The 230,686-nt window shown below is 58.7% G+C and carries 200 protein-coding genes and 1 pseudogene (1 of these 201 cut by a window edge); 69 read left to right on the forward strand and 132 right to left on the reverse strand.

What is annotated here, in order from left to right; genetic code table 11:
* Positions 1-176: 176 nt before the first annotated feature.
* From BLW01_RS11915 to BLW01_RS12065, 31 genes are all read right to left on the reverse strand, one after another.
* Positions 177-1,349 carry a hypothetical protein gene (locus tag BLW01_RS11915; RefSeq protein ID WP_175529830.1) on the reverse strand — a complete coding sequence of 391 codons (1,173 nt, stop codon included), beginning with the start codon at positions 1,347-1,349 and terminating at the stop codon, positions 177-179.
* A 6-nt stretch (positions 1,350-1,355) separates the two neighbouring features.
* Positions 1,356-2,507, reverse strand: a complete 1,152-nt coding sequence (locus tag BLW01_RS11920) for a glycosyltransferase (RefSeq protein ID WP_092570016.1) — start codon at positions 2,505-2,507, stop codon at positions 1,356-1,358.
* The gene (locus tag BLW01_RS11925) at positions 2,504-3,280 is read right to left on the reverse strand and encodes a glycosyltransferase family 2 protein (RefSeq protein ID WP_092570018.1); all 777 of its coding nucleotides are present in this window, start codon (positions 3,278-3,280) and stop codon (positions 2,504-2,506) included. Before BLW01_RS11925 ends, BLW01_RS11920 begins: the two co-directional genes overlap by 4 nt.
* On the reverse strand, positions 3,277-4,311 hold the full coding sequence (locus tag BLW01_RS18390; protein ID WP_139243933.1) for a polysialyltransferase family glycosyltransferase: 1,035 nt from the start codon (positions 4,309-4,311) through the stop codon (positions 3,277-3,279). Before BLW01_RS18390 ends, BLW01_RS11925 begins: the two co-directional genes overlap by 4 nt.
* Positions 4,256-5,275, reverse strand: a complete 1,020-nt coding sequence (locus BLW01_RS11935) for a hypothetical protein (protein ID WP_092570022.1) — start codon at positions 5,273-5,275, stop codon at positions 4,256-4,258. Before BLW01_RS11935 ends, BLW01_RS18390 begins: the two co-directional genes overlap by 56 nt.
* 302 nt (positions 5,276-5,577) lie before the next feature.
* Positions 5,578-6,636: a glycosyltransferase family 2 protein gene (locus BLW01_RS11940; protein WP_092570024.1), complete on the reverse strand. Its 1,059-nt coding sequence runs from the start codon at positions 6,634-6,636 to the stop codon at positions 5,578-5,580.
* A gap of 61 nt (positions 6,637-6,697) precedes the next feature.
* Complete coding sequence (locus BLW01_RS11945) at positions 6,698-7,981, reverse strand: DUF4910 domain-containing protein (protein ID WP_175529831.1); 1,284 nt, start codon at positions 7,979-7,981, stop codon at positions 6,698-6,700.
* A gap of 50 nt (positions 7,982-8,031) precedes the next feature.
* Positions 8,032-9,015, reverse strand: a complete 984-nt coding sequence (locus tag BLW01_RS11950) for a polysaccharide deacetylase family protein (protein ID WP_092570028.1) — start codon at positions 9,013-9,015, stop codon at positions 8,032-8,034.
* A 26-nt stretch (positions 9,016-9,041) separates the two neighbouring features.
* Entirely contained in the window at positions 9,042-9,866 is an 825-nt protein-coding gene (locus BLW01_RS11955; RefSeq protein ID WP_092570030.1) for an SDR family NAD(P)-dependent oxidoreductase, read from the reverse strand.
* A complete protein-coding gene (locus BLW01_RS11960; protein WP_092570032.1) occupies positions 9,847-10,773 on the reverse strand; it encodes a Gfo/Idh/MocA family protein in 927 nt (308 codons plus the stop codon). Before BLW01_RS11960 ends, BLW01_RS11955 begins: the two co-directional genes overlap by 20 nt.
* 42 nt (positions 10,774-10,815) lie before the next feature.
* The gene (locus BLW01_RS11965) at positions 10,816-11,967 is read right to left on the reverse strand and encodes a polysaccharide pyruvyl transferase family protein (RefSeq protein WP_175529832.1); all 1,152 of its coding nucleotides are present in this window, start codon (positions 11,965-11,967) and stop codon (positions 10,816-10,818) included.
* Between the two features lie 33 nt (positions 11,968-12,000).
* Complete coding sequence (locus tag BLW01_RS11970) at positions 12,001-12,738, reverse strand: SDR family NAD(P)-dependent oxidoreductase (RefSeq protein ID WP_092570036.1); 738 nt, start codon at positions 12,736-12,738, stop codon at positions 12,001-12,003.
* Positions 12,735-13,433, reverse strand: coding sequence for an acylneuraminate cytidylyltransferase family protein (locus BLW01_RS11975; protein ID WP_092570038.1), 699 nt, complete (start codon positions 13,431-13,433; stop codon positions 12,735-12,737). Before BLW01_RS11975 ends, BLW01_RS11970 begins: the two co-directional genes overlap by 4 nt.
* A gap of 42 nt (positions 13,434-13,475) precedes the next feature.
* Complete coding sequence (locus BLW01_RS11980; RefSeq protein WP_175529833.1) at positions 13,476-14,540, reverse strand: nucleotidyltransferase family protein; 1,065 nt, start codon at positions 14,538-14,540, stop codon at positions 13,476-13,478.
* 13 nt (positions 14,541-14,553) lie between these two features.
* Entirely contained in the window at positions 14,554-15,750 is a 1,197-nt protein-coding gene (gene neuC / locus BLW01_RS11985) for a UDP-N-acetylglucosamine 2-epimerase (RefSeq protein ID WP_175529834.1), read from the reverse strand.
* On the reverse strand, positions 15,747-16,766 hold the full coding sequence (neuB, locus tag BLW01_RS11990; RefSeq protein WP_217635528.1) for an N-acetylneuraminate synthase: 1,020 nt from the start codon (positions 16,764-16,766) through the stop codon (positions 15,747-15,749). The genes neuC and neuB overlap by 4 nt, the downstream gene beginning before the upstream one ends.
* The gene (locus tag BLW01_RS11995) at positions 16,763-17,389 is read right to left on the reverse strand and encodes an acetyltransferase (protein ID WP_092570044.1); all 627 of its coding nucleotides are present in this window, start codon (positions 17,387-17,389) and stop codon (positions 16,763-16,765) included. The genes neuB and BLW01_RS11995 overlap by 4 nt, the downstream gene beginning before the upstream one ends.
* 40 nt (positions 17,390-17,429) lie before the next feature.
* Positions 17,430-18,440, reverse strand: coding sequence for an NAD-dependent 4,6-dehydratase LegB (locus BLW01_RS12000; protein ID WP_092570046.1), 1,011 nt, complete (start codon positions 18,438-18,440; stop codon positions 17,430-17,432).
* A gap of 39 nt (positions 18,441-18,479) precedes the next feature.
* Positions 18,480-20,303, reverse strand: coding sequence for an ABC transporter ATP-binding protein (locus BLW01_RS12005; protein WP_092570048.1), 1,824 nt, complete (start codon positions 20,301-20,303; stop codon positions 18,480-18,482).
* A gap of 8 nt (positions 20,304-20,311) precedes the next feature.
* Positions 20,312-22,588 carry a polysaccharide biosynthesis tyrosine autokinase gene (locus BLW01_RS12010; protein ID WP_229806511.1) on the reverse strand — a complete coding sequence of 759 codons (2,277 nt, stop codon included), beginning with the start codon at positions 22,586-22,588 and terminating at the stop codon, positions 20,312-20,314.
* A gap of 19 nt (positions 22,589-22,607) precedes the next feature.
* Positions 22,608-23,063 carry a low molecular weight protein-tyrosine-phosphatase gene (locus tag BLW01_RS12015; RefSeq protein ID WP_092570050.1) on the reverse strand — a complete coding sequence of 152 codons (456 nt, stop codon included), beginning with the start codon at positions 23,061-23,063 and terminating at the stop codon, positions 22,608-22,610.
* 5 nt (positions 23,064-23,068) lie between these two features.
* On the reverse strand, positions 23,069-24,187 hold the full coding sequence (locus BLW01_RS12020) for a polysaccharide export protein (protein ID WP_092570052.1): 1,119 nt from the start codon (positions 24,185-24,187) through the stop codon (positions 23,069-23,071).
* Positions 24,188-24,539: 352 nt separating this feature from the next.
* Positions 24,540-25,793, reverse strand: coding sequence for an O-antigen ligase family protein (locus tag BLW01_RS12025; protein WP_092570054.1), 1,254 nt, complete (start codon positions 25,791-25,793; stop codon positions 24,540-24,542).
* 65 nt (positions 25,794-25,858) lie between these two features.
* Positions 25,859-26,458 carry a HupE/UreJ family protein gene (locus BLW01_RS12030; protein WP_229806510.1) on the reverse strand — a complete coding sequence of 200 codons (600 nt, stop codon included), beginning with the start codon at positions 26,456-26,458 and terminating at the stop codon, positions 25,859-25,861.
* Between the two features lie 61 nt (positions 26,459-26,519).
* A complete protein-coding gene (locus tag BLW01_RS12035) occupies positions 26,520-27,245 on the reverse strand; it encodes a ribonuclease activity regulator RraA (protein ID WP_092570056.1) in 726 nt (241 codons plus the stop codon).
* 14 nt (positions 27,246-27,259) lie between these two features.
* Positions 27,260-29,011, reverse strand: a complete 1,752-nt coding sequence (gene araD / locus BLW01_RS12040) for an L-arabinonate dehydratase (protein ID WP_092570058.1) — start codon at positions 29,009-29,011, stop codon at positions 27,260-27,262.
* A gap of 120 nt (positions 29,012-29,131) precedes the next feature.
* The gene (locus BLW01_RS12045) at positions 29,132-29,914 is read right to left on the reverse strand and encodes an HpcH/HpaI aldolase family protein (RefSeq protein ID WP_092570060.1); all 783 of its coding nucleotides are present in this window, start codon (positions 29,912-29,914) and stop codon (positions 29,132-29,134) included.
* 31 nt (positions 29,915-29,945) lie between these two features.
* Positions 29,946-30,608 (reverse strand): nickel pincer cofactor biosynthesis protein LarB, encoded by a 663-nt coding sequence (gene larB, locus BLW01_RS12050; RefSeq protein ID WP_092570062.1) that lies wholly within the window; start codon positions 30,606-30,608, stop codon positions 29,946-29,948.
* On the reverse strand, positions 30,601-31,416 hold the full coding sequence (gene larE / locus BLW01_RS12055) for an ATP-dependent sacrificial sulfur transferase LarE (RefSeq protein ID WP_092570064.1): 816 nt from the start codon (positions 31,414-31,416) through the stop codon (positions 30,601-30,603). Before larE ends, larB begins: the two co-directional genes overlap by 8 nt.
* Positions 31,416-32,612: a nickel pincer cofactor biosynthesis protein LarC gene (gene larC / locus BLW01_RS12060; protein WP_175529835.1), complete on the reverse strand. Its 1,197-nt coding sequence runs from the start codon at positions 32,610-32,612 to the stop codon at positions 31,416-31,418. The genes larE and larC overlap by 1 nt, the downstream gene beginning before the upstream one ends.
* Before the next feature lie 33 nt (positions 32,613-32,645).
* Entirely contained in the window at positions 32,646-33,383 is a 738-nt protein-coding gene (locus BLW01_RS12065; protein WP_092570068.1) for a FadR/GntR family transcriptional regulator, read from the reverse strand.
* A 127-nt stretch (positions 33,384-33,510) separates the two neighbouring features.
* On the opposite strand from BLW01_RS12065, the gene BLW01_RS12070 reads away from it, so the two are divergent.
* The 6 genes from BLW01_RS12070 (at position 33,511) to BLW01_RS12095 (ending at position 42,166) form a co-directional block, all read left to right on the forward strand.
* Entirely contained in the window at positions 33,511-34,839 is a 1,329-nt protein-coding gene (locus tag BLW01_RS12070; RefSeq protein ID WP_092570070.1) for a nickel pincer cofactor-dependent isomerase, group 22, read from the forward strand.
* Between the two features lie 12 nt (positions 34,840-34,851).
* Positions 34,852-35,814: a 2-hydroxyacid dehydrogenase gene (locus BLW01_RS12075; RefSeq protein ID WP_092570072.1), complete on the forward strand. Its 963-nt coding sequence runs from the start codon at positions 34,852-34,854 to the stop codon at positions 35,812-35,814.
* A gap of 179 nt (positions 35,815-35,993) precedes the next feature.
* Positions 35,994-36,944 carry a TAXI family TRAP transporter solute-binding subunit gene (locus BLW01_RS12080; protein ID WP_092570074.1) on the forward strand — a complete coding sequence of 317 codons (951 nt, stop codon included), beginning with the start codon at positions 35,994-35,996 and terminating at the stop codon, positions 36,942-36,944.
* Positions 36,945-37,037: 93 nt separating this feature from the next.
* Positions 37,038-38,930, forward strand: a complete 1,893-nt coding sequence (locus BLW01_RS12085; RefSeq protein WP_092570076.1) for a TRAP transporter permease — start codon at positions 37,038-37,040, stop codon at positions 38,928-38,930.
* Between the two features lie 88 nt (positions 38,931-39,018).
* On the forward strand, positions 39,019-40,698 hold the full coding sequence (locus BLW01_RS12090; RefSeq protein ID WP_092570078.1) for a thiamine pyrophosphate-binding protein: 1,680 nt from the start codon (positions 39,019-39,021) through the stop codon (positions 40,696-40,698).
* A 40-nt stretch (positions 40,699-40,738) separates the two neighbouring features.
* Positions 40,739-42,166, forward strand: coding sequence for an FAD-binding oxidoreductase (locus tag BLW01_RS12095; protein WP_092570080.1), 1,428 nt, complete (start codon positions 40,739-40,741; stop codon positions 42,164-42,166).
* A 2-nt stretch (positions 42,167-42,168) separates the two neighbouring features.
* Here the strand turns inward: BLW01_RS12095 and BLW01_RS12100 are convergent, their stop codons facing one another.
* The 11 genes from BLW01_RS12100 to BLW01_RS18750 form a co-directional block, all read right to left on the reverse strand.
* The gene (locus BLW01_RS12100) at positions 42,169-42,918 is read right to left on the reverse strand and encodes an SDR family oxidoreductase (protein ID WP_092570082.1); all 750 of its coding nucleotides are present in this window, start codon (positions 42,916-42,918) and stop codon (positions 42,169-42,171) included.
* A gap of 34 nt (positions 42,919-42,952) precedes the next feature.
* Positions 42,953-44,521, reverse strand: coding sequence for a galactarate dehydratase (gene garD / locus BLW01_RS12105; protein WP_092570084.1), 1,569 nt, complete (start codon positions 44,519-44,521; stop codon positions 42,953-42,955).
* A 281-nt stretch (positions 44,522-44,802) separates the two neighbouring features.
* Positions 44,803-45,288 carry a hypothetical protein gene (locus BLW01_RS12110; protein WP_092570086.1) on the reverse strand — a complete coding sequence of 162 codons (486 nt, stop codon included), beginning with the start codon at positions 45,286-45,288 and terminating at the stop codon, positions 44,803-44,805.
* Positions 45,285-45,584, reverse strand: a complete 300-nt coding sequence (locus BLW01_RS12115) for a nucleotidyltransferase domain-containing protein (RefSeq protein WP_092570088.1) — start codon at positions 45,582-45,584, stop codon at positions 45,285-45,287. The genes BLW01_RS12110 and BLW01_RS12115 overlap by 4 nt, the downstream gene beginning before the upstream one ends.
* Positions 45,585-45,668: 84 nt before the next feature.
* Positions 45,669-46,385, reverse strand: a complete 717-nt coding sequence (locus BLW01_RS12120) for a nitrilase-related carbon-nitrogen hydrolase (RefSeq protein WP_092570090.1) — start codon at positions 46,383-46,385, stop codon at positions 45,669-45,671.
* Between the two features lie 118 nt (positions 46,386-46,503).
* A complete protein-coding gene (locus tag BLW01_RS12125; protein ID WP_092570092.1) occupies positions 46,504-47,274 on the reverse strand; it encodes a hypothetical protein in 771 nt (256 codons plus the stop codon).
* 251 nt (positions 47,275-47,525) lie between these two features.
* The gene (locus tag BLW01_RS12130; RefSeq protein WP_217635529.1) at positions 47,526-48,011 is read right to left on the reverse strand and encodes a hypothetical protein; all 486 of its coding nucleotides are present in this window, start codon (positions 48,009-48,011) and stop codon (positions 47,526-47,528) included.
* Complete coding sequence (locus BLW01_RS12135) at positions 48,008-48,313, reverse strand: nucleotidyltransferase domain-containing protein (RefSeq protein ID WP_092570094.1); 306 nt, start codon at positions 48,311-48,313, stop codon at positions 48,008-48,010. The genes BLW01_RS12130 and BLW01_RS12135 overlap by 4 nt, the downstream gene beginning before the upstream one ends.
* Before the next feature lie 183 nt (positions 48,314-48,496).
* The gene (locus BLW01_RS12140; protein ID WP_217635530.1) at positions 48,497-48,709 is read right to left on the reverse strand and encodes an addiction module protein; all 213 of its coding nucleotides are present in this window, start codon (positions 48,707-48,709) and stop codon (positions 48,497-48,499) included.
* Positions 48,710-48,904: 195 nt separating this feature from the next.
* Positions 48,905-50,014 (reverse strand): GGDEF domain-containing protein, encoded by a 1,110-nt coding sequence (locus BLW01_RS12145; RefSeq protein WP_229806509.1) that lies wholly within the window; start codon positions 50,012-50,014, stop codon positions 48,905-48,907.
* Positions 50,011-50,481, reverse strand: coding sequence for a hypothetical protein (locus BLW01_RS18750; RefSeq protein ID WP_229806508.1), 471 nt, complete (start codon positions 50,479-50,481; stop codon positions 50,011-50,013). Before BLW01_RS18750 ends, BLW01_RS12145 begins: the two co-directional genes overlap by 4 nt.
* Positions 50,482-50,866: 385 nt before the next feature.
* On the opposite strand from BLW01_RS18750, the gene BLW01_RS12155 reads away from it, so the two are divergent.
* From BLW01_RS12155 to BLW01_RS18600, 3 genes are read left to right on the forward strand one after another with little or no spacing between them, the layout of a single operon-like run.
* Positions 50,867-51,184: a helix-turn-helix transcriptional regulator gene (locus tag BLW01_RS12155; protein ID WP_092570096.1), complete on the forward strand. Its 318-nt coding sequence runs from the start codon at positions 50,867-50,869 to the stop codon at positions 51,182-51,184.
* Entirely contained in the window at positions 51,181-52,167 is a 987-nt protein-coding gene (locus tag BLW01_RS12160) for a type II toxin-antitoxin system HipA family toxin (RefSeq protein ID WP_217635531.1), read from the forward strand. Before BLW01_RS12155 ends, BLW01_RS12160 begins: the two co-directional genes overlap by 4 nt.
* Positions 52,164-52,442: a hypothetical protein gene (locus BLW01_RS18600; RefSeq protein WP_217635532.1), complete on the forward strand. Its 279-nt coding sequence runs from the start codon at positions 52,164-52,166 to the stop codon at positions 52,440-52,442. The genes BLW01_RS12160 and BLW01_RS18600 overlap by 4 nt, the downstream gene beginning before the upstream one ends.
* A gap of 151 nt (positions 52,443-52,593) precedes the next feature.
* Here the strand turns inward: BLW01_RS18600 and BLW01_RS12165 are convergent, their stop codons facing one another.
* On the reverse strand, positions 52,594-53,046 hold the full coding sequence (locus tag BLW01_RS12165; RefSeq protein WP_092570098.1) for a SixA phosphatase family protein: 453 nt from the start codon (positions 53,044-53,046) through the stop codon (positions 52,594-52,596).
* Positions 53,047-53,088: 42 nt separating this feature from the next.
* Positions 53,089-53,211, reverse strand: coding sequence for a hypothetical protein (locus tag BLW01_RS18880; protein WP_268244670.1), 123 nt, complete (start codon positions 53,209-53,211; stop codon positions 53,089-53,091).
* 204 nt (positions 53,212-53,415) lie between these two features.
* On the opposite strand from BLW01_RS18880, the gene BLW01_RS12175 reads away from it, so the two are divergent.
* From BLW01_RS12175 to BLW01_RS12200, 6 genes are all read left to right on the forward strand, one after another.
* The gene (locus BLW01_RS12175) at positions 53,416-54,507 is read left to right on the forward strand and encodes a helix-turn-helix domain-containing protein (protein ID WP_092570100.1); all 1,092 of its coding nucleotides are present in this window, start codon (positions 53,416-53,418) and stop codon (positions 54,505-54,507) included.
* Positions 54,482-54,970 carry a PIN domain-containing protein gene (locus BLW01_RS12180; protein ID WP_092570102.1) on the forward strand — a complete coding sequence of 163 codons (489 nt, stop codon included), beginning with the start codon at positions 54,482-54,484 and terminating at the stop codon, positions 54,968-54,970. The genes BLW01_RS12175 and BLW01_RS12180 overlap by 26 nt, the downstream gene beginning before the upstream one ends.
* Positions 54,971-55,074: 104 nt before the next feature.
* The gene (locus BLW01_RS12185) at positions 55,075-55,977 is read left to right on the forward strand and encodes a LysR family transcriptional regulator (protein WP_092570104.1); all 903 of its coding nucleotides are present in this window, start codon (positions 55,075-55,077) and stop codon (positions 55,975-55,977) included.
* A gap of 104 nt (positions 55,978-56,081) precedes the next feature.
* Positions 56,082-57,479 carry an amidase gene (locus BLW01_RS12190; RefSeq protein WP_092570106.1) on the forward strand — a complete coding sequence of 466 codons (1,398 nt, stop codon included), beginning with the start codon at positions 56,082-56,084 and terminating at the stop codon, positions 57,477-57,479.
* Positions 57,480-57,520: 41 nt separating this feature from the next.
* A complete protein-coding gene (locus BLW01_RS12195) occupies positions 57,521-57,754 on the forward strand; it encodes a hypothetical protein (RefSeq protein WP_092570108.1) in 234 nt (77 codons plus the stop codon).
* Positions 57,747-59,255, forward strand: coding sequence for a sodium:solute symporter family protein (locus tag BLW01_RS12200; protein WP_092570110.1), 1,509 nt, complete (start codon positions 57,747-57,749; stop codon positions 59,253-59,255). Before BLW01_RS12195 ends, BLW01_RS12200 begins: the two co-directional genes overlap by 8 nt.
* 82 nt (positions 59,256-59,337) lie before the next feature.
* On the opposite strand, the gene BLW01_RS12205 is transcribed toward BLW01_RS12200, so the two are convergent.
* Positions 59,338-60,069 carry a FadR/GntR family transcriptional regulator gene (locus BLW01_RS12205; RefSeq protein ID WP_092570112.1) on the reverse strand — a complete coding sequence of 244 codons (732 nt, stop codon included), beginning with the start codon at positions 60,067-60,069 and terminating at the stop codon, positions 59,338-59,340.
* A 234-nt stretch (positions 60,070-60,303) separates the two neighbouring features.
* Here BLW01_RS12205 and BLW01_RS12210 point away from each other — a divergent pair, with 234 nt between their 5' ends.
* From BLW01_RS12210 to BLW01_RS12245, 8 genes are all read left to right on the forward strand, one after another.
* Positions 60,304-61,299 carry an asparaginase gene (locus BLW01_RS12210; RefSeq protein WP_092570598.1) on the forward strand — a complete coding sequence of 332 codons (996 nt, stop codon included), beginning with the start codon at positions 60,304-60,306 and terminating at the stop codon, positions 61,297-61,299.
* Positions 61,300-61,432: 133 nt separating this feature from the next.
* Entirely contained in the window at positions 61,433-62,434 is a 1,002-nt protein-coding gene (locus tag BLW01_RS12215) for a TRAP transporter substrate-binding protein (protein WP_092570114.1), read from the forward strand.
* A gap of 13 nt (positions 62,435-62,447) precedes the next feature.
* Positions 62,448-62,969 (forward strand): TRAP transporter small permease, encoded by a 522-nt coding sequence (locus tag BLW01_RS12220; protein ID WP_092570116.1) that lies wholly within the window; start codon positions 62,448-62,450, stop codon positions 62,967-62,969.
* Between the two features lie 29 nt (positions 62,970-62,998).
* Positions 62,999-64,273 (forward strand): TRAP transporter large permease, encoded by a 1,275-nt coding sequence (locus tag BLW01_RS12225; RefSeq protein ID WP_092570118.1) that lies wholly within the window; start codon positions 62,999-63,001, stop codon positions 64,271-64,273.
* 12 nt (positions 64,274-64,285) lie between these two features.
* Entirely contained in the window at positions 64,286-65,551 is a 1,266-nt protein-coding gene (locus BLW01_RS12230; protein ID WP_092570120.1) for a M20 family metallo-hydrolase, read from the forward strand.
* 66 nt (positions 65,552-65,617) lie between these two features.
* On the forward strand, positions 65,618-67,018 hold the full coding sequence (locus tag BLW01_RS12235; protein WP_092570122.1) for an amidase: 1,401 nt from the start codon (positions 65,618-65,620) through the stop codon (positions 67,016-67,018).
* Positions 67,019-67,084: 66 nt separating this feature from the next.
* Positions 67,085-68,350: an amidase gene (locus tag BLW01_RS12240; protein WP_092570124.1), complete on the forward strand. Its 1,266-nt coding sequence runs from the start codon at positions 67,085-67,087 to the stop codon at positions 68,348-68,350.
* Positions 68,351-68,615: 265 nt separating this feature from the next.
* The gene (locus BLW01_RS12245; RefSeq protein WP_092570126.1) at positions 68,616-68,855 is read left to right on the forward strand and encodes a type II toxin-antitoxin system Phd/YefM family antitoxin; all 240 of its coding nucleotides are present in this window, start codon (positions 68,616-68,618) and stop codon (positions 68,853-68,855) included.
* 145 nt (positions 68,856-69,000) lie between these two features.
* On the opposite strand, the gene BLW01_RS12250 is transcribed toward BLW01_RS12245, so the two are convergent.
* The 16 genes and pseudogenes from BLW01_RS12250 to BLW01_RS12325 form a co-directional block, all read right to left on the reverse strand.
* On the reverse strand, positions 69,001-70,329 hold the full coding sequence (locus BLW01_RS12250; RefSeq protein WP_092570127.1) for a UDP-glucose dehydrogenase family protein: 1,329 nt from the start codon (positions 70,327-70,329) through the stop codon (positions 69,001-69,003).
* Positions 70,330-70,388: 59 nt separating this feature from the next.
* Positions 70,389-70,874 carry a hypothetical protein gene (locus tag BLW01_RS12255; RefSeq protein WP_092570129.1) on the reverse strand — a complete coding sequence of 162 codons (486 nt, stop codon included), beginning with the start codon at positions 70,872-70,874 and terminating at the stop codon, positions 70,389-70,391.
* On the reverse strand, positions 70,867-71,448 hold the full coding sequence (locus BLW01_RS12260; protein WP_092570131.1) for a type II toxin-antitoxin system MqsA family antitoxin: 582 nt from the start codon (positions 71,446-71,448) through the stop codon (positions 70,867-70,869). Before BLW01_RS12260 ends, BLW01_RS12255 begins: the two co-directional genes overlap by 8 nt.
* A 20-nt stretch (positions 71,449-71,468) precedes the next feature.
* Positions 71,469-71,786, reverse strand: a complete 318-nt coding sequence (locus BLW01_RS19015) for a type II toxin-antitoxin system MqsR family toxin (protein WP_092570132.1) — start codon at positions 71,784-71,786, stop codon at positions 71,469-71,471.
* Positions 71,787-71,949: 163 nt separating this feature from the next.
* A pseudogene (locus BLW01_RS12270) lies at positions 71,950-72,330 on the reverse strand (2-dehydropantoate 2-reductase N-terminal domain-containing protein); the annotation flags it as partial.
* Positions 72,331-72,396: 66 nt separating this feature from the next.
* Entirely contained in the window at positions 72,397-73,683 is a 1,287-nt protein-coding gene (locus BLW01_RS12275) for an oligosaccharide flippase family protein (RefSeq protein ID WP_139243934.1), read from the reverse strand.
* 59 nt (positions 73,684-73,742) lie between these two features.
* The gene (locus BLW01_RS12280) at positions 73,743-74,924 is read right to left on the reverse strand and encodes a DegT/DnrJ/EryC1/StrS family aminotransferase (RefSeq protein WP_092570136.1); all 1,182 of its coding nucleotides are present in this window, start codon (positions 74,922-74,924) and stop codon (positions 73,743-73,745) included.
* Positions 74,925-74,978: 54 nt separating this feature from the next.
* On the reverse strand, positions 74,979-75,602 hold the full coding sequence (locus BLW01_RS12285) for a sugar transferase (RefSeq protein ID WP_229806507.1): 624 nt from the start codon (positions 75,600-75,602) through the stop codon (positions 74,979-74,981).
* The gene (locus BLW01_RS12290; RefSeq protein WP_092570138.1) at positions 75,586-76,437 is read right to left on the reverse strand and encodes a sulfotransferase family protein; all 852 of its coding nucleotides are present in this window, start codon (positions 76,435-76,437) and stop codon (positions 75,586-75,588) included. Before BLW01_RS12290 ends, BLW01_RS12285 begins: the two co-directional genes overlap by 17 nt.
* 30 nt (positions 76,438-76,467) lie before the next feature.
* Positions 76,468-77,700, reverse strand: coding sequence for a glycosyltransferase family 4 protein (locus BLW01_RS12295; protein WP_092570140.1), 1,233 nt, complete (start codon positions 77,698-77,700; stop codon positions 76,468-76,470).
* 9 nt (positions 77,701-77,709) lie between these two features.
* Positions 77,710-78,660, reverse strand: coding sequence for an EpsG family protein (locus tag BLW01_RS12300; RefSeq protein WP_092570142.1), 951 nt, complete (start codon positions 78,658-78,660; stop codon positions 77,710-77,712).
* Between the two features lie 13 nt (positions 78,661-78,673).
* A complete protein-coding gene (locus BLW01_RS12305; RefSeq protein WP_092570144.1) occupies positions 78,674-79,417 on the reverse strand; it encodes a sulfotransferase domain-containing protein in 744 nt (247 codons plus the stop codon).
* Positions 79,418-79,501: 84 nt separating this feature from the next.
* Positions 79,502-80,677, reverse strand: a complete 1,176-nt coding sequence (locus tag BLW01_RS12310; protein ID WP_092570146.1) for an NAD-dependent epimerase/dehydratase family protein — start codon at positions 80,675-80,677, stop codon at positions 79,502-79,504.
* Positions 80,678-80,925: 248 nt separating this feature from the next.
* Positions 80,926-81,945, reverse strand: coding sequence for an NAD-dependent epimerase (locus BLW01_RS12315; RefSeq protein ID WP_092570148.1), 1,020 nt, complete (start codon positions 81,943-81,945; stop codon positions 80,926-80,928).
* Between the two features lie 64 nt (positions 81,946-82,009).
* A complete protein-coding gene (locus BLW01_RS12320; protein ID WP_092570150.1) occupies positions 82,010-82,774 on the reverse strand; it encodes a Wzz/FepE/Etk N-terminal domain-containing protein in 765 nt (254 codons plus the stop codon).
* A 214-nt stretch (positions 82,775-82,988) separates the two neighbouring features.
* Positions 82,989-83,738 (reverse strand): Wzz/FepE/Etk N-terminal domain-containing protein, encoded by a 750-nt coding sequence (locus BLW01_RS12325; protein ID WP_092570152.1) that lies wholly within the window; start codon positions 83,736-83,738, stop codon positions 82,989-82,991.
* A 636-nt stretch (positions 83,739-84,374) separates the two neighbouring features.
* Between BLW01_RS12325 and hutC the strand changes: the two genes are divergently transcribed.
* Entirely contained in the window at positions 84,375-85,091 is a 717-nt protein-coding gene (gene hutC, locus BLW01_RS12330) for a histidine utilization transcriptional repressor HutC (RefSeq protein ID WP_092570154.1), read from the forward strand.
* 77 nt (positions 85,092-85,168) lie between these two features.
* On the opposite strand, the gene BLW01_RS12335 is transcribed toward hutC, so the two are convergent.
* Positions 85,169-86,491, reverse strand: coding sequence for a YjiH family protein (locus BLW01_RS12335; RefSeq protein WP_092570156.1), 1,323 nt, complete (start codon positions 86,489-86,491; stop codon positions 85,169-85,171).
* Between the two features lie 314 nt (positions 86,492-86,805).
* Here BLW01_RS12335 and hutI point away from each other — a divergent pair, with 314 nt between their 5' ends.
* From hutI to BLW01_RS12370, 7 genes are all read left to right on the forward strand, one after another.
* On the forward strand, positions 86,806-88,023 hold the full coding sequence (gene hutI / locus BLW01_RS12340) for an imidazolonepropionase (protein ID WP_092570158.1): 1,218 nt from the start codon (positions 86,806-86,808) through the stop codon (positions 88,021-88,023).
* Entirely contained in the window at positions 88,013-88,972 is a 960-nt protein-coding gene (gene hutG, locus BLW01_RS12345) for a formimidoylglutamase (protein WP_229806506.1), read from the forward strand. The genes hutI and hutG overlap by 11 nt, the downstream gene beginning before the upstream one ends.
* A gap of 57 nt (positions 88,973-89,029) precedes the next feature.
* Entirely contained in the window at positions 89,030-90,724 is a 1,695-nt protein-coding gene (hutU, locus tag BLW01_RS12350) for a urocanate hydratase (protein WP_092570162.1), read from the forward strand.
* Positions 90,725-90,899: 175 nt separating this feature from the next.
* Positions 90,900-92,435, forward strand: coding sequence for a histidine ammonia-lyase (gene hutH / locus BLW01_RS12355; RefSeq protein ID WP_092570164.1), 1,536 nt, complete (start codon positions 90,900-90,902; stop codon positions 92,433-92,435).
* A gap of 69 nt (positions 92,436-92,504) precedes the next feature.
* Positions 92,505-93,851 (forward strand): Na+/H+ antiporter family protein, encoded by a 1,347-nt coding sequence (locus tag BLW01_RS12360; protein ID WP_092570166.1) that lies wholly within the window; start codon positions 92,505-92,507, stop codon positions 93,849-93,851.
* Positions 93,852-94,104: 253 nt separating this feature from the next.
* Positions 94,105-94,398 (forward strand): nucleotidyltransferase family protein, encoded by a 294-nt coding sequence (locus BLW01_RS12365; protein WP_092570168.1) that lies wholly within the window; start codon positions 94,105-94,107, stop codon positions 94,396-94,398.
* Positions 94,388-94,747 (forward strand): HepT-like ribonuclease domain-containing protein, encoded by a 360-nt coding sequence (locus BLW01_RS12370; RefSeq protein WP_092570170.1) that lies wholly within the window; start codon positions 94,388-94,390, stop codon positions 94,745-94,747. Before BLW01_RS12365 ends, BLW01_RS12370 begins: the two co-directional genes overlap by 11 nt.
* Positions 94,748-94,815: 68 nt before the next feature.
* Here BLW01_RS12370 and BLW01_RS12375 read toward each other — a convergent pair whose 3' ends face one another.
* Positions 94,816-95,637: a pirin family protein gene (locus tag BLW01_RS12375; protein ID WP_092570172.1), complete on the reverse strand. Its 822-nt coding sequence runs from the start codon at positions 95,635-95,637 to the stop codon at positions 94,816-94,818.
* Here BLW01_RS12375 and BLW01_RS19020 point away from each other — a divergent pair.
* On the forward strand, positions 95,637-95,969 hold the full coding sequence (locus BLW01_RS19020) for a LysR family transcriptional regulator (protein WP_229806505.1): 333 nt from the start codon (positions 95,637-95,639) through the stop codon (positions 95,967-95,969). The genes BLW01_RS12375 and BLW01_RS19020 overlap by 1 nt on opposite strands.
* A gap of 71 nt (positions 95,970-96,040) precedes the next feature.
* Here the strand turns inward: BLW01_RS19020 and BLW01_RS12385 are convergent, their stop codons facing one another.
* The 3 genes from BLW01_RS12385 to BLW01_RS12395 all read right to left on the reverse strand — a co-directional run bounded on the left by BLW01_RS12385 (position 96,041) and on the right by BLW01_RS12395 (position 99,664).
* Complete coding sequence (locus tag BLW01_RS12385) at positions 96,041-97,195, reverse strand: AI-2E family transporter (protein ID WP_092570174.1); 1,155 nt, start codon at positions 97,193-97,195, stop codon at positions 96,041-96,043.
* Positions 97,196-97,620: 425 nt separating this feature from the next.
* The gene (locus tag BLW01_RS12390; RefSeq protein WP_092570176.1) at positions 97,621-98,568 is read right to left on the reverse strand and encodes an Rpn family recombination-promoting nuclease/putative transposase; all 948 of its coding nucleotides are present in this window, start codon (positions 98,566-98,568) and stop codon (positions 97,621-97,623) included.
* 184 nt (positions 98,569-98,752) lie between these two features.
* Positions 98,753-99,664 carry a LysR family transcriptional regulator gene (locus BLW01_RS12395; protein ID WP_092570178.1) on the reverse strand — a complete coding sequence of 304 codons (912 nt, stop codon included), beginning with the start codon at positions 99,662-99,664 and terminating at the stop codon, positions 98,753-98,755.
* 111 nt (positions 99,665-99,775) lie between these two features.
* Between BLW01_RS12395 and BLW01_RS12400 the strand changes: the two genes are divergently transcribed.
* The 3 genes from BLW01_RS12400 to BLW01_RS12410 are packed head-to-tail and all read left to right on the forward strand — an operon-like array spanning position 99,776 to position 103,323.
* Positions 99,776-101,155, forward strand: coding sequence for a uracil-xanthine permease family protein (locus BLW01_RS12400; protein ID WP_217635533.1), 1,380 nt, complete (start codon positions 99,776-99,778; stop codon positions 101,153-101,155).
* A gap of 3 nt (positions 101,156-101,158) precedes the next feature.
* On the forward strand, positions 101,159-102,610 hold the full coding sequence (locus tag BLW01_RS12405; protein ID WP_092570180.1) for an amidohydrolase family protein: 1,452 nt from the start codon (positions 101,159-101,161) through the stop codon (positions 102,608-102,610).
* Entirely contained in the window at positions 102,610-103,323 is a 714-nt protein-coding gene (locus BLW01_RS12410; RefSeq protein WP_092570181.1) for a sulfite exporter TauE/SafE family protein, read from the forward strand. Before BLW01_RS12405 ends, BLW01_RS12410 begins: the two co-directional genes overlap by 1 nt.
* Before the next feature lie 75 nt (positions 103,324-103,398).
* Here the strand turns inward: BLW01_RS12410 and nadS are convergent, their stop codons facing one another.
* The 9 genes from nadS to BLW01_RS12455 form a co-directional block, all read right to left on the reverse strand.
* A complete protein-coding gene (gene nadS, locus BLW01_RS19025; RefSeq protein ID WP_376921570.1) occupies positions 103,399-103,698 on the reverse strand; it encodes a NadS family protein in 300 nt (99 codons plus the stop codon).
* On the reverse strand, positions 103,688-104,020 hold the full coding sequence (locus tag BLW01_RS12420) for a type II toxin-antitoxin system RelE/ParE family toxin (RefSeq protein WP_092570185.1): 333 nt from the start codon (positions 104,018-104,020) through the stop codon (positions 103,688-103,690). The genes nadS and BLW01_RS12420 overlap by 11 nt, the downstream gene beginning before the upstream one ends.
* Positions 104,021-104,085: 65 nt before the next feature.
* Positions 104,086-104,544, reverse strand: a complete 459-nt coding sequence (locus BLW01_RS12425) for an alpha-hydroxy acid oxidase (protein WP_268244674.1) — start codon at positions 104,542-104,544, stop codon at positions 104,086-104,088.
* Positions 104,545-104,565: 21 nt separating this feature from the next.
* On the reverse strand, positions 104,566-105,534 hold the full coding sequence (locus BLW01_RS12430; protein WP_092570187.1) for a 2-hydroxyacid dehydrogenase: 969 nt from the start codon (positions 105,532-105,534) through the stop codon (positions 104,566-104,568).
* 33 nt (positions 105,535-105,567) lie between these two features.
* Positions 105,568-106,500 (reverse strand): dihydrodipicolinate synthase family protein, encoded by a 933-nt coding sequence (locus BLW01_RS12435; protein WP_092570189.1) that lies wholly within the window; start codon positions 106,498-106,500, stop codon positions 105,568-105,570.
* 22 nt (positions 106,501-106,522) lie between these two features.
* Entirely contained in the window at positions 106,523-107,644 is a 1,122-nt protein-coding gene (locus tag BLW01_RS12440; RefSeq protein WP_092570190.1) for a mandelate racemase/muconate lactonizing enzyme family protein, read from the reverse strand.
* Between the two features lie 24 nt (positions 107,645-107,668).
* Positions 107,669-109,174, reverse strand: coding sequence for a tripartite tricarboxylate transporter permease (locus tag BLW01_RS12445; RefSeq protein WP_092570192.1), 1,506 nt, complete (start codon positions 109,172-109,174; stop codon positions 107,669-107,671).
* Positions 109,175-109,207: 33 nt separating this feature from the next.
* Positions 109,208-109,672, reverse strand: coding sequence for a tripartite tricarboxylate transporter TctB family protein (locus BLW01_RS12450; protein WP_092570194.1), 465 nt, complete (start codon positions 109,670-109,672; stop codon positions 109,208-109,210).
* A 37-nt stretch (positions 109,673-109,709) separates the two neighbouring features.
* Positions 109,710-110,672: a tripartite tricarboxylate transporter substrate binding protein gene (locus BLW01_RS12455; protein ID WP_092570196.1), complete on the reverse strand. Its 963-nt coding sequence runs from the start codon at positions 110,670-110,672 to the stop codon at positions 109,710-109,712.
* Positions 110,673-110,815: 143 nt separating this feature from the next.
* Between BLW01_RS12455 and BLW01_RS12460 the strand changes: the two genes are divergently transcribed.
* Together BLW01_RS12460 and BLW01_RS12465 are read left to right on the forward strand one after the other, a co-directional pair.
* Positions 110,816-112,546, forward strand: coding sequence for an IlvD/Edd family dehydratase (locus BLW01_RS12460; protein WP_092570199.1), 1,731 nt, complete (start codon positions 110,816-110,818; stop codon positions 112,544-112,546).
* A 107-nt stretch (positions 112,547-112,653) separates the two neighbouring features.
* Positions 112,654-113,343, forward strand: a complete 690-nt coding sequence (locus BLW01_RS12465) for a GntR family transcriptional regulator (protein WP_092570201.1) — start codon at positions 112,654-112,656, stop codon at positions 113,341-113,343.
* Between the two features lie 285 nt (positions 113,344-113,628).
* On the opposite strand, the gene BLW01_RS12470 is transcribed toward BLW01_RS12465, so the two are convergent.
* The 4 genes from BLW01_RS12470 to BLW01_RS12485 all read right to left on the reverse strand — a co-directional run bounded on the left by BLW01_RS12470 (position 113,629) and on the right by BLW01_RS12485 (position 117,244).
* The gene (locus tag BLW01_RS12470; protein WP_092570203.1) at positions 113,629-114,378 is read right to left on the reverse strand and encodes a transporter substrate-binding domain-containing protein; all 750 of its coding nucleotides are present in this window, start codon (positions 114,376-114,378) and stop codon (positions 113,629-113,631) included.
* Between the two features lie 80 nt (positions 114,379-114,458).
* Positions 114,459-115,853 (reverse strand): (2Fe-2S)-binding protein, encoded by a 1,395-nt coding sequence (locus BLW01_RS12475; protein ID WP_092570205.1) that lies wholly within the window; start codon positions 115,851-115,853, stop codon positions 114,459-114,461.
* Positions 115,846-116,145, reverse strand: a complete 300-nt coding sequence (locus BLW01_RS12480; protein ID WP_092570207.1) for a (2Fe-2S)-binding protein — start codon at positions 116,143-116,145, stop codon at positions 115,846-115,848. The genes BLW01_RS12475 and BLW01_RS12480 overlap by 8 nt, the downstream gene beginning before the upstream one ends.
* Positions 116,126-117,244 carry an NAD(P)/FAD-dependent oxidoreductase gene (locus BLW01_RS12485; protein ID WP_092570209.1) on the reverse strand — a complete coding sequence of 373 codons (1,119 nt, stop codon included), beginning with the start codon at positions 117,242-117,244 and terminating at the stop codon, positions 116,126-116,128. The genes BLW01_RS12480 and BLW01_RS12485 overlap by 20 nt, the downstream gene beginning before the upstream one ends.
* 97 nt (positions 117,245-117,341) lie before the next feature.
* Between BLW01_RS12485 and BLW01_RS12490 the strand changes: the two genes are divergently transcribed.
* Positions 117,342-118,289: a LysR family transcriptional regulator gene (locus BLW01_RS12490; protein ID WP_092570211.1), complete on the forward strand. Its 948-nt coding sequence runs from the start codon at positions 117,342-117,344 to the stop codon at positions 118,287-118,289.
* Positions 118,290-118,529: 240 nt separating this feature from the next.
* Here the strand turns inward: BLW01_RS12490 and BLW01_RS12495 are convergent, their stop codons facing one another.
* Both BLW01_RS12495 and BLW01_RS12500 read right to left on the reverse strand, forming a co-directional pair.
* Entirely contained in the window at positions 118,530-119,465 is a 936-nt protein-coding gene (locus tag BLW01_RS12495) for an Rpn family recombination-promoting nuclease/putative transposase (RefSeq protein ID WP_092570603.1), read from the reverse strand.
* Positions 119,466-119,706: 241 nt separating this feature from the next.
* Entirely contained in the window at positions 119,707-120,621 is a 915-nt protein-coding gene (locus tag BLW01_RS12500) for a LysR family transcriptional regulator (protein ID WP_092570213.1), read from the reverse strand.
* Positions 120,622-120,838: 217 nt separating this feature from the next.
* On the opposite strand from BLW01_RS12500, the gene BLW01_RS12505 reads away from it, so the two are divergent.
* From BLW01_RS12505 to BLW01_RS12525, 5 genes are read left to right on the forward strand one after another with little or no spacing between them, the layout of a single operon-like run.
* Positions 120,839-121,804, forward strand: a complete 966-nt coding sequence (locus BLW01_RS12505) for a Bug family tripartite tricarboxylate transporter substrate binding protein (protein WP_092570216.1) — start codon at positions 120,839-120,841, stop codon at positions 121,802-121,804.
* 57 nt (positions 121,805-121,861) lie between these two features.
* The gene (locus BLW01_RS12510) at positions 121,862-122,365 is read left to right on the forward strand and encodes a tripartite tricarboxylate transporter TctB family protein (RefSeq protein WP_175529836.1); all 504 of its coding nucleotides are present in this window, start codon (positions 121,862-121,864) and stop codon (positions 122,363-122,365) included.
* Positions 122,366-122,393: 28 nt separating this feature from the next.
* A complete protein-coding gene (locus BLW01_RS12515; RefSeq protein ID WP_092570218.1) occupies positions 122,394-123,866 on the forward strand; it encodes a tripartite tricarboxylate transporter permease in 1,473 nt (490 codons plus the stop codon).
* 47 nt (positions 123,867-123,913) lie between these two features.
* Complete coding sequence (gene argE / locus BLW01_RS12520) at positions 123,914-125,101, forward strand: acetylornithine deacetylase (RefSeq protein ID WP_092570220.1); 1,188 nt, start codon at positions 123,914-123,916, stop codon at positions 125,099-125,101.
* Between the two features lies 1 nt (position 125,102).
* A complete protein-coding gene (locus tag BLW01_RS12525) occupies positions 125,103-126,365 on the forward strand; it encodes a Zn-dependent hydrolase (RefSeq protein WP_092570221.1) in 1,263 nt (420 codons plus the stop codon).
* A gap of 16 nt (positions 126,366-126,381) precedes the next feature.
* Here the strand turns inward: BLW01_RS12525 and BLW01_RS12530 are convergent, their stop codons facing one another.
* The 10 genes from BLW01_RS12530 to BLW01_RS12570 all read right to left on the reverse strand — a co-directional run bounded on the left by BLW01_RS12530 (position 126,382) and on the right by BLW01_RS12570 (position 134,018).
* The gene (locus BLW01_RS12530; RefSeq protein WP_092570223.1) at positions 126,382-126,669 is read right to left on the reverse strand and encodes a type II toxin-antitoxin system RelE family toxin; all 288 of its coding nucleotides are present in this window, start codon (positions 126,667-126,669) and stop codon (positions 126,382-126,384) included.
* Positions 126,670-126,673: 4 nt separating this feature from the next.
* Positions 126,674-126,964: a Phd-YefM gene (locus BLW01_RS12535; RefSeq protein ID WP_092570225.1), complete on the reverse strand. Its 291-nt coding sequence runs from the start codon at positions 126,962-126,964 to the stop codon at positions 126,674-126,676.
* A 256-nt stretch (positions 126,965-127,220) separates the two neighbouring features.
* Positions 127,221-128,171: a CDF family Co(II)/Ni(II) efflux transporter DmeF gene (dmeF, locus tag BLW01_RS12540; RefSeq protein ID WP_092570228.1), complete on the reverse strand. Its 951-nt coding sequence runs from the start codon at positions 128,169-128,171 to the stop codon at positions 127,221-127,223.
* A gap of 195 nt (positions 128,172-128,366) precedes the next feature.
* Positions 128,367-129,122 (reverse strand): cache domain-containing protein, encoded by a 756-nt coding sequence (locus tag BLW01_RS12545; RefSeq protein WP_092570230.1) that lies wholly within the window; start codon positions 129,120-129,122, stop codon positions 128,367-128,369.
* Complete coding sequence (locus tag BLW01_RS12550) at positions 129,119-129,889, reverse strand: FadR/GntR family transcriptional regulator (protein ID WP_092570232.1); 771 nt, start codon at positions 129,887-129,889, stop codon at positions 129,119-129,121. Before BLW01_RS12550 ends, BLW01_RS12545 begins: the two co-directional genes overlap by 4 nt.
* A 144-nt stretch (positions 129,890-130,033) precedes the next feature.
* On the reverse strand, positions 130,034-130,750 hold the full coding sequence (locus tag BLW01_RS12555) for a substrate-binding periplasmic protein (protein ID WP_092570234.1): 717 nt from the start codon (positions 130,748-130,750) through the stop codon (positions 130,034-130,036).
* Entirely contained in the window at positions 130,747-132,123 is a 1,377-nt protein-coding gene (locus tag BLW01_RS12560) for a glutamine synthetase family protein (RefSeq protein ID WP_092570236.1), read from the reverse strand. The genes BLW01_RS12555 and BLW01_RS12560 overlap by 4 nt, the downstream gene beginning before the upstream one ends.
* A 27-nt stretch (positions 132,124-132,150) precedes the next feature.
* On the reverse strand, positions 132,151-133,494 hold the full coding sequence (locus BLW01_RS12565) for a cytosine permease (RefSeq protein ID WP_175529837.1): 1,344 nt from the start codon (positions 133,492-133,494) through the stop codon (positions 132,151-132,153).
* A gap of 117 nt (positions 133,495-133,611) precedes the next feature.
* Positions 133,612-133,770: a hypothetical protein gene (locus BLW01_RS18485; RefSeq protein ID WP_161598974.1), complete on the reverse strand. Its 159-nt coding sequence runs from the start codon at positions 133,768-133,770 to the stop codon at positions 133,612-133,614.
* Between the two features lie 56 nt (positions 133,771-133,826).
* On the reverse strand, positions 133,827-134,018 hold the full coding sequence (locus BLW01_RS12570) for a ferredoxin (protein WP_092570240.1): 192 nt from the start codon (positions 134,016-134,018) through the stop codon (positions 133,827-133,829).
* Positions 134,019-134,378: 360 nt separating this feature from the next.
* On the opposite strand from BLW01_RS12570, the gene BLW01_RS12575 reads away from it, so the two are divergent.
* The 5 genes from BLW01_RS12575 to BLW01_RS12595 all read left to right on the forward strand — a co-directional run bounded on the left by BLW01_RS12575 (position 134,379) and on the right by BLW01_RS12595 (position 139,923).
* Entirely contained in the window at positions 134,379-135,830 is a 1,452-nt protein-coding gene (locus BLW01_RS12575) for an aldehyde dehydrogenase (protein ID WP_092570242.1), read from the forward strand.
* A 12-nt stretch (positions 135,831-135,842) separates the two neighbouring features.
* Entirely contained in the window at positions 135,843-136,535 is a 693-nt protein-coding gene (locus BLW01_RS12580; RefSeq protein ID WP_092570244.1) for a type 1 glutamine amidotransferase, read from the forward strand.
* 33 nt (positions 136,536-136,568) lie between these two features.
* Positions 136,569-137,777, forward strand: coding sequence for a cytochrome P450 (locus BLW01_RS12585; RefSeq protein WP_092570246.1), 1,209 nt, complete (start codon positions 136,569-136,571; stop codon positions 137,775-137,777).
* Between the two features lie 16 nt (positions 137,778-137,793).
* A complete protein-coding gene (locus BLW01_RS12590) occupies positions 137,794-139,080 on the forward strand; it encodes an NAD(P)/FAD-dependent oxidoreductase (protein WP_092570248.1) in 1,287 nt (428 codons plus the stop codon).
* A 135-nt stretch (positions 139,081-139,215) separates the two neighbouring features.
* The gene (locus BLW01_RS12595; protein ID WP_092570250.1) at positions 139,216-139,923 is read left to right on the forward strand and encodes a type 1 glutamine amidotransferase; all 708 of its coding nucleotides are present in this window, start codon (positions 139,216-139,218) and stop codon (positions 139,921-139,923) included.
* A 104-nt stretch (positions 139,924-140,027) separates the two neighbouring features.
* On the opposite strand, the gene BLW01_RS12600 is transcribed toward BLW01_RS12595, so the two are convergent.
* From BLW01_RS12600 to BLW01_RS12635, 8 genes are all read right to left on the reverse strand, one after another.
* Positions 140,028-140,768 (reverse strand): efflux RND transporter periplasmic adaptor subunit, encoded by a 741-nt coding sequence (locus tag BLW01_RS12600; protein ID WP_092570252.1) that lies wholly within the window; start codon positions 140,766-140,768, stop codon positions 140,028-140,030.
* An 84-nt stretch (positions 140,769-140,852) separates the two neighbouring features.
* On the reverse strand, positions 140,853-142,817 hold the full coding sequence (locus tag BLW01_RS12605; RefSeq protein WP_092570254.1) for a preprotein translocase subunit SecA: 1,965 nt from the start codon (positions 142,815-142,817) through the stop codon (positions 140,853-140,855).
* Between the two features lie 2 nt (positions 142,818-142,819).
* Complete coding sequence (locus BLW01_RS12610) at positions 142,820-144,970, reverse strand: HlyD family efflux transporter periplasmic adaptor subunit (protein ID WP_092570256.1); 2,151 nt, start codon at positions 144,968-144,970, stop codon at positions 142,820-142,822.
* Between the two features lie 3 nt (positions 144,971-144,973).
* Positions 144,974-146,833: a GAF domain-containing protein gene (locus BLW01_RS12615; protein ID WP_092570258.1), complete on the reverse strand. Its 1,860-nt coding sequence runs from the start codon at positions 146,831-146,833 to the stop codon at positions 144,974-144,976.
* Positions 146,830-172,914 (reverse strand): calcium-binding protein, encoded by a 26,085-nt coding sequence (locus tag BLW01_RS12620; RefSeq protein WP_092570260.1) that lies wholly within the window; start codon positions 172,912-172,914, stop codon positions 146,830-146,832. Before BLW01_RS12620 ends, BLW01_RS12615 begins: the two co-directional genes overlap by 4 nt.
* Before the next feature lie 50 nt (positions 172,915-172,964).
* A complete protein-coding gene (locus BLW01_RS12625) occupies positions 172,965-173,807 on the reverse strand; it encodes a SapC family protein (protein ID WP_092570262.1) in 843 nt (280 codons plus the stop codon).
* A gap of 19 nt (positions 173,808-173,826) precedes the next feature.
* The gene (locus tag BLW01_RS12630) at positions 173,827-174,768 is read right to left on the reverse strand and encodes a hypothetical protein (protein ID WP_092570264.1); all 942 of its coding nucleotides are present in this window, start codon (positions 174,766-174,768) and stop codon (positions 173,827-173,829) included.
* A complete protein-coding gene (locus BLW01_RS12635; RefSeq protein ID WP_092570266.1) occupies positions 174,743-176,131 on the reverse strand; it encodes a TolC family outer membrane protein in 1,389 nt (462 codons plus the stop codon). The genes BLW01_RS12630 and BLW01_RS12635 overlap by 26 nt, the downstream gene beginning before the upstream one ends.
* A gap of 518 nt (positions 176,132-176,649) precedes the next feature.
* Between BLW01_RS12635 and BLW01_RS12640 the strand changes: the two genes are divergently transcribed.
* Complete coding sequence (locus BLW01_RS12640; protein ID WP_139243935.1) at positions 176,650-177,486, forward strand: helix-turn-helix domain-containing protein; 837 nt, start codon at positions 176,650-176,652, stop codon at positions 177,484-177,486.
* A 63-nt stretch (positions 177,487-177,549) separates the two neighbouring features.
* Positions 177,550-178,308: an SDR family NAD(P)-dependent oxidoreductase gene (locus BLW01_RS12645; protein ID WP_092570270.1), complete on the forward strand. Its 759-nt coding sequence runs from the start codon at positions 177,550-177,552 to the stop codon at positions 178,306-178,308.
* 2 nt (positions 178,309-178,310) lie between these two features.
* Here BLW01_RS12645 and BLW01_RS12650 read toward each other — a convergent pair whose 3' ends face one another.
* Together BLW01_RS12650 and BLW01_RS12655 are read right to left on the reverse strand one after the other, a co-directional pair.
* The gene (locus BLW01_RS12650) at positions 178,311-178,604 is read right to left on the reverse strand and encodes a hypothetical protein (RefSeq protein ID WP_175529838.1); all 294 of its coding nucleotides are present in this window, start codon (positions 178,602-178,604) and stop codon (positions 178,311-178,313) included.
* An 8-nt stretch (positions 178,605-178,612) separates the two neighbouring features.
* Positions 178,613-180,046, reverse strand: coding sequence for a sigma-54 interaction domain-containing protein (locus BLW01_RS12655; protein WP_092570272.1), 1,434 nt, complete (start codon positions 180,044-180,046; stop codon positions 178,613-178,615).
* A gap of 231 nt (positions 180,047-180,277) precedes the next feature.
* On the opposite strand from BLW01_RS12655, the gene speB reads away from it, so the two are divergent.
* The 4 genes from speB (at position 180,278) to BLW01_RS12675 (ending at position 185,814) form a co-directional block, all read left to right on the forward strand.
* Complete coding sequence (gene speB, locus BLW01_RS12660; protein ID WP_092570274.1) at positions 180,278-181,228, forward strand: agmatinase; 951 nt, start codon at positions 180,278-180,280, stop codon at positions 181,226-181,228.
* Between the two features lie 39 nt (positions 181,229-181,267).
* Positions 181,268-182,650, forward strand: a complete 1,383-nt coding sequence (locus BLW01_RS12665; RefSeq protein ID WP_092570276.1) for a YjiH family protein — start codon at positions 181,268-181,270, stop codon at positions 182,648-182,650.
* 58 nt (positions 182,651-182,708) lie between these two features.
* Positions 182,709-184,304 carry a 5-guanidino-2-oxopentanoate decarboxylase gene (locus tag BLW01_RS12670; protein WP_092570278.1) on the forward strand — a complete coding sequence of 532 codons (1,596 nt, stop codon included), beginning with the start codon at positions 182,709-182,711 and terminating at the stop codon, positions 184,302-184,304.
* A 64-nt stretch (positions 184,305-184,368) separates the two neighbouring features.
* Entirely contained in the window at positions 184,369-185,814 is a 1,446-nt protein-coding gene (locus tag BLW01_RS12675) for an aldehyde dehydrogenase family protein (RefSeq protein ID WP_092570280.1), read from the forward strand.
* Between the two features lie 105 nt (positions 185,815-185,919).
* Here BLW01_RS12675 and BLW01_RS12680 read toward each other — a convergent pair whose 3' ends face one another.
* The 4 genes from BLW01_RS12680 to BLW01_RS12695 form a co-directional block, all read right to left on the reverse strand.
* Positions 185,920-186,186: an Lpp/OprI family alanine-zipper lipoprotein gene (locus BLW01_RS12680; RefSeq protein ID WP_092570282.1), complete on the reverse strand. Its 267-nt coding sequence runs from the start codon at positions 186,184-186,186 to the stop codon at positions 185,920-185,922.
* 180 nt (positions 186,187-186,366) lie between these two features.
* Positions 186,367-186,921: a L,D-transpeptidase family protein gene (locus BLW01_RS12685; RefSeq protein WP_229806464.1), complete on the reverse strand. Its 555-nt coding sequence runs from the start codon at positions 186,919-186,921 to the stop codon at positions 186,367-186,369.
* A 124-nt stretch (positions 186,922-187,045) separates the two neighbouring features.
* On the reverse strand, positions 187,046-188,629 hold the full coding sequence (locus BLW01_RS12690) for an ATP-binding protein (RefSeq protein WP_092570286.1): 1,584 nt from the start codon (positions 188,627-188,629) through the stop codon (positions 187,046-187,048).
* A 14-nt stretch (positions 188,630-188,643) separates the two neighbouring features.
* Entirely contained in the window at positions 188,644-189,855 is a 1,212-nt protein-coding gene (locus BLW01_RS12695) for an EAL domain-containing response regulator (RefSeq protein ID WP_092570288.1), read from the reverse strand.
* A 218-nt stretch (positions 189,856-190,073) separates the two neighbouring features.
* Here BLW01_RS12695 and BLW01_RS12700 point away from each other — a divergent pair, with 218 nt between their 5' ends.
* On the forward strand, positions 190,074-192,554 hold the full coding sequence (locus BLW01_RS12700) for a bifunctional diguanylate cyclase/phosphodiesterase (RefSeq protein WP_092570290.1): 2,481 nt from the start codon (positions 190,074-190,076) through the stop codon (positions 192,552-192,554).
* Positions 192,555-192,564: 10 nt separating this feature from the next.
* Here BLW01_RS12700 and BLW01_RS12705 read toward each other — a convergent pair whose 3' ends face one another.
* The 5 genes from BLW01_RS12705 to topA form a co-directional block, all read right to left on the reverse strand.
* Entirely contained in the window at positions 192,565-193,161 is a 597-nt protein-coding gene (locus BLW01_RS12705) for a DUF4202 domain-containing protein (protein ID WP_092570292.1), read from the reverse strand.
* Positions 193,162-193,183: 22 nt separating this feature from the next.
* A complete protein-coding gene (locus BLW01_RS12710; RefSeq protein ID WP_092570294.1) occupies positions 193,184-194,110 on the reverse strand; it encodes a cation diffusion facilitator family transporter in 927 nt (308 codons plus the stop codon).
* A gap of 19 nt (positions 194,111-194,129) precedes the next feature.
* Complete coding sequence (locus BLW01_RS12715) at positions 194,130-194,366, reverse strand: hypothetical protein (RefSeq protein ID WP_092570296.1); 237 nt, start codon at positions 194,364-194,366, stop codon at positions 194,130-194,132.
* Between the two features lie 112 nt (positions 194,367-194,478).
* Positions 194,479-194,937 (reverse strand): DUF6586 family protein, encoded by a 459-nt coding sequence (locus tag BLW01_RS12720; RefSeq protein ID WP_092570298.1) that lies wholly within the window; start codon positions 194,935-194,937, stop codon positions 194,479-194,481.
* Positions 194,934-197,564 carry a type I DNA topoisomerase gene (gene topA / locus BLW01_RS12725; protein ID WP_092570300.1) on the reverse strand — a complete coding sequence of 877 codons (2,631 nt, stop codon included), beginning with the start codon at positions 197,562-197,564 and terminating at the stop codon, positions 194,934-194,936. The genes BLW01_RS12720 and topA overlap by 4 nt, the downstream gene beginning before the upstream one ends.
* Before the next feature lie 300 nt (positions 197,565-197,864).
* On the opposite strand from topA, the gene pyk reads away from it, so the two are divergent.
* Both pyk and BLW01_RS12735 read left to right on the forward strand, forming a co-directional pair.
* Positions 197,865-199,322: a pyruvate kinase gene (pyk, locus tag BLW01_RS12730; RefSeq protein ID WP_092570302.1), complete on the forward strand. Its 1,458-nt coding sequence runs from the start codon at positions 197,865-197,867 to the stop codon at positions 199,320-199,322.
* Between the two features lie 4 nt (positions 199,323-199,326).
* A complete protein-coding gene (locus BLW01_RS12735; RefSeq protein ID WP_092570303.1) occupies positions 199,327-199,806 on the forward strand; it encodes a methylglyoxal synthase in 480 nt (159 codons plus the stop codon).
* 18 nt (positions 199,807-199,824) lie between these two features.
* Here BLW01_RS12735 and dcd read toward each other — a convergent pair whose 3' ends face one another.
* Positions 199,825-200,391, reverse strand: coding sequence for a dCTP deaminase (gene dcd, locus BLW01_RS12740; protein WP_092570304.1), 567 nt, complete (start codon positions 200,389-200,391; stop codon positions 199,825-199,827).
* An 80-nt stretch (positions 200,392-200,471) separates the two neighbouring features.
* On the reverse strand, positions 200,472-201,311 hold the full coding sequence (gene apbC / locus BLW01_RS12745) for an iron-sulfur cluster carrier protein ApbC (RefSeq protein ID WP_175529844.1): 840 nt from the start codon (positions 201,309-201,311) through the stop codon (positions 200,472-200,474).
* A gap of 90 nt (positions 201,312-201,401) precedes the next feature.
* Between apbC and BLW01_RS12750 the strand changes: the two genes are divergently transcribed.
* Genes BLW01_RS12750 through BLW01_RS12760 form a run of 3 tightly spaced genes read left to right on the forward strand, consistent with a single transcriptional unit; the run spans position 201,402 to position 204,944 of the window.
* Positions 201,402-202,079: a phosphoribosyltransferase gene (locus BLW01_RS12750; protein ID WP_229806463.1), complete on the forward strand. Its 678-nt coding sequence runs from the start codon at positions 201,402-201,404 to the stop codon at positions 202,077-202,079.
* The gene (locus BLW01_RS12755; RefSeq protein WP_092570308.1) at positions 202,076-203,836 is read left to right on the forward strand and encodes a chloride channel protein; all 1,761 of its coding nucleotides are present in this window, start codon (positions 202,076-202,078) and stop codon (positions 203,834-203,836) included. Before BLW01_RS12750 ends, BLW01_RS12755 begins: the two co-directional genes overlap by 4 nt.
* Positions 203,823-204,944: an ABC transporter substrate-binding protein gene (locus BLW01_RS12760; protein ID WP_092570309.1), complete on the forward strand. Its 1,122-nt coding sequence runs from the start codon at positions 203,823-203,825 to the stop codon at positions 204,942-204,944. The genes BLW01_RS12755 and BLW01_RS12760 overlap by 14 nt, the downstream gene beginning before the upstream one ends.
* On the opposite strand, the gene BLW01_RS12765 is transcribed toward BLW01_RS12760, so the two are convergent.
* From BLW01_RS12765 to BLW01_RS12805, 9 genes are all read right to left on the reverse strand, one after another.
* Complete coding sequence (locus BLW01_RS12765; RefSeq protein ID WP_092570311.1) at positions 204,930-206,123, reverse strand: M24 family metallopeptidase; 1,194 nt, start codon at positions 206,121-206,123, stop codon at positions 204,930-204,932. The two genes, BLW01_RS12760 and BLW01_RS12765, sit on opposite strands and share 15 nt — an antisense overlap.
* A 15-nt stretch (positions 206,124-206,138) precedes the next feature.
* Positions 206,139-207,119, reverse strand: a complete 981-nt coding sequence (locus BLW01_RS12770) for a coiled-coil domain-containing protein (protein WP_092570313.1) — start codon at positions 207,117-207,119, stop codon at positions 206,139-206,141.
* Positions 207,120-207,251: 132 nt separating this feature from the next.
* Complete coding sequence (locus BLW01_RS12775; RefSeq protein WP_092570314.1) at positions 207,252-207,863, reverse strand: exopolysaccharide biosynthesis protein; 612 nt, start codon at positions 207,861-207,863, stop codon at positions 207,252-207,254.
* Positions 207,860-208,333: a tellurite resistance TerB family protein gene (locus BLW01_RS12780; protein WP_092570316.1), complete on the reverse strand. Its 474-nt coding sequence runs from the start codon at positions 208,331-208,333 to the stop codon at positions 207,860-207,862. The genes BLW01_RS12775 and BLW01_RS12780 overlap by 4 nt, the downstream gene beginning before the upstream one ends.
* Positions 208,334-208,494: 161 nt before the next feature.
* Positions 208,495-209,091 carry a TetR/AcrR family transcriptional regulator gene (locus BLW01_RS12785; RefSeq protein WP_092570318.1) on the reverse strand — a complete coding sequence of 199 codons (597 nt, stop codon included), beginning with the start codon at positions 209,089-209,091 and terminating at the stop codon, positions 208,495-208,497.
* 46 nt (positions 209,092-209,137) lie between these two features.
* Positions 209,138-209,674, reverse strand: coding sequence for a DUF1269 domain-containing protein (locus BLW01_RS12790; RefSeq protein ID WP_092570320.1), 537 nt, complete (start codon positions 209,672-209,674; stop codon positions 209,138-209,140).
* A gap of 137 nt (positions 209,675-209,811) precedes the next feature.
* Positions 209,812-210,573, reverse strand: coding sequence for an ABC transporter permease (locus BLW01_RS12795; protein ID WP_092570322.1), 762 nt, complete (start codon positions 210,571-210,573; stop codon positions 209,812-209,814).
* The gene (locus BLW01_RS12800) at positions 210,570-211,532 is read right to left on the reverse strand and encodes an ABC transporter ATP-binding protein (RefSeq protein WP_229806462.1); all 963 of its coding nucleotides are present in this window, start codon (positions 211,530-211,532) and stop codon (positions 210,570-210,572) included. The genes BLW01_RS12795 and BLW01_RS12800 overlap by 4 nt, the downstream gene beginning before the upstream one ends.
* On the reverse strand, positions 211,529-213,421 hold the full coding sequence (locus tag BLW01_RS12805; RefSeq protein ID WP_092570326.1) for an ABC transporter ATP-binding protein: 1,893 nt from the start codon (positions 213,419-213,421) through the stop codon (positions 211,529-211,531). Before BLW01_RS12805 ends, BLW01_RS12800 begins: the two co-directional genes overlap by 4 nt.
* A 107-nt stretch (positions 213,422-213,528) precedes the next feature.
* Between BLW01_RS12805 and soxR the strand changes: the two genes are divergently transcribed.
* A complete protein-coding gene (soxR, locus tag BLW01_RS12810; RefSeq protein ID WP_092570328.1) occupies positions 213,529-213,990 on the forward strand; it encodes a redox-sensitive transcriptional activator SoxR in 462 nt (153 codons plus the stop codon).
* 10 nt (positions 213,991-214,000) lie between these two features.
* Here soxR and BLW01_RS12815 read toward each other — a convergent pair whose 3' ends face one another.
* The 5 genes from BLW01_RS12815 to BLW01_RS18885 all read right to left on the reverse strand — a co-directional run bounded on the left by BLW01_RS12815 (position 214,001) and on the right by BLW01_RS18885 (position 218,420).
* Complete coding sequence (locus tag BLW01_RS12815; RefSeq protein ID WP_092570330.1) at positions 214,001-214,213, reverse strand: DUF6494 family protein; 213 nt, start codon at positions 214,211-214,213, stop codon at positions 214,001-214,003.
* A 99-nt stretch (positions 214,214-214,312) separates the two neighbouring features.
* Positions 214,313-215,773 (reverse strand): phospholipase D family protein, encoded by a 1,461-nt coding sequence (locus BLW01_RS12820; protein ID WP_229806461.1) that lies wholly within the window; start codon positions 215,771-215,773, stop codon positions 214,313-214,315.
* Positions 215,774-215,778: 5 nt separating this feature from the next.
* Positions 215,779-216,873: a serine hydrolase gene (locus tag BLW01_RS12825; RefSeq protein ID WP_139243936.1), complete on the reverse strand. Its 1,095-nt coding sequence runs from the start codon at positions 216,871-216,873 to the stop codon at positions 215,779-215,781.
* Positions 216,870-218,012, reverse strand: a complete 1,143-nt coding sequence (locus BLW01_RS12830; protein WP_229806460.1) for an acyltransferase family protein — start codon at positions 218,010-218,012, stop codon at positions 216,870-216,872. The genes BLW01_RS12825 and BLW01_RS12830 overlap by 4 nt, the downstream gene beginning before the upstream one ends.
* A gap of 9 nt (positions 218,013-218,021) precedes the next feature.
* Positions 218,022-218,420 carry a prepilin-type N-terminal cleavage/methylation domain-containing protein gene (locus tag BLW01_RS18885; RefSeq protein WP_092570336.1) on the reverse strand — a complete coding sequence of 133 codons (399 nt, stop codon included), beginning with the start codon at positions 218,418-218,420 and terminating at the stop codon, positions 218,022-218,024.
* Between the two features lie 260 nt (positions 218,421-218,680).
* On the opposite strand from BLW01_RS18885, the gene pilB reads away from it, so the two are divergent.
* From pilB to BLW01_RS12865, 6 genes are read left to right on the forward strand one after another with little or no spacing between them, the layout of a single operon-like run.
* Entirely contained in the window at positions 218,681-220,402 is a 1,722-nt protein-coding gene (pilB, locus tag BLW01_RS12840) for a type IV-A pilus assembly ATPase PilB (RefSeq protein WP_092570337.1), read from the forward strand.
* Positions 220,403-220,431: 29 nt separating this feature from the next.
* The gene (locus tag BLW01_RS12845) at positions 220,432-221,637 is read left to right on the forward strand and encodes a type II secretion system F family protein (protein WP_092570339.1); all 1,206 of its coding nucleotides are present in this window, start codon (positions 220,432-220,434) and stop codon (positions 221,635-221,637) included.
* 30 nt (positions 221,638-221,667) lie between these two features.
* Entirely contained in the window at positions 221,668-222,519 is an 852-nt protein-coding gene (locus BLW01_RS12850; protein WP_092570340.1) for a prepilin peptidase, read from the forward strand.
* On the forward strand, positions 222,516-223,148 hold the full coding sequence (gene coaE / locus BLW01_RS12855; RefSeq protein ID WP_092570342.1) for a dephospho-CoA kinase: 633 nt from the start codon (positions 222,516-222,518) through the stop codon (positions 223,146-223,148). The genes BLW01_RS12850 and coaE overlap by 4 nt, the downstream gene beginning before the upstream one ends.
* Before the next feature lie 43 nt (positions 223,149-223,191).
* Positions 223,192-223,419, forward strand: a complete 228-nt coding sequence (gene yacG, locus BLW01_RS12860; RefSeq protein ID WP_092570344.1) for a DNA gyrase inhibitor YacG — start codon at positions 223,192-223,194, stop codon at positions 223,417-223,419.
* Positions 223,420-223,438: 19 nt separating this feature from the next.
* Positions 223,439-224,335, forward strand: a complete 897-nt coding sequence (locus tag BLW01_RS12865; RefSeq protein WP_092570346.1) for a DNA replication terminus site-binding protein — start codon at positions 223,439-223,441, stop codon at positions 224,333-224,335.
* A gap of 96 nt (positions 224,336-224,431) precedes the next feature.
* On the opposite strand, the gene BLW01_RS12870 is transcribed toward BLW01_RS12865, so the two are convergent.
* Entirely contained in the window at positions 224,432-224,935 is a 504-nt protein-coding gene (locus BLW01_RS12870; RefSeq protein ID WP_092570348.1) for a hypothetical protein, read from the reverse strand.
* A gap of 300 nt (positions 224,936-225,235) precedes the next feature.
* Here BLW01_RS12870 and BLW01_RS12875 point away from each other — a divergent pair, with 300 nt between their 5' ends.
* Entirely contained in the window at positions 225,236-226,951 is a 1,716-nt protein-coding gene (locus BLW01_RS12875; protein ID WP_229806459.1) for a PilZ domain-containing protein, read from the forward strand.
* A gap of 121 nt (positions 226,952-227,072) precedes the next feature.
* Here BLW01_RS12875 and BLW01_RS12880 read toward each other — a convergent pair whose 3' ends face one another.
* The 5 genes from BLW01_RS12880 to BLW01_RS12900 all read right to left on the reverse strand — a co-directional run bounded on the left by BLW01_RS12880 (position 227,073) and on the right by BLW01_RS12900 (position 229,364).
* Complete coding sequence (locus BLW01_RS12880) at positions 227,073-227,477, reverse strand: DUF6691 family protein (RefSeq protein ID WP_092570352.1); 405 nt, start codon at positions 227,475-227,477, stop codon at positions 227,073-227,075.
* On the reverse strand, positions 227,474-227,932 hold the full coding sequence (locus BLW01_RS12885) for a YeeE/YedE family protein (RefSeq protein WP_092570354.1): 459 nt from the start codon (positions 227,930-227,932) through the stop codon (positions 227,474-227,476). The genes BLW01_RS12880 and BLW01_RS12885 overlap by 4 nt, the downstream gene beginning before the upstream one ends.
* Before the next feature lie 14 nt (positions 227,933-227,946).
* Entirely contained in the window at positions 227,947-228,573 is a 627-nt protein-coding gene (locus BLW01_RS18890) for a sodium-independent anion transporter (RefSeq protein WP_092570356.1), read from the reverse strand.
* A gap of 47 nt (positions 228,574-228,620) precedes the next feature.
* Complete coding sequence (locus BLW01_RS12895; RefSeq protein WP_373294205.1) at positions 228,621-228,845, reverse strand: hypothetical protein; 225 nt, start codon at positions 228,843-228,845, stop codon at positions 228,621-228,623.
* Positions 228,846-229,013: 168 nt separating this feature from the next.
* Complete coding sequence (locus BLW01_RS12900) at positions 229,014-229,364, reverse strand: hypothetical protein (protein WP_092570358.1); 351 nt, start codon at positions 229,362-229,364, stop codon at positions 229,014-229,016.
* Positions 229,365-229,934: 570 nt separating this feature from the next.
* Here BLW01_RS12900 and BLW01_RS12905 point away from each other — a divergent pair.
* On the forward strand, positions 229,935-230,686 hold the beginning of the coding sequence (locus BLW01_RS12905) for a sensor domain-containing phosphodiesterase (protein ID WP_092570360.1). The gene runs 1,834 nt beyond the window's last position; 752 of the gene's 2,586 nt are visible here — the first part of the coding sequence; the start codon lies at positions 229,935-229,937; the stop codon falls past the right edge of the window.

Here is a 230,686-nt window from a genome sequence, read left to right on the forward strand (position 1 = left end):
CGAAGAGCGGCCACATCAGTCTCTGGACTATGTGGCACCCCGAGCACACCCGGCATTAGCTGCGTAGGGTGTGCAGAAACCAGGGGGTCATTACAGCCCCCCGAAACTCGAGCATCGAGTCGGTAAAGCTGGCGATGACCAGCACTTTTGTCATTGTGGTTATCCGAAAATAGCGGCTAGATCGAGTGACTGCCGTGAGATACCGGTTTTTCCCGCTTCATGGCGCGTTGTTCACCGAGCACTGAAATCAGGAGGTAGATCAGAACAGGGGCAATCATCCATTTCTGACGAACTGCGATCCCCAGGTTGGCAGTGGTCATGGCAAGAATGCCCCAGGACAGCAAGGCATACACCCAGAGGAAGGTACGATTATCACCGAGATGGCTCATGCGTCCTTTGAAGACCGCCCAGCCTCCGAACGCAAACAGGCACAAAAGAATGATGTTATCGACAGCGGCGGCTAGCTGGAAAATACTTCTTGCCTCGAAAATCAAGGGCCTGAACATATAAGTGAATAACTGCATGGGAAGGCTCATGGACGCAATATCCACACTACTTCCACCGCTCATGTTTTCTCCCTGACGCCCCTCGATATAAGTTACTACAGCATCAACATCCGATCCGTCGCCCACACCGGCATATTCCAGTGCCATCGGAATCATGACGGCAGCGGCGGCTACACTGGCCACGCCGCACACGATTCTCTGCAGCAACGTCACATTACGGGAGAAGACGAAAGAGACACTCAGTGCGATGACCATGAGGCCCGCCATGTGAGGTCTCACGACAAGCATAACGAGAACGGCCATGACCATCAGAGGCATACGCCGATGCAAATTCAACGATGCCCACAACGCCAGGCCGGTGGCCATGAAGGCGATGGAATCCTTGCCAATTGCAGATGACCAGAAGTTAACAGAAGGTAAGAATACAATGATCAATGCCAGATATTTTAAGTAAGGTGACTTGTCATGTAATGATGACTTCATGCAGGCATAAAATGCCAGGATCCCGATGACGCCAAAAATATTGAAAACAAAAAAACAGCCTAAAAAAGAAAGGCCGAGATGATCAGAAAAAAAAGAATTAATGAATATAACTGCAGATGTACCAAGCTCAAACTCGACGTGCTCCATTAAAGAAGCGCGATGATACATTATTGCATCTCCACCGTCGCGATTAACAAACCATGCATACAAGAAACTAAAAAAAGAATGCCATGAATATATAGCAAAGGATAAAAATTGATCGATGTAAAACCTTCTAGATAGAATCAACGTAAGATACAAACCGATAACTAATACAGTTATTGCACTAGCGACTCCCCAGCCCCCTCCAAAATATTCCATATCTCATCACTCGAATAATGATAACAAGTTATCTTTATATAGATTATACTTCAATTTTTTATCAGCATAAGCCTTGGCATTGACCTTCATAAGGTTAATATTATCAACCTCTTTTACCATACACCCAATCCCTTCAACCATTTCTTCAACAGACCAATTCACCAACAATCCTGCTTCTGACTCTTTTATAAATTTTTCCTGTAATGGTATTCCATAACTCGCTAACACAGCCAGCCCGGCTCCCATATACTCCGACAGCTTTGTAGGAGAAGACTCCATGTACTCTTCAGTAGGGGGAATCAAACATAAACCAATATCTGAACACAATAAATGTTCGACAAGTTCACTTCTACTTACTTTGCATTCAATCTTAAGATTTCCCTTCTTGACAAACTGCTGAACCCCCGGGACTTGTTTTAATCTTCGGACATCATCTTCATCCCCGCCTATGAATAAAAAATCAGCATCTAACCTGTCAGACAAGTATTTCACAACAGCTTCGATAACTATTTCCAACTTCCTATCCGAACCGAATGTTCCTGAATAAATAAACCTAACATTATCTATTTTGTTTTTAACATTGTCATCATATTGACTTTCACAAAGCGTGAAATCACAAAGCAAAGGAATGTATGAAGACTTCAAGTTTGGAGGAAAGGTTTCGTACATCCTCAATAAACCATCTGGACTCACAGCGAGAATAGACGATACTCGATTCCGAGATAACAACAGCAAGTATTTTGAAAAAAATCTCTTGACAACACTACCACTGAACTTTTCATGTGGGAAACTGCTTTGGTATATTAGACTCTTACATTTCTTATAAAAAACCGAGGAAGCTAACAATACAATTGGATCATTTCTAACAAAAACCACAAGACTTTCATGGCTATTCTTTTTCCTTGCAGTTCTATGCAAGATAAAAATAACTTTAAAAAAGTTAACTAGTCTTTTTAGACCCTCTCTTGGAAAAAGAGATGGTATGCATACTGCACCTAAATATCGTCTAGGTCTTCCACTTCCACCTGCCGAGTTAGAAACATATATCCTAACTCGAACATTTTTAGAATCCGCAAGTACAGACGCAAGCATCCCATCAACAAAAGAATGACTAGGAGGCCAACCTTTATCAACGAATGCAACGAACAAATAATTCATTTATCATTACTACTTATTTTTAAAAACAAATTAAGCGTTAACATCAGATTAAGAACCTTTTCTTTTAGTTTCATTTCTTTCTTATACTTCCAAAAGAATCTCATCCGGCCAACAACTAATTTTCGGGAACTGCTCAACCGTTCGCCAGCATTATGGCAACGGTAATAAACTATAGCTTTTTTTGAAAACGCTATGGATTTATCGAGTAACAACAAATCTAAAACAAGTCCTTTATCCTCTCCAGTTATAAGGTACGGATCATACCCGGAAGACTCAGTCAAAGCAGATTTTTTTACAACGACGTTACTACCTATAGTGCCCGGATTTCGTACAAGTAGTGTCGAAATATAATCATTTTTTGATTTAAATAAGTTGTCCTTGCCCTTTAAAGAGATCATCGTTTGCATGTTTTCTATGCAACCAACAATAATATCCGGCTTGCTCGATATAATTAACTCATATACATGCTTGAGATAACCTTTATCCCAAGAATCATCATCATCAAGAAAGGCTATATAATCGCCACTAGCAATTGTTGCCCCAATATTTCGTGCTTGAGAGACACCGATTCTGGGCAGTGTGCGCAATACGTGAAGATACTCACAGCTAGGCAAGTTTTCTTTTTTTAAACTGATAAAACCATTATCGATGATGAGTATTTCAAAAGGAGCCACTTCCTGATCTAAAACACTTTTTAATGATTCCTGAATGTATTCAGGCCTGTCACAAGTGGTTATAATAACGCTTATTGTTATTTCATTTGTAACCATCATGTACTCTCAATGCTCTGAATATCTTTATATATTTTTTTGACATACTTGTCGCTTCCTAAATCTACAAATTTTACATTCTTCATCGAAGTATCATTTATGCAATAAAAAAAAGTAGACGATGAGTAATGGTATACTGTTATATTTACAGATAACTCAATCAATGCCAGTATATATACCTCCGAAGGTATCCACGGCTTATCAATTATAACTATTTTTTGTTCGGCGCCCCAGGCTGATCCATCATGAGGATGAGGCTTAAAGAATGTAGCATCAAAACTTGACTGTATATTACGAACCATTTCTATACTACACTCTCCTCCCCCCCATGTACCAATAATTAGAGCAACATTATAACCGGGCTTGACGGTTATCAAATCTTCATAAACAAGATCCAGCCAAGGTTTTTTAACATATCTAATTTCATGCATAAGACCTGGAAAGTACAGTGCTTTTCTAGAAATTTTATTATTTATTTCCCCAAAATAATAAGGGTAAGAAACCATGACAAAATCTGTAAACTCTCCCTGTCCAAACTGTATACCAGACTTTGTGATAGGGGCAAGCAATAGCCACTTTAACTTTCTAAAAATATTCATTTTATAACGGTATGAACTATAATAAGTGCTAACTCCTTCTTCAAACACAATCAACTGGTCTTTTTTCAAAGTGGCAAAAAGGTAAGTAAAACTTGTTCTATCGTCTTCGATAAATATTGATCTATAATTTAAACCCTTTATTACTTCACAGGCCTCAAAATGATTGTCGACTACATTAAAAGCAACAGACAGGTACAAAAGCTCACATTCTGATATAAAGTCGATAAAATAATTATAACCTTGAAAATTTTTTTTAACGATTATTAAAACAGGTTTGCAGATTTTATAATATCTAATTATCGACAAACAGTTAATGACCTGCAAAGGTTTGCTACAGACAAATACAGATGGTTGTGAAATTAATTCACATTCAATTATTCTATTCATATAACCCATCTTCAAATTTTTTAATGTACTCATATGGCGTTGTTTCATGTATATATTTCAAGTGATGATCAACATATAAAACCTTATACTCCGTCATGCTTTTAAGTATGATATAATTCAACAACAAGTCATGGCCACATAAGCTTTCAAGAAACTTTTCCTTGTTTAAACTTCCTGTTCCTGTTTTAACTGAAGAGTGGTATTTATCACTATAAACAGGCCCGCCTGTATAAAAGTTGAAACCTTCTAGAAGTATTTCACCGTAACCATGGTACAATAATGTATTAATGATCGTTATTAATGCAAGGGGGTTAGAAAATATAAAATCATAAGGTAATGGTATTGCTGGAGTAACCCAATATTTACTATATTCATCCTTATTAGTAGTCATGACTTTTTTGATAGCTCCAGATTCTATTAAATCAATTATATCCTTCAATTTAAATAAAAAATCTTCAGTGTTGTAATATGCAAACGCCCGACTATTACTATCTAAATAAAACCTTTCTGGCTTGATTATTATTGAATCATACCCATCTTCTTCCTTATAATTTGTAACCAAAGGGCCTAAAACTCTTATCTTCTTATCTGGATCAATATCAAGGCTCAAATTCCAATTTAAACAGTTCTGCTCCAAGCACATGTTTTCTTTAAAAAATAAATAATCTTTTTCACTCAACAACCTACCCAAAATATCAAACTCTTCTAGAAGAGACATATATTTTAAAGAAGATCTTTTGTATTGACCCTTTGAAAATCTTGCAATCAGATAAATGGCAGAAACTTTATACCTATAAGATTCCATTATCATTAAACCTGAAAACAAGTTTTTATGCTTTTCATGGAAATAAAAAGCAACAAAAGGCCAATATATTCTTTTTATAGAATGAAGGTTTTTTCTCTCAGAAAGAGCAAAATAACTCAATAACCATAAAAAACGGCGCTTAATAAATTTTAAAACCTTATTATTTGAAAGCTTGTAGTCGGATTTAACAATCAAATTGAATATCATGGTTTGAATTTAACCCTTTAAATTAATCCAGTGGGTTTACAGTAAATTTATGAATTTTTCCAGCGTATCTTGTGAGATAAAAAATTAAAATAGAATGCAAGAGATGTATGCGAATAAAATAAGCGTGCAGCTGATTTTCTGTATCACAACTCACTCAACCTAAATTACTCACTTCGATCAGGGGGAATTTACCAATCAAACTAACTGGTAAAATTTCAAACTATCCATCTGACATATTGTAAACCTCGACAGCATATTATTTAATAACGATAACATTGTTCGATTATCAGATAGTTATGTTTTCAATATATGTATTTGATAGGCTTATTCCAAGCTTCCATATGGAGTCTATCAAAATACTTTTCCTGAGAAGGTAATAAATAAGAAAATAGCCAGAGAGCCAAAAATATACTTTTATATCTCTTACCCTTTTTAAGTTTCTTGAGTGGTGTTTTGTCAATCCTGAATTTTATTGCTTGCTCACGGTAACTTTTCATCACTCTTAAAGCCATAACCCATCCTGGACCAGGAGCTTTACTAATACAGTTTGATGATGATATTGTCCCAAACAGATAAATATTAATAAATCTATCTTCAATAATTTTCTTCTCTTCAGAATTTTTAGCTTTTGAGCATACACGACTATATCCATAAGAAGCTGTTGCCATTCGGTCATAAAACTTTTTCTTAACTTTTATATTTCTTGTTATTGATTCACTTTCTTTGTTATATATATAACCCACTATATCGGATTTATAAAATGCCCTTATATGATATGGGTAAAAAAAGTTCATCGGATTATCTTCATAATAGCAATTTTCAGGGTATAAAATATTATTCTCAGTAAGGATAGATTTTTTTATTATCTTGGTTGTAGCTCTTCCAAACCTAACAAGAAGCTTTTCCCTTGCCCTATCATCAACTACGTATGAGCCTTCACGAAATGTTATTGAACTATATATATTACTATCATCCTGAATATTGAAGTCTATGAAATCATAACCATTCAGGTATATTTTTTTAAAAAAGTCAACCGCTTCTTGATTAATATCATCATCGGAGTCCACGAACCATACATAAGCTGCTGTCGATATATTCAACCCATAATTTCTAGCACCGCCTGGCCCTTTATTTTCTTGCCTGACTATTTTAGTTTCACAACGTAGTACATTCTTATAGTCTTCAAGATACCTCAAAGTACCATCTATTGAACCATCATCAACAAATATCAACTCAATCTCATCATCTTCGATCTTTGCCAATGTCTGAAGCAGCTTGTTACATTTATTCTTAGAATTAAAAAATGGCACAATAATGGATAGAACTTTTCCCTTGTCATGCATATTGTTAAAGGATTTCATTATAATTACTTCAAATAACAGGATGGTCTTTTAAAATATTTAACCAAGAACAACCATTACCCTAGGTTATAGATACCAAGTCGCATTCCCCCCACATCCTTATGTACCGTTCCACTTCTTCATCCGGTAGTCCTACTTTTTTTGCCAACTGTGTTATTGTGACAGGCCTCGTTATTGTAGGTATAATATCCATTAAAAGACGTAACTTCCGACGATTCCCATCGGGTTTATCACCAAAAGCCACCTGACCCGGATCAATATAGAGGTCATAGGCCGGGTTCGAAAGACAGATATTTCCAATGAATTTCTTCCGAATGATAGGACCGGACTCCAATGTATTCACAGCATGACTAACGACATCAAGAGATTCTTCCAGGCTCACATTGGACATAAGGCCGATATCGTCGCGATCAGTGTGATATTCAGGATAAGGATACCGGGATAATGAAGCCATCGGAATGCCATAGGCTTCCCAAATATACTCATCATTTATGAGTGAACTCTCGAACTCTCCAACATTGTGTCTCGTTCTCAACTCATCAAGAGCATCTTCTGCTGAGAGCTCTATGTTTGAATTCTTGCTTCTTGATAACTGAAGTGACAATTCCGTAGGCGATCCAAGCATTTCAAGCATCATACCTTCGATGATTTTATCCCTTTCTTCCACGGGCAACATGCCAAGGTAGTATTCATTACCGATAATTCCCGGTGCCAATACTAAACGGTAGCTGAAATTCGGTTTCTCCTTCATTTGCCGCAAACGATCAAATAAGGCAACACCTACGGCAACTCCGGATAGACCGTCGTTGGCCACTCCAGGATGATCGAGGTTGGCACCGAATACGATGGTTTCCGGCACTTTCCCTTCTATCGTGAAATCCAGTACTCGTAGTATTCCCGGCGCCTCTTCCGTTTCGATGACAATGTCATAATTACCGGCTGCAAGACCGTCGTAGAAAGTCTTGGGCACACAGAAGCCCCAGTCGCGATCATAGCTACGGAAAAGTTGGCGGAAATGAAAAGGAATAGCACCATCGTAACGGTGATCATAGTGCAGATGCTGCTTCAACTCAGCCAGGTCAACGGTTCCCCGAAATGGCGCTGATAGCGCCATGACAGCGAGCGGGTGATGCAATCCATCGTATATCAAACGCCCCTTGTGGTAGATTCCCGCCTGCTTCACATCCCATTTGGGTGGTATCACCCATCCGTTGTAGACATCATCCGCTGGATAGGTCCATTCACGGAAAGGCAGAATATCTTTCATGTAGCCTATCGTGTCATCGAAATCGCTGGAACAAATGACCCGATTCAGTGGTGTCAGATCAGCCAGGAGCTTCATCATGTCAACCATACTTCCCTCACTTTTGGAACTCATGCAATGAATGCACAGAACTAAAGATGGTCACACTTAGCGCGATCAGCCATGTCGTAGGAAACACAGGACATAGGCAAGTCATTCGTATCGAGGCGTGGTAACAATAGCGGGTCATCTTCTGACAGGTCAGCTATGTCGACGTTGACGGTCAGTCCCAAAGTACATCCTCGGAGTCTGAGCAGTTCCAGCAGCAACGGATTATAGCCGCCGTACGGGTAGCACATGACCCAGTCAGTAGTCTGGACTCCCAGCTCGGCCAGGAACGACAAGCTGGCATCGATTTCCCGTTGCTGCGCCTCACCGGACAATGTGTTCAACCATTCATGGCGGTCACCATGGCTGCCGAGGTACATGCCGCTCTCATGGAGTTCACGCAATTCATTTACGCTCATATAGAGCTCGTCAGCGAAGGCGCGTTCGTCTTCCGTCACGAAACGGTGGAAGAGTTCATCCACCAACTCGGCTCTCAACGTTTCTGGCAACCCCTTTTGCAGGAGTCGCTTGATGAATGCCACATCGGGATCGTCGTAGCGACTTTCATGGCAATAGCGTTGGTAATAGGCGTCGTTATCATCGAGCCCGTATTGTTCACGGTGGGTATCAAGAAAGCGAAATACGGTATCGATCAGTAGGGAAGTCTCATCGATGGACGCGAGCACGAAGTGGATCTTGTTGACATCCAGAACCCGACGCTCCCTGACCGCACAGGCGGGAGGAAAGAAACTGCCCTGCAGGCCCCGCTCGACCAATGACGGAAATACGTGCTCGTAGTGATCGCGATAACCATCATCGAAGGTCAGCAGCGCCGCGTTCTCCGGAAGCGATGCTTCCCCCTTGACCGAAGCAATGACGTCTTCCATCCGCACGACACGATAATGCCGCTGGAGATAATCGAGCTGTCCTTCGAAATCTGTCAGTTCCAGCGCTTTCAAGGCCGGATAGCGCGATGTTCGTAACGGACGCACATAGTGATACATGACGATGGTCAACGGCTGCGACATGCTGATTGCTCCTGCAGAGGAAAGGGTTACCAGGCGCTCAAGCCACCGTCGACGAACAGCGATTGGCCGGTAACATAACGCGAGGCATCGGAGGCCAGATAGATAAGCGCTCCGACCAGGTCGTCGGCTTGCGCCATGCGCCCCAGCGGCACCCGCTGCGAATAACGCGACTGAAAGGTCTCGTTCTGGCCGCTTTCCACACCACCCGGCACCAGGGTGTTGACGCGAATGCCGTACTCGGCCCATTGCGTGGCCAGGTAGCGTGCCAGCCCGTCAACACCGGCCTTGGAAGCGGCATAGACTGGCGGGGTGTTGATGCCGACGCCCAGGTATTCGGACCCGGCATAGATACGCGGATCGCTCCCCAAGTGACCGTAAATCGAGCCGGTATGAATGATGCTGCCGCCACGCCCCTGCTCGATCATCCTTCGACCGGCCGAGCGCGACACCAGGAACACGCCATCCAGATTGACCGCCATGATCTTGCGCCACTCGGCCAGACTGTAAGCTTCGACCGGCGCAAAGAACGCCTCCAGGTCATCCGACTTGCTGGCTGCATTGTTATGAACCACATCGATCGAGCCGAAGCGCTCCAGAGCATTGGTCATTAGCGCCTCAACCGAATCTTCACAGGCAACATCACAGGCCAGGCCGATACAGGAAGTTCCGGTTTCCTGCTGTAATTGCTCAGCGAAGGATTCGGCAATGACGCCATCCAGATCAGCGATCACCACATTCGCCCCGTAGTCGGCCAGCGCCCGGCAGAAATGACGACCCAGGATCCCCGTCCCGCCGGTCACGATCGCGGTTCGTCCATGCAGGTCGAAAAGATTACGGTAATTCGATGGCATCCAGGGAAACCTCCTTGCCAGTCGCCAGCGCCAGTTGGCCGGCCATCAGGGTGCGAATGACCGTCAGAGTCGTAGGCACCGGCACCATCGGACGCTTTTCAACGATCATGCGCCAGAACTCCCACAGCATGCGGTGGAACATCGAGAAGTTATCCGTGATATCGACATGGCTGATATGCCGGTTACCCTGGAGCTCGATGCGGAAGATGGCCGGCGCATCACCAAGGGCATCGATCGTCACGATCATGCCATCGGACATGATGACGGCCACCGAGTCGTGACCGGCCGGCAAGGGCTGGACGGCCACCGGGTGGGCGTCCAGCAACGGCAGGATGGCATCGAGAAGATGCACGCCATAGCGCGTCCAATCCTTGACGATCGTGCCACGCACGAGCTTGAGTTGCCCGTGATCCACTTGTCGAGTCCGGATGGCATCCAGCTCCCTGGCATACCGCATGCCCGAGCATGACATCAGCACCCCCTGGCGCAGATACCGAGCGAAACAACGGAGATCAGCCGATGCCAGCGTCAACGGCTTATCGACGAACACGGGTATGCCTGCCTCGAGAAAAGGTATCGCCAGCCTGCGATGTGTCTCCGGATCGTCACGGGCAATGATCACGGCATCCACCTCGTCGATCATGTCGAGGTAATCAGCCGGCGAGTTAGGTATCGCAGCGGCTGCACACAGTCGCGCCGTTTGCTCGGCATGTTGTGTCCAGGCGTGGGTTACATGCATGTCCCCCACTCCGAACTCCGATGCATGTCGGCGACACACGTAGTCGTAGATTCCAGGCCAGCCGGCGTCACGCAGCCCTGATTCGGAATAACCATTGATGATCGCCGAGAACGAGAAAGGATGACCGTTTCCTTCACTCATGCCCAGCATGCCGACACGTGTAACCATGGAAATAACCCGCTTCAGAACTGATGAGCGAAAGGCTGGCGTTCAACCAAGCAGGCGGACATTGTCACGCGTCTTGTATGCCAGCCGTTGCGCACCAACGCGCAGTCGATCACGGAGTTCGTGGCCTGCATCGAGATAAGTAGCCGCCAGACTCACGATATCGTCGAGCTGCTCTCCGATGCGAAACGGATCGAACGTGCGTTGTGACAACTCGGCCTGCTTGAGAAATGCCGTCATCTTGGGCGTATGCTCCGTCCAGGCGACCACCGGAGTACCCCCACGATGCGCGAAAATACCGGGGTGCCATCGTGCTCCGACATAGACCCCGGCATGGCCCAGCACATCGACCGCTTCCTGCACGGACTGACCGATATCGATAAGCGGCAGACCGAGCTCTCTCGACACTGGTGTCATTAGGCTCAAGTCCTTGTGGGACGAGGCGGTGAGTACGACCTGCCCGACATCGTTCCGGAATCGCTCGCACAACTGCATGACACCCGGCAAGGGATCATACCCAGGGCGTAATCCACGGAAAAAAACAGACCCGCCGCCGAGACATACATAGGGCCGCTCGGGATCAAAACCGTCACCGAGCGTACCGTTCCACGCCGCTACCGGTCTCGGCAAATGGATATAGGCCGCATCCGCCCCCACGTGCCCTGCCGCACCAGGGCAGGCAAGTGCCGAATCCGGTTCGCGAAAGACGACATCGTCGAGCATTGGGTAGACATTGACGGCGATTTCCATCAATACAGGGTCATTCAACACTATGCTGTGATTGACGATGGCCGTGGGCTTGTCCAGACAGTGTTTGGCGAAATAGGCGATGAAGTAGATCATGCGACTCTGCCGCGTCCGGTCGTAGATACACCCCTCACCGTTGATGAGTACGACATCGCATTCGCTCAATTCCCGATAGATCGACGGAAACCACTCCCCATTCAGGACCTGTGTCGCGCACTCGTCGAACGCTGCCCAGCAGAGTGGCGCGACATCCTTCGAGGCCATCCCCGACGACAGGAACGCATCGGATTCTGATACGTCGTCAGGTTGAGGGGTAGCGAGTCGATACTGATATATCGTTGCCTCGACCTGACCACCCGTATCATCGATCAATGCACGCAAGGCATGCGACGTCGCCTTGCCTCCCCAGTTGCTGTCATCCGAGGTGTCATTCACCAGACAGATTTTCACAGGCTGCTCCACGGGCATGAAAGGACTGACATGTCATTCATGAATCCTGGGAAACGCAGTACCGGCGGTTCCCTGCAACCAGTCCACGCTCTCGAGATCGGGAAATAACGGCAACTCATGGCCAAGCCAGAAGAATCGGCCACTGGGACCGCCACGATCCAGTCCCAACAAGTAATCAAGGGTCGGTAGACAGACTTCCGGCTCCATCGGAGCCGCTGGTGCCATCGCACTTCTTACGGGCCCCGGACTCATCAGATTGATCTTGATATCGAACTCAGCGTTCTCATTGGCTGCCGTCACCGTCAACGCATTCAACATGGCTTTGGACGCACTATAGGCCGCATAGCCGGCAAAACAGTTGAGCGGCGCTCCCGAGGTGATATTGACGATTCGTCCAAAATCATGAGCCTGCATGGCCGGAATGAGCGCTTTCATGATGAGGAAGGGGGCGATGGCATTGATCCGGACGGAGTGCTCCAGCGACTCGATATCGAGCGATGTGATTTCGGCCTTCACATTCAGCCCGGCATTGTTTACGACATAAGGAATATAGGGATAGTCCTTGCCGATCCGTTTAATCAATGTCACGAGATCGTCGGCACGCTGCAGGTCAGTACAATACGTCACGATGCCGGGACAGGCATCACGCAATTCACGCAAACGGCTGTCATCCCGGCCTAACGCCAAGACCTGATACCGGTGGTGCAAGGATCGACAAATGGTACGCCCGACCCCGCCGGTGGCGCCTGTCACCAGAATCGGCTCGCTCATTGAATCGTCTCCCCGAGCGTTCCAGCGACAAGGAAATCGAGCTCACCGTCGATATCCACCGATCGCTCGGGCGGCATCACGATGGCACCACAACGACCGAAGAGCAGGCTGATCTCGCCAACGGGCAGCCGCTTGGCGAAAAACGCATACACCGCCCCGTTCAATTGGTAGGCAGCCGGTAGCCGCTGACGTGGCAGCCAGGGGTCGGCGCCCTCGATGAAGGCACTCGGCATGCCATCTTCGATCCGCCAGGTACGATGGGGATTCACATCGGCAGCCGTGAAGGTCGCGACGGAATCGAGGCGACGCTCGATCAACGTAGTAAGACACGCCTGAACGTCATCAGCGGATCGGAAGGGACACGTCGGCTCCAGCAATACCATGATGTCCGCCCGTTCGCTTTCGGCCACCAGCGTCCGATAAAGGTCATGAACCGCATCGCTCACCAGCGCTGTATCCGTTGCCAGATGCGCCGGCCGCTCATAGACCTCTGCCCCATAGGCTCTTGCCACCTCGGCAATCGCCTCGCTATCGGTGGAAACGATGACGCGGTCGATTTCATCGACGCTCAAGGCCGTTTCCACCGTCCAGGCAATCAATGGCTTGCCGCCGAGCAATCGAATGTTCTTGCCGGGAACGCTCTTGCTACCGCCACGAGCAGGAATCACGGCAACGATACGCTGAGTGTCGATCATGTAGTGAGACCGGAAATGAGAGGGTAAGGAAGTGACACAGCCTCAGGAACGCAACTGTGCCATGGTGTCGCAGTACTGCTGCCATTCACCGGTGTCGAGCCAGGCTTTCTCGCTGATCGGATAGACCCCCACGCGTCCCCCTCGGGTTTTCACGTCATCGATCAGGTCGGTGAGATGGTAGAACTGATTCTCGGGAATCAATTCAAGGACCGAGGCCTGCAGAACGTAGAGACCGGTATTGACCAGAAAATTGTAATGGGGCTTCTCGCGCATCGAGCACAGTTGCCCATTATCGACGATATCGCAGATTCCGTAGGGAATATCGTAGTGGCGCAACGACACCACCATGGTGATGTCGTTGTCCTCGCGACGGTGATGTTCGACCAGATCGTGGTAGTCGGCCTTGATGATGACGTCGCAGTTGGTCACGATCAGATCGCCGTCGAATTTACCGATCAGTGCATGCAAGCCGCCGCCTGTGCCTAACGGCTGATCCTCATGGACATAACTGAGGCGATACGGAGGGTCCAGTTCCTCGAAATACGCCTGTATCAACTTCGACTTGTAATTCACCGACAGGTAGAAATCATCCACACCGTGCGCGACAAAGGCATCGAGGATCACCTCGATGGCGGTTTTCTCCCCCACCGGAATCAATGGCTTGGGCAGCACACTGGTGAACGGAGCGAGACGTGTTCCCTTGCCCCCCGCCATCACGACGACAGGCATTGCCAGCGGCGCCTTCTGCGCTTGCCGTTCAGCCTCCTCGAACACGCGCTCCCGGAACAGCACATCGACAATGGTCCCCTGCGCGTTCACGACCGGCAGTGAATGAAGCTTGTAGGTGGACATGTCATGGCGAAGCACTGCCAGACTGTACCCGTCACTGACGGAATGCGGCTCACGATTGCAGACATTGCCCACTCCACTATCCAGATCACCGCCACCGAGAATCCAGCGGCGGACATCCCCATCCGTCAAGCTGCCCACCAGGCGACTCGCATCATCGATTACATAGAGAATCTGGCGACGTGTCTCCTCGAGTTGATGCAGCGCGTCACGCACCTTGCGCTGCTCCTCGATCAGGAGTGAATCGAAGCCTGTCATCGTCTTCCCTCTCTCAGTCATGTGCCGCCGTTCCAGGCATGTCGACGAACCCCTTTTTCATCAATGCACTATCCAACGGCACCTGTTTCAGCACATCCTTGATACGGCGCGACGCACTGCCGTCACCAAAGTGATCATAGGGGTTGGTCATCATGGCAATACGCGCCCTGAAGCCCGGGTCCAGCGCCTGATCGATGCCTTGCGTGATAGCCGTCGCGGTATCCATCACAGGAATGACGTTATCGGCGAACAGCCGGCCTTCCTGGCGACTGCCGACATTCACGACCGGCAACCTGAACGAGGGCGCTTCCACGAGACCGCTCGATGAATTGCCGATCATCAGGTCCAGATGGCGCAGGCAGGCGTGATAGAGTCGCTGGCCCAGGTTATCGAACAGCCGGCTGCGTTGCGGATTCGCCTCGCACCACTGAGCCAGAACGGCATTGATGGAGCGTCCCCGCGCATCGGCATTGGCCTTGGAGAACACCACCTGCAGCTCGGGTCGGGCATCGAGCGCTGCCAACAGTTCACACACCGGTGACGCCGATGCCTCTTCAGCGTCCACCGTCACGGGGTGGTAGGTCACGATGGCCGTCGGCCGATCGAGCGGCAGGCTCAGCGCCTCTGCCAGCGCCTCACGCGAGACCTGCTCACTGCGATGCAGGTGGTCCAGCCCCGGTGCGCCATAGTTGTAGACCCGTTCCGGGCTTTCCCCCATTTGCAGAATGCGGCGACGGTACGTCTCCGTGGCGGGAAAATGCAGATTGGCCAGCTTGGTCACGGCATGGCGAAAGTAATCATCCAGCGCCCCGCGACTCGTCTCGCCGCCATGCAGATGTGCCACCGGAATCCCATGCGTCACGGCAGCCAGAGCCACCGGCACGATCTCGAAGCGATCCCCCAACAGCACCACCATATCGGGACGATCCTCTGCCAGCGCCTCACCGCAGGAGAGCAACGCCAACCCCATCGCCTTGGTCATCGCGATACGGGTATCCGAAGACAACAGTATCTCCATGCGTCGATGCACCCGGAAACCGTCCCGCTCGATATCCCTGATCGTTTCACCGAACTCGGCTGACAGATGAGAGCCCGTCACCGCGAGCATCAACTCGAGTGCCGGATCATCGTCGATCTCGCGCAGCAGCCAGTAGAGCAGCCCGTAATCGGCACGTGTCGAGGTCAATACCCACAGTCGACGGCGGTTCACGACACGTCCTGCCAATCGAGCAACTCATCCACACCGATCGAACGGCTCGCCCGCCGACCGATCACCGAATCGAGCAGATCGGGAGGCAGGCCGGTGCCGGGGCGCTTCACGGCCAGGTGCGATGCCGTGATGACCTCTCCCGCTGCCACTGGGCGGGTAACGACGATACTCTTGCGTACCACATCCATATTGGCCTGCTCACACGGCGCCGGCCGTTTACGGCCATCGCCCCGGGCCAGCTCGACATGGCGGATGCTCTGCACCATGCGCTGGAATTCATCAGGCGCCAGCGAGGCCGCATGATCGGGTCCCGGTAACATCGTATCCAGTGTGAAGTGCTTTTCGATGATCGTGGCGCCCATTGCCACGGCCGCGATCGGAATCTCGATACCGCGGGTATGATCGGAATATCCCACCGGTACCCCGAACGCTGCTTTCAGCGTCGCCATGGCGGCCAGGTTGATCGCCTCATACGGTGCCGGGTACTCGGTGACACAATGCAGCAGCGTTACCTCACCGGCACCGGCCCGCTGCAACCGCGCGAGGGCGGTTTCTACCTCGGCGAGATGGCACATGCCCGTGGAAAGAATCACCGGTTTGCCGAACGCCCCGATATGATCCAGTAACGTCAGATTGGTGATCTCACCCGACGGAATCTTGAATACACGCATGCCGAGCGCCTCGAGCATCGACGCGCTGGCCTCCTCGAACGGACTGGACAGGAATTCGATGCCAACCCTGTCGCAATAGTCATGCAGCCGTGCGAATTGCGACTCCGACAGCGCCAACGCCTTGAGCATCGCATACTGCGACTCGTCATCCGGGGTGGCCTGTCGTTGATAGTCCGCCTTGGCCGCGTGACGGGTGACCAGCCGACCGGGATCGAAGGTCTGGAACTTCACGGCGTCGGCACCGCAATGATGGGCTTCGTCGATCAGCGCCAGCGCCATCTCCATTGACCCATTATGATTGACGCCGACTTCGGCGATGACAAAGGTAGTGGTCGAGAACGTCACGCGACTCTCCTGGCAGGTGTCCCGACATAGGTGCCGGGGATATCGATATTGCGAACCACTGTCGTGCCTGCGCCGATCAGGCAGTCGTCACACAGCCGCACGCCATGGATCAACCTGGCGCCGGTACCGATCATGCAGCGGTTACCGACCACCACCCCGCCGCTCAGCGTACTCCCCGGGGCAATATGTACGTCGTCACCGATGACACAATCATGGTCGACGCTGGCATGGGTATTGATGATGCACGCCCGGCCGAGTCGACTGCCGCATACCACGACGGCGCCATCCAATATCACGGACCCGTCACCGAGAATGACGTCGTCGTGTACGACCGCATGCGGCATGATCAAGGAGGGAAGCTGAAACCCGAGCCGAATCAATCGATCCATCAATCCACTTCGCAGTGAGTCGACGACCACCTTGCCAATGCCCAGCGCCGCATGATCGGGCAATTGCGGTTTCAAATCGGCCAACAGGGTGTCACACCCCAGATACGGCACACCTCGCAGGGCACCGACATCTTCCAATGCGGTATACCCGCATACCTGATGGCCAAGCGATTGCAGTCCCTGGATGATGACCCGGGCATGCCCACCGCCGCCAAGCACCACGAAGTCACACACTGGTTGTCACCTTTATCGTGCAGGTCATCTTCAAGGGCCGTCACAAGTTGTAATGATCCACCTTGTAACGGGACAGGTTATCCGAGTGGGTAAACCACTCGATCGTGCGTTCCAGCCCCCGACTCAGCCCATCCACTCCGCCGTAGATCGGCACATGTCCCAGCCAGGATGACGCACGGCGTGTATCGGCCCAGAGTCGTTCGACTTCGCTCTTCTCGGGGCGGAGTCGCTGGTCATCGGTCTCGATCTGGACTTCACGGCCCATCACATCGGCAATCAACCTGGCGGTCTCGCCAATACTGATCTCGAAACCACTGCCGACATTGATGACCTGACCGACGGCCGCGTCGCACTCGGCCACCTTGATGAAGCCGGCCACCGTATCGTCGACGTAACTGAAATCGCGGGTGGGATGCAGCGCACCCAGCCGTAACCGGCGGGCACCGGCGGCCAATTGCGTGATGATGGTGGGAATCACCGCTCGCGCGGACTGTCGTGGTCCATAGGTATTGAACGGGCGTATCAATGCCACCGGTGTGGAAAACGAGCGATGGAACGCCAACGCCAGTTGGTCGGCGCCGATCTTGGACGCCGAATAGGGGGATTGCCCCTGCAATGGGTGCGACTCGTCGATCGGCACACTGAGCGCCGTGCCATACACCTCACTGGTCGAGGTATGCACCACGCGTTCGACGCCCAGCTCGCGTGCCGCCTGCAGCACGTTGAGCGTTCCCTTGATATTGGTATCGATATAGGTATCCGGCGAATGGTAGGAGTAGGGAATAGCGATCAGTGCCGCCAGGTGCAACACGACATCGCAGCCCTTCATCGACTCCCGGACGCCATGCGGATCGCGAATGTCACCGGCAAACACCTCGATCGCCTCTCGAATGCCCGGCTCGCTCTGATCCAGCCACCCCCAGCTATTGAAAGCGTTGTACATCACGAACGCCCTGACCGAATGGCCACGCCTGACCAACGTTTCCGTCAGGTGCGAACCGATGAACCCATCGGCGCCGGTCACCAGAATCGTCTTGTTCGTCAAATCCATACGTCATTCATCCGGAAACGTCAGAAGGGAATGGTGTGGTCAGGCGTGCTGTGCCATGCGGCGGAACATCTCATTATCCTGAATCAGGCTGTCATAATTTCCCTGGTCGACGACTCGACCGCAGCTGATCAGATAGATGCAATCGCACTGCTTCACGGTCGCCAGCCGGTGAGCCACCAGCACGATGGTCTTGCTGCCGGAGAAATCGTGAATGGCATCCATGATGATCTTTTCGGTGATGCCATCGAGCGCGCTGGTCGCCTCATCCAGGATCAGCACACTGGCATCGTGATAGAGGGCGCGGGCGATTCCGATGCGCTGACGCTGGCCGCCGGAGAGTTGAATTCCGCGTTCTCCGACGCGGGTATCCAGGCCCTCGTCCAGCTCGTCGACCAGTTCACGTAAATGGGAAAGATCCACCGCTCGCTCGACGCGCGCTTCATCGATATCACCATCAGGTAGACCGAAAGCGATGTTGCGTCGAATACTGGCATCCGCCAGGAAGATACTCTGCGAGACGAAACCGATCGTATCCTGCCAGGCTCGTCTGTTTTCCCGAGTCAGTGGCCGCCCATCGATGAAGACTTGCCCCGCGTCTGGCTCGATCAGGCCCAGTAGCAAGTCGATGATGGTCGATTTTCCCGAGCCGGAAGCACCGACCAGTCCGATGACGCGGTTGATGGGAATCGTCAACGATAGCCCCTTCAGTGCAGCCTCCGATTTCCCCGGATAATGGAAGTCGACCTGGCTCAGAACCACATCGCGACGGAACGGCGTCGCAGAATCCGGAGAATGTTCATGCGAAGGAGCCACGACCATGCCGTCGTCATGATCAGATATTTCACGGCTCGCCCACAGATCATCACGGATCGCTTCATAGGCCGAGAGCGTGCCGCGAATACTGGACACACTCGAATAGGTCTGCTGAAAAGCCGGCAATAATTTGAAACCCGCCAGCGCATACACTGAAAGTACAGGGAGAATCGTCCCGAGATTTCCTTGATGACTTTTCAACAAATAAAGTATCAGGAATATAACGCCACCAAAGGCGATGATTTCCATCGCATAACGGGGTACCTGTCGTAGTGCCTGCGTCCCCCCCATCGACTGCGCTAGATCATTACTTTTTCGATCGAACTGAGTGACATACAAAGACTGTCGCCCCAGCAACAGCACATCCTTGATGCCGCCGAAGCCTTCGGCCATCAATTGATAGCGGTGATTCTGAGCCTCAGAAATCGTTCGGCCATTATTTGTCAACTTCATGCGAACGGTTTTGTACAACACGAAGTAAGAAGCGGAAAAGATGATCAACGCACTAACGGCGACTACCGGGTTATAAACGAAAACCACCGTCGACATCAGCAAAGCCATCACCAGCTTGGCATTCATCTGCATGACCGGGTTGATGATACCTGCCGTAATGCGCTGACACTCCTGAGCTATCTGCTTGGTCAAATAACTGCTGCTACCCGCCGAGTGAAACAGCCAGGGTTGATGCATGTAGTAACGATAGAGCCGGCTGGAAAGCTCGGCCCCCACATAAGCGCCATACAGCGATAGCCGCCAAGTCGTATACATCGAGAACAATCCCGCCACCACCAGTAACAACAGGACGGCAAGCCCCATCATGAACAGGAAGTCCTCAGGCGTGGCCAGGCCGCTGAACCGGTAGAGTTCCGCCAGCAACCCATCGCCCTGTAACTGTTCGATATCGCCCACCAGTGCCATGAACGGGCCGATCGAGACGACACCCGCAATCTCGGTGAACGACATGATCACGACGAGCACCTGCAGCGCCATGAGCTTGCGGCGCTGCTCGCGGGTCAGCAACGTGTAGAGTTCCTTGAGGTGGTGGAACATGCGTGGACTCAGGAGTAGGTGTAGTGGTAGTACCCGTAGCCGTAGCTGGCGGCCGCCTTGTTCTCGAGGGCGTTCATGATGCAACCCTTGACGTCGACACCGGCGTTTTCGAGGCGCTTGAGGGCGATATTCACTTCACGGGGAGGATTCAACTGGAAGCGTGCGACCATCAACGTCGTTCCGATCTGCTTGCCAACAATCGCGGCATCGGTGACGGCCAGAATCGGCGGCGTATCGATGATCACAAGATCGAACTCGGGGCTGACGCTCTGCAGGAAGCGTGAAAACCGCTCCTGCATCAACAGCTCCGACGGATTGGGAGGGACCACACCCCGCGACAGATAACAAAGCCCTTCGATCGAGGTATGCCGGATCGCCTGCTGCCAATGGCATCTGCCTGACAGGACATCCGACAACCCGTTGTCGGGCTTGTCGCCGAAGATATGGTGAATGTGTCCCTTGCGCATATCGGCATCGACGATCAGCACCCGCTGTTCGGCCTGGGCGCATACCGCTCCCAGGTTCGCCGACAGAAAGCTCTTGCCGACATCCGGACTGGGGCCGGTGATCATGATGCTGTTATTGATGGCGTCCAGCATCGCGAAGTGCAGACTGGTACGCAGGCCTCGCATGGCCTCGATGGCGGTATCGGTCGGATTCGTCGAGGCCAGCAATCCACCGATGACCGCTCGACTCTTCTTGTCACGCCGATGCTTGATGCGTTTGACCAGTTTGGTCTGGGCGTCGGACAACGGCACGGTCGCATAGACCGGCAGTCCCAGTGCCTCAAGTTGTTCGGGGTTTTCCACGCCACGGTTGAGAAACCCACGCGCCAGCACGAACGCCACCGACAGGAACCCACCCATGACAGTCGCCAGCATGACGATCACCGGCTTGTTCGGGGCAATGGGTCCGGCGCCGACCACCGTATCATCGATGATGCGCACATTGCCGATCGTTCCAGCCTTGGCTACCTGCAATTCCTGGGCGCGATTGAGCAGGTTGACATAGATCGCCTGAGTCACCTCGACATCACGGGTCAGCCGCACGACTTCCTGCTGGGCCGCCGGCAGACTGTCGATCCGCTGATTGAGCTCTTCGCGCTCCTCCATCAGGTGGGCTCGTTGACGTCCCAGTGCCCGGTAGGAGGGATGATTGCCCGTGAAACGCTGCGCCAGCTCGGCTTCCTGCAACTCGAGATCGCTCAGTTGTTGCTCGACGGCAATCACCTGATTGACCACGGACTGCGATTCCGAATTGAGATCGACGCTATTGGTGTCGACCCGATACTGATTCAGGCGTTCTTCAGCCTCATTCAGCTTGGTTCGCAACTCCGGCGCCTGCTCCTCCAGAAATTCCAGGCTCTGATCCGCCTGCGCCGACTGACGCTCGACATTCTGCATCAGGAAGGCCTCACTGATTGCATCGAGCGAATCCTGTATCTCGGCCCGGTCGGTACCTGTCAGTCGCAGTCGCAACATGCCGGTGCTGCTACCGCCACTCGCGCCCTGCTCGCTCACACCAAGACGTGCCCCCAGCGACCCGGCCGCCGCCGCGCGAGTCTGCTTGACCAGGGTAAACTCCACCCCGGCCGGCGCAGTGATCTCCGACACCCGCAGGTGCATATCGCCATCAAGGAACGTGACATTGTCACCGACACGCCCCTGACCGATCGTCCGTTCCCCCTGAAGAAGCGAGTAACTGTCGCCATCCTCGACTCGGAGGGTAAAGGGATACCCCCGCAACGATGCATCGACATCGAAACGCCCGACTCTCACACTCTCGCCACCCCAGGCCGCCGTATCGATCCCCAGCAAGTCGGGAAGGTCGATTTCATCGATCCCCCACTGCGAGAGGTACGGCACCGAAAACGGCTCGGGCCGGGCAATACCGTTACGGCGTACGTATTCACCGATATACGGCACCTTTTCAGGAATGACCAGCGTATCGAGCCCGGTTCGGTCCACGACCTTGCCCAGTACCATCCGTGAACGCAGGATCTCGACTTCCGCCGAAGTGTTCGACTCTTCATTGCCCATGATGGAGTCCAGATCACCCAACGGACTGACCGAAGACCGGCGCTCGACCTGGACCAGCGCATCGCCCTGGTAGATAGGCGTGGAGAGTGCGGCATAGACGACGCCGCCAACGAAGAACAACGCCGTGACGAGGATGATGAACCACTTGTGATCCAACAGCATGCCGAAAAGCCGGCCAAAATCGATGTCGCCACTTGTGCCGGATGACGGCTCATTTCTGTTGGGCAGAAAAGGCATTTGATTCATTGAGAGTTCCCTGCGGGTATCACAGTGTTATTTTGCGCTGCCATTCATCGGCGGCATTGACCAGCAAACGATGAACATGAATGTAGGACTCGCGGCTCTTACGGTAAGGATCGGGGATTTCCACACCCTGCGGGCCGCCCCCTTCGAGCCAGCGCCCGAACAGAAAGGTCCGGCCGGTGGCTTCCGGCGCCATGTCACCGATCGCCAATCGCTGCGATTCGGTCATCACCAGCACCAGATCGACGTTTTCCAGCCATTCCCTGCGTAATGATCGCGAACGATGGTGCTGTACATTCAACCCATCCGCTTCGGCCAACTCCCTGGCCGTGCTGGCCACGCCCAGCCCCTCTTGCAGGTTGGCACTCAATCCGGCCGAGCGAATCACTCGACCGGGTAGGCGGACTTGCAACAAGGCGGTCGCCACCGGACTGCGACAGAGATTGCCGCTACACACCACCAGAATCGAATCGAACATCGATGTCACAGATCGTTCACATCCGTGGTGGTATTCACGAGCGACCCCGGCAGGTTGACGGAGGGCAACAGCAGGCTGATGACGGTATTCCAGCGAGCCAGCGGCGCCGATGTCACGTAGATGATATCCTGCGGTTCCAGCGGGAACCGGGTACCCATCGCCAGCGCCACCGCATTGCTGATATCGAGCTGATAGACCGTGGCCACCTTGTCACTGGCATCGCGGTGGGTGCGGATCACGAAAATCCCCGTCGGCTCGGCCCGCTCTTCCACCACGCCGCCGGCCCGGGCCAATGCATCGGTCAAAGTGATCCGCTCATTGCCCAGATTGAGGTTGCCCGGCGCGCGCACCTGCCCGAGCACCGCCACGTTCTGGTTCTCCCGCGTCGGTACATGCAAGATGTCGCCGTCCTGCAGCAGCCGGTTCTCCGTTCGGTCGCCCCGCTGCATCATGTCGTACAACGAGAGGACCTCCTCTTCGTCATCGCGGGTCAGCGTCACCTCATGCCAATTACCTTCAGCGCTGATGCCCCCGGACAGACTGATGGCATCCATGGCCGTCAACGGCACATTGGTAATGGGAATGGTGCCCGGCGAACCGACCGCGCCACTGACATAGACCTTCTTGGCACGATAGTCAGCGACGGTCACCTCGATCTGCGGGTCATTGATGTATTCGGACAACCGGCGAGTCAACAAGTCGCGAACCGCCTCGACCGTCATACCCTCGACCTCGACCCGGCCGATATAGGGATAGAAGAGGGTTCCATCGGGATGGACGACATTGCCCGCCTCGGCAGCGCTTCTTTCGCCACCCGCGGGAATGGTCAACTCCGGATGATCATAGACGACGATACTCAGCACATCGCCCGGCCCGACCAGATACTCGTAGTCGGTGACCGCCGCACTGAGTGTCGGCGATATCGGGCTGGCAATGCTCCCGTTCAAGCGGGCCCGGTATTCGGAGACCAACTCCGGCGTAATCGGCTCGATATCGACCAGGCCATCCAACGAAACGGATTCCGCCTCGTAATCGATATGACCGCCGGGAGCCATCGCACAGCCACTCACGCTGATCGATAGTGCGATGATACCCAACCAGTGACGTCGCCCCTGCGTTCCCATACTGGTACCTATATGTCGTTATTGGGGGATGGCGTTATTATTCGTGCGTCAACCACGCTACCGCCCCAGAGTTATCCCGGCCTTCTCTCAAGCCGTAACAACGCCCTATTCCGCACCGAAATCGATGCAGTCAGCAGCACTGTACACTTTGTAACAAGATGAACCCCTGCACTACATAAGATTACATATGGTTGGAGTTTCTGCACGGTGGGTTTTTCTCATGCTTTTTCAGGAAAAGAGAATAAGGAGAGCTCAACTCATCAATAAAATGATGAATTTAAAAAATAAAACAAGAATTATCGGGTGCCTTTACCAAGCACGAGGAAAGAGAAAGGCGGCAGGAAAAGCGAGGCTAACGATTCGTGTCTTTATGTAACAATGACAACTGTCGTTGCAACAGTGCCCACAAGATTGCCAAAAACCCGAGGTAGGCAATGAGACCTCTGGAATCGCGCAGCATGGATTGGCTCATGCCAAAAATCAGAAAGGCCATCACCAGAAGTATGCCGGATACCACCAACGCCTTGACTGCAGGGCATGCATGCCGCCGATACTGGAGGAAAAGCCATGCCGGGACACCATACAACATGGCAAGGCCGAGACCGCCGACGATGCCCCGCCGCGCCAACGTATCGAGGATATCGCTGTGCAACTGATCGTAGTAATGAATCGCCGGCGATACCGCATCGTCAGCGATCAACATGTCGCGCTTGGTGATCAACTCCGTTTCGCCCCATCCCAACCAGGGCGCAGACTGGAACAGCAGCCAGGCCGCCCGCCACATCTCGACACGAGCTCCGTATGACGTATCCGCCTCGCCGGTACGATGGTAAGCACCAACCTCCTGGGCCATCTCCATCAACCGCAGCGTCACCCCTACGGGCAGGATCAATAGCGCAGCGCCACACACCACCATGCATCCGACCGCCACCCAAGGGTTGATCAACCGGAAAAGGCTGCGATGGTAAGCGATGCCAATCGTGGCCCCCATCAACGGCACGACGATCCAGGCGCCTCGCGTGCCAGATAGTACCATCGCCACAAGCGCGAACCCCGCCGCCAGCAGCGCAGCCACCAGGCCACGCCGCGATGCACGGTGTCGGCCGCTCTCGAGGATCATCAACGCCAGCACCAAGGACATCGCCGCCAGCAGCAGCGACAGGTTACCGAACGGAATCGCATTGATATGCCCACCGGCACGCTCCGCTCCGAGCAACCGCTCGACCACCGCCACCACACCGGCTCCCAGCGCGCCCGTCACGATCCCGTAGTACCAGTAGTGAAACGGCGGGCTGAACCGGCGTAGCCACAACAGTACAACGACCCCCCATAACGGCCAGAACGCCATCGACCAGGGCCACAGCTCGGCACCACTACGCCAGGCATCGACCAGCCACCAACAGCCATAGGCCAGCAACGCCGCGACGATCGCCCCATCACCAGGCTGCCGGCACAGCGCCCCAACCGATAGCAGCACCCCAAGGCCCATCAAGGGAAGCATCAGCAGCAGCACGCCTTCGAGTACCAGAGGTACAGTTACCAACAGCGCCGCGAACGCCACCACGCCCCAGCCGTTAACCCGCTGCCATCCCGGTGCGCGCTGCATGGATAGGCCCAACCTCCGTCACATCGGATGTAAGTGCGACTTCAGTCGCGATTCCATTTTTCATCTTAGCTGAGTGTCAGGAACGCACCGCCGGTCGTGATGAGAATACCAAGCAGCTGTACGAGGCGTTTATCGCGTGACATCAACCGCTGACCCACCCACCGAGCCATGTAAGTGATAAATAGCGTAGCGACAATAAAGCCGGCAAGATACATCAGAGGCGCCATCCCCGCCGGCATTTCCGCGCCATGGGCCTGCCCATGGAAAAACAGGAAAAGCACGACCATAGGGGCGCCCAGCACTGTCGGCGCCTTGAAGAGCGTGGTGACCAGCATCCCCATCAGCAGGACCGACATGACGATACCGAATTCGATCCCCGGCAAGAGTAAGCCTCCCCACGCCACGACGGCACCAAGCAGCATACCGAAAGCCGCCAACCAGGGGATCACCGAACGGCACGCCGGACGTTGGTTAAGGCTCCAGACGCCGATCGCCATCATTGCCACCATGTGATCGAGTCCAAGCAGCGGGTGGGCCAATCCCGACCAGAACCCGCCGGCGACCACCTCGTGTCCCGGATGGGCAATGGCGCCCCCCGATGCCAACAGCAACACGCTTCCCACTACCGGCCATACACCCACTCTCCCCTTCATGCGCCGTGCCATAACCATTCTCCTCGTCATCAATCGATACCAACGTTCAGTCTCCTCGACACAACAAGGAAACTCATCGTCCGCGACGCTTTCGCCAAGCGGCAAAATCATCCTTGCTCTGCTGTTTCGTCGGTGGATAAAGGCCGATGATGGAGCGCCCCGCCAGGACTTCTTCCGTGACGAAATCTTCGAACGCCGTCATTTCCACCGCTTCATCGGCGATTTCATCGGCGAGATGTGCCGGTATGACGATCACCCCCTCACCGTCGCCGACAATGACATCGCCGGGAAACACGGGGACATCGCCGCAACCGATCGGCACATTGATGTCGATCGCCTGATGGAGCGTCAGATTGGTCGGCGCGGACGGACGCTGGTGATACGCCGGTATGTCCAGTCCAGCGATCTCGGGTGAGTCACGAAAACCGCCGTCCGTCACGACCCCGGACACTCCCCGCACCATCATCCTTGAAATGAGGATGGAACCCGCCGACGCCGCGCGAGGGTCGCGCCGACTGTCGATGACCATCACCGCGCCGGCAGGACACTGCTCGACGGCGGCGCGTTGCGGATGGTCGGGATCCTGGAAGACCGTGATGGGATTGAGGTCTTCCCGGGCGGGGATATAACGAAGCGTGAACGCTTCTCCCACCATATTGGACTTCTCGGGGTCGAGCGGGCTTACCTCCTGGATGAACTGATTGCGCAACCCGCGCTTGAACAGTGCCGTACTCAAGGTGGCCGTACTGACGCCCATCAGCTTTTCGCGTGTCTGTGTCGTAAGGGTCGTTTCTGACATGACGTTCGTGCTCCTCAATAAATATCGGGCTCGCCCACGGCAGGACCGAAATCGGTCTCCAGAAAGTCGAAGTCACAACCTTCGTTCGCCTGTTTGATGTGTTGCGCAAACATCCAGCCATAGCCTCGCGCAAAGGCCGGCCTGGGGGGCGTCCATTCAGCACGGCGGCGTGCCAGTTCGTCGTCCGAGACATCCATGGAGAGACGCCGCTGGGCTATATTGATGTGGACCATGTCGCCAGTCCTCAACAGCGCCAACGGTCCGCCGGCGGCCGCTTCGGGGGCGGCATGCAGCATGCAGGCGCCATAACTGGTACCACTCATGCGGGCATCGGAAAGGCGCAGCATGTCGCGCACGCCCTGCTTGACGAGCTTGGTCGGTATCGGCAGCATCCCCCACTCCGGCATCCCCGGCCCTCCCAGGGGCCCTACATTGCGAAGCACCATCACATGGTCGGCCGTGACCTCCAGATCGTCGTCGTCGATGGCCGCCTTCATTTCGGGGTAACTATCGAACACCAGGGCCGGCCCCGTATGATCATGGAACCTGGGGTCGCAAGCGGCGGGCTTGATTACGCACCCATCGGGAGCCAGATTGCCGCGCAACACCGCCAATGAGCCTTCCCGGTAGACCGGATTCGACAGTGGCCGAATCACCTCGTCGTTGTAGACTTCCGCGCCCTGCAGCGTCTCGCCCAGGGTCTCGCCGGTCACCGTCACGGTATCGAGCGCCAGGAAATCGGTCAGACGGGTCATCAACGCGCGCAATCCACCTGCGTAGTAAAAGTCCTCCATGAGGAAGTGCTCGCCGCTCGGTCGCACATTGGCGATGACGGGAATATCACGACTGGCCTGATCGAAATCCTCCAGTGACATATCGATGCCCGCCCGCCGGGCCATGGCAATCAAGTGGATGACCGCATTCGTCGAACACCCCGTCGCCATGGCAACAGTGACGGCATTATTGACCGCCGCCGGCGTGATGATTCGCCCAGGCGTCAGATCCTCCCAGACCATGTCCACGATCCGGCGCCCCGAGGCCGCGCACATGCGTATATGGTTGGCATCAGCCGCCGGGATCGAGCTCGCCGCCGGTAACGTCAGGCCCATGGCTTCGGCAATGGCGGTCATCGTGCTGGCCGTTCCCATCGTCATGCAGTGGCCGTATGACCGTGCGATACCCCCTTCTATGGCAATCCATTCATCGCGATCGATATTCCCCGCACGACGCTCGTCCCAGTATTTCCAGGCATCCGAACCGCTTCCCAGAACGTTTCCCTGCCAGTTGCCACGCAGCATCGGGCCCGCCGGCACGAAAATCGCGGGGAGCCCGGCACTGACCGCGCCCAATACCAGGCCCGGCGTGGTCTTGTCGCAGCCGCCCATCAACACCACGCCGTCCACGGGGTGCGAGCGCAGTAGCTCCTCGACTTCCATGGCCAGCATGTTGCGATACAGCATGGTGGTCGGTTTCACGAAGTTCTCGGCCAACGACAACGCCGGCAACTCGATTGGGAAACCGCCCGCTTCGCTGATGCCGCGTCGAATATCATCGACTCGATGCTTGAAGTGCGCATGGCACGGATTGATGTCGGACCAGGTATTGATGATGGCGATCTGAGGCCGGGCTTCCCAATCACTCGGTTCCCGGCCCATCTGCATGGCCCGCGAGCGATGACCGAAGGAACGCAGGTCGTCGGGCGCATACCAGCGGGCACTACGCAAGGTCTCGGGATGTTTACTGTATTTGCTGTTGTTGTTTGTCATGACGTGTCCTGAAACGGCTAGGATACGCGGCACTCAAGTCGTCTGCTTATCATTCATATGATGAATAAACTGACATTGATGCCGCTCTCTCGATAGACGATCTACGCGGTAACGAACGGCTTAGCGGTTCTCGACCAACGCTCTGAAATGATCCGCCCTGGCATCGGCCTGGCGTGTCAGCAGGCCCATGTCCGAGGCCACTGCAATGAACGCAAAGCCGGCATCGAGCCAGTGTTCCGCCTGCTCCTGCACGGGCGCGAGAATGCCGGCGGGCATACGGTGTTCCCGGCAAAGCGCCAACCCCCTTGCGATCTCTCGTTGCACCTCGGCGTGTCCGGCTTCGCCGATATGTCCCATATCGGCGGCGAGATCGGAAGGACCGATGAAAATGGCATCGACCCCTTCCACCGCGGCGATGGCGGGAATATTGTCGATCGCCCTCGATGTCTCGACCTGCACGATCAGACATAGCTCGTCATTGGCCCGGTGGACATAGTCGGGCACGCGGCCATAGCGGTTGGCACGATGGGCGGCCGCCACGCCTCGGATGCCCTGATTAGGATAGCGAACCGCCGCGACCGCGCGTTCGGCCTCTTCCGCCGTCTGCACGAAGGGAATCAGCAAGGTCTGCGCCCCGATGTCGAGAAAGCGCTTGATGAGAACCGGATCGTTCCAGGCCGGGCGTACGACAGCTGCGGTCTGGGTTCCCGCCAACGCCTGCAGTTGTGTCACGACATTGGGGAGTTCATTCGGTGAATGCTCGGTGTCCAACAGCACCCAATCGAATCCGGAATCGCTCAGGGCGTCGATCACGATGTTGGAACACAAGGTGCTCCATATACCGATCTGCGCCTGTTCGTTCAACAACGACTTGAAGCGGTTCTGTGGCAACGTGGCAGGCATAGCGTCTCCTTGGGTTTGTTATTGTCGATGATCACGACTGGCTTCCTAGAATCCGGATGGCGGCACAGGCGGCACCGTATCCGTTATCGATATTCACCACGGTCACGCCCGGAGCACAGCTGGACAACGCCGAATCCAGGGCCGCTCGACCGCCGTCAGCGACGCCGTAGCCCACCGAGGTCGGTACCGCGATGATGCTTCCCGATACCAGGCCGGCGACGACACTGGGCAAGGCCGCGTCCATGCCGGCGAATACCAGTTTGATGGGGACGGCCTCCAGCCGCTCGACATGGTCGAGCAGCCGCCACAGGCCGGCCACGCCCACGTCGCTGACCACATCGACGGCATAGCCGTTATATTCGAGCGTGCGCCGCGCTTCGGCAGCGACTCGCGCATCCGCCGTACCGGCCGTCACGATGGCGATGGCCGGCGCATCCCGAGGGGACGGCATGTCACCCAACACGGCCGTGCTGGACAGCGAGTCATAATCGAGAATCTGCTGAATGTGCGCAGGCTGGGCCTCCCAGCACTGCTGGCTGATGCGGGTAATGAGCAAGCGGCGCTCCTCCGCGACGGCCTCATCGACGATCGCGGCAATGCGATCCGGCGTCTTGGATTGCGCAAAGACGGCCTCCTCCAACCCGATACGAGAGGCACGCTTGCGATCGAAACGGACAATCTGTTCATCAGCCATGCAGAAAGGCACTCCCTTGTTGATAGGCAGCCAGGGTGACAGGCGCTTCACGCCCATGATCCGCCATGATGCGTCTGGCCTGAGACAGCAATTGTCGATGCGAGGCCGGGGTCAGAGACGTAAATGATGCGTCGTCCAGTTCGATGCAGTATTCCGAATGACGCACCCGACAGCGAACCGTGATGTTGCCCAGCCGGTCACGCACCGATTTTTCGATCGCATCCACCATCAGCAGCGTATCGGCCTCGACCGGAAGCCCCGTCTCGATACGGCTCGACAGACAGGGCGCGGCGGGTAGACGCGAGATATCGGTCAGACCCAACGAGTGCGCCAGCGCGCGAACCGCGGCTTTGTCCATGCCCGCTTCCACGAACGGATGGACGACACCGTGTTCACTGGCGGCGATGAGGCCGGGACGATAATCGCCCAGGTCGTCGGTATTCGTTCCGGACGCTATCGTCAGGGACGTCCCCTGGAAATGCGCCTGCAGTCGCGACATCGTGTGGTACAGGTGAGTCTTGCAGTAATAACATCGATTGACGGGATTGCGGAGATAGTCGGGATCGTCGAACTCCCCCGCATCGATGACCTCGAGCCGCAACTGCCATTGGCCGGCAAGCCGCCGGACCCGGGCTGAGGCATCCCCCGGCACGGCCGGCGACAGCGCATGGCAGAGCGTCACGTTCTCCCGGCCCCGGACCCGATGGGCGGCCGCTGCCAGGGTCAAACTATCCACTCCGCCACTGACGGCAATGACCAGCATTTCCGGCGTCTGTAACGCGGCATGCAGTTCGGCGGAAATGGCCATTACTCATCCTCCCGAACGTGTTCGGCTTCGACTCTTGCCTGCTGTCGCTGTCGCTGGGATTGCCGGAGCCGAGCGATATCATCCGCCTCGGCCTTGCGGGTATCACCGGACGGACGGAACGCCGTCTTGACGCGAACCGAGCCGTGACGGGTAGCCGCTTCGCCATGCTCCCTGGTCAGCAGTGCGCGCTCGACGTCATGGTAGCGAATGCCCAGAGTCGTGGTCTGGCGAAAACACGCCGCCAGAATGTCATCGACGTGCTCCGGCTGCGCCAGCAATTCGATCCGGAAACCGAGGCGACCCTTCTTCGACGCACGGGTATCCTGAGAGAGGTCCAGCACCCCGGGCATGTCACGCAACAGGTCGACGGCAATCGCGATGTCTTCAGGCGTTTGATCATCGACATCGAACACCGCCTGGACGACCCGATCATGACTAAAGCCTGAGGCTTGCTCAGTTCCCTCGAGCACCAGCAGTCGCAAGGCATTGGCCCGACCCTGCAGTTCACGGCTGCCGAACCCCGTACCGGACCCGAGCAACCGGCCGGCACAACGGGTATCGAAATGACAATCGAGATGACGGAGTATCGATGCCCCCGTGGGAGTAATACGCTCCCCGGCCACTCCGTCATCGTGTACCGGCATTCCGGCCAGCAACTCAGACGTCGCGGGTGCCGGTACCGAGACCCAGCCGTGATCGGTATGCACCCGACCACTCCCCATCGGCAGCGAACCGCACAACCACTCCGTATCCCCGATGGCCTCGAGCAGCGCGGCAACCGCCACGACATCGATCACCGAGTCCCAGGCACCGACCTCATGGAACGCCACCTGCCGACGGGTCACTCCGTGAACGGTCGCCTCGGCATCGGCCAGCAGTGCATAGATATCCAGCGCCCGGCTCGCGACACCTGGCGGCAGGCCGCAATGGCCGATGAGTTCGACGAGATCACCATAATGATGGTGGCTATGGGCCTCATGGTCGCTTGCGGCTGCAACGTGGAAACGCTTGCCTTGAAACCCTGAAAACGTACCTTGCTCGATTCGCCAGCTCACCGGGGGCGGCAATGGCAGGCAAGCCAATGCATCCGCCAGTGCCGACTCATGCTCCGGAAACGCATCCAGCAGCGCGGCGACCATCATGTCACCGGCAACGCCACCGAGTGGATCGATCCGAATCAAGCGCTTTCGCTGCATGGCGAGCTCCATTCTCGTTATCGCGTAGGCACGCTACGTTTTCATGACGCCGTAGTACGTCTTCAGGCGGTGCATGTTGCACTCGATGTGGTATCTCGCTGCCGTCCGGGCGGCATCGACGTCCTGATCGGCGATGGCATCGATCAGGGTCTGGTGCTCGGCGATGGGCGCCTGCCCGCCATCGACACGGGTCGCTGCCTTGCGCCGGGAAACCAGGATCGTCTCCTTGAGATAACTGCTCAGATAGTTGAAAAACTCGAGATACAACTCGTTGTCGGTGGCGGTGCAAACGGCCCGGTGGAATGCCATGTCCGCATCGACGCCGGCCTGAATATCGCCCGACGCCACCGCTTCCTGAAACGAACTCTGGGCATCGCGCATCATCGTCAGGTCGTGGCGGGTACGCCGCTGGGCGGCAAAGGCGGCCGCCTCGACCTCGAACCCCATGCGCAACTCCACCATGCGCAGGACATGCTCGATGCTCTGCGCATCATGGCCACGCATGGAGAACCCGCGATCCGGACGTGTCGATACCACGAAAACGCCTCGCCCCTGCTGGCTGCTCAACAAACCATCCACCTTCAAGCGAGACACCGCTTCACGGACCACGGTGCGGCTGACGCCCAGGTTCTTGGCCAGCGTGCTCTCCGAGGGCAGTAGCTCCCCCACCTCGAGATCACCGGATGTCACCATGCTGCGAAGTTCATCCGTCACTTGATCGCTCAAGCTGACGGTCTTGCGCACGGCACGGAATGCGGACGGCTCTTTCATTCTCTCTCACTCATGACTTACAAAATGCGATTTATATTCTTATCATACAAGATACACGCCCAACAGCAAGCGTGTGAGACGCCGCAATGAACGGCGTCTCTGCCAACACCACAACAAGGAGACCGAGATGGGCCAGCATGCCAGCTTTCCCGACGTCGAGTTCCCCCATCTGGCCGATGTCAGACTGCCCAACGTCATCCCCGTTCGCCTCAATCACCGACTCGGCACGCCGGTGTCCGATATCGACCGACGTACCCGGCAGGTCGTGCGAGAAAGCCGCCAGGTCGCCCGGCTCGCCCCCGGCAGCCGTGTCGCTATCGGTGTCGGGAGCCGGGGCATCGCGTCGATCGTGAGGATCGTCACGGCCGTCGTTTCAGAGCTCAAAACCCAGGGCCATGCGCCGTTCATCGTACCGGCCATGGGCAGCCATGGCGGCGGCACGGCCGAAGGTCAGGAAGCGGTGCTGGCCAAGCTGGGCATCACCGAAGCCAGCGTGGGCGCTCCCGTGCACGCCACGATGGACGTCGTCGAATACGGCAAGACGGCGGAAGGCATCGAATGCAAGTTCGATCGCCATGCCGCCGACGCGGACGGCATCATCATCGTCAACCGTATCAAATCCCACACGACGTTCGACCGCCCCATCGAAAGCGGTCTGACCAAGATGATCGCCGTCGGGCTGGGCAAGGCGGAAGGGGCGCGTCGCGTTCACAAGCTGGGGCCGCGCGGCCTGTCCGAGGTACTCCCCAATCTGGCCCGCATTGCCCTGGCCAACGCCCCCATCACCCTGGGCATCGGCCTGGTCGAGAATGCCAACAAGGAGATCGTGCATCTCGACGGTGCAGACCCCGACCAGATCATGGCGACCGACGAACGCCTGCTCAAGGAAGCCAAGTCCTACCTGCCGCGTCTGCCCATCACTCAGGCCGATGTACTGATCGTCGAGCGCAGCGGCAAGGAAATCAGCGGCACGGGAATGGACTTTGCCGTCACGGGGCGTACCGACATTCGCGGCATCGACAACCCCGCAACGCCGTTCATCCATAAACTGGGGTTGCTGAACCTGACCAAGGAGACTGCGGGAAACGCCGTCGGTATCGGCATGGCCGATTTCACGACCCGAGCGGCCGCCGAAGCCGTCGACTTCAAGGCCACCTACATGAATGCGCTGACGGCCACCCTGGTGGATAAGTCACGCATCCCCATCGTGCTGCCGACCGAACGGGACGTGATCGCGGCTGCCGTTACCACGTCGTGGTCGCTCAACGATGAAGATGCTCGGTTCTGCATGATCTCGACCACCCTCCATCTGGACCGGATCATGGTGTCTCCCGCCCTGCTGGACGATATTCCCGACGGCATGGCGGAACCGATAGGACCGCCTCAGGAACTTCAATTCGATGACCAGGGCCGGCTGCTGACCTCACTCTGGCAACAACAGTTCGAAACCTACTGAGGAGAACGATCGATGACAACGCCTGCCCCCAAACCTGAAGTCCTTCTGTTGCAACGCATCGCCGACGTCGGCATCGAGCGGCTCGAGACACACTTCGACGTCATCCACCTGTGGGATAGCCCGGATCCCGACCGCGACATGCAGTATCATGCGGAAACCGCCAGAGGCGTTCTGACAGGCGCAAACATCGGGCTGACACCGCAACAAGTGGATCGTTTTCACAAGCTGGAAATCATCTCGCTGCATGGCGTCGGTCTGGATCGCGTCGATATCGATCACGCCAAGCACCAGGGCCTGCGCATCGCCTATACCCCGGACGTGCTGACCGCGGATGTCGCCGACATGGGCTTCGGGCTCATGATGTCGACGCTTCGGCGCCTGCCTCAAGGGCACAACTTCGTCATGGCGGGGCATTGGGCGGAAGGCAAACAACCACCCCTGACCCGCAGTCTGACGGGCAAGCGTCTCGGCATCCTCGGGCTTGGCCGCATCGGCCAGGCCATCGCGGCCCGGGCGGAAGCCTTCGGCATGGAAATCACCTACACCAACCGGTCACGTCGCACGGATGTGCCCTATGCCTACGAGCCGGACCTGCAACGGCTGGCCGACTGGTGCGATGTCCTGATGGTGGCTGCCGCCAGTTCTCCCGACATGCAAGCGCTAGTCGACGACAGCGTGCTGGCCGCGCTCGGCTCGGAAGGCGTCATCGTCAATGTGGGACGCGGTGTCCTGATCGATGAGGATGCACTGATAACCCGACTCGAACGTGGTGAACTACTGGGCGCCGGGCTGGATGTGTTCGCCAACGAGCCCCACATCAACGACGCCCTGCTGACCCTGGATAACGTCGTGCTGTCGGCTCATCGGGCGAGCGCCACCGTCGAGACACGTAATGCGATGGCGATTCAGAGTGTGGAGCATCTACAGCAACATTTTGCGGGCTCCAAGCCGACGCATCTGGCAACGCCGGAATAATGACCCATAAAACCCTTCAATATTAAATAGTTATCCAACTTGTATTATAACCAGTTGACAGAACATATGATAAGCAATACTTTAAAATTGCCTTCACGAATAAGGCTCACACCTGCACTGGTCGAGCAGAACAACAACCGTGCAGCATCGAATCAAGACAAGAAGTGAGGAGTCACGTCATGTTCAAACTGGGTAAGCACGCTTCTCTGACAACAATAGCTGCCCTGAGTGTGTCTGCAGTCTCCATGGCACAAGCGCAAGATTTCACCCTGTCGACCGGCTCACAAGGCGGATCGTGGTACCCGATCGGCGGCGCGCTGAAAGCGGCCGTTGAAGACAAGGTCGATGATGTCTCCATCACGGTGACACCCGGTTCCGGTCTCGCCAACGTTCAGGGTGTGGCCAATGGGCGCTTCCCGGTGGCGTTCGCCAACTCCATCTCCACCGTCGATGGCATCAACGGCAAGGATCCTTTCAAGGAACCCATCGACAACGTCTGTAACCTCGGCACGCTCTATCCGCAGTACTTCCAGGTCATGGCCCTCGACGACGCCGAGGTCAATTCCGTGGAAGACTTTGAAGGCAAGCGGCTGACCACACAGCAGAATGGCCATACCGGCGAAATGCTGACCGGCGAACTGCTGAAGACGAAAGGGCTCAGCTACGACGATCTCGACAGCGTCAGTCACGTGTCCTACTCGGATTCCGTCGTCGAGATGAAGGACGGACACGCCGATATCTTCACGCTCGGTACCGCATTGCCTGCCGGTTCGGTCATGGACCTCGCCAATAGCCGCGATATCAGCTTCATTCCGATAGATGATGAAACCTTCGACCACTTCAAGGAACAGAATGCCGCCTTCCAGAAGCGCATGGTGGCTGCAGACAGCTACCCAGGCGTTGACGAGGATGTGCCCGCCATCACCTACGATACCCACATGATCGCCCAATGCGACTTCGACGACGAGATCGTCACCGCCTTCCTGGAAGCCGTGGTCGAGAACACGGACTCCCTCGGCGATATCAGTCGGGCCATGAAGGATCTCACACCCGAAGAAATGGCCACCGACATCGGCGTGCCGCTGCATCCCGCTGCGGAAGCGTTCTATCGCGAGCACGACGCACTGTAAACGCCAGCATGACCACGGCCGCCCTTGTCTGCCAGGCCGGACAAGGGCAGTCCTGTCACCGGCGAAGAACAGAAATGATACCGGGAGTTCTCCGTGCGCCACACTTCAACGTCGCGTTTCGCCCAGATATTCGGACTATCGATCAAGGTCATTCTGGTCGGTATGTCGCTGTACCATATCTACATCGCCCTGGCCGGAACGCCGGGCCCCTATATACTGCGCGGCATCCATGTTGCGCTTGCCGTGTTCCTGATCTTCCTGACCAGCAATTATCGACGCGAATCGGTCACCATTCCCCCATGGTATGACATGATACTGGCAGTCATCGGACTGTTTGCGGCGCTGTATCCCTCCCTGAACCTCGATTACATCTTTTCGCGGTTCATCTATGTCGATCCACTGACCACACGCGACATCATCGCCTCCATCACTCTGGTGGTGCTGGTTCTGGAAGCCGCAAGACGCGCGATCGGTCCGGCACTGCCGATAACCGCCATCTGCTTTCTCATCTATGCCTTCACGGCAACCAATACGTTGCCCTCGGTGATCCTCGAGCAGTTGGCCATTACCACGGAAGGGATCTTCGGCATCCCGATCGCCGTCTCGGCAACGTACATGGTGCTGTTCATCATCTTCGGCGCCCTCGTCGAGCGGATGGGTATCGGTCAGTTATTCATGGACTTTGCCGTTGCCCTGACAGGACGACAGGCCGGTGGCCCCGCCAAGGTCGCCTGCGTCACCAGCGGCATGTTCGGTTCCGTCTCCGGGTCGGCCGTTGCCAATGTCATGACAACCGGCACCTTCACCATCCCATTGATCAAGCGCATGGGATTCCGACCGGCATTCGCCGGTGCCACGGAAGCGGTGGCATCGACGGGCGGTCAGATCATGCCGCCGGTCATGGGGGCGGCCGCCTTCGTCATGGCCGAATATCTCGGGACCGGCTATCTCAAAGTGGCGATGTATGCCATTACGCCTGCGCTGCTGTTCTATGTCGCCCTGTTCTTCGGCATTCACTTCGCCGCCAAACGCAACAATGTCGGCAGCGTGCCAAAAGAGGACCAGGTGCCATTGGGACGCGTCCTCAAGGAACGGGGGCACTTGTTCATTCCCCTGCTCGTCATCATCGGTGCGCTCGTGCTCGGTTATTCCGCGCCCTATTCCGCCATGTGCGGCATCGCCTCGGTGATACCCACTGCGCTGCTGCGCCAGACCACCCGACACTACGTGACGGTGCGCAACATCATCGATGCACTGGAAAACGGCGCCAGAAACGTCCTGCCGATCGCCGCGGCCTGCGCCTGCGCCGGCATCGTAGTCGGCGTGATCGATATCACCGGTATCGGGCTGACCTTCTCGAACTTCGTCATCTCGGCCTCCCAGGACATCCTGGTCCTGGCCCTGCTGCTCAGCATGGTGGCGGGCATCATCCTCGGCATGGGCATGCCGACCACGCCGGCCTACATCGTTCAGGTCGCCCTGCTGGTACCGGCCCTGACCAAACTCGGCGTGCAGGCGGAAGCGGCGCACTTGTTCGTTTTCTACTTTGCCATCCTCTCCGCCATCACCCCGCCGGTAGCCATGGCGGTCTATGCGGCCAATACCCTGTCCAAGGCCAAGATCTGGGAGTCGAGCATCGAGGCCCTCAAACTGGGCGCCGCCGGCTTCATCGTGCCATTCATGTTCGTCTATGAACCGACCATCCTGCTGCAGGGTGATCCACTGCGCATTGTACTGGTGCTGACGCAGGCCACCATCGGCGTGATCGTGCTGGCCGCAGCATTACAACAGTACATGTTCGCGCCACTACGCCGCTGGCAACAGTTCCTGCTCTTCGTCACTGCCATCAGCTTCATCTATCCCGACTGGCGGGTCACCCTCGCCGGTAGCCTGGTGCTGCTGATCAGCATGCTGCCGATACTGCTCAACAGGCAGGCACAGCCGGAATCGAACGACCAGGATGTTTACGGTTCATCACGGCAATGACGCACTCGCCGGCCCCGGGGCGGACTCGTAGACGCCGTCCCGGAGCCGGTTCCGCAGGTTTCGAATCGCTCTTTGGGAGTCCTTATTCATGTCTCAGTCTCTCCGTCCGCGTTCCGGCGGGCAGGTGCTCGTCGATCAACTGCTGATCCATGGCGTCGAGTTCGCCTTCTGCGTCCCGGGAGAAAGTTATCTCGACGTCCTGGATGCGCTGCATGATGTCAGGGATCGCATCCATCTCTACAACGCCCGCCACGAAGCCGGCGCCGCCAACATGGCCGAAGCCTATGGCAAGTTGACCGACAAGCCGGGCATCTGCCTGGTGACACGCGGCCCCGGCGCCTGCCATGCCTCGATCGGGGTGCACATTGCCCAGCAGGATTCCACGCCCATGATCCTGTTGATCGGCCAGGTGGATCGCCCCTCACGGGACCGTGAAGCGTTCCAGGAGATCGACTACCGGCAAATGTTCGGCAGTATCGCCAAGTGGGTCGCGCAGATCGATGATGCGGCAAGGATTCCCGAATACATGGCGCGCGCCTTCCGTGTCGCGACATCGGGGCGGCCGGGCCCGGTCGTGCTGGCACTGCCTGAAGACATGCTGACCGATGTCGTCGATACGGTGGATGCCCCTCCCTATCGCCCCACGCGTGCCGACATCGGCGCTGCCGACCTGACGCGCATCCGCGAGGCGTTATCGTCGGCAAGTCGTCCATTGCTGCTGGTCGGCGGTAGTGGCTGGGACGATACGGCCTGCCGTGACATCACGGCCTTCGCCGAAGCACACGACCTGCCGGTGGCATGCTCGTTCCGCCGTCAGGACATCGTGAACAACCGCTCTGACGTCTATATCGGCGACTTCGGCACCGCAAGTTCGCCGCAATTGGTCAAGCGCATCGCCGAGGCGGATCTACTGCTCGTGATTGGGGCACGGCTCGGGGAAATGACCACCAAGACATACACGACCTTGACACCCCCCGTTGCCCACCAGACGCTGATCCATATCCATGGTGACAGCGATGAAATCGGCCGCGTCTACAGCCCCGAGATCGGGATAGCGGCGACCCCGGAACGGGTCGCGCGCGCTCTGAGAGACTGCCGCTGGGAGCAACTCGCCGGACGTTGGAGCGAATGGCGTCGACAGGCCCGGCAAGCGTACTTCGACGATATCAGCAGCACGGATGAAGAGGGCGCGCTCAACCTCGGTCAGGCCTTGATGGCCATACGCGATCAACTCCCGTCCGATACGGTCATCACGCTCGACGCCGGCAACCATACCGGCTGGGCCCAGCGCTATCTGCGTTACGGCCGTCCCGGGCGCCAGCTCGGCTCCACATGCGGCGCCATGGGCTACGCCGTACCGGCCGCCGTATCCGCTTCACTACACGCCCCGGACCGAGTGGTTCTCGCCTTCGTCGGCGATGGCGGTTTCATGATGAGCGGCCAGGAACTGGCGACAGCCGTACAACATGGCGGCCGTCCGATCGTGTTGCTCTTCAACAATGGCACCTATGGCACCATCCGCATGCATCAGGAGCGCGAGCATCCGGAACGCGTGGTCGGCACCGACCTGGTCAACCCCGATTTCCTCTCGATGGCGGCGGGCATGGGGGCCTACACGGCCATGGTCAACCGTACCGACGAACTACTGCCGGCACTGCAAGGCGCCATCGAGGCACGTCGCCCGGCGGTGATCGAGTTACGCACCGATCCCGAACGCATCTCGACGCGGACGACCATTTCCCGACTTCGTCTCGCCGGGCGCGGCTGATATCCACGCCCATCGATTGCCTGCCCTACTGGAGCCCGACATGTCCGACGCCCCGAACCGACAGCCGATGACCGATGGCCTGCTCAGTGCGCTGATCGATCGACTCGGAACCGACCATGTAGTGACCGACACATCCGACATGGTGCCCTATGTTCAGGAACAGCGCCGGTTGTATTCGGGACGGGCATTGGCCGTCGTCTTGCCGGCCTGCACCGACGACGTCGCCTTCATCGTCGAACAGTGTCGCGAACATGGCGTCAACATCGTGCCCCAAGGAGGAAACACCGGTCTGGTGGGAGGCGGTGTGCCGCACGACAGTGTGGTCGTCGCACTGGGCCGTATGAATCGCATTCGTGATATCGATCCCACCAATGCCACCCTCACCGTGGAGGCGGGCTGTATCCTTCAGGTCGTGCAAGATGCCGCGCGTGACGCCGGCCGCCTTTTCCCGCTGTCGCTGGCCGCGGAAGGCTCCTGCCAGATCGGCGGCAACCTGGCGACCAATGCCGGCGGCATCAATGTGTTGCGCTATGGCAATGCCCGCGACCTGGTACTTGGATTGGAAGTGGTGCTCGCCGACGGCCGAGTCATGAACGGCCTGACCGCGTTGCGCAAGAACAACACCGGCTACGATATGAAACAACTCTTCATCGGCTCCGAAGGCACGCTGGGCATCATCACGGCTGCCGTACTCAAGCTGTTTCCCTTGCCCCGCGGAACCGCCACCGCGCTGGTCGGCTGTGACTCTCCGCACCAGATACTGGCCCTATACGACCAGTTGCGGAGCCAACTCAGCGACACGCTGACAGCCTTCGAACTCCTGCCCCATTTTGCCATGGACGCCGTGCTCACCCATGTCCAGGGGACTCGTGCCCCCTTCGATCAGGATTACGCATCCTATGCCCTGATCGAACTGACGACACCGGATGCCGATCTCGATCTGAATGCCCGACTGGAATCGGCCCTGGCCGACGCCTTCGAGAACGACGTGATCCGTGATGCCGTCATCGCCACGAGCAGCACACAATCACAGGCGTTATGGCGGTTACGGGAGAGTGTCGCGGAAGCCCAGATCGCCGAAGGCGCCTCGATCAAGCACGACATTTCCGTGCCGGTATCACGCCTGGCGGACTTCATCGAGAAAGCCGACGCCGCCTGCCGGTCGATTCTCCCCGAATGCCGCATTTGCGCCTTCGGCCATGTCGGCGACGGCAACCTTCACTACAACGTCAGTCAACCCTGCGACATGGATGCCGACGCCTTTATCGACCTGACTCCCCGGTTCAACCGCGCCGTGCACGACCTGGTCGCCGACATGAACGGCTCGATTTCCGCTGAACACGGTATCGGGATTTCCAAGCGGACCGAATTGCGCCGCTACCAGGACCCCGTTGCCCTGGCGATGATGGAGCGCATCAAGACGGCGCTGGACCCGCAAGGGCTGTTCAATCCCGGCAAACTGCTATGAGCTCATCCCCGCCCGACGTAGGGCATGCCGGTAGCCATCACCGTCATGAACTGCACATTCGCCGCCAACGGAAGACTCGCCATGTGCACGATCGCCCGTCCCACCTCCTCGGCATTCATGCGTGGCTCGGGCACGACATCGCCATTGGGCTGCAGAATGCCCTCGGCCATGCGGGCCGTCATCTCGGTATCGGCATTCCCGATGTCGATCTGGCCGCAGGCGATATCATAGGCACGGCCATCCAGCGACAGTGACCGCGTCAGCCCGGTAATGGCGTGCTTGGTGGCCGTATAAGCCACGCTCAACGGCCGGGGGACATAGGCGGAAATCGAGCCGTTGTTGATGATCCGCCCCCCACGCGGTGACTGCTCACGCATGACACGAAACGCGGCCCTGGCACACAGGAAGCTCCCGGTCAGATTGGTATCGACGACCTCCCGCCATACGGCGACCGGTAACTCATCCGGCGTCGCCGGTGGTGCCCCGCGTCCGGCATTGTTGAACAACAGGTCCACCCGCCCCCAGGAAGCCAGGACTCGATCGAACGCCGCATCGACCGACGCCTCGTCACCGACATCGGCCACCACGACCAGCGTGGTATCAGCATCACCGGCGAGACTCGCCGTCTCCTCGAGCCGATCACGTCGTCTGCCGAGCAACGCCACACGATAACCGTCTCCCACCAGCGCCAGCGATGCCACCCGGCCGATACCGCTTCCCGCACCGGTCACGACTGCCACCTTGTCCCTCATGATCCACTCCTGTGTCTTGTCATGGATAGCGGTATCACGTCACCGGCGCCGGATTGAACAGCGCCAGATCGTTATGTATTCCCAGCCGGTCGACCGCCGCCTGTTCACGCCCGCTGGCAATATCCAGAATCAGATGGAACAGTTCCCACCCCATCGTCTCGATCGTCGCCTCGCCGGACGCGATACGGCCGGCATCCAGGTCGATGAGATCATGCCAGCGGCGGCTTAACGTCGTGTTGGTACCGACCTTGATCACCGGCACCATGGACAACCCATATGGCGTACCACGCCCGGTCGTGAACACATGCATGTTCATGCCCGCCGCCAACTGCAACGTGCCGCAGATGAAGTCGCTGGCCGGCGTCGCGACGAAGTTCAGTCCCCGCTTGCGGATTCGTTCGCCCGGTCCCAGCACGTCCACGATGGGACTGGTACCGGACTTGGCGATGGACCCCAGCGCCTTCTCGATGACGTTGCTCAAGCCACCAAGCTTATTCCCCGGCGAGGGATTGGCGCTTCGATCCGCCTGGCCCTGAGCCAGGTAATCGTCATACCACGCCATTTCCTGAATCAGCTTCTCGCCCACGTCCTTGTCGACGACCCGGGGCGCCAGCAAGTGGATCGCATCGCGGACTTCCGTCACCTCCGAAAACATGACCGTTCCGCCGGCACGCACGATCAGATCCGCCGCGAAACCGACGGCCGGGTTGGCCGTGACCCCGGAGAAGGCATCGCTGCCACCGCACTGCGTCCCCACCACCAGTTCCGAAACGGGGCAAGGTTCGCGCCGCCGTTGATTCAGCTTGGCGAGATGCTGCTCGGCCATGGCCATGATACCGGCCACCATTTCCTCGAAGCCGACAAACCGTTCGTCCTGCAAGCTGAGGATATTGCCGGTATCCGACGCCTCCTCGCTCGAGTCATACATCTTGACGGGTTGTTCGGACACCAGCGTCGACGGCTGGAGCTTTTCGCACCCCAGGCCAATAACCATCACCTCCCCGCCGAAGTTGGGATTGAGCGTGATGTTCTTGAGCGTGCGGATGGGAATGATTGCGGCAGGCGCGTTGATCGCCACCCCGCAGCCATAGGTATGCGTCAGCCCGACAACGTCATCGACGTTGGGATACTTCGGCAGCAATTCCGTCTTGATGCGCTTGACGACATGCTCGACGGTGCCCGCAACACACTGCACGCTCGTCGTGATGCCGAGCACGTTCTTCGTCCCGACACTGCCATCCGCATTGCGATAGCCCTCGAAGGTATAGCCTTCCAGCGTCTCCGGCGGCCCATACTCACGGGTCGCCAACTCTAGCTCATGCAGCGCGGGCGGCTGACGCAAGGCAATATTGCGCTCATTGACATGGCCTCCCAACGGAATCGCCTCGGTCGCTATGCCGATGATCTCACTGTAGCGAATGACCTCGGCGCCTGACGGGATATCCGACAGCGCGACCTTGTGCCCCTGCGGGATATCCGCCACGGCAATCAGCCCGCTCTGCAATTGCGTTCCGGCGGTCACCCCGCCCTGGCCGATGACAATGGCGACATTGTCGCTGTCATGGACCTTGATGATCTTCTTGTCGTCCACGGGTTGGGTCATGGTTATCACCTCGTGCATGCCAGCCAACGCATTGGATTCCGGCCTGCCGTCATGTCTAAGCGGAGCGTCAGGTGCCGGTTCAATGCCTCATCACAACAAGTCATCTTATAACATATCATACAAGTTGATAAATATGGCATCCCAACCAGTCAGTGCTTCGAACCACCTTAATCGCGCTTGAAACCACCCACACGAACACCACACCCCCATCTCACTGGCACGGGGTTATGTAGGAGCGACGTCAGTCGCGATTGGCGGTGTCTAAACAGACTATATAATGATTAGCGCGACAAACGCTGGTCCACTTCATCCGCCAGGCGATAGCTCATATTTTTTAACGCGGGAACGAATTGGCGACCAGTTTCCAGAGCATCCGCCAGGATAACCATATCTTCTATATATTCATGCACCATCTGATTGCGAAGCTTGCGCAGGCTATACCAATCGTCTGCGGAATCTATCCAGCCAAATCGTTCAGCCTTATCCAAATTATCAACTGCAGGGCCGACAGACTCGCCAAGATAATTCAAGAAAGAGGGAATCAGCTTATCTCCAATAGTATCTTGTAACCTGCCAAAACGGGCGACAAACGCATCCAGGCGTTCAGATAGATCGACATCCTCAATCCATGCAGTTACGTCTTGCGAAGTCAGCACACCAACATTCGAGAAAAGTCGCTGTGTCGTTAACTCCAAATGATCGGCTTCCTTCCTGACAATGCGCGACAGGAAAGCCAATCGCGCTCGACCATCGCCCCCATTCGTCACAGAGTCACTCCCGTGTCATGCGCCTCCTGATGGATAGGCAGTCTCTTGAGTGTCGGTGACTGTACTACGACATCCACATTGCGCCCTCCCATCATCCTGGATAGCCGTGCAGATAGTCTGGCAGCCTTCCAGGCCGGATGCTCTATATGTTCCGAGGTGCTAATCAGCAAGTCGAGATCCCCGCCCTTCACATGATCATCAATGCGTGAACCGAAGACAGTCACCGTCACTGACTCACCAAAAAGTTCTTTGGCCTGACGTTTTATATGTTCCTGCTGATACACCGATAACCGCATAAATAAACATCCCGCAGGCATTTATACATCAGCTTATCATACCTACACCTCGACAGGAGCGACTCTAGCCGCGATGGGTGAGTGTCATTCCATTGCGATGGCAAGCACGCCGGGCCGCTGACCAAGCTTCCCGGCGATGTTGCCTTCCGCATCCACGATCAGGCTGTCGCCGGGGAAGTCGAGGTCCCCGTCCTGACCGGTATGGTTGGCATAGGCAACCAGCAGTTGGTTATCCAGTGCCCGGGCTCTCACTTTCACATCGGGCACCAGTGTATAGGGGCGCATATTGGCCGTCGGCACCAGGATCGTGTCGGCGCCCTGCGCGGCGTAGTCCGCGATCAGCGCGGGGTCTTCGATATCGAAGCAGACCGCCATGCCGGTTCGTCCGAGCGGCGTATCGAACAACCTCGGTTCATCACCAGGGACGAAGGCACGCTCTTCCGCGTCGCCGAACGGGCGACATTTGTGGTGCACGGCGAGCCTGTTCCCTGACGGATCGATACACACGGCACTGTTGCGATACCCGGCATCGTCTCGGGTCACGGCCCCGACGACCACCCAGGCCCGGTAGTGCTCGCAAAGCCGCTGAACCGCCACCAGTTGCTCACGATCGCAGGCATAGGCGGCAGCCGGATCGGCCACACTGGTGGTATAACCGCTGAGAAACAGCTCCGGGAAGACCGCCATCGTCTCGCCGGTACGTGTCGCACCGGCCAGCGCCGTTTCGATCCATCCAAGCCGCTCGCTGACAGCCAGCCCCGTCGGGGGCTGGCAAAGTACCAAACGGGTTGCCGCTGTCATCTCGTCTCCTTATCGCCCCCTGCCGAACAACGACGCATTTTCGCCCAACATAACACAAACGTCCGCCACCGAGGGGTGACGGGCGCTCATGGAAAAAGCGTCGGGTTCAGTCAACGGGCTAGTCGTTCTGACGCGCCTGGTTCTGATAAGAGACGTACTGACTCAAGGTTCTCAGGTTACGCTCGATCTTGATGAAAATGGACAGGAACACGATGAACAGGAAGGCACCGAACGTCCCGCCGGCAATATACAGGCTCTGTGTCGCATTGGCCTTGTCCTGAATATGCTGATGCCGCTCCTGGTTTCGGCGTTGCTCTTCCTGCTCTATCTGCCGATCGAATGTCTGGTCATAGGAATCCAGCGCCCGGTTGACGATATCGAACGCATTCGTCCGATCCGCACGGTCTCTGACTTCCTCATCATTCAAAATCTCGTCAAGGTAGGATACCAACCCTTCGGCGTAGGCATCGATGCGTGCCTGGTAGGAGTAGTATTCCGCCCGGTTGCGAATGTTGTCGATCAGAAAACCGATATCCGTCGTCAACTGGCCATCGGTCACCTCGACAACGAATGAATCGATGAGATCGGCCACCTCCTCATAATGGGCCAGATTCGGGTCTTCACTCTCATCGTCCACCTGCCCCGCTGCTTCCTGGGACTCGGTCATCGATTGCGAAGCATCCGGCGCGTCGGCATAGGAATCGACGATATCCTGTGCCTCCCCCTCATGCTCGACTCGCGGGACGAACGTTTCATGCTCCGGCGGAGATTGAAGCCCCTTCAGCGCGCCCAAGCCATAAAACGCCGCCGATATCAGCAAAATGCCCGCCACCACGATGACGAACGCACGGAGTATCCCTAAATAAATATTTTCCAGTTTTTGAAGCATGTCGTTCCCTTTCAGTTCTTTTATAGTGACCTGCGAAAGCGAACGAATCATCACACAGCTTCAGGGAACGCTCAGTTAACTTATTGTAATCGCCGGACCGTATGGCAATGGCGGGACCCGATGAGACATGATGAGCAGGGCTCACCGCCCTGCATCGCGGTTGAAACCGCCACTACGATCCCCACAAACGCCCGATCCCGGGGCACGGGTCTTGTAGGAGCGACGTCAGTCACGATAGGCGTTGAAGCCGTTCAGGCCTCTTCAAGCGGAGGTAGATCAAGCTTCTGCTCGATCCTTTTCAATAACTCCACCAACTCTGTTACCGATTCAACGGCTACATTGAGCAATGCAGCATTTTTTTCATGATCATCGGGATAATCATGCGCGAAACGATTGCGGATTGCCCTCAACTCCTGCCACCGTTCAACGTCGGGCAGATAACCGAGTTTTTCCAATCGGTTGAGCTTATCGAGCATCGGGCGATCTTCATAAGGTTCCTGAAGATAACCAAGTACGGCGGGTAACAGCCTGCCTCCAATGGCATCCTGAAGTTTGCCAAAGCGAAGCACGAACTGATCCAGGTCTTGAACGGCCTCATCGTCAAGCTCAGCCAATCGCCCGCCGGAAAGAGGCAGCTCAGGTTCAAGCGACTGCAAGGCATGCCTAAGGTGGTGCACATGCCGCTGACACTCTCGCCAGACATCCTGCAATTTCTGATTCGACACATTCATCGTCATAGGGGAATACCAGTCCGTTCAGCGACCGCGAAGATCGGCGGATGTTCTCCTCGTCCGGGGTAATCGATAAGAAGGTCCACTTTCTGTTCGCCAAGCTTCTGCTGAATCCTGACCTGACAGCGAATCTCGGCCCTGACGATGTCATTGATATCGGTCATCTCCGTCTCGACCAGAAGATCAATGTCGCCACCACGCGCGGTATCATCCGCACGAGACCCGAAGAGATAGACCTTGGCACCATGACCGAAACAGTCCGCGACAGTCTCTCGGATCACCTGGCATTGATAGGCTGTCAACCTCATATCGCCACCTTCAGGTACGTTTCACTCAGCGTATCACACTGCACAGCGGAAACGTCGCAGTCGCGATCGGCGGTGTTACCCAGAAGGCATCTATAAAGTACTGACCAAGCCCCGGTTCCAATCGATCATAAAACCGCAATCCTGGCAGCAGATCCTGCTCAGCCTCTTCCAATATCTCGATTTTCAACGCGTATTCTCGCGCAGACGCTGCTTTACGGTTTCCCACTCACTGAATGTGGAGCTACCAGTCTCAGCACGTAACGCCCTTTCCTCCAATGCCTCCTGATGCCAGTCAGGCGCGGGGACAGATTCCGCATCTCGGGTCAGATCGTCCCATAACGCCTCCATAGCGCGAAGCTTCTCGCGCGTACTCATGTCGCCCAACCTCATGGTCATGGCCTACCTCCAACAGCGGCTTACCTTCAATAATGCTGCCACCAAACACCCTATTGCAATCGTTACTTCAAGAAAGAAACGCCCAAAGGGTGATGTACTGCATCGCGGCTGCAGCCCCTCCTACACCACCACCATCTCGCCAGGTTTTGTGGGAGGGACCTCAGTCGCGATTGGGTTATCTCGCGGACGTGCAGCTCACTGAACGGCTTCCATACAAGACTGGACCTGCCAGCCATCGCGACCTCTGGCCTTGACGGCATACAACGCCTGGTCCGCCGCTGCATACGCCGCGGCGAAGGTATCGCCGGCGGCCCGAAAATACGTCCCCCCAATGCTGAGGGTGACAATATCGCGCTCGAGGTGCCCCGGATGAGGTATCGCCTGGCTATGCACCCGGGCCAACAACTCACTGCAACGACTACGCAATTCCGTTTCAGAATCGCAGGGAAAGAGTGCCGCGAACTCGTCACCGCCCATGCGATAGAGAATCGCCTCCCCCTTCAAAGCCGCATCGATCAACGAAGCCAGGTGCCGCAGCAACTGGTCGCCTTCCGGATGGCCCAGGGTGTCGTTGTATTGCTTGAAGTAATCGATATCGACCAGAATCATGCCCAGCCAATCGCCCTGATGCGTTTCGACACGCTCATGCAACGCACTGCGGTTGCCCACGCCGGTCAATGGGTCGTGCAGCGCCTTCTTCATCCACTCGAGGCTCTCCCGAGTCGCCTGTTCCGCCACCCGCCGCTGGCGTTCATGCAACAGCCAGAACACCAGCCCGAGCAGATAGATCAGCACACTGCCCACCATGACCCAGAACTGGTGACGACGGGTGTCATCGGCAAAATCGGAAGCCGCCTGGCTGCGGCGACTCAACTGCCCCATCTCGATCGCCGTCAAACACTGCAGGATGGGCAGCAGCGCTCTGCTCGCGTCATCGCTCGAGGGCAGTGGGGACTCGGCCGTGCGTTGCATGAACCGATCGAGTTGGTTCAGCGATGAATCAGTGCAAGGATACGTCTCTCTATAGACACCGATGTCCATGAAACTGTACGCCATCTCGAGATTCATGGCCGCCGTGCCTTCATCCGACGCGCCCTCCTGAAACGCCGCCAGGGCTTCATGCAGGAATTCGCGGGAGCGCGTCGCCAACTGCTGGCCGGTCAGGTTGTTCGATTGACTGAAGTACCGGTCGATCTCCGGCGATACCCAGCGCGTTTCATAGATCAACAGCATGACGAGCAGGGTGAAACTCATCAGGCTCAGCCAGAACCATCCCACCGAGCCTTTCCAGCGTGATAGATTCACGGCACCCCCTCGATGCGCTTGATCATCCAGATCCAGTCATTGAAGTTACGCAGGTTATCCGGATCACGCTCGCCGTAGTCGCGCTCCACCAGCCGCAAGGGGCCCTTTTCCTGCAGCCCGATCGGCCGGCCATCTTCATGCGTCACCAGCACCCATTGCGGATCGTCCCAATCCGCGAGCGTCGCCTCGTAATCATCCCACGCCGCGAAGCGAAGCCGCTCCGGCACGGGATCGAAGTTCTCCCGCACCCATTCGGCAAATGCCAACCCTCGGATGCTGACCTCGCGGCTGCGGTAAGGGTCATGAAAACTGAACTCGACATCCGCCTGCTGGCGTAGACGCTCGATCGGAATGACACGTTCCTCGCCGTCCTGGCCAATCACCAGCTGGCTCGGATCCGCGTGTACATGAATGGATATCAGCGCCAAGAAGGCGCCACACCAGCGAAAGGACCTCCAGATCGGCATGACCGCACTCCCCTCACCGCCCCTGCGTATTTGGTAACTCGTTATTATCGAATGCCGTCACGGAATCACACGGCAACAGGTGCCTATTCACGCACCAATGCAAGATTACCACACCAATGTAACAAAAACGCCCGTCATCAAAGATGACAGGCGTCATGAAAAAGCATCACGGCAGTCGCGATTGACGGTGCATCCTCAGCAGAGCCCATCGCCCTGCATCGCGGTTAAAACCGCTCCGACAATACCCGCAAGCCAACCTCAGGTAGGAGCGATGTCACCGTCAGGCCAGCCGGCAAAAGGCAACAAATAAGTTGCAATTTATATTGAAAAGCAACATAAATGTTTCTATCCTGGTCAAGAAGAAACAAATAAGTTGCCTGTCATCATGGACCTTTATACACAGATCAAGCGTAGACGGCGCCAACTCGGTCTGACGCAACGGGACATGCAATCTCGTATCGATATGTCCCGCCAGCAATATCAACGCCTGGAAGCTCGTGGCAACCCGCGGCTGGAAACCCTCACCCTCGTTGCCGAAGGACTCAACGCCGAGCTCATGCTGATTCCCCGTGACAAGGTACACCTCGTGCAGAGGCTGCTCGAGGAAGCCACGGATATGTCACACGAGGCGCCGCCCCTTGATGTCGATCCCTGGCACGGCCTCCTGGACAATACTGATGACACATCGGGACATGAACCATGAAAACCGAAATGGTCGAGGTCCTGGATATTCGCCTGCATGACACGCATGTCGGCTATTTAGCGGGATATCAAGGTGGCCGCAATGTCATGGTCTTCAATGCGCCTTACCGCCATGACCCGCAACGACCGGTCCTTACGCTGACAACTCACCCGGCGTTTCCACGTGCCACCCAACTCATGGCATCTCCATGGATCCGTCAACAAAGGCTTCACCCCTTCTTTTCGAATCTACTTCCGGAAGGTGCACTGCGAGACTGGCTGGCACAAACCCTGAAAGTGCATCCCGACCACGAATTTCCTCTCTTGTCCCAACTCGGCCAGGATCTGCCGGGGGCCGTGGTGGCCACCCCTGTGGCCGCTGAAGACATTCCCGATCATGTGCTTGCCCATAGAACACGCATCACGCCAGTCAAACGAACTCCACGGCCAGGACAAGGGTTTTCCCTGGCCGGCATCCAGATGAAATTCTCGATGCGAGAGCGTGAGGGGCGATTTCATTTCAACCATGCCGACGAGGTAGGCGATTGGATCGTTAAAACGCCTTCGACACGTCATCGTGGTGTGCCCGCCAATGAGTTCACCGCCATGCAGTTAGCCGACGCCGGTGGTGTAGAGATTCCCGAGATCCGACTGGCCGCCCTGGGCGACCTGGAGGGGCTTCCTGCCATCAGCCTGCCCGATGAAGAATGGGTCTATGCCATCAAACGATTCGACCGGCTGGATGGAGCACGCCAACACGCTGAAGACCTGGCGCAAGTTCTGGTTCGCTATCCGCACGACAAGTACGGTGCCACCAACTACGAACAGATCGGCAAACTACTCAGGACCTACACCCAGGATGGACTGGCCAACGTGCAACAATTCGCCCGTCGTTTGTTGGTGAACATTCTCCTGGCCAATGGTGATGCCCATCTCAAGAACTGGAGTCTCCTTTACCCTGACCAGCGCCCCCCGTACTTTCTCCTGCCTACGACATCGTCATGACCAAAGCGTATATCGACGACGAGCAGGACATTTCCCTCAATCTCAATGGGCATAAGAACTGGTATCGCATCGAACAGGACGACTTCAGAGCCTGGGCAAATGCCATCGGAATCCCCTGGGCATCGGTTCGCATCGCATTGAACGACACAATGCAGCGCGCTCGGGAACACTGGCCAAGGCTTCTGGCAAACAGCCCAATGCTGCCTGAACACCAAGCACTATTGAAAACCCACTGGCGACAGTTGCCTCCAGAATGGCGCATCGATACCCCCTAGCGCACGCAACCACGAGTTGTATAGGTGCGACGTCAGTCGCGATGGGCGGTCTCGCCAACGGCAGAGCTCGCGCCCTGCATCGCGGTTAAAACCGCTCCCACGAACACCACAACCACTGCATTCCGCTGGCACGCGTTGTGTAGGAGCGACTTTAGTCGCGATCAGCGGTGTCATCTAGAGCGGCTCGAGCGCGATGATCTCCTGGCGCAGCGTTTGCTTCTCGGCCTCCAGCGCGGCAGAGCCAGCGAGCGAGCTTCACCAATGCCGGATTGTGGCCGATGATCAGCACCCGCTCAGCCTCGGCCGGGCGCGCACGCAGCCAATCACGCAACGCCTGTTTATCAAAGGTATAGAGGGCATCCTGGAAAGAGGCAGGCTCGGTCAGGGGCTCGGGCAGTTGAGCGGCCAGCCCCTCCAGCGTCTCACGTGTGCGCTGCGCACTGCTGACGTGGATCTCGCCCGCCAAGGCGTTCCACCGCTGCAGGGCCCGAGCCATCGCCGCCGCCTGCCGGTGACCGCGCCCGCTCAGCGGTCGCTGATGATCGGTCATGTCGGCATGGCCGCGCTTGGCCTTGGCGTGGCGCATCAAGTACAGTTCCGGCATCTTGACCTCCTCTCTGTCAGTCTAGTCGTCCAGAGAGCAACGTCAGTCGCGATTCCAGACGATTTCTACCGCATGGGACAGGACGAAATTGCCGACATGTTCGGGGGCTGAGATGAACTTGTAGTACTCGCGTGCTGCTGTGGGCACACCTCGGCTGTCAGTCACTTAGCCGATACCCACAAGGCCCCGTTTGATCGAATCCTGGTCGCTCAAGCCGAGTCCGAAGGCTTTCTGCTGCCGACGCCGAATGAATGGATCGCTCGTTCCCCAGGTCCGATTCGGCAGGGTTGAGAGCAGCATGCGCGGTTGACATAAGTAAAAATACTACGCATATTGTCAACTCTACAACGTAAAGAAAGGTGGAAAGTCATGCTGCATGATCGCCTACATCGTGCACGTGTCCTCAAGAATATGACCTTGCAGCAGTTAGCCGATCTGCTGGGGGACATTACCAAGCAGGCTCTGTCGAAATATGAGCAGGGCAAGGACGCGCCCAATTCGACTCGCTTGATTCAACTGGCGGATGTGCTTGGTGTTAACCCTGAGTATTTTTTTCGTTCAGATTCAGTAGAGCTGGGAAAAGTCGACTTCCGTAAGCACTCCGCCTTCGGCAAACGCCAGCAAGAGGCTGTCAAGGAGCAAGTGCGTGAGCATCTTGAACGCTATTTAGCGGCAGAGGGCCTGTTCCAGACCGACCAACCATCCGGTGAATTTGCCCAATGGCATCAGCGCTTTCCCGTAGCCAATGCCGATGAGGTTGAACATGTGGCCAATAAACTTCGCGAAGATTGGCAGCTAGGGCTTAACCCCATCGCCAACCTGACGGAAATTCTGGAAGAAAACGGTATCAAGGTCGTGAGCCTTCAAGCCCACGAGAAATTCGATGGGCTGTGTGCCCTCGTCAATGATGGTACTGATGCCGTCATCGTCAGCAATACCGAGCGGCCTGGTGAACGCCAGCGTTTTAACCTCGCCCATGAGCTGGGGCATCTGGTCATGTCACTGCCAGAGGAAATTCGTGGCACTCGGAATGAAGAAAACTGGTGCCACCGCTTTGCTGGGGCGTTTCTCTTCCCTGCCAGCCAAGTACGCATCACCTTTGGTGAGCACCGTAAACGGGTGCTGTTCCAGGAGTTTCTATTGGCCAAGGAGGAGTGGGGAATTTCGATTCAAGCCACTTTGCGCCGGTTATATGACCTGGATATCGTTCATTCGAGCTTCTATCAGAACACCTCTCGTATATGGTCGATGCAAGGGTATAGAAAAAATGAACCGGGTCGACAAGCCCCTGAAAAATCCTATCGCCTCAAGCAATTAGTTTACAGGGCGCTGGCTGAAGGCCTGGTGACTCCTTCAAGAGCAGCGGAGTTGCTCAATATCAGCCTCGGTGAGATCGAGGGGATTATGGCAAACGGACAGGCAGGTGACAGTCAGCATGCCAGCGAAAATTCTTGTCTCTGATACCAATATCTGGATTGATCTACATCGCAGCGGCCTGCTTGAAACCGTTTTTTCCTTACCTCATCAGTTCATAACCACCGATTTTGTGTGGCGAGAGCTGAAAATGCCACCTGGTCAAAAGCTGACGGGCTTAGGACTAGTGGTTGAAGCCTTCAACAACGAAGAAGTGGCAACACTTTTTACGCTACGCCAAACACTGGGTAACTCATCACTCGCTGATGTCTCCTGCTACTTTCTTGCAAAAGAAAGAGGCTGGACACTGCTGACCAATGACGGCGCGCTTAGAAAATCTGGGCAGCAATGTAATTTGGATGTTCGCGGTGTACTCTGGATATTAGATGAGTTGGAAAACCACGTCATTCTCCCTCCAAGCCAGCTCGCCGACGCTTTGGTAACGATGCTAAAAGCGGGTGCCAGACTACCGAAAAACGAATGCGACCAACGGCTGGATCGCTGGCGATAAGACTACGTGGTGAAGATGAAACGTCACAAGAACACACGACTCCCCCCCTATCCTCAGAGCCATTTCATACGTCGACTTTCATGCAACGTAATCGAGCTTGACCCATGAACTGGCGTGCACTGCATTACTTCGACACCGTGGCGCATAGTGCATCATTGCGCGAGGCGGCAGCGCGGCTGCATATCGCCCCGACGGCGATCAGCCGTCAGATCGACCTGCTGGAACATCAGCTCGGGGCGCCGCTGATCGAGCGTCGTCGATCGGGGATCGCGCTCACTGCGGCCGGCGAGTTGCTGGCCGTGCAGGCGCGCCGCACCTTGCGTGATCTCGAACGCGTTCAGGAGCAGATCAGTGATCTCAAGGGGCTGCGTACCGGCAAGGTCCGCCTGAGGATCGCCGAAGGCGTGGTCGCCGGACTACTGGTGCCGACGCTGGGAGAACTCAACCAACGCCATCCCCAGCTGCAATTCGATATTCAGATTGCCAGTGCCGGTGAGGTCGTCGAAGCGCTGCGCAGTGGAGACGCCGACATTGGCCTGACGTTCTTCATGCCCTCTCACGATGACATCCAGGCGCTGGCCTCCAGCCGTCTGGAACATCATGTGGTGATGTCACCGAGACATCCACTTGCCGGCATGGCCGAGCTGCAGCTGGCCCAACTGGCCGAGTATCCACTGGCGCTACCCGATGAGCACTATGGTGTTCGTCAAGCACTGGACGAGGCGGCCCGCTATCATGGCACCACGTTGAATCTCGTCTTTCACACGGCGTCGCTGGAAACGCAGAAAGCACTGGCGATGGACGGCGCCGGCCTGTTGATACTGCCGCCCATGGCGGTTGCCCGAGAGTGTCGTGAGGGTCAGCTGGTCAGTGTCCCCCTGAGGCAAGGCGAACTGGCGCATACGCGTCTGGATCTATGTGTGCATCGTCATCGTCAGCGCAGCTTCGCCACCGAGGCCTGCCTGGGGTTGCTGGCCACCTCGCTGCAATCGCTGGACGAGGCTTGAGAGGTGCACACAAAACGTGGACACCCTGGCATCATGATTGTAATGGCGGTAGACACAGCCTGTCGCCACACTGTGGTGAACGACAACAACAGCCAGAGCGAATCATGTCAGAACTGCACCATATGACGGCCACCGAGTTGCTGGCCGCATATCGCCGGAAAACCCTGTCACCACTCGATCATGCCGACGAACTGATTCGACATGTCGAGCAATGGGAAGGAAGCCTGAACGCGTTGTATGTGTACGATCCAGACACCTTTCGTCAGGCGGCGCGTGAGTCGAGTGAACGTTGGGCGAGAGGTGAGCCGCAGGGCTCGCTGGATGGGGTGCCGGTGACCCTGAAGGAACTGATCGCGACACGAGGCGTGCCAGTCCCCCATGGCACGGGGCTGGGCGAGCAATCACCGGCAACGGACGATGCCCCACCGGCAGCGCGGGTATTCGAGGACAACGCCCTGTTACTGGCCAAGACGACCTGTCCGGATTTCGGCATGCTCTCGTCCGGGCGCTCGTCTTTCCATGGCACGACCCGCAACCCTTGGCGCCTCGACTGCAATCCCGGCGGCTCGAGCTCCGGCGCCGGCGCGGCCGCGGCGGCCGGTTACGGCCCGCTGCACGTAGGCACCGATATCGGCGGCTCGGTGCGACTGCCGGCCGCCTGGTGCGGCGTGGTGGGTTTCAAGCCGACTCAGGGCCGTATCCCGATCGACCCGTATTATCTCGGGCGATGCGCAGGCCCCATGACCCGCAGCGTGGACGACACCGCCTTGCTGATGACCAGCCTGGCGCGCACGGATCGTCGCGATGCGACCCGCCTGCCGCCGGAGCGGATCGACTGGACCGATCTGGATATCGACCTCAGGGGACAGCGCATCGGCGTCATGCTCGAGGCCGGTTGCGGATTGCCGCTGGACGACGAGATCGGCCAGGCCGTCCAGCATGCCGCAGCCACCCTCGAAGCGGCCGGCGCCACCCTGGTGCCGCTGGCCCCGGTGCTGACGCGCCAGATGCTCGATGGGCTGGACAGCTTCTGGCGCGTGCGCCAGTGGAATGCGCTTCAGGCACTGACACCGGCAGAGCGCGAACGGGTGCTACCGGCGATTCTCGCCTGGGCCGACAATGGTGGCCGGATCAGCGGGTCCGAGGCAGTGCATGGTTTCGAACAGACGCTGGCCATGCGCCGCGCCACGGAAGGCCTATTCGATGATATCGATGCCGTCGTCTCCCCCACCACGCCCAATGTCGCCTTTTCCGCGGACTGGGTCTCGCCGACCGACGATCCTCGGCAGCCCTTCGAACATATCGCCTACACCGTGCCGTGGAACATGGGCGAGCAGCCGGCGTTAACGCTCAATGCCGGTTTCTCGCGCGACGGCATGCCGCTGGGAGTGCAACTGATCGGCCCCCGTTTCGACGACCACCTGGTGCTCAAATTGGGCAAGGCGCTGGAGACGCGACTGGCGCTCGAGCCGCGCTGGCCGTCACCGCCTTCAGCCCGCTGAGCGGCTGGTTCCTTGTCTCGTCATCGTGGGAGAATGTTCTTATGTCTCGTCTTGTCGTCCTGCCCACCAGCCGCGCCGGCTGGTGGCTATTGATCGCCTTTCTCGCCGTAGTGGCCGCCGGTATCTGGCCGGTCATCAGTTGGGTGAATCATGCCATCCTGATCCTTGGCTTGCCGCTACTGGTGGTGTGGAGCTACGTGGTCATCTTCGCCTGTTTCGGCGTCATGCTGATCGCCAACCGTGTTCTCGAGCGCAAGGAGGACCGGCATGACTAGCCCCTGGCCGCTGCTCATCACCCTGGCCTATGTCGCCATCGCCATGGTCATCGGCCTGCGCGCCCGGGGCGGGCGGCGCATGAACAGTCTCGAAGAGTGGGGCGTGGCCGGTCGCAGCATGGGGCCGGTGACACTCTATCTATTGATTGCCGCCGGCAGTGTCAGTGCCTATACCTTCATGGGGGCGCCGGGTTGGGCCTACTCGAAGGGCGTGCCGGTTTTCTACGTGGCGGTCTATCTCGCCTACCTGGCGCTGGTGGCCTGGTACGTCGGCCCCAAGGTATGGCAGTTCGGCGAACGCTTCGGCCATGTGACCCAGGCCAGCGCCATCGCCGACCGTTATCAGAGCCCGTTGCTCGGTGCGTTTTCCGCCCTGGTCATGTCGATCGGCTCGATCGCCTATGCCGTGTTGCAGACCATCGGCTCCGCCTACATCCTCAACGTGATGAGCGGCGGCGCGATTCCGGTGTGGCTGGCCGTGCCGCTGGTGCTTGCCTGCATTGCCGTCTACCTGTTCGTCAGTGGCCAGCGTGCCATTGGCCGCACCAACGCCTTTCAGGGGGTACTGATGCTGGTGGTGGCCTGGGCCGTGGGGCTATGGGCACTGCACAGCGCCACCGGGGGGCTGGATGTCGGTGCGCTGTTCACGCGCTTCCAGGCAGAGCACGGTGAGTTCCTGACACTGCCGGGAGCCGGTGGCGACATGAGCTTCAGCTTCTGGACGACATCGGTCATTGTCTCGATGTTCTCGTTCATGCCGCCGGTGTGGACGCAATGGATGAGCGCCTCCTCGGCACGCACGATTCGTCGCAGTGCCACCTGGCTGCCGACCTACTATGTGGTGATCCTGCCCATGGTGGTGGTGGGCTTCATCGGCGTATTTTCGTTGCCGGATCTGGCGCGCGCCGACACGGTGGTTCTGGAGTACGCCATGCAGCACCTGCCGGTGTTTCTGGTAGGGCTCCTGGGGGCCGGCACCTTGGCGGCGTCGATGTCATCGAGTGAGCCGTTCATCCACTCGGTGGCCCTCTCCTGGAGCCGGGATGTATTGCAGCCGCTGCTCAAGCTTTCGGATACCACCACCGGGCGGCTGGCACGCTGGATGATCGTGCCACTGATGGCGCTGGTGATCGCCCCGCTGGCTATCGCCGAGCCCGGCAGCCTGGTGATGATCCTGCTGGTGGGATTGGGGTTCGCCACGCAAGTGATGCCGGCCTTCATCGGCATGTTCCTGTGGCCGCGCGCCTCGCGGCTCGGCGTACTGGCGGGCATCGTTGCCGGCTTCCTGGTGACCGTGGCCTTTACCACGCTGTGGAAGCACCCGCTGGGTATCCACGCCGGCTTCTGGGGGCTGATGCTCAACCTGCCGGTATTCGTCATCGTCTCGTTGGTGACCGCGCCGACCTCGGACGAGGTCGTGGAACGCTTCTTCCGTATCGCCGCGCCCAACGGGCTTACACGTCTGGGAGGCGGCAACGCGCCCCAGCCAGACGTTGCCTGAAGCGGCAACGAAGGACAGTCAAGGCAAGGCCGAACATTCCTTGCCACACCAGGTTTTCGTGAGGTTCCGGCAGCACTGAGGGTCATTCAGCGTAGGTCAAGTTGGTCTCCCAGCTCTCGCTACTGACTTCAATGGCGGCTTTCACACCCTCTGCGTCGTCTGCCATGAAAGCGGCATAAATCGCCCTATGGTCTTTCAGAGCAACCTCCGGCAATGTCTGCATTGACGTTTCCAGGGCCGCTTCGATCAGTTGAATCAGGGTCTCCCCCACTCGAATCGTCATCGGGTTATGGGTGGCCCGCAGAATAGCGCGATGGAAGGCAACATCGTGTTGAGCGGTCTGTTCCCCGTTAGCGATCGCCGATGCCATGGCATCGATGGTCTGCTGGATACGAACGTGGTCTTCCGGCCACGCATTCTCCATGGCCTGTAGGGTGTAGGCGGGCTCGAACATCTTGCGAAACTCAAGCACATCCCGCGTCATGCCCCGGGCCAGGATCATGCCAAACGCCATTGGATCCACCATAGGCTCACCAGGCTCCCGGCAGATCATGGTGCCCTGCCCCCGTTTTACTTCCACGATGCCGATAGCTTGGAGCATCTTGATAGCCTCGCGAACGCTCGACTTGCCGATCCCCAGACTATGGGTCAACTCGGTTTCCGATGGCAGATAGTCGCCTGGCTGTAGCTCGCCGCAAATCAGTGCGCTTTTGATACGTTCCAGTAGTTGCAGGGCGACGGAGCTACGATCAATCGAACTGCCGAAGCTTTCCATGGAGGTGGTCGGCAGTGTGGGCTGGCGTTTCAGGCTCATTCTGGCGTCTCTTGATGGCATGGGTTGGTGCATCGATAAAGTCATGGGCTGCCAATGAGTTAAGCATAAATCAACCAGCTTCGTGATGCCCGATGGTTGGACGTCCTGTCATTTCTTGCTTGCAGACGACTCAGCATTGAGTCTAACATGACACGAGACAACAGACATCTGATGTCTGAACACTGAAACGGCATGACTCGCCATCGCAGCTCCATGTCCGACACGGTACGCATAATGACAAGAACCAGAGTCGTAGTAATTACCACTGGCGGCACCATCGCCAGTCGCCTGGATGCCTCCGGTCGAAATCGCTCGGGGGCACTGCAAGGCGAAGACCTGATGGGACAGGTCTCGCTGCCCGTGGACACGGATATCGATGTCGAGGTCCGTTCCTTGCTACAGAAGCCCAGCAACGCCATCGGCCTCGTTGACCTGCTGCGCCTGCGCCAGGAGTGTCAGACCCTGGCCGAGACTCCCGATGTCGTGGGCATCGTGATTACCCATGGTACCGATACGCTCGAGGAGACGGCCTATTTCCTCGACATCACGCTGCCGGCTTCACCCACCGTCGTGCTAACCGGCTCGCAGCGTGCCCCCCACGATCCCGGGACGGATGCCTTTCGCAACATCGCCGACGCCATCCTGGTCGCCGCCAGCGATCAGACTCACGGCCTCGGGACGCTGGTAGTGTTCAACCAGTCGATTTTCTCTGCCAGACAAGTACGCAAGGTCAGCAGCTTCCAGGTGAACGGCTTTGCCGCACCGGAGACGGGGCCGATGGGCTATATCGACGGGGCAAGGGTGAATGTCTCGATGCGCCCCGCTCGTCCCGACGGACTGGAACTCCCCGCCGACGCCGCGCTGCCTCGGGTCGACATCCTGCCCGCCTACCTGGACGCCTCGCCGGCCCTGCTCGAAGCCGCCGTCGAGACGGGGGCCGCCGGCCTGGTGATCGACGGCCTGGGGCGCGGCCATGTCCCTCCGGGCTGGCTGGAGATCGTCCCGCGCATTACTGCATGGGGCATACCAGTGGTGATCGTCAGTAGTTGCCCCACCGGGCCGGTCCATGCGAGCTACGAATTCGTGGGCAGTCTGGCGAGCCTCGAAGCGGCCGGCGTGATCGCCGTACCCGACCTGAGCGCCCGCAAGGCGCGCCTTGTCCTGTCGGCCCTCCTCGCCTCGTCCAGGAATGATGAGATCGCCGCGCAACTGAGAACCCTGACGGCCTGAGCATGGCCGGCAACATGCTCCGCCTGGCTATTTCAGGCTGAAAGGGCCCGCACCGAATGCGGGTGACTCCAGCACATACCGGAGTCGAACATCACTGAACAAAGCACACCAACAACCCAACAAGGTGCTAATGATGAAAAGCAAACTGAACAAGCTGTCACTGGTAGCGGCGATTGCCGCCGCGTCTTTCGGCATGAGCCAGGCACAGGCTGCCGAGTACACCTTCAGCTTCGCCCACGTCCTGATCGAGGATACCCCCAACGGACAGGCAGCACTTCGCTTCAAGGAGGAAGTGGAAGAGAAATCCGACGGACGTATCGAAATCGATGTCTTGCCCGCGGCTCAGGTCGGTGGCGACGTAGAAATCATCGAGCAGATCCAGATGGGCCTGGTCGATATCGGCATCCCGCCGACGGCCACCCTCGGCAACTTCGAGCCGCGCATGCAGATCCTGGACCTGCCCTTTTTGATCGATGACTACGACACCATGGTCAAGGTCCTCGACGGCGAGGTGGGTCGCGAGATTCTGGATACCCTGAATGACGACAACATGTATGGGGTCAACTTCTGGGGTGCCGGTTTCCGCCACATGACCAACAACATTCGACCGATCCAGGGCCCCGAGGATCTCGAGGCGATCCGCATGCGCACCATGCAAGCGCCGATCATCATCTCCACCTACGAGAATCTCGATGCCAACGCCACGGCCATGGCGTTCACGGAAGTCTATAACGGCTTACAGCAGGGCGTGGTGGAAGGCCAGGAAAACCCACTGGCCAATATCTACACCATGCGCTTCCATGAGGTGCAGGACTATCTGTCGCTGACCAACCACGCTTATCACGCCTATGCCGCCGTGATCAATCAGGACTCCTGGGACTCCCTGCCGGAAGACCTTCAGGACGTCATGCTGGAAGCCTTCGACAACGGTCGCGATACCTCTCGCGAACTGACCCTGGAAGACGAGGACAGAATCCTCGCCGATATCGAGGGCGAGATCGAGATCAACGAGATCACCTCCGAGGCACGCGAGGCGTTCATCGAAGCCAGCCTACCGGTGCATGAAGAGTACGAGGAGATCGTGACCACCGATCTGCTGCACAAGGTCTACGACGAGGTCGGCATCGAATACTGAGGGTTGATACACCATGTTCAAGGCGCTCAATACCATCATTGATCACCTGGAGAGTGTGGCAATGGTCGCGTTCATGTCGATCGCGACCATTATCACTGCTTTCCAGGTCGTCTATCGATACGGCTTCAACAGCTCGCTTTTCTGGGCCGAAGAAGTCGTCATCTACTCCATCATCTGCATGAGCTTCGTCGGTGCCAGCATGGGAGTCCGCTATGGCTCTCATATCTCGGTCGACGTATTGAACGCGATCGTGCCGCCCGCGATCAATCGCTGGCTGCATATCATCGCCGCCGTACTGGGCATTGCCTTCGCCGGTTTTCTGGTGGTCTATGGCTTCTTCCTTTTCTTCAACACCCTGGAAAGGGGGCAATTGACCGCTGCACTTCGCTTGCCGATGGCCTGGTTCTACCTGCCGATCGGCCTCTCCGGCATTCTTCTGATCCTGAGATACATCCGGGTCATCCACCTGGCATGGATCGAACCCCCGGCGAGTCATGCCGAAGAGTTGGCTACCGAGGCGGACAAGCTCGCATGACCCGTTTCGAACAATAACTGGAGATCCCCATGATAACGGCACTATTGCCCGTCTTCTTTGCTGTATTGCTGCTGGGTCTGCCGATCTTTGCCGCTCTGGCGTTCTCGGTCTTTATTGCCATCGAGTTCTTCAGCACCACCAGCCCCGTCATCGTGCCGATGCGCATGTTCACCGGTATGAACAACTTCTCGCTGATGGCCATTCCCTTCTTCATCCTGGCCGCGGAACTGATGCGCATCGGCGGATTGTCGGACCGGTTGATCAACCTGGCCAAGGCGCTGGTCGGATGGGTACCGGGCGGACTGGCTGCGGCCACGGTACTCTCTTGTCTGTTCTTCGGTTCGATCTCGGGATCGAGCCCAGCCACCGTGGTAGCCATCGGCTCGATCATGTTCCCGGCTCTGGTGGCGGCTGGCTACAGCAAACACTTCGCCATCGGGGTGATCGCGACCGCCGGCACGCTGGGGCCGATCGTTCCGCCCAGCATCGCCCTGATCATCTACGGGTCGGTGACAGGCACGTCCGTCGGGCGGCTGTTTGCGGCCGGCTTGATACCTGCCATCCTGATAGCCTCGCTGCTGATCGCTTACTGCATCGTCTACGCCTCCTTCAAAGGCTATGAACGCGCCCCCTTTCCGACGCTTGCCGAGATCGGTGCGGCGTTCAAACAGGCGGCCTGGGGATTGGGGCTTCCCTTCATCCTGTTGGGTGGCATCTATAGCGGCGTCTTCACGCCAACGGAATCCGCGGCCGTCGCCTGCATGTACGGACTATTCGTCGGTACTGCCGTCTATCGCACGATCAAGCTACCCGAGTTGATTGGTACACTGCGCAGCTCGGGGCTCACCTCGGCCACCCTGCTACTCATCACCGCGGGCGCCTCGGCTTTCTCCTGGCTGCTTTCTATCACCGGCACACCTACCCAACTGGCCAGCCAGGTACTGGCGCTCACCGATGATCCCATACAGATCATGGCTTTATTCAACGTGGTGATGATTGTCGCCGGTTTCTTCCTCGATAGCGCCTCGGCCATCATCGTCCTCTCCCCTCTGCTGCAGCCAATCGCCGCACAGGTCGGCGTCGACCCCGTCCACTTCGGCGTCATTACCTTGGTCAACTTCTCGGTGGGCATGATCACGCCCCCGGTAGGGCTCAATCTGTTCGTGGCCATGGCCATCTCCAAGATGTCGCTCCAGGAGGTATTCAAGGCCTGTCTGCCACTGATCGGCTTAATGCTGCTGGCCCTGATAATCATCACCTACGTGCCATGGATCAGCACCTGGCTACCATCACTGATTTACTGAGGAGAGGGAGCCATGCCCAAGCGAACCACGCTCGGCGAGCACCTCGACGGCGAACGCTTCTGGTCCGATCTCATGGATCAGGCCCGCATCGGCGCACTGGCGGGCGGCGGCCTGCGCCGCCTGACGCTGGGCGAGGCGGACAACCGAGCCCGGCTGTGGCTGATGGAGAAAGGCGAGGCACTTGATTGCTCCGCTCACTACGATGCCCTCGGCAACGTCTTCCTGCGCCGGGAGGGACAGAATCCCTCGCTGCCCCCGCTACTGATCGGTAGCCACCTCGACAGCCAGCCTAGTGCCGGGGTCTATGACGGTGCCCTGGGGGTCGTGGCCGGACTCGCCGTACTGCGTACCCTGTCGGAGCAGCAGGTTGCCCACCAGCGACCGGTCGAGGTGGTCTCCTGGACCAATGAAGAGGGTGCACGCTTCGCGCCCGGCGCCTCCGGCTCATCATGGTTTGCCGGCAGGCGCGACGCCGAGACGATTCTTGCCGCGCAGGACGATGACGGCATCGCCTTCAAGGAAGCGCTGACCGAATGTCTTGCGCTGCTGGACGCCCACGGCGCCCACTTCCGGTCCACGTCGGTCGTGCCCCACACCTTCCTGGAACTGCATATCGAACAGGGCCCCGTGCTTGAGGCTCAAGGGGCACCGGCCTGTGTCGTCACCGGCATCCAGGGCGTCTACTGGTATGAAGTGGAGGTCAACGGCCAAGCCAATCACGCCGGGACTACGCCCGAGGCATCACGACACGATGCCTTCATGGGCGCCCATGCCCTGATCGGCGCCCTGAAGGCAGCCGTGGCGGCCCATGACGACCAGGTCCGCTTCACCATCGGCAAGTTTGCGCTGGCGCCCAACTCGGTGAACACCATTGCTCAACAGGCCCGTTTCACCATCGACCTTCGCCACCCCGACCCGGCGGTGCTGGACGCCCTGGATGGCGCCTTCCGACAGTTGGCGAAACGAGAGTGGTCCAGCTGCACGGTGCATCTGGAAGCGACCTCACGGGTGGCTCCTGTGGCCTTCGACGAGCACCTGATCGATGCCCTCGACGAGGCCGTCAAGGCCTACTGTCCACAGGCGCCGAAGCTGGTGTCCGGGGCCTTCCATGACGCCATCCATCTGGCTCACCTCTGCCCCACGGCAATGCTCTTCACTGCCTGCCGTGCGGGCATCAGCCACCACCCCGATGAACATATCGAGCGCGGGGATGCCGACGTCGCAGTGCGCGCCCTGGCACATGCCGCCGGTCAACTGCTCACGACCAGGAAGGATTGACATGCCCCGAACCATCGAAGCCGAATCGATCCTCGCGATTCGCGACTGACCACAAGGAACCACGCCATGACCGATTCGCCCCTCAAACGACCGCTCCGCGAGCAATACGCCGGGCTACGCAACGGTACGCTCAGTGCCACCGCGCTGGCCGAGGTCTCCCTGGCGGCTCATCGCTCCCGCGGCCAGCATGACCATGCCTATCTGACCTGGAACGGCGAGGCCGCACTGGCCCTTGCCCGGACCATCGATGCCGTGATCCGACAGGGCGGGGATGCCGGAGCTCTGATGGGCATTCCCGTGTCCATCAAGGACATCTATGCGGTACCGGGGCTGCCGACCTATGCCGGCTCGTCGCAGCGGCTCCCGCAACAGTGGGAAGAACCCGGCCCCATGGTCGCCGCCCTGCTCGCCCAGTTGCCTAGCGTCATGGGCAAGACCCACACGGTGGAGTTTGCCTTTGGTGGGCTCGGAACCAATGCCCACTGGGGCGCGCCCCGCAATCCCTGGGACCGTCAGGCCCACCGCACGCCTGGCGGCTCCAGCGCCGGCGCCGGGGTGTCACTGGTCGGCGGGACCGCTAGCCTTGCCCTCGGCACCGACACCGCCGGCTCGGTGCGCATTCCCGCGTCCATGACCGGGGTCGCGGGGCTCAAGACCACCGCCGGCCGCTGGCCGACGAACCGGATCGTGCCACTTTCCACCACCCTGGACACACCGGGCCTGCTGGCCCATCGGGTGGACGACCTGGCCTTCGCCTTCGATGCCCTCGATCGCCCCCTGACGGGCCGCACTGATCGCGTTCCGGCACCGCCGCCGCTGGCCGATCTCACCTTCGGTGTGCCCGGCGCCTTCTTCTGGGACGACTGCAGCCCCGGAATTGCCGAAGTCGTCGAAGCAGCCATCCGCCGGCTCAAGGATGCCGGGGCACGAGTGGTCACCCTGGACCTGCCCCATACCGACGAAGCCTACACGATGTTCCAGCAAGGGGGACTGGCTGCGGCCGAGCTGGCGGCCTTCCTCAAGACCGAGCTGCCAGAGATGATCGAGGTCCTGGATCCCAATGTCGCCGCTCGGGTCAAGGCCGCCGACGACATGCCGGCCTGGGAGTACGTCCGCCGATGCACCGTCATCGATAGGCTATATGCTGCAGCCAAGTCGCGGCTGGCCGATGTAGACGCCATGCTCACCCCCACCGTGGCGATCACGCCACCGACCCTCGAAAGCCTGCTGCCCGAGGGCGCTTACGCCAGGGCCAACATGCATGCGCTGCGTAACACCGTGATCGCCAACTTCATGGGCCTGTGCGGATTGACCCTGCCGGTGGGCAAGGACAGTGCCGGCATGCCGGTCGGATTGCAAGTGCTGGCCGGCCCCTGGCAGGACGCCCGGCTTCTGGCCATCGGCCAGGCTATCGAGGAGCAGTTGGGCACCGGCATCAGCCTGTTGGGGGAGCCGCCGGCTCCCTGATCCCCCGCCCGACGAGGCAGCGATCATCCCCCCGAACGCAGCAGGTCAGTCTGGAGTCGAACGCTCATGACCGATTGGAACCACATGACCCTGGCAGGTTTTCAGCGCGCTCTGAACAATGAGGAGCTTGCACCGCTCGACTGGTGGCGGGCCTGTCGGAAACGTATCGATGCCCTGGACCCCACCCTCCAGGCCTGGGAGTACCTAGCCCCCGAGCCCGCCATCACTGCGCGTAATGACGAGCCCCCTGGCCCGCCCCTGTTCGGGGTGCCGGTGGGCATCAAGGACATCATCGACACGGTTCGGCTGCCCACCAGCTGGGGCACTCGAGGCTATCACCGCGTCGATGGCACCGATATGGATGCGGCCATCGTCACCCTGCTCACACGCCTCGGCGCGCTACCCATGGGCAAGACGGTGTCGACCGAGTACGCGTATTTCCAGCCCAGCAAAACACGTAATCCTCACGACCCGACGCGTACCCCGGGCGGCTCCTCGAGCGGCTCGGCGGCGGCCGTCGCCGCCGGTATGGTGCCCGTGGCTCTGGGCACCCAGACCGTGGGCAGCATCATTCGTCCGGCCAGCTACTGTGGCGTGGTGGGCTTCAAGCCTACCCACGGCACGCTGAGCGTTGCTGGCCTGAAGGCGCTAGCCCCGTCGCTGGATACCCTGGGCTGGTTCACACGCCACCTGGGGGACACGCGTACTCTGTTCACCGCCCTCACCGGCAGCGAGCCGGTTGCCGCCCGGGAGCGGCTCGACGGCGTACGCGTCGGCCTCTGCCAGGTACCCAGCACGCCCACACCGTCGCCGGAGGCCGTCACCGCCCTGCAAGACGCCGCCGACAGGATGACCGCGCTGGGCGCTCAACTCAGCCCCATCGACATGGGGGCGTCATTCGACGAGCTTGTGACGCACCAGCAAGTGATCCTGGCCTATGAGGCCGCACGCGCCCTAGCCAGCGACCGACATCGCTTCGAGGCATCGATGAGCCCGGCGCTGATCGCGCTACTGGACGAAGGACAGGCCATTCCCCTGACACGTTACTGGCGGTCTCGGCAGGCCGCCGATCGAGCACGGCTCGTGCTGTCGCAATACCTGACCGATCGCTGCGACGTGCTCCTCGCCCCCAGCGCCCCGGGCGTGGCCCCTCAAAGTCTCGAAACCACCGGCGACCCGGTTTACTCACGAGTTTGGACCCTGATGGGGGCTCCCTGCGTGAACCTGCCCCTGTACTGGACGCCCCAAGGGCTGCCCGTCGGCGTGCAGTTGATCGCCGACCGCTATCAGGATCCGCGGCTATTGAGTATCGCCAGCGCGTTGATGGCTTGAATCAGGCAGTCCATGGCGCGCATTGCCAACACAGTTGCAACAAATGGCAATGCACCGTTCTTTGCTAGCTGGCCAGGGAGCAATGCCCGTCGCGATCAGCGGTGCCCGCCCAGGCATGCCTCACCGGGTTCGTATTGCATCCGCATGGAGGCGATGTGGTTGGCATTCCGACGGTGGTCTTGCAAGTGGGAGGGAAGATTGTCGAGGCGGGGGCGGCAAACTACAGTAGACTAAGCTAACCAGACTAAGTCACTGAGGTTGCCACATGGAATCCGTCAATATTCACGAAGCGAAGACCCGGCTTTCTCAGCTCCTGACCAAGGCGGCAGCCGGGGAAGGGTTTGTCATTGCCAAGGCGGGCAAGCCAATCGTACGGGTAACGGCAATCGATAGCCCGGACGCAGGCCAACGGAAAAGACTCGGCTTCATGAAAGGTCAGTTCCGGATTCCCGACGATTTCGACCGCATGAGACAGGACGAAATTGCCGACATGTTCGGGGGCTGAGATGAACTTGCTCCTGGATACTCACGTGCTGCTGTGGGCAGCGGATGAATGGGTCGCTCGTTACCCAGGTCCGATTCGGCAGATTTGACTCAGGTTTGGCAGGAGCGACCTCAGTCGCGATGGGCGCCGGGAGGCGCCCTTGTGCTTACCCTTGCCGGCCTACGGAGTAATACCGGAACCCTTTACGCTGCATGCGCTTCGGGTCGTACAGGTTGCGGCCGTCGAAGATCGTCGGTTCCTTCAACTGCTGCTGGATCAACTCGAAATCCGGGGCCTTGAACACTTGCCAGTCGGTCACGATCACCAAGGCATCCGCGCCCTTCAGGGCCGCTTCCTTGGTGCCGCATAGCGTCAGGTCGTCGCGGTTGCCGTAAAGGCGCTGGGTTTCTTCCATCGCTTCCGGGTCGTAGGCCTGCACGTTGGCACCGGCCTCCCACAACGCTTCCATCAACACCCGGCTGGGCGCTTCGCGCATGTCGTCGGTATTGGGTTTGAACGCCAGCCCCCACAGCGCGAAGGTCCTGCCTTCCAGCTCGCCTGCGTAATGACGATGAATCTTCTGGAACAGCGTGGTCTTCTGTTCGTTGTTGCGCGACTCCACCGCCTTGAGCACCCGCGCATCGAAATCGATCTCGCCCGCCGTGCGGATCAACGCCTGCACGTCCTTGGGAAAGCAGGAACCGCCATACCCCACACCGGGATAGATGAAGTGATAGCCGATGCGCGGATCGCTGCCGATGCCCTGGCGGACCATCTCGATATCCGCCCCCAGTCGCTCGGCCAGATTGGCGATCTCGTTCATGAAGCTGATCTTGGTCGCCAGCATGCAATTGGCCGCGTACTTGGTCAGCTCGGCGCTCTTCACATCCATGACGATGATCTTTTCATGGTTGCGGTTGTAGGGCGCATAGAGCTCCCGCATCACCTCTTCGGTGTGCTCGCTCTCGGTACCGATGATGATGCGATCCGGCTTCTGGCAATCCGCCACGGCGGAGCCTTCCTTCAGGAACTCCGGATTGGAGACCACATCGAACGTCAGGTCGCTGCGGCCCCGCGTGGCCAGCACCTCGGCCATGCACGCCGAGACTTTCTCCGCCGTGCCCACCGGCACGGTGGATTTATCGACCACGATGCGGTGCGACTCCATATGCTCGGCGATGGTCGCCGCGACTTTCAGCACATACTGCAGGTCCGCACTGCCGTCTTCGTCCGGCGGCGTACCCACGGCGATGAACTGCACATCGCCATGCGCCACGCCCTTCGCCGCATCAGTGGTGAAATCCAGCCGCCCGGCCGCATGCAGTTCCTTCACCATCGGCTCCAGGCCGGGCTCATAGATCGGCACGTTGCCCTGGTTCAATTGATCGACCTTATCGGCATCGACATCCACGCAGACCACGTGATGCCCGGCATCCGCCAGTACCGCCCCCTGCACCAGGCCGACATAGCCCGTTCCAAAAACCGTGATATTCATCTTGCAAAGATCCTTACGACAAAACCAGAAAGTAGCGACCGAAAACGAGGCCTCATGAATCAGTCAAGCGGTTTCATGAGGGGGATAGAGGGGCGCGGAAGACGAGCTTCTGCCGTCATCCTCAACGCATGTTCTCGCCAGAAGGGCCAAGTATTGTGTACGGCGTTATAGCGCATGAACGCTTTCATCGCTTCTTCAGACAGCTCATCGTGATAATGATACGTTGCAGCAAAACATGCTGTTATCTCTGCGAGCACATCCGCGACATCAGGCGCATCATTGCTGTCTTGACGCACGAAGCGTACGCCATAATCGATGCGAGCCCGCAACAGTCTCTCATGGCCGGCACTTTGGTCATGAGAGGTATCAGCGCCACCGACAGGTTCCAACAGATCGACGGCAATAGCCATTTTATCCTGCTGCACCATGTCGTCAGGCGTATTGTTCAGGTGTATCTCGGCATACCGCTCGATCGATGAACTATAGAGATAAATATCGAACAGTTCGAGACGTGCCGTTGCTTCGGCAATCAAGCGCTTATCCATACTGCGGTTCATCGACTGTCAATGTTTCCACCCGATACTGCAAAGACGAATAGCCGTGCTCGACATCCTCCCGATGCTGCGTTTCCCATGCATCCGTCGGCGTAGCCCAGACTGTTTTATCGCGGCGCAAACGTCCGTGCTCTCCTTCGTCTGGTAGTCGATGCCCGACAGCCGGATTCAATGCCTTGAGCTCCTCGATCAACTCCGGGTGCCGGTAACACAAACGCAAGAGACGATCCATCGAGGCACTCTGAGTCACTTCACCCCGCTCATATTTAGAAAACGCATGCCGCCCTCCGCCAAACAGCACTGCGGCCATTTCCTGGTTAAGGTGGAATGATTTGCGTAACCGAACGATTTCCTCCCCCGTCAACAAACCATCATGGTGACGCTTGGCATCGCGAACAGCCGCATCATTACGCCGGATCTGCTCTGTGGCGACAAACTCCCGGCCACATTCCTGACACTCAGAATATTCCATCGCCACCTGCAGCGTACTGCCTTTATAAGCGACCGGTTCACGCTCGATGCATTGTCGAATCTCTTGGGAGCCGCATAACTTGCAATAACTCATGACACCACCTCGCATCAATACTACGCCAAGTGGAACGAGCCCAGGTCCACAATCAGGCAGTCATCCACCAAACGAAACTTCACATACAAACGGTCGACGGCTTCGTCATCATCGCTTCCCGGGCGGGGGTAGCAACAAATGTACTCATCATCACTCGGGCCAACGTCTCGTACATGCGACTTACGAAACTCTCGCTCGCTCAGGCACAACAAGCAATCAGCTACATCGTCGAGGTCGTATCCCAGGTTCGCTGTATCACGCATGACCTTGCGGCCGCGATATTCTATACGTCGATCACGTGCAGCCGCATGCACGTCTCTCAGATCATGGATCGGCACAACCTGGCTCTACTAACCATAATGGTTATTTTCTCCTATGTCACGAGCTATGATGACAAGGCTGGGGAAACCGCTTCCTTCATGACATCGGCCAGCACACTACAGGTCTTGTCGACCTCTGCGCGGGTCAATGTCGGGTGGCACAGGAACATCAGGCTGGTCTCGCCGTGCCAACTGGCACGGTGGATTTATCGACCACGATACGGTGCGACTCCATATGCTCGGCGATGGTCGCCGCGACCTTCAGCACATACTGCAGGTCCGCACTGCCGTCTTCGTCCGGCGGCGTGCCCACGGCGATGAACTGCACATCGCCATGTGCCACGCCCTTCGCGGCATCGGTGGTGAAATCCAGCCGCCCGGCCGCATGCAGTTCCTTCACCATCGGCTCCAGGCCGGGCTCGTAGATCGGCACATTGCCCTGGTTCAATTGATCGACCTTGTCGGCATCGACATCCACGCAGACCACGTGATGTCCGGCATTCGCCAGTACCGCCCCCTGCACCAGACCGACATAGCCCGTACCGAAAACCGTGATATTCATTTACGCAACAATCCTGAAAGTTAATGCAAACGGCCTGACAGTTCAGCGTGCCGTTGGGCAATATGATTACACACCCAACCACTTCAATACATTGGGCATCGGCAGCGTCCAGATCCGTAACCGCCGCCACACATAGAACAAGGCCACCAGATTTTGTACCACCAACACGAAGGCCAGTGCCATGGCCGCTCCCATCGGACCAAAGGGGGGAATCAGCACGAAAAACAGCAACAACCCGATGGCATTACAGCTAAGGGCAATGTTACGCATCAAGGGTTCATGGCCTGTCATATTAAGCAGGAAACCGACCGACCCGGTAGCCACATTGATCAATTGCGCCACAGCAATCAGCCGCAGTAAGGGAGTTGCCGCTACAAACTCACTTCCAAATAGTCCTAATACCCAACCAGGGAACAGAAAACATACCAAAAGTGGCGGTGCGGCTACTAACGCCCCTAACAATGCGCCCTGTCGAGCCAAGCGGCCTAGAGCTTGCATATTTTGCTGATGATAAAGTCTTGCGAAGCGCGGTGGGAAAATTGCATTAATAACTATCAATATAAATGCAATAGCCATCCCTGTTTCTTGAGACGTTTTGAATAACCCCAGCTCATCACTACTCAACAGCCAGCCGGCAATCGCGATACTTAACACTCTTTGCATAAAGCCTGCCAAGCTCATCACGAAAAAAGCACGCGATGATATAGCAAACTGCTTGCGCGTTACGAGAGGTTCATATGCCGTTGTACTATGCTCCCAATTTTGTTGGCGCCACCATAACCAGATTTGACATATGCCCTGTAGTAATACAAGCCAGGATGCTAAAGCAAACCCCCACCCTATTGCTGCTACCCCAGAAGAGTGAATGAGAAAAATAAGAACCGCGGCAACTAACGAGACAGAACCATGTTCCAACAAGCAAGCTGTTGCCGGCATTCGAATTCCCTTAAAGAACCCCGACAAGACATATCCTAAGGTAAATGCCGGTGTTGCAATAGCAATGCCAGTGAGCACCACCGAAAGCCCTTCAGCATCGAAAATGCTCTCCAGATAAAAGCGAGCGAAAAAGATCACTAATGCAGCAATAAAACTCAAGAGCAGTGCTTTCTTGACCCCCCAGGACAAATACACCATCACATGGGGCGAATGGTGATCCTGACCGACAAAGCGCATGATGGCATTATTCATACCATAACGTGCCAATATGGCCGTACCAAGTATAATACTGAACGCTAATGCATAGACACCGACCCCGGACGCCCCATATAACCGACCGATGACAACAACGAGAGCCAGGCTGCCTAACGCCGCGATCCCCCGTGCAATGAACGTACGGATCAGCGCAATGGCCATCTCCCCTTTGAACCTGGCAGGTATGCGATTAGTGATCGAGGTCGGAAGAAGTTGAAGCACTATACTGCCGCTTCCTTCATGACATCGGCCAGCACACTGCATGTCTTGTCGATCTCGGCGCGGGTCAATGTCGGGTGGCACAGGAACATCAGGCTGGTCTCGCCTAGCTCGTGGGCGACTGGCAAGGGTTGCTCGGGCCGGCCCGGGTGGCCATCGAAGGCCTTTTCCCGATAGACCTCCGAGCATGAGCCGGAAAAACAGGGTACGCCGCGTGCCACGATCTCACTGATGATCCGGTCGCGGTTCCAGCCTTCCCCGAGTTCGCCCGGCTCGACGAACACATAACACTTGTAGGCCGCGTGCTCGATATTGCCCGGTACTTCCGGCACACGCAGGCCCCTGCATTCACCGGCCGCCTGCCAGATACGCCCGGCGTTGGCCTGGCGGGCCGCTTTCCACTCCGGCATGCGGGCAAGCTGTATGCGGCCGATGGCGGATTGCATCTCGGTCAGCCGCCAGTTGGTGCCGAAACTCTCGTGCAGCCAACGAAATCCCGGTGGGTGTTCACGTTCGTACACGGCATCCCAACTCTTGCCGTGGTCCTTGTAGGCCCACATGCGTTTCCACGGTGCCCGGTCGTTCGTGGTGACCATGCCGCCTTCCCCGCCGGTGGTCATGATCTTGTCCTGGCAGAACGACCAGCAGCCGACATGGCCGATGCTTCCCACACTGCGGCCACGATAAACCGCCCCGTGGGCCTGGGCGCAATCCTCTATCACATACAGGCCGTATTCTTCGGCCAGTGCCATCAGCCCATCCATTTCGCAGGGCCAGCCGGCCAGGTGCACGGCAATGATCGCCCGTGTGCGGGGAGTGATTTTCTCCGCCACCGTTTGCGGCGTAATGTTCTGCGAATCGCGATCGACATCCGCGAATACCGGCACGGCCCCCGCTGTGGCAATACAGGAGGCCGAGGCCATGAAGGTGCGCGAGGTCACGATCACCTCGTCGTGGTCGCCCTCGCCGATGCCTAGCCCTTTCAGGGCCAGATCCAGCGCATTGGTGCCATTGGCCACGGCAATGGCATGGTCGGTTTGCGCGAAGGCGGCGAATTCACGTTCGAACTCACGCCCCTCCTGCCCGGTCCAGTAACTGACCTTGTTGGAAAGCAATACGCGCTGTACCGCCTCGGCTTCTTCCTGAGTGAAGGAAGGCCAGGGCGAAAAAGGTCCATTCAGCATGACACCACCAAAGAAAAGACAATCACGAAAGAGAAACCAGAGCGCCCACGGCCACTACCCCGCCACCGTCTGCCAGATATAGCGCAGATCATCCGCCAAACGCCAATCACGAATGTATTCCAGGTTGACCTTCACCTTGTCGGGCCAGATCACCTCGCGGTTGTAGGCTTCCGGGTCATCCGCCTCGGCTAACAATTCTTCCTCGTTACGGTACTTCAACGTGGCCGGCCCCGTGATGCCCGGGCGGATGCTCAGGAGCAAACGTTCCTCCCCTTTCAGCGTATCGGCGAAGCCGGGCACATCCGGGCGTGGCCCTACGAAGCTCATATCGCCAACCAGCACATTCCAGAGTTGGGGAAGCTCATCGATCTTGGTACGGCGGAAGAAACTGCCCAGCGGCGTGATCCGGGGGTCGCCGGACTGCGTGACCGTGGTATTCAGCTCCCGGCTGGGGCGCATGGTCTTGAGCTTTACCACAGTAAACAGCTTGCCATCCTTACCCACACGCTGCTGTGTGAAGAACCCGTTGCTGCGCGTATCCACGCTTGCGGCCAACCAGGCCAGCAGGATCAACCAGCCGCTCAACAGCAACCCCACGGCAGAGAGGGTGACATCAAAGGCGCGCTTCAGAATGGCCTGGGATTGCTTCAACCCCGCCGACTCAATTGTCATATCCATAATGCTTCAATGTTTCTCCAACCAATGACTCCAGAGATGCCGTTTCATCGTCACCCAATGAGGCACGGCCCTTACCGACACTCCGGCTCGATACACCGGCTACCGCCGCTTTCACCTCATCTTCCGGTACCTGGATACCAAGAAAATCCAGCACGCGTGTCAGCTCGCGTTCCGGTGCTTGAACGAAATCTTCATAACACACGCGCACCACCCGATCATCGGCCATCTCGCCAAACGCCGCTTCGGCCTTCTCGACACACCGCTGCCATTGCAGCGCACAGACTTCATTCAAGGTGTGCTGTTCGAGAATCGCCGACATGTCGTCAAGCGCCGGCCCCCAGAAAGCCAACCGGTTTTCATGGGAGAACAGGCGATGAACGTGGCTCCACAGGTAGTTGATACCGTAATAGGGTAAATCCGTTAACGGAACGAAACGCACCTTCTCCAGCAGATAGGGAATATCCAACTTCGCTTTCCAGCGCAACTTGGCGGACCCGGTGGCATCCAGGCCATCCCGGTAGATGAAGATATACTTCGCTTCGGGAACGACACGGTCAACGAACGGAACGCGCAAGCTATTGGCACAGGTTTTCTCCACCACCGTATGCGCCCGGTAGTGCCCCGCGACCCAATCGAACCGCTTGCGAATATAGGATTGCACCTCGGGTGTAGCGAGTTCGGCCGGTATCTCATCGGACGGATAGCGCACATTGCCATGGCGCCAGATATAGTTGATCTCGTCACAAGGCCAAGTCGCTACACCCTCGAATTCACATAACACATCACGCAGCATGTTGGTGCCGGAGCGGGGGGCACCGATGATGATTGTTTTCATATAACAGCCGAATATTGAAGTCCAAGAAATTTAGTTTGCAACCATATTTATCACTTCCAAGAAACGATTCATTTGATTTTTAGTAGACAACTCTTCATTGGAACAAACTATAGCTCTATCTTTAAACTCATTAAGCTCTTTCGGATTTTTTGCATAAAAATCAATATTTTCAGCCAAAGCCTTATAATCCTGTGCTGCGACAGAAAACCCAACCTTATACTCTTTAATTATATCAGAAACTTCGCTTTCTGTATTTGCATTTGCAATAGGTAAACCAGACCCAATATAGTCAAATACCTTATTTCCAGCAATTGCTTCTAATGAAACACTAGGCTTCACTGCATAAATCGCCAAATCCATAACACTACATATCAAAGGTACATCATATTTCGGGACACTCCCTAAAAAAATACAATTACAACCCTCACGTTCAACATATGCCCGAACTTCATCTTCCCTATAACCAGACCCCAAAAAAACAAAAACAATATCTTTATTATTTTTTAATTCATTCGACGCATGAATTATTGTATCAATATCGAACACCTTACCAAGAGTGCCAGTATAAAGAACCAAAAATTTTCCTTTTAGACCTAGCTCCTCTCTGATATCTCTCGACCAATCAGTATACTCTTTATAAACATCAATTCCGTCATAACCTAAATAGGATGTAAACAGCTTACTTTCAGAGACCCCTTTGTCCTTCAACATTTTTCCCATACGCTTTGTCACAACGATATTAGCATCTGCTCTCTTAAAAATTGCAGACTCAATACGCAACAGACAAGACGACAAAAAACCACTTTTCAGAACGCCGGTAGCAATAGCAGAATCAATGTGCGTATCACGAACATCAATTATATATTTTGCACCAACTACTCGTGCGTAAAAATAACTCAGCAACACAGAAGACAATGGCATAGATGTTGCAATAACTATTTTAGGTTTATCCTCTCTAACAGCAGCCAACACTTGGAAGAAAGAACTACTGATAAAATACAAACACCTTGAAAAGAAAGATTTCCTATTATTCTTAGATGATCTAACCCATTTCACACTAACCCCATCTATCACTTCATTATGCACAGACTTCCGTTTCCCCGAAAGAGAGTCTGTATCAGGAATTATTGCGCTAACCTTATAGCCCGAGTCAGATAATTTTTTCCCAATATGCCAAGAGCGAAGCCCCCCCATATCTTGAGGCCTACGATAATGATGAAACCATAACAAAACCCTGTTGCTTACCATAAACGATCTACCCATATCGACTGCCTACATCATAATATTGTAGCCTGTTAGCTTCATAACAGAACTATGTGAATATACGACAAAAGAGATAAACAAAGAAAAGAAAAAGATAATGATTAATGATATCTTGTCAAGCCGCAATTTTTCCAGCGCTAAAATCAGTATGAGTGGCTGAAAATAAAACGAAACCCTATAACCAACATATGGCATTAAAGATAATGCAAGAAGAAAAATAGACAATGAAACCAACCAAAGATCAAGCTTTCCTCTAAACAACATCAACAAGAAAAACAAAGAGGAAAAAAGCCAAAGATAATAAACCGGATGGTCTTTCGCCATTAATCTTTCGGTTTTTTGTGCTATCCAGAACATATCACTAAACCAAGAATAAGAAAAGAAAAGAATAACTGTGCCTATTGAAAACGCTAAAATAATTTTTTTTGATCTTAAAAAAATCAATATAAAAGAAGAGAAGTGAACCCCTAGTGACAGGAAATGATATATTCTAAGCCTCGTTAATCCAAGGATTACGGGCAACAATATAGCAAAAGCCAACCCCTGCCTTAAAATGTTATTCTGAAAGAAAACAAAGCTACTGCTCGCAACAAATATAGCCACAAAGGCATAAAATTTATTATTATCAGAAAGATACCTTTGAGCTGTCGAAATGATGAAATAGTTAATGAAAAAAACTATGACAAAGTAAAATAACGAAAAAGAAAGACCAGCTCTCGCAAAAACATACATCAATACCCAAAAAACATAGTCATGATTCCAAGTATAAAATTCTCCACCACTCATCCTATGATAGGCATTTTGATATGCAGTTATATCAGTGTTTTCAATAATAGAGCTCGCCGAATAAAGCGCCCATAAACAAGAAACAAAGGCAATTCCCAGCCTCTGCCTACCAAGCTTTGAAAACCCGATCAGGAAAACAATATTAACATAATTTAAAAAGAATAGAAGCGACACAGAGGCACCTAAATTACATCAAACTTTCTTCCCAAAATCTAGCTTGATCATAATAATATTGATTTATCCTCTTTATCATATCATTACTCACAGAAACTCTAGACTCTCCTTTATTCAACACCTCATCCGTATCAAGAGTTATTTTTTCACCTATAAAAAACGATAACTTCTCTTCACATTTTTGAGCATTACTAAACAAGTCTTCGTATGCAATTACGCAAACCTTATCTTCTCCGAAAGCTCTCACCAATCTATCATACACACCAGAATAGTTCGTACTTCTCCTACATTTCCTAGACTTATAATAAAAGTCTTTTAAAAAAAGTTTTAAATAGAAAAACTTTTTCATCCTAACGGAATAATTTAAGTGACTCACCACCCTTTCTGCTGGATTTCGTGTGCACAGTACAAACTTCACCTCACCAATATTTTTCTTAATTTGCTCAATATGCTTATTTTTAATATCCATATAACTTGGAGAAAAATCTAAAAAAAATAGATCTACATCGTAATCATCTTTGTAATTCTTAAAGTAATTAGCGCGAAAAAACAATCCTATCAACTTTTGCACTTTCCGGGGAAGTTGTTTAAAGCCTCCCCTATCTACATTAGAAGAGTGTCTATATATATTCCAAAAGTCGACCTCTTTATTAATCGGCGTATTGAAATTATCAGATTTTTTTATCTGATGATAAAGCCAAGTAGTACCACACTTAGGGGCACCGACACATATTAAAGCTTTTGGAATTTCAGACATAATATCAACTATTTCAAAAAAATGCGGCCATACTTAATATGGCAACTTATTAAGCCTAGCCGCAAAAAAAATACTGTCTAGCTCTTAAGTAACCTTATTAGAGTTCCAATACGAGCGGCACGGTATAAGTTTTTCATTACAACGATATGAGTACCGTTCAGCTATTTCCGTTACTTCTTCTAGCAAACCTTGGCTTAGAGTCGTTGGGTTAAGCCCAAGTTTTAAAAACTGGTCATTTTTCACATGCAAATCATTTTCATCAGCTTCGTTTCTCGGATTATCTAGGTAATCGATTGAGACACCAGTCCTGTCCGCAATCATTTGAGCTAACTCACGAACTCTATGAGTTTCTGTCACTTGGTTATATATATGAACACGGTCTTTTGATTTTGGAGGATTTTCTAATGCAATCTGAATACACCGCACTGTATCTTGGATGTGAATAAATGCACGAGTTTGGCCGCCCGTTCCATGTACAGTGAGAGGGTAGTTAACAGCCGCTTGCATCAAAAATCTATTAAGAACCGTTCCATAGTCCCCATCGTAATCAAAGCGATTAATCAACCGTTCGTCTAACTTTGTTTCTTGAGTCTGTGTTCCCCAAACAATCCCTTGATGTAGATCAGTAACACGTACAGCATCATTTTTATTATAATACATGAACAGGAGTTGATCTTGAGTCTTTGTTAAATGATAAATACTTCCTGGATTAGGAGGATAAAGGATTTCATTCTCTAAAAGCTCCCCATTTTCTGCCTCAACCTTTACAGAAAGGTACCCTTCAGGGATTTTTACACCGGCAGTTCCATACCCATATACACCCATTGTCCCTAAATGAACGATATGTATATCTAATCCAGATTCGACGACAGCCGCAAGCAAGTTATTGGTTGCATTCAGGTTATTATCTACAGTATATCTCTTATGGGTGCTTGACTTCATTGAGTATGGTGCTGCGCGCTGTTCTGCAAAATGCACAACAGCATGAGGTTGCCATTCATTTATGAGGTCAAGCATCCTCTGGTAATTTTTTGCGACGTTAAAATTATAGAAATCAATGTTTTTTCCAGAAACTTCTTCCCAAGCTTTTAACCTTTCTCCCATTGGCTTAATAGGAGTCAGAGACTCACACTCTAGCTCATTGTCGATATTACGACGTGAAAGGTTATCAACAATCTTTACTTCATGCCCTTGCGCCGAAAGGTGCAACGCCGTTGGCCAACCGCAAAAGCCATCACCACCTAATATCAGTACTTTCATCATTCCTCCTTATACTTACTTTCCGTTAGACAAATAGATTTACGACTCGGAAGATATATCCATTGAATATCAAAATCGTTGATCACACTTTCAACATACCATCATTTATAAATTTCTTATCCAGAAGTGTTACCTTCATTCAAACACTTCTTTTCCTCGTCCCCAGTTTCTTATCAGCAACCATGAGTCATTCCACAATATTAATTACGATTCACGGAAAATTATAATAATGTATTGCGAGGTTATTCTTACTTAAAATGGCTGCAGTACCATTCCACAAATCTCGCCACTCCCTCTTTCACCGGCGTTCCGGGTTTATAACCTACCGCCTTCTCCAGTTCGGAAGAATCGGCATAGGTGTCCGGTACATCGCCGGGCTGTAGCGGGAGCAGGTCTTTCTTCGCGGTTTTGCCCAGCGCCTCTTCGATCGCTTCAATGTAGGCACTGAGCTTCACCGGGTTGTTGTTGCCGATGTTGAACACGCGGAACGGCGCATTGCTGGTGGCTGGGTCCGGGTTGTCGCTATCCCAGTCCGGGTTCGGCTCGGCAATGTGGTCACTGGCGCGAATCACGCCTTCCACGATGTCGTCCACGTAGGTGAAATCGCGGGTGTGGTTGCCGTGGTTGAACACCGGGATGGGCTCATCGTTGAGAATGTTCTGCGTGAACTTGAACAGTGCCATATCCGGCCTGCCCCAGGGGCCGTATACCGTGAAGAAACGCAGCCCGGTGGTCGGCAACCGGTAGAGATGGCTGTAGCTGTGCGCCATCATCTCGTTGGCTTTCTTGGTGGCGGCGTAGAACTGCAGCGGGTGGTTGACCCCCTCATGCTCGGAAAACGGCATCCTGGTGTTGGCGCCGTATATGCTGCTGGTACTGGCATACGTCAAGTGCGGTGCTTTGGCGTAGCGGCAGGCTTCCAGAATGTTGGTAAAGGCCACCAGGTTGCTTTCCACGTAGCTGTGCGGGTTCTCGATCGAATAACGCACCCCGGCCTGGGCGGCCAGATGAATTACCCGGTCGAACTGGTGATTCAGGAAGCACTCGTGCACCGCTTGCTGGTCGGCCAGATTGGCGCGGATGAACGTATACTCGCCGCTGCTCTGTTGCGCCGTTTCCTCGAGGATGGCCAGCCGCGCTTCCTTGAGGCTGACATCGTAGTAGTCGTTGACACTGTCGAAGCCGACGACGCTGTCGCCTCGTTCCAGGAGTTGTTTGGCGGTATGGAAGCCGATGAAACCGGCATTGCCCGTCACGAGGATTTTCATGGCATCAATACACCCAGTGTCAAGAGATTATCAGTAAGGTAACACTATTGTGGCGGTGTGACCGCTAGCGGTCGTCTTTCAGGCTGGCGCAAACCAGGCCGGCGAATTGGGCAAAGAAGGCTCCCATCACGGCCAGCATGCCGCCCAGCACGATGCCTAGCGCCAGAACCAGTGCGCGGCTCGTGCCTTGTTGGTTCAGGCTTCGTACCGCGGTTTGCGAGACTTCACCTTCGGTGAGTTCTTCCATCTGGGCTTCCAGATCGGAGACTCGCGCCATGGCGCTGGCCATCACTTCTGCCGCACTGTCACTGTCGGAGTTTTGCGCGGCTTCCAGTGCCTCGTTGGCGCTGGCCAGTTGCCGTTCCAGGGCGTCCTGCCGGCGCTCCGCGCTCTGCGCCTGACCTTCCTGGAGGCGGGAGAGCATGGCTTCATGCAGCGATTCGACCAGTGCCGCGTTGTCACTCTGTGCGTCCGAGGTGATCGTGACGAGCAGTGTCTCGCTCGGGTTATCGATTTGGGTATCGAAGGGCAGCCGTTCCAGGCCTTCGTTAGCGATCAACTCGCGAGTGATCGGGCCCAGGTAGAGGTTGTTCGCCTTGGCGACCAGGGAATTCGGGTCTTCCAGCGGGGCGCCGGCGCCCTCTTCCGCCACGTTGTAGATCGAGGTGTACCGGTAGGTGGTGGGCAACATGAGTGCATAAGCTACTGCCCCCAGCACGACGACCAGGAAAATGGCCGTCATCAGTTTCCAGCGTTTGATCAGAATCTTGGCCAGGTCGACCAGGGAAATTTCGTCGTCGTAGGTACGGGAATCCTGTGGGGTGGTCATTCTGTCATTCCGTGATGAGTACTGAGAAATTCGGGCACGCTACCGCCGGGAGATTGTTCCGGGTGACGTCTCCATGCCCTGGCAAGCGATATCGCTACGGCCATTGCCTGCCGTAGTCGTTAGTGCAAAGTGGCATTCTAGTGAGTCGCCCGGCCCGGTTACACTGGCGGCACGTATAAGATTTGTGTCATCCATGTCGCCGGTAAGAGACATATCAATTTGATTCCTCTCGCAAACTGGCGCGAACCGCCATCATGAAGTGCCGGAGGAAGGCTGCCATCACTGCCATGATCATGCCCAGCACCACCGCCAGGCCGATCACCAACCCGGCCGAGGCGCCCTGGGCTTCCAGGCTGCGCGAGGCGACCTGGGAGATGTTTCCTTCGGTCAGGGACGAGAGGCGGTTGTCGTACTCGCGGGCGGCTTCCGTGAGTCGTTCATCGGCAATGCCGGTTTCACTGATGGCGGTTTGTATGCCCTCCAGCCGTGTTTGCAGGCTGTTTCGAGTGCGCTCCACCAAGGCCTGCTGGCTTTCGGCCACGGCCTCGAATACCTGTTGGTGCAGGCTTTCGATGGCCTCGGCGTTCGCCTCGGCGGACTGGGTGGTCAATGAGATCAGGCGCGTGCCCTCTACGTAGTTGGCGCGTATCTCGAAAGGCAATGTGTCCAGCCCTTCGTTCTCGAGGTAGGTGCGCACTTCCGCCGGCAGCGTTTGGGTTCGCAGGCGCGTGAGCACGGCGTTGGGGTCCTCGAGTCCGGCGATATCACCCTCGTCATCCTCGACTTCGGCAATGTCGTACAGCGAGGTGTAAGTATAGGTGTCGGGCTGAAACACGAGATAGACCACGGCCAGCAATATAACGGCGAGAAACACGCCGAGCATGAGCTTCCATTGCCGGACGAGAATCAGGGCGAGATCAACCAGCGATATCTCATCGTCCGGCCGGCTGGTTTGATTGTTCATCAAGTTCCCCACGGTATTGTTGTGTCTGCGAATCCAGAATGTTCTTTGGTTCGTGTGATTCGCTTTATTAATTATAAGCACGCTACCGCCCGGGGATTGTTCCGGGCGTATTCCCTGGCCCGTTAACGCCGGTGCGGTGTATTACGACGAAAAGGCTTCAAGAGACGATAATGGCAGGCTTCACACACAAGCGTCCACTGCCATGTGCGGCGCAACATGGCCTTGCTCTTGGCGGGAATCTAGATTCCCATGGCATCCCTTACCCTTGAGTCGTACGGCTGCTTTGGTGATGCAGCTCTTCATCGATGGGTGCGTAGGATACAGGGGGTTGGGGCGTGGTTGAAGCATTGACATGGAGGAGGGTCTGAATTACCCCCGGCAACAGCCTTTGCCGATAGTATGGAAGCGGGTTCAACCACGATGTGGAGCGGTAAGCCCGCGCCTTGGTGACACAGCCATCGCGACTAAAGTCGCTCCCACGAAAAACAGGGCCCATGCAGACTGAGCACGAACACGATGTGACCTGCAAGCGCCCTCCTGCCTGATATCAACATTCGCCATGCCTATGGCTGCAACCGGGGCACATGCCAGATAGACTATTTTGTATAGACATTTTAGCAAAAGGACTCTCCGGACATGGCCACGACCCTTCCACACTATCTCCAGATACAGCATCACCTGCTGGAGAAGATACAAAGCGGTGAATGGCCGGCAAATCATCAGATTCCTGTCGAGGAGCAGTTGGCCAAGGATTTCGGCGTCAGTCGCATGACCGCTAACAAGGCGATCCGTGACCTCGTACAGCAAGGTTACCTAACTCGGCAAGCCGGACTTGGAACCTTTGTCACTGACCGCAAGGCAGAGTCTCCACTACTCGATGTCCATAATATTGCCGATGAGGTCCGTTCCAGGGGGCATGACTATCGCAATGACGTACTGACCCGGGAGGTCATCGCGGCGGATGATGAAATCGCATTGCGTCTCGGCGTCCGGCTAGGCAGCCAAGTGTTCCATACATGTTTGGTTCACTACGAGAATGACACCCCCATCCAGTTAGAGAATCGCTACGTCAACCCACGTTGGGTACCGGGTTATCTGGAAACCGACTTCAATCGACAAACTCCCAATGAAGTCCTGGTCGCTGCCTGCCCCATCAGCGACATTGAACACATCGTTGAAGCCCTATTGGTGGATGCAGAAACGGCGGAATGGCTCGCTATCGATACCACGACACCCTGCCTGAGCATGATCCGGCGCACCTGGTCGGGTGAGCAGTTGATCAGCTATGCGCGGCTGATTCATCCGGGAGATCGTTACAAACTCCGTTCATCGGTACATCGGCCGGACGCCTAGCCTGACAAGACGCTAAAGCATGAGCGGCGAGATCGAACCTCCCAGGGGCTTTCACGCTTGACTGGGTATTGGCGAGATCAGCCTGCCAGGGTCTGAACCAGATAGCCGGTCGGTACGGCCAGCAGCAGGCTCAGAGCGACCCGAATGAACCACACCAACAACATACGTCCCACGGAGAGGGGAATGCTGGTGGAGAGAATGCAGGGAATCGAAGCCGAGAAAAACAGCACTGAGGAAACCGAAACGACGCCGGCGGCAAAGCGCGCTGCGAACTCGGCATCTGCCATCAGCAGGGCCGGAAGGAACATCTCGGCAAGCCCCGAAGCGGATGCCTGAGCGAGCGCCGCAGCATCACCCAGCCCCCAGACCGCCACAAAGGGGTAAAAAAGCCAGCCGAGCCACTCGAAGAGCGGCGTGTACTTGGCGGCTAACAGGCCAATCAAGCCAACAGACATGATCGATGGCAGGATGCTGATGGCCATCACCACTCCTTCCTTGAAGTTGAGCGCGACACTGCGGTGCAGACCGGGAGCCCGGGCGGCGACCTCCAGGCCGGTGTGCCAGGCGGTGGTGAGGCGTTTGCCGGACACCACCTCCGGCTCGCCATCCGCAGCGCTGTTGTCCATCCGCGAGAGCGGCGGCAGGCGCACGGTGATCGCAGTGACGATGAAGGTGATCAGCAGGGTCAGCCAGAAGTAGAGGTTCCACACGCTCATCAAGTCGAGTGTTCTGGCCACGATAATCATGAAAGTGGCGGAGACCGTGGAGAAGCCGGTGGCGATGATGGCCGCCTCCCGCGCCGAATACTGGCCGGCCTGATAGACCCGGTTGGTGATCAGCAACCCAATGGAGTAGCTGCCCACGAAGGAAGCCACCGCATCGATGGCCGATCGCCCCGGGGTGCGCCAGATTGGCCGCATTACCGGCTGCACCAGCACGCCGATCAATTCCAGCAAGCCATAGCTGATCAGCAGTGCCAGGAAGATGGCACCGATCGGTACGATCAATCCTACCGGGATCACCAGCTTATCGAACAGAAAAGGCAACATGTCCGGCTCATGCAGGAAGGCCGGCCCCCAACCGGTCAAGGCCATCAACGCCGCGGCGACGCCACCCACCTTGAGTACGGTGAAAATGCGTTCAGTGAGACTGTGGTTCCAATAGCCCCGGATAACCGGATAGGCGGCGCCGGCCACGATCAACGTCAACGCATAAAACCCACTGGCATGGCCCAGCAGATTACGCGCGCCGGTCACCATATGGTCGAGCAGGATGGTGGTTTCGCCACCGATATCGATTGGCACGAAGAATATCAGGATGCCCAGGATGCTGGGCAGGAACAGTTTTAAAAGCGTCGCAGCACCATGCCGCTGCCTTGCAGGAGAGTCCGGGATATTCATGAACACGCCTCTTGTCGTGCGGTGATTGAATCGAACAGGCTTTTCAGCCCCGATATGTATATACAATAAAGTAAGCGATCGTGCGCTGCTCACCTAGCGACAGGGGCTAGACATTGGTCTAATCATCGAATGTCCGCCTACCGGCATCGTGCGCCAAGAAACTATATATCTTATTGTTTTTTATTATATTCAACTATCCTCACGGGTTTTCATCGGGCTTTGCTATCGAACGAACCTGAGTGACTCCGCCTTGACGCGGTCATGACGACTTGCCTTAATTGTATATACATTAAGTTTTCCCGGAGGAGCCCTCCATGTCGAACACGACTCCCAAGCGCTGTCTGTGGCGTGCTATCACCGTTTTCGATGGCCTACGCACCCTGACCGAACCCATGGCAGTGATCACCGAAGGGACTCGGATCGTTTCCTTGACGCCGATGCGTGACTGGGATGCGAGCCAGGGCGAAGGCTGCATGGATATGGGCCAAGGCGGCGTCATGACTCCCGGCCTGGTCGACTGTCACACTCACCTGGTATTCGGCGGTGAACGGGCAGACGAATTCGAGGCTCGTCTGGAGGGTGCCGGTTATGAGGAGATCGCACGTCGTGGCGGCGGCATCCTCAGCACCGTGCGCGCCACCCGCGAGGCCAGCGAGGAGGAACTATTCGCGCGAGCCCGTCCTCGACTCGAGGCGCTGATCGATGATGGCGTGACGACGGTAGAGATCAAGTCCGGCTATGGCCTGACGGTGGATGATGAGCTCAAGATGCTGCGCGTGGCGCGCCGTCTCGGAGAGACACTCCCCGTGCGTGTGGTAACGACGCTGCTGGGTGCCCACGCCCTGCCACCGGAGTACCAGGACAACAGCGACGATTACATCACCTTGGTTTGCGAGGAGATGATCCCGGCCGCTGCGGCCGAAGGACTGGCCGATGCGGTAGACGTGTTCTGCGAGAAGATCGCCTTCTCGGTGGCCCAATGCGAACGCGTCTTTGAGGCTGCCAAGGCCCATGGCCTGGCCATCAAGGCCCATGCCGAGCAACTCTCCAACCTGGGGGGGAGTGCCATGGCGGCGCGTCATGGAGCCCTGTCCGCCGACCATATCGAATACCTCGACGAGGCCGGTGTGAACGCCATGCGTGAGGCCGGTAGCGTCGCTGTGATCCTGCCGGGCGCCTTTTATACCCTGCGCGAGACGCAGCAGCCCCCCGTTGCATCACTGCGCGAAGCCGGCGTGCCCATGGCGGTGGCTACCGATGCCAACCCGGGCAGCTCGCCGCTGTTCATGCCCACCTTGATGCTCAATATGGCCTGTACCCTGTTCCGCCTGACACCCCAGGAGGCATTGGCCGGCATGACCGCCCACGGCGCCACGGCGCTGGGGCTCAACGGACTGGGGCGAATCCGGGAAGGTGCTGACGCCGATCTGTGCATCTGGGACATCGACACCCCGGCCGCACTCGCCTACGCGGTCCAACCCGGCCGCCTACGCCAGCGCCTGTTCGGGGGGGAGCTCGCCCATGCCAGCTAAGATGCCACCCGACAGTGCCATCGACATGTCGCTCTGGCAGGGGCGTACTGACCCGGAGCCCGGTAGCGATCGTTGGCATCAGAGAGTTCAGCCGCTGACCCAAGGGGCACAGCCCGGCTGTGCGCTACTGGGTTTCGCTTGTGATGCCGGCGTGGCGCGCAACCAGGGCCGTGTCGGCGCCGCCGGTGGCCCTGCCGCGCTACGCCGCGCCCTCGCCCCACTGGCCTGGCACCGACATGGGTCGGTCTACGATTCCGGCGACGTGCATTGCGAGGGCGATGCCATGGAGGCGGCTCAGCAAGCCCTTGCCGATCGCCTCGCCCCACTGCTCGATGCCGGCCACCTGCCCATCGTGCTGGGCGGCGGCCACGAAGTCGCCTATGCCAGTTGGTGCGGACTCGCCCAGCACCTGACGGAACGGGAGACTTCGCCGCAGATCGGTATCATCAATCTGGATGCCCACTTCGATCTGCGCGACCCCCAGCATGTGCGCTCTTCGGGCACGCCCTTCGCCCAGATCGCCGACGACTGTGTACGGCGTGGCTGGCCATTCCGCTACGCCTGCCTGGGCGTGAGTCGCGCCGCCAACACTCAGGCGCTGTTCCAGCGCGCCGAGCAACTCAACGTGCTCGTCCGCGAGGACCGCGAGTTCCGCGCTTATCGCATCGACGCGATCCAGCGCGACCTGGAGCGTTTTATCGCTTACTGCGATCACGTTTACCTGACCATCGACCTCGATGTCCTGCCGGCCGCTGAGGCCCCGGGGGTCAGCGCCCCCGCCGCCCGCGGCGTATCCCTGGCACTGCTCGAGCCCCTGATCGAGGTGATCCGCGACAGCGGCAAGTTGCGCCTGGCCGACCTGGCCGAGTTGAACCCTGAGTTCGACCTGGACAACCGTACCGCCAGGGCCGCAGCCCGGCTCGTCCATCTTTTGACGCTGAATGACTGAAGCGGCCGCCCCGCCTTCAACTCTTTAACCGACATGCTCTTTGCGAGGAATTCCACAATGTCACACATCGACGAGCGCCGGCGCGCCGGCCGCCACGATCCCTCCCGCCAGATCGCCGCGCCCACAGGCCCCGAGCGCAGTTGCAAGAGCTGGCTCACCGAAGCGCCCCTGCGCATGCTGATGAACAACCTGCACCCGGACGTCGCCGAGCGCCCCGAAGATCTGGTGGTCTATGGTGGCATCGGGCGCGCCGCCCGCGACTGGGAGTGCTTTGATGCGATCGTCGAGACGCTCCAGCGCCTGGAGGAAACCCAGACGCTGCTGGTCCAATCCGGCAAGCCGGTGGGTGTGTTCGAGACTCACAAGGACGCCCCGCGGGTGCTGATCGCCAACTCCAATCTGGTGCCGGCCTGGGCCAATTGGGAGCACTTCAACGAGCTCGATCGCAAAGGCCTGATGATGTATGGGCAGATGACGGCCGGCTCGTGGATCTACATCGGTTCGCAGGGCATCGTTCAGGGAACCTACGAAACCTTCGTCGAAGCGGGCCGCCAGCACTACGACGGCGAGCTCAAGGGGCGCTGGATTCTTACCGCCGGCCTGGGCGGCATGGGTGGAGCCCAACCGCTGGCCGCCACCCTGGCCGGTGCCTGCTCGCTGAATATCGAGTGCCAGCAGTCACGTATCGACTTCCGCCTGCGCACCCGCTACCTGGACGAGCAGGCCGAGGACCTCGACGATGCCCTGGCGCGCATCGAGCGCTACACCGCCGAGGGCAAGGCGGTCTCCATCGGGCTGTGCGCCAATGCCGCCGACGTACTGCCCGAACTGATCAAACGTGGCGTCAAACCCGACATGGTCACCGACCAGACCAGCGCCCACGACCCGCTGCACGGCTACCTGCCCTCGGGCTGGACCTGGGACGCGTACGTCGAACGGGGTCAGCGCGAGCCCGAAGCGGTGGTCATGGCCGCCAAGCGTTCCATGGCTGTGCACGTTCAAGCCATGCTCGACTTCCAGGCGATGGGCGTGCCCACCTTCGACTACGGCAACAACATCCGTCAGATGGCGATGGAAGAAGGCGTCGACAACGCCTTCGACTTCCCCGGTTTCGTACCGGCCTATATTCGCCCGTTGTTCTGCCAGGGCATCGGCCCGTTCCGCTGGGCGGCGCTGTCCGGCGACCCGGAGGACATCTACAAGACCGATCAGAAGGTCAAGGAGTTGATCCCCGACGATCCGCACCTGCACAACTGGCTGGACATGGCCCGCGAGCGCATCAGCTTCCAGGGCCTGCCGGCACGCATCTGCTGGGTCGGCCTCAAGGACCGCGCCCGTCTCGGCCAGGCCTTCAACGAGATGGTACGTAACGGCGAACTCAAGGCACCGGTGGTCATCGGCCGCGATCACCTGGACTCCGGCTCGGTGGCCAGCCCCAACCGCGAGACCGAGTCGATGATGGACGGCTCCGATGCCGTTTCCGACTGGCCGCTGCTCAACGCCCTGCTCAATACTGCCGGCGGGGCCACCTGGGTCTCGCTGCACCACGGCGGCGGCGTGGGCATGGGCTACTCCCAGCACGCCGGGGTGGTGATCGTTTGCGACGGCAGTGATGACGCTCACACCCGCCTGGGTCGGGTACTTCGCAACGACCCGGGTACCGGCGTCATGCGCCACGCCGATGCCGGCTACGAGATTGCCAAGGAATGCGCTCGTGAGAACGACCTCGATCTGCCGATGCTGGATAAGTAAGCGCACCACCATCAACGTCCAGTGCGCTGAGCGCTGGGGACGAGTCGAAGCGAGGGTCTTTTGCCATGGATGGCAAAAGTAGCGCCCAGGGACGGGTTTACAGCGCCCTCGCGTAGGCTTGTCGACAGATCAGCTCAGCGCGAGCAAAGAACGCATCTTAAAAGAGATTCACTGCATGCCACATCTCGAGATTCAACCCGGCAATATGACCCTGGCGCAGGCGCGCCAGGTTTACCAGGCTCATGTGCCAGTCAGCCTGCCCGCAAGTGCCGACGCCGATATCACCAAGGCCGTCGACTGCGTGAATCGCGTGATCGCCGAGGACCGCACCGTCTACGGCATCAATACCGGCTTCGGCCTGCTCGCCCAGACCCGCATCGAGAAGGACCAGCTCGAGGATCTGCAACGCTCGCTGGTGCTGTCTCACGCCACGGGTGTCGGCGCGGCCATGGACGACGATCTGGTACGCCTGATCATGGTGCTCAAGGTCAACAGCCTCGCGCGCGGTTTCTCCGGTATCCGACGCGAGGTTCTGGATGCCCTGATCGCGCTGATCAACGCGGAGATCTATCCGCACATTCCGCTCAAGGGCTCTGTCGGTGCTTCTGGCGATCTGGCGCCGCTGGCCCACATGAGCGTGGTGCTCTTGGGCGAAGGACAGGCCAGGCACGAGGGCGAATGGCTTTCCGCCCGGGAGGCCCTGGAAGTGGCTGGAATAGGCCCCCTGTCGCTGGCTCCCAAGGAGGGCCTGGCGCTGCTCAACGGCACCCAGGTCTCCACCGCCTATGCCCTGCGCGGACTGTTCGAGGCGGAAGACCTCTACGCTGCGGCGACCGTCTGCGGCTCGCTAACCGTAGAGGCCACCCTCAGCTCGCGGGCGCCTTTCGACGCGCGTATTCATGACATAAGGGGCCAACGCGGTCAGATCAATGCCGCAGCCGGCTACCGGCATCTGCTTGGTGAGCGTAGCCAGGTGAGTGATTCTCATATCGACTGCGGCAAGGTCCAGGACCCCTATTCGTTGCGCTGCCAGCCCCAGGTGATGGGCGCCGCCCTGACTCAGATTCGCCAAGCCGCCGAGGTGCTGGCCATCGAGATCAATGCGGTTTCCGACAACCCCTTGGTCTTCGCTGAAGAGGGAGATGTCATCTCCGGCGGCAACTTTCACGCGGAACCGGTGGCCATGGCCGCGGACAACCTGGCACTCGCCCTTGCCGAGATCGGTTCTCTCACCGAGCGTCGCGTCTCGTTGATGATGGACAAGCATATGTCCCAACTCCCGCCTTTCCTGGTGGAAAACGGCGGGGTCAACTCAGGGTTCATGATCGCGCAGGTCACCGCGGCGGCATTGGCCAGCGAGAACAAGGCATTGGCCCATCCCCACAGCGTCGACAGCCTGCCGACCTCGGCCAACCAGGAAGACCATGTCTCCATGGCCCCAGCCGCCGGCAAGCGTTTATGGGAGATGGCCGACAATGTCCGCGGCACCCTGGCCATCGAGTGGCTTGCCGCCTGCCAGGGACTGGATTTCCGCGATGGTCTCAAGACCACCGACTCACTGGAAAAGGCGCGCAGAACCCTGCGTGAACAGGTCGCCTACTATGACCGGGACCGATTCTTCAGCCCGGATATAGAAGCCGCTACCGCATTACTTGCCTCGCGGACGCTGAGCGACCTGGTCCCAGAGGGATTGATGCCCAGTGACCATTAAGCGCTGCCCCACGGGTGATGCCCGTGGGGAGATCACCTAGCATTCTCCACCAACGACAAGAGATGTTTCATGAATGCGATAGTCCTGGCCATTCTCGTTATGGTCTCCCTTAGTCTTGCCCGCGTATCCGTGGTTTTTGCCCTCATCGTCGCGACATTGGTCGGCGGTCTCTACGCCGGTATGCCACTGAACGACATTCTCGAGGCCTTCAATGATGGACTTGGCAATGGCGCCACCATTGCGCTGTCTTATGCCGTTCTCGGGGCATTTGCCGTCGCGCTCTCCCGCTCGGGTATCACCGAACTTCTCGCCAACAAGGCCATTCAACGCTTCCAGTTGGGTGAGGCGGACAAAGGGCATCGGCTGCTTACGCTAACGTTGCTGGGCGCGCTGCTCGCTGCGGCGATCAGTTCACAGAACCTGATCCCGGTCCACATCGCCTTCATCCCGGTACTCGTCCCACCGCTACTCAAACTGATGAATCATCTGCAGTTGGATCGACGCCTGGCGGCCTGCGTGATCACGTTTGGGATCACGGCTCCCTATATGCTGTTACCCGTGGGGTTCGGTGCCATTTTCCTTAATGACATCCTGCTCGCCAACCTCAACGAGAGTGGTGCGGAACTCGGCCTGGAGATCAGCCCCGGAATGGTCCCGATGGCGATGATCATACCGATCTCGGGTATGGCGCTGGGCCTTGTCGTCGCCGCGGTCTGGAGCTATCGCAAACCACGCCGCTATCAAGATCGGTATCTGGCCCATGGTGATGAAACGCCTAGCGAAGCGGCACAACACCTGGCGCTCTGGCAGAAATGGATTCTGGCTGCCGCACTCGTCGGCACGGTAACCGTCCAATTGCTGACCGACTCCATGGTACTCGGTGGCATCTTCGGATTTGCCCTGCTCTCTGTCAGCGGCGTATTTCGGTGGCGCGAGCAGGACGGAATCTTTACCGAAGGGATGCGAATGATGACGCTGGTCGGCTTCATCATGATCACCGCCGCCGGCTTTGCCAGCGTGATGCAGGAGAGCGGTCAGGTGGAAGCCCTCGTGGAGAGTTCCACGACGCTGATCGGAGACAGTCAAGGGCTGGCGGCGCTGATCATGTTGCTGGTGGGCCTCTTCATCACCATGGGGATTGGTTCATCCTTCTCGACCATTCCCATCATCGCCTCACTGTATGTGCCTCTGGCACTGAACTTCGGTTTTTCCCCCATGGCAACCGTGGCCCTGGTAGGTACCGCTGCGGCATTGGGGGATGCCGGCTCCCCTGCCTCGGACTCGACACTCGGCCCGACTGCGGGCCTCAACGCCGATGGCCAGCACGACCACATCTGGGATAGCGTAGTGCCGACCTTCCTGCACTATAACATTCCGTTGATTGCCTTCGGCTGGATTGCTGCCATGACGTTATGATGTCTGCAGTTGTGCATGGCTAGGCAGACATCTCGGTCTAGCCATGCGTTGAGCCCTGCCATTGGTGACACCGCTTATCGCGACTGACGTCGCTCCCACATAAAACCAGGAGGTCATGGTGTTGTCGGAGCGGCTTCAACCGCGATGCAGAGTTACCGATGGTATGTGATGGCTGCGGTCGAACTATCCGAATACGATACTAATCACGTAAACTTTGAATAGCCAAACTGGTTACCATTGCAGGTGGTCTCTCATGAACAAAGCACAGACGATGACGTTGCTGCAGGAGCACATCCAGACACTCGCACGTGAGTATGGTGTCGAGGAGTTGGCATTATTCGGATCGATGGCCCATGACCAGGCCCGCGACGATAGCGACATCGACATACTGGTTCGGTTTGATGGCCCCGCCACCTCAGCCCGCTACTTCGGCGTGCAGTTCTATCTGGAAGATCTCTTGGGCCACCCTGTCGATCTAGTCACTGACAAGGCGTTGCGTCCCGAGCTAAGACCATTTATTGAGCGTGAGGCGCTTCATGTTCGGTGACCAACCGCCACGTGAGTGGCTTTTTTATCTTGAGGATATGATCGGCTTTGCCGAGAAGGCGCTTGCCTACACGGAAGGCCTGCAACAGCATGAGTTCCTGGCTCATGGACTAACCTATGATGCCACCTTGCGTAATCTGGAGCTGATTGGCGAAGCAGCCACGCGCATTCCCAACGAAGTTCGTGCCGAACACTCGGATATCCCTTGGCGAATGGTCATCGCAACACGCAATCGGTTAATTCATGCATACTTGGGTATCGACACGGATACCATCTGGAGCATTATTCAGGACGATTTACCGGCACTGCTACAGCAGTTACATCAAATTAGAGCCTCTTATCGCGACTGAAGTCGCTTCTACATCGGTGGCAAAGCGTAGCGCGATCTCACGGTCACTCCTGCTTTCCATGATGTTGACTAAGACTGGATTTTCCAGGGCAATGGCGGCGGCATCAGTCGTTCACCGTCATACCCACTGATAGTCCCAAATCGATCACTGCCACGCTCCCAGTCTCGCTGAGCTTCGGCGATCTCGGCCTTGCTGTGCCCGACGAAGTTCCACCAGATCCATATCTCCTCACCCAGCGGCTCACCACCAACCAGGATGGTGCGTCCTCCGGCAGGTAGGGACAGGGTGACGGATGAGCGACCACGGCCCAGATACGCCATCTCGTTGGGCGCGAAGCGGGTCCCTTCGATGTCGAGTTCCCCTTCCAGAGGTAGCAATCCATGCTCGAAATCCTCGCGCAGCGGCAGTGTCACGTCCCCTGCCTGCCGGCCGGCAATATCGAGGCCGACCAATGCCGAGAAGGCCAGTGTGGGCGCTTGATGGCCGGCAAACTCCCCCGTGAGCAGAGTCAAGTCGACTCCGTGTTCTTCCCAGTGAGGCAGGTCGGGATAATGATCGAAGCGAGGGGCGATCTGTCGGGCCGACTCGGGTAAGGCGATCCACAGTTGAGCGGCGTGCAGGTGAGTCTCGCCGGGTACCGATTCCTCGGTGTGGCTGATCCCTCTCCCTGCCGTCATCAGGTTGACCTGGCCGGGCCGAATCACTTGCTCGTGGCCCAGGCTGTCGCGGTGCAAGACCTCGCCCTCGATCATCCAGGTAAAGGTCTGCAGGCCGATATGGGGATGCGGCCCGACGCGAAGGCCACTGGCATCGCCCTTGAAGATGGTGGGTCCTGCGTGACTATGTAAAAGTAGTGGACCACGGCGGATTTGCCCCTGCCGGTCGAGCATTGGGTATCCCCAAGTCGAAGCTCAGTCGTCGTATCATCCAGTTGGAGGAACGTCTGGCGACTCGCCTGATCAACCGCTCGACACGACACTTCGCCGTGACGGAGCTTGGCCAGGCCTATTATCGGCACTGCGTGGCAATGCTGGTGGAAGCGGAGGCTGCCGAGGAGTTGATCGAACGCAATCACGCCGAGCCACGCGGCTGCGTTCTACATGCGGTCTTCCCTTCACGCAGAGGTCTGCTGCCTGCGGTCAGGGCCTTCCTGGATTTTCTAGGCGAGAATATCGCCGATGATGATTTCCTGACCCTTCAGCAGAAAAGGGGTTGCCCATGACCGGCGACACCCACGGTACTGACTTGGCAGGCTTTAGTCATGCAGTGAGCCCTGCCGTGTCTTTAGAAAGATCAACTTCCTTCATGCTCGGCATCCCGACTGCTGAGCGTGTGTTTCAGGCTGACCTTGATCTCGCTCCAGATGGCTACGAAGAACGCGGTCAGGGGAACGGCAAGTATCATGCCGATAATGCCACTCAAGGCCGTGCCCCAGAAGAACAGGGAAATAATCACGAGTGCAGGGTGAAGGCCCGAGCGGTTAGCCATGATTTTCGGTGTCAGCAGCCAGCTTTCCATCAGTTGAACCGCCGCGAATACCAGTCCGGCCAGAAATAGTAATTCAACCCCGCCATCCGGCTGCAGATATCCCATGGGCAGGACCACCAACAGGCCGATCAAGGTGCCCAGGAAGGGGACGATATTCAGCAGTCCCAGCACCAGCCCGGCAAGTACACTGAACTCAAGTCCAATCAGCGTAAATCCCACCACATACAAGGCACCCATGCACACGGCGATGATCAGCTGGCCCTGAAAGAAGGCTGTGACGTATCCCACGAACACATCCATGAAATACAGCGTTTTCTGCTGGGTGGGCTCGTGGAAAACGGATAACAGCTCGGATACCTGCCCCCTTAGCAGGCCGCCGGAAAGCAAGGTGAAGAACAGGAACAAGGGCACGAAACTGATACCCGCCAACAGCCCCAGATAGGACATGATGGTCGTGCCCGGAGTCTCAGTGACGGACAAGGCCGATTGGGACTCCTCCCCATTGCTGTTCTCCATACCGGTGGAAATAATGGAGCTGAGTCCCGGGAAGTGAGTGGAGAAATGTTCCTGCCAACTTGCCAGTGTATCGGGCAAAACGGTCATCAACTGAATGACCTGGCTAACCAGAACGGGAACGAGAAGGTAAATCAAGCCGCCGATACCCACAAAGAAAACCACCAGCAGAAGAATGATGGCCAGCAAGCGCGGTAAGTGAAGCCGTCTCTCGAGCAACTCAACGACAGGGTGAAGCACCAACGCCAGCACACCGGCAACGGCGAGCGGCAGGAGCAAATTGTAGAAAGTATTTATGATCCAGCCAAAAGTCCACACGATGATGCCGATCAGAGTGGTCAACACAACCAGGGACAACATGACCGCCGTGTAGCGAAACAAGCGAAGTTCGGCCGGGTTAAACAGTCGCTTCCCGCAAGCCAGGGGGGCCTGCCTATTATCGGGCATTGCAGATTCCTACGTTGGTTTCTTGCAGATTAGCCGAACATCAAACGTTCAACCCCAGCTACCGCAGGAACCTCTCTCAGCCTCCTGAGTCATCCGATTGCCGGCTATAGCAGGTATCGACATCTGAATGCCGGGCGGGGTCAGCCATCTTCGGCCATTGATACTTGTTCCGTCTGGATTGCGCCTCTCACCATGAACTGATTTAGAGGCATAATGCGTATCCCAATACTTATATAGTTTAAACTCGAGGCATGATCTGTGCGGTGACAAACATATGAGGCGTCATTTTTTTCAGATACGTCTCCGCCCCTTCCCGCACATCGTTTCTGGGGTTGATCGGGGCTAACGCCCACTCGGGCAGGCATGCACGCGCGACTGACGTCGCGCCTACGAAAACCAGCGAGGTGTGGTGGTAGAAGGCGCTGCTACGCTTCGCCACGCAGAGAGGCGATTTCGTCGATCGGCAAGCCGGTCGCTCGCGCAATGGCCGCATCATCCAAACGAGTCGTTCGTATCAGGTTAAGCGCGGTCTCGTGCAAGGCTTCCTGACGACCTTCCTGACGCCCTTCCTGGCGACCTTCCTGCAGCCCTTCCTGTCTCCAACGCTGCGGCCATTGACTGGTTCGTTCCTGCAACATGTCGTATACCTCCTGAAGCTCATCCAGTCGCTCAAAGGATTGCCGTTCTTCTTCGGGCGCCTGACATGGCGCCCAAACACGTTTCAACCAGGCTGTGAAGGCGCGGCGCAGGTCGCTCTGATCCTCAGCATACAACCATTCGACCACACGGCCCAATACCTCCAAAGCTTCATCGATCCCCCGGTAATGCTCCAGATTGAATAATGCCGCGACCAGGTTACGGCCTTCGCTGGACCAGTTCGGGTCGTTGACGATCGCTTTTTCGTCCAGCAGCAGGTAACGCAACTGGGGGCTGTAACGTTCCAGGCCTCCGCTAACGGTTTCGACCATGGCGTGGATATCGAGTGCCGCGTTCCACGGCCTTTCTCCATTATAAAGTACTACAGGCAGTACAGGCGGCAGCTTGCCATTGGGAGTGAAGGCCTTCTGGCGGATCAAATCCTGATACAACAGGCCTAGATAGCTCATGATGCGGACCGGCATGCCATGGTCGACACGACTCTGGAATTCGATCAACAGGTACACATACAGCCAGGTGTCGCCCCACCGAACCCGCCATATGACATCGCTCTCGCGATCGCGCAGTTCATCGGTCACGTAGGAGCCGCTCGCCTTTTCCAGCGAATCCAGATCCAATTCACCGACCCAGGCTTCCTTGACGAAGCCGGTCAATAGGTCTCTCACCATGCGTTGATGCGAAAATAGCAGCTTGTAGCTGCTGTCGTGCTGGGCCATATCGTCGCCCTCCTTGGCTTGATGGTCCCGGGTCCTGGATGTCAATTCCTGATAGCGCGACTGGGCCACGCTAAATTCATATAATCTTATATAATCATGCGATAAATACCACCGCCAAAGCGCCTATGCGTCCATCGCGACTGACATCGTGACTACGAAAGCAGGCTGACAATGTCTGGACGTTTCAGGAACCGGGCTCAATAGCAAGCATGGCTTCACGCAGTTGCTCGACCAGTACGGCGGTGGCCATCGGCAGGGCTCGGTCACTGTGGGTACACAACACCAGCCGGGCCTTGGCGATATGACGATCCTTGAGCGGCTTGAACAGTAATTCGCCTTGAGCCAGTTCCCGGGCGATGTCGAGCCGATTGAGAAAGGCAATCCCCAAGCCGGCCCGTGCCAGCGACTTCAGGCCGAGAATACGATTGCCCGTCGCCAATGGGTCCAGTTCGATATCCGCCGCAGCCAACACCTGTTGCAGCGTGGACCCGTGGAACATCTCGTTACCGGGCAAGATCGCTGGATAGGATTGGCATTCCCGAAGCCACAAGGCCTCTCGCTCGGCCAAGGGATGGTGCGGGGCCAATACCGCCCCGAACTCCAATTCCACCTTCTCGACGAATCGAACCTTGGGCGTCGCCGGGGGATTCATACACAGGCCAAGGTCGGCATCACCACTGACGACCTGCTCGAGTATGTCGTCAGTCAATCCCGTGACCATCATGAACCGTATCCGCGGGAAACCGCCGCTGAATTCGGACAGCACGCGAGGTAACAACTGGTCGGTCAGTGACTCGATCGTGGCGACACGCACCTCGGCGCAACCGGTGCCACGAATCTCCCCCAGGTACTCCTGCAGGCGGCGTTCATCACGCTGCCATTGCTGCACCTGATAGAGAATCAGTTCTCCTGCCGGTGACAGCCGTAACCCACGCGGCAACCGCTCAAACAGAGGGACCCCCAACTCGTCCTCCAGCCTGAGAATCTGCCGGTTGATCGCCGAAGCGGCCACATGCAACTGCTCGGATGCCTTGCGCAGCGATCCTTGTCGCGCCACCTCCTCGAAATAGCGAAGCCCGGGCAGCAACAGGTTCATGCCATCCTCCCACTGTTGCCTTTTCGGCAACGATGAATGCAAAACTTTATTATGGACCAGAACAGAAAGGCACCGCTAGGGTGACAGGACACCACAACAACAAGAGGCTCCATGATGAATACCTCTCCGACTCCTCCCCGCAGCGAGGTGGAACCCGCCGACGAGCGGTTACCTCTGGGCAAGCTTCTCCTGTATGGCTTCCAGCACGTACTGGTGATGGCTGCAGCACCGATTACCGCCGCCTTCCTGATCGGCAATACGCTCGAGTTGCCGGATACCATGACCGTCAGCCTCATGAGCGCGATCTTCCTGGCGTGCGGCCTCGCCGGCATCCTGCAATCGGTCGGCATTCTGGGCTTCGGAGCCCGCTTGCCGTTCATTCAGGTACCCGGTGGTGCGCCATTGGCCATTTTCCTGACCATCGCGCAAGCCACTGACCTGCAGACCGCCACCGGAGCGGTCATCCTGACGGGCGCGTTCTATTTCCTGGCCCTGCCCTTCTTCACCCGGGTGCTGAAGTTCTTCCCGCCCATTGTCGTCGGCACCATGCTACTGCTGGTGGCAATCAACTTGATTCGTATCTTCGGTGGCCTGATTACGGGGCAACCCGATTCGCCAGGATTCGCCAGCATGGGCAGCATTGCCCTGGCGCTGGTGACGATCGGTAGCACTGTGCTCTTTGCGCGTTGCTGCACCGGCATGTGGCAACGCATCAGCGTGATGTTAGGTCTGCTGGCGGGAGCCACCGTGGCGTTCGCCACAGGGGCCATGTCCTTTTCCGGTGTACTCGATGGGCCTCTGGTCGCCGTCCCTGAGCCTTTCCCGTTCGGCATGCCCAAGTTCGATGTGATTGCCTCGCTGCCGTTGCTCATCTTCTGCGTGGTGTCGATGACTGAAGCCACCGGCCAGACCTTGGCGACTGCCGAAATCGTCGAACGTGGAGGCGACCATAAGGCCATCGTGCCTCGCAATATCCGTGCTGACGCTCTCGGCTCATTGATCGGCGGCTGCTTCGGGACCTCGCTGATCATTACCAGTGGCGAGAACATCGGCATCATCCGCGCCACCGGCGTGCGCTCACGGTACGTGACCATCACCGCCGGCGCCATGCTGATCTTCCTGGCCCTGTGCGCGCCGCTTGGACGTCTCGCTCATGCGATACCTACCGCCGTGGTAGCCGGGACTGCCGTGATCGTGTTCGCCATCATCGGAGTAATGGGCATCAACATCCTGCGTCGGGTCGACTTTAACCGGAACGGCAATATGTTCACCCTCGCCGCTGCCCTGGCCATGGGTATCCTGCCTATCGTGGTGCCGGACTTCTACAGTGCGTTTCCCAAGCATCTGCAGATCGTGTTGGGCAATGGCCTCGCCATGGGCACGCTGACCGCCGTGTTGGTCAATATTCTCTTCCATCACCTGGGCGCTCCTCGCCGAGAACGCCAAGGCAACGATACCCCGTCCCCCCTCGAAGCCTCCAAGGGAGACTGATCCATGTCGATCGCGAACTCGAATACCTCTCTGCGTTTTCCGGAGTGTCTGACACATGGCCCATTACTGCTGCTTCCCGAGGAAGTGATGTTGGCCGAAGGCTGCCTGCATGGTCAGGCCGTGCTGATCGATGACGGTGTCTTCCAGGTGGTGGGCGACGCCGAGGCCTTGTGCCGCCGCTATCCCGACCTCGACCCCATCGAGCTACCGGGCCAGCTATTGATGCCGGGTATGATCGATACCCACCACCATCTGACCCAATCACTGGGCAAGTCGCTGGTATTCGGCGAACCGTCGGAAATCTTCAAACGCATCTGGATTCCGCTGGAGACCAGCCTCGACGAGGAAATGGTGCATCTCTCGGCCAAGCTGGCGGCCTTTGAGGCACTGCGTGGCGGCTTCACGACCGTCGTCGACGCCGGCACCCGCTCCCCTGCCGATACCACCGCCATTGCTCAAGCCGCCGAGGAGACGGGACTACGCTGCGTGTTGGGGATGATCTGTAACAACCGAGGAGGCACCGCCAACGTGTCTGATGTGGACATGGACGCGGCGATCCTGCAGCGAGGGGAGTGTCACCTGGCTCGCTGGGAAAACCATCCCCTGGTACGCCCCTCACTGGCGGTATCGATCCCTGAAGTGGCCAGCGATGCCATGCTGCACTCTGCCTCACAGCTGTGCGGAGAAGCCGGTACGATCTTCCAGACTCACGTCAACGAGCACCTTCAGGCCGTGGAACGCTCGCTGGTGGCACAACGCCGGCGGCCGCTTGAGCATCTTCACACTGTGGGTGCCCTGGGTCCCCAGGCGCTGGTGGCCCATGCCACGCTGGTCACCCCCGATGAGCTCAACCTGCTGCGCGATACCGATACCGCCGTGGCTTTCAACCCGGTCGCCAGCGCCTGGAAAGGGAATGCCGTGGCACCGGCACTGCAGATGGCGGCTCTAGGCATCCGTTTCGGACTGGGGACCGACGCCACCCGCAGCGATGGCTTTCGCCTGATGGATGCTGCAGAAACCAGCCAGCGTCTGGCCTTCGGCATGACCACGGGCGACGCGTCATGTGGTGGGGGTTGGCGCTGGCTCGACCATGCCACCCGCGGAGGCGCCGATGCCGCGGGTCTTGCCGGCCTATCCGGCGAGATCAAGCCGGGATGCGCCGCCGACTTCCTTCTGGTCAACATCGACGTGCCGGAAATGACACCCTCCTGGGATCGTCCATGGGAACTCGTGCGTTATGCCAATCGCGACCAGATTGACGCCGTATTCACCAACGGTCGGCTACGACTGTGGCAGGGCTGGCCGATGGAATGGGATGGTCGAGCACTGCTGCGCCAAGCACGCGAAGCCGCCAAGGCCGTGGAAGATGCGCCTATATACCGGGTACATCCAACGGCGGCTGAGCTCCTTTCCCGCCGCTCGGTAGGTTACACAACAGCAGGACAGCAATCGTGATGGAGCCACTTCTTACTTTCACGCTACTGGCCCTGGCGACCGGCGTTGCGGCATTCATCCAGGGCGCGGTGGGGATCGGCTTTGCCCTGGTCGTGGCCCCGGTGATGGGATTGCTGCGACCCGATCTGCTGCCAGTCGCGCTGTTGATATTGATGCTGCCGCTCAATGCCTACGTGGGGCTGCGCGAGCGCGACGCCATCGATTGGCGAGGGGTCGGCTGGGTTAGCCTGGGCCGCTTGCCTGGTACTCTTGCCGGTCTTGGCATTCTTGCGGTGGTTTCCACCAACGGCCTCAACCAGTTGATCGGCGCTTCGACGATCCTCGCCGTGCTGGCAGGGGTCTTCGCCCCGGTATTCCAGCCTGGGCGCGGGGCCTGCGCCACAGTGGGCGTGGTGACCGGCGTGACCGAAACCGCCACCGGGGTGGGCGGACCGCCGTTGGCGCTACTCTACCAGCACAAGCCGGGGCCCGAACTGCGAGCCACCATTGCACTCTGTTTCCTGGTTGGCGAGATCATCTCCTTGATACTGCTTGCCCTGTCCGGTCAGTTCCAACTCCACCAGTGGTTCTGGGCACTCGCACTGCTCCCGGCACTGATTCTCGGCAGCGTGATCAGCCGCCTGGCTCACCACCGCCTCGACGCTCGCCGGATGCGTATCAGCGTATTGTCGTTCGCATTCATTTCCGGATTGGTGCTGTTAATTCCTCGTTGAGAAGATATCTATCTTGGCCGTCGAATCGGAGATGCTATATTGTATCTACGAACCCCGGGGCGATTCATTTTGACATCAAGCACTAAGCGCCTTTAGTACCGCTCCAGGCTCTCTGGATACGACGTTCAGCAAAACTAGCGCGGGGCCGTGAGGTGCCCGGTCCCCACGTTCCCAATGACGGAGCGTGCTAATGCTGATGCCAAATGCCGAGGCAAACTCATTTTGAGACATTCCTAATTTGGCACGAATTTTCTTAACCTCTACGGGACCAAACTCATGTACTATGGCTTTTGACACATGTCCCTTAGAATATTCAACAGCCTCATCCAGGCCCTGCTTTATGCTTGCAAATGCGCTACTCATATTAATCACCATAGCTTTGAAGCAATAGGCTAGTCAGCTTGCTCAATTCATTACGCTCTGACTTTGAGACATTCGCCTTCTCACCCTTGCCGAAAACTGTCAAAAGGAACAGCGGTATACTGCCATTATGGTAGTAATAGATAACCCTTACCCCACCACTTTTGCCTTTCCCCTGCGCCGACCAACGAAGCTTCCTGATTCCTCCAGTCCCCTGAACAATGTCTCCGGCCTGCGGATGGAAAGATAAGTAATTGATAATACTATACTTTTCATCGTTACTGAGAAGGTTTGAAGCCCGTTTGATGAATTCAGGAAGTTCGACGATGGTTTGCATGCATTAAATAGTAATCCAATGGATTACTTTGGGTCAAGCAGAGCCCCCTCTGCCAAACCGCGTTGTCAGGATACGCTGTTGCTTGAGTGGAGATGGTCCCTGCCCAGTTGGTCAAGGCGCATTACGCCCAGCAGCGCCATGTTACGTGCCACTTCGTCTGACATGAGACGAATGGCATGCGATACACCCGCTTCGCCGGCATAGGCTGCGACGTAGTTGAATGGTCTGCCGATAAAGACGAACCGTGCTCCCAGAGCCAGGGCCTTGAGCACGTCCGTGTTTCTCCGAAAGCCACTATCAACCATCACCGGCAGGTCCCCGACGGCATCCACGACAGCCGGCAACGCCCGCAGCATGGCGACGGTACTGTTCAACCGGCGTCCGCCATGGTTAGAGACAATGATGCCGTCAGCCCCTGCATCACGGGCTTTGATCGCATCATCGGGATGCAGGATCCCCTTGACGACTAGCCGTCCTGGCCACACTTCCCTCACCCGCTGCAGGTAACGCCAGTTAAGGTGCAAGTCCTGTGATGAATCGATAGGTCAAGCATTGCCGTTGACACTATTGGGCGGTCTCTCCCCTCGCAAGGCATGAAGCAGGTTATCCACGGCACACTGCGCCATCGCGGCGCGGGTCTCATGCGTGGCGGAGCCAATGTGCGGCAGCGCCACGACCTGTGGTAGTTGCAGCAGCGGCGAGTCCGCCGCCAGCGGTTCTCGTTCATACACGTCGAGCCCAGCCCCAGCGATCCAGCCCTCCTGCAACGCCTGGATCAAGGCGCCTTCCTCGACAACCGGACCGCGGGCAATATTGATCAGAATCGCCGAACGCTGCATACGCCGAAAGGCGTCGCGGCCGATCAGATGACGCGTCTCATTGGTCAACGGTACCGTCACGCATACGAAGTCAGAGCACTCCAACAGTTCATTGAGCGAACAGTGCTGCGCGCCCAGCTCGGCTTCCAAGTGAGGCTTCGGCGAGGCATTGCTGTAGACGACCGACATGCCGAACCCCAGCGCGCCACGTCGCGCCACCGCCGCACCGATCCGTCCCATACCGATCAGTCCGAGTGTCTTGCCGTGGACATCGCGCCCAAAGTGCGGTTCGTCGATATGCATCTGCCAGTGCCCCTGGCGGACGAACCGGTCGAGTTCCGGTACGCGTCGGGCCGCGGCCATGATCAGCGCGAAGCCGGTGTCGGCGGTGGTCTCGGTCAGCACGTCTGGCGTATTGCATAGCAGAATCCCGCGGCGGGTCATCTCTTCAACCGGAAAATTATCGTAGCCGACCGAGATCGTAGCGATTACTTCCAGGTTCGGTGCATCGTCAAGCATTTGAGGCGTAACCATGAGCTTGCCCCCGATCAGACCATGGGCCTCGTATAGTGCCTCGCGAAAGCGCGCAGCATTTCCCGCATCGAGATCAGGGAAATGGTCGACGTAAAACTCCCGCTTGAGTTGTTCGAGATGTGCTGCATGCAGGCGCCTTACCGCCACGACCCGCTTTCGCATAGAGCCTCCTTCCTTCTCAAACGACCACCAGGCTCATGCTATCGGAAAGCCTACACGTCCCGGCATGGCGAAGCCTCGGGTATCGAGGGCACTCTTGAGTGCTTGACACTGCGTGTCATCAAGCTCAACCAGCGGGGGACGCACGCGACGCCACTGGGCATCCTCACTGTACTGGGCCGTTGCCGCCTTGAGTGCGGGTATCATCGGGAAACGCTCGAATTCGCGACGCAGGCCAGACAGTGCCGCCTGTCGGGACTCGGCATCATCCTCGTGCCAGGTACGTGCGAGGGCGGCGATCGGCCCGGGATTGACATTGGCTGTGGCGCTTATGCATCCTGCCCCACCGGCACACAAGGTATCGAGCAGGAAGTGCTCGCTGCCGGCATAGATGTCGATCTCCCCACCAAATGCGCGAATCATCGCCAGGGTATTGTCCCAATCTCCCGAACTGTCCTTGATCCCGGCGATAGTGCCGGGGTAAGCCTTGAGCAAACGCTCGACGAGCCCTAGTGTCAGTGGTACCTGCGACACCGGCGGGATGTGGTAAAGAAAGACCTTCAGTGACGATGTCGCCACCTGCTCGATGACCGCCGAGAAATAACGGAATAGCCCCTCATCAGAGACTCCCTTGTAATAAAATGGCGGCAGCATCAACACCCCGGCACAGCCATTGTCGACGGCGTGGCGAGTGAGTTCCACCGTATCGCCGATAGCGCAGTTGCCGGTGCCTGGCATGAGGCGTTCACCGGGGATGCCAGCTTCGGCGAGAGCATCGATGAGCTGACGCTTCTCGGCTAGTGTCATCGAGTTGGCTTCAGAGTTGGTTCCGAAAATGGCCAGGTCGACATCGTTTTCGAGTAACCAGCGACAGTGCGTGACGAAACGCTGCGAATCCACCGACAGATCGTCCGCAAATGGTGTGATCACGGGTGACCATACGCGACCAGTATGGAGAGACTGATTCATGGTGTCCTCGGGTTGATGATAGTTATTGCCAGTCGTCGATCGCGTAGCGAGCGAGCGCCTCGGTATCAAAGTCGAAGCCTAGTCCTGGCGTGGTCGGTAGCGACAGATTCCCATCAGCGAACTCGAGCTGGGTGTCGATCAGACGACGGAAATTCAGGACCTGGTCATCGGCGAAGAACTCGACGAAGGGCGCATTGGGAGCCGCTGCCACCAAATGCACATGCAGATCATGAAACCAGTGCGGATACACCTCGACACCATAACTGGCGGCGGTGGCAGTAATTCGACGAAACTCGGTGATTCCGCCACACACCGCGGCATCGGTCTGCAAGATCATCGCCGCTTCCTTGTCCAGCAGCTCCTTGAAGCGCCAGCGTCCGGCTTCGATCTCTCCAGTGGCCACCGGCACCGGGGTCCGCTCGGCCAGACGGCGGTGATTGTCGATATCATCGGGACTGAACGGTTCCTCGATCCAGTAGGGGTCGTAGGGCTCAGCCATGCGCATGAAAGCCAGTGCCGACGGTAGGTCGCGCCAAGCGTTGTTGGCATCCATCATTACCAAGACGTCCGGCCCCACAGCCTCACGGACGGCTGCTAGGCGGGCTTCTTCATCGGCCAAACGCTCACGCCCCACCTTCAACTTTACTGCCTTGAAGCCTTGGTCTACATAGCTACGCATTTCATCCGCTAAGTGCTGCGGCGTCTTGCCTTCCAAGTAATAACCACCACTGGCGTAGGCTGGGACACTTTCCGTCTCGTTGGCCCCGAGCAACTTGTAGAGCGGCAGTTCGGCCGCACGGGCGTTACGATCCCAAAGCGCTGTATCGACAATGCTGATGGCACGCATCACCGAGCCGGTACGCCCATGCAGCAGCGCCTCCTGGTACATCTCGCGCCATAGCCCCTCCACGCGGTGGGTGTCCTGTCCCAGCAACACGGGCTTGAGCAACTCACGTACCGCCAACGTAACCAGTTGACCGGCATTGCTACCGCCATAGCAGAAGCCGATGCCGACGTGACCGTCGTCACCGGTTACTTCCACCAAGGCATAATCGCGCTTGAGTACGCGGCGGTTGGAGAAGCTGGTAGGTTGGTCCAGCGGCACGCTGACTGTCCTGGCGCGCACATCAGTGATACGAGTCATGGGATTCTCCTTAGTTCGTCTTGTCTATTGAGTGCGGATCATCTTGAACAGCGATTTGATCCAGCGGAAGAAAGGTGTGGCCTGCAAAAAAGACAGCAGAGCGATCAGAAGCAACACGGTGGCGATGGGGCTTTCGAGAAAGACCCAGAAGCTGTCTTGACCAATCAGCATCGACTGCTTGTAACTTTTCTCCATGACCGGACCAAGAATCAGTCCAATCACCATAGGCGCTGGTGAGATATCGGCCTTGACCATCCAGTAGCCGAAGGCGCCGAAAGCCAGCATCAACCCGACATCGAAGAAGCTGTTGTTGATCGCGAAGGAGCCGATGATGCACAGCGTAATGATGGCACAGGCCACGAACCCATCGGGTATGCGCGTCACGCCCACGCACAGTTTGGTAAACATCAACCCGACTACCAACAACGCAAAATTCGCCAGAATCACCGCCCAGATAAGGGTAAAGGTAATCTCGCCATGGTCGGTGAGCAGATTAGGTCCAGGCAGGATGCCCTGAACCATCAAAGCGCCTAGCAGTATGGCGGTTGATGAACTGCCAGGAATGCCCAGCGCGATGGTCGGGATCAACGCCCCACCCACTACGGCGTTATTGGCCGCCTCCGGTGCCGCTACTCCGGCGATGTTGCCTTTGCCGAAACTCGCCTTGTCCTTGGAGAAGCGCTTGGCCTCGTTGTAAGCGAACCAACTCGCCGTATCACCGCCGGTTCCCGGAATTAACCCCGTGGCGATACCGATGCAGCCAGAGCGCAGGATGTTGGGCATCAATCGTTTGAGTTCAGACACCTTCGGTACCAGGCGGTCCTTGATAGCGCTCGCCACCTTGCTCGGTGACCCGGTCTTTTCAATTAACAGCAGCGCCTGCGGCACAGAGAACAAACCGATCAAGGCGACAGTGAAGTCGATCCCGGAGAACAGGTTGATATTGCCGAATGCCATGCGTGGCGTGCCGGTGGTGGTATCCATCCCTACGGTGCTGACAAGCAATCCCAGACCGCCGGAGAGTAAGCCTGGAACGACCGAGCCCTGCGACAGTGAGCCGATGATGGTCATGCCCAGCACAGCAATGGCGAAGAGTTCGACAGGGCCGAATTCGAGCACCATGACCCCGAGTAGCGGTGCTGCCGTGAGCAGTGCTACACCACTCATCAGCCCACCGAAAAATGACGAGAACAGTGATATGCCCAGCGCTTTACCCGCTTGGCCCTGCTCAGACAACGGGTATCCGTCCATGACTGTGGCTGCAGCAGCGGGGGTACCCGGCGTGCGCAACAGGATGGCGGCGATGGAACCGGCATAAGACGCCCCGACGTATAGCGCCGCCAACATGCTGAGACCAGTAGCCGGCTCAAGAGTAAAGGTCAGCGGCAACAGCAGCGCCAAGGCCATGGTGGCGGAAAGCCCTGGCATCGCGCCTACAAACAGCCCGAGCAAGGTACCGAGCAAAACCAGTGAGATGTTCGTGAGTGAGAGGACATTGGTCAGCCCACCCAAAATCAGTGCCAAGTCCATTGAGAGTCTCCCGATCGGACCAGGATCAATGTGCTATAGAAAGGTGGGAAATAGCGGAATGGGTAGCCTGAGGAACCCCAGGAACACCACGCCGACAACGGCCGTGAGCCCCCCGATGCCGATGAGCGCAAACCGGAGAGACACGGTTCGTACCGTCAAAAGGACAATGGACATGAACAGAACGGTAGACACGATGTAGCCGAGATATCGGATTGCGATCAGATAGGCCACGCTCAACAGGTAGACACTCGCCACGCGCCACATTCTATCGAATCTCGGTGTATAACCTTGGCTTTTGTCCTGCTCACCTCCCTGCTCCGTGACGGTCTTTTTCCTGGTCAGCTCGCCCAAGATGAGAAGCCCGGAAAGGATAGCGACCGCCACGGAATATATGATGGGCATTTGAGCCGCTTCGCCCGGATAGCCCAATGCGTTGATATAGAAAAATCCAGCGAGTATCAGGCCAAAAAATCCCATGACCAAGCGGCTCGTATTCACATTAACCTCCTATGGATAATGAAGCCCAATCAAGGTATCAGGCGTCGTCCTCGACCTCTTCCCAGATATCCTGATACTCGGATTCCATATCAGTAATCATCTGTTCGTAATCCTCTCCGGTCACAATATCGATATTGAACGCGCTGTCCTCCGCTTTCTGCAGGAATTCCTCATGTTCGGCTAGCTCCTCGAACGCCTCTATGAGGTCCTGACGTGCTTCATCAGGGATATCGGCAGGTGCACTATACCCGCGTGATGACCCAGCTACGACGTCGATATCCTTCTCCTTCAACGTGGGCACATCCGGGAGCATATCGAGACGTTCTTCGGCTAATACCGCTAAGGGCTTCAGGTCACCGGACTGGATCTGACTATAGACAATGCCGACGTTATTGAAGCTGGCATCAATCTTGCCCCCCATAGCTGCAGTGGCGGAAGGACCATCCCCTTCGAAGGGAACCTTCTCGAATTTCAAGCCGGATGCTCGCTCGACCATGATGGTCGAGAAATAGTCATCCCCGCCCACACCAGAGTTACCAATGGTCACCGTGCCCGGTGATTCTTCAGCAGCTTCGAAGAGATCCTCAACGGTATCGTACGGACTATCCTCACCAACCACGATAACCCCCGGATCGGTGATCACATTGGCGATAGGCGTCAGTTCATCGACGTTGTACTGCATTTCTTCGTTGATGATGTAATTAGTCATCAACATTGGAGTATTGGTGATGCTGATCACAGTACCATCGTTCGGACTCTGCTTGGCCAAGCGGGTCCATGCAATACCACCGGTAGCACCGGGAATGTACTCATTGACGAAATCGACATCGAGAATGTCGCTCAAATAAGGCTGGGCCAATTGCGCCAACGCATCACTTCCGCCTCCAGCCTTGAAACCCTGCAATACCGTGATTTCATCGCTAGCCGAATACTCGCCATGTGCGGTAATCGGCAGGGCCATTGCAGTCATGATAGTGGCGGTCAATAGCTTTATTTTCATTGCGTGAACTCCAAGTGGATTTTTATTTGTTGCGTGCCATCGAAACGTAGTACTCTATTAATCATATTGTCAATAATATTATTGATATGTAGACAAAGGTCTAAGAACCTGCAACGACGGCGATCCACGAAAGGAGGCAGTCCATGAGCAAGAAGCATCATAAGAGCGGTATGGCGACACGTCTGACCAACTATGGCGATGAAGGATTTTCGCTTTTCCTCCGCAAGGCCTTTATCAAGGGGATGGGGTATACAGACGATGCCCTCTCACGGCCTGTGATCGGGATTGCCAATACCTTCAGTGGATACAACGCCTGTCATGGCAACGTCGATGCGCTAGTAGAGAGTGTTAAGCGCGGCGTGATGCTGGCAGGCGGATTGCCGATTGACTTCCCTACTATTTCGCTGCATGAGTCCTTCTCCCACCCGACCAGCATGTATTTGCGGAATCTCATGGCGCTGGACACCGAAGAAATGATCCGAGCCCAGCCAATGGATGCGGTAGTGCTGATTGGTGGTTGCGATAAAACCGTGCCCGCCCAGCTGATGGCCGCCGCCAGTGCCGGGACGCCCGCCATCCAACTGGTCACCGGCCCGATGCTCAGCGGCTCTCATCGTGGCACACGAGTCGGCGCCTGCACCGATTGTCGTCGCTACTGGGCGGCGTATCGCGGTGAAGAGATCGACGACCAGGAAATCGTCGAGGTCAATGACAAGTTGGTGCCCACTGTGGGTACCTGTTCGGTGATGGGTACGGCCAGCACCATGGCCTGTCTTGCCGAAGCCATGGGCATGATGCTGCCCGGCAGTGCTACCGCACCGGCGGTCTATGCCGACCGCCGTCGCATCGCCGAACAGACGGGCGGCGAAGCCGTACGCATCGCCGGAGCGCGTATCGCGCCGTCCGATATCATGACCGAAGCCGCTTTCGAAAATGCCTTGCGCGTGCTACTAGCCATCGGCGGTTCCACCAACGCGCTGATTCACCTCACTGCCATCGCCGGTCGTCTGGGAATCGATGTGGATCTCGAGGCCTTCGACCGCATGAGCAACGAGACACCGGTTCTGGTCGACCTCAAACCTTCCGGCGAGCATTACATGGAGCATCTCCACCAGGCAGGCGGGCTGGCAGCGGTGTTGCATGAACTGCGCCCGTTACTCAATCTCGATACCCCGACCATCAACGGTCGGACCCTCGGCGATAATCTCGATACCTCGGTGCGCATCATCAATCAGCAGGTGGTTCGTCCCAGCACCGACCCGATCTACGCCCAGGGTGGGATGGCTGTATTGAACGGTAACCTCGCACCACACGGCGCTATCATCAAACAGTCCGCAGCCTCGCGAGATTTGATGAGGCACAGTGGCCGTGCCGTGGTGTTCGCCTCGATGGAAGACTTGGCAAAACGCATCGACGACCCGAATCTAGATGTCAATGCCGAGGACATACTGGTGCTGCAGAACATTGGTCCCAAGGGAGCACCGGGGATGCCCGAGGCAGGCTACATCCCGATTCCCAAGAAGCTCGCCTCGCAAGGTGTGAAGGACATGGTCCGTATCTCCGATGGCCGCATGAGCGGTACTGCCGCTGGCACTATCGTGCTGCATGTCTCACCTGAAGCCGCCGACGGTGGACCATTGGCCTTGGTCAGGACCGGCGACATCATTCGCCTCGACGTCACCGATCGGCGGTTGGAGCTCGACGTCGACGACGAGGAACTGGCACGGCGCCGGGAACAGTTGCCGCCATCTCCCTCCACCACAGGGCAGAGTGGCTATCGAAAGCTGTTCATGGAACAAATACTTCAAGCAGAGGAAGGCTGCGATTTCCGTTATTGCCGACAAGCGCCGACGCGCCGGGTGCCGCGGCGTTGATACAGTTCGGTGCAACCCCTGATACCATGGCAGGAATTGATCAGTGAGCCGGGAAACCCCATACTCCGGTCGATTCCAGCACTGCAACCTGGTCAGGATACATTCACATGGCAAAGCCTCAACGCAACGAACCTATCGTTTCCATGGAACCACTCGGCGTCGAGGAGATCGTCGCCGCTGTGGAAGAGGACATCGTTCTCGGGAGACTCAACCCTCGTGAGCGCCTGGTGGAAGAAGACCTGATGGAACGCTTCAACGGCAAACGCCACATCGTGCGACAGGCGCTTTTCCAGCTTGAGACCATCGGGCTCGTCGAACGCATCAAGAATCGCGGCGCCTTCGTCAAGGTCTATACACCAGAGGAAGTGGAAGACCTCTATGCCATGCGTGAACTGCTCGAGGTCGCTGGTATCGAAGCCCTGCCCTTGCCGGCTCCCAAGGGGCTACTCGAGAAATTACGAGACATTCAGCGTCAACATACCGCAGCAGTGGAACAGTTGGATATGCGCAGCATCTTCCGCCTGAACATTGCCTTCCATCAGGTACTGTTCGCGGCTAGCGGTAATGCCTACCTGTCTGAAACTATCAATGAATTCGCTCAGAAGACACATGCGATCCGTTTTGCTGCAATCACTGACCTTGAAAGCCTGAAAAAAGCAAGGGACGAGCATATTGCTATGATCGAAGCGATAGAGCAGCAGGACCGTCAGCGGCTTCGTGAACTTTGCCGTCAGCATATCCAACCGTCGAAAGAGAGCTATATCAAGATGTATAAATTGCGTCTAGGACATAGCTGATATGCACAATCTCGTTGTGTGACGGTAAGTGCCAAGTGCAAGTGCGTGAGGCAATGCACAGTTCAGTTCGAGCAACAGTATGTGGCCGGAAATGCCCAGCCGGGCACGACTCAGCTCAAGAAGATAGGGGCTGGAACGCGTACATGAATCCACTCAGCGACGATGACATCGTCGCTGAGTTTCATACTTGGTCTTGGAGGAGACTCACGCCCTTTCACTCAGACACGCTAGAGACTTCTCCATATGTGGGTTTTGCTCAATCAATACAAAACAGCATGGAGAACGTTACTCATCAAAGTAGCTGTCATACAGTGAATCAAAGGTACCGTCTTCCTTCAGCTCCGTCATGGCCGCGTTGAACTCCTCCACAAGTTCTGCATCACGCTTTCGAAACGCCGCTCCAATCCCTGGTCCGTAAATCGATTCGGGACCAGTTACTAATTCCCCTTGCCGCTCGAACTCATCCTCACTCAGAAAATTTTCCTGGGCCAACGGAAAGGCGGTGAAGACCAAATCCAGTCGTCCAGCATGCATGTCGTTGACGACATCGGCAGTACTGCCATAACGGCGCAAATCCGCTTCCGGATAGAACTGGGTTACATACTCATCCTGGATCGTTCCCTGCTGAACACCGATGGCGCGATCACTCAGTTCCCCTTCGAGATCGATATCGGACCCTCGCGTTCCAACCCATACTGAAGGTACCTGATAGTAGGGATCCGAAAACAGCACTTGTTGGGAACGCTCATCAGTAATGTTCATGGCAGAAGCGATCATGTCGTACTTGCGTGCCTGAAGCCCAGGAATGATGCCATCCCACGACTGTTCGACCCATTCGCATTCACGCTCCATACGCTCGCATGCAGCATTGACCAACTCCACTTCGAAGCCCTGGATCGTGCCATCGGCATCCTTGTACTGATAAGGTTCGTAGGGAACATCGACACCGACCCGGAGAGGCTCATCATCGGCGTGGCCAACACCGCTGATGAGTGCCGTGGAAAGTAGAGTTACCGTCGTCACTAGTGATCTCATCTTATAGTCCTCGCTCGTTTGTTATCGAAGAAATGTGAACGTTGGCGTCCCAATTATCGTTGTCGTCATCAAGCAGGCCGTTATGCGTCAGTTGCCGTTGCAGCCAACTCCCCCAGCGACAAAGCTTGTACTGGAGGACGAACCTGGTAGTAACCAATCTCCTGTGGAGGTAGAGCCTGAACAGTGCTCAATAACCGAGTGACGCTCTCACCGCACTCGCGCCCCTGGCAGGGCCCCATGCCGCAGCGAGTAAAGGCTTTCAATTGATTGGGCCCTGCGGCACCTTGCTCTATCGCTCGACGCAGTTCGCCGAGCGATACACACTCGCAACGACAAACGAGCGTGGTATCGGGTTGTTCGGACAACCAATGTGACGGCAATCGGAACATTGCCTCCAGCAGGGGACGCACGGCCAGATCGGTAGCACGTCGCTGTTCCAGTCGTCGCCGCTCACGTTTCCGGTCGGCTACATCGTTCGTTGGTATCGTCAGCATCGATAGTGCCGCAAGTCGTCCTTCCCGCTCGGCATTGAGGGCGCCTCCGATGCCACCGCCATCCCCGGCGACCCATACCCGAGTACGTGCTTGCAAAGACCTGTTGCGTTCGGGCAGGAAACATTGTTGTCCCTCGTGCCAGTCATATGGAATCCCGATAGCACGCCCCAACTGCGGTTCGGGGACGACACCAAAATGTGTCAGAACCAGCGACGTATCCTGGTGGTGCCAGTGCCCGCGCCAGTAATAATGCACTCTCTCGACCCGATGCTTTCCCGTTGCCTCAAGCGCTTCAACGCCGTGGTGAATGGGAACGCCAGCGCGCTTCAACGCCAACATCATACGGGCTCCCTTCACCAGATAATGTCGCCCCTGCCAGGCGCCGCGCAGGTAGCGCAAAGGCAGTCGATAGCGGGATGCCGGGGTTGTATCGAGTATCCTCTGTGGCGCACATCCAGCACGACAGTACTGCCATGCCAGTAAATACAACAGCGGTCCCGACCCGGCTAAAACCGGCGACGCTTCGGGCACCAGCCCCCCTTCCTTGAACAGTATCTGGGCGGCACCAGCCTGCATCGACCCCGGGAGTTGCCATCCCGGGAACGGCCAACTCCGCTCCATGGAACCGGTCGCGAGCAGCATGCGCTTCACGTGCCAACGGGACACCCCGGCGGCATCCACGACGCCCAATGACACTCCGTCAGATTCGCATTGTCCCCACCAGACCTGGCTACGCGGCCGATAATCGATATCGGCACGAGAGAAATCACCGAGTAGGTCACGCCCCCTATAGTAATCCGTGCCACTCAAGGTCTCGCCAATGACGGGGACATCGAGTTGTCGATAGATTTGTCCTCCCGGAGCGTTCCCCATATCGAACACCACCGGTCGTATGCCTGCCTGCGTCAGGCGGATCGCTGCAGCCATACCCGCAGGACCGGCGCCGATAATGGCAATCTCGGCTTGACACAACTCACCCATCGTCTTGGCTTCCTCCCAACTGACGCTCGATACTCATGCCCTCGGCCACGCTGACGAGACACCCTCGACGGTTGGGTTCTCCGTCGATGGTGATCAGGCATTCATGGCAGCACCCCATCAAACAGAAAGGCGCTCTGGCATGGCCATCGACATGACGCCGGTAGTCTGCATCCCCTTTGATAAACAGCACCGCCGCTGCGACCGACAACGTGATAGGTACGCGACAGATTTCGCCGTCGAGCTGGATATCGACGCCATCTATCACGCTGGATTCAGCAATGCGCTGGAACATTGAAACGGGCTCCTGAAAATGCTGACCAACGTTCCTCGAGACGATCATCGATTATCGCTCGCGCGAGTTCATTGGCATGAAAAGCCGCCAGACTGATGCCGCTGTGACAGTTCAGGTTGTAGGCACCGGGATACCGGGACGAGGCCTCGTAGAGCGGTGCACCATCGGGTGTCATGATACGCAGCGCTCCCCAGGCCCTTATCAGCCTGGCCTGACGTAGAAAGGGGTAAATTCGCACGGCCCGGTCAGCCAGGCAGGACATCATCTCGAGAGATACACCCTTATCAAAACCAACTTCTTCATGGGTGTCGCCGATCAGGTACCCACCAGTGGCTGTCTGGCGTAACTGGGGGGTCGGTAGTTGCTCGACACGCGGCATCCGTTCGGTCACGAGCATTTGACCTCGCACGGGCCGCACAGTACCGCTCAATCCCAGCATAGGTGCCAGATTACGAGCACCGAGTCCCGCCGCGACTATCACTCGCTCGGCATGAAATTCGCTATCAGGCGTAGCGGCACGAAAGCCGTTCAGGCACGGTGAAAGCGACAAGACAGGGGTGCTAGCATGATACTCCAAGCCCAGGGACCGGCATGCGGCATGCAGCGCCCGCAGCAAATGCAATGGATTGCAGTGTCCATCGTGAGGTGACCAGGTCCCGCCGTGAATACTCTCTCCCAAACCGGGAAGGTAGGTTTGCAACGCCTGTCGGTCGAGATACTCCCAGCGAAAATGTTGCGCAAGATGTCGTGAAGACAATTGGAGTTTGGCGTAATCGCGCTGTCGCACCTTGGCTTCCGAGGCATCGAAACAAAGATCGACACCGCCTCGGCATTCATGCTCGATGTCAATGGCCGTACGAGCTTCCAGCTCCGCAGCAAAGGCCGGCCACGTCAAACTGGCATCCAGACTCAACTCGGCATAGTGAGGCATGCCGAGACCTTTGCCCTGCACCCAGGTCAATCCCGCATTGCCACGTGATGCCCGAAAAGCATCATCGCTTTCATCGAGCACTGAGACTCGTTGTCCGTCACGCGCCAACCCATAAGCCACGGCCATACCGACAACACCGCCGCCAATGATCAGGAAATCGCTCTGCACAGCTCGCTTCTCTCATACAAAGTCAATAACTCGACGATAGATGGCCCTGAGGTATATGATCCAATACCAATCGATGGGCATTCTATAGCTTTTTATTATGGCCTTACCCTACCTTCGCGATCGCCAGGTCGCAGCCTTCAAGCATGTCATGGAGAGTGGTACCGTTTCGGCCGCAGCCGAACGTATGCTGATTGCCCAACCGGGCGTGACACGACTGCTGAAACAGCTCGAGCACGATATCGGTTTTACACTCTTCGAGCGGGTGAAAGGGCGACTCGTCCCGACACCGGAAGCACGCATTTTTTATCGTGAAGTCGCCCTGGTCTGGAGCGGAATGGAGCATTTACGTGATACTGCACGCCGCATTCGAGAACGTGAGGTCGGCGGCTTGCGTATCAGTGCGATGCCACTACTGGGCATGACATTTCTCCCCGACGTGCTCTCGAGTTTCGCACCGGCCCATCCCGATGCGCGTATCGAATTGTCCACTTTCCGCTCACAGCAGGTCATTGAAGACGTCATGACCCAGCGATGTGATCTGGGGTTTGCGATCATTGCCGACAACGATGACCGAGTGGTGGCAGAAACCTATCAACTGAACAGCGTGTGCGCGCTACCACCAGGACACTCACTGGCTTCACGAAACTGCATTCGGATTGATGACTTAGCTGATGAAACGCTGATCTGCTTCGAACCCAAGGATCCACTTCGACTCACATTGGATCGCTTGATGGAGAGTTCCCAAGTCAAGCCCCGTCGACGCCTTGAGGTTTCCCTGGCCCTTCAGGCAACTCGGATGGTCAGCAAGGGGCTCGGTATCACTATACTCGACCCGATCAGTGCCACTGCCTTCGGCGAGTCGAGTCTTGTATTACGCCCCTTCCAACCCGGTCTCGGCGAAGAGTTTGCATTACTGACACCACGCGATCAGCCGCTATCTCGTCTGACCCATGATTTCATTGCGGAATTTCGTAGACATTACGCCTTACTGACGGATGCCCTTTGGACTCGCTTGTCATTCCAGGACTTCCTCACAGGGAGATGATCCGACCCGCTGATACTGGACACCGTCAAGCCACTGTACTCAGAGTGTCACTTATAGAACGTGGCGCGTTTCATGCCATGTTCGCGACACATTGAGCTGGGAAAAATCGACTTCCGTAAGCACTCCGCCTTCGGGAAACGCCAGCAAGAGGCCGTCAATTTGAGGCTTGGTCGATCCAACTGGGAGAGTCACCAAAAGCCTGGCAAATTGACTAGCGAGGTGTGGTGATAGAAGGCGCTTCTACGCTTCGCCGCGCAGAGAGGCGATTTCGTCGATCGGCAAGCCGGTCGCTCGCGCAATGGCCGTATCATCCAAACGAGTCGTTCGCATCAGGTTGAGCGCGGTCTCGTGCAAGGCTTCCTGACGCCCTTCCTGGCGTCCTTCCTGCAGCCCTTCCTGTCTCCAGCGCTGCGGCCATTGACTGGTTCGTTCCTGCAACATGTCGTATACCTCCTGAAGCTCATCCAGTCGCTCAAAGGATTGCCGTTCTTCTTCGGGCGCCTGACATGGCGCCCAAACACGTTTCAACCAGGCTGTGAAGGCGCGGCGCAGGTCGCTCTGATCCTCAGCATACAACCATTCGACCACACGGCCCAATACCTCCAAAGCTTCATCGATCCCCCGGTAATGCTCCAGGTTGAATAATGCCGCGACCAGGTTACGGCCTTCGCTGGACCAGTTCGGGTCGTTGACGATCGCTTTTTCGTCCAGCAGCAGGTAACGCAACTGGGGGCTGTAACGTTCAAGGCCTCCGCTAACGGTTTCGACCATGGCGTGGATATCGAGTGCCGCGTTCCACGGCCTTTCTCCATTATAAAGTACTACAGGCAGTACAGGCGGCAGCTTGCCATTGGGAGTGAAGGCCTTCTGGCGGATCAAATCCTGATACAACAGGCCTAGATAGCTCATGATGCGGACCGGCATGCCATGGTCGACACGACTCTGGAATTCGATCAACAGGTACACATACAGCCAGGTGTCGCCCCACCGAACCCGCCATATGACATCGCTCTCGCGATCGCGCAGTTCATCGGTCACGTAGGAGCCGCTCGCCTTTTCCAGCGAATCCAGATCCAATTCATCGACCCAGGCTTCCTTGACGAAGCCGGTCAACAGGTCTCTCACCATGCGTTGATGCGAAAATAGCAGCTTGTAGCTGCTGTCGTGCTGGGCCATATCGTCGCCCTCCTTGGCTTGATTGTCCCGGGTCCTGGATGTCAATTCCTGATAGCGCGACTGGGCCACGCTAAATTCATATAATCTTATATAATCATGCGATAAATACCACCGCCAAAGCGCCTATGCGTCCATCGCGACCGAAGTCGTTGCTACGAAAACCAGCGATCATGATGTTGTCGGAGCGATCTCAACCGCGATGCAGGGCACTAGCCCTGCCCGAGTGCAGGCCAAGGCGCGCCTAGAGTGCGTTGAGAATGCCGAGTTGCCGCAAATTGTCGATTTCCCGATGAATCTCATTACTGAAAGCGTTGGCGACGTTGCTGAGGGGGCGGTTTTTCGAGGTGAGCAGGGCGATTTCCCATTCGATGGTTGGGTCGAGGGGTTTGGATACGACGGCGGTGCCTTGCAGCAGTAGTTCGGCGATGGGGTCGATCACGGCGATACCGAGTCCACGGTCGACCAGTGCGCAGACGCCTCGCATATTCCGCAACTCGGCGGTTATGTTCCTTTTTATATCAATCGTTTGCATGATGTAGTCGACCCGGGCACGGAGAGGGCTGTCGGCCATCAATTCGACGAATGTCTGGTTCTGCAGGCTAGCAATCGGGACCTCGGTTTCCCTGGCCAGCGGGTGGTCGCGATGCATGATACAGCGTGCGGCGCAGCGGCCAAGACGGGTGACACTGGCGCCGTAGGTATCGGCTTCCAGCGTAATCCCCAGCGCGAGGTCGCAGGTATTGTTGTCGATCATCTTGAGCAGTTCCTGCAGGCCCGCGTCGATCACCCTGACACCGACATTGGGGTGCCGTTCCTTGAAGCGTTTGATGACATCGAGCAGGAAAGTGTCACAGAAGATCGGTTGAGCGGCGACGACGACATTGCCGAGCTGGTTGTTGGAAATTGCCTCGGCATCCTTCTGGGTATCGCGAATGCTGGCCATCAGCCGTTGCACCGAGGCGTGGTAGATAAAGGCTTCTTCGGTCGGTGCCAGTTGGTTTTTCTTGCGCTTGAAGAGCGTGAAGCCCAGATCCTCTTCCAGTCCGCTCAGTAGCCGACTGACCATCGATTGACTGATGGCAAGCGTTTCCGCTGCGGCCTGGGTCGTGCCGTGCTTCATGAAGGCGTCAAACGCTTCGATCTCTCTGAACTTCATTGCTGCCTCTCCCCATGTCGATGGCCGCCAAGATACAGGCCGTGGCGGTCTTCACAAGTGCGTTGACGGTTTCAGCTTGCAAGACGACAGCCTCACTAGAACTATATTGAATACTAAAACAATTTATTGCAATGAAATTCATAGTAACTATACTGGAATCGCTCGATCGGCAGACATCCGTTGCGAGCCGATGCAAAACAATTCCAAGGAGATGATCATGAAACGAGCGCTAAGCCTTGCCGCAGCCACACTGCTGGTTACCTGCGCAGCGCAAGCCCAGGATTACCCTTCCGAGTCGATCACCCTCGTGGTGCCCTATGGCCCGGGTGGTGCCTCTGACCTAGCGGGACGCGCGCTGACCGAGGCGGCTGGCAACTTCCTGGACGAGCCGATGACCGTTTCCAACACGCCGGGGTCGGGTGGCATGACGGGAGCGCGGAAGGTCTCCACGGCCGATCCGGATGGACATACCCTGCTGCTGGCCCGTGTAGGTATGGCACTGCTACCGGCCGTCACCAACGACCCGAGTGTCGATTGGGATGAGTACACCTTCCTGGGGTCGCTGGAAGCCACGCCCATGATCCTGGCCGTGGCTGCAGATTCGCCCTACGAGAGCGCGGAAGAGCTGCTGGAAGGCATCGAGAACAATCCCGGCGAGTTGAGTTATGCCGCATCCGGTGCGACAGCGATCGACGGTTTTACCGTTCAGACACTGCTGTCGGATGCCGGTATGGACCCACTGTCGGCAGCAACCCTGGTGCCGTTCAAGGGCGGCGGTGAACTGGCAAGCGCCTTGCTGGGCGGCCATGTCGACTTCCTGGCGATTTCTGCAGCTTCGCTCATGCCGCACATCGAGAGCGGTGATATGCGCCCGCTGATGGTCTACTCCCCCGAGCGTATGGAGGCGTTGCCTGAGGTACCGACTGCCGAAGAGCAAGGCTATGAACTGGCCGGCCAAGTCATCGGTTGGAGCGCGCTGTACGGTCCTCCCGATCTGCCAGAAGCGGTTGTCGATACCTGGGACGAGGTGCTGGATCAGGTCGCCGATAGCGAGACCTGGCTGAGCCGCGCGGAAGACCGTGGTTCGATCTCAACCATTGGTGACGTGGATATGACCGCCTATGCCGAGGAGCAGTACAACTTCTATCGGGGGTTGGCGGAAGAGTTCGGCTACTTGCAGTAAGCCGACTGGTATTCATCCACGATTGGCGTTGACGTTCGACGGTAACAGGAGGGGCTCATGGGCTTGGTTCGCGGTATCACTGTCACGGCATTCTTCGGCATCGTGCTGTTCGTGCTGATCCCTGTCTATGTGCCCCGCCCTAACTTCATTCCCGGCTTTGCGCCACCGCCGGACATGTGGCCACGCACTATCTCGATTCTCGGTATGGGGCTTGGCTTGTTGCTGGCGGCATTATCGTTGTCACGCAAGCCCCAGGCCGATGCCGACCCGGAAGACGCCGGCGCCATTCGCGATGGCACCCCACTCGGCACGCTGGTACTGCGCTTTGTCTATGCGGTACTGGCATTCGCGGGCTTCATCGTTACGGTGCACTTTGCCGGATTCATCGTGGCGAGCATGGCGTTGCTATTCGTTATGCTGTTGCTCACCGGGCAGTGGCAACGCAAGGGCACGGTGGTGCTCGTTGCGCTGTTCCTGCCTCTGGTGCTCTATCTATTCTTTTCCAGTGCACTCAACACACGCTTTCCCGCCGGCAGCCTGGTAACGATCCTAGGGTTGTAACGCCGCGCGCATTCCAGGAAACATCACCATGCTCAATGACTTGTTGACTGCTTTTCAGGCAGTCGCGACGGTAGAGAATTTTCTGATCATGGCCGCGGGTATCTGGGGCGGTGTGATCATCGGGGCTATCCCGGGCATGACGGGGACCATGGCGGTCACTCTGGCCCTGCCTTTCACGTTCTACATGGAACCGATTCCCAGCATTTTGCTGCTCGTGGCGTTGTATAAAGGTTCCACGTATGGCGGTTCGGTATCCGCCATTCTGATCAAGACGCCGGGCACGGCCTCTGCAGCCTGCACGACTCTGGACGGTTACCCACTGGCTCGCCAGGGTAAAGCAGGCAAGGCGCTGAACATGGCCCTCTACTCATCGTGCACTGGCGACTTCATCTCCAATATCTCACTGATTTTCATTGCGGCTCCACTCGCCATGCTGGCACTGCGCATCGGCCCGCCGGAATACTTCATGCTGATGGTGTTCGCGCTGACCACCGTGGCCGGTGTTTCCGGGCGTTCCCTGCTGCTGGGGCTGATTTCCGCTTGCCTGGGACTGCTGCTGGCAACCGTCGGCGAGGATATGTACGGCTCGTTTCGCTTCGACATGACCGTCGAAATGCGAGATGGGCTGTCGGTCGCCCCGGTGCTCATTGGATTGTTCGCCATCCCGGAGCTGTTGAAGCTTGTCGTGTTCCGGCATGCGGGTGCCAAGACCGCCCTTGAGCTTGGCGACAATCGCGTCACTCGGGCCGAACTGCGCCGTTCCTTGAGGTCACTGTTCAAGGGTAGCTTGATCGGTGTCGTGATGGGCGCCATTCCAGGTATCGGCCCCTCGGCAGCGGCATTTTCTTCCTACGGTGAAGCCCAACGCACGTCGAAGAATCACGCCAACTTCGGCAAAGGGGAAATCGAGGGAATCGCCGCGTCGGAATCGGCCAACAATGGCTGTTGTGGTTCCACGATGATCCCGCTGCTGGCATTGGGCATTCCGGGCGATGTAATCACCGGTGTGATGTTGGGCGCGTTCATGATTCACGGACTGACACCCGGTCCAATGCTCTTCGAAGAGAACCTCAATGAAGTCTACATGCTGTTCATCGGCATGCTGTTTTCCTCGATCCTGCTGTTCGGGGCCGGTAAGGCGACGATGCGGTTCTTCACCCATATTTCTCGCATCCCGCCCGGGCTGATGGCCCCCATCGTCTTGATCCTGTGCTTGTTCGGTATCTTTGCGATCGCCAACAGCATGTACGACGTGATCGTACTACTCGCGATGGGTGTGTTCGGTTTCCTCATGTTCCTGTTCGCGATTCCGGCAGCTCCGTTTCTGATCGCATTCATCCTCGGCCCGATGCTGGAAGAGAACTTACGCCGCGCTCTCGCCATTTCCCGTGGCGACCCAAGCATCCTCGTGTCATCGCCGATCACCTGGCTATTCGCGGCACTGGCGGTTTTCGTGGTCGCTGTCACGATCCGTCGACAATTGAAGAAGGCCAGCGCATGAACACCAAAGACACCGACCCAAGATGTGATGCGACAAGGAACCGATACATGCAAGCAGAAGTCACACGGCATGGACATAGCCAACTCGAAGCGGCCATGGCTCATCTGAGCGACCTGATCGGCTTCGATACGACCAGTGCCTACTCCAATCTTGAGATCATCTCACATATCGAGACCTTCCTGACCCACTGGGGTTGTGAAACGACGGTACTACCCGACACCAGCGGCAACAAAGCCAATCTCGTAGCACGGCTGGGCCCCAAGGATGTCCCGGGCATCGTCCTTTCGGGACATACCGATGTGGTGCCCGCCAGGCCAGCTAGCTGGGCCAGCGCGCCGTTCACTATGGAGCAACGCGGTAGCCGGTTGTTCGGGCGGGGTACATGCGACATGAAGGGATTTCTGGCGTGTATGCTTGCCGCGGTTCCGGCCTTCTCCCAGGGACAACTATCACGGCCGTTCTATTTCTGTTTCTCGCACGATGAGGAAGTGGGGTGTCAGGGGGCACCGGCGATCGCTCGCTATCTAGCCGCACTCGACACCCCTCCTGCCCTGGCGATCATCGGGGAACCCAGTGAGATGCAACTGGTAACCGGCCAGAAAGGCAAAGTCGCCATGACCGTGACGGTCCATGGCGACGGTGGGCACTCATCCTTTGCCCCCCAGCACGTCAACGCCGTGGAGTATGCCTCACGCATCATCGAGATGGTATCGCAGCGATCGCGACGATATGAGCGAGAAGGCCCCTTCGATCACGATTTCACCGTTCCCCACTCGACCGCACTCACTACCTTGGTGGAAGGCGGCATCGCCACCAATGTCACTCCCGACACCTGCCGATTCACGTTTGAACTTCGCAGCATCGATCAGGCATCCGCTGAAGCGGATATGCAGGCCCTGATAGCCGACGTGGAACAGGCGCTGCTCCCCGAGATGCAACGACAAGCCGACAAGGCCGGTATCGAATGGCGTGAACTGTTCTCCTACCCGGCGATGAGCGATGCCAGCGACACTGATATCTTCAAGCGGATCGAACCGATTCTGCCCGACCGGGGCGGCAAGGTGTCCTATGGTTCCGAAGGTGGTGTGTTCGAGATCGAAGGTGGCATCCCCTCCCTCATTATCGGGCCCGGCTCGATCCGTCAGGCGCACAAGACGGATGAATTCATCGAAATCGATCAATTGAGCCAGTGCCTGACCTTCTTCGATACGCTCAACGACTGGATGAGGCACTGACATGCATCGACCGGTAACGATCGACAGCGAGCGCCTTTGGCATCGCCTGGAACGGTTGGCAACATTCACGGATCCGGACCGCCCCTGGACACGACGGGCCTTCACCGATCGCTATCTGGAGGCGCGTGCCTGGCTACGCAGGGAGATGGAGCAGGCTGGGCTCACGACACGCCTGGACGATGCCGCCAATCTCATCGGGACACTACCGGGTAGCCAGCCCGACCTGGCCCCCATCGCAGTCGGCAGCCATATCGACACGGTTGTCGGTGGCGGACGTTACGACGGCACCCTGGGCGTGCTGGCCGGTCTCGAGGCGGTTCAGAGTCTTCGCGAGGCCGGCATTACACTGACGCATAGTGTCGAGGTAATCGATTTCCTTTCCGAGGAGCCGAGCGACTATGGTGTGTCCTGCATTGGCAGCAGAGCGATGACAGGCGCCCTTTCGTCCGCCATGCTCGATTTCCGGGAACCCGGCGGGGAAACCTTGCGAGACGCCATTCGCCGAATGGGAGGCATACCGGAAGCCCTCGGTACTACATTGCGGCGGTCGGGAGATCTATCGGCCTTTATCGAATTGCACATCGAACAGGGGCGGGTTCTCGAACAGCAGGATGTGCCGATCGGCGTCGTGAGCGATATCGTGGGCATTCGTCGCTACGATATCGTCATCAACGGACAAGCCGACCATGCCGGGACCACGCCGATGGCGTTACGGCGTGATGCGCTCGCCGAAGCGGCGAGCTTGATTCAACGCATCCAGCACGACGCCGAAACACAAGCCAAAGGGGACGATTATCTAGTGGCGACAGTCGGGCGACTGGAGGTCTCACCCAATGCCGCCAATGCAATTCCGGACACGGTAACGATGGTGTTGGAAATTCGCAGTGACAATGCGGCTCTGCTGGAAGGCTTCTTCACGCCGATTGCCGAACACGCCATGGCTCGGGCCACTCAGCGTGGCTTGAGTATCGACTGCACGCCTCTCAGCGAAGGCCTGCCGACGCACTGTGCGCCCCGAATACAGGCACATATTCAGCAAGCGGCCAACCACCTGGGGCTGCAGACCCTGTCGATGCCCAGCGGTGCAGGGCATGACGCAGTCTACATGGCCGATATCACCCCCACGGGTATGCTCTTCGTCCCCTGCCGGGACGGCCGCAGCCACTGTCCGGAAGAAGACATGACACCACGACAAGCCGCTGACGGCTGCCAGGTCATCGCCGAAACCCTGAGACGCCTAGATCTGGAACGCTATCGCGACTAACGTCGCTCCCAACTGCCTATACCCGTCGATCAGCAAGCTTATAGACCTCTTCATCACGCCTGGCCCCCACGGCAATAATGAGTATCTGGATAGCTTCGCTGTCCACACGGTATACGATACGGGTATTGCCGGTTCGTATCCGGCGACAACCAGCTAATGCACCGCGAAGCGGTTTGCCGATCTTGTCAGGCTCGCCGTCGCGAATCCGATCTTCGATGACATCGAGGATCCGGTTCGCAGCGAATGAGCCCAACCTTTGCAGGTCCTGCTGAACATCCGGGTGATAGCTAACGTTCCAAGCCATCTAATCACTCACTCTGATTAAACAGCGAGCGCATCTCATCATGGGTAATGGCTTGGTCTGACTGATAGCTTGCTACTCGGTCTCTGGATACAGCTTCAATGCGTAGATCTTCCAGCTCATCGACCAGTTCCTGATATGCCTGCACGTTCATGAGAACAGCTGCGGGCTGGTTATCCTTGAAGATCACCATTCGGTCGGTCTCTCGCAAAGACACTTCTTTGAGCTTGGCGCTGAAGCTACGAGCCATGGTGGTAGCCGACACTGCGTCTTCTGGACGCTCCAGTAGAGTTGCCATCATATTCTCCAGACACACATGATAGACATATCATTATGCGTATAATTATATGCTTTACTTGCTGAGGATCAAGATAATTCAGCCCAACCTGGAAGGCGGCTCTACAAAAAACCCGTGCCCTGTGCAACCACCAGAGACCTACGGCGCCATCGCGACTGACGTCGCGCCTACGACGACCAGTGCCAATGGAATGTTGTGGTGGTGGGTTGGTAGGCGCGGTTTCAACCGTGATGCAGGGCGTTAGCCCTGCCGTATGTTACTGGTGAGCGTGCGGGCAATGCTCGATTTCGAGTGTGGTGTGTACGAGTTCGGGAAGCCGGTGCTGTATTTTCTTTCGGTATATGTCGGGAGGTTGAGGGTTGTCCGACACCAGTGCCACGATGCCGGCATAGATCCCCGGGCCGATGGACCATACGTGCAGGTCGCTGATGCGGTCGTGCGTGCCGTCTTCTATGGCTTGACGGATCGAGTGGTCGAGCGTGGTGACCTGGCGATCCAGAAGAACGCGGCTGGTGTCTTTCAGCAGCCCCCAGGACCAGCGGGTGATCAGTAGCATGCCGACGAGCCCCATGACCGGGTCCATCCATTGCCAGCCCAGGTATTTGGCGGCCAGTAGCGCGAAAATCGCGAGCAGCGATGTCAAGGCGTCGGCCAGTACGTGAAAATAGGCGGAACGGCGGTTGTGATCTCGATCGTCATGTGTGTGCTCGTCATCCGCTTGGGCATGGTGGTGGTGATGCCCCGAATGTTCAGAGCCCCCCAGAATCCAGGCAGATAGGCCGTTCACGCCAAGGCCGATCACGGCGACCAGAATCGCTTTGTCGAAAGCGATCGCTACGGGATTGAAGAGACGACCGATGCTTTCCACGCCCATGTAGAGGGCGAACCCCACGAGCAGTATGGCACCGGTGAATCCACCGAGCGCATTCACTTTTCCCGTGCCGAAACTGAAGCGTGTATCGGCGGCGTGGCGACGGGCATAGGCGTAGGCGAACACGGCAATGCCCAGGGCAGTGGCATGCGAGCCCATATGCAGGCCATCGGCAAGCAGGGCCATGGAGCCGTAGAACACGCCGGCCAGGATCTCGACGACCATGGTGACGACGGTCAACAGCACCACGATCAGCGTGCGGCGTTCACCCGGTCGTTTACGGTCCTGATCGAAGGTATGGTCGTGTTTCCAGAGATCGACATCGCGAATGTGCATGGCAGTCTCCTGGTCCGGCTGTGGAGGAAAAATGCATCCGGAGATAGCGTACCTTGCGACGAAACCGGTTACGACAGGGAATTACCCGCCTCATGGCCGCCATCGCGACTGAAGTTGCTCCCACGAAACCAGTGCCATCGGAGTGTTGTGGCTGTGAGGTTCGCAGGAGCGCTTTCAACCGCGATGCAGGATAAGCTAGTTCAGGCAGACCAGTCGCCAGCTTTCCACGGAGTGGCCGAGGGTGATGTAGTAGTACGCCTGGGTGCCCGAATAGGAGTAGGGTTTGAAGAAGTCGCCTACCAGGTAGCGGGACGAGTTGGAGGCGATGACGCGCAGGTCGTCGTTGACCAGTATGAGGGGCTGTTGCTGTTCAACCAGGTGAGGCGTCACAACGGCTTCGAGGTTGTTCAGGGGAACATCCGCCCCGGCAATGCCGAGGAACTGGTCGTCGTACAGGATCGGCAGCGAGAACGTGCAGATGTACATGTCGACCCCCATCATGTCGACATAGGGGCCGATGACATGCCCGACTCGTTCGGATTGAGGCTTATAGAACCAGGGCATGTTGGGGTAATCGTAGAAGGTGTCACCGCCTTCATTGAGGTTGACCTTCAGGGGAATGACATGGCCCGGTTTGACGCCTTCCCGCCACCATTCGAGATGCATGCGGGCATCCGCCAGGGCGTCCGGCGCGACGACGAAACCGGCCCCATTGATCTGCACGTCCGTCTCGGCGAGCAACCGTTTGACGGTCCCCTGAAGCTCGGCGAGGTCCTTTCTCAGCACTTGTTGGCGTTGCCGTTCGGCCAGCCCCCACAGGCACATGACGTCATCGCGCACCTTCTCGACCGTATCGATGATGACGGACAGCGAGGCTTCGATATTTCTGGCACAGGCACGCACCGTCTCGTCACCTGCCGCGCCGCCGTAAACGAAATCGTCCCGGGTCATTGATCGTCTCCCGTGCCGGTGACATCGTTGGTGGCTTCCAACCTCAGACGCGCGTCGATCACGCGCTCCATGTTTTTCTTGCTCAGGTCGATCGATAGTGCACTGGACAGTGCGCCGTCGCCCCTGGCGATCGCGTCCTGGATCGTTTTGAGCCTGTTCACGTAAGCGTTGAGCGCAGCGGCGTCCAGCGGGTCGATCCACAGGAACATGCCGAGTTCCGACTGGAGCTGCATCTCGGCCTGCGTCAGCCGAACCGACTGGGACACCATGGCGACATTGACGTGGAAACGCATGTCGGCACGGCGCTGTTCGGAGCGCCCCGTCGCTTTTTCCATGATGCGGATCTTCTTGGCGATCTGTTCGATATCATCGGCGGTGGCGCGTTCGGCCGCCAATCGCGCGGCATGGCCACTGATGGCCGACCGCTCATCGCCGTAATCCCGCAGGTCGAAGACACTGTAGCGGCGAAACTCTTCCAGCAGCCTGGCATGGGCGATAGTAAAGTTGGCTGTGACGAAACTGCCGCCTTTTCGTCCCCGGCGGGTCTCGACGAAGCCCTGTTCCCGCAGCAGCGACAGCGCTTCCCGGACCGTGACCGTCGCGACACCGAACTGGGAGGCCAGGTCGGCTTCACTGGGCAGTTGATCCTCCTCACTGAAGATACCCAGATCGATGGCTTCAATGAGGCGGCGCACGACCTCTTCGGTCTTACCCGCGGAGGGAATGCGGAAAAACGGGGCATCCTGTTGGGAAGATAGGTGATTCATCCGACATCCCTGCAATAAATTCCATGTGACTACGCTTGAAAATACACCATGTCACGACCGTCATCAGCCCCGTAAACACCGAAATCCCGGCAACATACACGGTGACGCGTACATTGCCGGAATGCCCGACAGGTCAATGGCTGTTCACTGAACCGGTTGCCCGGCTTCAAACGGGTAGTCGAGCGTCGGCATCCATCGCTCCCAGGTCGATTTCAGGGCACCATTGGCGATGATCTCGTCGAGCGCCCGGTTGACGCTGGCCAGCCAGTCGGGCTGGCGCTTCGCCACCACCGCACCCCAGGCATTGCGCGTCGGTACGGTGAAAGCAATCGTCAAGTCATCGGCTTCCAGTGGCACGAGCGCGACATCGTCATCCACCAGGGCGTCGATATCGCCTGAACGCAAGGCGGCGACCATGTCACCGAAGACGTCGTCACTGGCCCCGTCGAAAGGCACCGGTACCACGCCGGTGAAAGTCTCGGTCAGCGTCATGTTCAGGCTGTTGGCGATCGCGCCGACACGCAACCCTTCCAGATGCTGCGGTGATGTGATGCCGCTACCCGACCTGACCATCACCGACTCGTCGAAGATGGCGTAGGGCCGGGTGAAATCGCCCAGAGTTTTCCGGTAGTCGGAGATACCCTGGCCGCACAGGAGGAGGTCGCCCTCCCCCGCGTCGAGTGCCGGATAGAAATCGCTCCATTGCCGGTAGACCCATTCGACCCGCCGACCCAGTTGCTCGGCGATCAGGCGGGCGACATCGGCTTCGTAGCCGTGTCGCTCTCCCCGCTCATCGCGTTCGAACAGCGGTGGCGCGGGCAGGTCCGCACAGATGACCCTAAGCGTGCGAGACGCTGTCATGGCAGGTACTCCTTGTACATGTCGAGTTCCCACTCGGTGACGGCGGCGCAGTAACGCGCCCATTCATCGTGTTTCAGTTCGGCATAGAGCGTCGCAAGGGGCCCCGGGAACGCGCCCTTGATGACCGGGTCCTTGTCGAATGCCTCGACCGCTTCGCCGAGCGTGAGCGGGATGCGGACGCTGGCGTCGATATCGCGCCCATAGCTGCTGTCATCGCTGCTCTGGCCGGGATCGAGCTGGTTTTCCAGCCCGTGTTCGATTGCTGCCAGCAGCGCGGTATGCGACAGGTACGGGTTCACGCTGGCGTCGGGCATCTTGTATTCCAGACGGCCGACCGCCGAGAGCCTGACGCTGCAGGTCTTGTTGTCCATTCCCCAGTTCACCTGGGCGGGCGCGAACTGGCCGACATCCCAGAAGCGCTTGTAGGAGTTGACGGTCGAGGCCATGATCAGCATGGATGCCGGGGTGTGTTTCAGCATGCCGCCCAGCGAGTAGCGGGCAACATCGCTCAGATGCAGCTCGGTGCGCCCCTCTTCCTGGAAGGCATTGGTCTCCCCCCGCCACAGGCTGAGGTTGTGGTGACAACCGTTGCCCATGCCGCCGGTATAGGGCTTTGCCATAAAACTGGCGGTGACCCCGAACTCCTTGGCGACCTGCCGGCAGATCTGACGATACAGAACCAGACGGTCCGCGGTCAGTTCACAAGAGTCGAACATCCAGTTGAGCTCGAGTTGATAGGGGTCCTCGTAGTCCCCTTCGATCATGTCGAAGCCCATCTCGGTCGCATAGTCGATGACCTTCTGGTAGATGGGACGCATGAGTTCCAGGTTGCTGAGCTGATACGCCGGGCTGGCATCCGGACGCGGATGGATCTTCATGGAATCGCCCAGCCAGGACATTTCCGGTTCGCATCCGGACTTGAGCTGCATGCCCTGGCGCTCCATGAAACCTTCATGGGCACGGATCAATAGCCCGCGCGGGTCGGTCGGCAGGGGTTGCCCGCCGACCTCGAGGCGGTGGCCGGGCTCGTAGACCCGGCACAGGAACGCCCCCACGGAGCGATCCCAGGGCAGGACCCGGAACGTATCCAGATCCGGCAAGGCGGTGAATTCGGCAGCCTGGGTCCCCCCGCCCAGCAGCTCACCGTAGCGGTTGCACTGCATGTCGCTGATGGCGGTACGGTGGAACTGAATGCCCTTCGCCAGATTCCTCTCCAACTGGGTCGCCGGTACGACCTTGGCAAGCAGCTTACCCCCCAGGGTAACGACCTGGTAATAGATGTACTTGACACCGGCTTCCTGGATGCGTGCTCGGATCTCCTGGATCTTCACGTCATCCATGTTCTTTTCGATATGTGAATTCAGGGCGGTCATTTGCAACTTCCTATGCTGTTGTTGGTGTTATGACGCTTCGGATGCGCCAAGCTGCTTCTTGCTGCCGATCTGCCAGAGCCGTACGGCCCAGTAGAACAGTGCGGTCATGAAGAAGGTGGGCAGCCCGGCACTGACATAGAGGAACAGCGGGCCCGGGGCGTCGGCGACGGGATCGTAGGTCCAGAAGTAGAAGAGACCGCCGAGGATGATCGCCGCGTACGCTGCGTAATTGATGCCGTTCTGATAGCCGTAGACGGAGGATGAGCGGTCGTACATGCCGATCATGTCGACCTTGTAGCGCCGAATGATGACGAGTTCGACCACCATCACGGCACCGATCGCGGCCATGATGAACGAGATGTACGAGAGGAAGGTGGTGTAGCCGTCGTAGAAGGCCGGCGTGAGCATCAGCAGCATGGCGGGCAGTGTCGTGGCGATCGACCTCGCCCATGGCCACTGCGGGAACATCGTTTTCATGCTGATGCCCTGCGAGTAGACCAGGATCGTGGCTGACGTCAGGTTGGCCAGGATGAGCAGGATCAGCCCCAGTACACCGAAGACGGGACCGCCGGCCGAGATCATCCACTTGGCCGGGTCATACACGCCGACCAGCAGCGCGGTGAGCGCCCCCAGGATGGCCGCGATGTTGAGCAGGACGCCCCAGCCGATGAAACTGCCCCAGACGGCGGTCTTCTCGGTCTTGGCGAGCCGGCACCATTGGCCGAAATAGGCTGCCCAGGAGAAGCCCAGGCCGACGTTCCACTCGATGGCCGACATCAAACCGCGGCGAGGGTCGTCGTAGGGCGCGGCCGGCGCGGCGCTGAAGGCCTTGTCCAGCCCTTCGACCCACAGGATGTAGAAGATCAGTCCAGCGATGATCGCAAAGATGGTCGGCACACCGACGCGATTGAACAGTTTGATGGCGATGGGGCCCTTGTAGGCGATCAACCAGGCGACCAGGAAGGCGCCGATCGCGAACACGGGCGCGCCGATCGAACGGTCGGTCATCCAGCCCGGCATATTGAACTCGGCAAACAGGGTCGTGAAGGATTCGCCGAGCATGAACGACGCCATCGTCATCCAGCCGAGATTGATGATCGCGAAGACCACCAGGAACACTTTACTGCCGAACCAGCCGAGAACGGCACGCGCACCGATGAAGGTATCCACGCCATAGCGGCAGAAGAACTTCGCCAGCCCGAGCAGCAGCAGAACCGGCATCGCGTTACCGAAGAGAATGACGGGAATGGCCTGGCTGGCCGGCAGGACACTGCCGGTATAGCCGCCGATCAGGAAGCTCCAGGCAGCAATACCGAACCCCACCATCATCATGACGTAGTCCGTCAATCCAAAGGGGCGTTCATTGGACATGGCCGGCAATATTCCGAAGTGGGATGCCGCCTCGTCCTGGGAGGGTCGGGACTTGGTACTGGTATTCATTGTTGACCTCTAAACGTTTGTTGTTGTGGAAAAGGTCCGGAGATGGGGTTACAGACTCAGCAGCAACAGGACCGTGATCAGCACGCAGGCGCCGATCGGCATGAGCCAGTCGCCCGTTTCCATTTCTTCAGGTCGCTCCCCGCCTTCGATGCGGGAAATGCGGTTCATCAGGTCTTGTTGGGTCTTGTCATCCAGGTTGGTATTCATGTCACACCTGCGGTTGTTGTTGATCGTTGTTGTGTCGACAGCATGGGGAGGTCACATCATGACTCGACGATCGTGATCGCCTGCTCGGGACACACATCCGCCGCTTCTTCCGCGATATCCCGCAAGCTGTCGTCGGGATAGGCTTCGTACTCAAGGGTGCCGTTTTCGTCGAAGCGAAAGATCTCGGGCGCCGCAATGACGCACTGCCCGTGATCCTGGCACTTGCCTCTGTCCACACAGACTTTCATGGCCGTTCTCCTCAAGGCTTGGGTCATGGGCCGGGCCTGGCGTGTGTCAGGGCACCTTAGGGCCCGGCGTCGAATGAAACATATTCCACCATATTTTTACTGTCAAACATTGGCCAGAAAATAACCTTGAAGCCGCCAGAATACCCCGCCGACCGCGATAAAAATGACGGGGTAAATTTCACCCTGTCCGGAATGAAATCAATATAATCATTAAAAATCAGCATTTTATTATTATATTTGAACAGCAAATTTATACATTTGACATAGAATGTTTTACCTCATATGGTTCATTGACAGATCCACCAGCCCCGGATCGATCTTTCCTGAATCACAAGGACAATCACCGCCAGGAATGAAAAAATGTTGAATAACAATGCATTAAGTAATCATCTATGGGTCAACGGTCGCGCTTGCCAAGCGCGCTCGGGTGAGCAGTTCGAATGTCTCTCGCCACGTGACGGCACACTCCTCACCACGGTGGCCGCGGGTGACAAGGCCGATATCGACCTCGCCGTCAGTGCCGCACGCGCCGCGGCGGACGATTGGTCGCGTCTCAGCCCGCAGGAACGCCGACAGCACTTGCTGCACCTGGTCGACCTCATGGAGTCCCATCGCGAGGAACTCGCCCAGCTGGAGAGTCGCGACACCGGCAAACCGATCACTCATGCGCGACGGGACGACATTCCGTTGGCGATCCGGTGCGTGCGGTTTTACGCCGAGGCCATCGACAAGTGTTATGACCAGATCGCGCCCACCGCGTCGGATGTACTGGCCACGATTCGTCGTGAACCGCTGGGCGTGATCGGTGCGGTCGTACCGTGGAATTTCCCGTTGATGATCGCCTGCTGGAAACTGGCCCCGGCCCTGGCGGTGGGCAATACGGTCGTTCTCAAACCGGCGGAACAATCGCCATTGACGGCCATTCGGCTGGCGGAGCTGGCAACCGAGGCCGGCCTGCCGGATGGGGTCTTGAATGTGGTACCCGGTTACGGCGAAACCGCCGGTGCATCGCTGGGCCTTCATCCTGATGTCGATGCCATCAGTTTCACGGGCTCGGGGGCCGTCGGTCGCCTGTTTCAGCGCTATGCCTCCGACTCCAACATGAAAGCCGTCTTTCTGGAGTGTGGTGGCAAGAGTCCCCAGATCGTGTTCGACGATGCCGAGAATCTCGATGAGGTGGCGGCGGCCGTGGCTCAAGGGATCTGTTACAACCAGGGACAGGTTTGCAGTGCCGGTTCTCGCCTGCTGGTACAGCGCTCGATAGCGGACGAGTTCATGCAGCGGGTTCTGGCCCATGTCGACCGCTGGCAGCTCGGCGACCCGAAGGATGATTCGACGACGATGGGCGCCATGATCGAGCGGCAGCATCTCGCGCGCGTCCAGAATCTGATCGATACCGGCCATGAACAGGGCGCTGAGTTGGTCTACCGGGGGCAGTCGTTCGATTCGCTGGAGGGTTTCTACATGCCGGCCACGGTCTTCGACCATGTCAGCCGCGGGATGACGATCGCCCAGGAAGAGATCTTCGGTCCGGTACTGGCGGTGACCCGCTTCGACAGCGACGAAGAGGCGCTCGCCGAAGCCAACGGCACCCGCTACGGCCTGGCAGCAGCTGTCTGGACATCGTCACTGTCACGGGCGCATCGCCTCAGCCGGGATCTGAAAGCCGGCACCGTCTGGGTCAACAACTATGACGGTAGCGACATCACGGTGCCATTCGGCGGCTTCGGCGAGTCCGGCAATGGCCGCGACAAGTCCCTGCACGCCCTCGACAAGATGTCGCAACTCAAGACCACGTGGATTAAATTCTGAGCCGAGGTCCTGATGACCATTTCATCTGCGATAGTCCTGTTACACAGCAAAGAGGATACGACCGGCAGCCTGCCGGCGATTCTCGACGAACACGCCCTCGACATCGACATTCGCTATGTCGATGACACCTTGCCCGACCCGGGTGACGATCAACTAGTCATCGCCATGGGCTCGATCGAATCGCCCTACGACCATACGCTGCCCTGGTTGTCCGGCGAGCTGGCCTGGCTGAAATCCCTGGTCGCACGGAATCACCCGGTATTGGGAATCTGCTTCGGCAGCCAGGTGCTGGCTCGCGCGCTCGGTGGGGAAACCTATCGCAACCACGCGCCGGAAATCGGCTGGACCCCGGTCGAGACCACCGACCCGGCGCTGCTTCCGAGTGGCCCGTGGCTGAATTTCCATTTCGATGCGTTCACCGCACCGCCCGCCGCCCATCTTCTCGCCAGCACGCCCATGGCGCATCAAGCGTATATCCACCGGCGGCAGATGGGGATGCAGTTTCATCCCGAGATCACACCAGCCATGTTCGATTCGTGGCTGGCGGCCTGGGAGCAGATGGCATCCGGCCGGCAGTTCCTGGCCGACCACCCGGATATCCCCGGACGACTCAAACAGGAAATCGCTGACAACGAAGCGGACAACCGGCACCGCTTCAAGCGGGTATTCAGCACTTACCTGAACCGGGTCAACAGCGCCTCCTAGACGAATGTCAATAACAACCACCAGGTGACCGACATGAACACGGCAACGCAAGACACCCTCGACAGTGCATACTTCAATGTCTCCGATCCGGATTTCGTCATTCACTCCCAGGCGGTGCATGACGCCCGTGAACGCAACTGGTTCGCCAGAACGAATTACGGCCTGGCGGTACTTCGCTATGAAGAGATGAAGACGCTGTTGCGTCACCCCAAGCTGCGGCAAGGCAGTGCCGCCTGGCCCCGCCACAATGGCGTGACGGAAGGCAAGTTCGCCGACTGGTGGAATGAGGTGCTGCTCAACAAGGAGGGCCCGGATCATGCCAGACTGCGCCGCTTGGTGAATCCGGCGTTCTCGCCCAAGGTACTGGAGCAGATGAATCCGCGTTTCCAGGCCCTGGCGCAGGAACTGATCGATGCCATGGTGGCGAAGGGCGAGTGCGAATTCATGAGCGAATTCGCCGAGCCGTATGCGGCGCGGGTCATCTGCATCATGCTGGGGCTTCCCGAGAGCGAGTGGCACATGATCGCCAAGTGGTCGGCCACGCTCGGGCTGGCACTGGGCATTACGCTGAAACAGGATCTCCCCCGCATCGAGGAGGCGCTGGAGGGGCTGTATCACTATGCGGATCAATTGATCGACGATCGCCTGGCCAATCCTGGCGACGATTTCGTCTCCAGACTGGTCCTGGCGCAGCGGGATGACGATGCCTTGAGCCATGACGAGCTGCGGATCATGCTCGTGCTGTTGATCTTCGGCGGCATGGACACGACACGCAACCAGCTCGGCCTGGGCATGGAGTCGTTCATGCAGCATCCCGACCAGTGGGAGCGGCTCGCCGAGCAACCGGAACTGGCCGGCAATGCCGTGGCCGAGGTCATGCGTACCAACCCTACCGTGACCTGGGTGACCCGGGAAGCCGTCGAGACGTTCGAATATCAAGGGCTGCAGATCGACGCCGGCACGACCGTTCACCTGTTTTCCCAGGCCGCCGGGACGGACCCGCGGGCGATGCCCGACCCCAGCTTCAATATCGAAGCGGAACGCCCGCCCCATTTCGGCTTCGGGGGCGGTACCCACCATTGCCTTGGCCACTTCATCGCCAAGAGCGACATGAGCATTGCCATGCCGCTGCTGGCCCGACACATGACGCAGATTCGTCTGAACGGCGAGCCCCAATGGCTGCCCCGCAGCGGCAATACCGGCCCGGTATCGCTTCCCTTGACCTTCCAGGTCCGTCGGTAACCGGGGAGAGACGCTCATGACCGAGGGTATCGTTATCGTCGGCAGTTCCCTGGCGGGACTCCGCAGCGCCGAACAGTTGCGCAACCAGGGCTGGGAGGGGGCCATCACGCTGGTCGGTGAAGAACCCTACTTGCCCTACAATCGTCCGCCGCTCTCCAAGCAGGCCATGGTCGATGCTCGAACGCTGTCCGTGGAAGACCTGCACGAAACGGTCGCGCTCGGGCTGAAACCGCGCCTGGGCGAGATCGACTGGCGGCTCGGGCGACGTGCCGTTTCGTCGGATATGGCAAACCGGCGCATCACCCTGGATGACGGCCAGGCATTGGACTACGACGGGCTGGTCATCGCGACCGGGCTACGCTCCAGATCGCTCCCTGTCAGCGGCGGCGAATCGCAACGCTACTGCATCCGCCACCTGGATGACACATGGCGACTCGCGCAGGTCCTGACGCCGGGATGTCGTGTCACCATTGCCGGCGCCGGCTTCATCGGCTGCGAACTGGCAGCGACGGCCACGCGGCTGGGATGCCAGGTGAACGTCATCGATGCCGCACCGGCGCCGCTCGTCAATGTCATGGGGGCGACGTTCGCCGACGGCCTTTTGCAATATCATCAGAGGCATGGCGTCTCCTTCCACCTCGACACCCGGATTGCCGAGATCGGGGAAGACGACCAGGGCACGCTTCAACGCGTTTCGCTCAGCAACGGCGTCTCGATCGATACCGACATTCTGGTCGAGGCGATAGGCAGCCAACCGAACACGGAGTGGCTGGACGGTAACGGCATCGATATCACCGACGGGGTACACTGCCGGAGCGACATGTCGCTGCCGGCACACGGCAATGTGATCGCCGTCGGCGATATCGCTTGCTTCAGCAACCCGCTCTTCGATGAGGTATGCCGTCGTATCGAGCACTGGAACATCGCCGTCGAGACGGCAAAGAAAGGCGCTGTCACCTTATTGGCGAATCTGGGCGAGACACCCCGGACACGACCGGAAGACACCAAACCGATCGTGCCCTCCTTCTGGAGCGATCAGTTCGATATCAAGATTCAGGGTATCGGGCTACCCGCGATTGCCGATAGCGCGGTCCCCCTGGATGGCGACCTTCATCAAGGCTTTAGCGATGGCAGCCCGTTTGCCATGGGATACTACCGGGCCGGCCGACTGACGGGGATCATCTCCATACACGGGGAAAAGAAGCAACTCGATTATCGCAACAGGTTGCTGGATGCCCTGCAGACGGCAGACACCGCAATCAATGTCGCGCCTACACCAACCAATACCACCGGGATGGCGTAGTGGTGGGGTTCGCAGGGGCGGTTTCAACCGCGATGCAGGACGGCAAGCCCTGCCTGGGCGGCACCGCCATCGCGCCTGCACCAACCCGTGTTACCCTATCGCCCACTTGAGAGACATACTTCGGAAAGACCCTGAATGACAGCACTTTCTCTTTGCATCATCGAAAATGGCCTGGTGCCCGACGATCTGAAACCGCAATTCGGTTCCTACCCGGACATGATCCGGCAGTGGCTGGCACCGAGCCTGCCTGAAGCCAGTTTCGCGGAGTGCTCTCCCGTATCCGGAGAAGCGATGCCCGCTGCGGACGCTTACGACGGCTATCTCCTGACGGGATCGCGCCACAGCAGTTACGAAGACGGTGACTGGATTCGCGATATCCGGCAGTTCCTGCGCCAGGCCATCGATCTCAAGCGCCCGGTCTTCGGCATCTGTTTCGGCCACCAGATCATGGCGGACGCCTTTGGCGGCCAGACCACCAAAGCGGACAACGGCTGGGGTGTCGGCGCCCAGGAATATACCGCCTCTCTGGGGATGCCCGATGACAAGGCGGGTTTCTTCGTCTTTCACCAGGATCAGGTCACTTCCGTGCCTCCGGCGGCGAAGGTGATCGGTGGCTCAGCCCACTGCCCCAACGGCGTTCTTGAATACAGTTTTCCCGCGCTTTCCGTGCAATTCCATCCGGAATTTACCTCGGAATACGTTGAGGCGCTCGCCAACAAGTACGGGGGGGATGTCATTCCCTCCGACACGAGTCAAGCCGCCATCGCCAGCCTGCAGGACGTTGCGGTGGACAATACCCGGCTCGCCGACGACGTCGCCGCCTTCTTCCGCCGATGGACGTAAGGCACCACCGCCAGGACGCCTGACAGCGCCATCGCGACTGATGTCGCGCCTGCACCACCCCGTGCCATCAGGAGGGGGCAGTTACGGAGTTTGCAGGCGCGGTTTCACCCGCGATCGGCAATACGGCAGTTGATGCCGGCGGGGTATTGGCCGTCGGGGTTGGGCAGCGCCAGGCGGATACCGAAGGTGCCGCTCGAAGGATCGATGACGCTGTCGATGCGGTCGATCTCGGCGGTGACGGTGTCGTCGACGGGCGCTTCCAGACGAATATCGAGAGTATCGCCGATCTCGTATTGTCCGTAGGCTTCCAGTGGCATGACGAGGTCGATGCGTAACGGATCGAGTTGGACGAGTTCGAGGATGGGGGTATTGTCGATGAATTCGCCTTCTTCGCTTTCCAGGCTGGCGATGACCCCATCAAATGGGGCGTTGCCGACCATTTCGCCAAGCTGCGCCTCGGCTTGGTTGGCCTGTAGGCTGGCTAACGATAGCTCGGTGTCGATTTCGTCCTGCTCACTTTCGCTGAGCATGCCTTTTTCGATCAGCCGCCGGTTACGTTCCAAGGTGCGAGCCGCGTAGCGTTCACGAGCACGTTCGAGTTCGAGGCTGGCCGCTTCGACCTCGCGTTTCAGGGTGAACAACGTCTCCCCTTCTTCGACCCGATCGCCACTATCGACACGAATTTCATCGATCATCCCCGGGACCTGGCTGGACATGGTGGAACTGCGTCCCGGGTCGACGAGGCAACTGGTGGCGTCGACATGGCCATTTTCCTGGGCCATGGATAGTGTCGGGATGCCGAGCAGGATCGATACGATCAGCAAGCGGTGTGAACGATACAGCATGGTAACTACCTTTCCATTATTGAATAACCTGGCCGGCTCTTGGCCGCCATCGCGACTGACGTCGTTCCTACGATCCTATCCTATTTACTCGCCCCGCCCGCTGAATCCGAGCTGGTCGGCTTCGTTCCAGTCGGCATCGAGGAGCCGGGCGCGTTCGCGGGCATGGCGTTTCTCGCGCTCATGCTGGGCGCGTTTCAGGCGTTGATGCAACACGCCCACATGACGTTGCCATCCACGCAGTTCGTCGAGCAGCGGTTCACTTTCGCATACGGCCCACTCGACACTGCCGGGATCGCCCTGTCGGGCACAGCGGCCGGCGATCTGGCGGTCGACCCGGGAGGCATCGTGCAGCCCGGCGATGATGACGTGCAGGCCGCCGGCGTCACGGGCGGCGGTTTCCAGGGCGATATCGGTGCCCCGCCCCGCCATGCTGGTGGCGACGGTAATGGCACCGCGACGGCCGGCGGCGGCGACGACCTTTGCCTCTTCGGCATCCTGTCGGGCGTTGAGAACCGCATGGTCGTGCCCCCGTTCGCCGAGCGCCAGCGACAGCGCTTCGGAATCCGCCAGGCTGACAGTGGCAATGAGCACCGGACGCCCCTGCGCCGACAATTCACCGGCCCGCCGTGCAATCCAGTCCCAACGTTCATTGGGGGTATTGAATGTCGTTACGCCCCAGTCACGACGCTGCGAGGGCTTGTGCGGGGGAATGGCGACCACGCGCAGCCGATAGGTCCGCCACAGTTCGTGGCGCACTTCATCGGCGGTTCCCGTCATCCCCGCGAGATGCTGATAGCGACGGAAGAAGCGTTGATAGGTCAGCCGGGCCAGCGTGCGGTTGGGGTCGCTGGGCTCGCAGCCTTCGAGCCGCTCGATCATCTGCTGCAGCCCTTGCTCCCAGCGTCGGTCGGCCAGCACCCGGCCACTGTGCTCGTCGATGATCTGCACCTGGCCGTCGCGAACCAGATAGTGGCGGTCACGCTGGAACTGATGGCGCGCCACCAGCGCTTGTTGAAGCAGCCATTCGCGTCGCGCCCGTCCCAGCCAGGCACTCTGGTTGCCACGGGCTTCCAGTCGCCGTTCAGCCTGCTCGGCCAGGACTTGCCTGCCCGCCTCGGTGAGATGAAGCTGGCTTTTCTCACGAACGAAGTGCTCGTCTTCCCGGAACTGGCCGGCCAGTGCCAGCACGTCATCGATCAGGGCGATATCCACGGGATCGTTGCTGTCGCGACCGGAGAGAATCAACGGTGTACGGGCCTCGTCGAGCATCACGCTGTCGGCTTCGTCGACGATGGCGAAATGCAACCCGCGCAACAGGAGTCGCCGATCATCGAGCGATCCCTTGAGACGGGCCGCATGGGCCAGCAGCGGCGTGCGGTCGTGACTGAGTTCCCGCCCGTCGCGCAGATAGTCGAAGACCAGTTCCTTGTTGGTACAGTAGGTCACATCGGCCCGGTAGGCCGTGCGGCGCTGATCGGGACTCATCTCATGAACGATGGCTCCCACATTGAGTCCGAGACGCCGATACACCGGCTGCATCGCTTCGGCGTCGCGGGCCGCCAGGTAATCGTTGACCGTGATCACGTGGACCGGCACGCCGGTCAGAGCGGCCGTGGCAGCGGGCAGTGTGGCGGTCAACGTCTTGCCTTCGCCGGTCGGCATTTCGGCGATGCGTCCTTCCAGCAGGGCCAGCCCACCCATCAGTTGCACGTCGTGGTGCGCCATGCCCAGCTCCCGCCAGGCGACTTCACGTACCGTGGCGAATGTCTCGCAACGTAGCCGGGGCGTCAGCCCATCGGCCAAAAGGCGTCGGCGCAGCGAGAGAATGTGGTCGTTCAGGGCCACATCATCGAGCATTGCCAGCCGCCCGGCATGACGGTGAATCGCCGGCAGGGCGGCACGTAGCCGCCAGCGCTGGAAGCGATCCGGCAAATGCAACGGGGCACGCACCCAGCGCCATAACCGCTCCAAGGTCGTCGGTGGATCGATATGGCGCTCGGGACGGTCGAGGGCATCGACAGGTGTGCGGGGAATCGAGGAAACAGCCATGGCTATCTGTCGAACAGCGAAAGGAAATTACGCCGGATATCCCGCCACCAGCGATAGCCGATGGGCTCCGGCGGGTGCTCGATCCGCACATGCACGCGTCCATCCAGTGATAGTGGCAGGTCGCTGTCGATCAAGCCCCGGGCATCGAAATCGGCCAGGTAATGGCGGCGAAAGGCGGTCAACGGCTCGTCGGCTTCCGGATCCAGCGCGATATCGCCTCCCCCTTGCTGGGTCAGGGTTTCGCTGGGGATGTCGTGGGTGGCCCGAGGCGATAGCCACTCCACCGATGAGTCGATTCTGCTGTCGTGCCCCGGTAGACGCAAGCTGACATCCTCTACCGCCTGGCTGACCTCGTCACGCCGATGGGCCGGAAGCATGGCGCGAATACGCAGATCGTCATCGCGCACGACGACCGCGACGGATTCGCCACGCTGCAAATGCTGCCCCAGTGGCGGTCGACCTTCCGGCATCACCACCCGCCCATCACGGGGGCTGGTCACCAGGGTCGCAGCGGCACGCAGACGCGCATCCGCCAGGCGCTGTTCCACCAATTCGAGATTTTCGCGTTCCATGGCGATATCCTGCGCTTCGCGCACACTGGCTTGCAGACGCAGTTCGGCTTCGCGGCGATGCGCTTCGAGGCGACTGACCTCAGACGCCAGTTCCGGTGCATCGAGCCGCATCAGTGGGTCGCCTCGCGAGACGGATTCACCGTCCTCGACGAGGATCTCGCTGAGTTCTCCGGCCGCGCCGAGACGCACGTGGGTCGGTTCACCGCTGTCGATGACACCCTGCACGACAGTGGCATAGGGCACGGGAACCGCGAACAACAGCACGCCGAGCGTGCCGAGCACACCCAGCAACCAGGCCCAGGCACGATGACGCGAGCCTTCCAGACGGGATTCGACGGTCATGGTCTTTAGCAGTTTCAGCGTGGGCAGGATCAGCGTCATGAAAACCGACCAGAGGGCCAACAAGACGCCGACGAACAGGTATCGGGTGGCGACGAAGACCGCAATAGCGACCATCAATACCAGCCGGTAGGCGAAGGAAGCGACTGAATAGCCGACCAGCCAGCAGGCCTCGCGGTTGGAACCGGCTTGACCCGTGACGTCACGACGTCCCAGCAGATACCGTTTGATGGCGTAGCCGAGCTGCTGATTCGCCCGTGAGCCGAGGTTGGGAATTTCCAGCCAGTCGGCGAGGACATAATAGGCATCGAAACGCAGCAGCGGGTTGCCGTTGAACAACAGCGTCGAGACACCGGCCAGCAGCATCACGTTGAACATCAACGCACGCAGGACGCCCGGTTCGGCCATCGCCCACACCAGCATCGCCAACGCCGCCAGAAAGAGTTCCACCAGGATACCGGCAGCGCCGACCAGCATGCGTTTGCCCTTGTCCGGGCAGGCCGCAGCGGCAGTAGCATCCACGTAGGGGACGGGAAAGAATACCAGCAACATGATACCGATTTCGTGGACTTCGCCGCCGGCATCCTTGGTGGTCCAGGCGTGGCCGAGCTCGTGCAACGACTTGATCAGCGGATAGACCAGCGCCATCAGCAACAGGTTGTCGATGCCCAGCACGCGGTCAGCCAGATTGTGGGTCAATCCTTGCCAATGCATGCCCGCCACGACCAGCGCCAACCCCACCGTCGCCAGCCAGATAGCCGCCCCCAAGGGACTGATGAACGGTCTGACCAGCGGATACGTCGCCGCCACGAACCGTTCGGGGTCAAGCAGCGGAATGCGGATACCCAACGGCGAGCGGATCAATTGCTGCCATTTGCCGCGCTGGTGTTTTCGCTGGCGACGCGACAGTTCATCGATGTCGATATCGCCATGGCCGGCCAGCACATTGGCGTTGTGGAGTCGCCCGACCAGGCCGATCAGTTCCTGCTGAGTGGGCATGGCATCGCCCAACGTGCGGCTGACCTGCTCCCATATCTCACCCAGCGTCCGTCGACCATCCAGTCGCCCGATGATCTGATAGGCCTCGGGGGTGAAGCGATGTACCTGACCGGTGAGCGTATCGTGCAACACGTACCAGGGCTCGCCACGATATTCATGGCGATGCAGGCTGGCATGGCGTCGCAGCCGCAACCGGAGATCGGCCACCCGATGCCAGTGCTGGCTATAGAGCGCGCCGGCCATGGTTCAGCCCCACCATTGCCAGACATTGAGGCGCAGCCAGTCGACGAGTTCGCGGGTCCATATGCTGACCAGTCGGTCTTCCCCCAGTTCGATCTTGCCGACCCCTTCCATCCCGGGGCGTAGTCCGGCCGGCGCTTCCTCGAGTTCCGCTTCGACGATGAACCGGTTGCTGCCTTCCTGACTGCGGGTTTCCGGCGTAAGACGAGTCACCTCGAAGTCGAGCGGCGTATCGGTCATGGCGGATAGTATCAGCTCGCCCTGCTGCCCCGGAGAGATATCATCGATGCGCGCTTCATCCACCGCCAGTTCCAGGCGGTAGTCCCCCTCCGGCGCCACCCGGAACAACTCTTCGCCCCCTTCGACGGCACTGCCCAGGCGCTGGGTCAAATCACCGCTGACCACGACACCATCATAGGGAGCCCGTAGATTGGCACGATCCAGTCGTGACTGGACCAATTGCAACTCTGCCTCGGCCTGGTCACGCTGGGCATCGACGACATTGAGCGAGGCGCGCTCGCCTTCGGCACGCAGCTCCTGGGCCTCGCTGGACAGCTTGGCCAGCTCACTCTGCGATTCCAGTTGCTGCAGACGAAGGTCGCGGGTATCCATGGTGGCGAGAACATCTCCCTCTTCCACCCGATCACCGGCACGTACCCGGGCATCGTCGATATACCCCTGGAAGGGCGCAGCGATCACCCGCTGCACATCGCTTCTGAGCGTCGCATCGGCGGACTGATGATCGGTACCGGTGGCGAAGTACGCAAATGCCGCCACCGCCACCAGAACGATCGCGGTCAACTTGTAACCGAGATGCCCGGCCCCCAGCAGCCGGCCACTCTGCTCCCCCATCGCCGCTATCGCCTTGAGCGGCAGCGGGCGGTCATTACGGCGCTTCTCTTCCAGGGCGCGTGTACAGAGCGCCATGAGGCTCTGCAATGCCCCGATTTCCTCATCATCGAAGGGCTGCTCGCGCTCGATGGTCACCGCACCCCGTGGCCTGCCGTCATCCAGACACGGCACTGTCAGGGCGCATGGCACGTCGGTCATTTCGCAGAGCACGCCGTGACCGCGATTGACCGGCGCGCCCGCCTCCTGTTCGGCGCCTTCCTGGAGAGGCCAGACCACGGCCCGGCGCTGATCGAGGGCTTCATCCATGGCCGCTTCGGTCGCGCGGATGCGATTCATCTTGCGATTGAAGCGGGCACTGTGGGAGATCTGTCGCATCCGGGTACGACTACCCCGCCGCCATCCCAGACTGACACGTTCGGCATCCAACGCCGCCGCCAGCCGGGTAGTGAGTTGCATCGCTGCGGCATCGAAGCTGGACTGTTCGAGCACCGCAGCCAACAAGGTGAGATGGTCACCGAGTCGCGACTGCCGACGCCGCGTGATGGCATGGTGGCGAGCCAGGATGTCGCGCTCGAGGCCGGCAACGGCGTCCTCGAGGTGCTGCATCAAGGGAACCAGATCGTCCTCTCGGGGCGGCTCACCGGGCGTTCCCGGACGCGTGATGCGCAGTGCGACGGCACCGATCAATGCGGTTTCTGCATCGTCTGACAGGTCCCGCACAGGGTAGCCAATGGCCAGTCCGCCCTGGTCCAGGGCACTGACCAGACCGCTTTCCGCTTCGCGTACCTGGTCGGCGAGGTCGAGCAGCGCCACGCCATCGGCATTGGCCGGCCATAGCGCGACCGGCAACCAGCTCGGCGACTGGCGCCATAGCACGATGCCCTCGGCGACCTCGACACCGGGATATGACGCGGCCAGACGCTCGCCATGACGCGTCAGCCACGCCTGGGTATCGACGATGTCCGCCGAGGTGGCAGCAGCCTGAGTCTCGACGTCACCGGTCGTTGACGTCATTCATCCTCCTCATCACCACCCTGACTGAGCCGTTGCCAATCGCGTGCAGCACATGCGCGCCGCAGCGCCTCCAGCCGGGTTTGAGAGGTCGCCTGCGACTTGGCACCGGCCTTGGCAATGCCCCAACCAGTCGACGCCGTGAGTGCCGTGATGAATTCCTCGGGAATCGCCAGACCGCTCTCCTCGATCAGCACCTGAGCGGCGTCATCGCTCTCTGGCTCTTGCTCTTGCGCTTGTGCCTCCGGATTCTCGGCGGATGGTTGAGCAGCCTCCTGGTCGTTACCTTGCGTTGCCGTATTGGCATCCCCCGTGGCCGGCGGATTGTCTTGTATCTGACGTTCCGCCTCCGCGCCGCTGGTGACATTGGCAGCGACTTGCGAGGCGATGCTGCCCCGCAGCGAACTGCCTTCGCGCTGCTGCCACTCGGAGATCAACCGCTCCATACGTTCGATGGCGCTGTTGGCGGTCGTCGCATTGCCGCCATCGCCGCTGCGGGCATTCACGCCAGCGGTATTTCCCCCTCCCAGCAGCAGCCAGGTACCGCCGTCACTGTCGCTCTCGCCGTCTTCGCCTTCACTCTCCCCGTCATTGCTGTAGAGGTCCTGTTGCGAGGAGCGCAGCAGGTCCAGGCGGCCTTGCGCCAACGTGACCAGCGAAATGACCTGTTCACTCTCGTCCGGCTCGGAAAGCGCGATGCGGAATCGACCGTAGTCGCCGACTACCGAGTCATCGTCGAAGCTCGCCGAGAAACCGTCACCACCGGCGCCGCCGATGGCGATATCGCCATCCGGCCCGGTATAGATGGCATCGTCACCGCCCTCGAACAGGCTGATCGCTTCCACCGTGAGCAGAGACGGCTCGCGTGTCACGCGGCCGAAGTCGCCAAACAGGATATCCTCGCCGGCGTTGCCTTCCAGCCGATCGCCGCCGACACCGCCAAACAGGATGTCGCGATCGCTGCCACCGATCAAGCGGTCGGATTCGCCATAGGCCGGATTACCGGTTTCGGCCATGACGTAGCGGCCCTCGGCATTGCTTTCGATGCGGCCGTCATCGCCGATAGCGATGGACTCGCCCCCAGCGTTACGGGTCTCGTCGCTGCCCATGCCGGCGATCACCTGGTCGTCACCGGCGTCGGTGACGATGACATCGCCGGCCCCGGTGGCGGCCGAGGTATCCAGACTCTCGACCAGCGCACGTACGCCGTCGACCGATTCGATACGACCGTTATCACCGAGCACGGTATTGTCGCCTCCGGTGAGGGTGATCGCATCGCTGCCATGCCCGCCAATCACCCAATCGTCGCCACGGCCTCCGTCGATGGTGTCGTCGTCGCCGGTAGCGAAGGTGTGCGATGCGAGACTGGCGACCCGGCCCTGCGCATCGAGGATCGCGTCGGCATGATCCCCGGCGATCAGATCACGGCCAGCGCCGCTGGTGATACGGTCCGCGCCTTCACCGCCGAATACCACGTTGTCGCCGTCGCCGGCATGGAGTGCGTCGTCGCCGCCGGTAGTGATGGACAGCGTGGCGAGGTCACGGAGTATGCCGTCGGTGTAGCGCAGTTCGGCATAGTCACCCACCAGCACATCATTGCCGCTGTTCTCATCGCCTTCGTCCATGCCGCCATAGAGGCGATCACCGGCACCGCCGCCGAGCAGAATATCGTCACCCTGCCCGCCGGCCAACGTGTCATCGGCATCATCCCCCTCGTTACGCACGCTGATGCGGTCCAGGTCATCGACATCGTTGACGTTGGCGAAGATCACATCGCCCTGATCGCCGAGCAGCACGTCGTCCCCCAGACCGCCTTCCAGCGTATCCGAGGCCGAGCCGCCGATCAGGATGTTGCGACCATCCGCCACCGACAGGTGGTTCTCACCGAGCGATGCCGGGTCAGTGGAGTGCACGGCGATGACCCGCTGGGGATTCATCAGGCGTTGACCGTCGACGCCGTCGCGCGAGGCCAGCTCGATCTCGCCGTGATCGCCGAGCAGGATATCGTTGCCGCTGCCGCCGATCAGCCGGTCGTCGCCGGTTTCCAGCCGATCGCCGGTGGATTCGTCGGCATCCCCGGTGGCGTCATGCAACGTAAGAAGGCGTTCCGTCTCGTCGATGCGGGTGTCCATGGCGATATCGAGGCTGCCGTCACCATAGAGGTGATTGTTGCCGCCGGCGCCGGCATCGAGCCGATCATCGCCGCCACCGCCGAACAACTGGTCGTCGCCGGCCCCGCCGATGAGCTCATCATCACCCTGACCACCGACCAGCGTGACCCCACCGATGGCGTCACTGGCATCCAGCAGATTATCGCCATGTTCGGTGAACCGTTGCGCGTCATCGGTCAAGCTGCCGCCATCGGCACGATAGGGACCGCCGTTGCGGGCGGTATCGCCGAATATCGCCAATGGCATTTGGCTTTCGTAGCCTCCCGTCACTGTGATGGTATCGCCGCCGCGCTCACCATCCTCGATGCGATTGCCGCCACCGTGAATGGCGGTCAACGGCATCTCGCGAATGATGCCGACCTCGCCGTCGCTCAGTGCGAGGTCGTCCAGCGTCATCGACAGCAGCAGACCCGTGCCCTCCTGGGTGAAGTCCTGAATGACGTGGCGCTCACCGTCGATGAGAATCGCATCACCGCGGCGGAAGCCGTCGTCGTACCAGGTGTCACCATCCTGACGTTCGAGAATGCTGCTCTCGCCGTCTTCGCTGGCCTCGAGCGCGATATCGCCGTTGAACGCGACCGGATCGGCATCGACGTCAACATCGTCGTTGCCGCTGCCCAGGCGCAGTTCGACGGTCTCGAAACCGTGATATTCGACGCTCCGCCGGGTCTCGACCTTTTCGCCCTCGCCATCGTCCTGCTCGAGCGTGCCCTCGCCCATGCCCAGGCCGGTGATGCGCTCGGCGGTCAACTCGCCTTGCAGGTCGGCGACACTGGCATCGGCGGCGAGAATGACTTCGTCGGTGTCGGTCATCTCGACATCGCCGGAGACCACGCCGGCACGATCGTCGCTCGGTTCACCCGGATCTTCGTAGGGCAGCATGATGGCATCTTCCAGCGAGCGGTCGGTATCGCTGGTGCCGCCTTCCAGCATCAGCGGCCCCTGGATGCGATCCAGCACATGGGGCTGTGGCGAGAAGACCTTGTCGTTCTCGCTGCCTTCGGCGGCGACGTAATCCGGGTCGAAGGCCACCTCGACGCTGACCTCGTCGGCCCAGTTGTCTTGCGTGAAGGTGACCGACGGCACGGCGACCTCGGTCAGTGTCAGCGTGTCATCATCGAATGCCTCGTGGTCGGACGTCAGGTGCAGTTCGCTGCCTTCATCGGAGAGATGATTGACCTTGACCCGGCCATCGACGCCATCCAGCGACAGCTGCATGCCGACCCGCACGCCCAGATCGTTCCAGTTCCGATCACCTTCCAGCATCAACCGGGCGCCCGCTTCCTCGGGATCGAGCACGCTGACATCCCAGTTGCCGGCGGCCACGCTGCGCAAGTCGATGCGGTCGGCATCGAGGTCGAAGTCGCTGAAGCCGTCGCTATTGAGATCGATCGTGACATCGTCGTCCGGCGCCTGGGTCAGGCGCAGGGTGTACTCGTCGGTGCCACCATCGGCGCCGACCTGGGTGCGATCGCCGGTCTCCTGTACCACCACACCGGCACTGTCGTTGTCATAGGCGCTGACGCGCACAGTGCCCGGTTCGCTGTCGGCATAGACCGAGTCGCTCTGATCCGAACTGATATCGAACTCGATGCGATCGTCCAGGCGGTTTTCCGGGTCATCGTCGTTGACGGCGTTGACCTCGACGGTCTGCAGCTCGTCCCAGTTATCGGCATCGAAGCTCAGCGTCTCCCGGCTGACCTCGAACTGCTCGTCGTCGTAGTCCAGCGACACCTCCACCGTTTCATCGTCTTCCGGGGAGGTGGTCAGCTTGAACTCGAAGCTGTCGGTCTGTTCGGTCTCGCTATCGCCCTCGATCACCGTGAGGTTGTCACCATCCTGATCGATGAAGAGATCCCCCTGATCGCGGTCGTAGACGGTGATCATGGCGTTGGCGATGGCCTGGTTCTCGACCTTTGCCAGTTCCTCTGGGGTATCTTCGCCATCAGGCATGGTGACGTTGGCCATGTGGCTGATGGTGACATCGCGGGTGCCTTCGACCACACCGTCCTCCGGCGCCTCGACGAAGATCTCCTGCTCACTGGTCCAGCCATCGGCCTCGTCAAAGGTGAAGTCGACCGTCTGGGCGCGGCGGTAGTCGCCGTCCTCGCGGGTGACGATATCGACCGTCTCAGGCTCATCGCCACCCTTGGCCCGGCTGCGATCCTGGCTCGACGAGAGCGCCGCCGAGACGGTCAGGCTCACCATGGCGCCATCGGCGATATCCATGTCGTCGGACAGCGCCAGATCGACCAGGTAGCTGCCGACATCGCCGCCTTCCAGAAGGTCGGTACCGCCGCCCTGATCAATCGATACCGAACCGCTCGAGCCGTCGGCCACCGTGACCGGCGTGCCATCAGCCAGCAGGTCGTCGTAGTCCTCGTCGTCACTGTCGATACCGTGTGTGATCAGGCTGCTGCGCCCTTCGGCATCGGCGGCGACGACCCGGCCGGTGACATCGCCACCGAGGCGGAAGCTGTCGCTACCCAGCCCGCCGACCAGTTCCGTGGTCACGTCGAAGGCCGTGGAGAGCACATAGAAGGTGTCGTCGCCTTCCAGGGCGTCGACGTTGACTTCCTGAACGCCGTCGTAGCCGATGTTGAGACCGGCACCGAAGACGCCATCCTCGGTCACGACGAAGTTGTCGTCAGCCTCGGTGCCCAATACGGTCAGGGTGTTGTAGCCGCTGCCGCCATCGATATCCACCGGGGCGTTGATGTTGTATTCGATGTGGTCGTCATCACCGCCGCCACGGACTTCGATATCGTCCTCGATAAGGAAGGCGCGTACCACGAAGTCGTCATTGCCGGCCTCGCCCTCCATGCGCAACAGGCCCTTGTTGCTGTAGACCGTGAACTCGTCATGTCCGTCGCCGCCGTAGATGACCATCGACTCGCGGTTACCCGGGCTGAGGAAGCCCTGGGTGGTTTCGGTGGTCGCGATCTCGTCGCCTTCGCGAACGCCGGAGTTCTCGTACTCGCCGTCGACGAGTTCATCCGGGTCGCTGGGGTCCTCGGCGAAGACCTGGCCGATCTGGAAGCGATCGTTGCCGGCGCCGCCGTCGAGGGTCATCAGCGTCGAGGTGTCATCAACGATGAAGGCGTCGTCCCCGGCGTAGCCGTTGATACGTACCCGGCCGTTGAGGCTATCGTCGTAGTCGATACGCTCGACATTCTCCCCTTCGACACCGGCTTCGGCATTGCCGCCCATGCGCGCGATGAAGTTGCGGCGAATCAGGAACAAATCGTCGAGGTCGTCCCCGCCATCGCCATCGTAGCCACGACCTTCGATGGTCAGTTCATCGACGCCGTCGTTGACGTCACCGCTGTCAGTCACGGTGATGCGATAATCGCCGTTGTCGCCCGTGCCGTCCTGATCCCGAGTGACGATGCGTACCCGATCCGTGTCGGCCCCGCCATCGAGCGTGAGTCGCTCGTCGCGGTCGTTGAGCTCGGCGACACCCAGACGATCCTCGCCGGCATTGCCGTCGACGGTCATCTCGCCGAGCAGTCGATCATCGCCGGTGGGTGTGAAGACCAGCGTGTCGTCGCCCGCGTTGCCCTCGACCGCGATCATGTCGGCATCGAGGGTACCTGTCGCCAGAAGGACGTCATCGCCGCTGCCCAGGCTGATATCGATGGCTGCCTCGGCATCGAATTCGCCGCCGATATCCAGCTCATCCGCACCGCTGCCCATGCTGACATTAATGGCCGCCTCAGTATCGAATTCGCCACGGATATCCAGCTCATCCGCACCGCTGCCCATCTGCCACGTGATATCGTCCGCTGCCAGCGAGCCGCTGATCTCGACGTCATCCCGGCCATCGCCCAGTTCGCCGGTGATCGCGCGAGTGGCGGACAACGTGCCCTGGACGGCCAGCGTATCCTCGCCCTGGCCGGTCACCAGCGCGATGTCACCTTCCTCGGCAACGTAGCTGCCACCCAACATCAGGCGATTATCGCCGTCACCGGCATCGAAGAGAATATTGTCAGCGACGATTTGCGTGCCATCGCGCACCTCGACATCGTGGCGCTTGTCGCTCATCGTGACCTCGATATCGTCGCCCGCCGTCAGCGTGCCGCGCAGCGTGCTCTCGGCAATGGCATCATCCAGGTTCGACTCGTCGCCCACCGAGGAGTCGAGCTCGATTTCCATGATGAGGTCATTGCCCGCGTTCAAATCGATATCGTGATGGTCGATGATGACGCCATCGGCGGCCTGGATGACCAAGTCCCGACCGGCGGTGACATTGCCGTCGTCGGTGAAGGTGACGGTATCGCCATTGTCGTCGGGAACATCGGGGTTCTCGTTGGCCGTGAGAATGATGTCGCCGTTATCGGACACCACGCCTTCTTCACTGTCATCCGGACTGTCACTGGTAATTTCGCTATCGACGATCAGCGGGCTATTGGTGGTCAACTCGATCTCGCCACCGGCGGTGAGACCGCTCTCACTGACGCTCATCTCGCCGGTGTTGTCGAGGTAGACATTGCCCAGCGCGGAGCGCCCCTGAAGCTGCCCGATCTCGGAGGTGATGACATTGTCGCTCTCGCCGATGTCGTCCTGGGCGATCAGGTGGACGTCGGACGTCAGCAGATTGCGCTGTTTCTCATCGTTGAGCGCATTGCGTATGCCCCCGGACACGACCGTGACGAATGCCAGGGCACTGGCATTCTCTGACTCGTCGAAACCGGCACGGATCTGACCCAGGTCCAGCATGTCACTGAGCTCGGTGAGGTAGACCGAGTCGAAGGCATCGACGTCGAGCCGGCCACTGGTGTCGATTTCCAGGTCATTGTCCACCTGGCCGAGGCCGGCGGTATCCGCCAGGAGCGTCAGATCCTCGGCGAGGATATTGGCGTCCAGTGCGGAGGGATCCTCCTTGGCATCGAGTATCGAGTAAAGCGAACGCAACTGGACGTCGTGGCCTTCGGCGTCGATTCGGTCGACGGTGAGATCGCCATTGATGGCATCGAGATGGGTCTCGCCTTCCGCCGTGGTCGTCACGGTGCCGCCCGTGGTTTCCACCTCGATGGCATCCCCGCCGTCGACATCCTCGCCGATCTCGCCGATCCGCCCAGCGGCATCCAGCACGATGTTGGTGGCCTGAATCTTGAGGAAGTCGTGGGAGAGGCCATCGACGATATCGCCGTCGGCAGCCAGATCGACATCACCGCGTTCCGAATAGAGCGAGGCGATATTGGCGTCGCCCGTAGTGGAGAGCCACACATCCTCACGCGCCCGTGCCGTGATGGTGGCGTCATCCTGCAGATCCAGCCCCAGGCGGGCGGACTCGCTGCCGATCCCACCCTCGGCGGCTTCGAGAATGGTATTGCCCCCCTTCACCAGGGCGCCATCCACGGTCGACAGACCACCTCGCACCTTGATGCGGATATCGTCACCGGCTTCCAGTCGCGCCAGGCGCAGACTGTTTTCCGAGCCGAGGTAGAGCGAACCGTCAGCCGTTACGTCGACCTCAGCATCGCTCTGTCCCTGTTCGACATCGACATCCTCGCGCTCGTCGATGACGATATGGCTGATGCTCTTGCCTTCGTTGTCTTCATCGCTGGGATCGAGCATGACCTTGCCGACACTGATGTCGCGACCGTTTTCGGCGATCACTTCTTCGGCGGTGGTGGTCAGCTCCAGAGCGTCGCCGTTCTGTCCCTCATAGGTGTAGTAGATCCCATTCGTCGTGAAATTGAGCGTATCGCCATTGACGTAGAGCGAATCGCCTTCCTCGAGATCGACGTCGCTCCAGTCGTCACTGCCTCCGGTGCGCACGAGTGAGAGTGAGTAGGCGCCATCATCGGCTTCTTCGATATCGGTGAAGGACGCTTCGAGGTCCAGCAGACCGCCTTCGATGTGGGTCACATCATTGCGTTCGGCGGCGGAAAGCTTGACGCGATCGTCATCGCTCAGGCCATCGAGACCGCCAGTCAGGTCGACCTCGGTATATTCGCCTTCGGAACCGACGTCGCCTCCCCGGGCATTGATGGTGATGTCCCCTTCGGCATCGATGTTGGGATCCTCGATCTCCACCTGCGTACTGGTGGTCTCCTTGAAGAGCCCTTCGCCCACCAGACTCAGCAACTCATCTTCGGTCCATACCTTGAACTGATCACGCAGCTCATCTTCCTGCTCGGCACTAACCAGTGGATCGATATCGCCACCGTCGATACGTGCTTCAAGGTCATCAGCGTAATAGTCGGTGATGTCGCTATACTCGTCATGGAGAGCGTCGTAGCGCTCCTCACGGTCGACATTGATCGTTTCGATGGCATCGTCGACCTCGGATTCGAGCTCGTCACTGCCCTCTTCGTAGCCTCGGTTGTCGATGAATTGCTGTGATAGCGAGTCGCGATAGGCCGCTTCTTCATCATCTGACAGCGACAGGTCGACATCCGGGTCGTACTCGGCGACACGCCGGTAGGTCAAGGACTCGCCGGCATAGGCTTCCAGGCCATCACGATCGATGACGAAACCGGGGTCACGGTCGCCGTCATCGGCATCGACATCGAGCAGACGCTGCATCTCGTCACGGAACTGCCGGGCAGCGGCGCGTTCCTGTTCGGATTCGGCCTCATCGACTGCTTCATCAAGGGCGTCGAGACTGACGTCATCGCCTTTGGACAACTCGCTGCGATCGTCGAGGGTGAAGTAATCCCCATCGCCGTCGCCGTAATAGAAGCGATGTTCGGCATCGTCATCATCGCTGGGCGCCAACGATTTGACCCCGCCATCGACGATGTCGCCGTCATCATTTTCACTGATGTCCACCAGTACGTAACGACCATCGACCTCACGAAGGCCGTAGTCGGTGTCACTGGCGATATCGCCGATCTCTTCTTCGGCACTGTCCTGACGCAGCTCCCAGTAGCGATCGTACTCACCGAGCTTGCGATCCTCGAGATTCTGCACGGCGTCGTCGACACGGCCCTCGTCGGTCAGCCGCATTTCCGCCCAGACACCGTCCTTGAGCTCATCATAGGTGCGGTCGTCGGTCACGGCCGTATCATTGGCATCGATCAGGCTGGCATCGATGGTGATATCGACGCTTCCGGTTTCACTGAGGATCTCATCGACACGCAGATCACCATCGATCTCTTCGATGACCACATCCCCCTGAGCATCGACGGTGAGCGTTTCCACTGCACGCAGGCTCTCGCGTACATCTTCGGCATCACCGGCACGATAACTGGTGTCGACATTCAGTGTCGTTTCGGGCTCACCCTCCGCATCCAGCGTGCCAATATTGCCCTGGTCGGCGGTCAGCCACATTTCCCGACCGCGGACGCGATTGTCGTCATCCGTGGCCGTAATATCCCCTTCCTGGGCCCGGATGCTGACATCGCCCCGCGAGGCGGTGACATTCCCGACCGCCAGGCCGCCCTGGGTGGCTTCAACGACGACATCGCCCTCGTCGCTGTCGGCATTGAACGCGCCACCTTCGGTGTTGATGAAGACCGGCGAGAAGCTCGGGCCTTCATCTTCATCGCCACGGCTGAGGACTTCGCCGATTCCGCTACCGGCACTGAGGTCAACGCTGTCGCCGGCAACGATACCGTCATCGTTGTCGGCGGCCATACGGATGTCGCCATCCGCCTGCACCGAGGTATTGCCGGTATCGTTCTGCAGATCGCCCGACATCACGACATCGCCGCCGGACTGGACGTTGATGCGACCGGCATCACGACCGAAGAAATCGATATCGACTTCGCGATCCGCCGCCATATCGTGGGTATGCAGCGTCCGGCTCACCTCCGTGCGGAAGAAATCCTGGTAATAGGTTTTCTCGCCGTACCATGTCGAGCTCTCGACACCGCTATCGCCCTCATACCACCATTCATCGCCGCCTTCATCGTCGGAACTGGGCAACTCGACGGCTCCCGAGGCATTGCCATCTTCGGGGTTCTTGCCGAGTTCGATGTCTTCTTCGCCATCCGTCGAGTCATTATCCTCTTCGCTACTGTACTCGTAGCGATCCTGGTCGCTGTCACCCTGATAGATGTAACCGATCTCTTCCGAGTCCGCCGGCAGCAGCTCGTTACTCAGGTTCTGGGTGCTGGAGTCGTAATCGGCATCGGGATCGGGAGAAAAGGCGTCGATACCCGCCCACTCCGAGTCGTAATACGTGCGTATGTGCCGGTCTTCGGTGACCTCCGCCAGTTCGAAGGCATAGCGCATCCCCTCTTCCGGCGAGAAGGCGAGGTCGTCATCGGCCAGCAGGTCCGCCTGACGGAGATCGCCGTCTTGCTCGACCAGGTTGCCATTCTCGTACCGTTCCTTGGTGAAAGAATCGCCACCCGGGTTGCGGGTGATGTTCAGCTCCTGCCCCTCATCGATGATCGACAAGGTACCGGCACCAGTATTGCTGACATCGAGATCGGCGAGGTCGAGGTCATAATCGGTCTGGTTGTCGATATCGACCTCGCCGTAACCGCCCATGACATCGATCCGACCGCGACCCGTGTTGATCACACGGCCGTCGAGCGTGACATCGCCGCCTGTGACGACGATATCCTCGACCTCGATCCGGTTGGTATCGGCGTTATAGTAGACGTTGGCATCTTCGGTGGAGGCGTGTTCGAGCAGCACACTGCCGTTGTCATCGTAGCTCTGGATCTGATCGACATCCTCGTCGCCGATCGTGAGCTCGTAGCTATCGACACCGCTTTCGATCAAGCCGTTGACGTTGATGACCTCGGCACTGATGTCGATGGTATTGGCCTTGAGGTAGGGGTCGCCGTCATCCGTGTATTCGTTCAGATCATCGAACAGACCGTCTTCATCAGCTGCTTCAGTGCCTTCTCCAGAAAACAGATCACCACTATTGTTGAGCACGTCGTCTTCGGGACCGCCGCCGACGAAATAGCGACTAATGTCGTTGACGATCACGCTGTCCTGGGCCGTGATGGTCTGAGCGGCGACCGTCAGTCCGGCGCCCTCCTCGACGACGAAGTCCTTGCCACTCACCGCCGTGAAATCGGCCCTCGGCCCGTAGACGTTGCCCTTGATGCTGATGCTGGTCGCCACCGTATCCCGATTGGATTCGAGATAGAGCTCATAGTCATCCCCGACATCGAGAAGTTCTCGGACTTCCCCCGCCTGCTCATCGCCGAGAGGGGTGTCGAAGGTATTGGCGATCATGATCTGCGGCGATGCGGCACTCTCGGGATCGACCAGGTCATCGAACCGAGGAGCATCAGCGGCCGGGGCAATATCCTCGACGGCGGCGTTGTCGGTCGCCAGCGTACCGTTGACGTACAGGCCGCCATTACTGTTGGGGACATTGATGTCGTTGACGATCAGTTCGGCGGGCACCTTGTTGATGACGGATACCTCGACATCGGACGGCGCATGCATTCGCCCGTCACCGCCCAATTGATCGCCCCGCACATCAATGCGCCCGGCAATGGCGTCGATGTCCTCCAGATCAATCTGCAACACATCGACATCCGTGGCAACCACGGTGCCATCGTCGGCTTCCTCGGCGAGTCCTTCGTCGAGCAGCGTCTCCTTGATGCGCTCGACCTCGCTCTCGTAATAGGAAACCAGGTCATCGGAGGCGACGCCCTTGTACTTGTCCAGCTTATCCTCGGCATCACTCAGTTCGGAGAACAGGCCCGAATTGGCACTGCCGGTCGACAGGTCGAAGTCGATATCGTCCAGGCCGTCTTCCGCCACGATCAGGTCTTCAAGCGGCTCATCGCCTTCCAGGTCCTCCAGATCGACACCATCGGCCAGCGTCGTCACCAGTGACTGGTTGCGGTTGATACCGGTTTCCAGATCGCCCGCCACGTTGACCGTACCCAATGCCTCGGAATCGGCACTGCCACCGGTGTTTTCCAGCCCCCCGCTACCGCCGAGGGCGCTATCGATGGCACCGGCCGCGGCACTGGCCCAGTTCACCGCCTTGGCACGCGCCTCCATGGGGGTCTGATCGAAGTCATCGGCATGCAGGTTGATATCGGCCCCACCCCGCATCATGGCCCCTTCACCCACATCGATGCGGTTGTGTCGATTCATATTGATGGTCGAATCGACGTCATCGATGGGAATGGCGCTGCCGGCAAAGGTGTCGATGGTAGCCGCCAGCCGATATTCATCCCGTTCGAAGTGGCTGTTGCGACCGGCCAGCAACCAGATATCGCCATGCCCGGTAATGTCGGCACCGGCCACATCGACACTGTTTTCCGGCGCGATATCGATATTGGCCCGGGCAACGCCGACGGTGACGGCCCCGTAGGTATCCATGTACATGACGGCATTGAGATTGGCCTCGGTATTACCGGCCAACCGGGTGTCACCGGCGACGTCGAGCTCGGCACCATCGCCCACCGAGACATTGGCCACCAGATCCGTGGCATCGATGTCGGTAGTAATGCCACCACCGGCACCCAGCCCCCCGGAGACGAGATCGGTCTGATCCCGCACATCCAGTTCGTTGAAGGCGTGGATGTCGAGGTCGCCACTGCCGTTGGAATCGCGTACGTCAACCTCAGCGTCATCGCCGATGTAGCCCTGGGTGTCCAGGTCCAGACCGATGTCGACACTGGAGCCCCCGCCGGCGACGACACCGCCGACCTCGCCGCGATTGTTGTTATCGCCGCGACCGGTGACCTCGTTCTTCATGACACGACCGGCGGCATCGATATCCAGCTCATTGGTATCGATCGACGCGCCTTGTCCGATGCCGGCATGGGTCGTGAGATCGATCTGGTAGTTGCCGGCACCGCCGGTACCGGCGATGAGACCGCCACTGGTGGCACGCATCCGGCCATCGGTGTCGACAGTCTGGTCGGCCAGCAGGCGCAGATCGTCGTCGGCGTTCATGATGGCGTCATCGCCGACGGTGGCGTACACCTCGGAGCCGACATCGACCGTGACCTCGACACCGGCACCGGCAACCGCGCCACCGGTACCCGCTACGGTATCCAGACGGCTGACCTGATCGGTCGTGGCAATCAGGTCAATGCTGTCATCAGCACTGGTGACCTCAGCATCATCCCCGACCAGCGCATTCGTCGAGGCTTCCTGGGTGAAACGGTTGATCGCGGCACCCACTGCCGCCAACCCGCCGGCATAGCTGTTCGACTCCATGTCGACCCGAGTCTGCTGCCGGGCCGTGACGCCGACCGCACCGGTGGCAATGACAGAAGCCGCGCCACCGATCTCGGCGGTCACAGACGTGAAATCGTCCACCTGAATCAGCGTCGAGTTACCTCCCGCCAACGACCCTGTGGCACCAGTCGCCTTGGCCTGGACATTGTTCTCACCGCCATCCGGCCGTTGCAACCGGGCATCGATATCCAGCGTATCAACGTGCAGTGACAGCCCCGCCGCGTCATGATCCGGCTCACCGAGGCGCGCCACGATATCGCTGTTCATGTCGATGTCGGTCTCGGAGACGCCGACCGTGACGCCACCGGCATCAACCCCCAGCGTTTCGGAAGCGAAAATCGGCGTGGCATTGGCATCGATATCGACGTTGTCGGCATGGATATCGCCATCCGCACCGATCCAGCCGTGGACATCGGTATTCATGTCAATCTGCGAGAGATTACCGGAACCGGAAGCAATCCCCGCCGATACGGCGGTTACCGAGAGATCGATTTGATCCAGCGTGGTCGCCTGGATGGAGATATCGTCAATACGATTGTTCTCACCACCGACCTGTACCCCGTCGCCCAGGTACGCTTCGGTCCCGCCATTGAGCTCGACGATGCCGGTGGAGACACCCGCGGCTATGGAGCCGACAGCCCCGCCCGCCACGTCGAGCGTGTAGTCGCGATCGGCAGAGGCCAGCACCGATAGCGACTCGGCCGACTTGACGTCGACACCATTCAAGCCGTCGCTTGCCCCCTCCAGATAGGCCAGTTGCTCGCTGCGGTCGAGCAGGGTCGACGACTGTCCGGCCAGTGAATAACTGGTCGACGCCGTACCGCCATAGGACTCCAGGGAGATATCGCCGTCATAGCCGGCATCGACCTCGATGTCGCCACCGGCGGACAAGGTGCTGCCGGCTCCCACCGTGGCGGAGACGGCGCCGTTCTGTTCAACCACGGACAGGGAGGCACCGACCGATGCCGCCAGGCTGGCACTACCGGCGCCCGTCAGCGTTGACGAGTCGATGGATTCCGTGGCGTCCACGTTGATATCACCCTCGGCATCGAGGGTGACGTCACGCCCTACGGTGGCGGCGGTATCACCCACGGTCTGACCATCGCTGGGCAGGCCGACATCGAAACTCAATTCCTCGAGAGCCGTATTGTTGCTCTCACGATTGGACTGCGTATCGCCGCCGGGATTGTCGGGTTCGTCGAAGTTATCGTCGAACTGCTCCTGCTCGTCGTCATCGAATTCATTGTCGTCGTCGACCTCGGCAACATCGTCGTCCTGCCCCGGCATGGCAAAGTCACTGCTATTGTTCAGTGAGTCGCCCAGCAGCGAGCCCAGATCCTCGATTTCTCCCTGACTATCTTCGGTCAGTCCGGCTCCCAGGCTGATGACCGAGACCGAGCCGTTGACGGCGGCAGCGACACCCAGGGAGAAAGAAATGACGGTGGAATTGATGGTGCGGTCGAGCTCAGCATCGACGCTAATATCACCCCCTGCCTCGATAGTCGTACCGTCACCGACCGTGGCGCTGGTACTCTCGCGCAACACCATCACATCCACGGATGCTCCGGCGCCCACGAACCCGGCACTGGCCGAACCGACGACCTGCGTATAGTCGCCGGCACTGTCGCGGGGATTCATGCGGGTGGTCGTCAGGCCATCGATGGTCACGTCGCTACCGGCATCCAGCGTACTGGCATGGCCGGCCTCGGAGGCTCCGACATAGGCATGAGTCTGTGCATTGGAGGTCATTACCGAGACTGACCCCGCCAATGCGGTCCCCCCCAGCGAGCCGGTCGCCGCGGTCACACCTGTGGTCAGATCCTGCTTGGCGTGAACATCAATATCGCCATCCGTCGTCAGATGACTGCCCAGCACTTCCGCCCTGGCGATGGGGTCGATCAGCCCGACGGCCAACGACGCGCCCGCAGCGACACTGCCCGCACTGACGGCGCCTACCACGAAGCGGGAATCAATGTCATTGTGAGCATCGATATCGATATTCCCGGCATCGATACGGGCATCTTCCGTATAGGCATGCGTATCCAGGTTGAGACTCACGGCGCCCGCGGAACCGGCGGCACCCAAGCCGCCCACACTGACGCCCACGACGACACTGGTAAGATCCAGGTCGCTGCTCGCCTCGACGACGACGCTACCTTGCGCCTCGATATCGATGTCGTCATCCGACTGACCACGGACATACGCTGTCGTCTGATGATTCATCAACGACGTATCGACACCGGCCACCGGCGACAGGCCGCCACTAATATTGGCCGAACCACCACCACTGTCACCCGCGCCGTGATGCAACGCACGCGCCACCACATCACCCTGGCTCTCCACCTTGGCGGCATCGATATACGCGTCCGTGCTACCGGCAATGCCGTCGACGGTAACATTCGCTGCCAGACCGCCCCCGACGGATGCGGCGACGGAAACGGCGAAACTCGTGAATTCCGACTGGCTGGTGGCCGATACCATTACGCCGCTGCGGGCTTCTTCATCGTAGCTACCGTCGCCCCAACGCTGGGCCATATTGATGGCCCCCCCATTGGTACGTGCCACGACGTCGGCACCTCCGCCGATCCAGGCTTGGGTATCGGTTTCCATCAGGTCGACACCGACACTCCCGCCGACGGCGGCGATCCCGACCGATACCGTACCGACGACGATGATATTGCGATCGTGACTGTCGGCATGAACGAATACACTGCCATCGGCCGTTACGCTGCCACCATCGATCCAGGCCTGTACATCGTTACCGATCAATGCGCTGACGGCGTTGGCGGCAACCGACCCGAAGGTGCCATAGCTGACACCCGCCACCACATTCAAGCCTACCGCCGTGGAGTCGGCTTCGACCCGCAAATCACCGCCTTGCTCTGTTTCCAGGTCGGCGTCGGTGACCCCCGCCCGGATCGTGTTGGCGATATCGTTGTAGGCAACCGTCAGGCCGACCGAGGCGCCCTTGACGGCCACCGACACCTGGCCGGCGGCAGAGATGATCGAACTGTTGTCATCGGCATCGAGATGAATATCGCCGTTGGTCGCCGTAACAGCAGCGTCATCAATATCCGCTTCGACGACCTTGCGCGTGAAGTTGAGCGAGGTGGAACCGGCAATGGCGGCGAACCCGGCGACCGATGCACCGAGGACGTAGCTACTGATCGAGGATTCGGAGTCGGCGTCGAGAAGTACGCTCTGCGTCGTGATATCGGCTCCGTTCTCGATCCGTGCCGAGACCAGGTTGGTCTGATCCTCGCCGCTGTCCCCCGGGTTACCGCCCATGTAGTTGTATGACATGTACCCCGACAGGGCGAAGGCCCCTGCCGCACCGACGGCCACGGTGAAGGAGTTCATACCGATTTCGTCCCTGGCCGCGACCTGGACGTCACCTTGCAAGGCCTCGACGGTCGCCCCATCGATCACCGCCTCGGCACTGCTACGCAGCCAGTTGAGCGAGAGCGCACCGTTGATGGCGGCCTTGCCCGCCCCGGCACCGCTCAACGCGAAGCTGAACACCTGGTCGCCCGCCGATGTGGGGTCGGGAACCGCCTGGTCCTCGTCACCGGTATCGACATCTTCGGGACTGTTGACGTCATCATCGCCGACATCGCCTGACTGAGTCAGGTCATCATTGTCGATGATCGATTCGCTCGTGACCTTGCGCATCTCGGCAAGGACCTTGACATCGCCATCAGTGGCCGTCACTTCGGTATCGCTGCCGGCAATCGTTGCAATGACCGCGGAATTGATATCATTGGTCGCGGATGCTGCCGCCAACGCTGCGCCCCCGGCACCACTGGCCGCCCCGGCCACGTTGATCGTGATCGGTGCAACGCCGGCGAGGACGGAAACGCTGTCCCCGCTGACATCCGCGCCATTGAGGATTTGTGCCTTGACGTCATGCTTGACGAAGTTGATACCCACGGACCCCGCCAACGCCACCTTGCCGGCCCCTGCACCGCCGGCACTGAGGTTGAACAGCGTGCTGGTGCCCTGAGCATCGACGCTGACGCTGCCTCCATCGACACCATCGTGATTGGCCGTGACATCGGCATTATCGATGACGGCGGCGACTTCACCGGCATTGGCCTTGGTTTCGTCATTGGCGGTGCGCATGTCCTGAGACGGGTCGTTGCCTTCATCGGACTGCAGTGATCGCGACGGATTGCTGGGGTCGCCACCGATATAGTTGAAGGAAATCGCGGCGCCGCCGCCAACCTTGCCGGCACCGGCGACCCCGAAGGCAAAGTTGAGGATTTGCGAGTTGTCGCGAGCAATGACATCGACATCGCCATCCGCCTCGACGGTGGCACCTCCACTGATTTCGGAACGCACCGAGGTGCGTAACCAGTTGAGGCCGACGGCCCCCGCACCGGCCGCCGATCCGCCACCAGCGCCGGCGAAGCTGATGTTGATGATGCCGGCACTCATGTCGAGATTGCTGGTATCGCGTTTCGCAATGCCGGCTTCATCCTCATCCTCTTCCTTATCGGGATCGTCCTCGGTCCCGTAGGAGGCGAGGTCGATATCCAGTCCGACACTGGCGAGGTCGAAGTCTTCCCGGGCGGATTCATCGGCCAGGCCGGCGAGCACCTGCATGTCGCCCCCAATGTCCAACGACCCACCGCGCACACTGGCCACGATGTCATTATCGAGCTGGGCCGTACTGGCCGACAGCCCACCGGCCACCTTACCGGCACCGGCGGCACCCAGCGCGATGACCACCAGACGGCTGGTGTCTTCGGCCTGAACGGTCAGCGCTCCGCCCGTTTCCAGCTCGGCGTTACCGAGAATCTGGGCACGCGTTTCGCCGCTGACATAGTTGACGGTGACTGCCCCGGCCAGACCGACCTTGCCGGCTGCCGCGCCACCGAGCGCAACGGAGACCAACAGCGTATCGGCGACGGCATCGACCAGCACGTCGCCTTCGGTATCGATGACGCCGCCATCGATCTCGGCCACCTGATCGATGGTCACGAAATTGGTGCTGACGCTACCGGCGATAGCCGCCTTGCCGGACCCTGATCCGGCCCCACTGATCACGATCAATTGAGCGCGATCGTTGGCCACCACGTTCAGGTCACCACCGGCGTCCTCGATATCCGTGTCGATGACGCGAGCTTTCAGTGCCTTGTCGATCATGTTGACCGACACACTACCGGCCCCGGCCACTTTCTGGCTGGCACCGATGCCGAGCGCCAGGCTACGAATCAGCCCTTCGCCCGTCGCGGAGACGGCGACGTCGTCGGCATCGAGCAAGCGACTGCCTTCCAATGTGGCGGTCGTTGCTTGATCGATGGAATTGACGGCAATGCCAGCCCCCATTCCGACCGATCCACCGCCTCCCACGGCACCGGCAAGCGTCCAAAGGCTGGCACGATCGTTGGCGGCTATCGCGACATCGGCCTGGTCGCCCCCGGCGAGCGCTATATAGGTGTCATGCAGCGACGCTGAGGTCGTGTTGTTGACGATATTGACGCCGATCGTGCCGGCCAACCCGACACCCTTGGAACCGGTGGCAATGCCCGCCGAGCCGGCGAGCGAGACGATCAGCGCCTCGCTGTCGGCCGTTACGGCCAGGCTATCTGCCGATAGCGCTATGTCATTGTCGTCGTTGCCCCAGTCACTGCCGAGTGCTGCCGCTTCGGCTTCGACGTCATGTTCGATGTAAGCGACCGTTGCGGACCCACCGACGCCACCTCTGCCACTGAATGAGGCGGCACCGGATACCAGGATGGTATTGGCGGCATCACGCGCATTGACACTGACATCGCCCAGGTCGCCTTCATCGATGGTGAGCAGGCGTGCATTGACGCTACGCATCGATACCAGCGCGCTGGCCGACCCGGAAACGCCGATACCCTTCTGACTTCCGGCAACCGCCAGCGCGGCTGATGAAATGACACTCCAGCCCGTCCGTTCTGCGTCGACCGCCAGCGAGCCGGTCACCAGAGAGGCCACGTTGTCGACAAGCGCTTCGGTATGGCCATTCTGCACCGCAATCGACGCTGCGCCGGCCACGCCGACATCATTGCTGCTCCCCTCGCCGAGCGTCAGCGCACCGCCCCCCGACAACATACCGAGATGGGTATCGTCGTTGGCCGCAACCGAGACGTCACCTTCGGCCTCGAAGGCATCGAGACCGCGGATGGTGGCCGAGGCGTTGTCGTCACCGACGTGGACGATGGCCGAACCGGCCAGACCGACGCCCGTGCTGCTCTGACCGCCTGAGCCACCGCCACTGCTCTTCCCCAGTTTGCCCTGGAGCTCGGCGATGACATTATCGTAATTGGCCTGGTTGTTGGGCCATTTCCCGGGGTCGTCCCCGCTACCGCCCCCGGAGCCACCGGACGACGACTGGGACGACTTGCCGCCGGCAGCGGCACCGGCAATGGCCAGGTCGATGACCACGCCGCCGTTATCGGCGCCGACCTCGACATCGCCACCGATCAGGATCGAACCGTCGCGGGTATCGTCGTCACCGGCACTGCCGATCAGGGCGTGCGTATCACGTTCGAGCACGGTTACGCCGACCGATGCGCCGATGCCGACCGAATCGCTCTTGGTAATACCGCCGACCAGATTGATCAGATAACTGTCATCATTGGCGCTGACACGTAGCGCAGGATTATCGCTGTCATCGCCGACGCTGCCGTCACCGATATGCATGGAGACATTGTCTCCAATAGTGGCGTGCGTTTCGTTCTGGACGACATTGGCCACCGCCGAGGCATTGAAGCCGACTTGACCGGCCTTGCCGCCGGACGCACCAATGCCCAGCGCGAGACTGCCGTTATCGGCGGTGACATCCAGACTATCGGCCACGAGGTCCACACCGGATTCGATTTCCGCCGTGGCGTTGCTACCCAGGACATTGGCGGTCAGGGCCGCCCCGATCGCGGAACCGTCCGAGCTGCTGCCGAGCCCGGGTTTCTTGATGATGGCGTCTTTCCATTTCTTGCTGAACTCGCCGGCGCCACCGATGCCGGGAAGCTGCAAGTTACCCACGGCGGTAAAGAGGTCGTTGGCATTGCTGGCTGTGACGGAGACATCCTGCCCATCATCCGGATCGATATCGTCGACATTCACGTCCGTGTCATCACCGAGATTGACGTTAGCGCCATCGCGGATACGAGCATCGCTGTCCTGGTTGAGCAGGAAGACGTTGGCGGCACCGGCAATCGCCAGTTTCTCGCCCGAGGCCGTCGCTTGCGTCCAACTGTCGAAACTGCTGTTAAGGCCGAAATTGGTGGTCAGGTATCCGGAAATGGTGGAGACCAGATCCGGAATCTGCTGCTCGAGCGGGGTACCCAGTTTCTCCCAGCGATCGCCGTCGAAATCCTCCTGACTCAGATCGACATCACGTTCATCACTATCGCCCACGAACTGGTAGACATTACCCGCTTCGCCGCCGGCACTATGGTCCTTGTCGACCAGAACGGTGTCATCTTCTACGAGATCAACGGGATCTTCCGCATCGCTCAGATAATCGACGTTTTCCTCGTCATCCTCGAAAAATTCCTTGATGGAAGAATAGAGATTGGCACCGAAAACGCTGTCGAGATCCACTTCATTCAGACTTTCGGCATTGACGGCAATCGCCTCGTCGGCATTGAGGTCGACATTGCCCATGATGTCGGCATGGGCATGGTTGTCGAGATAACCGACGCTGATGGCCCCGGACACCGCCACCTTGGCGGTTTGATCCGGCGTATCCTGATTCTCTTGCTCGCTCTGCTTGTTATCGCGATTGTCGCCCGTCGGTGACGCACTGGAATCACGGCCATCGACCAGAGAGGAACTGACACTACTCTTGAGGGGGTTACTGCTACTGCTCTGCCCGGCACTGGTGTCTTTCGCCGCTGTCCCCGAGGCACTCACGTTGGGACGATGGCTACTGATGGCATCGACACTGACCTCTCCCTCGGCATCGATGGTCGTGCGTACATCGCTATCCGAGCCGAGACGGGCATCGGCCTCATTGATATCCACGGATACGGCAATCGCCGCAGCCAGGTCCAATGACTCGCCATTATTTCCACTACTCGGGGAGAGCTTCTCCCCGATCTGGTCGATCTTGAGCGTTTCACTGAGCTGATCCGCCCATTCGCCGATCTTGTCCTTGAGTGGCGAAAACGGTGCCTCTTTGGCACTGCTGACCGCATCGTCCTTGCTCTTTTCCAGCCCATCGACCAATCCTGATGGGCTGCTGGGCACCGTGCCGGCACTGGCGGATACGCCGTTGGATGTCTTGGGTATGTAGGAGAAATAGGAACCGGAGATACTTTCCTTGCGCGTTTCGGCGTCAACGATGACATCGCCACCGGCCTCGATATCACCGGCCAGTTGGGCTTCCGTATCCCCGGTTTCCACATTCACTGCACCGGCCAGCCCAACCTTGCCCTTGCTCGAGGCCGACGTGGCCGACGTACTGTTGCGATCGACGGTCAGTGCAGCGACTTCCACATCGCCACCCGCGGAGATTATCGCATCGTCCCGGACCATGGCGCGCGATTCGGTCACCAGCACACTCACCGCCATCGAACCCGCGAACCCGCCTTTGCCATCCGGGGCGGCCGACACAGTCTGCGTCGTATCGACGCTGGAATGAATGGTGACATGACCGCCTTCAATATCATTGTCACCATCCTCAATACCTTCGGCATTCAACTCACCGCTTATATCGATATTGGAGCGTGCGATAAGCGTGCTGACGGAGACACCCACCCCTACGGCGGTGTCGGGCGATACGGAGGCCGACAGTTCGATATCGCCATCGATATCGATGTTGCGTTGGGCATTGAGCACGGCATCACTGCCGATATCGATGGAGGTGTCGGCAATCAACGTGGAAATGCTGCCGAACAGCGACAGCCCCTCGACAAAGGCGAGTGGCTCATTGGCGGCCCCATCGATGACGGCATTGCCGGTATCCACGTTGTAAAGCGAGCGGTCCGGATCGACGACCCGTGCATCAACAGCAATATCGTGGGCATCCAATGTCGCATCACCGATGGTGACCGATAGATCGAACACCCCGACATCGACGAAGCTGTTGCTGGGCGTGCCGTTGAGGAAGCCCGTTGGCTGGGCATGGAGGTCGATATCGCCGTCACCGGCATCGAGCGTGGAACCATCGTCAATTTCGATGACCGACGCCTCGAGGGTCAAATCACCGCCATTGGTGACCAACGATGACTGGTAACCGGAGGTTCCGAGGACACGGACGGCATTGGCGGCCAGAGCGAGGTCATGCCCCTCGGTGCCGATGCGTGCCCCATCGAGGGTTAGCACGCCATCTGCAGCCAGAGTTACGGCATGATCGATCGCAGTGTCGTTGACGCCGTCGTCCAGGGTAACGTCGCCATCCCAGGCATAGGTCAGCTCGGACTCGCCGCTGACATCCACGGCCCCGAAGGCATCGAGGGAGCCGCCCTGATCCTGCGCCGATGCCATGACCTGCACATGGTCGTCCGTGTTGTGGCTGGTAACGTCGACCGTTTCACTGTCGGTATTCAATTCCTGAATCCGGATGTCGAACTCGGTCACCGTACCCGTATTGTTGGAGCCCACCAACTCGCCTTGCGACGACGTTGCCAGACGCAACGATTCGCCATCGAAATCGCCGGCGTCCAGTGTGGTCTCACCGGCGCCGTCGCTGACCGATAAGTCCGCGATCTCGATACCGCGATAGTCGCTGATCGTGTTGTCGTCATCAGGATCGAATGCCAGCTCGCCATTACCGAGCGTCATGTCTTCATCGTGTCTGACGATCAGGGTATCGGCACCGTCCCCGCCAGCGATGTCATGCTCCGCAGCACCGGCCAGCTCGAAGCGGTCGTCACCGCGGCTACCGGTCAAGGTATAGGCGCCGCTGCCCAGCATCTGCATGTCGACGCCGCCGACCTGGAATTCATCGCTCTGCCAGGCGTCACCGGCACTATTCATCGACATGCCGAGGGCGTTAGCCAGCACCTCGACGGGATGGTCACCCTCATCGGCCTCGGGCAGATCGATGCTCAGATCGCCGTCACCGCCGGCGGTATCCTCGACGACCCAGCGGCCGTCGGCACGATCGACACGAGATTCGATCCCCTCGACGGCATCGAAGATCTCGACCAGATCGCCCAGCGTCCGTGCGCTGTCCAGCGCGACCGTCGTGGTCTCTCCATTGCTGGACGTGATATCCAGTGAGAGCGCCCCCTGCAGCTCGCTGCCCTCGCCGCTGTCATCGTCGTAATCGCTCAGGGACTGGCCGTCATCCTCGGCGGAGAAGATCGTCTCGAACTCATCGGTCGACATCAGATCCGCCAGCGCGGTGGAATCGTCCACGCCGGTGTAATCACCGGCATCGACGGTGACATCGCCGGTACTGTCTTCATCCGTTTCCACCGCAATGCTGTCGATGGCTTCGTAGGAGGAATCGGTCTCGCTATCGTTGCTGTCGGTCAGCGTGAAGGATTCGCCGTCGAGCGTGACATCGGTGATGTCATCCGCCAGTTCCAGACGCAACTCGTCATCACCGGCGCCGCCGGTGACCGTATTCTCTCCGGCGCCCGCAATCAGGGTGTTATCCCCGGCCACGGCATTGATTTCGGTCTCCCCCCGGCCGCCGACCAGGGTGTCGTCACCGCTGCTGCCTTCGAGATAGACACTGCCCTGATAGTCGCTGGCATCAAGCGTGGTGTCGCCGCCATCGGCCTGCAGAACGGCATCACTGAAGGTGTCGTTGAGAGTATCCGTACCAATGCGGCGTTTCTGACGATTGTCTTCTTTCACCTGGCGGAAGGAGTCATGGCCCGTGCCGGTCCCCGCTGCGGCCACACCGAGCAACGCCAGTTCGGATTCCTCCTCGGCAAACTTGCCGATGAAGCGAACGGTCCAGTCGACGGCTTCATGATTGCCATCGCCATCCTCGACGAATTCCCGCGAGACCTGGACATTGCCTTCCCCGATACCGTCGATGCTTTCGATGGCGCGCTGAATCTCCAGCGCCTCGGCATTGGCCGCCAGGGTGATCTCACTGACATCGCCATCGAAATGGAACTCGACCTCTTTCTCGGCATCACCATCCCAGGTCAGACGTTGCTCTTCGAGCTGGTCGGTATGGACGAGTTCATCATTGCCGAGATCCATCCAGCCGTCGCCGATCCCCATGACGGTATCGTCACCGTCACCGCCGGTGAGTTCGTTGTCACCGGCATTGCCGAACAGGACGTCATCACCGCCGTTGCCTTCCAGGGTATCGTCGCCGGCGCCGCCATCGAGCAGGTCGTTGCCACTGCCGCCCAGCAGCGTATCGTCACCGCCATGGCCTTCCAGACGCACGTCGCCGGTGAAGTCAGTGGCATCCAGCGTATTGTCACTCTCCCCTCCGATCAGGGTGGCGAGTTCTATATCATCGTCGAAGTTATAGGCGCGATCAGCGTCATCACCAAAGGTCAGGCCGTCATCGTCCAGCGTCATGTCGCTATCCGACTCGACCTGGATCATGTCGCCTTCGTCACCATCGCCGTTGCCTTCGATGGTGCCGCCGTGTCCATCGTTCGCCGACAGCACGAACAGGTCATCCTGGTCCGAGCCAATCGCGGTGACATCGTCACCGCGCATCTGGAAGGTCACGCCCCCCAGGCCGTACTCCGAGGCATCCAGCGTCTGCCCCGAACCGGAGGCACCCAGGATGATTTCGGTCGGATGACCGCTGAACGACATGCTGTTGTCGTCACCGATGTCGAGCGTGGCCGAATCACCGTCGCTGTTCAGCGTGAGATCGTCGTTCGCCCGATCGACCAGATAGGTGTCGTCGGCATCTTCCCGGCTTTCGAAGGTGTCCTCGCCGCCCACGGAGATCAGCAGGTTGGCGCCCTGACCACCATCGATGGTGTTGTCCAGGTCGTTGCCGGCCAGGATGTCATCACCGTCGGAACCGATAAGGTCACGGAATCCGTTGATTTCATCGACCCCGGCCGCTTCGCCTTCGCCGAGATCGACCGTGACGCCTTCGCTGTACTCTTCATAGCTCAAGGTGGCGCTGTCGCTGCCATAGAGCTTGTCGATGCCTTCCAGCGTGACATTCTCGATGGTGACGTTGCGGTCATCATTGACCTGCCAGGACGTCTCCAGGCTGCTGTGCAGTTCCTGGTCATCACCGGCCGACGCATCGATATCGGCAACTCCCGAGAAGGTGACGTCACCGTTCTTGCTTTCCCCCTCGCCGTCACCGGTCACCGTCCAGGCATGGCTCTCTTCATCGCCGACAATGCGGTCCCGATAATCTTCGTCGTCGCCACCGTTGAAATCGACGAGCAGCCCCTCGCTGTTCGCCGTGTTCAGAGTGTCGTTGCCGTCGCCGGCATCGAAGGTGACCAGCAGGTCGTTGGCATCATTCAGTACCGAGTCCTCGAACGACAGCGTGTCGTCGTCGTCGCTGCCGGTGATCTGGATATCACCTTTACCATCATCGTCGTCACTGTCACGACTTTGCAGGTCGTCGAGCTTCGCTTCGCCCATGACCTGATCGCCGCCGTCTTCCCCCTCGCCATTGCGATCGATGACCTGCACCATCTTCTCGTTGTCTTCTTTGACAACCTTCACCTGCATGTCCGCACTGGCGTCTGCTGTCACCGAGATGGGATCGGCGGAGAGCAACATGCGCGGCTCGAGGCCTTCGAAGCGGAACGCGGAACGCTCCGCCATGGCACGTGCCGGTTGCCGATACCGCCGAGACAACTGGGAAACGAGTTTCGCGAGTGGCTTCCGGAGGGGACGGAATGGGCGACTCATGGTGAACTCCTGATCAACGATGGCGACGAAATGACGGTAATGCCGAACTTTCAGTGCAGTGACGTATTGGCTTCCTGATCGGTCCCGGCGGCACTCTCTGACGGTGTCGCCGCGTCATCGGGGCTGCGTTCTTCTGCGGTGGGGTCGGTCTTGCTCTGCGCATCGACGGCGTCACCACCACGCGCCAACCGCGTCAGACGATTGAAGTTGCGCATCGATTGAAGATGGATATGCATCAATTCCAGTTCGTCGTTGCCCATCAGCGTCTGCAGCTGCTCGGCGGATAGCTCCTTGAGCTTGTTACGGTTGATCGCCTTGAAACCGGTCAGCGTGCGGCGGCCACCCTCCGGCAGTCGAACCTGCGCCTCGACGGATTCCAGCAGGTCCATTTCGACCAGGCGGCGGCAGAAGGCGCGTGTGCGCTGGAAATGCGCTTGATAGTCCTGAAGGAAGGAGAGTACCCGTCCCAGGTATTGCGTCTGCTCGCCATCGGCATCGAACAGGTGTTCCCCGCGCCCTTCCCGGTTGAAACCTTCATACTCCTCGTCGATGCAGAGCGTGAAGGTCTTGCCGTCGGAGGAGGACGCGAACACGAACGGATAGCGGCGGAAGAAGGCGGGCACATACTCACCACGCCAACGATTGTCGTCATCGACCATCAGGTTGGCATCCCGCTCGATGCCCAGCACGGCGACCGGCAGTACGCCATCGTCGGCATCGGTGAAGACGATCGGCAGATCGCTGGCTGCCGCCGGGAACTCTGCCGCCATCAGCGGTACGGAGTTGACTTCACGTGCAAAGGCGAAATCCTTCCCGACCTTCAGGGACAGGTCGCCGTGCTTGTCTCGCGTGATTGGCTGGACGTTGCGATAGATCAGTAGTTGCGTGGCCATGATTCTCTCCCTATGGATATCAGGTGGTGGACGCAGAGCGTGGCCGGGAGCGTTCAACGCTGCCCGGAACACGGTCGCTGTATCTGGGGTGTTCGGTGTGTCTGGGGTGATGGCGCGTCGTGCCGTGATAACAGGTCACGAACGGTTGACCGGTCTCATCCCGGCCAAACGAGAGATTGCTGAGAATCTCGTTACCGTGCTTGGCCATCCATGAAATCAGCGTGTCACGTGCCGCGGCTTTCCACTCGCGTGACAGAGAAAACATCGGTCCCGCCAGCGTGCCAAGTGGCAGACCGGCGCGATGCAAGTGCAGATTCAGGGAATCCCTGCCCGTCGCTTTTCCAGCCTGAACTTCTTCAATTCGTACCGTCAGTGGCGGCCAGGGGGTCTGCGCCAGGGCAAAGCTGACTTGTAACTGCTCGATCAGATCATGTAGCGGGGAGTCCGGTTGCGCCTGCAATTCATCGTCGATCGCCCGGCGAGCCTCGCGTGCACTTGGCAACAGAACATAGTCGGAACGTGCGACGGACTCGCCGGCTCGCCATTTCCAGGCACGGTACAGCACGAACCGCTCGTTACCGGGCAGGGAATCCGGCTTCTTGACTTCCCAATAGACCTTGCAGCGATCATCCTCGACACCGAGGTGAAGATAGTGGGGACACTGCAGTGTTTCCTCAGCGCATGAATCAAGTGGCGCCAGACATGTTTCGGCATCCACCCGAGACATCCCCAGGTCGAACAGCAGACGCCCCAGCTCGTCATACAACATGTCCGGCGGTATCGCTTGCACCGGTACGCTGAACAGACAGCGCTGGGTCGACCATCGGCCGGGCCGACACTTCGCCGACTTCTCGCTCAGGTACGGCAATGCGCGGGACGTCAACAAGGACTGAATCGACTCAGCGGCACGATTGCCGACGGCGAATCGTCCAGGATCAGCGTTGGCCCATGGCAAGGACATCGACCTGCTCTCCCATCATCGAATCGATCTGCGCGAGATCGTCGACGTTGATCACGCCGGCAGCATGCTTGAGATTGAGGACACTCATGAGGTAATCGTATCGGGCACTGGCGAGTTCACTACGCGCATAGAACAGGTCGCGTTCGGCATCGAGCAGGTCCAGCACCGGCGTCGTACCGGACTCGACTCCGACCTCACGCGATTCGACGACACGCTCACTGGCTTCCAGGGATTGCTCGAGTGATTCCTCACGGGATATGGCCGTCAAGATGCCTTGATAGCCATTGCGCACTTCACGACGCAGTTCACGGCGTATCCGTTCGAGACGCGACTGGCTGGACTCGAGCAAACTCTCGCCTTCACGCACTTGCGACGAGGTATTGCCACCGCTGTAGACCGGGACGTTGAGCGTTACCGCGATGTCCTGGGTTTCGACCTGACTCCCGCCGCCGAACAACGATCCTTCCGTATCATCGTTCTCATAGTTGACGTTCAGGTCCAGCGTCGGCAGATGCCCACCACGGGATTCCTTGATCTCCTGCGAAGCCACCTCGGTACCGAGATGCGCTGCCTTCAGGCGGGGGCTTCGTTCTCTGGCGAGTTCCTCCCACTCTTCCAGCGAGTCCGGATCAGGACGCTCCAGTTGCAGACCGCTACTGACGGGCTGCAACGATGACGGGCGCTGTCCGGTGATTTCGGACAACCCTTCCAGCGCATCCCTCAACTCGTTCTGGACCTCGAGCTCGCGAGCATCGACCTGCTGGAAACGTGCCCTGGCATCGAGGAACTCGACCTCGCGAACCAACCCGTCTTCATAGCGGGCCCGCGTCTCCTCCAGATTGGCTTCCACCGACTCTTTCTCAGCCTGCAGATAGCTCAGTGTCTCGTAGAGAGAGAGCGCATCGAAGTAACGTTCGGCGACCCGGATGAACAAGTCCTGACGGGCGACCTCGAGTTCCGACGCCGCCTGTTTGATCTCGAGCTTGGCTTTGTCAAACGCCGCCCAGCGCGAATAGTCGTAGATCGACTGTTCGATCGAGGCGCCATAAGTGGTCGCCGGGTAGGACGTCGAACCACTGGCATATTCTTCGTTATCGGAACTGACGATGTCCTGATTCGTTTCGGTACGAGACGCCGTCAAACTCACTTGAGGCAACAATGCTGAACGAGCCTGGTAGTAGCGCTCATCCGTCGCCTCCTTGCCGTAGAACTCTTCCTGGTAACGGGGGTCGTTGTCCTTGGCCATCTCGTAGACGTCCAGCAGACCGGCTCCCAATACCGGCGTGCTACCCAGTCCCGCCACCACACTCACGTACATGGACAACGCCCTGCCACGCTGCCCAAGGAGAAATCTTGCGAGCATTCGTTGTTATCCCGATGTCGTCGGTTTTCATTGTGTTGCCCCGGACGATGAGCCTCCGAGGCAATTCCCTGCGTCACGATAGCCTAGCCGGTACCTGAACCGGATTCTTGACGATTTCAAACATGCCGTGGGTTACGACACTCATGAAAAACGCTAGCAAACATAACATTATGATACAATTTGATACCAACAGTTTTCTTCAACTTTCTAATCGTACCATTCTGATACATACGATCATGGAAAGAGGCAGATCGGTGATGCTTCCAGATGACATGATGTAACACTCCCCACGTTTTAGCAGCCCGTACTCGATCCTCCAATCGCCAGGCTCGAATTTGAGACAGAGAGTCAACTCAGAAGGAAATCAGGGACACACAATCAAATGCGCAAGAAGGTCGAGGGCGTCATGATGGCCCCCCAGTTACCTGCGGCGCCCATCGCGACTGAAGCGAGAGGGTGTTTTGCTGTATGATGTCGATCAGCACCTACCCGTTGTCCGCAGGGAATACGGCTTCACCATGCAATTCCACGACTTGATGCAGGCGGAAATCTGGCTGCAGCAACAAATAGAAACGGCCCCGACCCTCGATGCACTGGCGGAGCGCCTCGGCTACTCCAGCATTCATCTCAACCGGGAGTTCAACGCCCATTTCGGCGTTCCCGCCGGCCAGTATCGTGATACCTTGCGCCTTGAGCGCGCCGCCCTGCTTCTGGGCGTGACGAATCGCAGCATCACGGCGATCGCCGTCGAGTGCGGTTATACCGGCCAGTCGGTGTTCAGTCGCGCCTTTCGCAACCGGTTTCAGGTAGCTCCACGAGAGTTTCGGCAGCGCTTCCAGGCCATGCAGCCTGAGCTGGTCAAGACAAGCGTGCCCGACGATGCCATTGGCGAGGTCACCGTCGAATCCGCGGGGCCAACGCCATTGCTGGTCATTCGCCATTACGGCTACGATCAGCCCGAGCCACCGACGAATCTATGGACCGTCTACGCTCATCAGGCCCCCGCACCGCCCTGCCAGGCACGGCCCTGCTGGGTCTACCACGATCATCCTGGAATCACGCCCGCCCATCGCGTGCGGATCGATTTCGGCTATCGGCTGCTTCACAAACCCGATCGCGCGGCACCTCTGCCATTTCGCCACGATGAACTACCTGCACAACGTGTCGCTCAACTACTGATCGACGATATCGCCCGCATGGAGGAGGCCTTCGCCTATCTGGTCCTTCAGGCGATCCCCGGGTTGGGTGAGACTCCCAGCGGAGAAGCCGCTTCCGTCGTTTGGCGGCATGGGCGTCCCGATGGTCGTGGCGATCAGGAAATCGAGCTACGCGTGCCATTGAGTGGGTTGTCATAGCGTGAGCCAGCGGTTATCCCTGTAGGAGTCACGATTCTCTATCCATCACGGGAGCATCACCCCATGAACGATATCGCCTTGATCACCGGTGCGACCTCAGGCTTCGGACGTGCCACGGCACGCCGCTTTGCTGATTCAGGCTGGTCGGTGATCCTGATCGGGCGGCGACAGGAACGCCTCGACGAGTTGCAGCGGGAGCTGGAAGACAAGGTTCCGGTGCTGACCCTGGCGCTGGATGTTCGCGATGACGAGGCCATATCCCGCGCCATTGCCGATCTGCCGGACGCGTTTCGTCAAGTCAAAGTGCTGGTCAACAATGCGGGGCTCGCTCTGGCGCCACAGCCGGCACAGGAGGCTGAACTGGCCGATTGGCACACCATGATCGATACCAATGTCACCGGCCTGGTCAACGTGACACACGCATTATTGCCCACGCTGATCGACACCGGTGCAGGAGCCAGTATCATCAACATCGGTTCCGTGGCAGGAAAGTTTCCCTATCCTGGCGGGCACGTCTATGGCGCGACCAAAGCCTTCGTGCAGCAATTCAGCTACAACCTGCGCTGTGACTTGTTGGGTACGGGAGTCCGCGTGACGGATATCGCGCCCGGTATGGCGGAAACCGAATTCACGCTGGTTCGTACCCGAGGTGACAAGGAAGCATCGGACGCCCTGTATCGTGGCACGACGCCATTGCAGCCGGAGGATATCGCCGAGCAGATTTTCTATGTCGCCACACTGCCGGCACACATCAACATCAACCAGCTGGAAATCATGCCGACACGACAAGCATGGTCGAAGTTCGCTGTCGATAGGGATTGAGTTCAGGCAATTCGGCCGAGTTCGAGCAGGGTGCGCATCAGGGTACTGACCGATTCGGAAGGCAAGTGGTACTCCGACATCAGCGCCCTGAGACGCTGCTCGAACAAACGCTGACGCTCTATTTCCTCTTCCTGCCGACGGGCTTCCAGGCTCGCGGCGTCTTCTTGAGGCGGTGTGTCGTAGCCACTACCGCCATCCAGTTCTTTCAACGCTTCCGCGAACGCATCGTCGAGTTCACGAAACTTGCGCAGCTTTTCACGCTCATCCATGGGTTTATTGAATTTCTGATATCGCATTCAGGTCGTTATTCACGTTGAGAAACGGCTAATCCGTGTCGGGCCAGTTTGCGCACGACACTGGGTTGACTGATGCCAAGCTGACGGGCGATGGCATAGGTACTGGGCAGCGTCTCGCACAGACGCGCAAGAATACCGCGTTCATACGCCTGCATGGCCTGCTTGAGTGTCTTTTCGCTGTCGATGACCGTTGCAGTCTCGGCGGACAAGGGAGTGTCACTCCCTAGTATACCGCGATTGTCGGATTTGGCGAGAGTCGCCTGAGTGTCGCCACCGATCATGTCGCCAGCGGTGGAGAGCCAGGCGCGCTCCATCCAGTTCTCCAGTTCACGCACGTTACCCGGCCAGTCGTGACTCATCAGTTCCGCCCACACCGTCGAATGGAGCATCTTGTCCTGACCGTAGCGCTCGTTGAGTCGCTTGAGCTGCAGTTCGGCCAACCCGGGAATATCTTCTCGACGCTCACGCAAGGGCGGTAACGTGACGGGGATGACATTGAGCCGATAATAGAGGTCAAGCCGAAACCCGCCTTGTTCGACCTGACCGGCCAAGTCATGGTTGGTGGCCACGACCAGGCGAAAATCGACCCGCCGGGGACGTGTGTCACCAAGCCGCGTCAGCATGCCATCCTGAATCACCTTGAGCAACTTGGTTTGCATGGGCAACGGCAATTCGCCGATTTCATCCAGAAACAATGTGCCCTTGTGTGCCTGCTCCAGCATGCCGGCCTTGCCCTGTCGGGCGGCACCACTGAAGGCACCGGGCTGGTAGCCGAACATTTCGGATTCGAAGAGGCTTTCCGGAATGGCACCACAATTGACATCGATGAACGGGCCATCCCGCCGCTCACTCCAACGATGCAATTGACGGGCGAATGCGGTCTTCCCCACCCCCGATTCGCCCAGCATCAATACCGTGGCATCGGTGGGAGCCACCCGCTTCAGCAACAGCGCCGTCTCGCGCATCATCTGACTACGCACCTGAAGATTGTCGTCGAGATTGTCGAGATCCATATCGTCGCCGATCGAATGCGTATGCGAGCGTTTCAGGTGCTCGCTGAAGCGCCGCTGCAGCAAGGCGTATTCATCCTGTAGCCACTGCAGATCGGTCAGGTCCATGGAACGACTGACCACGCGCTCGATTCGTCCATCGACATAGACCGGATGCGCCTGGGCAATGACACGCCGCCCCGTGCCGGTCTGTTGCATCAATTGCGCCGGTTTCCCGGTACGGAAAACTTCCAGGCTAACGGACGGCTTCAGCACGCCACGCTCCGACAACTGATAGACGGTCGAGGCGCACAACTCTTCACGCGACAAGCCATAAACGGCCGCGGCACCAGGACTGACATCAATCACCCTTCCCTCGCCGTCGACGACGAAGAAGTGATCATGAGCCGTTTCGACGATGGTCTTCAGGACCAGGGAATCGATATGGGACATCGCGCATCCGTTATACAGCAAAGGAGTAATGCATTATTGAATCATTAATTCATTTCTGTATCACCCACACCGTCCCTGTGATGTAAAAATGCATCAAATAGAAGAAAAACCACGACAAATCATGAAGATAAAATTGGCATGCAATGTGCAGGAATACAAGCAGGCATTCGGCCTACCGGCCGATATCGCGACTGACGTCGTATCTACAGTCACATCAGTCAGGAGAGGAGTATGAGCGAGTTCAACCAGCCCCTGGGCGGAAACGAGATGCCCCGCTTCGGCGGTCCAGCCACCATGATGCGGCTGCCGACCCAGGACAGCCCGGCCGGACTGGATGCGGCCTTCATCGGCATTCCCATGGATATCGGCACATCCAACCGTCCCGGCACACGCATGGGGCCCCGACAGATCCGCGATGAATCGCGCATGCTGCGCCCCTACAACATGGCGACTCATGCCGCCCCGTTCGACAGTCTGCAAGTCGCCGATATCGGTGATGTGCCGATCAATACCTTCCACCTGCCCAAGAGTGTCGACATCATCTCCCGCTATTACGATGATGTGCTCGCCCACGGGTGCACACCCTTGACGCTGGGCGGAGAACATACCCTTACCCTGCCGGTTCTACGTGCCATGGCGAAAAAGCATGGACCGGTCGGACTCATTCATGTCGATGCTCACGCGGATATCAACGATCACATGTTCGGCGAACCTCTCGCCCACGGCACCCCGATCCGTCGCGCCCAGGAAGAGGGCCTGCTGGACAGTCGCCGCGTCGTGCAGATCGGTCTGCGTGGTACGGGCTACGCTGCCGATGACTTCGACTGGTGCCGGGAGCAGGGGTTCCGCGTCGTGACCGCCGAACAGTGCTGGTATCGCTCGCTGGAGCCGTTGATGAAGGAAGTTCGGGAGCAGATGGGCGACGGCCCCGTCTACATCACTTTCGATATCGACAGCCTGGACCCGTCGGTGGCTCCTGGAACCGGGACCGTCGAAATGGGCGGCCTGATGGCCTCACAAGGCCTGGAAATCGTGCGTGGCGCCTGGGGATTGAACATCGTCGGCGGCGACCTGGTCGAGGTGGCTCCCCCCTACGATACCAGCGGCAACACCGCCCTCATGGGCGCCAGCCTGCTGTACGAGATGTTGTGTGTACTTCCCGGTGTCGCCCGTCGCGACTGACACATCACTGATGCAAAGACAACAATTTACGAGGTTCCCATGACTTCGATGGATACCACGAGCGACGGTACAACCACTAACGCGCCGCTCAATCGTCGAAACCTGCTCAAGTTTCTGATTCCCTCCGTGATCGGGGTCGGGCTGTTCCTGATCCCCTTCTCGACCGGCGATACCATCAATATCGGCATGGGCATGATGGCCGATGCCCTTCAGGCCTTCCTCGGTGGCGCCCTGCCGGCCATCGCCGTATTCGTCCTGTGTCTTTCCGTCGCTCTAACGACCCTGGTGAAGGTGACGAAACCGGGCTGGGCCAGTGAGGGCGTCTTCAAGGAAATGTTCGATGTCGCCCCCTTGTGGTTCGGCATGCGGATTCTGGGCGCCCTGTTTGCGCTGATGACGTACTTCCAGTTCGGTCCGGAAGTCGTGACCGCCGATTTCACCGGTGGAGTCATGCTCAACGATCTGGCCCCGGTGTTGCTCACCTTCTTTTTCTTTGCCGCCTTATTGCTGCCTTTCCTGGTCGACTTCGGCTTCATGGAATTCATCGGCAGCCTGGTGCGCAAGCCATTCCGCGTCATCTTCGGTCTGCCCGGTCGGAGCGCGATCGACGCCACTGCCTCCTGGATGGGTTCGGGCACCGTGGGCGTGTTGATCACGACCCAGCAGTACGAACGCGGTTACTATAATCGCCGCGAGGCGTCAGTGATCGCCACCAATTTCTCGATCGTGTCGATCGCTTTTGCGCTGCTGGTCACCAGCTTCATCGGTATCAACCATCTGTTCGTGCCATTCTACTTGACCGTGGTGGTGGCCGGCTTGACCGCAGCCATTATCGTGCCACGTATTCCCCCGCTGTCACGCAAGCCCAATACCTATTACGAGCCGGTCGGCTGTCAGTTGGTCGAGAAGGACGCCAGCGACCTGGGCGTCTGGCGCTTCAGCCTTATCCAGGCCGTGAAGCGTGCCGAGAAGGCGCCCGGCCCGCGCCAGCTCGTCCGCCATGCGCTGATCAACGTCGCCGATATCTTCCTGGCGTTACTTCCGTTGGTCATTGCGATCGGCACCATCGCCCTGATTCTGGCCGAGTTCACACCGCTGTTCACCTGGCTGTCGTATCCGATGGTGCCGGTACTGGAGCTGCTGAGAATTCCGGAAGCCGAAGCCGCTGCGCCAGCAACGCTCGTCGGTTTTGCCGATATGTTCCTGCCGGCCGTGCTGGCTTCCAACATCGAGAGTGAACTCACCCGTTTCGTGATCGCCTGCTTGTCGCTGACCCAACTGATCTACATGTCGGAGATCGGTGCCCTGCTGCTGAAATCGAAGATTCCGCTCAAGGTGTGGGAACTGCTGGTGATTTTCCTGCTACGTACCATTATCACGCTGCCGATCATCGCCGGCATGGCTCATCTGTTCTTCTTTTGATTTCGGCACCGAGCCACGGGCGCTTGACGCTCGTGGCTCATGACAGGAGACCTCATCAATGACATGCGCCCAATTGTTGCTGCAACTGCTTCGCAGGTGCTATGGCATCGATACCGTCTTCGGCATTCCCGGGGTGCATACGGTGGAACTGTACCGGGGACTGGAAGGCAGCGGTATGCGCCATGTCACACCGCGTCACGAGCAGGGCGCGGGCTTCATGGCGGATGGTTATGCCCGCGCTACCGGCCACCCGGGTGTCTGTTTCATCATCACCGGGCCCGGCATGACCAATATCGCCACGGCCATGGGACAGGCGCTGGCCGATTCCGTACCGATGCTGGTCATTTCCAGCGTCAATCGGCGCGATACGCTGGGGCTCGGTCAAGGACGGCTACACGAATTGCCCAGCCAACAACAGACCCTGGCCGGTGTCAGCCGCTTCAGCCATACGCTGCTGGCCCCGGACAATCTTCCCGAAGTGCTGGCACGCGCCTATGCGGTGTTCCGTGGCACACGTCCGGGACCGGTACATATCGAAATCCCCATTGACCTGTTCGATGCCCGGGTCACACCACCGAGCCACTGGCACTCTCCGGTGTGGTATCCGGCCGCGCCGGCACCGGAGGGTATCACGACGGCGGCCCGATGGTTGCACGACGCACAACGGCCCCTGGTGCTGCTGGGCGGAGGTTGCGTCGACAATCCTGAGACAGCACGCACACTGGTCGAGCGTCTGGACGCCCCGACCGTGACCACGATCAATGCCAAGGGCGTACTGGGTCATGATCATCCGCTGGATCTGGGCGCCAACGCTGCTCTGCCAGCGGTTCGCGAACTCGCGCGCGATGCCGATGTCATCCTGGCCATGGGGACCGAGTTGGGCGAGACGGATTACGATGTGGTCTTCGACGACGGGTTCGAACTCAATGGCCGGCTAATCCGGATCGACATCGATGCCGAACAACTGGCACGCAATCAGCCGGTGTCCCTGGGGCTGGTGGCGGATGCCGGATTGGCGATGACCGCGTTGCTGGCCGCGTTTCCCGATACCGTCCCGCGCGGCGGACAGGCGCGTGCTGCCAATGTTCGCGACACCCTGGCACTTCGCGACAGTCCCGATCTGGCCCCGTTCGTGCCATTGTTCGACACTCTGCGGTCCGCATTGCCGGACGCCATTCTGGTCGGTGACTCCACGGCTCCCGTATATGCCGCCAACCATCTGGTCTCTCAGCCCGTACCACGGCGCTTCTTCAATGCCTCCACCGGCTACGGGACGCTCGGTTACGGCCTGCCGGCCGCCCTGGGAGCCCAACTGGCCCGTCCCGACCTGCCGGTCGTCGCCCTGGTCGGTGATGGCGGAATCATGTTCACTCTCGCGGAGATGGCTACGGCCGTCGAAGAGCGCCTGCCGCTCGTGATCCTGCTGTGGCACAACGGCGGTTATGAAGAGATTCGCCGCTATATGGATGCCAATGGCGTTGCTCGGCTCGGCGTGGACATCCAGGCGCCGAATTTTGCCACGCTGGCCCAGGGGTTCGGCTGCCTTTCCACCCGTGTCAACGACCCGGCCAGCCTGGTCAACGCGCTCGACTCCCGCCCCCTCGACGGTCCCTTGCTGATCGAAGTGGATGCCAATGCGTGGGTGGGGCCTTAGCCGCGATGCAGGACGCAAGTCCTGCCTGGAATCGTTATGCGCACATAGATTGGAGCGAGCCACCATGCAACAACTCGACCATCAATATATCAACGGCCGCTGGATTCCCTCTCAGGGACATCGGCGATTGCCGGTGACCAATCCTTACACCGAAGAGACGATCGCCCACGTCACGGGCGGCGATCCGGCCGATGTCGATGCGGCCGTCAGCGCTGCCCGCAGCGCCCTTCCTGATTGGCGGGCACTGCGCGGTGCCGAACGCGCCGTCTATCTGGAGGGATTCGCCGATCAATTGACACAACGTCGCGAATCACTGATGCGCTTGTCCTCGACCAACAATGGCAAGGCGCTGGCGGAAGCCGGTGTCGATCTGGACGACGCCATCGCCTGCTATCGCTATTATGCCGAACAGGCACGTACTCTGGATGGTCGCCAGGGGCAGGGTATCGAGCATGACATGACAGGCATCGAAGCACGTGGCTATTACGACCCCGTGGGCGTTGCCGGTCTGATCACGCCGTGGAATTTCCCGCTGGTCACCAGTGCCTGGAAACTGGCACCCGCGCTGGCGGCCGGCTGTACCGTGGTATTCAAACCTTCGGAAGTCATCCCCCTTCCCGAACAGCAACTGGCCGACATTGCTGAAGCGATCGACTTGCCGGCGGGTGTACTGAATCTGCTGCATGGCGATGGTGAAGGTATTGGAGCGCCCCTCACCGCCCACCCGGACATCGACAAGCTCTCCTTCACAGGCAGCAATCGTGTTGGGGAAACCGTCATGCGTGCCGCCAGCGAGGGTACTCGCAATGTATCGCTCGAACTTGGCGGCAAATCACCGATTCTGGTCATGGATGATGTCGACCCCGAGCAGGCGGCGGATTGGGTGATGGCAGGCATCTACTTCAACATGGGGCAGGTCTGCTCGGCAACGTCCCGCCTGATCGTCCATGACGCGATTGCCGATGCCTTGTACGACGCGCTGGCCAGGCGCATTGATGCAATCCGCCTTGGTGACCCGCTCGCCGAGGGAACCGATATGGGGCCACTTACGAGTGCTCGGCAGCGCGAAAGCGTAATGCAGTACCTTGATATTGCCAGGCAGGAAGGGCTGACTGCCGTTCGTGATGAACGTCACCGGAAGTTGCCCGACCATGGGTACTTCGTGGCGCCCACTTTGTATCGGGACGTACCCACTGCGAGTCGACTCTGGAATGAAGAGATCTTTGGTCCCGTACTTTGCGGTCACAGCATTGTCAGTGACGATGACGCCATCACACTGGCCAATACCAGCGATTTTGGTCTGGCGGCCACGGTGATAAGCGGTGATAACGAACGAGCCAAGCGTATCGGGCGCCAGCTTCAAGCGGGGATCATCTGGTTCAATGGTGAACAGATCATCATGCCACAAGCCAGTTGGGGTGGCGTCAAGCGTAGCGGTATTGGTCGCGAATTGGGCCCATGGGGACTACAAGCGTTTCTGGAGGTGAAGCATCTGATCGGTCCCGAATGATCCCGCCTACACAAACGACCCCGCCGAGGCGGGGTCGTTTGCAGTGCGAATCACGGTTGGCAGCCACGTCAGTATGTGATGTGGCCGGCAACCGCCATCGGCAGCTTACTTCTCCATGGAACGCTCGAACATGCGATCCATTTCTTCACGGTTTTCCTGAGCCATCTGCATAGCGGCCTGCGCGTCACGCTGTGCCTGGTTGGCAGTGTTCTGCGCTTCCTGAGCAGTCGAGTTGGCTTGCTGAGCTTCGGCTTGTGCATCTTCAGCGATGGTACGAACTTCTTCCAGCGAGCTTTGAGACGCGCAACCAGCCAGAACGGCCAGAGAAGCGGCAGCAGCAGACAGCTTCAGAGTGGTTTTCAGAGTGGACATGATGATCTCCTTGAGTCTTCCTTGGTTCAGCCTTGAATTATGCCTGGCTCCCCAGGCTCCTGCAAAAGCAGGTTCTTCTCAGTAATGACTCTAGCGCTTTCAAGCCAAGAGTCAAACGCCGTTTTATTATAGACAACACCCTCTTGTCTACCGATAAATTCGCGTTTTACTTCATAGAGATTAGCGGATGACAACACGTGTGCCAATCTCCGTGTTATCACGCAGCCATTCTATCTGCTCATTGGTCACGGCAATACAGCCCTGTGTCCAGTGAAAACGGCCATGAACGTCTTCATCGCCTTCACCCAAACCATGGATACCGATATCGCCACCCAAGGGGGTATTCTGTGGCGGTTCCCCATGCCGACGAATGTACTGATGGTACGATTCATATTCGTCACGATCGATGATGCCAGCGTTGAAAGATTCTCGCACATGGGCTGGAGTCGGGTAGTTGAGCCCCAGGAAAATATGGAAACGACTCTGCATGTTGACACGATTGATGCGGAACTCGCCGGTCGGGGTTTTACGATCCCCTCTGACCCTCAGTGGCGCGGCACCGCCCCGCCCCAGGGACACCGGTTCAAAGCGCTCGATCACTTGATCGCCTTCATACACAGTCAATGTCGCGCTCTTGTCGTCAATCAACAGCCAACGTTCATCGGGCCGCGGTGAAAAGTCGGAATCCAGCACGGCATGGGCGCCGGAAAACGGCAACAGGACCATGAGTAACATGGCCAGTTTTCTCGTCAATGACATCATCAATACACGGTCTCATGCAAACGAAGGAATCCATGGGACATCTTCTACGCTATTTGCGGGCAAAACTCAATTTCAGCCTGTATCCAACAACTTCGAGTCAAGACAATGACGGTATCGGCGTCTCATCCAATGCCCGACGTACGGTACGCGCCAGCTCTCTGTACCGGTAGGGTTTGCTCAACAGCAGGACGCCGGGATCCAGGCGTCCATGATGAACGATAGCGTTCTCCGTGTAGCCGGACGTATAGAGCACCTTCAGCTGCGGTCGTATCGTTCGTGCTCGATCCGCCAGTTCCTTGCCATTGAGCCCTCCTGGCATGACGATATCGGTGAACAGCAGGTCGATATCGTCATGCTCGCGAATATATTCCAGCGCCTCACTGCCCTGTATCGCCTCGATGACGACATACCCCAGGGAAGTCAATTGCTGACAGGCGTAGCGGCGAACCAGATCATCGTCTTCCACCACCAGTATGGTTTCCCCTCGTCCCAGGACACCATGACTGTCAGTCGTCTCGGATGGCGACGCCACCTCGCTATCGGCGAGTGGCAGATATATTTTGACGGTCGTTCCCTGGCCGGGTTCGGAATAGATGCTGACATGCCCACGCGACTGCTTGACGAAGCCATAGATCATGCTCAAGCCCAGCCCGGTGCCCTGGCCGGCCGACTTGGTCGTGAAAAAGGGCTCGAAGACTCGGTCGAGGTGTTCAGCACCTATGCCTTCGCCAGTGTCGGAAACGGCGACCAGAATGTAGCTCCCCGATTCGACTTCGATATGATGATCGGCATAATCCTGATCGAGATGGGTCAGGGTTGTCTCGATGACGAGGTTTCCGCCTTGCGGCATGGCGTCACGAGCATTGAGACACAAGTTCAGCAGGGCGTTTTCCAGTTGGGACGGGTCGACCATGGCCTGCCAGCCATCGCTATCCGTAATGAGCTCCACCTGAATGTGCTCACCCAGCGTACGACGTAACAACGCATGCATGCCACGCAGGGTCTCATCGACATCGATCGCCTGCGGCTCCAGGGGCTGTCGACGGGCATAGGCGAGCAGGCTCTGTGTCAGGTCGGCGCCACGCTGTGCGGCACTGACCAGCATCCCCGCCAATTCCGCCAGATCCGGCTGATCGGCGAGCTCTTCCACCAGCAATTCGGCATTTCCCAGAATGACTGTCAGCAGATTGTTGAAATCATGGGCGACCCCTCCGGTGAGCTGGCCGATGGATTCCATCCGCTGGGCACGCCGTAGCTGCTCTTCAAGCTCGACGCGTTGGGAGATATCCGTGATGTAGCCTTCCAGCGCCAGCACCTCTCCGTCGTCCGAACGCACGGCATTGCCCTGCTCCCACACCCATTTTTCGTCGCCCTGGGCGGTGATCAGTCGATACGTGCAGCTATAGGATTCTTGCGCGGCAATGGCACGATAGACCTCTTCTTCAAGCCGCTGGCGCTCGTCGGGATGAATCAACTCGATGAAAGAGACTCGCCGATTATCGATGAGGTCACCGGGTTGATACCCCGTCAGCGACTGACAGCCGGCACTCACGAACTGCATGGTCCAGTTCGCATCGAGCTTGCAGTGATAGAGCATGCCCGGAATGTTGCTGAGCAGCGATTCGACATGCCGCTCACTGGCAATTTCTCGTAGAGTATCCGTCGGATGATCGGGTGACATGGCAACCTCGTCGTTCAATTCGCCTGGCGGGCATTCAGCCAGCCTGTCACATGATGCGTCGGCATGGGCCGAGCGATGTAATACCCCTGGGCATAATCGCAGCCAATGGTTTTTAGAAACGCCAGTGCATTTCCGTCTTCCACGCCTTCAGCCACGACATCGAGCCCCAGACTATGTCCCAGCTCGACCGTGGAATGGATGATGGTCCGTGCCTCTTCGGACGAGGCGGCCGTCATGACGAAGGATTTATCGACTTTCAATTCGGAAAATGGCAAACGGGCCAACTGAACCATCGACGAATAACCGGTACCGAAATCGTCGATGGCGACATGGAAACCCTTCATGCGCAGCCGCGTCAGCAACTCGAGCGCCATGACGGAATCTTCCATTGCCGCGGTTTCCGTCATTTCCAGGGTAATACGCCCCGGCTTGACCGACTTCTCCAGACAGCGGGCGGCAAGCCGATCGGCAAATTCGTGATTCACCAGCGTTTTGGCCGAGAGGTTGATCGCCAGGGATAGCGACGGCAAATACTGCATCGTCGCAACCCAGCCCAGCGACTGTTCGATGACGACATCGGTCAAGGGATCGATCATGTCAAGCGATTCCGCCAGAGGTATGAAATGATCCGGCCTGATCAGTCCCCCTTCCGGATGCTGCCAGCGCACCAGCGCCTCGAAACCGACCACGCTATTGTCCCGGCAGGCGATCTTGGGTTGATAGACCATGGTGAACTGGTCCTGCTCGATCGCTTCGAGAAGGGCTTGCTCCGTGATATCCGGCAAACCGAACGGTGAGGCGACATCCTGATCGCCATCCATCGGATGCTGCGGCATACGGGAGACCTGCCCCAGGATGTCCTGCAATTTCTGGCGTGTAAACGGCTTCGACAGCACTCCCAGCACGTTGAGCCGATGCTCGGCAGCGGCGCGTTCAGCGGCATCCAGCACGCGAGTGCCGACGCCACTCGAGATGATGATGGCCACTGTTGACCGAAGACGAGCCAACTGACGCATTACCTCGACGCCATCCATGTCGGGCATGATCAGATCAATCACGACATACGCAGGACGCCACTGGTGCAGTGCCTCGAAAAAATCGTGGGCGTTGTCCACAGAGCGAGACTGCAATCCCAGTCGTTCCGACATGAAAGCGATCGTCCGTCCCACACCGGGATCGTCATCCAGAATCAGGATTCGCCGTCGTTCTTCAGTTCCCTGCGACATAGCCCTGCTGCCAGGTAGTCTCGTTATGTGATCCCCGGAATCGTTCGGGATCGCGCGTTATCCATACAAACGTACTATCGGCAATCCGGTGAAAAACTTGTGTCCCGACATCTTGCCTTGCCGATGCCCACCATGTAGCGTAGACCATACCATGGAGGGAGTAATGAAACGTCATACTTTTTAGTCCCCATCCTAAGTCATCATAGGTCTCCCTCCGCATGATTCAGATCGACGATGGAAGCCTGGCCGCGTCACTTCGCCTTGCCAGCTCCCACGATCACATACTGGTCCTACTCTCCCTGCTGGTCGCCGTTCTGGCCTCGTATTCCGGCTTGCTGCTCGCCACGAACATGAGTCTCGCCTGGTCACGCTGGCGGGCTGCCATCAAGGGCATCTGGCTCACGCTTGGAGCCACGGTGATGGGGTACGGTATCTGGGGCATGCACTTCATCGGCATGCTCGCCTTCGAGTTGCCGCGGCCGGTCACCTACAATCACACGATAACACTGATATCCGGCCTGCCGGCCATACTGGCCTGCGTCTTGCCACTCTATCTGGTGCTAGCGAAACGCCGTGCGCTGCCCTTGCATCTGCTGGCCGGGTTGGGGCTCGGTGCAGGTATCGGCACCATGCACTTCACCGGCATGGCAGGGATGCAGGTAGCAGCCACCATGCACTACGACCTGTCCTTGCTGGTGCTATCGCTGGGATTCGCCGTGGGCATCAGCATGCTGGCCATGACGGTCATTCGTGCCGGCATGGGCCGTGCGACGACCCAACAGTTCATGACACTACGCACGACACTCACCAGCGCCTGTATCTTCGGCGTGGCCGTGACGTCGCTGCACTATACTGCCATGGTGGCCGTCAACTTCTATTCACAACCGTTCACGACCACGAACGACGCCTTCCTCGACACGTCGTGGTTAGCTACCGGCGTGAGCACCGTCGCCGTCATCCTGGGCCTGATCACCATTTTTTCGGTGTTGATCACCCGACGCCTGCAGAACAGCGCGCATTTGCTGCATATCACCCACCGGCAACTGACACGTGCCGTAGAGGCCATTGGCGATGGCGTATTTCTGGTCGATGAGCACGGCCATCTACTGATGTGCAATGATGCTTTCACCCGGATCACCGGGTATCGCGTCGATGATGTCAGTGGACAGGTTCCCAGTCCTCTCGCTTCACTCCACCATGACCATGCGTTCTATGCCCATCTCTGGGATACCGTGAAACGCCGAGGCGAGTGGCAAGGCGAAATCTGGGATCGACGTCATAACGGCACCGACTATCCCGCGCGCCTGACCCTGAGCGCCATCCCCTACGATGATGACGAGAACACCTTGCATTTCGTCGGGACACTGACCGATATCAGCGAGCGCAAGGCGGCGGCCGAAGAGATGGAGCGCCTGGCTTTTCAGGACTCGTTGACGAAAGTCGCCAACCGGCGCTTGCTGCTCGACCATCTGCAGCACGCACTGCACAACACGTCCCGTACCGCCAATCGGGGTGCCTTGCTATTGCTCGATCTCGACCATTTCAAGCAACTCAACGACACCTACGGTCATGACAAGGGAGATCTGTTACTGCAACAGATGGCACAGCGCCTGACCGACGCCGTAAGAGCCGGCGATACGGTCTGCCGGCTGGGCGGTGACGAGTTCGTCGTCCTGCTGGAGAATCTGGGCGAGACGCTCAGCCTGGCCATCAGCCAGGCCGAACAGGTCGGGCACAAGATCATCGACACCCTGCTGCCGACCTACGATCTTGACGGGCTCGCCTATAACATCACCACGAGCATGGGAATCACCATCTTCAGCGGCGAACATGAATGTTGCGACGAACTGCTCAAACAGGCCGACCTGGCCCTCTATCAGTCGAAAGAAGGGGGGCGTAACCGCTTGCACTTCTTCGATCCGGACATGCAAGCGGCCATCACACGTCGACATGTCATGGAACAGGAACTCGATCAAGCCCTCCGTGAGCAGCAGTTTCAGCTACGTTTCCGGCCGCAGTTCGATAATGACGGCACCTGGCATGCCGTAGCGGCATTCTGCTACTGGAATCATCCACGCCGCGGACTGTTGGCACCATCGGAGTTCCTCGGGGACATCGACAAACAGGAATTCCAACTGACGCTCAGCGAGTGGGTTCTGGAGACTGCCTGCCGACAAGCTCACGACTGGTCTCATGATCCCGAAACCGCCTGGCTCCCCATTGTGGTGGATATCCATGCCACGCATTTACAACAATCCGGCTTCGTCGACGACATCAAGGAGCGATTGGGTCCGTTGCTGCCGTCTCCCTCACCCTTGATCATCCAGGTCAGTGAACGTCTGGTCCAGCAACGAACGAAACAGACGCTGGAGATACTGCATCGGCTCGCACAGGCCGGCATCCGCATCTCGTTGAGTGAGTTCGGACAATACGGACTGCCATTCTCCACCCTGCTGGAACTCCCCATCCATCAGCTCAGCGTGAACACCGACGACGACGCCTCGTACCGCACCCAGCTGGCTCTTACGATGGCGCGACGCTTGCGGTATCCATTGATTGCCAACGGGGTCGCACGCCAATCGTGCCACTCCGCCCTCGTGGAGCAGGGATTTCGCTATTTTCAGGGCAGCCTGATCAGCGACCCGCTCTTGCCAATGCATTTGTTGGAAATGATCACCAAGGATGTCAAGGTATCTTAGACGGCAGCCGTCATGCCAACGCCTTCTGCATCAACGACTGATGTCGATCGGGTAGCGAAATCGAGTGAGCCAGAGACTGCCCGTGCGCCGACATCTTCTTCCAGGTCTTCTGGAGGATACGCAGCAACTTGTCTTCGTCCTCGAGGTGAGGCTCGGCGAAATCGACGAAATAGTACTGCAGAAAGACCAGGCAGGCCGTATCTTCCAGGGCCTGGGCATCCGGATCACGCTTGATGCCTTCCTTGCGAATCAATGACGCGACGCGTTCACAATCAGCGTCATCGTAACCGACCTCACGCATCACTCGTGCGGCCTGTTCCGCCTGTCGGCGCCCCAGGTCACGACGCCACATCAGGTAGCCGGGGCGATCCCGAGGATAGTCGTCGCGGGGTATGCGCCAGCGTTGCAGATGCTGGGCCCGAACCGCCAGTCGGAGAATATCGCCGGCCTCCGGTTTTACCGCCTCCAGCCATTCACTCATACGCTCGGCATACACCTGTTCATGAGGACGAGCCTCGCCATCGACGATGACGTCACGCGGATCTGCCTGATGCAACGCATCCAACCGGGCAATCGCTTCATTGAAACGCGAATCATGAGAGCCCATATTCAGTACTCCGAATTGACGTTTAACGACTGGAGGGTAACGCAGGCCACTCCGCCCAGCGATCATCCGCCGTGAACACAACGTCGATGACGGGGGTGGCATACGCTTTTCTCACTTCACCATCGACCCGCTCACGGAGGGCATCCAGCTCACGCAGCGACGATATGCGATAGGTCTCCGGTAATACGACATGCACTACCACGTACAGCGTGCGACCCGGACGGACCATGCGCACTCGCACCCGGCTGGTCGGAAGCTCGGCCAGGGCATGCACAACAGCAGCATGCACAGGTGCCGATACAGCGCGCGGCGGTGTGCGGTTGAGCAGCTCCAGGATCGCGCCGGACGCCATCCGTACCGGAACGCCCAGGCACAACAGCACCACGGCGATAACGAGCAGCGAATCGATATAAGGAATCGGCGCCTGCCACTCCATCCATTCCAGTAGGGGAATAAGACAGAAAGCCAGCAGCACCGCGCCGGAGATGACACTGTTGACGACCCAGTTGTCGCGGTCCGCGTGCACCAGCGGACTATCGGCGTGACGCAGGTTGCGCGTCAGCACCCAGGCCGTTGCCGAGCAGGTTGCGGTGGCGAACAGAGCATAGAGGATGGACAATCCGGCCGCTATCCGATGCCCACCCGCCAGCAGCGTCAGCGAGGCATCGAAGAGGGCAAAGCCGGAAACGCCGAGGATCAGCAACCCCTTGCCGGCGTTGACCAGGGACTCGAAATACCCATAGCCGAAAGGGAAACGCTCATCATCGGGGCCGCTGGCCAACCGGCTCACCCGCAGGGTCGCCAGCGACACCATGAAATAGACCAGATTGAAAAGACCATCGAGGAGGATGGCCTGAGATGCCGTCACGAGTGCCGCCACCGTGGCGACAACGCCGATCAGCAATGCCGCGAATGCGGAGAGCAATAACCCGCTACGTTCGCTTGTCATCACGCCACGTCGCGGCCCATCAATGAACGGTTGAGGGAAGCACCGGTTCTTCGCTGTCTTCCTGCCATAGCTTGCTACGCGTGATGGCGTGATCGATCATCTCCTGGGCTACCTCGAAACGGCTCTGCTGGAGCAGTTCGGCGGCTTCTTCAGAGAAACGGATACGCAATAGCGGCTCGCCCTCGCCTTCGGCACTGCGCAGCACAATCTCGCCGTCGCTGAGTTCGACGATTTCCAGAATCGCGGTATCAGTCACAGGACTCTCCCTTCACACGGGAATAAAAACAGGTGCGGTAATAAAAAACGACCACGGTGATCATCCATGGTCGTCGAGACCCGATACAGGGTATCATTCGCGGTGGCAAACGTCACCATTCAAAGCTCGTTTCACGCAATTCAGCCAGCGTGGACTTGAACTCGCGCAGACACCAGCGCAATCTCTCCGCCATGTCCGCCTCGCCTGCCGTCACAATCAATGCGGCACCGCCCTGTCGGTGACCGGCGGCCCCATCGACATCATGCAACTGCGCCAAACGTGCCAGTAACCAGGCCAGCCAGCTATCCTCCCGGCGAGCGAGTTCCCGCAAATGCTCCAGTTCGGCCAGGGGACGCTCACCGGTCAGTAACTCGCGCCAGTCGTGGCGCGCCAGCATGGCGTGTTCGGTCAGTTCCCGCAGCGCTGAGTTCAGCGCCAGTTCCGCCACCGCCATGGCCCCTTCCTCGGTAGCCATACGCCTGGCATTGGCATGCTCATCATCACCATGCGGTATCTGCAGCAGCAATTCCGCCTGATAGATGAGTTGATTGGTCCGACCCGCCGGTGTCATTTGCGCTTATCCTCGACTTGCCACTGACCGTTGTCGAATACGGCTTTCCAGCCGCTCGCCTTGCCGCCCTCATCCGTCATGACATACTGGCTCTTGGTCTTGCGGGAAAAACGGATCTGTGCCGGCCGCCCATCCGGGTCCTCCGTGGGGGCATCCAACAGGAAACGGTATTTCTCCGGCAGTTCCTCGGCATGCGCCTTGAGCTCGCGCACCAATGGCGGTCGAGTTTCACGATTCTTGGGAAACTGGCTGGCGGCCAGGAACAAACCACTGGCCCCATCGCGCAGCACATAATGATCGTCGACTTTCTGACAGGCCAGTTCCGGCATCGGCACCGGATCCATCTTGGGCGGAGCGACTTCCCCGCTCTTGAGCAACTTGCGGGTATTCTTGCAATCGTCGTTGGTGCAACCGAAGTACTTGCCGAAACGGCCGGACTTGAGCTGCATCTCGGCACCGCACTTGTCGCACTCGAGGGTCGGTCCTTCGTAGCCCTTGATCTTGAAGCGTCCCTTTTCGATTTCATGGCCATCGCAATCGGGACTGTCGCCGCAGATATGCAGTTTGCGGTGCTCATCGATCAGATAGCTGTCCATGGCGGTGCCGCATTTCGGGCAACGATGCTTGGCCCGCAGTGCATTGGTTTCCGCCTCTTCACCGGCATCATCCGCCACGGCTTCCTCGCCGGGAATCAGATCGATGGTCGTCTTGCACCGCTCCTTGGGCGGCAGATTGTAGCCGCTACAGCCCAGGAACACCCCGGTCGAAGCGGTACGAATCTGCATCTTGCGGCCGCACTGGGGACAGTCGATGTCCGTGGGAACAGGCTGATTGGGCCGCATGCCATGTTCGCTCTCGGCATGCTCGAGTTCCTTGCGAAACTCGGCATAGAAGCTGTCGAGCAGCGCCTTCCAGTCGCGCTCGCCCTCGGCCACCTCATCCAGGCTGTCCTCCATGCGCGCGGTGAACCCATAATCCATGAGGTCGGGGAAGGATTCACGCAGCCGCTCGGTAACGATATCGCCCAATTTCTCCGCGTAGAAGCGGCGACTCTCCAGCTTGACGTAACCTCGATCCTGAATCGTCGAAATGATCGAGGCATAGGTCGAGGGTCGGCCGATGCCACGTTTTTCGAGCTCCTTGACCAGGCTGGCCTCGGTATAACGTGCCGGTGGCTTGGTAAAATGCTGCTGCGGATCGAGCGACTCCAGTGTCATCGGAGTCCCCTCGGACAAATCCGGGAGCGCCTGGTCCTCGTCCTTCTTGCCGGCCGGTTTCATGACCCGAGTATAACCATCGAACTTGAGCACCCGGCCCTTGGCCTTGAGTTCATAGCCATCCGCTTCGACGGTCAGCGTGGTCGACAGATACTCGGCCGGCGTCATCTGGCAGGCCACGAACTGACGCCAGATCAGTTCATAGAGACGCTGGGCGTCACGCTCCATGCCCTCCAGCGATGTGGCGGTACGTGACACATCCGAGGGGCGAATCGCCTCGTGGGCTTCCTGAGCACCGGCCTTGCTGGCATAGCGATTGGGCGATTCCGGCAGATAGCGAGCGCCGTAGGTTGACTCGATATGCTCGCGCACCGATGCCACGGCATCCTGTGACAGGTTGGTCGAGTCGGTACGCATGTAGGTGATGTGTCCGGCTTCGTACAGACGCTGCGCCAGTGTCATGGTCTTGCGCACCGAAAAGCCCAGCCGCCCACTGGCCGCTTGCTGCAGGGTCGACGTGATGAACGGCGCATTGGGCTTGGACCGGGTCGGTTTGTCATCACGGGCCGTGATCTGCAGCGACGCGTTCTTCAACGCCTCGATACGCTCGAGCGTTTCCGCCTCGGAGGTCGGCTCGAACGCCTTGCCATCCTGGCGTACCAACTCGAAACGGACCGCTTCGCCCTCCGGGGTCACCAGATCGGCGTGAACGTCCCAGAACTCCTCGGGCACGAAGGCCCGGATCTCACGCTCGCGCTCGACGATCAACCGCATCGCCACCGATTGAACCCGGCCGGCCGACAGGCCACGAGCAATCTTCGCCCACAGCAGCGGCGACAACATGAAGCCCACGACACGATCGAGAAAACGGCGTGCCTGCTGGGCTTCCACCCGCTCGATATTGAGGGCGCCGGGATCCTTGAACGCTTCCTGAATGGCGTTCTTGGTGATCTCGTTGAAGACCACCCGCTTGTAGCGGGACGTATCGCCCCCGATCGTTTCCTGCAGATGCCAGGCGATGGCCTCCCCCTCACGGTCAAGGTCGGTAGCGAGATAGACCGCATCGGCCTTGTCAGCCAGTTTCTGCAGTTCCGAGACGACCTTCTCCTTGCCGGGAAGGATCTCGTAATGTGCTTCCCAGCCATTCTCGGGGTCGATCCCCATGCGACGGACCAATTGCTCACGCGCCTTGCGCTGCTTGTAAGCGGCCTTCTCATCGGGCGACATCTTGCGTGTTGCTGCCGCCTGCCGCCCCCGCTTCTTGGGGTCGGCATTCGCTTTACCCGAGCCGCTGGTCGGCAGGTCGCGAATATGCCCCACGCTCGACTTCACGATGTAATCGTTGCCGAGATACTTGTTGATCGTCTTGGCTTTCGCCGGCGACTCGACAATGACCAGTGACTTACCCATAGTGCTCCACGATTATATTGCGACGGTGCGTGTCGCGCCGTCTCGATGTTCCCCGTCCATGACCGTGCTCAACGGAAAAATGCGCCTACCGTACCCCAGCGCAGGTTTTCACGCCAGTCACCATGGTCTGTTCTTCCATGAACCCTATACTGCGATCTCATCGCCCCGCAAGCACCGCATTGTCACACAGGTGTGCCACACTTGCCCCATGATCGGGTATTTCCCTGATGCTGACGGATGCATTACCATCATGTAGTAAAATGACTACATCAAACCTATTGACTATCACTGGAGAACCTCATGTCGAATGCCTCTCATGGTCCCGTCCGACGCACCAAGATCGTAGCCACACTCGGCCCGGCCAGTGACCGCGAAGGCGTGCTCGAGGCCATGATCGCCGCCGGCGTCGACGTGGTGCGCCTCAATTTCTCCCACGGCTCGGCCGACGATCACCGCCAACGCTTGACCCGGGTCCGCGAGATCGCCAATCGCCTCGGCAAGAGCGTGGCCGCATTGGGCGACCTTCAGGGCCCCAAGATCCGTATCGCGCGCTTTGCCGATGGCGCCATCGAGCTCGATGACGGCCAGCCCTTCGTCATCGACATGGCCCTGGACAGCGACGCCGGCGACGCAACACGTGTGGGCTGCGACTACAAGGCGCTGGCCGACGACCTGCAGGCCGGCGACGTGCTGTTACTCGACGACGGCCGAATCGTGCTCACTGTCGAGCGGATCGACGGCACCGCCGTGCATACTACTGTGGTGGTCGGCGGCACGCTTTCCAATAACAAGGGCATCAACAAGGAAGGCGGCGGTCTCTCCGCTGCGGCACTGACCGACAAGGACAAGGCCGACCTCAAGACGGCCGTCGACATTGGTGTCGACTATCTCGCCATTTCCTTCCCGCGCAGTGCCGCCGATATGCAGGAAGCGCGACGACTGCTCGGAGACGAAGGCGAGGAGATCGGCCTGGTCGCCAAGATCGAGCGTGCCGAGGCGGTGGCCGACGACGCCACCCTGGACGGCATCATCGAAGCCTCGGAGGCGGTCATGGTGGCACGAGGCGATCTCGGCGTGGAAATCGGCGACGCCCAACTGATCGGTGTGCAGAAGCGCATGATCAAGCGCGCCCGAAGCCTCAACCGGGCCGTCATCACCGCCACCCAGATGATGGAGTCGATGATCGGCTCACCGCTGCCGACCCGTGCTGAAGTCTTCGACGTGGCCAACGCCGTGCTGGACGGCACCGATGCCGTCATGCTCTCCGCCGAGACTGCGGCCGGCGACTACCCGGTGGAAACGATCGAGGCCATGCATCGTCTGTGCATGGGCGCCGAGCGCGAACGCATCGCCCAGGAGTCGGGCCATCGCATCCATGAAGGCTTCTCCAAGATCGACGAGACGGTGGCACTATCGGCCATGTATGCCGCTAACCACCTGACAGGTGTGGCAGCAATCGCTTGCATGACCGCCACCGGCTATACGCCATTGATCGCCTCGCGAATCCGTTCGGGACTGCCGATCGTCGGGCTGGCCCACAGCCCTATCGCCCAGCGACGCATGGCGCTTTACCGTGGTGTGGTTTCGATTCTATTCGATACGACCGAACTCGATGCCGGTGAACTCGATCGACAGGCGATGGACATTCTCAAGGAACGTGGCATCGCCGAGCCGGGCGAGATGATGATCCTGACCCGCGGCGATCACATGAATGCCCATGGCGGCACCAATACCCTGAAAATCCTCGAGGTAAACTGACGCCATGACTGCTGACTCGCGTCCGGACCAACAGACGACACGTACCCTGCCCCCGCGAAAGCGCATCGCGCTGATCGCCCACGACGGCAAGAAGGAGGAATTGCTGGCATGGGCGAAGCGCTGGCAGAAAACGCTGTCGAAACACGAACTGATCGGTACCGGCACCACGGCGGCACGGGTGTCCCGTGAACTGGGGCTGAACGTGGAAGGGTTGATGAGCGGCCCGCTGGGCGGCGACCAGCAGATCGGTGCCCGCATTACCGAGCAGGGGCTGGATCTGCTGATCTTCTTCTGGGACCCGTTCGCGCCCATGCCGCATGACCCGGATGTCAAGGCATTGCTGAGGCTCGCAGCGCTATGGAACATCCCTGTGGCCTGCAACGCCGCCAGCGCCGACTTCCTGATCAGTTCGCCCTATCTGGACGAGGCCGTCGAGATAGCGATTCCGGATGCGGGACAATGGACGGCGGCGAGAGCGCAATGATGCCACGCATCGGAAGCATCAGGTTCGGGGCAGGGTGACTCCCCGCTGCCCCATGTACTTGCCGCCCCGGTCCTTGTAAGACATCTCGCAGACTTCGTCGGACTCCAGGAACAGCATCTGGGCCACGCCTTCATTGGCGTAGATCTTCGCCGGCAGGTTGGTCGTATTGGAAAACTCCAATGTGACGTGGCCCTCCCACTCCGGCTCCAGCGGCGTGACGTTGACGATGATGCCGCACCGGGCATAAGTGGACTTGCCCAGACAGATGGTCAGCACACTGCGCGGTATCCGAAAATACTCGACGGTTCGCGCCAGGGCAAAGGAATTGGGGGGAATCACGCAGACATCGCCCTTGACGTCGACGAAGCTCTTGTCATCGAAGCCCTTGGGGTCGACGACCGCCGAATGGATATTGGTGAACACCTTGAAGTCATCGGCGCAGCGGACATCGTAGCCATAGCTGGACGTCCCGTAGGAGATGACACGCTGATCTTGATGGTAACGAACCTGACCGGGCTCGAACGGCTCGATCATGCCATGGCTTTCCGCCATACGACGAATCCACTTGTCGGATTTGATGCTCATCGGGGCGTCCTAAGTCGATACGAGAACGGGGCCGACATGATAACGGCCCCGCCACGGATTACCAACGGCTCATTCGTCCTTCATTCACCAAACGTGATGCTCGGTCCCTCGTCGCTCTGGCTCTCCACGCCTTCGGCCACAGCGCGTGCCACACTCCGGAAGGTCATGGTCACCTCACCATCGGGCTCGGCAACGACCGTCGGTTTGCCACCATCGGCCTGCTCACGGATCGCCAGCGTCAATGGCAGTTGACCCAGCAGCCGTGTGTCGTACTGCGCGGCGATGCGTTCACCGCCTCCTTCACCGAAAATCGGCTCGCTGTGACCGCAGCGGGAACAGACATGCAGGCTCATGTTCTCCACGATGCCGAGCACCGGCACATTGACCTTGCGGAACATCTCTATTCCCTTGCGGGCATCCAGCAGCGCAATATCCTGCGGCGTGGTCACGATCACCGCACCGGAGACCGGCACCTTCTGTGCCAGTGTCAGTTGAATGTCGCCGGTACCCGGCGGCATGTCGATGAACAGATAGTCCAGATCGTTCCAGACGGTCTGGTTGAGCAACTGCTGGAAGGCGCCGGCCACCATCGGTCCGCGCCATACCATGGGTTCGGTGACATCGACCATGAAGGCCATCGACATCGCCTGGATGCCGTGCGCTTCGAGCGGGGCGAAGCCGTTCTCGCCAACCTGCTGGGGACGAACGCCCTCGCCGATCCCCAGCATCTGCGCTTGGCTGGGCCCATAGATGTCGGCATCCAGCAGGCCGACACGATATCCCTCGGCGGCCATCGCCAGGGCCAGGTTGGCCGTGACGGTGGATTTACCCACCCCTCCCTTGCCGGAGGCCACGGCAACAATATGTTTGACACCCTCGATCACGGCTGACTCCTGTAAACTTTGCTGATGGCATTTCATGATGCCTGGATTGACGATCAGTATAACCTGCGAAACCGCTTCGACCCCAAGCCCCGGTAATGGCTTTGAACGGATGGGCAAGCCTCGCCTATGCTCAAGGTATCCTGTTCCGGACAAAAGACCATCGCCATGTATTTCGAGGATCGTCATGACGCCGGGCGCCAGCTCGCCGACGCATTGCAACACTACCGGGAAATGCCCGCCATGCTGGTTCTGGGACTGCCTCGTGGCGGCGTGCCGGTAGCGTGGGAAATCGCCCGTTCGCTCGGTGCGGAACTCGACACGCTGGTGGTACGCAAGCTGGGCGTCCCCTGGCAGCCCGAGGTCGCCATGGGAGCCATCGCCGGCAACGGCGTTTGCGTCCTCCATCACGACCTGGTGGCGCGCTTGAACATCGCCGACCAGGACGTTGACGACATCGTATCGCAGGAAACCAAGGAGCTGCAGCGTCGTGAAATGGCCTACCGTGCCGGTAGAGCCACGCTGGATGTTTCGGGGCGTACCGTGATCGTCGTCGATGACGGCCTGGCCACCGGTGCCACCATGCGAGCCGCTCTCGAGGCGTTGCGAGAGCAGCGCCCCGCGCGCCTGATCGTCGCTGTACCCGTGGCGCCTCCCGATACCGTCGCACAACTCGCCCCATTGGCCGACGATGTCATCTGTCTCAGTCAACCGCCCCACTTCGGTGCCGTCGGGCAGTGGTATCGCCACTTCGATCAGACCAGTGACGACGAAGTGTTACGGTTGCTTGCCTCCTCATCCGAATGAACCCGCTCGACAGCGACACCCCGGGAGCCGATCCGGTCGCCATCATACGCTTCCTTGCCCTGGTGCTGCTGGGAGCGTTGATTGGCGGTGTGGCGGCGTTGTGTGCCGTCGGTTTCGTCGCCGCCGTACTCGCGCTCAACGACGTGCTGCTCATGTCACCGCGCAGCCGCATGATGTTCGGGCACGACGAATGGTTGATGATAGCCACTGTCACCGTACCCGCCATCGGCGGGCTCATCGTCGGCCTGCTACATCGCGGGATTCCCGAGCGACGACCTCACACCCCCGCCGATGTGATCGCCGCGGTCCAGACGCGCGAAGGCCGACTCCCGGCCAGAGCCGGATTGATTTCCGCCATCAGCGCCCTGCTCTCGTTGGGCAGTGGCGCCTCGGTCGGTCAATACGGGCCGCTGGTGCACATGGGTGCCACGCTGGGGTCGCTGAGCGCCCGACTGTTGCGCCTGGGGCGTTCCGACGACAATATCACCATTGCCTGTGGTGCCGCCGCGGCCATTGCCACGGCATTCAATGCGCCCCTGGCAGGTATCGTGTTCGCCCATGAAGTCATGTTGCGTCACTATGCCTTGCGCGCCTTTGCGCCGGTGGCTGCCGCCGCCATTGTCGGCCATGTCATCGCGACCAATGTGCTCGAACGCGGCGCCCTGTTCCATATCACCGACACCGCCGTCCCCCGGCCCTGGGAATTCGCTGTCTTCGTCGCGATCGGCGCGGGCGGCGCACTGGTGGCCGGCGCCTATATGCGCTCTGTCCTGAGTACGGCACGCCTGGCCTCGCACCTGCCGCTTCCCGCGGTGTGCCGACCCGCTCTCGCCGGGGCCATCCTCGGTCTGGTGGCGCTGTGGGTCCCCGACATCCTGGGCATGGGCCAGGAGACACTGCGGTTCGCGACCATCGCCGGTGCCTTCGACCCCCTGGAGTTGGTCGTCGTGCTTGTGTTGAAGATTCTGGCGACCGCCTTGTGTCTGGGGATGGGCTTCGCCGGCGGCGTCTTCAGTCCGGCGCTGGTCATCGGCACATTGTTCGGCGCCCTGTGCGGCAGTCTGGTCGGCACCATGACGGGAGCGCCACCGGATACCTTCATCTTCTATGCCGTCTGCGGCATGGTCGCGGTTACCGCGCCTGTCATCGGTGCGCCGCTGACCAGTCTCTTGATCGTGTTCGAGCTGACCGGCAGCTATGTACTGACGACGGCGGCACTGGCCAGCGTGACACTCGCCAGCCCGATTGCCGCCCAGTTATTCGGCCGCTCGCTGTTCGATGTCCAGTTGGCGGCACGCGGGCTGGATCTCTCGGCCGGCCGCAGTTACGCCGTGCTGCATGTCACCCCGATCCGCGAGTACCTGACCCGCGATTGCGTCACGCTATCCCCCGACCAGACAGTCGACGAGGCGATCTCCATCCTGGGCGAGTCAGGCCATGGGGAAGGGTATCTGGTGTCGGATTCGGGCCACTATCTCGGCACCGTGTCCCTGATCGCGCTGGAAGCATGTCGCCATGACGGATCGACGGATCGATCTCTCGAAACCTGTACCGCTGGCAACCGGCCGACACTGACTCCCGAAACGTCTCTCGGTGACGCCATGGAGCAGATGCGCGATGTCTCGGGCGAAGCGATCGCGGTGGTCGATGACCGCACTCACCATACGTTTCTGGGCGTGGTATACGAAACCGATATCGCCAGAGCCTACCTGCAGCGAAGCGATGAGTTGCGACGAGAGGAATATGGCAGCAGTTGATCCCCGCAGCGCCATTCTGGCCATGATCTGCCTGGTCTGGACAGCCGGCCATACGGTGGCGGACGATGACCGTACTCTGACCGTCCTGAGCTGGGGCGGCTCCTACGAGCGCGCACAGCAACAAGCCCTTTTTGAACCGTTCAGCGAGGCCACGGGCATCGAGGTCGAGGTGGACCGCTATGATGGCGGCATCGACCGCCTTCGTCAGGCGGCCGAGCGAAACGACATCGCCTGGGATGTCATCGACATGACTCAGAGCGATGCCCTGGCGGCGTGTAACGAGGGCTTGCTGCAGCCACTCGATGAATCGATCGCCGCTCCCTCACCGGATGGCACACCGATGGCACAGGATTTCATCGACGGCGCCTTGACCCGCTGCAGCTTGAGTCACACCGTGTATGCCACGGTCATCGCCTATCGGCGCGATGCCTTTCCGGGCACCCGTCCGACCCGGATCGCCGACCTGTTCGATCAACAACGATTTCCGGGGCCCCGCGCCCTGCAGCGTTCGCCTGCCGCCAACCTCGAGTGGGCGCTGCTGTCCTACGGCGTTCCGCGTGAAGAGCTCTACAGACTACTCAGCACCGACCGTGGCCTGAATCTGGCGCTACAACGCCTGGAGTCGCTGCAGGACGTTCATTGGTGGGAAGGCGGTGATGAGCCGGTGGACATGCTCGTCAATGGCGAGGCGGTCATGGCCTCCGGTTACAACGGCCGATTCTTCGATGCCATGGTGTCCCGGGAAGCGCCGATCGACATCCTCTGGGACGGCCAGGTACAGGAACACGAAACCTGGGTCATTCCTCGCGACAGCGACAACCCGGAACTCGCCCGCGAGTTCATCCGCTTCGCGACCGACACCGAACGATTGGCAGCGTTCGCCCGCCATATTCCCTATGGCCCCGCGAGGCATTCGGCTGCGACTCAGGTCACGACGCACCACGACAGTGGTCGGGACATGCGCCTGCACATTCCGACCCACCCCCTGAATGCCCGACGCGCGATCACCAAGGATCATGACTGGTATGCACGTACCCTGGACCGGGTCAACGAACGATTCCGGCAGCGCCTGCTGGAGCCGACGTCCTCCTCGTCACAATCCCCCTGATCCGGTCAGCGTCCAGGCATTGTTGGTGATCGGTACCCCGCCATTCTCGGTGACTCTTACCGTGTCGCTGCAACCGATCCCCCAGCGCCCCGGCAAGCGCAGGCACAGCGGCAGATGGAAGACCATGCCGGATTCGAAGCAACGCATCTGTCCCCGGGCGATGAATCCCGAACCTTCGACCCAGGAGGGGGGAAATTGCGCTCCGACGGCATAGCCATGGACGCCGGAAAAAAAGACATCGTCGGCGATGGGCGCCATCACGCGTTCCGCGGCGCGGGCGGCGTCGTCGAACCGGTGTGCCGGCCGCATGGCATCGAGCAAGGTGTCGTACATGGCCCGAATAGTGGCAAAGACCGAATGCATCTCGTCGGTAGGCTCTCCCGCCACGACGGTACGCATCATCGGTGCCGTGTAGCGCTTGAACGCCGCGCCGAATTCCAGGAAGACCGGCTCGCCTTCGGCGATGCGATGGCGTTGGTGATTGGTATGAATGATGCTGCTGCGTTGGCCAGCGGTCACGATCGGTTGCATGCTCATGAACTCACTGCCCGACCCATGCAAGGCGCGCGCGCCGATGGCGGCAATTTCGCTGTCGGTGACCCCTGGCCGTATCGCCGCGGCCGCCGACTCGATGCCCACGGCAGTGATCCTGGCACTTTCGGCCAGACAATCGAGCTCGGACGCCGTCTTGACGATACGTGCGCCGGCCATGACCTCCCCCGCATCCTCGAATCGGTGCGTGGGCAGTCGATCCATCAACCCCTGAATCACGCCGTAACGCAGCGAGCCATGCCAGCTATCGATACCGATACGCCGCCCCGCTGCAGCCAACGCATCGGCCAGAGGGCCAAGCACCTCTTCCAGCCCTTCCCAGCGATACCCCAGGATGTCATCGACCTGCGTACATGCCACGGCCGGTCCCGTCTCGATGGAAGGAACCTGCAATACCAGGCGCTCCGGAGTAAATACCAGCGCCGTATGCACGGACACTTCGAAGGTGGTGTATCCCGTGAGGTAGAAGATGTCGGAAGGGTCGGTGAGCAACAATCCATCCAGCGACTGTTCACGCATCGCGGCACCGACCGCTGCCCGGCGTCGCTGAAACTCCGACGCCGGGAACGGACACTCGCTGCCTGCCAGTGTCCGGCTCAGGGCATGTCGATATGCATCATGATTCATGAATCATGTCGCCCCTCATTCATTGCTTTCGGCGTTGTTACCCAACCCTTCCAGCGCGTTCTGCCACTCCTCGATCTGCTCATTGAGTTCCTCCAGGTAGCCTTCACGATCCTCGATGGAGGTCTCGAGCTCCTCCAGGCGGGACTCGGCGGAGTCAATATCGCCCTGTAGCGATTCATACTCGGACTGCCGCTCACGCAACGACTCATCGACATTGTCGTAACTGGACTGGGCCACACCGATCTGCGCATCGAGTTCATCCAGTTCGGCTTCGCGAGCCTCGTACCGCTCATCCAGTTCGGCCAACTGCTCTTCCCGCACATCCACGGTGTTGTCGAGCTCTTCGAGCCGCCCTTCGCGGTCGGCAATGGTATCGTCCAGTTCACTTACCTGATCTTCGCGAAGCGCCAGCGCATTATCCAGCGCCTCGCGCTGCTGTTCGCGCTCGGTGATCGATTCATCGAGCTCATCGACCTGGGTTTCGCGCAGTTCGATGGCATTGTCCAGCGCCTCACGCTGCTGTTCACGTTCGCTGATCGATTCGTCGAGTGCCGCGAGTTCGTCTTCCGCTTCCGACACGGCGTCTTCGGTTTCCGAAAGTTCCTCTTCCCGGGTCGATAGCTGCTCTTCCAGTTCGGCGAGCTCGTCCTCCCGGGCCTGGCGGTCCTCGCGAACGCTTTCCACCTCGGATTCGAGCTCGTCCAGCGTGCCCTGGGTCTCCTGCTGCTCGCTTCGCGTTGCCTCGAGTTCTTCCACCTCCTCAGTCAACGATTCATTTTCGCTTTCCAGGCTGTCGACCTGGGATTCCAGGCTGCCAATCTGATCTTCGAGACTGGCGCGCTGCTCTTCCCACTCGCTGCGCTGAGAACTGGCGCTGGAACTGGCATAGATAGCGTAGAGAATAGCCAGAATCGCGACGAGCGCGAGAGCACGAACGCGATTGTCCTTGAATGGACTCTGTGTGGTGGATGGTGTATTGGCGTTGTCATCTGCCATGCGATTTCCCCTTCAGTGCGTCACAGACCAATCAATGGGCACAAGCGGCCCGAGAATCCTGCACATAACCAAAGAGGAGTATGGTCGGAGATAGCGTTGACGACCAAATGACAAGATCACGACAGCTGCCGACTACATCAGATTGACGATCACCAGGGCCAGAGTCCCCAAGGTGATGACGTATCCCAGCAGGGCCATCAAACCATCATTGGCAATCAGCGCCAGGCCAAATACGGTCAATGCCAACCCGGCGCCATTGGCCGTGAAAGGGATGATTTCCATGGGTGGCATGGCCAGCGCGATCAGAATGCACATGACCGAGATCCCGAGTGCTCCCAGCCCCTGGGTGAGAAAGCGCAAACGCGGATGCAGCACGCGGTCGATGGCCCGGGCCGGCTTGCGCATCCAGGCCACGGCACGATCGAGCTTGTCCCTGGCAAGCGAGCGGTCAAGCAGCCAGGCAGGTAGCCAGAAATGATCACGCCCCAGCAGCAGCTGAATGGCTACCAGCACGACCAGAACGGCCATCAACGTCGGCACGCCGGGAATGTCACCGATGACAGGTGCCAGGGTGATCAAGCCCGCCAGCAGCAACAGCGGCCCGAAGGAGCGGCGCCCTACCGCGGAGAGGATATGATCGACGGACGTCCGTCCGCCGTCGTGATCGGCACCATCGAGACAATCGAGTAGATCCTCGATGCTGGAGACGTTGCCCTGCTCGTCCAGGCTCGGTGTATGATTCATGCATCATCACCTTTGGCCGGGACGGATTCCTGCACCGACAACTTGGTGCGAATGAAGTCGCTGTGACTGACATAAAGCAATTCAGCCAGCCGACGAATACGGTGTTCCTCCAACGGATCCAGCTCACCATCGGCATACGCCATGCGCCACATCAGCTCGACCAGTTCGACACGATCCGGATAAGTATAATCGTCCCGGATCAAGCTGACGAACTGATAGTGGTCGACGGCATCCTCCACTTCCTGCTGAGCCAGTGTCATCAATTCGTCGACAGCATCATCGCCGACATGCAGGTGACGTTGTAATGCGACCCGTAATGACGCCAACTCCGCGTCGTCGGTCTGGTAATCGGCACGAATGATTTCACAGAGAAGCGCGGCAGCCGCCAATTCCAGCGTGACGTCACGTTTTTCCGTCTGCTCCGGCGCGGCAAGGGTCTGATTGAAGAAGCGTTGAATCGTATCGAGCATGAGAAGAGACATCCTGAACAGGTTACGCTCATCCGACAGTTTGCCCGCCCCCAAGGTTTCACGCCAGGTTCATACAGGGAAAGCCCCCGATGTCGATAGACGACCGGGGCCAGAGTACCAAGGCGGTGAAAGCTCCCATGAAAGCCCGGCCACAGCGATTTTCAGGCCGCCGGGTCCTCCACCAGCAGGTGTGACAACAGGATATCGATGAATGTCGTCATCGGCGCCACCGACTGGGTGACCTTGGCCCGAAGTATCGCGCCTTCCCAGCCCGTCAGCAAAAAACCGGCAAGCGACTGTGGATCGCAGTCAGGTCTCAGCTCGCCCGCTTTCCGTGCAGCTTCCAGGCAGTCGGCAAAGCGCCGCTCCCAACTCCGGAAAACGCACTCCAGTCGATCCCGAAAGGCGTCGTTCCGAGCCGCCAGCTCCTGCCCCAGATTGCCGATCAGGCAGCCTCGGGTACACTCGCACGACGCCATCTCCGACACCCCTTCGGCAAAGTAAGCGCGCAGGCGCTCCAGAGGCGTTTTCGAGGTGTCGCCCAGGGTGGCATCCAGGCGGGATTCATATGCTGACGCAAAATCATCGATCACCGCCAGACCGAAATCTTCCTTGCTGGTGAAATAGTAATAGAAGGATCCCTTGGGAACGCCGGCAGCACTCAACACTTCATTGAGGCCAGTGGTGTTGTACCCCTGCCTGGCAATAATGTCGCTTCCGACACGGATCAACTCATCACGGGTGGCGTTACGTTTCATACGCCGGACATTAGACCAGTCGTCTAGTGTCGTCAATCCGTACCGTTCAGTGCCCCACCCCCTGGTGATGGAGCCGCTCCTCCGGCGTCACCTTGTCGATGATCACTTCGGGATGATGGCGATGAATCACCTCATAGATTTCACGCTCCCGATCTTCGGGGACATCGACCATCATCAGGAATGCTCCGTCTTCGAGTTCATTCTCATATTTATCGACCTTGGCATCGTGTACCGAGACGCCGATCATGGTGCTCGTCCATACGCCGAACAGACCGCCGAACAATCCCATGCCAAGGACGTGTGCCCAGAACTCCAGGCCGCCGTATTGCCCGGACAGGAACCAGTGGACGACGACGCCCAGCAGACACCCCAGCGGAATGCCGAACTTGAGTCCTCGGCCGGTGGCATTCACGACATCGGAGGTCTGCCGCAGGGTGGCATTGTTGACGCCACGCTCGGTCAGGTGCGTCATGTCCTTGCCGGTGACATGGACCTCATCCCTGGTGAGTCGCAACTCGTCCAGCTCGTCGGCGATGTTGACCGTCGTCTCGAGGTCCGGAGAGAGAAAATAGAGGCGTTGCATGATGGGTTATCTCCTTCCTTTCGACAAAGGAAGTGTTGAGGCAACGTTGACCGCAGCGCGGCCCTTCCTACAAGTGTGTCTCAACTTGGCGAAATCGCAAGCCACCATATCGACGAGACAGTCAATCGGCACCGAGATCAAGGCCTGAGCTTGTAGCCGCTCTTGAATATCCAGCGTACGACAGCCAGGCACACTCCCAGAAATATCAGGATCATCACCAGGCTCGCGGCCAGGCTCACATCCCCGACGCCATAGAAACTCCAGCGAAAGCCGCTGACCAGGTAGACGACCGGATTGAACAGCGTCAGGGTCTGCCATAACGGCGGCAGCATATCGATCGCATAAAAGGTCCCGCCCAGGAAGGTCAACGGCGTAATGACCAGCAACGGCACCAGTTGCAATTTCTCGAAGTTCTCGGCCCAGATACCGATGATGAACCCCAGCAGGCTGAAGGTCAGCGCCGTCAGGATCAGGAACAACAGCATCAACAGCGGATGGTCGATGCGCAGCGGAACGAAGAACCCGGCGGTCGCCAGGATCAGCAACCCCAGCATGACCGACTTGGTGGCCGCCGCACCGACATAGCCGAGCACGATTTCAAACGATGATACCGGGGCCGAAAGCAATTCATAGATCGTTCCCGAGAACTTGGGGAAGAAGATACCGAACGACGCATTCGAGACACTCTGCGTCAGCAGCATCAGCATGATCAGCCCAGGGACGATGAAGGCGCCGTAGTTGACACCATCGATCTCTTCGATACGTGAGCCGATTGCGGTGCCGAACACCACGAAATAGAGTGACGTCGACAGCACCGGCGACACGATGCTCTGCAGCAGCGTGCGGCGGGTCCTTGCCATTTCCGACAGATAGATTGCCCGTACACCGTAAAGATTCATTGGCGCTCCCTCACCAGGCTGACGAAGATGTCCTCCAGCGAACTCTGCCGCGTATTGAGGTCCGTGAAATGGATGCCCGCATCGCGCAACTCACCGAGCAGGGTCGCGATACCGCCGCACTCATCCGCACTCGCATCGGCCACATCATAGGTGTAGATCAACTCATGGCCGTCTTCGGTGAGTTCCAGTTGATGGCCGTTGAGCGATGGTGGAATCCGCTGAAGCGGAGACGGCAGATGCAGGGACAACTGCTTGCGCCCCAGCTGACGCATGAGACGATGCTTGTCTTCCACCAGCACGATCTCACCTCGATGTATCACTCCGATGCGATCGGCCATCTCCTCGGCTTCCTCGATATAGTGAGTGGTCAGAATCACGGTGACACCCGTTTCCCGCAGTTGCCTCACCACTTGCCACATCTCGCGGCGCAGTTCGACATCGACTCCTGCGGTCGGCTCATCGAGAAACAGGATCTGCGGTTCGTGGGCGAGCGCCTTGGCAATCAGCACCCGGCGCTTCATTCCTCCCGAGAGCGTGATCAGCTTGTTGTTACGCTTGTCCCAAAGCGTCAGCGACCGCAACACCCGCTCAATGTGATCCGGATCGGGCGGACAACCAAACAATCCGCGGCTGAAGCTGACCGTGGCCCAGACGGTTTCGAAAGCTTCATTGGTCAATTCCTGCGGAACCAGCCCGATCTTCGACCGAGCCGCCCGATACTCCGTGACGATATCGTGTCCCGCGACCTGCACTTGCCCTTGCGTGGGGTTGACCAGGCCGCAAATGATACTGATCAAGGTCGTCTTGCCGGCCCCATTGGGCCCGAGCAACGCGAAGATCTCTCCCGACTCGATGGTCAGGTCGATATCCTGTAGCGCCTTGAATCCCGACGCATAAGACTTGGATAACTGATTGACGCGAATGGCCGGCTCCACACTTCCTCCTTGCGATCCGATCACAATGGTGTCTCCACGGCGGCGGATGGACGGGATGCTTCACCGTCATCATCGTCCACCCCGAGGAAGCCACCGGACTGACGCTGCCACAGGGCCGCATAAAGCCCCCGCTGTGCCAGCAACTGCTCGTGCGTGCCACTTTCAATGATCCGACCTTCATCCATGACGACCAGTCGGTCGAGCATTGCGATGGTCGACAATCGGTGGGCGATGGCAATCACGGTCTTGCCTTCCATCAATGCCTCGAGCTGTTCCTGGATAGCGGCCTCGACCTCCGAATCGAGGGCCGACGTCGCCTCATCCAGTACCAGGATGGGGGCATTCTTGAGCAGCACACGAGCGATGGCAATACGCTGACGCTGACCACCGGAGAGTTTGACACCCCGCTCACCGACGTGGGCATCGAGACCACGCCGCCCCTTGGCATCGACCAGATCGTCGATGAAGGTATCGGCATGCGCCCGACGCATGGCGTCACGCACTTCGTCATCACTGGCATCCGGGCTGCCGTAGCGGATGTTTTCCCGTACCGAACGATGCAGCAGCGAGGTGTCCTGAGTGACCATGCCGATCTGGCGCCGCAGCGATTCCTGCGTGACCGAAGCGATGTCTTGGTCATCGATCAGAATGCGTCCCGCCTCCACTTCGAAGAAACGCAGCAGCAGATTGGCCAGGGTCGACTTACCGGCCCCGGAACGACCGATCACTCCGACCTTTTCGCCCGGCGCGATGGTCAGGTTCAGTCCATCGAAGACCCGCGCGGATTGGCCATCGGGACGAGCATAGCCGAAACGAACGGCATCGAAACGGATTTCGCCTTGCGGCACGGCCAGTTCGGTGGCACCGGCACGGTCCTTGACCACCGGTTCGCGGGCGATGGTGTTGATGCCATCCTGTACCGTACCGATATTCTCGAACAGGCTGGCGACCTCCCAGAGAATCCAGTCGGACATGAAACGGATGCGCATCACCATGGCGATGGCGACCGCGATCATGCCCAGCGATACCGCTTCCAGGTACCAGGCACCGATAGCCATGGCAGCAATACCGCCCAGCAGCAATGAATTGAGCAGGGTCAGACTCAGGCTCAATTTCGTGGCCAGTCGCATCTGGCGGTGCACGGTCTCCATGAAGCCCTCCATGGCATCCCGAGCGTAACGTTGCTCCCGGCCGGTATCGGCAAACAGCTTGATGGTCTGGATGTTGCTGTAGCTGTCGACGATACGCCCCGTCATGCGTGCCCGGGCATCGGCCTGGGCCATGGAGACATCACGCAGACGCGGCACGAAGCACCACATGATGGCGATATAACCCACCAGCCATAGACCGAGCGGCAGCATCAGCCAGGGCTCGGCGGTCCCCATCAACAGCATGGCACCGGCGAAATAGACCAGCACATAGACCATCAGGTCCATCAGCTTGGTGACCGTTTCCCGCATGGCCAGCGCCGTCTGCATCACCTTCTGCGATATGCGCCCGGCGAACTCGTCCTGAAAGAAGGCCATGCTCTGCCCGAGCATATGCCGATGCGACAGCCAGCGACCGATCATCGGATAGTTGCCGAAAATGCTCTGATGCGTCAGCAGCGACTGCAGCAATACCAACAACGGCAACCCGACCAACGCCAGCAGACCGAGCCATGCCAGACGCCAGCCATGCTCGGCGAAGAAGCCATCACGGTCGGCATCGGATAGCCAATCGACCAGTTCGCCCATGTAATGGAAGAACAGCACTTCCGCTGCGGACACGAATGCCGTGGCCACCGACATGGCAATCAGCAACGGCATGACCGGCCGTGAAAAGTGGCGGATGAAAGGCCATAGTCCTTGGGGCGGCGTACCGAAATCCTCGGCGGGGTACGGATTCACCAGATTTTCGAAATAGCGAAACATGCAATCGTTTCCCGTGGTATCAGACTCTCCGGGTCAAGCCTGGGACTTGCCCAACGATGGACTGGCAGGTTACAACCTTAAGTTAAATTGAGGTCAAGGAGATCGACGTGACGACTACATCATCCCGACACATCCCTCGCGAATTGAGCGTCGGCGATGTCGCCAAACGCAGCGGCCTGGCGGTTTCCGCCATTCACTTCTACGAAGCCAAGGGATTGATCAGCAGCCGTCGCAATGCCGGCAACCAGCGCCGTTTCCAACGTGATGTGCTGCGCCGTGTCGCCATCATCAAGGTGGCACAGCGTACCGGTATCCCTCTGGCGGAGATACGCGAAGCCCTCGATACCCTCCCGGAAGGGAAATCGCCGACGCTCGCCGACTGGCAACGGCTCTCGGCCTGCTGGAAACACAACCTCGACCAGCGCATCGAGCGTCTGACATGCCTTCGGGATCAGCTTGATCACTGCATCGGGTGCGGCTGCCTCTCGATGAACGACTGCCCGTTACGCAACCCTGGCGACACCCTTGCCGAGCAGGGACCGGGGCCACGGTTGCTGGACCCGGACTGATCGGGCAGCGCTACGAGTCTTCGAGTTCGATCCGGCCGTCGAAGGATACATTCAAGGACAGACCATCGACCTCGAGCGTCATTTTCGCCGGTAGCGATTCATCGCCGATAATCGCGCCTTCGGCGAGCGCCTTGTCCACCGCCTGCTCGATCTCGCGCTGGGAGTTGACACCGACCATCTTGAGGAATTTGCGCATACTGAGATTGAAGGCTTCTTCGTTCATGGCGAGCTCCATTCGGCTTGTGGTTGTGTGACGACTGCACTGTGCAGTCTAGGCGTTATCAGAACGGGCGACGAGTCGCTCGCCCCCCAGGCGGACGGATCAGAACGTGGATAGTCCGGTCGACTCCATGAGTCGATACTGCCAATAACGGACTCGGGAATCGTCGGCGAACCGTTCATAGCCCACGCTGTACCGGCGATCATGACGGTTATGCCAGTGACGTTCGAAGAATGCCACGGCATCCGCCATGGCCGACTGCTCCGCATCCGCCAGCAACCGCACGCTGGTCTCGAGATTCAGATTATCGAGATTGCGACGGGTGAAGTTGGCGGACCCAATGATCAACTCCGACGGCCCTTCAGCGGGCGTCTTCAGCAGCATCTTGGGATGGCACTGCTCCCCATTGGTGGCACACCAGCGGATTTCCACACCAGCCCGATGCAACTCATGGGCGACCTGCCGATTGGGAATACCGTTCTTTTCCAGCCCGAACGCATCACGGTTGGGATCGAGCAGCAAGCGAATAGTCACACCGCGTTGCCTGGCACGCTTCAAAGCCGCCACCATCGGACGATGCGAGAGATAAAAGACGGCGATATCCAGGCGATCGCCATCGACCGTACCGTCGACCGAAGCCAGCAAGGCATCGCGAATGCGACCTTCCGTGAGAATCTGTAGCCGCGCCGATGACCCGGCGGACTCCGTGGTGGCTGCCATGACCCGTTCCGCCGGCCGATCCCCGATGTCGCCACCGGACCAGTGCGCCACCCGCCACTCGGTATTCAACAGGTCCAGGGCGGCCGCGCCGCTGAAACGCAGCGCCGTATTGGTGTGGCGGCTACTGGCATCGTGGGGATTCATCGACGTCACCAGCCCGACCCATGAGTCGCCATGATCCGCGACCAGCGTCTTGCGATGGTTGGCGCGGAAGTTAAGCATGTCGAGATAGCCACGCAGCGTGACCTTGCCCGGCCCCAGCAGGTTGGGCAGCCAACCTCCCCCCGTGTCGTTACCCAGCCAGGCACAACATAGGTGCCAGAACCCTGACCAGGTCGGGTTGGATGCCCGCAACCGATGCAGATCGGTCGTCACGAGCACCACACCGGCCTCGCGCAAGTCACGAAAATGGTCGGGTTCCAGGCTTCCGTAGAGCGTGTTGATAGGATCGGTGATAACGACGATGTCCAACTCGGGCACGGATTGCTTGCGCTCGATCAGTGCCTGCGTGAGTTGCGATGACAAGGGACGGTAATCGCCTTGCGCCGATCCCGCGAAGTCATTGAACAGGAACATATCGATAACAAGGAGGCGTTCGGCTTGACCGATCAGCGTCAGAATGTCATCGAAAATCGACTGATCGGTGGCCGCGTGACCGTCGGGATCGCGGAATGTCTCATCGTAGAGAAACGCGACCGATGCGCTGTCCCGCAAGGGACCGGCTTCGCCCACCCCGGGCGGCAAGGGTTTGCGCGTCTGATACATCGCCATGGCCAGGCACCCGACCAGAACCGCCAACAGCAGCCCCCACCACATCACCGTTCGCCCCTTTGCTGATTGCATGTCTGTCACTCACGGCGCGACGAGGGGCCATCCGGCGACAACAACACGCCGCTTGCCTCGATCGCCAACCCCACGGCCCGCAAGGCCGCCTCGGACCTTTCCAGCGAGGATTCGCCACGGGTACAAGCCACGATGACGACACCTTCATCGCTCGACTGCCCGGCTTGCATGGCAATACCGGCATGACAGGTACGCCGGCGCTGGGTGCCGGTCTTGTGCGCGAGAACCACCTCGCTGCCCAGCCCTGCCTTCAGTCGATCATCGCCACTGGACGTTCTCGTCATGGTTGCCAGCAACTGACGGGTCGACCGGGATGACAAGGCCTGTCGGCTGGCCAGGGTTTCCAGCAGCTGGCCGAAGGCATCCAGGCGACCGGAATTCAACGGCCTCGAGTAGTAGGCATCATAGGCCAGGTCGAGTGACGTCATCGCCCAGGCATCGCGATCGACACCGATACGCTGCTCCAGCCAATCCAGGCGATGACGATCGTCATCGGCTTTCTGCAGCTCGATGAAATCCATGCCACCGAGGCCGAAGGCCCGGGGGTGCAGTTCGGCGTAGATATGACGACGGACATCCACCAGGGAGGTGATCTCTCCCAGCCCATCGTCGATCAGCTCCCCGACGTGCCGGTTGACGGTGTCCCGTCCCACCTCGCGTATCAACATGTCGGTGGCCGTATTGTCGCTGACGGTCAGCATGGCATCCAGTAACTCGCCGATGCGCATGGCGGTCCCCGGCGATTCCCAATTGGTCGGGCCGGCACCATCGACATAATCGCTCTGTGCCAGGGTCAGGGTGTCATCCAGTGACATCCGCCCCTCATCGATACGTTGCCAGACCGTCAATGCCACCGGCACCTTGATCAGCGAGGCCAGATACCAGTCGTCATCGGCTCGCCAGGATAACGTCTCGCCAGTGGAGAGCGCCTTGACATACACACCGATTTCGCCGGAAAAGCCGGCATCGATACCGGCCAGCCGGCTCTCCAGACGAGACGACCAATGGCGGTCAGCGTCATCGGCTGTCGCGGGCAGGCCGATGCACAGCCAGACCATCGACAACCACGCGAGTCGTTGACACCACCGTTGCCGTCTCACGTCGACTCCCGTATCCAACGCAAGCCACGTATCCACAGTGCCGTGGCGAAAATCATGGCGATACCGATCCCCAACACCTGCGGATAGCTGTACACCTGCCAACTCTGGAGCAGGAAGCGCAGTATCAGGAAGATCATCACGATGTGGAAGATGAAGGCGTTGAGGGCATCGGAGCCGATGACCGTGATCGGACGCAGAAGCCGGGCGAGTCGTTCACCGCCAGCCAACGCAGCGGCCAGAACCATCAGGGCGCCGCCCAGACTGAACAGCATGAACGGCAACTCGGGGGGATGTTTGCCCTCATTGCGTGCTACCGCCAACCAGGTGACCGTCTCACTCGTCGCCGCAACGGCCATGAAGCCGGCAAGCAGCAAAGCACCCGATACGCCCAATGCCATGATCAAGCGCCACCGCATGGAGACATGCCAATAGCAGCGCAGGACGGCTTCGCCGATCAGCAAGCCAAGCATCACCACCGGCAATCGCGATAGCTGCCCCCAGGTATAGTGATCCGCATCCTCGACCAGCAGCGCCTTGAACGGTTCGCTGCCCCAGAAGTGGAAATGGCGCTCCAACCCATCGGCCAATACGGCAATGGCGACGGGCAGCAGCAACCGTGACCACAGAGGCAGACGCCGCCATGACGGCAGCAGCCAGGGAATCCATAACAAGGCGATCGCGTAGAACCCCAGGATCTCCACCCAGATCGGGAATCGCTGGTAGAGCACGGCATCGAGGATATCCGCCGGCTCGTACAACGGCATCATTTCCACGATGGTCAGCGCCTTGTACCAAAACAGTACTTCTAGTCCGCGCAGCAGCAGCTTGCGACGTCGACGCGGCCAGTCCGACGTGCCGGTCCTGGGCAGAAAGGCCACCGCCAGGGCAATCCCGAACACCATGATGAACAATGACGAGGAGAACTTGGTCAGCAAATGGATCGGTACCATGCCCCACGCCGGGACCTGATCGATGCCCAGCAGCCCACTGACACTGTGGCTGAGAATCATCAGCGCGATGGCCACGCCGCGCGCCAGATCGATCGCCGCCACTCGCCCTTCGGGCCGTGGCAACGACGGGCGCTCGGACAACCGCAATGACCACGATGCTGCGGGCATCATCGACGCGTCGCCGGCCATCGACCCGCCTCAGACATCGTCGGCATTGATTTCGTTACCAAAACTCACCTCGGATAGTTGCTCTGATGCATCGGGTTCCTGATCACTGAAGCGCGACGCATAGGCCGAAAGCGTCGCGGGTTCATCATCCTTGGCGGGGTGATAGCCGACCGTCGAGCCGTCACAGGCACTCCAGTGGTAACGTTCCGCCAGGTCATCGCCATCGCCTTCCATGTCTGCACCTTCTACCACCAGTGCCGTCATCGCCGCCGCAAGCTCCTGCTCGCAAGCGGTAATCGCCGCCCTCTCCCGGTAACCGATATAACGGGGTACCGCAATGGTCGCCAGGGTACCGACGATAGCGATGACGATCAGTAGTTCAATCAGCGTGAACCCGGTCTGCGTCCGGGGTTGGGTTATCGTATGCATTCAAGCTCCCTTTGAATGAGGCCACTCACCCGGCCAACCACCTTCCCTGCCCGACGATCCATCGTCAGCGGCAGATGCCCGGAGCTATCCTACCGTACCCGCGGGAAATTGCGAATCGCGCCCGGGGCATGCATCGAGAAGTCCCTGAACGCTCGGGATTGGCAATCCGGCCGGATTATGTGAACAATGCATCATGATTCATTCATATTCGAATCAACTGATACATCGCCCTTACCGATCGCGCCGTCACAGACATCGTCATGACCTCCATGCAGCCACCTCGCGACACCGCTACTCACCCCCTCCCCGAGAATCACGAGTGGCATGGACTGGCACATCAATTGATCGCCATCGGCTGTCTTTCGGCCCATGACGTTGCCGATATCGAACGAGCGGCACACACGGCCGGGCGATCATGGCTGGAAACGTTGCTGGAACACGCCCGGGCTACCACCACAGCGATCGAGCAGGCCGCCTCCCGAGCTTACGGGCTGGCGTTTTCGGACCTCCAGTCCATACGCACGGAAAGGCTACCTGCCACGACCGACCTGCCGACCAACCTGCTTCGCAAGCACGGCATACTGCCGCTCGAACGGACCGAACAATGCCTGCGCGTCGCGATTCCCCAACCCGCGACACTGGCCCGGCTCGATGACCTGCAGTTCGCCACCGGCCTGGTCATCGAGGGTGTTCTCGCCCCTGAAGGCCGGCTGCGCGCGCTACTCGATCACTATTTGAGCCGTGATGGCGGTCATGACTTCGAAGTGGCCGACGTCACGACCGACACACCTGACGCCGCCCCGGATCGTATCAGCGATGATGACGCCCCGGTGGTTCGCTTCATCGACGGCATTCTCAGGGATGCCATTCACCGTGGCGCGTCGGACATCCATTTCGAGCCCTATGAGACTCATTACCGCATTCGGCTGCGCATCGACGGCATGCTGGTCGAAGTGGCCCGTCCGCCCATCGATATGCGCCATCGGCTCGCCGCCAGGCTCAAGGTGATGGCACAGCTGGATATCTCGGAACGGCGACTGCCTCAGGACGGGGCGATTCGGCTGCAGGTGTCGGGACGACAATCAGTGGACTTCCGGCTCAGCTCGATGCCGACCGTGCATGGAGAAAAGCTCGTCCTGCGTCTCCTCGACCCGACCACGGCACAGCGGGATATCGATGCGCTGGGCTTCACGCCGGAGCAACAGGCCTGCTATATCCATCACCTCGAGGCCAGCCAGGGAATGATCCTGGTCACCGGTCCCACCGGCAGTGGCAAGACGGTCACGCTCTACGCCGGGCTGGCGCAACTCAACACCCAGGTCCGGAATATCTCGACCGCGGAAGATCCGGTGGAAGTCCGGCTCGCCGGAGTCAACCAGTTGAATGTCGCACCACGCATCGGCCTCGACTTCGCGACGGCGTTGCGTGCATTCCTGCGTCAGGATCCGGACGTGGTGATGGTCGGCGAAATCCGCGATCGAGAAACCGCCGACATTGCCATCAAGGCGTCTCAGACCGGTCACCTGGTGCTTTCCACCCTGCATACCAATTCGGCTGCCGAGACACTGACCCGTCTGTCGAACATGGGCGTGGCGGCCTTCAACATTGCCAGTTCCGTGTCATTGATCATTGCGCAGCGACTCGTGAGGCGACTGTGCCTGCACTGTCGGCATCCCGCCGACCTACCTCGCGAGACATTGCGGGAAGAGGGGTTCAACGAGACGGATATCGAGCGGGCGACGATTTATGCCCCCGTTGGCTGTCAACACTGCCATGGCGGTTACCACGGACGTGTCGGCATTCACGAGATGTTGCCCGTCACCGACGCCATTGCCCAGTCGATCCTGCGCCACGACGATGCCCGGGCGCTGGCGGCTCAAGCCCGTCACGAAGGATGTCACGACCTGCGTCACAGCGGCCTGCGCAAGGTCATGGAGGGGGTGACGAGCCTGGAGGAAGTGAATCGGGTGATCGGCCACTAGGCATCAATCAACGAAGGGAATGGACGCCCATGAACACAGCCACACCGGCACGATGGCGCTGGACCGGCATCGATGCCAGCGGGCAGCGGATCAGTGGCGAACGTATCGCCACCTCCCGACGGGAAGTGGAACGCGACCTCCACGGCCGCCGTATTCTAGTCAAGCGCATTCAGCGTCAACGCCAATGGCCGGGACGGGGACGCATCACCTCCCGCGACACCATGCTGCTCGCCCGTCAGCTCGCGACGCTGCTGCACGCCGGCATACCGATCCTGCAGTCGCTCGACACCCTGGCCGAGAGTGTCTCCAAACCGCCCCTGGTGTCACTGATCCGCCGGCTCAGACACGACATCGCCGCCGGGTCGAGTGTCGCCGAGGCCTTGTACCGCCACCCCGATGCGATCGACCGACTGTTCGTCAACATGGTCGCCGCCGGGGAGCAATCCGGCACGCTGGACCGCATGCTCGAGCGTATTGCCACCTACAAGGAGCGCATCGAAACGCTCAAGGGCCGGGTCAGGAAGGCGCTGTATTACCCTGCGGCCGTGATCCTGATCGGTCTGGTCGTCACGGCACTGCTGCTGGTCAAGGTCGTGCCCCAGTTCGAGAGTCTGTTCCGGGGTGTGAACGCCGAATTGCCGGCCATGACCCAGGTGACCATCGCATTGTCGGAGGCGACCCAGCGATACGGCGGCGGGTGTCTGGCCGGACTCGCCGCGGCCGGCTATCTGCTCCGACGGCGTTTCCTCCGCTCGACACGATTCGCCTATCGCCTGCAAGCCCTGACGTTGAAGCTGCCGATCATCGGCGACATTCTCGACAAGGCGGCCATGGCGCGGTTCGCTCGAACGCTGGCCACCCTGTATGATGCCGGGGTGCCACTCGTGGATGCCCTGGCTACCGCGGCCGGTGCAAGCGACAACCGTGTTTACGACCACGCCATCGAGCGGGTCAGAAGGGAGGTCGTCACCGGCCGTACGCTACAGGCCGCGATGGCAACAACCCAACGTTTTCCGGTGCTGGCCGTACAAATGATCGGTATCGGCGAAGACGCCGGCTCGCTGGGAACCATGCTCAACCGTACCGCGCACTATTTCGAGGAAGAGGTCGAGAACCGTGTCGACGCCCTGTTATCACTCCTGGAACCCGCCATTATCGTGGTGCTCGGCATTCTGGTCGGCGGACTCGTCGTCTCCATGTATCTGCCCATCTTCGAACTGGGCAATACGCTGTAAGATGTTGCACCAACGCGTAGGACACTGACCGTGATCGCCGAACTGCCACCCCCGCTTTTCTGGTTACTCACCGCCCTGCTGGGCCTAGGCCTGGGCAGCTTTCTGAACGTCGTCATCACCCGGTTGCCGGTCATGCTGATGCGGGCATGGCGTGCCGAGGCTCAGGCCGCACTGGAGTTACCCGGCGACGAGAGCACGCGCTTCAACCTGCTGTCGCCGTCGTCGATGTGTCCGCGTTGCGAGCAGCCGCTCGCTTGGCGGGACAAGATCCCCCTGGTGAGCTATGTCATGCTGGGTGGACATTGTCGCCATTGCCAAACGCGGATCAGCCCGCAGTACCCCTTGATCGAACTCGCCGGCACGGCGCTGACCCTGGCCGTCGTCGCCCTGCATGGCCCCTCGCTCGCCTCGCTGATGCTGATCGGCGCCTGTCTGACGCTGCTGGCTCTGGCAGTGATCGACTTTCGCACCCAGTTGCTGCCGGATGCCATCACGCTTCCCTTGCTATGGGCCGGCCTGGCCTATCATCTATGGTTTCAGCCGTTATGGCTGTCGAACGCAGTGATCGGCGCCATGGCGGGTTATCTGGTCCTCTGGGCCTTCTACTGGCTGTTCAAACTGGTCACCGGCAAGGAAGGCATGGGCTATGGCGATTTCAAACTGCTCGCTGCCCTGGGGGCCTGGCTGGGCTGGCAGTGGCTGCCGCTGCTGCTGATTCTCTCGGCCGGTGTCGGCGCCATCATCGGCCTCGCGATTCAGACAGCCGTTCCCCGCCTGCGCGGCATGCCGATGCCGTTCGGCCCCTTCCTCGCCATGGCCGGCTGGATCGCGATACTCTTCGAGACTCCCGTGATGACGCTGTATCAGGACCTGCTGCTATGAGCCGGACAACGCACCCCCTCACCATCGGCGTGACCGGCGGCATTGCCTCGGGTAAATCGACCGTGGCCAGAGCCTTCGCCGCCCACGGCATCCCCTGGGTGGATGCCGACGACGTCGCCCGGGAAATCGTCGAACCCGGTGAACCGGCTCTGGCAGAGATCGCCGCGCATTTCGGTGAACGCATTCTGCAACCGGATGGGCGGCTCGACCGGCGCGCCCTGCGAGAGATCGTCTTCAATGACAGCGAGGAGCGCCGATGGTTGGAATCGGTCACCCACCCCCGCATCCGAGAACGCCTCAGCGAACATCTCGATGCCATGGCACGCGGTCCCGCTCCCTATCACTTGCTGGTATCACCGCTGTTACTCGAGTCCAGTCAGCATGAGATGGTCGATCGCATTGTCATCGTCGATATTCCCGAAGCCCTGCAGATCCAGCGAACCGTGGAGCGGGACGGAGTCGACGAAGACCAGGCCAGAGCCATTATCGCCGCCCAGATGCCGCGCGCCGAACGACGGAAACGTGCCGACGACATCATCGACAACAGCGGTGACGACGAGGCACTGGCTCGACAAGTCGCCGACCTGGATCGTCGATATCGTCAATCGGGCTTCCCCCCATCGCCGTGATTCGGCATCCTTGTCGACATCGTCAAACAGCGACCGGAATCTCATGACGCAACGAACCACCAATCGCCCGCTGGAAGTGGCCTGTCCACAATGCCACAAGAAAGTCCTGTGGACCGAGGACAACCTGTATCGCCCGTTCTGCTCCAAGCGCTGCAAACTCCTCGACCTGGGCGCCTGGGCGGAAGAATCGCACCGCATCGCCGGTGAGCCGGCCATGGATGAAACCGAGATCGACGAGATGATCCTGCGACAGGAGCGAGGCGACGAGTGACTGGCTCGTCGACACCCGCATGAGCACTTGGCACCAGGCACCGGAATATCGCCTGCTGGCGGAACTCGAGGCCCATTTCGATATCCTGATCGAACGTATCGAGGCGCTCGTCGATCAATACCGACGCAGCAACGTCTCGGCCTGGTCGTTGGATACGCCCACCCCGGATGCCGACTGGCTGCACGGCGTTCTCACCGATTTCTGGTATCGCGACGGTCAGGATGGCCGGTCCACTCGCAGTTACGTCGCCCTGATTGCCGCCGACGAGCCATTGATGGCCGAAGTCGCCCGCGTCAATGCCGCCAAGGCCGAGTTCAGTGAACTGCTGGCCCGTATTCGCGAGGAAGTGCCGGCACTGATTGCCGAGATCAAGGCCGTACTGCCCTTCCGCCACCCGGCGCTTCACAACCACCTGCGCGGTCAGGGCCTGGCAAGACTTCACCTGAAACAGTGCTGGCGGGCCATTCCCGTCGCCGATGCACCGCTATCCCGAATACGGCTCGCCTGGTACACCAGCGGACGCTCCATCAAGAAGCTTTCCGTCAGGGATGCCGAAAAGAAATTGATGGCACTCGACACCGATGCCGCCCACGTGCGTATCCAACTCAAACGATTAGCCGGGATCCCGGACACCGAGCCCCTCGCCCAGGTCCAGACCCAGGCGCCACTGATGCGCGCCAATCTGTTCTTCGAGGAACCACTGGTGGACGGCCGTCAACGCCGCGCCATGAACGTCGCCCTGCCGCTATTCATCCCCAGCGACGCTGGACGGCTTCCCGACTACAACACGCCGCCGCCGACACCGAGCGAAAAACGCACCCGTGCCAAACGCAACGATGAACGGCTGGAAGAGACGGTATTTCTGCCCAGCCTGCGGGTATTCCGATACAAGGAAAGCAAGGACCACCACGACTGACGTTGCGCCTGCACGGCCCGGTGCCAGCGAAATGAGGTGAAGCGGGGGTCGTGGCAGCGGTTTCAACCGCGATGCAGGGCGCCAGCCCTGCCTGTTTTACCGACGTTTCGGTGGCGTGACCTGCTCGAACTGGGCCATGATATCGCCGCCATCGCATTCGACCTTCGAGGTCAATACCTTGCCGTTCGGCCCCATCCATTCTATGTCATTCACACCCTCGACCATCAACTCATTGGCCTCGGCCGCCGTCGACGGCATCTCGCCATTGATCGCCACGATGATGGCTTTCTCGTTCACATGTCCACGCAACGGACTATGCTGGGCGATGCGCAAAATCTTCAATCCCGACTCGATTCCTTCAGGTAACGATGAGTCGCCCTCTGCCTCCGGCGGTTGTTCAGCTTCCAGCAAGGCATTCAACCGCTCATTGATGTGTGTACACCACAATGCCGTCGCAAACAGTAAAACGCTCAGCGTGATGCTCCACAACGCCGCTACCAGACCGAATCGCATGAATACATAGGTTGCATACGGTGCCGACGCCCCCGCCGCCACCCAAATCAGGATCGCAAGAATGCCCCGTTGCCGGCGATAGTACATTTGCCCTCCTTGAGCTAGCCTACTTGAATTAGTGTCGTCTTTATTAAGGATAAAAATCAGGCTATAACGGAGATATCGGCAGCATGCTGGAAAACTTTAAGAAATCATAACCGGGACAGAATGTGTTTTGTTCACAATAAACAAAGCACCGACCCAGTGGGCTATCTACCATAGTTAATATGCTTTAGGATTACAGTATCGACGCCCCCGTCGCTACGCCAAGGAGGCTAAGCGCCGAGTCAGCACGGAAGGCAGTCATTTCGGCGAATGACATCGCAAATGATACAAAGGGGTCATACCATGCATTTCGCCGAGAATACGGCCGCCAAGGTGGTCAAGTCGCTCATGGATCGCGACCATGAGCTATTCATCTTTTCAAACAGCCTGACCGGCACCCTCTCCGGCGATATCACCTGGCTCGATGCCGATACGGGACACCTCACCATCTGCGCGGATTCCCGAGGTCGCGATATCTCCCATTACAGCCGGGACGGTCGCTTGTCCTTCGATATCGAAGTCAAGGATGACGATGGCGGCGCAGAGATATTCAATTTCGAGAGGGTCAGCGCCATCACCATCAAGCGTGACCACCACCTCTACGAATTCCAGTGTCAGCTTCCCGATTCCGTGCTGCTCAACGACAACCGTGACGCCATTCGCATCCCGTTCATCCTGGGAATGCAGGCCCGCGTCAATTGCGAAGTCTACGAAGATGAACTGAACATCAAGGGCAAGCTGCGCAACCTCTCGATCGGTGGTTGCATGATCGATATCGCGATCGAAGACAGCGCTGCCCTGCGCGTGGACCAGGTCATTCCCAGGGTGCTCATCGACTTTCCCAACGGGACATCGATCTCCACCAAGGGATTGATTCGCCACATTCGCCCGTTCGGCTCATCGACTCATGCCGCCGTGGGATTGCAATTCATCGAGAAGGATCACGCCCTCGACGAACACCTGTTTCATGTTGTCGCGGAAGCTGAACGCGAGGTCGCGATACGCACCGGCATGAACCCCGAAGCGGGCGCCGGATCACCGTTGTTCATCGCCGGGAAGAAAGAAAAACAGATCATGCGACGCGAAGCGCAGGACAAGGCAAAACACGCGAACCAGCCACCGATGACGCGCGGTGTCAAAGAGCTCGCCAAGCAGCTCCACATCATCCTGATGTTTCTCAAGAATCAGAACACCTTCCCCGAAGACACGCTCTATGACTGTGTCGATACGCTGTTGCTGCTCGTCAACAAGGACCGCAAACAACTGTTGTATGCCCTTTCGCTGCTACGCAATGAAGCAGAATGGGTTCGCCACGCCATTCAGGTCACCGCAACACTGGCGGATTTCATGATCGGCAGGGACCCGCACTCCCCGTATATTCGGGAAAGTGTCGCGGGCGCCCTCATTCATACCATGGGCAAACCGCTGATGCTGGGTCCGCAGCTGCCTACCCTGAAGGCCAACATGACGCCGGACCAGAAAACGCTCCTGAAAGGCCACACCACGACCTTACTGGAAACGCTGGATACCGCAGGCTGGCAACCCAGCCAACTCTGTCGCAATGTCCTGGAAAACAGCAACGAACGCCTGGATGGCAGTGGCTACCCTAACGGCAAGACAGATCAAGACCTCAACGATACCGCTCGGTTGATAGGGCTGATCAAGGCCATCAACAAGCTGATGCATCCCCGCAACGGGGCGGCCCCCCGTGCGCCTCTGGATGCCTACCGGTGGGTCAGCGATCATGACGAACAGTACGATAAAGCACTGCTGGTCGAATACATTCAGATATACGGCCTCTATCCGATCGGCTGTCTCGCCCAGTTCTCGCGCGGATTCCTGGCATGGATCATCGACACTGACAACAAGGGCATGCCGACCCGAGTCAACGTCGTGAAAAACCTCGCCTTTCCGAATACGGCCATCAGCACCGAACTGGAAGCGCACGATTTCATGCAGATCGGTAAATTTGAAGGCATCGCCAACCCGGATGACTACGATATTGTCCTGAAAGAGTAGTCATCGTGACTGCTCTTCGTCCTAGCGGATGAAGCTTCCCTCTTCTCAGACCGCAGCCGTCGATATGCCGGACTTACGCGGGCCACCAATGGATTTCGTCACACCCTTCCCACTTTTTACTTCACTCACCGCGACGTGCCAGCCACCATCCTGACATCATGGCCACAAGAAACATCAGCAATGGCCAGCTCAGTCCCGGCAGCGAGGCGACCGCCGGCCCCGGGCAATAGCCGGAAAGCCCCCAGCCGATGCCGAAAAACGCGGCACCACCCAACAGCCGAACATCGAGGTCCCGGCGCGTGGGTAGCTGAAAGCGGGTCTCGAGCAATGGCGCCGGGCGTCGCCAGACCAACCGGTACCCCGAGAAGGTAGTAACGACGGCACCACCCAGCACGAAGATCAGGGTCGGGTCCCAGCTACCGGCCACGTCGAGGAAACCAATGACCCGCGCCGGATCGGTCATGCCGCTGATCGCCAGGCCGAGCCCGAACAGTAATCCCGCCAGATAACCGGCCAGCACTTTCATACTGCGCCCTCCAGCATGTGCCGCGAGACGTACACCGTCAGCATGGCGACCAATACAAAGACGAGCGTCGCGGCCATCGACCGCGGAGAAAGGCGCGCCAGTCCGCACACACCATGCCCGCTGGTGCAGCCGCTACCCAGGCCAGTGCCCAGCCCGACCAGCAGGCCGGCAACCAACATCGTCGTCGACCCACTTGCCGGGGTGCCGATCAGCGCGGCATCGTCGCCTGCCACATTGCCCCAATCCAGACCAGACAGCATCAAAAGCCCCGGACCGGAGACAAGGCCCAGCAGAAACGCCAAGCGCCAGAGGCTGTCCCCGCCACGGTCGAAAATCAGCCCGGAAAGAATACCGCTGATCCCGGCGATGCGCCCCAATAGTGCCATGAGGAGGGTGGCGGAAAGACCGATCAAGACGCCACCCAGTGCACCTTGCAACCCACTCATCGTTTCCATCTCGTTTCCTCTTGCTATTGTCTTGAACCAGCCGTCGCCGAATGCCCGGAATCGGGCGATTCGATACAGGGATGACTCAACGGCGCCGACCCGCGGCCATGCAGAGAGCACCAGGCATCGAAGATGCTCAGGAAGACACGGCCATTGAGCGTCTCGAGCAGCACGGTACGGCGCAATCGATCCATCACCGGCCCTTTGACTTCGGCCAGATGCAGCCCGATATGTTTATCTCGCAGGCGCCGATTGAGCGCCTCGAGACTCTCCAGCGCCGTCGCGTCGATGACGTTGATCGCCTGACACGCCAGCACCAGGGCCGCAGCGATATAATCCTGCGATCCCGATTCGGCAACCTGCGACAGCGCCGAAGCCGTCATCAACGACACGACCGCCATCGGCCCCACCGACAGCGTCGTGCTGGTCCCCAATAGCGTATAGACCACCAGCGGTACGAGGCTCGCGTACAGGCCCACCACCGGCGGGAGTCCCGCCAGCATGGCGTAGGCCAGCGCTTGCGGGATCAGCATCATCGCTACGATGATGGCCGCCAGCAGATCCTCGCCCAACCACTGGCTGTTGTAGCGCCGCCCCCAGTCGAGGATCGGAATCCAGCGTGCCAGTCCGGTTCTATGCTGCTGATTCATGACCTGCCGGCTTCATTACCCGAGCCGTGTCGTGACCTGGGTTCATCTCACTCCCACACCGCGCATTCCAGGGCATCGAGCGGGATCTTCAGATAGCGCTTGCCGTTGCTCTCCGGCTCGGGGAGACGGCCGCCGAGGATATTGACCTGCAGTGCGTGCAGGATCAGTTTCGGCATGGGCAACTCGCTATCGCGGCGATTGCGGAGCTCGACGTACTCGGCCTCGCTGCTTTCGCCGAGCCGGTGTTTGTTGGTCTCGCGCTGCTCGCGCACCGGCGTGTCAGGGGATCGCTAACGACATACTGGATACTGAAAGTGTGGGGGTCGAAGAAGCCAGCCACATCGGGTTGGCCTGGTGAAAAGGCGAAGGTTTTCATGACTACTCCAAAAGGATGCTTTCCTCTAGAGTAACTCACATTTAAATTCTAACGTTAGAACATTTTAGAATATAAAGGTTGCCACAAAAATATCCATATATGCCCTACAGGCATAACTAACCTGCGATTTGAACTGACAAAATGACACAGGAATGGAAGGGTCATCCGTCTGGTCATCCAGCGATTGGCTGGCGGTGGCCGTCTGCTCCACCAGCGCGGCGTTCTGCTGCGTTACCTGATCCAATTGCGAGATCGCCTGGCTGATCTGTTCCGCCCCGGAAGACTGCTGATGCGTCGCACCGGCAATTTCATCGACCAGATTGGCGACCTGACGGACATTCCCCGCAATCAAAACCCAAGAGATGCCACACCTTGTGGAAATACCGAGCCTCCTTGGCCCCCACTCGGAAGACATATCGGCGCGGCCAAATGGAACTTAAGCAGAGAGAGATGAATAATGTCTCATATACGCGATCGAGCACAGGTCACGCGGGAAGGCTGCCAATCCATGCAGATCGGTAAACTTGAAGGCATCGCCAATCCGGATGACTACGATATTGTCCCGAAAGAAGGTTGATCTTACGGATGCATGAGATGACAATAGAAGATATCTATCTTGTAATATCGCATAGTCATCATATCACCTGCGAAGCCTTGATCCTCAGATAACTCCGTGGCCTTATGCCACGCCGTCACGTTAATTGGTCACTGATTTTTCGCTGACCCAACGACGGCTCAAGCGTCCGTTTATTCGGCACCTTGGGTCGCCACTGGATACAGCGGCTGGAATGGCAGTGACATTCACATCTGGCGACAACCACTCCGCCCTCAGGTACCAAGGCGTCTGGTCGATGCCCTGAATAACAGGGACGCTCTTTCCTTGATTGTTGTAACCGATCCTGCCATGGCTAGATGCGATAGCTGTGACCACATACATGAGGCGTCTAATGCGACTGGACAAGCTCAACGATACAGGGAGTGCTTAATGCACGACGAGTATGAGCTATTGAAGGCACAGCAGACTATTCATGAGCTGATCGCCGAGCAGCATCCTCTTGAAGAAACTCTCGATGCCATCGCCCACTGGCTGAGCCTGCTGCTTCCCAGTGCCACCATAGTCTTCATGCGCCATGACCCCGACGAAGGCACATTGAGCCTGGTACCCAGCAAGCACTTTTCTCAGAGCTATATACAACGGCTCCAAGCCGTGCCAATCGGACCCGGTGTCGCTTCCTTCGGCACATCGGCCTTCGAACGCCGTATCATCATCACCGAGGACATCACGACCGACCCTCGCTGGGAAGGCTTGCGGGAAGCGGCCATGGCCGAGGGATTTCGCGCCTGCTGGTCAAGCCCGGTAGTGACTGCCAATGGAGAGCTGTTGGGGACCTTTGACACCTACTACCGTTCTCCTGAAAAGCCTACCGTAGACGACAAGCGCCGACTGCGCCAAGCGGCGGCGCTGATTGCGCTGGCGTTGATCCGCGACCGTGATATACAGGCACATCGCACGCTATCCGAGTGGCACCACTCGTTGTTCGTCAATCATCCGGACGGAGTCTATTCGTTCGACCTGGAGGGCCGTTTCCAGAGTGGCAATGCCGCCCTCGAACGAATTACCGGCTACTCCGAAGCCGATATGGTAGGCCTGCACTTCAACCAATTCATCATCCCCGACTACCGGGACCTGACGCAAGCCGCCTTCGATACCGCATGTCAGGGTGAAGCCATCACCTA

The sequence above is a fragment of the Aidingimonas halophila genome, from assembly GCF_900106955.1.
GTDB lineage: Bacteria > Pseudomonadota > Gammaproteobacteria > Pseudomonadales > Halomonadaceae > Aidingimonas > Aidingimonas halophila.

Bases quoted from the DNA above. Each gene is read 5' to 3' on its own strand.
- BLW01_RS12490 (WP_092570211.1), top strand. From the start codon at position 117,342: ATGGCCTTACCCTACCTTCGCGATCGCCAGGTCGCAGCCTTCAAGCAT.
- BLW01_RS12325 (WP_092570152.1), bottom strand. From the start codon at position 83,738: ATGAACAATCAAACCAGCCGGCCGGACGATGAGATATCGCTGGTTGAT.
- BLW01_RS12100 (WP_092570082.1), bottom strand. From the start codon at position 42,918: ATGAGGGACAAGGTGGCAGTCGTGACCGGTGCGGGAAGCGGTATCGGC.
- BLW01_RS12830 (WP_229806460.1), bottom strand. From the start codon at position 218,012: ATGGCCGGCGACGCGTCGATGATGCCCGCAGCATCGTGGTCATTGCGG.
- BLW01_RS12790 (WP_092570320.1), bottom strand. From the start codon at position 209,674: ATGCAACGCCTCTATTTTCTCTCTCCGGACCTCGAGACGACGGTCAAC.
- BLW01_RS11975 (WP_092570038.1), bottom strand. From the start codon at position 13,433: ATGATCGACACTCAGCGTATCGTTGCCGTGATTCCTGCTCGTGGCGGT.
- BLW01_RS12295 (WP_092570140.1), bottom strand. From the start codon at position 77,700: ATGGGTAGATCGTTTATGGTAAGCAACAGGGTTTTGTTATGGTTTCAT.
- BLW01_RS12445 (WP_092570192.1), bottom strand. From the start codon at position 109,174: ATGGACTTGGCACTGATTTTGGGTGGGCTGACCAATGTCCTCTCACTC.
- BLW01_RS12080 (WP_092570074.1), top strand. From the start codon at position 35,994: ATGTTCAAACTGGGTAAGCACGCTTCTCTGACAACAATAGCTGCCCTG.
- BLW01_RS12030 (WP_229806510.1), bottom strand. From the start codon at position 26,458: ATGGCACGGCGCATGAAGGGGAGAGTGGGTGTATGGCCGGTAGTGGGA.
- BLW01_RS11935 (WP_092570022.1), bottom strand. From the start codon at position 5,275: ATGATATTCAATTTGATTGTTAAATCCGACTACAAGCTTTCAAATAAT.
- BLW01_RS11940 (WP_092570024.1), bottom strand. From the start codon at position 6,636: ATGAAATCCTTTAACAATATGCATGACAAGGGAAAAGTTCTATCCATT.
- BLW01_RS18390 (WP_139243933.1), bottom strand. From the start codon at position 4,311: ATGAAACAACGCCATATGAGTACATTAAAAAATTTGAAGATGGGTTAT.
- hutG (WP_229806506.1), top strand. From the start codon at position 88,013: ATGCCAGCTAAGATGCCACCCGACAGTGCCATCGACATGTCGCTCTGG.
- BLW01_RS12205 (WP_092570112.1), bottom strand. From the start codon at position 60,069: ATGAGCCTGAAACGCCAGCCCACACTGCCGACCACCTCCATGGAAAGC.
- BLW01_RS12595 (WP_092570250.1), top strand. From the start codon at position 139,216: ATGACAGCACTTTCTCTTTGCATCATCGAAAATGGCCTGGTGCCCGAC.
- garD (WP_092570084.1), bottom strand. From the start codon at position 44,521: ATGACCCAACCCGTGGACGACAAGAAGATCATCAAGGTCCATGACAGC.
- BLW01_RS12475 (WP_092570205.1), bottom strand. From the start codon at position 115,853: ATGGGTGAGTTGTGTCAAGCCGAGATTGCCATTATCGGCGCCGGTCCT.
- BLW01_RS12440 (WP_092570190.1), bottom strand. From the start codon at position 107,644: ATGACTCGTATCACTGATGTGCGCGCCAGGACAGTCAGCGTGCCGCTG.
- BLW01_RS12460 (WP_092570199.1), top strand. From the start codon at position 110,816: ATGAGCAAGAAGCATCATAAGAGCGGTATGGCGACACGTCTGACCAAC.
- dcd (WP_092570304.1), bottom strand. From the start codon at position 200,391: ATGAGCATCAAATCCGACAAGTGGATTCGTCGTATGGCGGAAAGCCAT.
- BLW01_RS12530 (WP_092570223.1), bottom strand. From the start codon at position 126,669: ATGGCTTGGAACGTTAGCTATCACCCGGATGTTCAGCAGGACCTGCAA.
- BLW01_RS12770 (WP_092570313.1), bottom strand. From the start codon at position 207,119: ATGGCAGATGACAACGCCAATACACCATCCACCACACAGAGTCCATTC.
- coaE (WP_092570342.1), top strand. From the start codon at position 222,516: ATGAGCCGGACAACGCACCCCCTCACCATCGGCGTGACCGGCGGCATT.
- BLW01_RS12680 (WP_092570282.1), bottom strand. From the start codon at position 186,186: ATGTCCACTCTGAAAACCACTCTGAAGCTGTCTGCTGCTGCCGCTTCT.
- BLW01_RS12315 (WP_092570148.1), bottom strand. From the start codon at position 81,945: ATGAAAATCCTCGTGACGGGCAATGCCGGTTTCATCGGCTTCCATACC.
- BLW01_RS12070 (WP_092570070.1), top strand. From the start codon at position 33,511: ATGGGCCAGCATGCCAGCTTTCCCGACGTCGAGTTCCCCCATCTGGCC.
- BLW01_RS12140 (WP_217635530.1), bottom strand. From the start codon at position 48,709: ATGACCATGAGGTTGGGCGACATGAGTACGCGCGAGAAGCTTCGCGCT.
- BLW01_RS12005 (WP_092570048.1), bottom strand. From the start codon at position 20,303: ATGTTCCACCACCTCAAGGAACTCTACACGTTGCTGACCCGCGAGCAG.
- BLW01_RS12215 (WP_092570114.1), top strand. From the start codon at position 61,433: ATGAAAAGCAAACTGAACAAGCTGTCACTGGTAGCGGCGATTGCCGCC.
- BLW01_RS12465 (WP_092570201.1), top strand. From the start codon at position 112,654: ATGGCAAAGCCTCAACGCAACGAACCTATCGTTTCCATGGAACCACTC.
- BLW01_RS12710 (WP_092570294.1), bottom strand. From the start codon at position 194,110: ATGACAAGCGAACGTAGCGGGTTATTGCTCTCCGCATTCGCGGCATTG.
- BLW01_RS12245 (WP_092570126.1), top strand. From the start codon at position 68,616: ATGGAATCCGTCAATATTCACGAAGCGAAGACCCGGCTTTCTCAGCTC.
- BLW01_RS12690 (WP_092570286.1), bottom strand. From the start codon at position 188,629: ATGTCACCCGATCATCCGACGGATACTCTACGAGAAATTGCCAGTGAG.
- BLW01_RS11980 (WP_175529833.1), bottom strand. From the start codon at position 14,540: ATGACAGGCTTCGATTCACTCCTGATCGAGGAGCAGCGCAAGGTGCGT.
- BLW01_RS12665 (WP_092570276.1), top strand. From the start codon at position 181,268: ATGACTTCGATGGATACCACGAGCGACGGTACAACCACTAACGCGCCG.
- BLW01_RS18485 (WP_161598974.1), bottom strand. From the start codon at position 133,770: ATGAATACCAACCTGGATGACAAGACCCAACAAGACCTGATGAACCGC.
- BLW01_RS12695 (WP_092570288.1), bottom strand. From the start codon at position 189,855: ATGTCGCAGGGAACTGAAGAACGACGGCGAATCCTGATTCTGGATGAC.
- BLW01_RS12255 (WP_092570129.1), bottom strand. From the start codon at position 70,874: ATGGATAAGCGCTTGATTGCCGAAGCAACGGCACGTCTCGAACTGTTC.
- BLW01_RS11950 (WP_092570028.1), bottom strand. From the start codon at position 9,015: ATGTCGCAGCCGTTGACCATCGTCATGTATCACTATGTGCGTCCGTTA.
- BLW01_RS12385 (WP_092570174.1), bottom strand. From the start codon at position 97,195: ATGCCCGATAATAGGCAGGCCCCCCTGGCTTGCGGGAAGCGACTGTTT.
- BLW01_RS12190 (WP_092570106.1), top strand. From the start codon at position 56,082: ATGTCAGAACTGCACCATATGACGGCCACCGAGTTGCTGGCCGCATAT.
- BLW01_RS12125 (WP_092570092.1), bottom strand. From the start codon at position 47,274: ATGCTTCAAAAACTGGAAAATATTTATTTAGGGATACTCCGTGCGTTC.
- BLW01_RS11955 (WP_092570030.1), bottom strand. From the start codon at position 9,866: ATGCCATCGAATTACCGTAATCTTTTCGACCTGCATGGACGAACCGCG.
- BLW01_RS12020 (WP_092570052.1), bottom strand. From the start codon at position 24,187: ATGGGAACGCAGGGGCGACGTCACTGGTTGGGTATCATCGCACTATCG.
- BLW01_RS12155 (WP_092570096.1), top strand. From the start codon at position 50,867: ATGGACCTTTATACACAGATCAAGCGTAGACGGCGCCAACTCGGTCTG.
- BLW01_RS12735 (WP_092570303.1), top strand. From the start codon at position 199,327: ATGACTGCTGACTCGCGTCCGGACCAACAGACGACACGTACCCTGCCC.
- BLW01_RS12755 (WP_092570308.1), top strand. From the start codon at position 202,076: ATGAACCCGCTCGACAGCGACACCCCGGGAGCCGATCCGGTCGCCATC.
- dmeF (WP_092570228.1), bottom strand. From the start codon at position 128,171: ATGCACATTCGCGATGTCGATCTCTGGAAACACGACCATACCTTCGAT.
- BLW01_RS12165 (WP_092570098.1), bottom strand. From the start codon at position 53,046: ATGCCGGAACTGTACTTGATGCGCCACGCCAAGGCCAAGCGCGGCCAT.
- BLW01_RS12670 (WP_092570278.1), top strand. From the start codon at position 182,709: ATGACATGCGCCCAATTGTTGCTGCAACTGCTTCGCAGGTGCTATGGC.
- BLW01_RS12570 (WP_092570240.1), bottom strand. From the start codon at position 134,018: ATGAAAGTCTGTGTGGACAGAGGCAAGTGCCAGGATCACGGGCAGTGC.
- BLW01_RS12535 (WP_092570225.1), bottom strand. From the start codon at position 126,964: ATGGCAACTCTACTGGAGCGTCCAGAAGACGCAGTGTCGGCTACCACC.
- BLW01_RS11915 (WP_175529830.1), bottom strand. From the start codon at position 1,349: ATGGAATATTTTGGAGGGGGCTGGGGAGTCGCTAGTGCAATAACTGTA.
- BLW01_RS12655 (WP_092570272.1), bottom strand. From the start codon at position 180,046: ATGTCCCATATCGATTCCCTGGTCCTGAAGACCATCGTCGAAACGGCT.
- BLW01_RS12845 (WP_092570339.1), top strand. From the start codon at position 220,432: ATGAACACAGCCACACCGGCACGATGGCGCTGGACCGGCATCGATGCC.
- BLW01_RS12115 (WP_092570088.1), bottom strand. From the start codon at position 45,584: ATGCGGTTATCGGTGTATCAGCAGGAACATATAAAACGTCAGGCCAAA.
- BLW01_RS12560 (WP_092570236.1), bottom strand. From the start codon at position 132,123: ATGACCGCCCTGAATTCACATATCGAAAAGAACATGGATGACGTGAAG.
- BLW01_RS12615 (WP_092570258.1), bottom strand. From the start codon at position 146,833: ATGACGTCAACGACCGGTGACGTCGAGACTCAGGCTGCTGCCACCTCG.
- BLW01_RS12630 (WP_092570264.1), bottom strand. From the start codon at position 174,768: ATGTCCTTGCCATGGGCCAACGCTGATCCTGGACGATTCGCCGTCGGC.
- BLW01_RS12700 (WP_092570290.1), top strand. From the start codon at position 190,074: ATGATTCAGATCGACGATGGAAGCCTGGCCGCGTCACTTCGCCTTGCC.
- BLW01_RS12410 (WP_092570181.1), top strand. From the start codon at position 102,610: ATGGAGCCACTTCTTACTTTCACGCTACTGGCCCTGGCGACCGGCGTT.
- BLW01_RS12160 (WP_217635531.1), top strand. From the start codon at position 51,181: ATGAAAACCGAAATGGTCGAGGTCCTGGATATTCGCCTGCATGACACG.
- BLW01_RS12320 (WP_092570150.1), bottom strand. From the start codon at position 82,774: ATGACCACCCCACAGGATTCCCGTACCTACGACGACGAAATTTCCCTG.
- hutI (WP_092570158.1), top strand. From the start codon at position 86,806: ATGTCGAACACGACTCCCAAGCGCTGTCTGTGGCGTGCTATCACCGTT.
- BLW01_RS12045 (WP_092570060.1), bottom strand. From the start codon at position 29,914: ATGCCTGCCACGTTGCCACAGAACCGCTTCAAGTCGTTGTTGAACGAA.
- BLW01_RS11945 (WP_175529831.1), bottom strand. From the start codon at position 7,981: ATGATGAAGCTCCTGGCTGATCTGACACCACTGAATCGGGTCATTTGT.
- BLW01_RS12500 (WP_092570213.1), bottom strand. From the start codon at position 120,621: ATGAAGTTCAGAGAGATCGAAGCGTTTGACGCCTTCATGAAGCACGGC.
- BLW01_RS12650 (WP_175529838.1), bottom strand. From the start codon at position 178,604: ATGCGATATCAGAAATTCAATAAACCCATGGATGAGCGTGAAAAGCTG.
- BLW01_RS12130 (WP_217635529.1), bottom strand. From the start codon at position 48,011: ATGACGATGAATGTGTCGAATCAGAAATTGCAGGATGTCTGGCGAGAG.
- BLW01_RS12210 (WP_092570598.1), top strand. From the start codon at position 60,304: ATGACAAGAACCAGAGTCGTAGTAATTACCACTGGCGGCACCATCGCC.
- BLW01_RS12625 (WP_092570262.1), bottom strand. From the start codon at position 173,807: ATGGCCACGCAACTACTGATCTATCGCAACGTCCAGCCAATCACGCGA.
- BLW01_RS12545 (WP_092570230.1), bottom strand. From the start codon at position 129,122: ATGACCCGGGACGATTTCGTTTACGGCGGCGCGGCAGGTGACGAGACG.
- BLW01_RS12525 (WP_092570221.1), top strand. From the start codon at position 125,103: ATGCATCGACCGGTAACGATCGACAGCGAGCGCCTTTGGCATCGCCTG.
- BLW01_RS12135 (WP_092570094.1), bottom strand. From the start codon at position 48,313: ATGAGGTTGACAGCCTATCAATGCCAGGTGATCCGAGAGACTGTCGCG.
- BLW01_RS12065 (WP_092570068.1), bottom strand. From the start codon at position 33,383: ATGAAAGAGCCGTCCGCATTCCGTGCCGTGCGCAAGACCGTCAGCTTG.
- BLW01_RS12280 (WP_092570136.1), bottom strand. From the start codon at position 74,924: ATGCTGAATGGACCTTTTTCGCCCTGGCCTTCCTTCACTCAGGAAGAA.
- hutU (WP_092570162.1), top strand. From the start codon at position 89,030: ATGTCACACATCGACGAGCGCCGGCGCGCCGGCCGCCACGATCCCTCC.
- BLW01_RS18750 (WP_229806508.1), bottom strand. From the start codon at position 50,481: ATGCCGATCTGGAGGTCCTTTCGCTGGTGTGGCGCCTTCTTGGCGCTG.
- yacG (WP_092570344.1), top strand. From the start codon at position 223,192: ATGACGCAACGAACCACCAATCGCCCGCTGGAAGTGGCCTGTCCACAA.
- BLW01_RS12405 (WP_092570180.1), top strand. From the start codon at position 101,159: ATGTCGATCGCGAACTCGAATACCTCTCTGCGTTTTCCGGAGTGTCTG.
- BLW01_RS12575 (WP_092570242.1), top strand. From the start codon at position 134,379: ATGTTGAATAACAATGCATTAAGTAATCATCTATGGGTCAACGGTCGC.
- BLW01_RS12640 (WP_139243935.1), top strand. From the start codon at position 176,650: ATGCAATTCCACGACTTGATGCAGGCGGAAATCTGGCTGCAGCAACAA.
- larE (WP_092570064.1), bottom strand. From the start codon at position 31,416: ATGGCCATTTCCGCCGAACTGCATGCCGCGTTACAGACGCCGGAAATG.
- BLW01_RS12335 (WP_092570156.1), bottom strand. From the start codon at position 86,491: ATGAATATCCCGGACTCTCCTGCAAGGCAGCGGCATGGTGCTGCGACG.
- BLW01_RS12760 (WP_092570309.1), top strand. From the start codon at position 203,823: ATGGCAGCAGTTGATCCCCGCAGCGCCATTCTGGCCATGATCTGCCTG.
- BLW01_RS12310 (WP_092570146.1), bottom strand. From the start codon at position 80,677: ATGAAAGTACTGATATTAGGTGGTGATGGCTTTTGCGGTTGGCCAACG.
- BLW01_RS12495 (WP_092570603.1), bottom strand. From the start codon at position 119,465: ATGGCCCAGCACGACAGCAGCTACAAGCTGCTATTTTCGCATCAACGC.
- BLW01_RS12795 (WP_092570322.1), bottom strand. From the start codon at position 210,573: ATGAATCTTTACGGTGTACGGGCAATCTATCTGTCGGAAATGGCAAGG.
- BLW01_RS12470 (WP_092570203.1), bottom strand. From the start codon at position 114,378: ATGAGATCACTAGTGACGACGGTAACTCTACTTTCCACGGCACTCATC.
- BLW01_RS12430 (WP_092570187.1), bottom strand. From the start codon at position 105,534: ATGCGAAAGCGGGTCGTGGCGGTAAGGCGCCTGCATGCAGCACATCTC.
- topA (WP_092570300.1), bottom strand. From the start codon at position 197,564: ATGGGTAAGTCACTGGTCATTGTCGAGTCGCCGGCGAAAGCCAAGACG.
- BLW01_RS12095 (WP_092570080.1), top strand. From the start codon at position 40,739: ATGTCCGACGCCCCGAACCGACAGCCGATGACCGATGGCCTGCTCAGT.
- BLW01_RS18885 (WP_092570336.1), bottom strand. From the start codon at position 218,420: ATGCATACGATAACCCAACCCCGGACGCAGACCGGGTTCACGCTGATT.
- BLW01_RS12900 (WP_092570358.1), bottom strand. From the start codon at position 229,364: ATGTCTTCCGAGTGGGGGCCAAGGAGGCTCGGTATTTCCACAAGGTGT.
- BLW01_RS11925 (WP_092570018.1), bottom strand. From the start codon at position 3,280: ATGATGGTTACAAATGAAATAACAATAAGCGTTATTATAACCACTTGT.
- BLW01_RS12590 (WP_092570248.1), top strand. From the start codon at position 137,794: ATGACCGAGGGTATCGTTATCGTCGGCAGTTCCCTGGCGGGACTCCGC.
- BLW01_RS12120 (WP_092570090.1), bottom strand. From the start codon at position 46,385: ATGACAGCGGCAACCCGTTTGGTACTTTGCCAGCCCCCGACGGGGCTG.
- BLW01_RS12885 (WP_092570354.1), bottom strand. From the start codon at position 227,932: ATGGAAACGATGAGTGGGTTGCAAGGTGCACTGGGTGGCGTCTTGATC.
- BLW01_RS12750 (WP_229806463.1), top strand. From the start codon at position 201,402: ATGCTCAAGGTATCCTGTTCCGGACAAAAGACCATCGCCATGTATTTC.
- BLW01_RS12785 (WP_092570318.1), bottom strand. From the start codon at position 209,091: ATGAAACGTAACGCCACCCGTGATGAGTTGATCCGTGTCGGAAGCGAC.
- araD (WP_092570058.1), bottom strand. From the start codon at position 29,011: ATGACAAACAACAACAGCAAATACAGTAAACATCCCGAGACCTTGCGT.
- BLW01_RS12480 (WP_092570207.1), bottom strand. From the start codon at position 116,145: ATGTTCCAGCGCATTGCTGAATCCAGCGTGATAGATGGCGTCGATATC.
- BLW01_RS12240 (WP_092570124.1), top strand. From the start codon at position 67,085: ATGACCGATTGGAACCACATGACCCTGGCAGGTTTTCAGCGCGCTCTG.
- BLW01_RS12550 (WP_092570232.1), bottom strand. From the start codon at position 129,889: ATGAATCACCTATCTTCCCAACAGGATGCCCCGTTTTTCCGCATTCCC.
- BLW01_RS12000 (WP_092570046.1), bottom strand. From the start codon at position 18,440: ATGGATTTGACGAACAAGACGATTCTGGTGACCGGCGCCGATGGGTTC.
- BLW01_RS12815 (WP_092570330.1), bottom strand. From the start codon at position 214,213: ATGAACGAAGAAGCCTTCAATCTCAGTATGCGCAAATTCCTCAAGATG.
- BLW01_RS12635 (WP_092570266.1), bottom strand. From the start codon at position 176,131: ATGCTCGCAAGATTTCTCCTTGGGCAGCGTGGCAGGGCGTTGTCCATG.
- BLW01_RS18600 (WP_217635532.1), top strand. From the start codon at position 52,164: ATGACCAAAGCGTATATCGACGACGAGCAGGACATTTCCCTCAATCTC.
- pilB (WP_092570337.1), top strand. From the start codon at position 218,681: ATGACCTCCATGCAGCCACCTCGCGACACCGCTACTCACCCCCTCCCC.
- BLW01_RS12620 (WP_092570260.1), bottom strand. From the start codon at position 172,914: ATGAGTCGCCCATTCCGTCCCCTCCGGAAGCCACTCGCGAAACTCGTT.
- BLW01_RS12225 (WP_092570118.1), top strand. From the start codon at position 62,999: ATGATAACGGCACTATTGCCCGTCTTCTTTGCTGTATTGCTGCTGGGT.
- nadS (WP_376921570.1), bottom strand. From the start codon at position 103,698: ATGGTGATTAATATGAGTAGCGCATTTGCAAGCATAAAGCAGGGCCTG.
- BLW01_RS12370 (WP_092570170.1), top strand. From the start codon at position 94,388: ATGTTCGGTGACCAACCGCCACGTGAGTGGCTTTTTTATCTTGAGGAT.
- BLW01_RS12290 (WP_092570138.1), bottom strand. From the start codon at position 76,437: ATGAAAACAATCATCATCGGTGCCCCCCGCTCCGGCACCAACATGCTG.
- BLW01_RS12015 (WP_092570050.1), bottom strand. From the start codon at position 23,063: ATGTTCGATTCGATTCTGGTGGTGTGTAGCGGCAATCTCTGTCGCAGT.
- BLW01_RS12870 (WP_092570348.1), bottom strand. From the start codon at position 224,935: ATGTACTATCGCCGGCAACGGGGCATTCTTGCGATCCTGATTTGGGTG.
- BLW01_RS12675 (WP_092570280.1), top strand. From the start codon at position 184,369: ATGCAACAACTCGACCATCAATATATCAACGGCCGCTGGATTCCCTCT.
- BLW01_RS12375 (WP_092570172.1), bottom strand. From the start codon at position 95,637: ATGCTCGACCGGCAGGGGCAAATCCGCCGTGGTCCACTACTTTTACAT.
- BLW01_RS12685 (WP_229806464.1), bottom strand. From the start codon at position 186,921: ATGTTACTCATGGTCCTGTTGCCGTTTTCCGGCGCCCATGCCGTGCTG.
- BLW01_RS12235 (WP_092570122.1), top strand. From the start codon at position 65,618: ATGACCGATTCGCCCCTCAAACGACCGCTCCGCGAGCAATACGCCGGG.
- BLW01_RS12720 (WP_092570298.1), bottom strand. From the start codon at position 194,937: ATGACACCGGCGGGTCGGACCAATCAACTCATCTATCAGGCGGAATTG.
- BLW01_RS12565 (WP_175529837.1), bottom strand. From the start codon at position 133,494: ATGTCCAATGAACGCCCCTTTGGATTGACGGACTACGTCATGATGATG.
- BLW01_RS12390 (WP_092570176.1), bottom strand. From the start codon at position 98,568: ATGGCCCAGCACGACAGCAGCTACAAGCTGCTATTTTCGCATCAACGC.
- BLW01_RS12875 (WP_229806459.1), top strand. From the start codon at position 225,236: ATGCATTTCGCCGAGAATACGGCCGCCAAGGTGGTCAAGTCGCTCATG.
- BLW01_RS12220 (WP_092570116.1), top strand. From the start codon at position 62,448: ATGTTCAAGGCGCTCAATACCATCATTGATCACCTGGAGAGTGTGGCA.
- BLW01_RS12075 (WP_092570072.1), top strand. From the start codon at position 34,852: ATGACAACGCCTGCCCCCAAACCTGAAGTCCTTCTGTTGCAACGCATC.
- BLW01_RS12510 (WP_175529836.1), top strand. From the start codon at position 121,862: ATGGGCTTGGTTCGCGGTATCACTGTCACGGCATTCTTCGGCATCGTG.
- larC (WP_175529835.1), bottom strand. From the start codon at position 32,612: ATGCAGCGAAAGCGCTTGATTCGGATCGATCCACTCGGTGGCGTTGCC.
- BLW01_RS12275 (WP_139243934.1), bottom strand. From the start codon at position 73,683: ATGGCCATTGCGCTGATCCGTACGTTCATTGCACGGGGGATCGCGGCG.
- BLW01_RS12820 (WP_229806461.1), bottom strand. From the start codon at position 215,773: ATGCAATCAGCAAAGGGGCGAACGGTGATGTGGTGGGGGCTGCTGTTG.
- BLW01_RS12395 (WP_092570178.1), bottom strand. From the start codon at position 99,664: ATGAACCTGTTGCTGCCCGGGCTTCGCTATTTCGAGGAGGTGGCGCGA.
- BLW01_RS12775 (WP_092570314.1), bottom strand. From the start codon at position 207,863: ATGAATCATACACCGAGCCTGGACGAGCAGGGCAACGTCTCCAGCATC.
- BLW01_RS12010 (WP_229806511.1), bottom strand. From the start codon at position 22,588: ATGAATCAAATGCCTTTTCTGCCCAACAGAAATGAGCCGTCATCCGGC.
- BLW01_RS12805 (WP_092570326.1), bottom strand. From the start codon at position 213,421: ATGTTTCGCTATTTCGAAAATCTGGTGAATCCGTACCCCGCCGAGGAT.
- BLW01_RS12175 (WP_092570100.1), top strand. From the start codon at position 53,416: ATGCTGCATGATCGCCTACATCGTGCACGTGTCCTCAAGAATATGACC.
- BLW01_RS12600 (WP_092570252.1), bottom strand. From the start codon at position 140,768: ATGCTGTATCGTTCACACCGCTTGCTGATCGTATCGATCCTGCTCGGC.
- BLW01_RS12645 (WP_092570270.1), top strand. From the start codon at position 177,550: ATGAACGATATCGCCTTGATCACCGGTGCGACCTCAGGCTTCGGACGT.
- BLW01_RS12195 (WP_092570108.1), top strand. From the start codon at position 57,521: ATGTCTCGTCTTGTCGTCCTGCCCACCAGCCGCGCCGGCTGGTGGCTA.
- BLW01_RS12580 (WP_092570244.1), top strand. From the start codon at position 135,843: ATGACCATTTCATCTGCGATAGTCCTGTTACACAGCAAAGAGGATACG.
- BLW01_RS12435 (WP_092570189.1), bottom strand. From the start codon at position 106,500: ATGAATCAGTCTCTCCATACTGGTCGCGTATGGTCACCCGTGATCACA.
- BLW01_RS12285 (WP_229806507.1), bottom strand. From the start codon at position 75,602: ATGGATATGACAATTGAGTCGGCGGGGTTGAAGCAATCCCAGGCCATT.
- BLW01_RS12880 (WP_092570352.1), bottom strand. From the start codon at position 227,477: ATGAAAGTGCTGGCCGGTTATCTGGCGGGATTACTGTTCGGGCTCGGC.
- BLW01_RS12025 (WP_092570054.1), bottom strand. From the start codon at position 25,793: ATGCAGCGCGCACCGGGATGGCAGCGGGTTAACGGCTGGGGCGTGGTG.
- BLW01_RS18890 (WP_092570356.1), bottom strand. From the start codon at position 228,573: ATGAATCAGCAGCATAGAACCGGACTGGCACGCTGGATTCCGATCCTC.
- BLW01_RS12420 (WP_092570185.1), bottom strand. From the start codon at position 104,020: ATGCAAACCATCGTCGAACTTCCTGAATTCATCAAACGGGCTTCAAAC.
- BLW01_RS11960 (WP_092570032.1), bottom strand. From the start codon at position 10,773: ATGGTTACACGTGTCGGCATGCTGGGCATGAGTGAAGGAAACGGTCAT.
- BLW01_RS12765 (WP_092570311.1), bottom strand. From the start codon at position 206,123: ATGAATCATGATGCATATCGACATGCCCTGAGCCGGACACTGGCAGGC.
- BLW01_RS12250 (WP_092570127.1), bottom strand. From the start codon at position 70,329: ATGAATATCACGGTTTTTGGAACGGGCTATGTCGGCCTGGTGCAGGGG.
- BLW01_RS12185 (WP_092570104.1), top strand. From the start codon at position 55,075: ATGAACTGGCGTGCACTGCATTACTTCGACACCGTGGCGCATAGTGCA.
- BLW01_RS12090 (WP_092570078.1), top strand. From the start codon at position 39,019: ATGTCTCAGTCTCTCCGTCCGCGTTCCGGCGGGCAGGTGCTCGTCGAT.
- BLW01_RS12780 (WP_092570316.1), bottom strand. From the start codon at position 208,333: ATGCTCGATACGATTCAACGCTTCTTCAATCAGACCCTTGCCGCGCCG.
- hutC (WP_092570154.1), top strand. From the start codon at position 84,375: ATGGCCACGACCCTTCCACACTATCTCCAGATACAGCATCACCTGCTG.
- BLW01_RS12455 (WP_092570196.1), bottom strand. From the start codon at position 110,672: ATGAAAATAAAGCTATTGACCGCCACTATCATGACTGCAATGGCCCTG.
- BLW01_RS12705 (WP_092570292.1), bottom strand. From the start codon at position 193,161: ATGGGCTCTCATGATTCGCGTTTCAATGAAGCGATTGCCCGGTTGGAT.
- BLW01_RS12515 (WP_092570218.1), top strand. From the start codon at position 122,394: ATGCTCAATGACTTGTTGACTGCTTTTCAGGCAGTCGCGACGGTAGAG.
- argE (WP_092570220.1), top strand. From the start codon at position 123,914: ATGCAAGCAGAAGTCACACGGCATGGACATAGCCAACTCGAAGCGGCC.
- BLW01_RS12865 (WP_092570346.1), top strand. From the start codon at position 223,439: ATGAGCACTTGGCACCAGGCACCGGAATATCGCCTGCTGGCGGAACTC.
- BLW01_RS12605 (WP_092570254.1), bottom strand. From the start codon at position 142,817: ATGGCTGTTTCCTCGATTCCCCGCACACCTGTCGATGCCCTCGACCGT.
- BLW01_RS12260 (WP_092570131.1), bottom strand. From the start codon at position 71,448: ATGAGTTATTGCAAGTTATGCGGCTCCCAAGAGATTCGACAATGCATC.
- BLW01_RS12305 (WP_092570144.1), bottom strand. From the start codon at position 79,417: ATGTCTGAAATTCCAAAAGCTTTAATATGTGTCGGTGCCCCTAAGTGT.
- pyk (WP_092570302.1), top strand. From the start codon at position 197,865: ATGTCGAATGCCTCTCATGGTCCCGTCCGACGCACCAAGATCGTAGCC.
- larB (WP_092570062.1), bottom strand. From the start codon at position 30,608: ATGGCTGATGAACAGATTGTCCGTTTCGATCGCAAGCGTGCCTCTCGT.
- BLW01_RS12230 (WP_092570120.1), top strand. From the start codon at position 64,286: ATGCCCAAGCGAACCACGCTCGGCGAGCACCTCGACGGCGAACGCTTC.
- BLW01_RS12585 (WP_092570246.1), top strand. From the start codon at position 136,569: ATGAACACGGCAACGCAAGACACCCTCGACAGTGCATACTTCAATGTC.
- BLW01_RS11920 (WP_092570016.1), bottom strand. From the start codon at position 2,507: ATGAATTATTTGTTCGTTGCATTCGTTGATAAAGGTTGGCCTCCTAGT.
- apbC (WP_175529844.1), bottom strand. From the start codon at position 201,311: ATGAAATGCCATCAGCAAAGTTTACAGGAGTCAGCCGTGATCGAGGGT.
- speB (WP_092570274.1), top strand. From the start codon at position 180,278: ATGAGCGAGTTCAACCAGCCCCTGGGCGGAAACGAGATGCCCCGCTTC.
- hutH (WP_092570164.1), top strand. From the start codon at position 90,900: ATGCCACATCTCGAGATTCAACCCGGCAATATGACCCTGGCGCAGGCG.
- BLW01_RS12610 (WP_092570256.1), bottom strand. From the start codon at position 144,970: ATGGCCGGCGCGCTCTATAGCCAGCACTGGCATCGGGTGGCCGATCTC.
- BLW01_RS12365 (WP_092570168.1), top strand. From the start codon at position 94,105: ATGAACAAAGCACAGACGATGACGTTGCTGCAGGAGCACATCCAGACA.
- BLW01_RS12035 (WP_092570056.1), bottom strand. From the start codon at position 27,245: ATGTCAGAAACGACCCTTACGACACAGACACGCGAAAAGCTGATGGGC.
- BLW01_RS12400 (WP_217635533.1), top strand. From the start codon at position 99,776: ATGATGAATACCTCTCCGACTCCTCCCCGCAGCGAGGTGGAACCCGCC.
- BLW01_RS12505 (WP_092570216.1), top strand. From the start codon at position 120,839: ATGAAACGAGCGCTAAGCCTTGCCGCAGCCACACTGCTGGTTACCTGC.
- BLW01_RS12180 (WP_092570102.1), top strand. From the start codon at position 54,482: ATGCCAGCGAAAATTCTTGTCTCTGATACCAATATCTGGATTGATCTA.
- BLW01_RS11970 (WP_092570036.1), bottom strand. From the start codon at position 12,738: ATGAGCGAGCCGATTCTGGTGACAGGCGCCACCGGCGGGGTCGGGCGT.
- BLW01_RS12555 (WP_092570234.1), bottom strand. From the start codon at position 130,750: ATGACAGCGTCTCGCACGCTTAGGGTCATCTGTGCGGACCTGCCCGCG.
- BLW01_RS12200 (WP_092570110.1), top strand. From the start codon at position 57,747: ATGACTAGCCCCTGGCCGCTGCTCATCACCCTGGCCTATGTCGCCATC.
- BLW01_RS12360 (WP_092570166.1), top strand. From the start codon at position 92,505: ATGAATGCGATAGTCCTGGCCATTCTCGTTATGGTCTCCCTTAGTCTT.